We start from the raw sequence: 230,686 nt of genomic DNA on the forward strand, positions 1-230,686 counted from the left end.
GCCTCAACCCCAGAACCACAGACACGAAAAGCCTCCCATTCCCTGGACTTCAATTTCGATGTCCAAGAAACGGGAGGCAGTTCAACAGACGAGGCCGGGGCGAAGGTCGAGACGGAGCGCTCAGCGGGTGGCGAGCAGCGCCTCCTCGGCCTCCTTGGTCCACAGGCCGGCGGCGTCGAGCTTCGCGGCAACCGTCGGCAGCTTCTCGGCCAGCTCGGACACGGGGGTCAGGCCCAGGTCGTGCATCATCGGGAAGACCATGATCTTGCCGCCCGAGGTACGGTCCATCACCGCGTTGATGGCGTCGCCGAAGCCCGCCATGCCGGTGATCGCCCACAGGGAGATCGTGGTGTCGATGATGCCAGCCTCGATCTTGCGCAGGACCGTGCGCATGTCGGAGACGTCCGAGCCGGAGGTGCCCAGCATGAAGATCTGACGCTCGATGATGCCCTGCAGGTCGAAGTCACCGAACGTGCCGGCCGGGATACCCGCGAACGCGTTCAGGATGCCACCCTCGGCCAGCAGGTCGACGGCCTGGGAGACCAGCGCCGGGACGGGCACGAGGCACGTCGCGTAGGTGTAGCCGTACTCCAGGGGCGTCGAGGAGGTGTTGACGATGTCCAGCGGCACGCCGTTCTTCTCGGCGGTCGGGCCGACAACCTTCGTCAGGTTGGCCAGGCGCTCGTCCGACAGGTCCGTGCCCACGACGCTGAGGCCGGGAACACCCGAGGTGACGGCGCGCATCGTATGCATGACGCCCATCGGGCCGGCGGCGCCGACGAAGACGCACTTGTCGTTTTCGCGCAGATCGCCGTTGACGGGGATCCAGGCGTAGCCCTCGCGCGGGTCCGAGCCGGTCGTGCCGCAGAAGCGGGTGAAGTCGTAGTGGACGCGGCCGATGTCCAGGGACACCTTACGAGAGATCTTCTCGCCGCCGAGGACGACACACATGGTGCCGCGGGTGCCGATCAGGAGCGCAGCCTTCTCGATCGCGTCGGCGTCCGAGCCGAAGAACACGATGTCGTCGAACTCACCCTCGACACCCTCGATGGCGTCGGCGGCAACGCGCACGACCTCGGCGGGCTTGTGCTCGGCGGTCAGAGCGTCGATATCGCCCTCGCCGACGACCAGCAGGCGACCACCGTCCGCGACGTGGTTACGCTCAGCCCACGCGTAGGAGCCCTCGACGGTCGCCCAGGGCTCGATGAGGCCGACGGCCGCGGCCGACGGGCCCTCCGACACATGGATGAGGAACTCTTCCCCATCCGGGGACACGACGCAGCGCTCGTCGACGACGACGAACTCCTCGAGGGCGCCGTCGAAGTTGTAGCCGAAGGCACCGTTCGACTTCGCGGTACGCAGGTGCTTCCAGTCAGCCTGAACCAGCAGACGGTCACCGACCTTGAAGTGCGTGACCTTCTCACCAACCTGCACGACGCGGACGACGGGCTCGTGGCCGGGCGTCACGGCCTCCTGGTTCGGGTGGTAGGAAGGAATGTCCTTAAGAGCATCCAGGTCGATACCCGCCACCACGTCCGACTTGCGCGGGTGGCCATCGAACTGGTGGAGCAGCTTCGTATCAGAGAAGCAAATGCCGCAGGCTTCGACCTCGAGCATGATCTGCGTCGGGCCAACGGGGTCAACGGGCTTCGCCGGGTTAACGACGAACTCTTCCTTGCCGACGATCTGAATCGCGTACTGGGTGGAGGGAATCTGGGTCATGACTGACTCTTTCACTGGAAAAACAACTGGACGTGGGAAGAAAGGACGAGGCCGGGGAGCTGGCGAGAAACCCGCTGGGATCCCCGGCCTCGTGACACTGTCAGGAGAGCATCACCTGGCCGCCCGTGACGGGCACGGCCTGGCCGGTCTCGTATTCCTGCTCAACGATGTAGAAGATCGCACGCAGAACGTCGATGCCCTGGGCGCCGCGGCGCATGGGGACCTTCGCCTCGTAGAACTCCTTGACGTCGGCGACCGTCTTGGCGCCGGGGACCTTGCCGGAGTTCAGGTACTGGACGAAGAGGCCGCGGTCCGGGTCGGACCAGAGCGGGCCGTCGTAGAAGTTGCCGGGGCAGATTGCGTTGACCTTCACGCCGTGAGCAACCATCTCGAGGGCGAAGGACTGGACCAGACCGATGCCGCCGAACTTCGAGCCCGCGTAGGCGGCGTTCTTGTTCGAGCCGACGAGGCCGGACTTGGAGTTGATCTGGATGATGTCGGTCAGCCACTCGGGGGCAGTCGAGTGCTGGCGGGCCAGGAGCTGGCCCAGGTGCTTGGTGACCAGGAAGAACGCCACGTAGTTAATGTCCGTGGACAGGCGGAACGCGGAGGCATCCTGCTCGAGGACGGAGCCGGCGCGCACGATGCCCGCGTTGGAGACGACCAGGTCGAGGCCGCCGGTGACGCGCTCAATCTCGGAGGCCATCGCGGCGACGGATTCCTCGTCGGCGACGTTGACCGTGATCGGGTGGGCGACGCCTTCGCCGCCGAGCTCGGCCGCCTTGGCGGCAGCGCCCTCACCGTTCAGGTCGGCGACGTACACGAAGCAGCCGGCATCCACCAGGCCGCGCGCGATCTCCGCGCCGAAGCCCTGGGCGCCGCCCGTCACGAGGGCGACACGACCGTTGATGGCGCGCTCACCGGTGGCGGTGGCGCGGACCTCGAAGGTCTCCTCGCCGGCGCGCACGACGACGGGAAGCTCCGTCTCCTTCAGGGAGCAGGGGCAGACCTCGGTGAGCGGGCCGTCGAAGGTGACGGTCGGCTCGGCCGAGCTGGGGGCCACGATGACCGGGCGGCCGAGGGCCTTGAGGAAAAGCCCGCGTACCTCGGGGGCGTTACTCATGATGTCTCTCTTTCTTGACGATACTCGTCAGTTAATCGAAGTGGCTCGGGCGGCAACAGCGGCGGCGTCCTCGCCGTCGGCAATCGCACGACCCAGGGGTGCGTACTGGCTGATGCGCTCGGCGAGGGCCTCGGGGGTCAGGCGACCCGTGCGGCCCAGCAGGTGCAGGGAGGGATCCACGGAGGACAGAGCCTCGTGCGCGACGAGGGCCCACGTGGCCTCGTTGAGGTCCGCGAACTCGGGGCGGCGCAGCTCCTCGCAGGTGAAGCGCTGGCGAGGCTGGTTGATGTCCACGCCCGAGATTTCGAGCATGCCGTGGGCGGCCGCGAGCGCGTGGATGCGCTCGAGCTGCTCGGGGGTGTTGCGCGGGGGCATGTAGGTGACGGCTCGCAGGCCGATCGACTCCATGTGCTCGAAGAGTTCGTCGAGGAAGTCGTCCTCGAACTTCTCGGCCTTCTTGTCGCCGGTCGGCGAGGCCGACACGTCGCCCAGGTAGGCGTAGGTGGCGATCGCGCCGACCGAGTCGGCGAACTCGACAACCTCGGCAGCGCTGGGCAGCTCGTCGGTGGGCTGGATGTAGATGCGATCCAGGTAGTTGGCCTTCAGGACGCCCAGCAGGTCGTACATGAGGTGCGGGTTGTCGGCGTCGGACAGGACGCGCGCGAGGGACTCGGGGATCTCGACGCCCATCGAGTCCAGGCCCTGGACCAGGGCGGGACCGCGGCCGAAACCGCGGATGAGGGCCGAGGCCATGGCGGCCAGCAGGTGGCGCTCGGTGATCCCGCCGCCATTGGCGTACTGGGAGATGCCGACCATGTCGGCCTGCGGGTCGAAGGGCTCCAGGCCCAGGTCGGTGAGGATCTTGTTGGCGCGCTTGGCCATGGCGAGGGTGCGCTCGAGGCGTGCGGCGCGCTTGGGGGCGAGCCACTCGGCGACCTTCTCGCGGGCCGGGGCGGGCACGCCCTGGACCGTCATGTAGGCGACGCCCTCGGAATCGGGGTTGTTGAGCTTGCGCTGCGCGAGCGGCGTGCCCTCGCCGAAGCGGGCGCGGATCTCGAAGCCGGTAACGGAACCCATGCCCAGAATGCGGGTCGCCTCGCTCATCTCAGCGGCAGCACCGATCGAGTCATGGTCGACCGAGCCAACGACACGCAGGCCGTTGCGGCGCGCCATGAGCGCGGCGTGGGTGGGCGTGTAGGGGCTGAAGGAGAAGCACGTGTGAATGTGGTTGTTTGACTCGGGCACCCAGCTCGGGAAGTGCTCGTCAGCGGCCACTGCTCGCAGCGCCTCGATGCGCTGGGCCGGGGTGGCGGCCGGGTCGTTGGTGATGTCCATGGGTTCTGCCATCTCTTCGTTGGGTGGAGAAAAAAGCTGTTGTTTCACGATTGTGGGCGAGGCCGGGGCACGGTGAGGAGGAGTGTAGCCCCGGCCTCGCGGGCTCGCGTCAGGGAGTGCGAGCCAAGGACGGGGGCGGACCGGAAAGGGGAACGGCCCGCCCCCAGCGCCTCAGAGGCCCGCGCGGTTCAGGCGCGCGATCTCGGCCTCGGTCGCGTGCTTCGTGGTGGGCACGTGGCCGGGCAGCGGGAGGACGCGCTCGTGAATCGCATCGAGGATCCAGGAGACCTGCGGGAAGAAGAACGACTCCATCTCGGGTCCGGGCGTGATGCCGTTGCGCGAAGCGACGACGGCGATCGGCGCGTCGAGCGCGTCGAAGGCCAGGGTCTGCACGTTCGCGGCGACCGTGTTGAGGAAGGAGCCACGCTCGACCGCATCCGAAGTGAGGACGAGGCGACCGGTCTTCTTCACGGAGGCGATGAGCTTGTCGTAGTTGAGCGGGGCGACGAAGCGCAGGTCGATGACCTCAGCGCTCAGGCCGTACTTCTCAGCCAGGACGTCCGCGGCCTCGAGGGCCTTGTACACGGTCGCGCCGTAGGCAGCGATCGTGATGTCGGTGCCCTCGCGGCGGATCGCCGGCTCGCCCTCTTCGGTCTCGTAGTAGCCCTCGGGCACGCCACCGGGCTCAAAGTCCTCGCCCTTGTCGTAGAGCTTCTGGCTCTCAAGGAACACGACCGGGTCAGTGCCAGCCAGGGCCAGGTTGAGCATGCCCTTGGCGTCGGTCGGGGTCGTCGGGAAGTAGACCTTCAGGCCCGGGATGTGCGCGACGAGCGCGCTCCAGTCCTGGGAGTGCTGAGCACCGTACTTCGCGCCCACGGACACGCGCAGGACGAGAGGCATCTTGAGCAGGCCGGCGCTCATCGACTGCCACTTGGCCATCTGGTTGAAGACCTCGTCACCGGAGCGGCCCAGGAAGTCGCAGTACATGAGCTCGACGACCGCGCGGCCACCGGCCATCGCGTAGCCGACGCCGGCGCCCACGATCGAGGCCTCGGCGATGGGCGAGTTGAACAGGCGGCGGTAGGGCAGGGCCTCGGTCAGGCCACGGTAGACGGCGAAGGCGCCGCCCCAGTCGCGGTTTTCCTCGCCCCATGCGGCCATCGTCGGGTCGGTCTTGAAGCGGTGCAGCATGGCCTCGAACAGGCCGTCACGGAACTGGTACATGCGCATCTTGGAGACGGGCTTGCCGTTCTCGTCGACGGAGGTACGCACCTTCTTGGCCAGCGCCTTGACGCGCGGGTTGTCCTCGAGGTCGATCTCGGGGGTCGCGTCGTCGAATGCCTCAACCTTCTCGTTGGAGAACATGACGGAGTCGATGTAGCCGTCGGCGACGCGCGGCGTGGCCTCGTCGTCGATCGAGAGCTTGAGGACCTTGACGAGCTTCTCGGTCAGCGAGGCCGTGTAGCCGTCGATCTCGTCCTGCGTGGTCAGGCCGTTGGAGATGAGCAGGTTGCTGTACTCCTTGATGCAGTCCACCTGCTCCCACAGCTCGACCTCTTCCTTCGTGCGGTACGAGGAGGCGTCCGACGGCGAGTGGCCGGAGAAGCGGTAGGTGATGGTGTCCATGAGGACGGGGCCGCGGCCCTCCTCGAGGATCTTCTTCTTGCGGGTGGTCGCATCCGCGACGGCCAGCGGGTTGAGGCCGTCGACGCGCTCGGCGTGCATGGCCTCGGGGTTGAGGGCCGCGCCCACGCGGGCGAGGATCTCGTAGCCCATGGTCTCGCCGAAGGTCTGGCCGCCCATGCCGTAGAAGTTGTTGAAGAAGTTGAACAGGATCGGCGGGTTGCCACCGTCCTCCTCGCGCCACAGCGAGCGGAACTGGTCCATGGACGCGAAGTTCATGGCCTCCCACACGGGGCCACAGGCCAGGGCGGCGTCACCGACGTTGGAGATGACGATGCCGGGCTTGCGGTTGATGCGCTTGAAGAGGGCCGCACCGTTGGCGACGGGGGCAGAGCCACCGACGATCGCATTGTTCGGGTAGGAGCCGAAGGGCAGGAAGAAGGTGTGCATCGAGCCGCCCAGGCCGCGGTTGAAGCCGGACTTGCGGGCGAAGATCTCGGCGAGGGCGCCGAAGAGGATGAAGTTCTCGGTGAGGTCCTTCGTGTCCTTGTAGTCGATCTTCTCGGCGTAGGACAGGGTCTCGCCGCCGAGGAAGCCCTTCATGATGCCCTCGAGCTGGCTCTCATCCATCTGGTGCATGGCCGAGTAGCACTTGGCGAGAATCTCGCCGTGGGAGCGGTGCGAGCCGAAGATGAAGTCATCGGGCGACAGCACGTAGCTCTGGCCGACGTAGGCGCTCTCCTGGCCGATGCCGAGGTGGGCGGGGCCGGGGTGGTTGTACTCGACGCCTTCCCAGGCGCCGGTCTTCTTGATGGAGTCCAGCATCGACTCGAAGGTGCGCACGACGATCATGTCGTGGAGCATCTGGACCATGCCCTTTTCGCCGTAGCGGGCGATCTCGGTGTCACGGTCGAAGGTGTACTGGTTGACGGGGACCTCGGGGAACTTCACGTACCCGGGGCGACGCACCTCATTGGGGTCGATGATAAGAGACTGAGTCATTTTTCTACTCTTCCTTGACGTAGGGGATGTTCGTTAGAGCTTGACGGCCCACGCGGCTTCGCGGATGACCTCGGAGACCGTGGGGTGCGGGAAGACGACCTGGCGCAGGTCCTCGACGGTCAGTTCCATCTCGAGGACGGCCTGAGCGCCCCAGATCATCTCGGCGGCGTACGCACCCAGGACGTGGATGCCCAGCACCTGGTGGGTCTTGGGGTCAACGAGGATCTTCGCCTCGCCGGGGGCCTTGAAGCCGTTCTCCGCGATGAAGCGGCCGGACATGAGGGCGGGCACCTTGGCGACGAGGACCTCGCGGCCTTCGCGCTTGGCGGCGGACTCGGTCAGACCGACGCCGGCGGCCTCGGGGATCGAGAAGACGGCCCACGGAACGGTGTGCCAGCGCATGACCTCGCCGCGCTTCTTGGCGGAGGGGTCGAGGATGTTCGCCGAGGCGATCTCCGCCATGCGGTAGGCGGCGTGCGCCAGCAGGGAGCGTCCGGTGACGTCACCGATGGCCCACACGTTGGGCAGGTTGGTGCGCATCGTGTCGTCGACGACGATGCCGCGGTTGATCTCGAGGCCGGCCTCTTCGGCGCCCCAGCCCACCGTCGCGGGACGGCGGCCAACGGCCATGAGGACCACGTCGGCCTCGACGCTCAGCTTCTCTTCTCCCTTGGAGTAGTGGACGGTGCCTCCGTCGAGGGACTCAACGCGGCAGCCCAGCTCGAAGGTCACGTCCTTCATGGCGGCGCGGGCCTTGGCGGCCAGGTCGTCGTCCATGAAGGGCAGGATCTCGGGGGCCATCTCGATGACGGTCACCTGGGAACCGAGGGTGGAGTACAGGGAGGCGAACTCGACGCCGATGACGCCGCCGCCGATGATCGCCAGGCGGGCCGGGACCTCGGGCAGCGAGAGGATGCCCGTGGAGTCGACCAGCGCGGGGTTGTCCTGGGTGCCGGGCAGCGGGGGCATGGCCGGCACGGAGCCCGTGGCGATGATGACGTGATCCGAGGTGTAGGTCGTGCCCTCGACGGTCACGCGACCGGGGGCATCGAGGTGGCCTCGTCCATTGATGACGGTCACGCCCGCCTTGCGCTCGGTGGCTGCGACGCCGGCGACCAGGCCCTTGACGACCTGATCCTTCCAGGCCTGCATCTGCGTCCAGTTGACAGCCACGCCCTCGGCGTCCACGCCGAACTGGCTGGCTTCCTTGGCGTGCAGGTAGTTCTTCGCGCCGTTGAGCAGGGTCTTGGTGGGGATGCAGCCCACGTTCAGGCAGGTGCCGCCCAGGTACTGCTCCTCGACGAGGGCGACCTTCTTGCCCGCGTGTCCGAGGCGCTCGGCGGCCAGGTAGCCGCCGGGGCCCGCACCGAGGACGATGACGTCAAAATGCGTGTCACTCATGAGTATTCCTCTTTCCTCAGGCCAGGACGGTCACGTCGATGTTTTCGATGGCGGCGACCAGGTCGCGCAGGAAGCGCGCGCCGTCCGCGCCGTCGATGACCTGGTGGTCGATCGTCAGCGACAGGTTGAGGCGCTGCTCAACGCCGATCGAGCCGTCTGCGGCCACGGTCGGGCGCGGGGTGATCGCGCCGACGCCCAGGATGGCCGTCTGGGGCAGGTTGATGACGGGGGTGAAGGTCTCGATACCGAAGGAACCGATGTTGGAGACCGTGAAGGTGCCGCCGCTCAGGAAGTCGGGCGACAGGGAGCCGTCGATCGCGCCGCCGGCGAGGCGCTTGGCCTCGTCGGAGAACGCCTTGAGGCCCAGGGCCTGCGCTGAGCGGATGACGGGGACAAGGAGGCCGCGCGGAGTGTCGCACGCGAAGCCGAGGTGGACCTGCTCGAACTCGGTGAGGACGCCGTCCTCCAGGTGAGCGTTGAACACGGGGTACTTGAGCAGGGTGCGCGACACCGCAAAGCAGACCAGGTCGTTGAGCGTGATCTTGTTCAGGCCCAGGGAGCCGTCGGCGTCCTTGACCTTCTTGCGCATCGCGAGGATGCCGGCGGCGTTGGCCGTCGTGTTGAGGGTCAGCTGGGCGGTGGAGGTCAGGGACTCCATCATGCGCTTGGCGACGACCTTGCGCACGCCCTTGAGCGGGGCGGAGGTCGAGGCGCCGGGGAAGTCGGCGGCCGCGGCGGGGGCGGCGACAGCGGCAGCGGCGGGCGCGGCCTCGGCGGTGCGGCCGGCGTCGGCGACGGACACGCGTCCACCGATGCCGGTGCCTTCGGCGGCGCTCACACCGGCGGCGCGCGCGGCGGAGGTCAGGACGGGGCCAGCGGCGATCGCGGCGGCGACGTCACGCTCGATGACGCGGCCATGGGGGCCGGAGCCCTCGGCAATAGCGGAAGCGTCGACGCCGTTCGACGCGGCGAGGGCGCGGGCACGCGGGGAGACAGCGCCGGTGGCGCGCTCGGTCGCGAAGGCGGGGGCGGCAGCCTCGGGGGCAGCGGCGGCCTGCTCTGCGGGAGCGTCGGCTTCGGCGGGGGCAGCGTCGCCACCGGGAACGAGGCCGGAGATATCCTCTCCGGGCTCACCGACGATGATGAGCGGATCCTTCACGGGGACCTCGTCGCCTTCCTCCCACAGGAGCTTCAGGACGGTACCCTCGGCGGTCGAGGGCACCTCCATGGTCGACTTGTCGGTCTCGATGGACGCGAGCGTCTGGTCGACGGAGACGGTGTCGCCTTCTGCGATCATCCACTCGACGATGATGCATGACTCAACAGAGTTGCCCAGCTGGGGCATCACCACGATGGTGGCCATGTAATTCCTCCTAGACGATGCGCAGCTTCGTGCGCTCGGCCAATTCCTTGATGGATTCTTCGGGGATCTCATCGTCGGTGATGATTCCGGTGACCTCGTCGATCCCCATGAAGCTGACAAAGCCGGCTTCCCCATACTTGGAGGAGTCAGCGAGCAGCCACGTCTCTTGTGCGCGGGTACGCATAATGGAGCCGACCTGTCCACCTTCTACAAGCTGGGTGGTCAGACCCCGATCAACGCTGAACCCGTCGGTCCCGAGGAACGCGACGCGTGCGTTGAAGTCATTGATGGCGCGCTCGGCGACCGGCCCCACGAGGGACTCGGACTCGGCGCGGAAGTGCCCACCCGTCAGCGTGATGTTCAGGTTCGGGTTGGAGCGGGCGTTAGCGAAGACGAGCACGGAGTTGGTGAGCACCTGGACTCCGCGCTTGCCGGTGAGGTACTTGACGATGAGGGCGCAGGTGGTACCGGCCTCGATCATGATGCGATCGTCATCGTGGATCATGTCGGCGGCGGCGCGAGCGATGCGCTCCTTGATTTCAACACGATCATTCTGACGCAGGTGAATGTTACGGAAGGTGGTGGGGCGTGCGCCTCCGTGCGTGCGCACGAGGTAGCCCTGCTCGTCGAGAGACTTGAGCGATGCGCGCACGGTGACGGGCGAAACGCCCAGATCGGAGGCAAGCTGCGCGACGCTCACCTCACCCTCCCGGGCGAGGCGATCCAGGATGTAGTTCGTGCGTTCTTCTGCACGTCCCATGGGGCACCTCTTCGCGGAATCAGCGACTTTCTTTGTCGCTTTCTCTTTCGTTAAGAAAAGAATAGTCACTAAAACGAAAGTATGCAACATCACGAGAAGAAGATTCACGCAGGTGCACAAGGAGCGCACAAACGTTCAGAGCAACGCCGCTCATTCTCCACAATTCAATGATATTGCAGGGATAAATGCGCTGGTGGGCGACTCTCTCGAGCCACCCACCAGCTATGAAACTACCTTCCCCACCCCGGAGCCACCATCCAGTTGAAACGAAAACGAAACGAAAGTGTTCGTCACCGATGCAACAAGACGTGCCCTGGAGCGGCAAACGGGTTTTACTCCCCGGGCTGGCGCACGCCGACCGTCAGGAGCAGGTTGCCGTACAGGCGCTGCTCGCCCGTCGCAACAATGATGCCGACATTCTCGTCGCGTGCAGCATCGTAGAAGTCCCAACGGGAGATCTCGCCGAACTCCACGCCGGGCAGAGCCGCGCGGAACTCGTCGTGGATCGGAATCTCCACCGGATCGGCGTCGGGCGCGGGGGTCATGATCTCGGCGCGCTCGATCGGAATCGTGCGCTTGAGGACGTCGAGGACCTGGCTGACATCCAGAAGACCCGGGGCAAGGTTGAGCGAAATGAGTTCGCAACGCGGGTTCACACCCGTCGTGTGCGGGTAGTTCGCATCCGCCAGCAGAATCTTCGAGCCGTGGCCGGCGGCCGCGAGCGCGCGCAGGAACTGCGGGTGCGTCATAGGTCCGTAGAGCATGAACGTGCCTTTCTTACAGGTGTGAACTGGCCCGGATGACCAGCTCGGGGTCGAGGACGATGTCCTGAGAGGGACCGCCGCCCATGAGCGAACGCACGAGGCGCACGGCCGTGCGTCCCAGGCGATCGAAGGGCTGGTGGATTGTCGTGAGCGGAGGCGCGTAGGAGTCCGCGCCATCGATGTCGTCGAAGCCGACGACTCGCACGTCGCGCGGGACCACTCCCCCGCGCTCGTAGATGTAGCGCATGGCGCCCAGAGCCAGCTGGTCGTTCGCGGTCTGGATGCCCTGGGGCAGACGGCCGGCCGCGCGCATGACGTCGTAGCCATCGCGAGAGTCCCACGAGTCGGGCTGAAGCACAACGGGCTCGATGTCGTAGGACGAGCACGCCTGCTCGTAACCAAGCCTGCGCATCTGGGCGTCCGACCAACCGGCGGGTCCCGAGACGTGAACGACGTCGGTGAGTCCCTGGGCGAGCAGGTGCTCGGTGGCCAGGCGCGCGCCGCGCACATTGTCGACAGCGACGGTCGAGATACCGTCGAGGCCTTTTTCGCTCGTCAGGACCAGGACAGTCGGGAAGCGCTTGCCGACCTCGACCGCGACGTCGATCGTCGGATCCTGGCCTCCCAGGATGATGACGCCGTCAACGTCGAAGGGAGCGAAGTCGTTGCGCAGCTGCCCGTCTGGCCCGTACGCGTAGGACAGGGACACGTGGTACCCGGCCTGCGCCGAGGCGTTGAGGATCGACAGCAGGACGCGCCCGTGTCCGTGGAACATGGGAGCAGCTAGCACGACCTGCAGGACGTTGGTGCGCTTGGCCGCGAGCGCGCGCGCCGCGTAGTTGGGTACGTAGCCCAGCTCCTCGACGAGCTTCGCGATGCGAGCCCGCGTCTTTTCCGACACCTCCGGATCACCGCGCACGACGCGCGAGACCGTGTTCGTCGAGACGCCTGCGCGCCGCGCGATGTCGGCGAGCGAGACCTTCTTAGCTGCGGGTCGGGACGTGGACATGGGTTGCTGCACTGGCTGCGATGACGGAGGCGCGATCTTCCTCGGCGAGAGCACCGATGGTTTCGAGCTGAGCCAGGAGGGAACCGAAGGTCGAGGCCTCGATGGGGCCGCGCACGACGGTCACTCCCGAGATCTGGGCGGTCAGGTCGCACAGGAGGCGGTTGCGCGCGCCGCCGCCCACGAGGTTGAGCTGGTCGGGGGCCAGTCCGGTGGCCTCGGTCAGCTCACCGATCGCACGGGCGTAGCGACGGGCGAAGGACTCAATGATGACACGCACGTAGCCGGCCATGGAGTCGGGACGTGCCGCGCCCTGGGCGTCCAGGGCCTCGTCGATCTTGCGCTGCATGTCGCCGGGGGTGGCGAAAGCTTCCTCGTCGGGGTCGAAGACGCCGGAGGCGGCGGGCAGTTCGCGTGCCTGCGCGACCAGCTCGTCGGTGTCGGTGGGCGTGCCCTCGCGCTCCCACTGGCGCTGAATCTCCTGGAGGATCCACATGCCGGTGATGTTGAAGAGCGGGCGCACTCCCCCGTCGGTGCGGCCCTCGTTCGTAATGCCCAGATCGAAGGCGGCGTCGCTCATGAGGGGCTGGTCCTCGATGGCACCGAGGACGGACCAGGAGCCGCAGGACAGGAAGTAGGCGCGCTTGCCTTCCTCGATGGGCAGACCGTGGACGGCGCACGCGGAGTCGTGGGCTCCACCGCGCACGACGGTCAGGGTTTCGAGGCCGGGAACCGTGCAGGGGCCGACGACGGTGCGGTCGGCGGAGAGTTCACCGAACCAGCCGCGCGGGATACCGAGACGGTTGAAGACCTCGTCGTTAAAGTCGCCGCCGCCCGGGGTAAGCAGGCCGGAGGTCGAGGCGATCGTGCGCGACCAGCCAACGACGCCGGTGAGGCGGTACGCAAAGTAGTCGGGCAGGAAGAGGGCAGCCGCGACACGCTGCGCGTCGGCGGGGTTTTCCTGCAGGTAGGCGAAGATCTGGTTCGCCGTGTTGATGGTGGCCGGCTGGTTGCCGGTCAGGTCGAAGAACTCGCGGTCGCCGATGCGATCACGGAAAGCGTCAAGGGTGCGGGAGGTGCGCTCGTCGCGGTAGGCAATGACGTCGCCGACGAGTTCGCCGTTCTCATCCAGGGGAGCCCAGTCCACGCCCCAGGTGTCGATGGAGACTGCGCGGGCGTCGGGGAACTGTTCGAGGGCCTTCTTCAGACCGGTGATGGTCTCGGCCTCCATGGTGGCCACGTCCCACGTCAGGGTGCCGTCTTCGCGGCGGCGGGCCTCGTGCTTGAAACGGTGGATGTCGGTGACGTCCAGGCGGCCGTCGTGCAGCGTTCCGGCGAGCACTCGTCCGGACGCGGATCCAAGGTCAACAGCAAGTACGGTGGTCATTGAAGGTCTCCTCCAGATACGCCCTGGGTCGGCGTGTCCCGTCGTTGGGTTCTCGTGCAGCTTTCCTCATCGGCGAGGCCGGGGCTGCGTCCCGGGAAAAGATCCCCTCGAGGGGGGTGGCCCCGGTCGGGCTCGGGGAGAGAGGACACCCGAGCCCGACCGGGAGTTGCATCAGCGGTACATCGGACCGAAGGTCTCGCAGGCGCGGAAGTCCGCAGCCTCGAGGGACTCGGTGCCGAACAGCGACCACGCCTTGGGACGGAACACGCGCTCCTCGGGGACGTTGTGCATGTTGACGGGGATGCGCAGCATCGACGCCAGCGTGATGAGCTGGCCACCGATGTGGCCGTAGGAGATCGCACCGTGGTTGGCGCCCCACGCGTTCATGACGTCGTAGACGCTCTTGAAGGCGCCCTCACCCGTCAGGTTCGGGACGAACCAGGTGGTGGGCCATTCAATGTTGGTGCGCTCTTCGATGATGAAGGCGACCTCGTCAGGCAGCTCGACCGTGTAGCCCTCGGCGATCTGCATGACCGGTCCGAGGCCGCGCACCAGGTTGATGCGGCACATCGTCACGGGCATCTCGCCGGAGGTACGGAAGTGGGTCGAGAAACCGCCACCACGGAAGTAGCCGGTCGACGCCGGGTGGAAGGTCGTGGCCTCGAGCGTGGCCTCGCGATCCTCCTCGGTGAACTCGTACCAGGGCTTGATGACGTTCTTGCCGTCGCGCACGGCCTTGCCGGCGCCATCCAGCGTGGTCGAGCCGGAGTTACGCAGGTCGAGCAGACCGGCGGCAGCACGGCCCTCGGGCTTCCAACCGGTGGCCTTCTCGATGGACTCAGGGCTCCAGTAGGTACGAACGTCGGAGAAGATCTGCGGCGTGTTGGTCAGCAGGTAGCCGAACAGCATCGAGGCGCCGTTGAGCGAGTCGTTCTCGGTGGCCACGACGGAGGGCTGGCGGATGCCGGTCCAGTCGAAGTTGGTGTTGAGGATGGTCTCCAGAACGTCGCCGTTGGGGAAGTGGTCGGTCCACTGACGCTGACCCTGGAAGCCGGCCGCGATGGCGCCGTGGCCACCGGCCTCTTCCTCAAAGCCCAGCTCGGCCAGGCGCGGATTGCCGTGCATGAGGTCGCGGGCGATGATCGTCATCTTGGTGACGAACTTCCACCAGTCCTCGTGCTTCTCGGGGTACTGCCACTCCGGCGGGTTCCAGTCCTTGCCCTGCTTGAAGTTCTCGCGGATCCACTGGTACGCCTTCTCGTACTCCTCGGGATCGTAGATGCCCTCTTCGATGCGGCGGGTGAACTCGGTCATATCGATGTACTCGTTGCGCATGCCGAGGTAGGAGCCGAAGAAGTCGGGGTCGACGACGGAGCCGGCGATACCCATGGAGACGGAGCCCATGGACAGGTATGCCTCGCCCTTCATCTGAGCGACGGCCAGACCGGCGGTCGCGTAGTCGAGGAGGCGGGTACGCACGTCCTCGGGGATGGAGGTGTCGTCAGCGTCCTGCACATGCTCGCCGTAGATGCCGAAGGCGGGGATACCGATCTGGGCGTGACCCGCGAGGGCGGCGGCGAGGTACACGGCGCCGGGGCGCTCGGTGCCGTTGAAGCCCCAGATGGCGTGCGGCATCGCGGGGTCCATGTCGGTGGTCTCGGTGCCGTAGCACCAGCAGGGGGTGACCGTCAGGGTCAGGCCGACGTTGTTCGCGCGGAACTTGGCGGCGCAAGCCTGGGCCTCGTGGACGCGGCCGATCGTGGTGTCAGCGATGACGACCTCGACGGGGCTGCCGTCCGGGTAGCGCAGGTTGGAGGTGAAAAGCTCGGCGACGGACTTCGCCATGTTCATGGTCTGCTCTTCGAGCGACTCACGAACGCCCTTGCGGCGGCCGTCAATAGTGGGGCGGATTCCGATGCGGGGGTGGTTTGTCATTATTCCTTCATCCCTCATGGTGACGTCGATGTCGGAGCGCGGGGGCGCTCGCCCCCTCGGATCCTGTGAACAAAAAAGTGCCGGGTCCGCGGGTCCCGCCCCACTGTCGTGGAGCGGGACCCGCGGCGGGCCACCGGGTCAGTTTGTCACTTCCCCAGCCCCGGCCTCGTGCCCGATGGAGCTATCGGCTCACTCGTACAGGTTCGCCTTGATCTCAGCGTTGTCGATGTTGGTCTTGTCGTACCACGCGAAGCCCGAGTCGATGACCTTGGGCAGCTCACCCTTGTTGATGGCGACGACAGCGGCCTTCACCGTGTAGTAGCCGATCTTCACGGGCGACTGGGTCACGGCGCCAGCCTCGGTGCCGGCCTTGATGGCGTCGATCTGGGTCTTGCCCGAGTCGAAGCCAACAACGGTGACGTCCTTGCCGGTCTCCTGCGAGCCCTGGACGATGCCGGAGGCGGCGGCCTCGTTGGAGCCGTACATGCCGACGATGTCGTCGTTGGCCTGGATGATGGCCTTGGAGGTGTCGGCAGCCTTGGTGACCTCACCGGCGATCTGCTCGTCGAGGAGCTTCAGGTCGGCGGGAGCGTTGGCCTTGAAGTACTCCTTGAAGCCCTCGCAGCGCTGCTTGCCCGTGGTGGAGGTCGCGTCGTGGCAGACCATGCCGACGGAGCCCTTCTTGCCCTTGAGGAGCTCGATCATGTGCTTGGCGGCCTCGGCGGCGGCGGCCTTGTTGTCCGTCTGGACGGTGGTGACGGGGATGTCGGACTCAACGCCGGAGTCGAAGGCGACAACCGGGATGCCCTGCTTGTTGATCTCGTCCAGCAGGTCGGCGGCAGCCTTCGAGTCGAGGGCGGCGAAGCCGATGGCGGCCGGGCCGGAGTCCAGAGCGGACTTCAGCTGGTCGGTCTGCTCGGTCACCTTGGTCTCATCCTGCGGGCCGACGAACTTGACCTGGTAGCCCAGTTCCTCACCAGCCTGCTCGGCGCCTTCCTTCACGGCCTGCCAGAAGCGGTGCTGGAAGCCCTTGGAGACGAGGTAGATGGTCTTGGTGCCGTCGCCCTTGACCGCAGCCTTCTCCCAATCCTGGGCGTTGGCGGAGGTGTCGACCTTGGTCGCACCCGAGGCCTCGCTGGGCTTGGCGTCAGAGGAGGGAGCGGAGGAGTCCGACGAGGTCGTGCAGGCAGCCAGGCCCAGGGCCATGGAGCCGACGGCAGCGGCGGCGAAGATACGTCCGATGGGGCGCATTGGTTTTCCTTTCGTGGGGTGGCGGGGCCATTCCCGCCCTTGTGGTTTGTGGACCGTCATCGGTCCACGATGGGTGAATTGAATGGGTAAGACTCAGGCGGCGTTCTCGCGAACGCGGCGGATGTTGTCGATGACGACGGCCAGGAGCAGGACGATGCCGGTGACGACGAACTGCCATTCGGCGGCGATGCCCATCATCGTCAGGCCCTTCTTGAGGGTCTCCATGATGATCGCGCCGACCAGGGCGCCGGGTATCGAGGCGCGGCCACCCGAGAGGGAGGTACCACCGATGACGGCTGCGGCGATGACGTTGAGCTCCATGCCCACACCCTCAGCAGGCTGGACGAGGCCACCACGCGAGGAGTAGAGAACGGCACCGATGGCCATGAAGGCGCCGGCAACGACGTAGATGATGATCTTCCACAGGCGGACGTTGACGCCGGAGAGGCGGGTGGCCTCCTCGTTGGAGCCGATCGCGAGCGAGTAGCGGCCGAGCAGCGTCTTGTTCATGAGGAAGGTGGCCAGGACCGTGAGGACCACGAAGATCAGAACAGCGTTTGCAACGCCGGGGATGATCTCGCCACGCGCGATGGCCTTGTAGCCGGTGTTCGCAATCGTGATCGAGGCCTTGTCCGAGATGATCAGCGCGAGGCCTCGGGCGACCATCATCATCGCGAGTGTTGCGATGAAGGGCGGCAGGCCCAGGATCGAGACGTTCAGGCCGTTGACGAGGCCGATCGCCATGCCGACCAGCAGCGTCAGCAGCAGGCCCACGCCGAGCGGCAGGTTCATCTTGTCGCCCGCCAGGAAGATACCGGCCATAACGGCCACGAGGCTCATGCCCGTACCGACGGACAGGTCAATGCCGGAGGTCGCGATGACAAAGGTCGCGCCCAGGGCCATCACGCCCGTGTAAGCCGACTGGAGAACGATGTCCAGGTAGATGTTGGGCTTCGCGAAGCCGTTGGCTGCGATGCTGAAGAACAGCAGGATGACGAACAGCGCAACCGTGACGAGCATCAGCTGCATGTTGTTCTTCAGGAAGGTCTTGAAAGGCGACGGCGCCTCCAGGCCCTTGTTGTCGACGACGGTGCTCACGCGACTTCTCCGTTCGCTTCTTCCTGGCCGACGGTGGCCAGTTCCATGATGTTTTCTTGGGTGGCGTCCTCGTTGTTGAGGGTGCCGATGATGCGGCCGTGGGCCATGACAGCGATGCGGTTAGCCAGGCGCAGAACCTCGGGCAGCTCCGAGGAAATCACGATGATGGCCTTGCCCTGCTTCGCCAGGTCCTCGAGCAGCGTGTAGATCTCATCCTTCGCGCCCACGTCGATGCCGCGCGTCGGCTCGTCGAAGATCAGGATGTCGGTATCACGTTCCAGCCACTTGGCCACGACGACCTTCTGCTGGTTACCGCCCGAGAGGCTACGCAGCTCAACGTCCACGGAGGGGGTACGGGTACGCAGCTTCGCCACGTAGTCCTTGGCAACTTCGCGCAGCTTCTTCGTCGCGACGACGGTCGCGGTGCTGAAGTGGCCCATCGCAGCCATACCCGTGTTGAAAGAGATGTCCTTGTCGAGGAGCAGGCCGTACTGCTTGCGGTCCTCGGACAGGTAGCCGATGCCGTTCTTCACGGCGTCGTTCGCGCCCTTGATGGTGACCTTCTTGCCGTGGACGTAGATATCGCCCGAGGTGTGGGGGTCAGCGCCGAACAGGGCGCGGGCGACCTCGGTGCGGCCGGCGCCGACCAGGCCCGCGAAGCCGAAGATTTCGCCCTTCTTGACCTCGAAGGACACGTCGTGAACAGCCTTGACGGTCGACAGGTGCTCGACGCGCAGGACGGCCTCGTCGGACAGCGGCTTGGTGGTGGGGCGCGCGTCCGCGGGGACCTCGCGGCCGACCATCATCTTGACGACCTCGCTCATGGGGGTCGAGGCCGTGTCCACCGTGCCGATGTACTTGCCATCGCGCAGGACCGAGATGCGGTTGGTGAGCTCGGTGAGCTCGGGCATGCGGTGCGTGATGAAGATCAGGCCGGTCGTCGGGCACACGAAGTCGCGCACCAGCTCGAACAGGGACTCAGTCTCGGTCGTGGTCAGAGGAGCCGTGGGCTCATCCATGACCAGGATCTTCGAGTCGAAGGACAGCGCACGCGCAATTTCCACCATCTGCAGGCGCGCGACCGGCAGGTCACGGCAGTAGGCGGTGGGATCGATGTCCATGTTGAGGCGCTCGAACAGCTCACGCGCATCACGAACCATCTTGCGGTCGTCGACGTATCCAAACTTGGACGTGCCGGGTCGGCCGATGTACAGGTTCTGGGCGACGGTCAGGTCAGGAACGATGTTGAGTTCCTGGTGGATGATCGACAGGCCGAGGTCACGCGCGTGCTCCGGCGACTGAATGTCGACCTTCTCTCCCTGCAGCCAGATCTCGCCGCCCGGGTCGGACTTGTGGATACCGGTGAGCACCTTCATGAGCGTGGACTTGCCCGCTCCGTTCTCACCGCAGAGACCCAAGACTTCACCGGGTCGAAGGTCGAGGTCCACGTCGGACAGCGCCTTCACACCGGGGAACGTCTTTGAGATCCCCTTTAGCTCTAGTAAGTTCGTCACTTCTCACCCCTTGGGTACCAGTAACTTCTCTGTTTCTGGAGTTTGCTCCCCCGGCTTCGTTAACGCTAACGGTCACTGTTCCGGAGGATCGCCCTCTTCGGCGTCCTCTTAAGAGTAGAGCATCACAGTGTTCCGCGCGACCCAAATGTCTGCGCATGTAATCAAATCGTAACCGAATGTCAGGACGATTCAGTCTGACATTTCCGCACCATCCTGCAGTTTTTCAATGACTGAAAGCGCGACACCGTCCAACCACTCCTGCTCCACCACGCAGTTGTTGATCAATACTTTTCCGCGTGTCGGATCGTGAGGGATCCCCTCTCGCTCCCACTCCAAAATTCCCTCACCTCGTACAGTTGTCGGGAAAGTTCCGTGAACGTTCACGACGCGCCACCACGGGACACCACCGCCCCAGTCATGCATGATCCGCCCGACGACGCGCGGACCGGTACCGACCGCACGGGCGATCATGCCGTACGTGGCTACACGCCCCTCAGGGATTTCCTCTACGACCCGCAGGACGGCCTCGACGAGTTCTTCTCTCACAGCTCTATTTTCTCCTCACCCGCACACGACGCGTCATAACGCACAGCAGTCACAACTCGATCATCTTCTCCACGGCCCACAGGACCACCTTCGGGTCTATCGGCACCACGGGCAGGTCGGTGAGCGCCACAGGCGCACACGCCCCCTCAGGCAGCTCACACCGGGGTCGGCCAGCGGTTCCCTCTTCCACTGCCACGTCTGCGCTTGTCACACCCCTCGCATGACGCGCCACCCCGGCACTGTCCGCGCGGTCCTCTTGTTCTTCCCCGGCCTCGTCCCACATAGCCGGCACGTGAGGTGGGCCGCTCGGGGGCTCCCACTCCCCCACCATCGCTTCGTCGCTGGGCGGCTGCCAGCGATCCGCTCCCGTTTCTTTCCGGTATGCGTGCCCCACCTGATACGCCATTCCACCAGCATCGAGCACGCGCAGCTCCGCACAGTTCTCAGTCCACGCCGAGTCGTAGCGCATGCAGGTGATCGCGAGCGCATGGAAGTCTGCCGCACGCAGAGCATCGCCGAGGGGCGACCCTTCCGGAGCGACGGCACCGAGCTCCGTCAGCTGTTTGTATGTCCGCCACAGAGGCCGTGACCCGATGGGCATACTTCCCCTTGAGAGCCACCGCAATCCGTCAACATCCCCCGTGCGGGGCCCGAGGCGGGTGAAACCGCGGACGAAACCAACAACTTCATCGGGAAGGATGTCGTCGACCGTCACAGTCTTACCCCGATGAATCTCAACCAGAGCACGCTGTTTATTGAGCCACACACGCATCAGGCGCGGGCGCTGCCCAGAACGTGAATGAAGTGCCCACACGTCGAGGCACAGATCCGCCCAGGTGCGCGGGCTAAGAATCTGCACCGGATCATCTATGTCCATAGGGGTGCTCAGCATCTCGTCGTAGAGATCCTGGCGAAGTGTCGCTTTTCCGAGCTGACTGGCGTGGAAACGTTTCGGGAAGGGGTCACTTGTCTGGGGAGCTCCCCACAGGCTCATGGCGGTGACGATACGCATTTCGTCGCTGGCGTCGCGGGGCATCTCATTCCAGCGCTTCCACGCTCGGGCACGAGCCTGGAGATTGTCCGGCTGCCGATCCTCCCGCTCACCCTTGCTGCGAGGAGTTGAGGGGCGCGGGATGGCTTTCTGCGCTGCTGCTTCTCGCGGGTGCCGCCGACGTTCAGCGGCTTGTCGCCTCCTGAGCCACCATGCGCCAATCCCCGAGAACACCCAATAGAGGACCACGATGATCAGCAGAATCCAGCTGGTGGACAGCTCGTGACCGAATAGCCTCATACTCCCCCGTCACAGGTACACAGCGAGAAACAAAAAGCCCCGAGTTCGAAGAACTCGGGGCATCTGCTCCTGCGACTGGATTCGAACCAGTAACCGTCCGATTAACAGTCGGATGCTCTGCCGTTGAGCTACGCAGGATTGCGACAAGAGAAGATAGTAGCAGAGACTATTCGGAACTGGCAAGCCAAATACGGGCCTCCAGCTATGCTGCGCGTCACTGGTATCCGACTTCCCCGCCTGGGGCGTTCACTCCCACGTGGGATTCCGGATGTCCAGTCCCTGCCGCCTCGCGACGCACTCGATCGCGTCGGCAAGCCACTGTGCGAAGCCAACCTGCTGCGAATCGTAGTGTTCGCGGAATCGTTCGTCGTGGATGTACCCGCGCGACATGATGTAGTGCTTGGCAGGCGTGACAGGAAAGAACTCACTGAGAGCTTCTCTATGTTCCTCAACGAGGCCGTCCGCCCTCTCGCTGTCAGGGGCGACACCATCGCGAATTGCGTCGATCATCCTGCGTTCGATGTCGTGGAATCGCTCAGAGTTCTGACGCCATTCCGCAGCGCGCCACGCGGCTGTACGCCTGCGCGATTCACGCCAGTCATCGGTATCTCCGTAGCGTTCTTCGGCCTCGTTCTGGTGAGCCGCAAAGTCGGCGTCTCCCAGGATCTTCCCGACCTCTTCCAAGGTGAGCTCGTTGTCATTCATTGCATCCTCCAACAGTGTATCCAGTGCTTCGATCATTGCGTCTGTTTCGCGACGCTGAGCAAGAAGGCTCTCTCTTTGCCTCTTGAGGTGTTCGATCTCAGAGTCTCCACAGTCGAGGAGAGCCTTGATGTCCATCAGCTTCATCCCCGTCGCCCGGTAGATGACAATCCTCTGGACACGCACGCAGTCCTCGCGCGAATAGAGCCGGTAGTTCGACCAGCTCCGCGCGGCGGGAGCGAGAAGGCCCTGTGCCTCCCAGTGGCGCAACGTTCGCACCGTCAGCGAGAATCGCTCAGCGACCTCCCCGACCGTGTAGAGAGTGGTGTCGTTACTCATGACATTGATTCTGACCCCTGACGCCGCGTCATGGTCAAGCGGAAAAAAATTCCCGTGTCGCGGTCACGTGAAAACACACCAGAGCACGCGGGCCCGCCGATCGGGCACGCAGATGTCCCTGACCTGGCAGTCTGGCGATCCGGATAGGTTACGACGATCCGGATAGGTAAATAAGCTATCCGGATGCTCATAACCTATCCAGATAGCAACAACCTATCCGTATACACAGCATGCGAGGAAGCCGTTGCACGAAGCTCCACTGCCCCCGAGTGACGACGGAGACACATAACAGAAATTCCGCATGCAATTCGATTGCATGAACTTTCAATAAAGTCCAGAAACGTTGCAATTCCAACGATGCCAATTCAAATACTGAAATAGTGACGGAGGAATTGCATGCGAAAGTGCTGGACGCACAATAGCCGCGTCAACCAGACCGTAGTGCCCGTGGGCGGTGGCAGGGCCAGGCCGCGGTGCTGGTCGGCGGCGGCAGGGCCAGGCCGCGGTGCTGGTCGGCGGCGGCAGGGCCAGGCCGCGGCGCGGACGGCTCGCGGGCGGGCCGCCGCCCACGGGCGCACCAAGCAGCCCGGGCCCTCCGGCGCCCGGAACACCAGTGGCGCCACAAGCAACAAAACGCACCCCCACGCATGCGGAAACCCCGCCCCGCAGATGCGGGACGGGGTTTCGCCCACCCAGTCGGGTGGAGAAGTCTGAACGATTCAGACGGGGAAAGTCACTTAAGGGTGACCTTGCCGCCGGCCTCTTCGATCTCAGCCTTGGCCTTCTCGGCGTCTTCCTTCTTCGCGGCGGGGAAGATGGTGGAGGGCGCGGAGTCAACCAGGTCCTTGGCTTCCTTGAGGCCCAGGCCGGCCAGGTTCTTGACGACCTTGACGACGGCGATCTTCTTGTCACCGGCGGACTCGAGGACGACCTCGAACTCGTCCTTCTCTTCGGCGGCGGGGGCGTCGGCGGCCGGGGCGGCAACGGCGACGGCTGCGGGGGCAGCGGCCTCAACGTCGAAGGTCTCCTCGAAGAGCTTCACGAAGTCGGAGAGCTCGATGAGGGTCATTTCCTTGAAAGCTGCGATGAGCTCGTCATTGGAGAGCTTAGCCATGAGTGGCATCCTTCCTAATTGGCCTGCACGAGTGCAGATTGTTGGGTAGTTTCACGCAGCCGGGGTGGCGGCGTGGAACATGGCCTGTCTCGTCAGGCCGCCTCGCCCTGCTGCTTCTCGCGCAGAGCATCGATGGTGCGCACTGCCTTGACGGGCAGAGCGTTGAATGCGAACGCCGCCTGACCAATCTTGGCCTTGAGGACGCCTGCAGCCTTGGCCAGCAGGACCTCGCGGGACTCGAGATCGGCAAGCTTCTTGACAGCCTCGGCGCTCAGCTGAGCGCCGTCCATCGCGCCGGACTTCAGCACGAGGGCGGGGTTGTCCTTAGCAAAATCACGCAGGGTCTTGGCAGCCTCAACGGGCTCGCCGGAGACGAAAGCGATGGCCGTGGGACCCTTGAGGTCCTCAGCCAGGAAGTCGAGACCGACCTCCTTGGCCGCCAGGCGCGCCAGCGTGTTCTTTGCCACGGCGTAGGTCGCGTTCTCGCCCAGGCCGCGACGCAGCTGCTTCAGCTGGCCGACGGTCAGGCCGCGGTACTCGGTCAGCAGGACAGCGTCGGCTGCGCGGAAACGCTCCACGAGCTCGGCAACTGCTGCCACCTTGTCGGACTTCGCCATGGTCCTCCTTCCAGATACGTGACCGTAGGTAAGAAAAAACCCGACACGCAGGATCGTGTCGGGCATACGCTCGATTGCAGCACAGGGCTGCTCACTCACCTGCGTTGGATTTTCCTCCACTAGTGTGGACACCAACGGTCTTCGGCACGGAACAGCTTAACAGGCCCCGCAAAGGCATGCAAGCAACGGGGCGAGCATCACAGACGAGGCCGGGGCCGGCCGCGCGCACAGTCCGCCGCTGGGCAGATGCGCGAGGCCGGCCCCACCACCAGTCAGACGAGCCTCCATCCCGCTGCCCGCGTACGCGCGTCCCAGAATGCCCGGTATTGGCCATCCGCCTGAGCGTAGAGCTGCTCGTGCGTGCCGATCTGCGCGACACGTCCAGTCTCGCTGAGGACGACGATTTGGTCGGCCGCGGTGATCGTGTCGAGCTTGTGCGCGATGACGATGAGTGTCGCGTCGCGCCGGAGGGCTGCCATGGCGTCGGTGACGCGGGATTCGTTCTCGGGGTCGAGGGCGCTCGTGGCCTCGTCGAAGAGGACGACGGGCGCGGCTTTCAGGAGCGCGCGAGCGATGGAGACGCGCTGGCGTTCGCCGCCTGACAGGGCTCGGCCGGCCTCGCCGACGGGGGTGTCCCAGCCGAGGGGCAGCCGTTCGACGATCTCGTCGACTCCGCTCAGGCGGGCCGCCTCCTCAATGTCGGCCGGGCTCGCGTCGGGGTTTCCGACGCGCACGTTCGCCTCGAGGGTGTCGTCGAAGAGGTAGACGTCCTGGAAGACGAGGGACAGCTGTGCCATGAGGTCGGCAGTGTCCCAGTCCCGAACGTCCCCATCGCCAACGAGCACACGTCCGGCGTCCACGTCGTAGAAGCGTGCGATGAGGCGCGCGATGGTGGTCTTGCCACACCCCGAGGGGCCAACGATTGCCGTCATGGTTCCGGGTTCCACGCGGAAGGACACGCCCTGCAGGACCGGATGGTCGGCCTCGTAGGAGAAGGACACGTCCTCGAGGGCAACGGACGCGCCTGACGAGGCCGGGGCCTCGTCCCTGCATCGCCCGCCGCTGTGCGTGGGCAGTTCGGGGGCGGAGAGGATGTCGTGGCTGAGGTCCAGGACGGGGCGCCGGGTCTCGAAGGCGGAGGCGAGCGCCCCGATATCGACGAGGATCTGCGTAAAGCGCAGCAGCAGGCCGATGGAGACGACTGCCTCCACCGGGCCGACGGTCCCGGCGACCGACAGCCAACCGATCGCGCAGATGAGCGTCACGACGACCGTCTGGGCAGCCATGCCGTTGACGATCTGGCCAACCGTCTCCCTCATGAGTGAGCGTCGCGCGGCCACCCCGTATGCGTCCTCAGCTCGTATGAGGGGTTCGTAGGAGGAGGAACGCCCGCACGCGCGCAGGGCACCCTGCTTGGTCGCGTATTCGACGATGCGGTGGGACAGCTCGCGAGCGGGAGGCTCTTTCAGGGAAGCCCCGGACTGCAGGCAGCGGCGTGCCACCCACACTCCTCCGCCGACGATTGGGATCGCTACCAAGCACACCACCCCGAGCACCGGCGAAAACACGGTGATGCCGACGAGCATCGTCGCCGAGGTGACAATCGCGGCGATGAGGGGCGAATACATGTGCGCGAAGATCTCGCCCAGGACCATGAGTTCGCGCGAGACGAGGCGGGATGTTTTTCCGGCCGTGTCCGCACGGAAGGAGCCGAGCGGCAGGGACGCCACCTTGTCGCCGATCGCTCGGTGCATGTTCGACAGGAAGTCGAAGGCCACCGAGTAGGAGCGCATGGCGAGCAGGTACTCGACGATAAACGAGGCGACGGCACACACGCCCAGCACAACGAGCCAGGCACGCAGGCTCATGCCCCACGCGGGATTTCCCGAGGTCAGAGCAATAGCAGCCGGGATAAAAGCAACCAGGGAGACTCCGCGCACCACGCCGACGATGCAGGACAGGACGCTCGCCTGGGCGAAGTCGGCTCGTCCCTGCTCGGAGAGGGGTTCGCGTAGCCGTGAGATGAGGCCGAACATGTCAGTGTCCTTTCGCGGTCGCGCTCATGCGCCGCATGTACGGGTGGTCGGCGAGCTGGTCGGGCGTGCCCAGCGCAATGATGCGGCCTGCCTCGAGAATGGCGATCTGGTCGACGCCGGCGATGGACGCTGCGCGGTGCGCGATGACCAGGACCGTCTTTCCTTGGACGAGGCGGGTCAGCGCCGCCTGGATATCGGCTTCGGCCTCCGGATCGGTGAAGGCAGTGGCCTCGTCGAGAACGAGGATGGGGGCATCGACGAGGAGAGCACGCGCAATCGCGATTCGTTGAGCTTGGCCACCCGAGGGATGCGCGTCCTCCCCAATGACGGAGTCGAGGCCTCGGGGCAGGGAACGCAAGTAGTCGTCGATGCGCGCGGCCCCGGCGGCCGCCCACACCGCTTCGTCGCTGGCGTCCGGGACTCCCAGCGCGATGTTGTCGCGCACGGAGATGTCGAGGAGTTGCGGATCCTGGAGGACGAAGGAGACGTGCCGGTAGAGAACATCGGGGGCGATGTCGCGAGCATCAACCCCGCTGATGCGCACGTTCCCACTATCCGGGTCAGCGAAGCGCGCAACCAGCGTCGCGAGCGTCGATTTTCCCGATCCGGAGGACCCAACGAGGGCGGTCACCGAGCCCTCGGGGATGGTCAGACTGACGTCGTCCAGCGCGAGGGTCGCCCCGTAGGAGAAGGACACGCCATCAATCTCGATATCGGCTCCCTCCGGCGCTGAACTCCCCTCGGCAGGCAACGGGGCGACCGAAAGTAGGTCCACGATGCGCAGCGCGGCGGCCCCAGCGATCTGGTAGGCCCAGGTCGTCGTACCCAGCACCTCGATGGCCGCCGGGATGACGAGGGCGATGAGCGCGCAGGTGATCACCTGGACCGGGCTCACGATGCCCAAGGCCACGAGCGCGGACCCTCCCGCCGTCGAGATAAGCAGGATCAGGGAGGGAGATACGGTCGCCTGCCCAAGCGCAGAGCCTTTCAGCAGGGGGCCGCACCAGTCGACGTAGAATCGAGAGAAGTCCTCGGTGGCCCGGGTGAATCGCTCGTGCGAGCGCCCCACGGTCCCGAATGCCTTGACGACGCTGATGCCGGAGACAAACTCGACCATCGTGGACGAGACGCGCGTCAGGTGACGGTCCATCTCGGCGGTCTTTTCCCCCATGCCTCGCATCATCCACGCGTTGAGGAGCCCGTAGACGGGCAGCGTGGCGATCGACAGGAGTCCGAGTCGCCAGTCGACGACGAAGGCGTAGATGAGCAGGGACAGCGGTGCGCTGACGGCGGCAGCGGATTCGACGGGGGCGTGCGCGATGACCGTGTGCACGTCATGCGTGTCGTCCTGGATCGCCTTGCGCACGGCCCCCGAGTTCGTGGATGTGAACCAGGCGAGGGGCGCTGCGGAGAGGACACCCACCATGCGGGAGCGCACGATGTGCCCAAAACGCACGTCCGCGAAGTGAGTGACGGTCAGCGCGATGAAGTAGATGCCGTATCGGAGGCCGAACGCACCGGTCAGCCACATGAGTAACGTCATCACCTCGGCGCGATCAGGCGAGGCACCCGAGCGGGCCGCCTCCAGCAGCACCTCCCCAAGCTGGACGAGGATGACGTAGGGGGCAACCGCGAGCGCACCGTAGATGAGCCCGAGCACCCGGGAGAGCATCATGGATCCACGGATGGGAGCGGTCAGCTCCTTGAAGGCGCGCTGGCCCGCGAGGTGCGCCGCACGCGGGTCGCCAGCGGCGGTCTTGTCAGCGTGCGGATCGCTCGGGGACGAGGCAGTGGTGTCCTCGTGCTCGTCGGTGTCTGTCATTGGTGGTCTCCTTCGCGGGCGCACGTGGCACCCGTCGGCGTGAGTGTGATGAGTCGATCCGCGCAGGCCGAGGCGAACTCGCCGTCGTGGGTAACAACGATGACGGCCGCACCTTCGTCGGCAATGCGGCGCAGGGTGGACGTGATGGAGGTGAGGTGTCGCGCGTCGACCCCTGACGTGGGTTCGTCAAGAATGACGATGCGGCGCCCGGTGGCACGCGCGGCTGCGATGACGAGGCGTTGTTTTTGTCCTCCCGACAGGCTCAGCGGGTGCCGATCCCCCAGGTGCGCGAGGTCGAAGTCACCCAGGAGCTTCTCCGCGTCCTCGCCGCTCGCCTCCGAGGCTCCGATCGTGAGTTCACCCGCAAGCGTGTCGGAGAAAAGCTGGCGTCCGGTCTCCTGCATGACGAGCGCGCACGCGGACCGGCGCTGCCGACGATTGGTAGCCCGCCCGTCCAGTGTGATCGTCCCGGTGCCGGGAGCGGCCAGCCCGCACAAAACGCGCACGAGGGTCGTTTTCCCAACACCGTTCGCTCCCGTGATGCAGGTGATCTGCCCGGCCGGGAAGTCGGCGTTTAACCCTTCGAACACGGGGGTGTTCCCGTAGGAGAAGCTCAGATCCCGGCAGGACAGGCGCGCTCCCCCATCGGTCGAGGCCGCGGTCTCGGAGTTCCGCGAGGACACCCATGCCTCGGGCGGGCCGGGATCCACGAGGGTGCGTAGTCCGAGCGACTGCCGCTGCGCGTCATCCATCGCGTAGAACTCCTGACCGCTCCACGCGCGCGTGACCTCCCCATCCTCCATGAGGAGAACCTGGTCGGCGAGCCCCCGCAGGAAGTGAAGGCGGTGCTCGACGACGACGATCGTCATCCCCTGCTCTTTGAGAACTGTGAGAGCGCGACGCACGTCGGCGATGGCGTCTGGGTCCAAGTTCGACGTCGGCTCGTCGGCGAGGAGGACCGGCGCCCCGGAGGCAAGCGCGCAGGCAAGTGCAACCTTTTGGAGCTGCCCGCCCGACAGGCTCGACAGCTTCCTGTCCATCAGGTGCGAGATGCCCATGAGCTCGGCGGCGCGCGTGCTGGCCTCGATCAGGGCCTCGCGATCGCGGCCGTAGTTCTCGCCGCAGAAGGCCAGCTCCTCGGCGACGGTGTCGCAGAAGAACTGGGTGCGCGGGTTCTGGAAGACCGATGAGCACAGGTGTCCGACCTCGGTCAGGGGGACCTCGGCGAGGTCGCGCCCATCAATCCGCACCACGCCTTCCAGTTCTCCCGGGGTCATCTGTGGGACGAGGCCGGTGAGCGCCCGCATGAGCGTCGACTTTCCGCAGCCGGAGGCTCCACACACGAGCGTGAGGGTGCCAGGCCGGGCGGACAGATCGACCCCACGCAGGGCTTCCACTCGGTCCCCCGTCAGCTCGCTCACGTAGGAGAACGATAGGGATTCAACGTCAATCATGGGAGTACTCCGAGGTGAGCGCTGACCTCAATGGCGATAACGCCGGCGACGCACACGAGGGCGACCGCGTCCCAGACGCTGGCCCGCAGCCGCGTCAGCGACGTGGGGCGCGTCGGGCCGCCGAGGCCTCGGATAACGCTGGAGGCCGCCAGGTCGTCGGCCACGCGCGCGATAGAGGACAGCAGGGGAACCAGAAAGCGCTCAGCGATCACGAGGGGGTGACGCAGAACGCCACGCACCCCGAGGTCGACGCCACGCATCTCCATCGCTTCACGGATGGCCACCGCCTCTGAGCCCACCGTCGGAATCACGCGGAAAGCAACGGCAAGAGCGTCGACGAACACACGCGGCAGGTGAACCGCGCGTAGCGCCGCTTTCATCTGACCGATTCTCGTCGTGCGGTACACGTAGAGGGCCAGGCCAAAGCCCGCGAAGAAGCGCGCAAACCAGAATGCGATCGCACTGCACGTGCCGATCACAAGGACCACGCCTCGCGGCGATCCCATGCCCTCGAGCCAAGCGACAAGGAGGGGCGAGCCAAGGCTCAACGCGTCGCAGACGAGGCACCCAAGCCCCGTGCGCACCGCCGCCCGACCGCCGGCCTCCCACGCGAGGGCGACCACCGCAAGCAGTTGGACCGCAAGGAGCGTGGACGTGGGGCTCGCGCGCATGACGAGCGCGTTGAGGACGAGGAGGGCCAGAAGTTTCGTTCGCGGATCGAGCTTGCTCGTGGCCTCACCTGGGGCGGCCTCGGCGAGCGAGATCTCAGGCAACGCCGGCCTTCGCGAAGTGCTTGCGCAGCAGGAAGCGTCCAATGAGTCCACCGATGCACGCGACGATCATCGCGACGACAACCCACACACTGATGACTGCGGGGCTGAAGAGGGCTCGCATGCTATCCGCGTAGTCCTGGCCCATCTGGGATGCGACGTCCTCGTAATAGGGATCCGGAGCGAAGAAAATGGGGGCAAGCGGACCGATCATCCACAGGGAGAACAGCATGTATGCGGCGATGTTTCGAGGGGCACTGACGTAACCGCCACCCCGGGCGATGAGATCACCCAGGAAACCGAGGATCAGGGTAACTGGAATGGTCACCCACGCGTGCCCGGTCACCACCATCAGGAAAGCGACGATGCCTCCCATGATCGTGAGCGTGCCGAACATACGCGAACGCACCAGCATCAGCATGACGACCGATCCGTTGAGCAGCAGTCCGACGATCCAACCGACAAACATGAACGCCGGACCAAAGAATCCCAGCATTCCCGAGCACCACATGAGAACGAAGTAGACGGCGGTGAACGCACCAATCGTGACGGCCGAGCGCGCCTTTGTAACGCCCGAACCTGCAACCTGAGACATTATCGTGACCCTTCACGAACATAGGTTTATAGAAGCGAAATAAGGTTACCCTATTCCGCGCCTATTGTGTGTGACCTATGTCCCCTATTTCGTCCGGGGACGCCACCAGCTCATCCCACGAGCACCCCACAAACAAAGCGAGGCCCCGCGCAGCGGTGCTGCGCGGGGCCCCGATGCTTGATCAGCGAGCGCGGCTCACTTCTCGATGAGGTCCTTGACCTTGGTGACATCCACGGGGATGCCGGGGCCCATCGTCGTGGCGACGGCGCCCTTGAGCAGGTAGCGGCCCTTCGAAGAGGTCGGCTTGAGACGCAGCACCTCGTCCAGGACGGCGGCGTAGTTCTCGGTCAGCTGCTCAGCGGTGAAGGAGGCCTTGCCGACGATGAACGCCAGGTTGGCGTGCTTGTCGACGCGGAACTCGATACGACCACCCTTGATCTCCTTGACGGCCTTCGCGACATCCATGGTCACGGTGCCCGTCTTGGGGTTCGGCATGAGGCCACGGGGGCCGAGGACGCGGCCGAGGCGGCCAACCTTGCCCATCAGGTCGGGGGTAGCAACGGCGACATCGAAGTCGGTGTAGCCCTTGGCAACCTTCTCGATGAGCTCGTCGCCGCCGACCTCGTCGGCGCCTGCGTCGATCGCTTCCTGAGCGCGCGGACCAACGGCGAAGACCAAGACCCGGGCGGTCTTGCCGGTGCCGTGCGGCAGGGAAACGGTGCCACGGACCATCTGGTCCGCCTGGCGGGGGTCGACACCCAGTCGGAAGACGACCTCAACGGTCGAGTCGAACTTGGTGACGGTGGTCTCCTTGGCCAGCTTCATGGCCTCGAAGGGGGTGTACAGCACGTCCGCGTGGACCTTCTCGGCCGCTGCGCGGTAGCTCTTGGAGCGCTTGGTCATTCTGCTTCTTCTCCTTGCAGTCGTGGGTGTCGGGCAGCGCCTGCCCTACCACGGGGGGGTTGGTTGAGGTCAGCCCTCGACGTTGATGCCCATGGAGCGGGCGGTGCCGGCGATGATCTTGGCAGCAGCCTCGACATCGTTGGCGTTGAGGTCAGCCATCTTGGACTGGCCGATTTCGCGAGCCTGATCCATCGTGATCGAACCAACCTTGACGGTGTTGGGGGTGCCGGAACCCTTCTGGATGCCAGCAGCCTTCTTGATGAGCTCAGCGGCGGGCGGCGTCTTGAGGACGAACGTGAAGGAACGATCCTCGTAGACGGTGATCTCAACGGGGATGATGTTTCCACGCTGCGACTCGGTGGCCGCGTTGTAAGCCTTGGTGAACTCAACGATGTTCACGCCGTGCTGGCCCAGAGCGGGGCCGACGGGCGGTGCGGGGGTAGCGGCGCCGGCTGCGATCTGAAGCTTGATCAGGCCGGTGACCTTCTTCTTCGGTGCCATGAATGCGGGTCTTTCTTCTGAAGTTCTGGCCGACGGGTGTCGGTCAGGGCGGAGCGTTTGGCGCTGCTCACTGGGTTTCAGTGGGCATAGTGCGCCCTACGCACACAAAAGTGAATCATAACGCGATTCCGGGCTTGATCCCAAGTCCGGGTGCGTGATGTCACTGCTCGAGCTTCTCCACCTGGTCGAAGCCGAGCTCGAGCGGCGTCTCGCGCTCGAAGATGGTGACGAGGACCTTGAGCTTCTGAGTCTCGGGCATGATCTCGGAGATCGTGGCCGACATGGTCTCGAAAGGTCCGTCGGTGACGGTGACGATCTCGCCGACCTCGAACTGGGTCTGGACGACCTGGACGGGTGCGGGCTGATCCTTGGCGGCCTCGGCGGCTTCCTCGAGGACGTTGGGCGTCAGGAGCATGACGACCTCGTCGATCGAGAGCGGCACGGGGTTGTGCTGGTCGCCCACGAAGCCGGTAACGGCGGGGGTTTCCTTGACGACGCGGTACGAGGCCTCGTTGAAGTCCATGCAGACGATCGCGTAGCCGGGGATACGCACGTGGCGCACGCGCTTCTTCGCGTTGCCGCGGTACTCCATGACGTACTCGTCCGGAACCTCGACGGCGAAGATGTAGTCTTCCATGTTCTGCGTGGTGATGCGCTGCTCGAGGTTCGCCTTCACCTTGCGCTCGTGGCCGGAGTAGGTGTGGATGACGTACCAGTCGCCGGGGGACATGTAGAGCTTGCGGCGCAGCTTGGCGATCGCTTCCTCTTCGGACGAGGCCGGGGCCTCGTCGTCAGATTCGGTTTCCTTCTCGGCGACCTCCTCGGCCACCTCGTCAACGATTGCCTGGGCGGCTCCGTCTGCCAGCGCCTCGGCGGTCTCCTGCTGGACCTCTTCCTGGTGCTCCTCGAAGGCCTGTTCCTCGGTGTAGTTTTCGTCGCTCACGACGTATCCCTCCTGCAAATGGGGCCGGACCGTAGAAGAAACCCGCCTGCAGTGTCCTGCGGGCGGGTTCGTCGGTCTCAGCCGAAGATCAATGCACTTAGTTTACCGAATCCGAAGTCGAGTAGGCCAGCGAAAAGCATGATTGCGGCGACAAACACAACGACGACGAGGAAGTAGGTCCAGGTTTCGGATCCCGTGGGGTAGGTGACCTTCTTCATTTCGTCAATGACCTGCTTGAAGAAGAGCCAGATGCCACCGAAGAAACCGGGGCGCTTGTTCTGCTCCTTGGCAGCCTCGCTACGCTTGCGGGTCGCCTCATTCTTAGTGCGATCTCGGCGCGAGGATTCAGCATCCGAGGCAACACGATCGGCCATGGGAATCCTCCTACGAAAATGATCAGCCTAATCCGCAGGGCAGGCGGGACTCGAACCCACAACCGCCGGTTTTGGAGACCGGTGCGCTACCAATTGCGCCACTGCCCTACGCAGGAAAACCTGCCTGACGAACATTAGTGGATAAGGCGGCGCTTTGTCCAACCGAGAAGTGTGTCGGCGGGTCACATGCCGCGAAATACCGGCCCCGACCTCGTAAATGAGAGGTAGCCCACGCGCACATCGCGTGCGCTCTCCGCCACACACGCGCGCGCGACGTGGGACCATGGAGGGGTGACCAATACTCCTCGCACCCGTGTCTCTGATCGTTTCAACGCCATCACGCCGTCCGCGACCCTGGCCGTGGACGCGAAGGCCAAGGCCCTCAAGGCCGCCGGCCGCCCGGTGATCGGCTTCGGCGCCGGCGAACCCGACTTCGCCACGCCCGACTACATTGTCGAGGCCGCCGTCAAGGCCGCGCGCAACCCCGCGATGCACCGCTACACGCCCGCCGCCGGCCTCCCGGCGCTGCGCGAGGCCATCGCTGCTAAGACCCTGCGCGACTCCGGCTACGAGGTCTCCCCCGCCGACATCGTCGTCACCAACGGCGGCAAGCAGGCAGTCTTCCAGGCTTTTGCCGCGCTGCTGGGCCCCGGCGACGAGGCGATCCTGCCGACCCCCTACTGGACCACGTACCCCGAGGTCGTCAAGCTCGCCGGTGCGACCCCCGTCGAGGTGTTCGCCGGCGCCGACCAGGACTACAAGGTGACCGTCGAGCAGCTCGAGGCCGCGCGCACCCCTCGCACGAAGGTCCTCCTCATGTGCTCGCCGTCCAACCCGACGGGCAGCGTCTACACGCCCGAGGAGCTGACCGCGATCGGCCAGTGGGCCCTCGAGCACGGCATCTGGGTCATCTCGGACGAGATCTACGAGCACCTGCTGTACGAGGACGCGCAGACCGCGCACATCGTCAAGCTGGTGCCCGAGCTGGCCGACCAAGCCGTCATCCTCAACGGCGTTGCCAAGACCTACGCGATGACCGGCTGGCGAGTGGGCTGGATGATCGGCCCCTCCGACGTCATCAAGGCCGCGCTGTCCTTCCAGTCGCACCTGACCTCCAACGTCAACAACGTCGCCCAGGAGGCCGCGCGCGCCGCCGTGTCGGGTTCCCTGGACGCCGTGGACGAGATGCGCGTCGCCTTCGACCGTCGCCGCCGCCTCATCGTTGACATGCTGCGCCAGATCGACGGTTTCGACGTTCCGACCCCCAAGGGCGCGTTCTACGTCTACCCCTCCGTCGAGCGTCTGCTGGGCCGCGAGATCCGCGGCCGCGTGGCCAACACGTCGGGCGAGCTCGCCGACCTGATCCTCGACGAGGTCGAGGTCGCGGCTGTCCCGGGCGAGGCCTTCGGCCCCTCCGGCTTCCTGCGCTTCTCCTACGCCCTGGCCGACGATGACCTCGTCGAGGGCATCACCCGCGTGCAGGAGCTCTTCGCCTGATGCACGTCTCGTTCGAACGGACAGCGCAGGAGGCCCCCCTCGGTACGGTCCTCCTCGCCCACGGGTACGCGGAACACAGCGGGCGCTACGCCCACCTGCGCTCCGCACTCACCCGTGCCGGTTACGACGTCGCCTACTACGACCACGCGGGCCACGGGACCTCTGAGGGTCCCCGCGCCCGCGTGGACGTGGGCGCGCTGATCCGCGACTTCGGTGACGCGCGCCGGGCGACCCTCGCACACGCGCGCACGCCGGACCTGTTCCTGTTCGGACACTCGATGGGCGGCATCATCGCGGCCGCCTCCACGATCCTCGATCCGACGCGGCTGCGCGGCACGGTTCTGTCCGCGCCGGCGCTGCGCCCCCTCCCCCACGTCTCCCCGTCCCAGGCGCGCAGGCTGCTGCCGATCGCCAGGCTGCGCCCCGGTCTCGTCGTGGCGAAGGGCGCGTCCGACATGGAGGTCTCTCCCCTGTCGCGCGACCCGCAGGTCCAGCGCGACTTCGACGCGGACCCGCTCACCTACAAGGGCGGCGTGCCGATTCTGACGGGCGCGACCATGATCATTCAGGGCGACGAGGTCATCGCGCGCGCCGGCCGCCTGGCCTCGCCGACGCTCGTCATGCACGGGTCGGGCGACCTGATGGCGGACCTGCGCGGTTCGCGCGAGCTCGTGCGCGGGGCACGCGCGGCGCACCCGGACGCCGACATCCACCTGCGCATCATCGACGGCGCCTACCACGAGCTCCTCAACGAGCCCGAGGGCCCCGGCCTGATCCGCGACATCATCATCTGGCTCGGGGAGCACTAGGCCGTGGAAGCGCCCGCTGTCCCTAACCTGACGGCCCCGCGCCCCACCCCACCGGGCAGGCGTGACCTCGCGACCCTCCCCAAGGCCCACCTGCACCTGCATTTCACGGGTGCCATGCGGCCTACGACCATGGTCGAGATGGCGCGCACGCAGGGCGTGCGCCTGCCTCCTCACCTGCTGCACATCGACGCGGCGTCCATGCCGGCCGACGGGCGCGGGTGGTTCCGTTTCCAGCGCGCCTACGACTCCGCGCGTCACCTCGTGCGCTCCGAGGCCGCGATGCGCCGCCTCATCCGCGAGGCCGCCGAGGACGACGCCGCCGAGGGCTCGGTGCGCATGGAGATTCAGGCCGACCCCACGTCCTACGCACCCTACGTCGGGGGTATCACCCCGGCCCTGGAAATCATCATCGACGAGGCCCGCCTGGCCTCGCGCGATACCGGCGTCGACATCGGGGTGATCGTCGCGGCGTCACGCATGAAACACCCGCTGGACGCGCGCACACTCGCGCGCCTGGCCGCCTCGTTTGCTGGAGATGGTCCCGGCGAGGTCGTTGGTTTTGGCCTGTCGAACGACGAGCGCGTGGGCTCCACGGCGTCGTTTGCCCCCGCGTTCCGCATCGCGCGCCGCGCGGGGCTCGTGGGCGTTCCGCACGGCGGTGAGCTCCTGGGCCCATCCTCCGTACGCGAGGTTGTGTCCGCTCTGGCACCCGCCCGCCTCGGGCACGGGGTGCGCACCAGCGAGGACCCGGATCTGCTGAAGGCCGTCGTGGATGCGGGTATCGCCCTGGAGGTGTGCCCGACGTCGAACGTGCACCTGGGGGTCTACACGGACTTTTCGCAGGTGCCGCTGCCGACGCTGATATCGGCGGGGGCTACCGTCGCGCTGGCGGCGGACGACCCGCTGCTGTTCCGCTCGCGCCTGGTCGCCCAGTACGAGGTCGCGCGCGACGTGTTTGGCCTGTCCGACGAGGCCCTGGCAGACCTGGCGCGGTCCTCTATCGACGCGTCGCTGGCCTCGCCGACGCGCAAGGCGGCCTGGAAGGCCGATATCGACGCGTGGCTGGCGGCCGAGCCCGTGGCGTAGTGCTTGTGCGGGGTGCACCCACAGCAATGCCCACATCGCAGAGCACCGCGACGACCGACGGTTCGCATCCGGATAGGTTATGAACACGCGGATAGGTTACGAAGATCCGGATAGGTTATTAACCTATCCGGATGCGCATAACCTATCCGGATCGTGACAACCTATCCACGTAACGGATCCGCGAGCGCAGGATCAGCACAGTTCTCCCACAATCTCGCACGTAATTCCCCCACGCCTCTTTCAAACATTGAAACCAGAACGTTGATATCCTGCGGTTTTCAGGGCGCGCTTCAAGACAACCGACGGGGAATTACGTGCGAAATTTGGGGAGGTCCCTCTACGGGATCTCCGGAATGATGCCAACAACGGGCGCGGCGCACAACGGCCAGGTGGCCCGCTACCAGGCGATGCCGACCGTGACCGGCTCGGGCACCAGGGTCACGCCAAATGCCTCAAAGACCCGCTCGCGCACGGCGCGGGCCAGGGCCTCGATGTCGGCGCCCGTCGCGCCGCCGCGGTTCGTCAGGGCCAGCACGTGCTTGGTGGACAGGGACGCGCGCGGCGGGTCCCCGGCCTCGGGCAAGTGGAAGCCCTTGCCACAGCCCGCGTGATCGATGAGCCAGGCGGCGCTCGTCTTGACGAGGCCCTCCCCCGCACTAAAGCGAGGCGCGCCCTCGGGCAGGGAGGCGGCCACGGCCTCTGGCAGGATTGGGTTCGTGAAGAAGGAACCGGCGCTCCACGTGTCGTGATCGTCCGCATCCAGGACCATGCCCTTGCCGCGGCGCAGATCCAGGACGGTGGAGCGGACCAGGGATGCATCGGCGCGTTCCCCGGCCTCGACGCCGAGGCGGCGCGCCAGCTCGGCGTACATGACGGGGGCGCTCAGGGGCGAGCACTCGAGGCGGAAGTCCACGGAGAGCACCACCCAGCGGCCGGTGGGGCCCCAGGGGCGGTCGTTCAGGCCGGGCTGGCCGACGCTGCGCTTGATCGCCGAGGAGCGGTACGCGAAGCCAAGGTCGGAGGGCAGCAGGCGCACGACGATGCCCGTCAGGCGGTCGTAGGCCTCGACGCTCTCGATGGTCTCGGAGACCTCGTGGCCGTAAGCGCCAACGTTCTGCACGGGGGACGCGCCGACGGTTCCGGGGATGCCGGAGAGTGCTTCGACGCCGCAGAGCCCCTCTGCCAGCGTCCAGGAGACGAACTCATCCCAGACCGTGCCCGCGCCAGCGCGCACGACGACAGATCCGGCAGGGTCCTCGTGGATGATGGAGGCGACCTCGCCGAAGGGCTGCACGTCGACGACCGTGCCCTCAAAGGGGGCGTCGGAGGCCAGCAGGTTAGACCCTCCGCCCACGACGAGGAGCGGGCCGCCAGCGGCGTCGGCCGCGGCGACAGCGTCCACGAGGGCATCGGAGGACGTGGCGGGCACGAGGCGGGCGATGGGCCCGCCCACGCGCAGGGTCGTCAGATCAGCGAGGGTCGTCATGCCCCTAAGCCTAGTCGCCGAAGGCGAGGTCCGTGCGCTTCGTCCCGCGGCGGTCGGGCACCTGCCCGGCGAGCACGATCGCGAGGAGGACCGGCAGGGCCACGAAGGCCAGCGCACGGTGGTAGCCGATGTGGTCGGCGATGAGGCCGAGGAGCGGCGGGCCGATGAGGGCCGCGCCGTAGTTGACGGTCGAGAGCACCGAGACGCGCGCGGGCGTCATCACGGGGTCGACGGACAGCGCCGAAATGCCCAGGGGGAAGCCGAGGGCTGACCCGATGCCCCACAGGGCAATACCCGCGACCGCGAACAGGTGGTGCGGCGCGAAGGCCACGAGCAGCAGGCCCACGACCGCACCGGTGAAGGTGATACGCAGCAGCATGGGCGAGCCCAGGCGTGCCTCGAGGCGCGGGGACGCGAAACGCACGATCGTCATCATGAGCAGGAAGAACGCAAACGCCGCCGAGGCCGCCGCGGTCGAGTATCCGTAGCCATCGACCATCGACAGGTTGAGCCAGTCGTTCGCCGCACCCTCCATGAGGCCGGCACTCATGACCATGAGTGCGATGAGCACGGTCTGCTTCTCGCGCCAGGCGACGCGCGTGAGGCCCTTCGCCTTGTTCGACGAGGCCTCTCCCCCATCGCCCTTGTCCTGCGCGGGTGCGAGGGCCGCGACCTCCTCCTTCGTCAGGTAGAAGCCAACGGCAGTGCCGCAGGCGAGAAGCTCGAGGGCCGCCAGGCCGAAGAGGTGGGCGCCGAGGGGCAGGCCCATCTGGGAGGCGAGCGCGCCGAGGAGCGCGCCTCCCAGCATGCCGACCGCGTACATCGCCTGGATGATGGGCACGACGGTGCGACGCACGGCCGCCTGCACGAGGCCGGCCTCGATGTTCATGGTGGCGCCCCACAGGCCGTTGCCCGCGGCAAGCAGCACAAGGCCAAGAGTGGCCAGCGGAATCGACACGTTGAGCGCGCCAATGCCCGCGCATACGATGCCCAGAGCCCAGATGGCGACGCCAATGCGGCCCGAGGCCCGCGCGCCGATCTTGGTGACGATCGGGCCGGAGGTCGGCAGGGTGAGCAGAGAGCCGAGGGAGGCGATGAGCAGCATCGTGCCGATCGTCGCCGGGGTCAGCCCGAGGTCGTCGCGCACGTCGGGCAGGCGCGAGAGCCACGCGGAGGTGCCGAAACCGAGGCACACGTAGACGACGCAGGTGGCACGAAGGGCGGCGTGAGCACGAGAGGACGGGACAGACATGCGGGGTAATATACGCGCTTTCCCGGGAGAAAAACGCAGTGCGCGGGCGGGTGTTGATCACCCGCCCGCGCACTGTCACAACAGCGACAGGATCAGCCCTCGACGGCAGCCTTGAACCAGGTCGTGATCGACGTGGGGTGCGTGATGGCGGTGCCGACGATGACGGCGAAGGCACCCGCCTCAATGGCGGCGGCGGCCTGCTCGGGCGTGTGAACGCGGCCCTCGCAGATCACGGGGACGTCCGGGAACGCGGCGACGACCTCGCGCAGCAGCTCCAGGTCGGGGCCGTCGGTCTTGACGCGGTCACCCGTGTAGCCGGCCAGGGTCGTGGACACGATGTCCACGCCGGCGTCGACGGCGCGCTGGGCGTCCTCGAAGGAACCGCAGTCAGCCATGACGAGGGTGCCGTCCTCGCGCAGGGCCGCGACGGTCTCGGCAAAGCTCAGGCCGTCGAGGCGCGGGCGGCCCGTCGCGTCCAGGGCGACGATGTCGGAGCCGGCCATGACGCAGGCGCGGGCATGACGCAGCGAGGGGGTGATGTACACGCCCTCGTGGCCTTCCTTCCACAGGCCGATCACGGGCACGTCGACGCGGCCCTTGATCGCGGAAATGTCGGACAGGCCCTGGCAGCGAATCGCGGCGGCGCCACCGATCTCGGCGGCGCGGGCGATCTGGGCCATCGTCTCGGGGTGGCGCATGGGCTCGCCCGGGTACGCCTGGACGGAGACGATGAGCTTGCCCTTCAGGTTTGCAATGAGCGGGTGCATGGTTTTCTCCTATGCGTGCAGGAAGAATGAAACGGCTCCGAGCAGCGGCGCATCGCCGCCGAGGGAACCAACGAGGATGGGGGTGTCGGCGACGGGCGTCATCGCGGAGGCCGCGAAGCCTTCGCGCAGGGCGTCCCACCAGATGTCCCCGGATCGGGTCATGGACCCGGAGAGGATGACGACGGCCGGGTCCACGCAGTTGACCAACGAGGCCGTGGCCTCGCCAAGCGCGAACGCGGAGCGGGAGAAGCAGGCGGCGGCCAGGGCGTTGCCGGATTCGGCAAGATCCTGCAGGGCGCGCCCGCCGTCGACCTCGGGGTCGGACTCGCCGCGCAGCGAGTCGTACCAGGCCGTGATGCCCGAGCCGGAGCAGAAGGACTCGATGTGTCCCTTGCGACCGCACGAGCACGTCATGTCGGGGGCGAAGTGGTGGTGGATGTGGCCCACGTGTCCGGCGATGCCGCGCGACCCGAAGAAGACCTGGCGGTCTTCAACGAGGGCGCCGCCGATGCCGGTGCCGACGGCGATCGACAGGACGGTGCGGTAGGGCTGGCCGGCGCCGAGCGTGGCCTCGCCCAGGCCGTGCGCGTGCACGTCGTTGAGGACGCGCACCTTCAGGCCGGTTGCCTCCTGAAGCAGAGAGCCCAGGGGGGTGCCTCCCCATCCGGGCATCGTGCCCGTGGCGGAGACGATATCGCCGGTCGACGGATCGACGACGCCAGCGCTGGCGACGGCGACACCCTCGACCTGCGGGTGAGAAGCGACCAGGGACGAGGCAAGTTCGCAAATGCGTGCCGCCACGTCCGCTCCGCCGCGCATCGCGTCGGTGGGGATCGATCCGCGCTCGGTGACCTCGTAGGTGTCACCGGCCTCGACGATGCCCCACCCGACCTTGGTGCCACCGATGTCGAGGGCAAGGAGCGTAGTCATGAGGATCCTTACGAAAAGTCAGGGGTATAAGAAAATCGACGAGGCCGGGGCGCGCGCCCGAAGGCGCGCAATATGCGGAACGGAACTGCCCCGGCCTCGTCGACGTATCAGGAGAGCAGGCCGACCGAGCGCAGCACGGAGGCGACGTGCTCGACGTTGTCACCCTCGAGGGCGGCGACGGGGCGCGGCATCTCCGGCGAATCGAAGACGCCGAGCAGGTGCAGGGCGGCCTTGAAGGCGCCGACGCCCGCTCCGAAGCCCTGCACGCCCTTCACCTGGACGATGCGCATGAGCTCCGCGAGGCGGTCCTGCTCGGTGCGCACGGCCTCCCAGTCGCGGCGCTCGTAGGCCTGCCACTGGCGCACGTAGCCCTCGGGGTCCACGTTGGCCAGGCCGGGCACGGAGCCGTCCGCGCCGGACATGTAGGCGCCGTCGACGACGACCTCGTGGCCGGTAAGGAGCTGGAGCGGGTGGCCGGCGGCCTCGTTCGCCAGGCACAGCCAGCGGAACGCGACGTCGTCACCGGAGGAGTCCTTGACGCCGTCGATGACGCCATCGCGGCCCAGGCGCATGAGCAGGTCGGGCGACAGCTTCGTGTGCACGCACACGGGGATGTCGTAGGCCCACAGCTCGAGGCTGGTGTTCTCCTTGAGGATGCGGAAGTGACGCTCGACCTCGGTCTCGCCGCCGAGGGCATAGAACGGGGCGGTCGCGACGACGCCGGTAGCGCCGCCGATCTCCTCCACGGCCTTGATGTTCTCGATGACGCGCTCGGTCTCAGTGTCGATGACACCGACGAGGAGCGGGATGCGGCCGTCGACGATGCGCACGGCTTCACGCTGGATCTGGGCGCGACGCTCGGCGGTCGAGAAAGCGACCTCACCGGTGGAGCCGGACACGAACAGGCCGTCGAGGCCTGCCTCGATCAGGCGGTTGATGTGACGCTCGAGCGAGGGGACGTCGAGCTCGCCGTCCTTGAGCGGAATGGCCAGGGGCGGCACGACGCCGCGGATCTTCGAAGACATAATTACTTCTCTCCTTCGAGGTTGGGGTGCAGCAGCGAGGGCGCGGCGCCCAGGAGCTTGCGGGTGTAGGGGTCCTCCGGGTCGGCGAGCAGCTGTGCGGCCGGCCCTTCTTCGACGACCTTGCCGCCGTTCATGACGGCGATCCGGTCGGACACGTAGCGCACGGTCTGGATGTCGTGCGAGATGAAGACCATCGCCAGGCCCAGTTCCTTCTTGAGGTCCGTGAGCAGGTTCAGGATCTGTGCTCGCACCGACACGTCGAGTGCGGAGGTGGGCTCGTCTGCGATGATCGCATCCGGGCCGATGGACAGGGCTCGGGCGATGGCCACGCGCTGGCGCTGGCCACCCGAGAGCTGTCCGGGAAGCGCGTCGAGCGCGCTCGAGGGCAGGCCGACGAGCGAGATCAGTTCACGCACGCGCTTGGCTCGCGAGGCCTCGTCCCCGATGCCGTGCACGCGTAGCGGGTCAGCGAGCTGATCCTGGACGTGCATGCGGGGGTTCAGGGCCGTCGCGGGGTCCTGGAAGACCACGGAGACGACACGACCGATCTCCCGGCGGGCGGCGGCGCTACGCTTCGTGACTTCCTTGCCGTTGAAGAACACCTGGCCGGCGGACGGCATCTGCAGGCCACACATGACGTTCGCGGTCGTGGACTTGCCACAGCCGGACTCGCCGACGATGCCGAGCGTCTGTCCGCGCTCGATGCGCATATTGACGCCACGCACCGCGTGGACCTTGTTGGGCTTGAACAGGGAGCCGGTACGCGAGGTGAAGGTCACCTCGACGTTCTTCAGTTCGATGATCGGGGTGTTGTCGCTCATCGCGTTTCCTCCTGACCGTTCGTTTCCTGCGCGAAGGCGTCAGCCTCGTCGCGGGGCGGCAGAGCCGCGTACACGTGCTCGGGACCGACCTCGGTGAGGACCGGGCGAATGTCCAGTCCGTAATCGGGGTGCGAGGACCGCGGTGCGAAGCGGTCGCCCACGGGGAAGTCGCGAGGCGAGGGCACCGTGCCGGGGACCTGGTGGAGTCGGCCGGAGCCGGACTCGATCGAGAGGACGGCGCCCAGCAGGCCGCGCGTGTACTCGTGGGTCGGGTGCGTGAGCAGTTCCTTGGTGGGGGCCTGCTCGATGACCTGGCCGGCGTACATGACGGTGATGTGGTGTGCCACCTCGGCGACGAGCGCCAGGTCGTGGGACACGAAGATCATGGCGAAGCCGAGCTTCTCGCGCAGCTCGTTGAGCAGTGCGATGACCTGCTTCTGGACGGTGACGTCCAGGGCGGTGGTCGGCTCGTCCGCGATGATGAGCTTCGGGTCGCGTGTCAGGGCCATGGCGATGAGAACACGCTGGCGCTGGCCGCCCGAGAGCTCGTGCGGGTAGGACTCGAGGGTGCGCTTGGGATCCAGGCCCACGAGCTCGAGGAGTTCCTCGGCACTGCGGGTGCCGCCGCGGCTGGTCAGCTGCTTCATCTGAGCCTTGATCAGCATGGCGGGGTTCAGCGACGACAGGGCGTCCTGATAGATCATCGCCATCTCGTGGCCGAGCAGCGCGCGGCGCTCCTCACCCGACTTCTCGAGCAGGTTCTCACCCTGGTAGAGGATTTCGCCCGTGATCTCAGCCTTGGGGTCGATGAGGCCCATGATGGTCAGGGCCGTGATCGACTTACCGCAGCCGGACTCGCCCACGAGGCCCATGGTCTCGCCGGGGCGGACCTTGAAGGAGACGTGGTCGACGACGTTGACGTTGCCGTGACGCTCGAACTTGATGCACAGGTCGTTGACCTCGAGCAGCGGGGTCTTCTCCAGGTGTGCCTCGAAGCGGTCGGTGCGCTTGCCTTCGACGGACTCGAGGTCGTCGAGGCGGGCCTGCAGGGACTCGGCCTGCTCGGCGTAGGCGCGACGCGGGTCGAGCAGGAGCTTGTCTGCCTCGCGGTCGGTGTCCTTGTCGACCTGAGCGACGGCCGCAGACGCGGGAGCCGCCACCATGGCGTCGGTGATGCCCTCAGACAGGATGTTGAGGCACAGGACCGTGATCATGATGAACAGGCCCGGGAAGAACGCGGTCCACCACTTGCCCAGCAGAACCGACAGGTTCGACGAGGCCTCGGACAGGACGTTGCCCCACGTGGCCACGGTGGTCGCCTGGAGGCCCGAACCGATGAAGGTCAGGGAGGCCTCGAGGATGATCGCGTCGGCGACGAGGACGGTCGCGAACACGAGCACCGGGGCGGCCGTGTTGCGCATGACGTGCTTGGTGAGGATCCAGGGGGCGCGGGCGCCGGAGACGATCACCGCGCGGACGTAGTCCTCACCGTAGGCGGCCATCACGTTCGCGCGAACGATGCGCGACAGCTGCGGGATGTACACGAATGCAATCGAGCAGATGATGACGACGACCAGGCCGAAGGTGTTGCCGGACTTGGACAGCGTGCGCCCGAAGACCAGGACGGAGACAGCCGCCATGGCGATGCCCGGCACCGCCATCACGATGTCCATGACGCGCATGATCGCTTCGGAGAAGGACTTGCGCACGACCGCTGCAATCGAGCCGATGATCGCGCCGAAGAAGAGGGCGATCAGGGTCGAGCACAGACCGATCATCAGCGAGAAACGTCCGCCGTACAGGACGCGAGCGAAGATGTCACGGCCGACGTGGTCGGTTCCGAACAGGTGCTCGCCGGACGGGGCACTCCACTTGTCGAAGATGTCATCGGGACCGTAGGGAGAAACGTAGGGCGCCAGGATCGAGACGAGGACGATGAGGGCAAGGATGCCCATCGCGATCTTCGATCCGGTGGACATCGCACCGATACGCGAGAAACGTGCGCCCTTCGCGGTGACCTTGCCGAGCTTTTCTTTCTGATTCATGCCTCACACCGACCTAATACGCGGATTGATGAGCAGGTAGAGCATGTCAACGATGATGTTGACGACGATGAACGCGATCGCGACGACGAGCGCGCCACCCTGCACCAGGGTGACCCAGTTTTCCTGGATGCCCTTGAGCAGGACCGCCTTACCCATTCCATCGATGGAGAAGATAATTTCGATGACGACCGCGCCACCCATCAGGTAGCCGATGCGCAGGCCGAGGACGGTCACGGGCGTGATGAGCGCGTTACGCAGCACGTTGCGGGCCACGACGATGTTCTTCGGGATACCGGCGCCAACCGCGGTGCGGACGTAGTCGCGATCCAGTTCCTCAACCATTGAGGTACGCACGACTCGCGTCATCTGACCAATGACGGGAACTGCCAGGGCGATAGCCGGAAGGAGCATCCGCAGGAACCAGCCGCTCGGATCTTCGCTGAACGCAGGCAGCGGGCCGGAGACCGGAAGCTTCTGAACAAATCCCAGGACCAGCAGCGCTGCCAGCCAGAAGGACGGGGTGCCGATGCCGATGACCGAGAACACGCGGATGACCTGGTCGGGCCAGCGGTCGCGGTACAGAGCGGCGAGAACACCGAGGGGGAAAGCGATGATGACGGCGAAGAACAGGCCGAGGAAGGTGAGCTGCAGGGTAATCGGAAGAGCCTGAGCAACCAGATCGGTCACGTGGTTGGACGTGCCAACGCCGTAGGTGCCGAGGTCACCGTGGAGCATGTTCCACAGGTAGTGACCGTACTGAACGAAGAAGGGGTCGTTGAGACCGTGCTGCACACGGTACTCTTCGAGAGCTTCGGGGGTCGCGGTCTCACCCAGTGCCGAGTAGGCGGGGTCAATCGGAGACAGCGACATGATGAAGAAGACGAGGAAGGACACACCGACCACCATGATCGGCAGAGCCACCAAACGTCGTCCGATGAGTCGCAGAAGGTTATTCACTGCTAGACCTCCATTTTCAACGGATTTTGGCAATAAGAAAGGAGGGGTGGCGCCCGACTGTGGCGTCTGCCTCAGGGCGGGGCTCCACCCCTCCTCTCTTGTGGTCCCTCTAGGGGACTTACTTAGCGCTCACACCCAGCAGCTGCAGGCCGGTGGAGGAGATCGCCTGGAATCCTTCCACCTTCTGGGGGTTGGAGCCGGTGATCATGTTGCGGAACACGAGCGGGAAGATCACGGTCTTCTCAGCGAGCAGATCCTGAGCCTCGCCCCACTTGGCCTTAGCGGCGTCACCGTCGAGCTGAACGGCCTCATCCATGATGGACTGCAGCTTGTTGAAGGACTCGGGGTCCGAGACCTGCCAGCCGTCACGCTTCTTGGTCCAGACGTTGTCACCGTTCCACCAGGAGATGATGATGCCGGGGTCGGTGCCGAAGACCGAGGGGTCGCCGGGGGCCAGGACGATGTCGTAGGTGGGGTTGTCAACGTCGGTGACGTTGGCGTAGAGGTCAGACGAAGCCATCTGCGTGTGGTTGACCTTCAGGCCCAGGGCCTCCAGGTCGGACTTGATCTGGGGAACCAGGGAGAGGACCCACGGGTGGTCCGTCGACACCAGGTTGACCTCGAGGCCGGAGACGCCAGCGTCGCTCAGGAGCTTGGCGGCGGCATCCTTGTCGTAGGACAGATCGGTCGAAGGCTTCTTGTAGGCGGGGTTCGCCTCGGGCAGGAAGGAGGTCGCCTCAACGGCCTGACCCTCAAGCGCGGAGCTGATCAGCTTCTGCTTGTCGACAGCCTTGAGGATCGCGCGGCGAACCTCGGGCTTGTCGAAGGGTGCCTTCTGCGTGTTGAACATCAGGAAGGGGTTGCCGTAGCCGGGCTTGGACTCAACGTTCCAGCCAGCGCCCTTGAGCTGATCCTGCGCGGAGGCGGGAACGGCTTCCATGACATCAATCGTGCCACCGATGGCGGCGGCGAGGCGGGCGGAGTCATCCTTGAGGGACTGCCACTTGAGGGTGGCAACCTTCGCGGGCTCGTTGCCGGTGTAGTTCTCGTTCGGAACAGCGGTGATCTCGGTCGCCGTGATGTTCTCGTACTTGTAGGGGCCGGTACCGATCGGCTTCGCCTTGAGCGAGTCTTCGTCCATCGACGCGGGGACAACGCGGACGTTGACGAAGCGCTCCTTCAGGTTGGCGAAGGGGTGCTTCAGCTTGATCGTGATGGTGTTGTCGTCCTTGGCTTCGACGGAATCGACGAAGGTGAAGAACTGACGGTAGATCGACTTCTCGGAGGTCGCGCGCTCGTAGGAGGCCACGAAGTCGGCGGCGGTCACGGGGGTGCCGTCGGAGAACTTCGCGCCGTCGCGCAGCTTCACCTCGTACTCGGTGTCGGAGATCTTCTCCGGGTCACCGGCGGCCAGCGCGGGGCTGACGGAGTAGTCGGCCATGTTGAAACGGTACAGGCCCTCGAGGACCTGCCAGTTCGCACCCATGCCGAGAGCCGAGGTGGTGATCGGGCCGTAATCGGTGGTCTCGTAGGCGACACCGGCGGTGATCGTACCCTTCGGTCCTTCGGAGGCCTTCGAGCCGCCGTCGGTCGACGTGGTGCTGGTGGACGATCCGCCGCCGCACGCGGTCAGGATCATGGCGGCAGCTGCGGTCAGTGCAGCGCCGGTTGCGAAGTGTTTACGCATTCGCATGTTCTCGCTCCTCATCTTCGAGAATTGGGACGTGCGGTTCTGTTGTTCCGCTCGCTATACTTATTCTATGTTGTCTGACAAATTAATGCAAGCGATATCACCCCCATCGCCCTCAGAAACCAGTCCGAACCGACCCAAACCGACATCGATTGACTCGAGATCCTCAGTAACGATGGATGCGATCAAGTCCTACATTTTGCGACATGGATTACATCCCGGTGATCGCCTCCCCACAGAATCGGCACTATGCGCCGACCTTGGCGTTTCGCGCTCCTCTGTGAGAGAAGCATTACGTCGCCTCCAGGCTCTCGACATCGTGACAGTCCGTCAGGGTTCGGGATCATACGTCGGCGAAATGTCGATGCAGCCGCTCGTCGAGACCCTCGTCTTGCGCGCCGCCCTCGATGAGATCAACGGCGCACAGTCCCTGCATGCAATCATCGACACGCGCCGGGCCCTCGACCTCGGGATCGCTGTCCCGCTCACCCGAGCCATGAAGGGCACGACGAACCCGCACCTGTGGGAGCTCGTCGAGGCGATGACCGAATACGCGCACTCGGGTTCGACCTACCTGGAGCCGGACATCGCGTTCCACTCCGGCCTTCTCGCCTACGTCGAGAACGAGCTGATGCATCAGCTCGTGGCCGCCATGTGGCTGGTCCACCAGAGCGTCACTCCCCAGCTGGCCGCAGCGTCGCGCCAGGAGATGGAAGACACCGCCGAGGCCCACGCGGCCATCCTGCGGGCGTGCGAAGCAGGAGACGTCGAGGCATACACCGCGGCAGTCGACGCGCACTACGCCCCACTCCTCGCGATCATCGAAGGTCGCTAGAGCACACAGAAAAACCCGGAGCGTTGTGGGGGCACGCGCACCGGGTTTTCTGTACCCATTTACAGGGAGAGCACGACCTCCCAGAGGCCGCGGTCACGCTCGAAGACCACCACTGCCTCGTCCCCAGCGGACATGAGATCGCTGTAGCCGAAGACCCCATCCCCGAATGAAGAGACGGCCTGGGAGCCAACTGGCCCCTCCCACGGTGGCGTCAGGCGAACAATCTCGCCACCGGCCCGCGCGTCGCGCCGACCGGGATGCACGAACAGATCGCCGACCGTGCGCGCATTGCAGCCCGGGTCGTCGAGCTCCCATAGGCACCCACCCTCCCAGGTGCACCCGTCTCCCCACGCGAGGTAGCGCGCACCCGAGCCTCGCCCTTCGAAGCCCTGCAGACGACAGTTCGCGACAAGGCGGCCATCCCACACGCTGAGCGTCGTCTCGTCAAGGAGCACACCCCCATCGCCAACAAGCGGGTCCGCCGCGCCGACAAGTCGGCCTGCGCGCGCATAGACGACGCGCACGTGCGTCGCATCCCCCACGCGCACGACGTAGGGCAGCGCGACTGCGCCGTCATGCGCGACCGTGCCGCCAGACGTCGCAAACAGCGCGTCGGCACCCGTGAGCTCATAGAGCTCGTCCGTCATGTCCACATAGGCGAGGTCATCAGGACCGCTCCCCCACGCCCACCAGGTGCGCAGTCGCTCACCATCCGCGCAAGAGTCCATGTAGCCCACGCGCCCATCCGTCGACGCGAACGCCAGATGCAGGAGGCCCTCACCGTCCACGCCGACACACGCATCCGAAGAGACGGGCGGGCCGCCGGCGGGAAGCGGGTGCGGCTCACCCCAGTGCCCATCGCCCTCGCGGAGCATCCAGAGGATCTGGTTCGGATTCGGCAGATCCGAGGCCATCGTCAGCCCGTTGAAGTCAGATCCCGTGCCCGAGGCCGGCGCAGGCCTCTCATCAAAGAACAGGACGGTGCGCTCGTCCGCGAGCGTCACGAGGCCGGGGATGCGCGCCTCGCCCGCGCCCGTCGGGGCGACAATGCAGCGAGGGGTGGGAATGTCAGTCATAGACACAGTCTAACGCATGTGGTTCAGCGCACATACAAAGAACCCCGGGGAACCAGAGTTCCTCGGGGCTTTGAGACGGAAGCCGTCAGCGGGTCTCGCGGTGCGCCGTCGACTTGTGGCAGCGCGGGCAGTACTTCGCCAGCTCGAGACGATCCGGCGTGTTACGACGGTTCTTCTTGGTGATGTAGTTGCGCTCCTTGCACTCCGAGCAGGCCAGAGTGATCTTGGGGCGAACGTCCTGGGACTTGCTTGCCACGGTTGTTTCCCTCGCTTAGTTTCGTCGCTCGCGCGACCTGTCGGATCAAAGAATTGGTAGCGGGGGCGGGGCTCGAACCCGCGACCTCACGATTATGAGTCGTGCGCTCTGACCAGCTGAGCTACCCCGCCGCCGGAAGCGGATAAATCCGCGACCGGAGCCCCGAAAGGGAATCGAACCCTTGACCTTCTCCTTACCATGGAGACGCTCTGCCTACTGAGCTATCGGGGCAACGCCGGAAAGCCTATCTCATCTCCGAGTGCCGAAGCAATCCCGGAGCCTGAGAATGACGTCACAGGCGTTACTCACTGGAACCAGCGAGTGGTGGCAGGTGAGGGATTCGAACCCCCGAAGCACGAAGCGTCTGATTTACAGTCAGATCCATTTGGCCGCTTTGGTAACCTGCCGTGCGCCGCTCTCGCGGTGCCGTGAAAGAATAGCATTAAAATGATCCTGAGCGCCAATCGGAACGACGATTGGCTAAATTCCAACGAAAGGTGCATCCATGGCAGACTCCTCCTTCGACGTTGTCTCCAAGCTCGACCGCCAGGAGGTCGACAACGCTGTCAACCAGACCGCCAAGGAGATCGCCAACCGCTACGACTTCCGCGGCGTCGACGCCGCCATCTCCCTCAGCGGCGACACAATCGCAATGGAAGCGAACTCCGCCTCCCGCGTCATGGCAATCCTCGACGTGCTGCAGTCCAAGCTGATTCGCCGCGGCCTGTCCCTCAAGGTCCTCGACTACAAGGACCGCGAGCCCAAGGCCTCGGGCAAGCTGTTCAAGCTCGCATGCCCGCTCAAGGAAGGCATCCCTCAGGACACCGCGAAGAAGATTTCGAAGCTCATCCGAGAGGAAGGCCCCAAGGGCGTCAAGGCGCAGATCCAGGGTGACGAACTTCGCGTTTCTTCGAAGTCCCGAGACGACCTGCAGGCCGTCATCGCTCTCCTCAAGGGCCCCAAGGGCGAGGAGCTGGACGTCGCACTCCAGTTCGTGAACTACCGCTGACCACAGCGATACTGCGGGGCGGGTGGCCGGTTGTCTCCGGCCACCCGCCCCCTCGTTCATTGGCCTAATAGCCCGCGATCTTCTCCAGTCGGGCGATCCGCTCGTCCATCGGAGGGTGGGTCGAGAACATGCGCATGAGAGACTCCCCACGGAAAGGGTTCGCGATCATCATCGCCGCGACGTTGCGCGTGCGCGGGGTGTCCTCCATCGGGCGCCGATCCGTCGTCATCTCGAGCTTACGCAGGGCCGAGGCCAGCGCGAGCGGATCCTGCGTGAGCATCGCACCGTCTTCGTCCGCATCGAATTCACGGGTGCGAGACAGCGAGAACTGTATGAGCATCGACGCGATCGGGGCCAGGAGACTCATGGCGAGCAGGCCAATGATGCCTACTCCCCCGCCGTCGCGACGGTTACCGCCACCAAAAAACAGCAGGCCGTGCGCGACCGTCGTAATCACGCCGCCCATGGCCGCGGCAACAGACGTCGTCAAGATGTCGCGATTGTAGACATGCATGAGCTCATGCCCGAGCACCCCACGCAGCTCACGTTCGTTAAGAATCGCCAGGATGCCCTCCGTGCAGCACACGGCCGCATTGTTCGGGTTACGACCCGTCGCAAACGCGTTCGGGGTGAGCGTGGGCGCCACCCAGATCGTCGGCATCGGCTGCTGCGCGCGATCCGACAGCTCGCGAACGATGGCGTAGAGCACGGGCTGTTCCGACTCGCTGACCTGATACGCGCCCATCGACCGCAGCGCAATCGTCGCTGAGTTCCAGTAGGAGTAGGCGGTTTGAAGGAGCCCGATGCCCGCAAACACGACAATCCACACCACACGGCCCGTGCCCGACGCGATGAGCGCACCAATAGCGAGCAGCAGCGCCCACATGCCGCCCAGCAGGAGGGTCGTCTTCAGACCGTTGTGATAGTTGCGGTGCACCATACAGGCGATCCTATGGGGGTTACCTGAGAAGCCCCTGGGAGCCAGCCGAAGCTCAGGTGGGAACCGATTGCCCACTCACGAATCAGAACGAGGCCGCGACCGGAAAACCCGGCCACGGCCTCGTCGAGGATGTCGGACGCGTCAGTTGCGGCGGCCCGGACCTGTGTAGTCATCGAAGCGCTCGGGCGCGGTCGGTACTCCCATTTCGCCCATGTCGCCGATGAGATCCGTTGCCTTCGGATCCACCTGCGCGCCACGCGAAATATCCGTCATGGCACGACGCGAGACGACCTTGATGCGCTCGCGCGTGCCGCGGCCGCCCGGCAGCTCGCCGTAGTCCTCGCCCAGAGCCTGCTCGTAGGCGTCCAGAAGCTCCCAGCCCTCCCACGTCGTGAACTCGACGCCACGGGACTCCAGGAGCGCCACCATGGCCTCGTGGCCCACCTCGGAGGTGTTCGCGTGCAGACGGCCCTCGGAGGCGTCCTCAACGAGGTGAGAGATCGTCTGCTGGGCGTCCGACTTCGTCGAGCCGATGAGGCCGACGGGGCCACGCTTGATCCAGCCGGTCGCATACACGCCCGGGATAACGGGGGCGGATTCGTCCTTCGTGGTGTCTCCCTCGATGACGCGACCCTCGACGTTCGGCACAACGCCCGCACGCTCATCGAAGGGCAGGCCCGGGATCGGCGAGGAGTAGTAGCCCACCGCGCGGTACACGGCCTGCACGGGCCACGTCGTGATGACGCCCGTGCCCGACACGCTGCCATCGCCATTCAGGGCGGTGCGCTCAGTGCGCAGAGCCTTCACGTGGCCATTCTCGTCCGCGACGATCTCGACCGGAGCCTGGAACAGGTGAATGTGGATGCGACGCGAGGCCGTGTGCTCCTCCGGGTCCGCCATCGCGTAGCTCGTCAGCGTCTTGACGACCTGACGCTGCTGGTTCGACGCGCGCAGCGCCTCCTCCGAGCCCTCGTCGAAGTCGAAGTCCTCTTCCGAAACGATGACGTCCACGTCCGGCACCTTGCCCAGCTCGCGCAGCTCCAGCGGGGTGAACTTCACCTGCGCGGGGCCGCGACGACCGAACACGTGCACATCGGTGATCGGGTTCTCAGCCAGGCCCTCGGCCACATTCGCCGGCACCTCGGTCTTGAGCATATCCTCGGCGTGCTTGGCCAGGACGCGAGCCACGTCCAGCGCCACGTTACCGACGCCGAGAACAGCAACCTCGCGGGCCTTCAGCGGCCACGTGCGCGGGTAATCCGGGTTGCCGTCATACCAGGACACGAAGTCGGCTGCACCGTAAGACTCGGGCAGGTCCACGCCCGGAATGTCGAGCGGGTGATCGCGGTCCGCGCCCGTCGCAATAATGATCGCGTCGTAGTGATCACGCAGGTCGTCGATCGTCACGTCGCGGCCAACTTCGACATTGCCGAGCAGGCGGATGTCACCACGCTGCAGGATCTTGTACAGCGCCACGATGATCTGCTTGATACGCGGGTGATCCGGCGCGACGCCGTAGCGCACGAGACCGTAGGGCGCGGGAAGACGCTCAAACAGGTCGATATTCACCTCGAGCCCCGACTTGGACAGGATGTCCGACGCGTAAATGCCAGCGGGACCAGCGCCAATGACGGCGACGTTGAGCGGTGCCAACCGATTTCTCCTTCTTCGTGACCGCGCGCGTGTACGCGCACCTGGGCACTAAGTCTAGCGCCCCGTTGCCAAGGGCAACCTTAGCTGAGACCCCTCACACACCTCAAGGGTGCACATACGACGAGGCCGGGGCCAGCCACGCGATGACGCGCAGCCGTGCCCCGGCCTCGTTGTCGACAATCAGACCAGGCGATCCACCATGAGGTTCGCGAACGCCTCGAGCGCGGTCTTCGCCTCACCCTTGGGCAGCGGTGCCAGCGCAGCGATCGCGTCGTTGGCCCACGTACGCGCAAGCTCGCGCGTCTCCTCGAGGACGTCGTGACTGCGCAGCTGCTCAACGACCGAGGCGAGGGCCTCGTCGGAGGACAGGTCCCCCGTCAGCTCGCGCAGGATGCGCGCGCCGGCCTCGTCAATCGTGCCGGCGGCCTCGCGGCGACGCAGGAGGAGGACGGGCAGCGTGTCGACGCCCTCGCGCAGATCGGTGCCGGGCGTCTTGCCCGACTGCTCGCCCGACGACGCCAAGTCGAGCACATCGTCGGCGATCTGGAAGGCGACGCCCACCTTTTCACCAAAGTCGCTGACCACGTCCGCCATGAGCTGGCCGGCGCCCGACAGCAGCGCACCGAAGGAAGCGGCGGTGGAGACGAGCGAACCCGTCTTGTCCGCCAGGACCTGCAAGTAGAAGTCAACGCGATCCGCGCCGTCCGTCGGACCGAAAGTCTCGTTGAGCTGGCCTTCACACAGGCGCTCGAACGTGCGCGCATGGTGGGCGACCATCTCGGGACCCAGGGAGGCAACCAGGAGCGACGCGCGGGCAAAGAGGATGTCGCCGGCGAGGATCGCGCGGTTGTTACCCCACAGGTGCTGAGCCGAGGGCACGCCGCGACGCGTCGGCGCGGAATCCATGACGTCATCGTGATACAGGGACGCCAGGTGCGTCAGCTCCACGGCCGTCGCCGCCGTGATGACCTGCTCGTCGAGCGCCCGCTCGGGGTCACCCAGCTGCGCGCACACGAGGGTGAGCAGCGGACGCATCCGTTTGCCGCCAGCGACAGCGAGGTGACGCGTCAGCTCGTCCGTCAGATCGCGGGACGAAGACACGGCGTCGAGGAGTCGACGCTCGACGACCTCGAGCCCCGGGGTAATACGGGACTCGAGGTCGGGAACATGAAGATCGGGTGTTTGAGCGCTCACGGAATCAGTATGACGATCTTTTCGAGCAGACTCAACACGGGACCGGGGAAGACGCCCAGGGCGAGCGTCCCAAGCGCGCACACGATGATCGCCAGAGCGGACAGGCCCTCCGACTTCACCACGACGGACTCCTCACCGGGCTCGGTGAAGAACATCAGGCGCACGAGGCGGAAGTAGTAGAACGCGGTGATCGCCGAGGCCACGAGGCCCACAATCGCGAGCCAGCCGATGCCGCCCTTGATCGCGTCGGAGAAAATCACGAACTTCCCAATGAAACCGCCCGTCAGCGGGATGCCCGCAAACGAGAGCAGGAAGACCAGCATCGCGCCCGCGATCCACGGGTTGGTGCGGCCGATACCCGCCCACTTACGCAGGCTCGTCGCCTCGCCCAGGACGTTGCCGTCCGCGTCGCGACCGCGCACGAGCGAGACCACCGCGAAGGCGCCGACCGTCGCCAGGCCGTAACCGAGCGTGTAGAACAACACATGGCCCGTGCCGCCCTTCTGGATCGCAAGGATACCCATGAGGATGAAGCCCGCGTGAGCGATCGACGAGTAGGCCAGCATGCGCTTGACGTCATCCTGCACGAGGCCGGCGAAGGTACCGACGAGGATCGTCAGGACCGCGACGGCCGCGAAGATGTACAGGAAGTCCCACTGCAGGTAGGCGGCGACGGCCTGGTAGAAGCGAGCCATCGCGGCAAACGCGGCGACCTTGACAGCCGCGGCCATGAAGCCCGTCACCGGGGTCGGGGCGCCCGTGTAGACGTCGGGCGTCCACGCGTGGAAGGGGGCGGCGCCCACCTTGAACAGCAGGCCGACCATCACGCAGAACACGCCGATGAGGACCATCCAGTCCATGGCGGTGTTCGTCGAGATTGCTTCGCCCAGCGCCGAGATGCGCAGCGAGTTGGAGAACCCGAAGAGGAACGCCGAGCCCATCAGCATGAAGCCCGAGGAGAACGCACCCAGCACGAAGTACTTGAGGGCGGCCTCGTAGGACAGCTGACGGCGACGACGCGCGGTCGCAGCCATGATGTACAGCGGCAGCGACATGACCTCGAGGGCCACGAAGAGCGTCACGAAGTTATCCGCAGCGGGGAAGATCATCATGCCGCCCAGCGAGAACAGGGTCAGCGGGAACATTTCGGAGCGCTGGTAGCCCTTACGCTCCGAGAGCTCCTCGGCGGCCGAGTCCGGGCGATCCGAGGGCTGACCGGCAAACGCACCGTCACCGACGGTCGTGCGGTCGGCCATCACGAGGACGGCGAGGAATCCGATGATGACGAGCACCGACTGGGCGCCAACCGTCAGGGGGTCCTCGATGTACTCCCCCAGCGAGGCCGGGGCGGCCACGACGGGCGCCCACCGCAGCGCGAGCATCACGCACGCACCGGCAGTCGCCAGAATCGACAGGCCGATCACGATGGGACGGCGCGCCTTGGCCGGGGCGAAGGCCTCGACGAGAATGCCGAGGACGGCACCGCCAAGCACGATGAGGATCGGCGCGAGGCTCAGCCACTGAACCTCGGGGGCCTGGAAGTTATCCATGGGTAGAACGTTCACTGTGCGCTCCCTTCAACGGCGGCCGGGACCTGCGAGTTGGTCAGGTCGAGGTCTGAAGCAACCGGGGTCAGGGCGCTCACGAGAGGCGCCGACCAGATACCAAGGATGAGCATCGCGGCCACGAGCGGTACCATGACGCCGCGTTCGCGCGCCCCGAGGTCCGCCAGCTCCTCCTTGCCCTTGCCCGGAGCGCCGGTGAAGACGCGCTGGTAGGGCATGAGCACGTAGAGGGCGGCGATGACGACACCCAGGACCGCGAAGAGCGCCAGCGGGGCGTTCACCGACCAGGTGCCCATCAGCACGAGGTACTCGGGGACGAAGCCGGACAGGCCGGGCAGCGCGATGGAGGCGAGGCCGGACATGAGCCACAGGCCCGCGAGAACCGGGGTCACGCGCTGCATGCCCACGTACTCACGCATGTCCTGCGTGCCACCGCGGCGCGACAGCCAGCCGGAAAGCAGGAACATCGCGGCGATCGAGACGCCGTGGGCGACCATGTAGAACATGGCGCCAACGAGGGCGATCTGCGAGCCGATGAAGATGCCCAGGACCATGAAGCCGAAGTGCGACACGGAGGTGTAGGACACGAGGCGCATAATGTCGTTCTGGCCGTTCGCCGACAGGCCACCCCACAGGATGGAGATGACGGCGAGCACGCACATGACCCACTTCGCGGACGCGGCCGCGCCAGGGGTGAGCTGCAGGCACAGGGCGATCATGCCGAAGGTGCCGATCTTGTCCAGGACGCCGACGAGCAGCACCGAGGTGCCGGGACGAGCGACGGCGGCCGTGTCAGGCAGCCACGTGTGCACCGGGACCATGGGAGCCTTGATAGCGAAGGCAACCATGAAGGTCACGAAGATGACCATCTGAATGACGAGCGGGGCGCTCGGCAGGATCTGGGCGAGCGTGTCAATGCGGAAGAACGTCGACACATCCTGCGCGGCGCGCGAGCCCATCGCCCACAGGTAGAGGATGCCACCGAGCATCACCAGGCCACCGAAGAGCGAGTACAGCAGGAACTTCATCGCGGCCTTGTGACGCGCGACCTCGTCACCGACGCCGTAGCGTCCGATCATGAGGTAGAGCGGCACGAGCATCGCCTCGAAGGCGAAGTAGAAGACCGTCAGATCGTAGGCCGCGAAGATGACGACCATGAATGCCTGGAGGGCCAAGACGAGCGCCGGGTAGGCGCCGCGGTCCGCGGCATCGTCCTCGTCCCAACCCGCAATCAGCACGAGCGGCACGAGGCCGATCGCCAGCAGGATCATGACGAGGCCCAGCGCGGTGACGCCGAGGGACCAGGTGATGCCGATCTGGGGAATCCACAGATGGGACTCGTACACCTGGTACGAGGCCGGGGCGGACCAGTCGAAGACGGAGGCGGCCACGTACACGCCGAGCGCGAGCTCGACGAGGGAGACCACCAGGGCGACGACGCGCCCGGCGGCGCGCCTCAGGGGCGGGACGAAGCCGAGGAGGGCCGCACCCGCGGCCGGAATGGCCACGAGGACGGACAGCCACGGGAAGTTAGCAGCAATCATTGCACTTTCCATTGTCGTGTACCCCTTACAGCCTGAATCCGAGGACGATGGCCAGGGCGAGGATGACGCCACCCAGGATGTAGGCGGCGTACGTGCGCACGAGGCCGTTCTGGGTGATGCCGACGATGCGTCCGAGCAGCTGCGAGCCGGCGCCGAGGCCGTTCAGCGCACCGTCGATGGCGCTCGCATCGCCGACGGTCGCGACGGTGACGAGGCCCTTGGCGGGCATCATGAACAGGGTCTCGTTGACGGTGTCCTGGTAGAGGTCGCGGCGTGCGGCCTCGGTCAGGGCGTTGCCTGCGGGGACGGAAGTGGGAACCTCGTCGCGCCCGTACTTCATCCACGCGAGAACCGCGCCGAGGATGACGAGGGCGAGGGTGGCTCCCTGAATGACGTACTCGTTGAGGACGGGGTCGCCGTGCATGACGTGCCCGATCGAGGGGACCAGCCACTCGGTGAAGGTGTTCCCCACGGAGAGGGCACCGCCGAGGGCGACCGCGCCGATGGCGAGGATGATCATCGGGATCGTCATGAGCGGTCCGGACTCGTGCGGGTGCACGGGCGCGCCCTCAGCCTCGGTGGTCCAGCGGGCCTTGCCGTGGAACGTCATGAAGAAGAGGCGCGACATGTAGAACGCGGTCACGCCCGCGCCGATCATCGCGACCGGGCCGTAAACCCAGCCGGCCCACAGAGCAATGTTGCCGCCGAAGCTGTCGGCACTGAAGGCGGCCTCGATGATCTTGTCCTTCGACCAGTAGCCGGAGAACGGCGGAACACCGAGGATGGCGAGCCAGCCCATCATGAACGTCAGCCACGTGACCTTCATGGCGCCGCGCAGGGCGCCGAAGCGACGCATGTTGACCTGGTCGCCCATGCCGTGCATGACGGAACCGGCACCCAGGAACATGAGGGCCTTGAAGAAGCCGTGGGTGAAGAGGTGGAAGATCGAGAATGCCCAGCCGATGGGACCCAGGCCCGCGCCCAGCATCATGTAGCCGATCTGGCTCATGGTGGAGGCCGCGAGGACCTTCTTCATGTCGTCCTTCGCGCAACCGACGATCGCACCGAAGAGGAGCGTGATCGCACCGATGATGGCGACGGCGGTCGCGGCAACGGGGGCGGCGATGAAGACGTCGCCGGAACGGACGATCAGGTAGACGCCGGCGGTGACCATCGTGGCCGCGTGGATGAGCGCGGAGACGGGGGTCGGGCCGGCCATGGCGTCGCCGAGCCACGCCTGCAGCGGGAACTGAGCGGACTTACCGCAGGCGGCAACCAGCAGGAAGATACCGATGACGGTCGCCGACGCCGTGGGGATCGACTCGACCTGGGTAGAGACGACGGAGAAGGACACCGAGTGGAAGGAGGCGACCATCGCCATCATGGCGATCAGCATGCCCATGTCGCCGACACGGTTCATGACGAACGCCTTCTTGGCGGCGACCGCGTAGGCGGGCACGTGGTTCCAGAAGCCGATCAGCAGGTAGGACGCCAGGCCCACGCCTTCCCAACCGGCGAACAGGCCGGCGTAGGAGTCCGCGAGGACCAGGGTCAGCATCGCCGCGATGAAGAAGTTCAGGTAGGCGAAGAAGCGGCGGCGGGCCGCATCGTGCTCCATGTAGGCGATCGCGTACACGTGGATGAGTGAACCGACGAAGGTCACCAGGATGACGAACGTGATCGACAGCGGGTCCACGAGGAGACCGAAATCGACGGTGAAGTCACCGGCGGGGATCCAGGTGAACAGCGTCTGGCCGAAGCGGCGCGCATCCACGGGCGCGTTCCACATCTGGGCGGCGATGAGCGCGCCGACCACGAAGGTGGACCAGGACGCGAGGGTCGCCAGCAGGTGGCCCCACTTGTCCGAGGCGCGGCCCAGCAGCAGGAGCAGGCCCGCGCTGGCCAGCGGGATGAGGATGAGCAGCCACGCGTAGGCGGCGACTCCGGTGGCGGCGACCGTACCGGGGACGCCGGTAGCCTGTGTGGAAATGAAGGTGGTCATGAGTTACGTCCTCCCTCAGTTCTTCAGCAGGTTGAGATCGTCCATGCTCGTGGTCGAGCGGGAACGATAGATGGACACGATGATCGACAGGCCGACGACGACTTCGGCAGCCGCGACGACCATGACGAAGAACGCCATGATCTCGCCGTCAACGTTGGAGTTAATGCGCGAGAACGTCACGAGGACAAGGTTCGCGGCGTTGAGCATCATTTCGACGCCCATGAGCGCGATGACCGCGCTGCGGCGCACGAGGACCGTGGTCGCACCGATGGCGAACAGCACACCCGCAAGGATGAGGTACCAGGCGAGGCTCACTTGCTCTCCTCCTTCTTCTCAGTCGGGGTGGTGGTGCGCGCCTTGCGAGCCCGGGGCTGGGCCAGACCGGTGGGCGCGTCCGCGCCGGGCATGCCGAAGGCGCCGGAGCGGGGGACGTCGGGCGTGCGCCCGATAGTGTAGGGCGACTCGTCGAGCTCGGAGGCCTCGACCTCTGCCGTGCGCGCGAGTGCGAGCTGCTCGGAGACCTCGGGGGTGACCTCGCCGATCGTGCGGGCGAGGCCGCGCACGCGCAGGACTCGAGGCACCGACTCCTCGACCGGGCCGAGGGTCTCGCCGGAGATGGCGGGCACGTCAGCCGCGTTCGACTGGGCGTAGACACCGGGGGCGGGCAGCTGGCCGATGCGGGCGCCCTTCTCGGCGAACGCGCGCATCTTGTTGCGAGCCGTCTCGAACTGGTCGGCCTTCGGAGTGAGGCGATCAGAGTGGGTCAGCAGCATCGCGCCAACGGCGGCGGTGATCAGCAGGCCACCGGCGAGCTCCATGCTCAGCCAGTGCTGCTGGAACAGCGTGATCGCCAGGTCGGTGATCGGCTGGTTGGAGTAGGGGTCAACCTCGACGGGCTTGTGCGGAGCGGGCACGGACTTCAGGATCGCCGTCGTGACGATGACGATCAGGCCGAGGCCGCCGAGCACCGCCGCGACGATCGCGCCGCGGCTCTGGCGGGCGTAGTCGTCGGAGGTGCCGATGCCGATCAGCATGATGACGAAGAGGAAGAGCATCATGATCGCGCCGGTGTACACGACGATCTGCGCGACACCCAGGAAGGGGGCGCTGTTCGCAATGTACAGGACCGCCAGGCCGAGCATGACGCCGACCATGCAGATGACCGAGTGCGCGGCCTTCTTAAAGAAGAGGACACCCAGAGCGCAGGCGACCATGACAATGGCCGTGCATGCGAAGAGGATGATCTCCCCCGTTGACCCCATCATGGGCCAACCATTGGACAGGTTCATCAGTGTGCCTCCTCGGCGACTCGTACCGTCTTGAGGGAGGGGTCGTCGGGGCGGCGGCTCGCCACCCAGTCAACCTGGGCGGCGGTGGGGCCGGTGACTTCCCCGCGGTAGTAGTCGATGTCGTTCTTACCCTCGACCATGGGGTGGGGCGCTGCGAGCATGCCGTCTGCGAGGGGGACCAGGAGGTCTTCCTTCTCGTAGATGTCATCCTCGCGGGTGTACTTGGCGATTTCGAAGTCGTTCGTCATCGTCAGGGCGCGCGTGGGGCACGCCTCGATGCACATGCCGCAGAAGATGCAGCGCAGGTAGTTGATCTGGTAGACGCGGCCGTAACGCTCGCCCGCCGAGAACTGCTCCTCAGGGGTGTTGGACGCGGCCTCGACGAAGATCGCGTCAGCGGGGCACGCCCAGGCGCACAGCTCGCAGCCGACGCACTTTTCCAGGCCATCGTCGTAGCGGTTGAGCTGGTGACGACCGTGGAAGCGAGGCATGACGCGCGCGGGTTCGCGCGGGTACTGCTCGGTGACGGTGGGCCGGAAGAAGGAAGCCATGGTGACTCCGTAGCCGGCCATGGGCGCGACGAACTGGGCGAACGCACCCTTGGGGTCATGCTCGAAGAGCATTTCCTCGTCGGTGGTCTTCTCACTCATCGGTGGACTCCTTCGGGCTGTCGATTGCCGGGGCCGGGGCAAGCTCGCCCTCGATGGTGGCGAGGCCTCGCGGCGAGGCAACGGGGGTCTGTCCGGGCAGCGGCGGAACGGGGAAGCCGTCCTCGAAGCCGGTGTATTCGCGCTCGGAGGCGGGGATTTCCTCGGGCTCGGACTTGTCGGTGACCCAAATGATCGCCAGGGCGATCAGGAAGAGGACGCCGACGCCACCGAAGAGGACGTGGTTGGGCAGCTGCACGAACTGGGTGATGCCGCGCACGAGGGCGACGAGCACGAGCCAGCCCAGGGCGATGGGCATGAGGCGCTTCCAACCGAGGTTCATGAACTGGTCGTAGCGGAAGCGCAGCAGCGTGGCGCGCGTCCAGATCATCAGGAACATGAAGAACCAGATCTTGAGGAAGAACCACAGCAGGCCCCACCAGCCGGAGTTGAGGAACTCAACGTGGGAGAGCGGCCACGGCGCGTGCCAGCCGCCGAAGAACATCGTGGTCGCCACGGCCGAGACGTTGAGCATGTTGACGTACTCGGACAGGTAGTACCAGCCGAACTTCATCGACGAGTACTCGGTCATGTGGCCGGCGACGATCTCGCCTTCGGCCTCGGGGAGGTCGAAGGGAAGACGGTTGACTTCACCGACGGCGCTGATGCAGTAGATGACGAATGCCGGGAACAGGGTGAATGCCCACCAGAACTGCCCCTGGGCTGCGACGATCTGCGAGGTGGACATGGTGCCCGACATGAGGAACACGCTCACGAGGGACAGGCCCATGGCCAGTTCGTAGGAGATGACCTGCGCGGAGGAACGCACGGCGCCGTACAGCGGCAGGGTCGAGCGAGTCGACCAGCCACCCAGGACGATGCCGTACAGCCCCAGCGACGCGATCGCGAGGATGTACAGGGAGGCGACGGGCATGTCGGCCAGCTGCATCGGCGTGGAGTGGCCGAAGATCTTCACGTTCGGGCCCATCGGGATGACCGCGTAGACGCTGAACGCTGCGAACGCGGCGATCGCGGGGGCCAGGAAGTACAGGAACCTCTCGGCCCGACGTGTCCACATGTCCTCCTTGAAGAGGAGCTTGCCGGCGTCCGCGAACGCCTGGAACAGGCCGAGGGGACCCGCCACGTTCGGACCGGGACGCGTCTGCATGCGGCCCAGGCCTCGGCGCTCGACCCACAGGGCCAGGAGCACGTTGGCAATCAGGAAGACGATGATGAACACGGCCTTGATGAGGCTGAGCCACCAGGTTTCCTGGCTGAAGTCCGCGGCGGTGTACTCCGGGACTGCGAAGGGTGCGAGTGTCATCGTGCCACCTCCTGCGTGGCGCGCAGGGTCGCGACGGCGCCGGCACCGCCGAGGTTTTCGTGAATAACGGAGCCGGTCGAGCACTCGGGCACCCACGCGACGGAGTCGGGCAGGTCCGCGATGGCGGCCGGGAGGGTGATCGTGCCACGCTCAGTCTCGAGCGTCGCGTCGGCACCGGGGGTAATGCCCGCGGCGGCCAGCGTCGCGGCCGAGGCCAGGAGGACGGGGCGGCGGGCCGAACCGGCCAGCCACGGTGCGCCATCCTGGAGACGACCGGCGTCGATCATCGGCTTGTGTGAAGCCAGAACGACCTCGCCCTTGCCGGCGGAGGCGGGAGCCTGCGCGGGCACCGGGGCGAACTCCTGCGGGGCGCCGTCCCACTCCATGAGGGGGTTGACTTCCTCGTAGAGGTCGGCCAGGGCGGTGATCCCCAGATCGTCGTCAAACTCTTCGGTGAGGCGCACGAGCACGTCGCGGTCCGTGAGGGACGTCGCCGAGCGGGCCTGGCCGAAGGGACGCAGGCGGCCTTCCCAGTTGATGTAGGTGCCGTTCTTCTCGACCGCGGGAGCGACCGGCAGGACGACGTCCGCGCGGTCCGTGATCTCCGAGGCGCGAACCTCGAGGGACACGAGGAAGGGAACCTCGTCGAGGGCCTCGCGCACGGCGGCGGGCTCGTCGAAGTCACGGACATCCACGCCGCCGACGACCAGAGCCTGGAGCTCACCGGAGGCGGCAGCCTCGATCATCTGCTCGGCGTCGAGGCCGCGGGCGGGCAGCTCGCCCCAACCCAGGGACTGTGCCCCAGCCTCGTCGAGGCCGCGGCCGAAGGGAAGCAGACCCGGAAGGAGGCCGGCCTCGATGGCGGCGCGGTCACCGGCGCGGCGCGGGACCCACGCGAGGCGGGCACCCGTGCGCTCGGCCAGAGCGACGACGGCGGAGAGCAGGCCGGGGGTCTGCGCGGCGCGCTCGCCCACGAGGACGATGCCGCCGGAGAGGGCCTCAGCCAGGTCTGCGTAGGCGCCGCCAGCGGCGATCGCGTCGACAACGCTCGGCTCGACGCCGGGGGCCGCGTGCAGGACCTGTGCCTTCAGCTTGCGCGAACCCGCCGAGGTGAAGGGCGCGATGGTGGCGACCTTCAGGCCCGACTTACGGGTGGCCTTACGCAGGCGCAGGAACATGGCACCGCACTCGTCCTCGGGCTCGAGGGCAACCAGCAGCACCTGACCCGCGCTCTCCAGATCCGCATACGTGGTCTCGAGGCCGGAGCCCGCCACGTGAGAGGCCAGGAAGGAGCGCTCTTCCTCGCTGGAACGACGCGAACGGAAGTCGATCGAGTCGGAACCAACGACGGTGCGCGCGAACTTCGACCAGGCCCAGGCGTCCTCGAAGGTCAGGTGACCGCCGGGCAGGAAGCCCACGGACGACCCGGCCTTTTCGAGGCCCTCACGGACGCGATCAAGCGCGTCGGACCAGGAGGTGGGAACCAGCTCGCCGTCCTCACGCACGAGCGGGTAGGTCAGGCGATCAACCTTGTCCCACTCGAAGGCGAAGCGGTCTTTGTCGGTGATCCACTCTTCGTTGACCTCGGGGTCGTTGCCGCTCATGCGACGCACGACCTCGCCGCGGCGCACGTCCTGACGGATCGCGGAACCCGACGCGTCGTGCTCGGTCACGGCCGCCGTCGACACGAGGTCGAAGGGACGCGCGCGGAAGCGGTAGGACGCGGCGGTCAGGGCGCCGACCGGGCAGATCTGGATGATGTTGCCCGAGAAGTAGGACGCGAAGGCGCGGCCCGACACGTCGCGCTCGGCGACGGAGAGCTCACCCTCGTTGATCGAGCCGACGATCGCGTCCGTGCCGTACGGGGACGACAGGGACGAGGTCGAGGCCTCCTTGGCCTTCGGGTCGAAGAAGTCGAGCGTGGTCGAGTCGAAGCCGCCGACCTGCTCGCCCATGAAGTAGTGGTGCTCCGTGGGGGCGGTGCCGCCGCCACGACCCTGCAGGTCCATGAACACGTCGCCCGAGATCTCCTTGCCGAAGCGCACGCAGCGCTGGCACAGGATGCAGCGCTCGCGATCCAGCAGGATCTGCGAGGTCAGGCGCAGCGGCTTCTTGAACGTGCGCTTGGCGTCGGTGAAGCGGGACTTGCCGCGGCCCTCCGTGAGTGCCTGGTTCTGCAGGGGGCACTCGCCGCCCTTGTCGCAGACCGGGCAGTCGAGCGGGTGGTTGATGAGCAGGAACTCCATGACGCCGCGCTGGGCGCGGTCGACAACCTCGGAGGTGTGCTGGGTCTTGACGACCATGCCCGGGGTGACGGTCTGCGCACACGAAGGCTGGGGCTTGGGCATGAAGCGCAGCTCGCCCGTGTTGCGGTCGGGCATGCCGACCTCCACGAGGCACTGGCGGCATGCGGCCACCGGGGCCAGCAGCGGGTGGTCACAGAAACGCGGGATCCGGATGCCGGCCTGCTCGGCCGCGCGGATCACGAGCGTGCCCTGGGGGACAGAAATCTGAACGTCGTCGATGGTGACGTCGATCATGTTGGGTGCGTCGCTCATCGGCCACCTCCTCGCGCGTAGTTAGCGGACGCCTCGTAGGGGAAAAGCTCGCGGGCGGGCGTGGTGAGGCCCGCCTCGAACTCGTCGCGGAAGCGCTTGATGCCCGACATGATCGGGGTTGCTGCGGCGTCGCCGAGCGGGCAGAAGCTACGGCCCGCGATGTTGTGTGCGATCTCGTCGAGCAGGTCGACGTCGCCGGGGCGCCCCTCGCCTCGCTCGAGACGCAGCATGATTTGCTTCATCCAGTAGGTGCCTTCGCGACAGGGCGTGCACTTACCGCAGGACTCGTGCTGGTAGAACTCGGACCATCGGGTGATGACGCGGACCACCGAGACGGTCTCGTCGAACACCTGCAGGGCTCGCGTACCCAGCATCGAACCGGCCGCACCCACGGACTCGTAGTCGAGGGGGGTGTCCAGCTCGTCTTCGGTGAAGATCGGGGTGGAGGAGCCGCCGGGGGTCCAGAACTTCAGCTCGTGGCCGTCACGGATGCCGCCCGCCATCTCGATGAGCTCGCGCATCGTGATGCCGAAGGGGGCCTCGAACTGGCCGGGGTTGTTCACGTGACCCGACACGGAGAAGATGCCGTGGCCCTTGGACTTTTCGGTGCCCATCGAGGCGAACCACTCGGGCGAGTTGCGGAAGATACCCGCCACCTGAGCAATGGTCTCGACGTTGTTGACGACCGTGGGACGGGCGTACAGACCGGCGACCGCGGGGAACGGGGGCTTGAGGCGCGGGTGGCCTCGACGTCCCTCGAGGGAGTCCAGCAGAGCCGTCTCCTCACCGCAGATGTAGGCGCCGGCGCCCGCGTGAGCGGTGATGCGCAGGTCGCCGAGCACACCGGCCTCGGTCGCCTCGCGCACGGCCTCCAGCAGGCGGCGGTACACGTGGGTGACCTCGCCGCGCAGGTAGACGAACGCGTGGTCGCAGCCAATGGCTCGCGACGTGATCGCGATGCCCTCAATGAGGACGTGCGGGTTGCCCATGATGAGCGGGATGTCCTTGCAGGTGCCCGGCTCCGACTCGTCGGCGTTCACCACGAGGTAGCGGGGGCCTCCGTCGGCCGGGGGCAGGAAGGACCACTTGAGGCCGGACGGGAAGCCTGCGCCACCACGGCCTCGCAGACCGGAGTCCTTGACGGCCTGCACGATGTCAGCGGGCTCCATGGTGCGGGCCTTTTCGAGGCCCTGGTAGCCTCCGCGGCTCCGGTAGGAGTCCAGCGTCCAGGAACGCTCCTCTCCCCACCCGTTGGTGAGGATCGGGGTCAGCGGTCCGGGTGCAACGTATGCGGTGCTCACTTCGCCTCTTCTCCCTTCGTGTCAGTGGCCTCGTCGGCGACCTCGACGGCAACCGGCTCAGTCCAGCCGTTCGCCGCGGCGATCTCGCGGCCCAGCAGGGTGGCGCGGCCCGCGGAGGGGCCTTCGTTCTCGTGGCCGTCCAGGAAGCCGGCGAGGACGCGCTCGTTCTCCTTGAACGTGGGGGCCACGATGGGGCCACGCGTCGGGTGGATATCGCGGCCGGCCTGGATGTCATCGATCATCGCCAGCGCTGACTCGGGGCTCTGATTGTCAAAGAATTCCCAGTTGACCATGACGACGGGCGCATAGTCACACGCCGCATTGCACTCGATGCGCTCGAGCGTGATCTTGCCGTCTTCGCTGGTCTCGTCGCTTCCGACCCCGACCTTCTCGGAGACCTTTTCCCAGATCTCGTCGCCGCCCATGACGGCGCACAGCGCGTTCGTGCACACGCCCACCAGGTACTCACCGGTGGGGTGACGCTTGTACTGCGTATAGAAGGTCGCGACGGCGCTGATCTCTGCGCGGGGCAGGTCCAGCGTGGCCGCGATGAAGTCGATGCCGTCCGGGCTGACGTAGCCGTCGACGGACTGGATCAGGTGCAGCATCGGCAGCAGCGCGGAGCGCGAGTGACCGTCCGGGTAGCGGGCGATGATCTGCGCGGCATCCGCCTGCAGGCGTGCCAGGGTGTCGGGTGTGTAGCTCATCGGTCAACGCCTCCGAGAACGGGGTCGATAGCGGCCAGTGCGACGACCACGTCGGCCAGCTGGCCGCCTTCGGTCATCATGGCCAGCGCTTGCAGGTTGGCGTAGGAGGGGTCGCGGAAGTGCGCGCGGAACGGGCGCGTGCCACCGTCGGAGACGAGGTGAACGCCCAGGATGCCCTTCGCGTGCTCGACGGTCTGGTAGACCTGGCCGGCGGGCACGTGGAAGCCCTCCGTGACGAGCTTGAAGTGGTGGATGAGGGACTCCATGGACTCCCCCATGATTTCGCGGACGTGCTCGGCCGAGTTGCCCTGGCCGTCGGTGCCGACCGCCAGGCGCGCGGGCCAGGCGATTTCTGGGTCGGCGACCATGGTGGGCGCGCCCTCGCACTGGTCCAGCTTGGCGAGAACCTGCCAGATGATGCGCATCGACTCGTAGCACTCGTCGAAACGGACCATCGTACGGTTGTAGACGTCAGACTTGTCGCGGGTGGGAACGTCGAATTCGAAGTTCTCGTAGCCGCAGTAGGGCTGGCTCTTGCGCAGGTCCAGGGGCAGGCCGGCGGCGCGGACGCCGGGGCCGGTGGTGCCAAGGGCCATGAGGCCGCTCAGCGGCATGACGGCCACGTCGCACAGGCGCTTCTTGAAGATCGGGTTCTCCACGAGGATGTCCTGGAGCTCGCCGATGTCCTTGCGGGCGCGGCGCAGGCGGTCGCGGATGTAGTCCGAGGTGCCTTCGCCGATGTCCTGGACGACGCCGCCGGGGCGGATGTACTCGTGGTTCATGCGCAGGCCGGTAATGCGCTCGAAGATGCGCAGGATTTCCTCGCGGGCGCGGAAGCCGATCGTCATGATCGTCGTGGCACCCATCTCGTTACCGGTCGAGCCGATGGCGACCAGGTGCGAGGCGATGCGGCACAGCTCCATCATGAGGATGCGGATGAGGGACGCGCGCTCGGGGATGTCCTCTTCAATGCCGAGGAGCTTCTCGACGCCGAGGCAGTACGCGGCCTCCTGGAAGAAGGGGGCGACGTAGTCCATGCGCGTGCAGTATGCGACGCCCTGGGCCCACGTGCGGTACTCCATGTTCTTCTCGATGCCGGTGTGCAGGTAACCGGTATCGACGCGGGTCTCGCGGACCTTCTCGCCGTCGAGCTCGAGGATCAGACGCAGAACGCCGTGGGTCGCGGGGTGAACCGGGCCCAGGTTGACGACGATGCGCTCGGAGGTGATGGCCTCGATCTCGTGCAGGACGTCGTCCCAGTCGCCGCCCTGGGTGAGGACCTCGGGGATGTCCTCGATGGGCAGGTCGGTCGCGCCAGCGGGCGCGTGGAAGGCGGTGGTCATCAGTTCACACTCCTACGAACGTCGGGGGAAGCGTTGACGGCGCCCTTGAATTCGACGGGGATGCCGCCCAGCGGGTAGTCCTTGCGCTGGGGGTGTCCGACCCAGTCGTCGGGCATCGCGGTGCGCGTGAGCGAGGGGTGCCCGGTGAAGACGATGCCGATGAGGTCCCAGGTCTCGCGCTCCTGCCAGTCGTTTCCGGGGTAGACGGAGACGATGGAGGGGATGCGGGGGTCCTCGTCGGGGCACGTGACCTCGAGGCGGATCATGCGGTTGTGCGTGATCGAGTACAGGGGGTAGATGGCGTGCAGCTCGCGGCCCTTATCCAGGGGGTAGTGCGCGCCGTTGGTACCCAGGCACATTTCGAAGCGCAGGTCCGCGTCGTCACGCAGGTACTTGGCGACGCGCGCGATGTGCTCGCGGGCGATGAAGATGCCGAGCTGTCCGCGGTCGACGGTCACCTTTTCGATAACGTCGGCGACGTCAAGGCCATCGGCGGCGATGAGCTCTTCGAGGACGTCAACGACCTGGTCGAACCATCCGCCGTAGGGGCGGGAGGCCTCGCCGGGCAGGAAGGAGTCGGAGACCAGTCCGGAGAAGCCGGAGGTGGAGGAGTCGGTGCCCGCGCCGAAGAGGCCCTCGCGGTGCGCGATGGGCTCGGGGAGGGCGAAACCGCGCTGCGACGAGGCCTGGGTGACCTCGGCGGACGCGTTGTCCTCGGGGATGGAAAGGTCGCTCATGCGAGGAGTCCCTTCATCTGGTGGGTGGGGGTCGCCTCGAGGGCGGCCTGCTCGGCGCGGCGCGCAATCTCGCGGCGGTGGACGCCGAGGGGTTCCTTGCCGATCTGCTCACGCAGGACGAGGACCGCGTGGATGAGGGCCTCGGGGCGGGGCGGGCAGCCGGGCAGGTAGACGTCGACGGGGACGATGTGGTCGCAGCCCTGGACGACGGCGTAGTTGTTGAACACGCCGCCCGAGGACGCGCACGCACCCATGGAGATGACCCACTTGGGTTCGGGCATCGAGTCGTAGACGCGGCGGATAATGGGCGCCATCTTGTGCGAGACACGGCCCGACACGATCATCATGTCGGCGTGACGCGGCGAGGCGCGGAAGACCTCGAGGCCGAAGCGCGACATATCGAAACGGGGGGTGCCGGCGGCCATCATCTCGATGGCGCAGCACGCCAGACCCATGGTGACGGGCCACTGGCTGTACTTGCGTGCTAGCCCGAGGACTTTTTCGACGCTGGTGAGCGCGATACCCGCGGGCAAGGATTCTTCAAGTCCCACTTGTCTTTTCCTTACTTATATCTCAGTAGTCCAGGCCGCCGCGTCGCCATTCGTAGGCGTAGGGGACGCAGAGGGTGACCAGGAAGCTCATCATGACGACCAGTCCGAACAGGCCCAGCTGGTTGAAGCTGACGGCCCACGGGTACATGAACACAACTTCGATGTCGAAGATGATGAACGTCATGGCGACCAGGTAGTAGCGCACCGGGAAGCGACCCTCGGTGAGGTGAGCGCTGGTCGGCTGGATACCGCACTCGTAGTTGTCGGCCTTGGTCTTGGACTTCTTGGTGGGGCCCAGGATCGCGGAGGCACCCAGGCCTCCGAAGGCTAGTACGAGGGCAGCTGCCGACATGATGAGCAGCGGCACGTAGGGATTCGTCATCGTTCCTCCCGGTTATCGGTGGTGGTGGTCATGCGGGGCGCACCACCTTGGTCAGCATTGTGATGAGTTGGTCGTCGAAGTCGCCCCCGGTCCTCTCGTACCCGTCCGACAGGAGTTTGTGGACGAGCGTCATGAGGCGCGGAATGGGCAGCCCGACGTTCGTGCAGGTGCGCATGATCGTCGGGTTTTCGATGAGCGCGACGAAGATGCGGCCCAGCTGGTAGTAGCCGCCGTATTCGTCGCGAAGCATGTGGGGGTATTCGCTCATGGCGCGGTCGATGCCGGCGCGGTGGGAGCGGGACAGGGCCTGCGCGATGCACGAGGCCGCGTAGCGTCCGGCCTTCATGGCCGGGGCGATGCCTTCGCCGTTGTAGGGGGAGACCATGCCGCCGGCGTCACCGACGAGGACGAGGCCCTGAACGTAGTGAGGCTTGCGGTTGAAGCTCATGGGCAGGGCGGCGGAGCGGAGCTGACCGATCTGGTTCTCGGGGGTGAAGCCCCATTCCTCGGGCAGGTTCGCGGTCCAGGTCTTGAAGACCTCGCGGTAGGGCAGGTTGGTGGCGCCGGCGCGCGAGGCGACGGAGCCGAGCCCAACGTTGACGATGCCGTCGCCCATGGGGAAGATCCAGCCGTAGCCGGGCAGCAGGTCGGAGGCGCCGGGGGTGCCGCTCCACAGTTCGAGGTGGGATTCCATCCATTCCTCGTCGCCGCGGGGGCTGTGGAAGTAGGCGCGTGCGGCCACGCCCATGGGGCGGTTCATCTTCTTTTCGAGGCCGAGGCTGGTGGCCAGTCGGGCGGCCACTCCCCCGGCGTCGACGGTGATGGAGGCGCGGACCTCGAAGGTGGTGGCGTTCTTGCCGCGCCCGCTCTTGGCTTGCACGCCGACGACGCGGCCGGAGCCATCCTGGATGGCGCCGACGACGGTGACGCCCTCGTAGAGGCGGGCGCCGGCCTCGACGGCGCGCTGCGCGAGCGCGTGGTCGAGGTCCATGCGGGCGCGGGTCATGCCGTAGCCGGGCAGGGACTTCTGGTCGGGCCAATCCATGTGGACGGTGTGGCCGCCGCCGATGACGGTCAGGCCGCGGTTTCGCATCCAGCCGGCGGTGTCCACGCCCATGGCGATGAGCTCGTGGACGGCGGCCGGGGTGAGCCCATCACCGCAGATTTTGTCGCGCGGGAACGGGTTTTTCTCGAGGAGGACGACATCGAGGCCTGCTCTGGCCAGGTGGTAGGCGGTGGAGGACCCGCCAGGGCCTGCGCCGACGACGACAACGTCAGCGCTCATGTCGCTAGGCATGGTGGATGCCACGGCATTCCTCCGTCATGTGGTGCGCGGGTGCATCCGCGCGAGTGTGCAAGGTGGATGAAGTGTGCACATCACTTCATTCCGCAAACAACCCTAGCTAGGTCACCCTCACCTCGGCGACCGAGCGCACTTTTTCCCGCCGTTTCAACGAACGAGGCCTGGGCTAGGCTCGCCCATAGCACCCATTTGCGCAACAAAGCGTTGTCGTAAATAGTGGCCCCGGCCTCGTCGCGCCGGGCGTCACGCACACCGAGACGAGCCCGCGCAACACCCTCACGCAATTCGATACGATGACCCGCGTCGAGACGACCAGCGTTGACGCCGAGTACCCACTCATCCGGCGCAAGACACGCGCGATACACCTCAGCACACGACCATTGAAGGGGAGCACGCATGGGCTCAGAAGAACAGACTCATACCCGCAAACGACGCGCCTTGATCGCCGTCGCGTCGGCAGCCGTCCTCACCCTCACGATCACAGGTACGGCCTGCGGCTCGCACCAGCCCAGCGCAGATAGCCAGGCACAGTCCACACAATCCTCCCCACAATCCTCCTCGGACCAGACGCAGACCCAGGAATCCGGCGACTCCACAGCCGCGCCGACGCCGACGGAGGCGATGCCGACCACCCCCGCCTGCGAGGACGGTTCCCCCACGCCGCTCGGTACGTGCCTATATCCCGCATCGGTCCAGTGGCTCCCCGACCTCCTGCCCGACCCGCGCGAGGTGGACCGCACCGATCCCGAGCAGGTCGCCATCGCCTACACCATCACGCGTAACACGTGGGATGCATCGCGCGATAAATCCAACGCCTATGCATTCATCCGCGCGAGCGTGTACGAAGTACCGGAACGAGCGAGCAGCCACACGAAGACGCCCGACCTGGAGCACGGTCAGGGTGAATTCCTGCCGCTCCTGGCCAACCGCGCCCACACGACCGTCACCATCACGGGCAGCAACAACCATGGGCAGCAGCCGAACACTGACCCGACGCGCTGGTACGGAAACGTCTACTACTTGCGCAACTACTCGGACGACTCGTTGGAGCCCGTGAAGGGGCGCGAAGTCGTCTTCCTGCGAATGCAGGACGATGGAACGTGGGCGGTCGTCGACAGCGGACCGTACTAAACGAGCCAGCGCACGCACTCCATTGACGAGGCCGGGACCCCACCGAGGGACCCGGCCTCGCACATACTCAATCGACACGCCCCACAATAGGTTTGTCAAACAATCACTTACTGGCAGAGTTTTCCGCAATGTTGCAGTCACTATGCACAACATGGTTCACTTGACAGCTGTGGAGTCCTAGCTCGCACGTCACTGCACCGTCGCACACGCAGACTCCACGCGTCGCGCCCACGCCGCACCTGTCCCCAGCCGCAGTACTCATGACTGAAAGGACCTCGCGATGAGAACATTTACTCGCATCGCCATCGCTCTCGCGGCGACCGCAGGACTGGTGGGTGCCACCCTGCCGGCCACGGCCTCGTCGGCCGCCACACCCCAGTGGACCGACCTGAAAAAAGCACCCGCCCCGGTCTCGAACCCGATGAAGGGCTTCATGCCGTGGGCGCCCACCGTCGGCGACGCACCCGTGCTGGCACAAGGATCGCTGCCGTACACGCTCGAATGGGCACCCTTCCCCGTGAACGACGTCGTCACCGGACGCGACACCTACGACTTCACGAAGGTCGACGCCATGCTCGATTCCATCGCGTCGCGCGGCCACCAGGCCGCCATCCGCTTCTACCTGGACACCCCCGGCAAAGAATCCGGCATGCCCCAGTACCTCATCGACGGAGGTACGGACCAGAGCCGCAAATACGATTTCGAGAACAACAGGAAGATCTCCTTCTCCCCCAACTACGACGACCCGAACGTGAAGGAGATGCTCCTGCACTTCGTGGACGCCCTCGGTGACAAGTACGACGGGGACCCGCGCATCGCCTACATCACCGCGGGCCTCTACGGCTTCTGGGGTGAGGAGCACACCTACCCCTACAACGGCTACGTCAACGAGCAAAACCCGACGGCTATCAACTGGATGCCGTCGGACGAGTTCCGCGCCCAGCTCGTCGAGGCCTGGGACGACGCCTTCGACGAGACCTTCATCCAGAACCGCTACCCCACCGAGGCTACGAAGGCTCATGGCATGGGCTACTACGATGATTCCCTCGGCTACGCGACCCTGGAGGGGACCGACTGGCACTTCATCCCCAAGCTGAAGAAGCAGGGCGAGGGGGATGCCTGGCAGCACTCCCCCATCGGCGGCGAGCTCTACCCGTCCTTCCAGGAATGCGCTTTCTCCGAGCCACTGAACTGCAAGAGCAGGGATGAAGGACGCGATTACAAGGCCCTCGAGTCGATCCAGAAGGCTCACGCCACGTGGCTCATCAACCAGCACGCGTTCTCGACTGGCTACACCGGCGCTGAGCTGACGCGCGCCAAGGCCGCGAGCGCCGCCATGGGCTACACGCTGCAGGCGACCCGCACGTCGGTGACGTACAACCAGGTGAAGGCCACCGTGGTCGTGGAGATCAAGAACACCGGCGTCGCACCGTTCTACGCGACGTGGCCGCTCGAGGTCGTCCTCGTCGACTCGAAGGGCACGATCGTGGCCAGCCAGACGATCGAGTCGCCCCTGCCCTCGATCCTCCCGGGCCAGACGGGGAAGGTGACCGCGCGCCTGCCGCTGCCCGCGGATTACCGCGCGAACAACTCCGCGCAGGACCTGACCGCCGCGATCCGCGTCGTGAACCCGCTGCCGAACGGCGCGCCCGTCGCCTTCGCGAACGAGGCCATGAACAAGCCGCTGCCCGGCTACCTCGAACTGGGGAAGCTGGCCCGGGGCCACGCTCCGAAGAACTAAGGACGAGGCCGGGGCGGATACGCCTTCCGCGCCCAACGCGAGAGGCCGGGACCCCACACAAGGGGCCCCGGCCTCGTCGTCTCTAGGGTTACGGCAGCGGCTTGACCGCGCGGTGCATGCAGGCGATGCCGCCGGTGAGGTTGCGGTACTCGACTTCGCTCCATCCGTTGGCGGCGATCATGCGGCCGAGTTCCTCCTGGGCCGGCCACGCGCGAATCGACTCAACCAGGTAGTCGTAGGCGCCGTCGTTCGTGGAGACCAGGCGCGCGATCGCAGGCATGACGGTCGACTGGTAGGCGTTGTACATGCCGCGGAAGACGCGCGAAGGCGGGGTGGAGAACTCCAGGACCACGAGGCGGCCGCGCGGGCGCACGACGCGCGCCATCTCGCGCAGCGCGAGCTCCGGGTCCGGGATGTTGCGCAGGCCCCACGAGATGGTGACCGCGTCGAAGGAGCCGTCCTCGAAGTCCAGGTCCATGGCGTTGCCGTGCACGAACTCGATCTCGGGGTGGCGCTCACGGCCGACCTCGATCATGCCTTCCGACAGGTCGCAGGCGACGACCTCGGCGCCGCCCTTGGCCAGCGCGGCCGACGACGCGCCGGTGCCGGCCGCCAGGTCGAGGATGCGTTCGCCGGGGTGCGGGGCGACAGCCTTACGCAGGGCGGTCATCCACACCCTGTCCAAACCGCCCGTCATCAGCGCATCCATCACGTCGTATCGCGAGGCGAGGGAGTCAAACATCGAGGCGATCTCTTTGGGATCCTTGTTCAGGTCCGCGCGCGGGGATTCAGTCATGCGTCAATACTCGCACGTCTTCCAGCGCGCCGCCGCCCCTGCTCCTACCATGGAACCCATGCACAACGACTTCGGATGCTCGCGCCTCGTCTTTCGGGCGTTGGTCCTACCCCCGCAGCACCCGGGGTCTACTTGCTCACTGACGTCCCTGCTTCCCGACTCCGGGGGCGCCGCCTGGCTGGGTGAGCGCCGCCAGATGATCGGCCTGGGACGGGCGCTCACGATCGAGTCCGCGACCCCGAGCGCGATCGCCGACGTGCGCCGCGCGTGGGAGGCCACCCCCGCCTCGTCCGCCGACGATGCCCCCTCCCCCGTCCTCTTCGCGTCCTTCGCGTTCCGTTCCCCCGCCCGCTCGGTTGCCTTCGTTCCCGCGCTGACTCTCATCGACGAGGCCGGGGCCCGCTGGGCGATCACGGCGGGCATTGGGGACGCCCCGGATCCACTGGCGGCGGTTGACGCGGCCGTTGCCGAGGCGAGGCCTGCCCCGCGTGTGCCGGAGTCCCTGACGTTTGGGCACGGGTCGATGTCGCGCGGCCAATGGCGTGACTCCGTGCGTGCGATGGCGCAGCGCCTGCGCGATGGCGCCGCCGACAAGGCCGTCATGGCGCGCGATATGACGGTGCGGTGCGCCCACGGCTTCGACGAGCGTTTCCTGCTTGAACGCCTCAGCGACCTGTATCCGTCGACGTGGCGCTTCTGCGTGGATTCGCTGGTGGGTGCCTCCCCGGAGATGCTGATCGCGGCCTCGAACGGCACGGCAAGCTCGCGCGTCCTGGCGGGCACGTGCAAGCCCGGCGAGGGCGAGATGCTCGCGTCGAGCGCGAAGGACCTGCGCGAGCACGACCTAGCTTCCGAGTCCGTGTCCTCGATCCTGACGCAGCTGTGCACCTCGGTGACGACTCAGGGGCCATTCCTGTTGTCGCTGCCCAACGTCGTTCACCTGGCGACGGACGTGCACGCACGCCTGGGTCAGGCGCATCTGCTCGACCTGGTGGCCGCCCTGCATCCGACGGCCGCCGTATGCGGCACCCCGCGCGACGCAGCGATGCGCCTCATCGAGGAGCTGGAAGACACCGAGCGCGGCCGCTACTCGGGGCCCGTGGGCTGGGTCGACACGGCAGGGAACGGCGAGTTTGCAATCGCGCTGCGCTGCGGGCTCACATCGGGCACGCGCCTGCGCCTTTTCGCCGGTGCCGGCATCATGCCGGATTCCGACCCGGACGCCGAGCTGGCCGAGACCGAAGCGAAGATGCGCCCGCTGCTGGACGCCCTCGGGGTCTAAGCGACTCATCGACGTGCATAGGCCCGCCGCCCCGCATTTTCATGCGTCTGCGCAATAGCTGAATGGGGTCTGACCGCACGAAGGATTCGCCGATGACGGAGCATTACACCAGTTAGGGAGCATTACACCAGTTCCCAGCTGGTGTAATACCTAGCTAAGTGGTGTAACACCACTTAGGAACAAGCCAAAGCGTGATCACGAGGAAGGCTATCGATCCACATCCTGCATCACGCCTTAGTCAAGCTTCAAGAGCCCGTCCTCACGCACGCCGGAACCCACTTCTGGCAACTCAGCGGCTTGATTGTGCCAACGCTCCACCCCATCGGGAACATTCCACCCGATCAGAACGGGTTGAATCTTCCCGATCAGGTTGAATCCTCATCGACACAAGCCCAGATGCGGGGGCGTCACATCAACGTGCGGCACATCAGCGGCCGAAAACTGCGCATATGCACCCTCGCAAGCCCACCACGCGCAAAGGCCCGCCGCCCCTTCACAGGGACGGCGGGCCTCGTCAGTGCACGGCACTCAGGTCACGCCATGCCGGGCACGCGCAGCGCGCGCATACACGCAACGTGCACGCGACGCACAGTTCACTGAATCCGCACGGACACATCCTGCGTGGCGCCGTCGCGCACGATCGTCATGGTGACGGTGTCGCCGGCCTTGTAGCGGCGCACGTAGCCGATCAGCTGCTTGGGGCTGGTCACTTCCTGGCCTTCGACCTTGACGATGACGTCGCCGGAGCGGATGCCCGCCGCGGAGGCACCGGAACCTGCGGAGACGTCCTGGACCTCGGCGCCCACGTAGGTATCGGAGCCGACAGTCGTGGTCGCGGCCTTGACAGTCACGCCGAGCATGCCGTGCGAGGCGGTGCCGGAGGCGATGAGCTGGTCCGCGATGGACACGACCAGGTCGGAGGGGATCGCGAAGCCCAGGCCGATCGAGCCCGCCTGACCGTCCGACGAGGAGGCGAGCGACTTGATCGAGGAGTTAATGCCGATGACCGCGCCACTCGCGTCGAAGAGCGGGCCGCCCGAGTTACCGGGGTTGATCGACGCGTCGATCTGGATTGCGTTCGTCACCACGAGATCCGAGGATGCCTGCGCGCCGTCCTCCGAGGTCGCGGATTCGTCCATGGACACCTCGACGGGACGGTTCAGCGCGGAGACGATTCCGGTCGTCACGGTGTTGGACAGACCCAGGGGCGCGCCGATCGCCATGACGGGGGCACCCACCTGCAGGTTGGCCGACGTCGCAAAACGCGCGACGGTGAGGTCCGAAGGCGGGTTGTCCAGGCGGATGACGGCCAGGTCCGTGGTCTTGTCGTGGCCGACGACCACGGCGCTGTACAGGCGCCCGTCTGCGAGGGTGACCTGGATCTGGCCGCCGCCCAGGACGGATGAGATGACGTGATAGTTCGTCACAATGTCGCCCTGTGCGTCATAAATGACGCCGGAGCCGGTGCCTCCCGAGGAGGCGCCCTGCGCCTGAATGGTCACGACGGCGGGCGACACGGCGGCGGCGACGTCCGTCCAGTCCGTCCCGGAGCTGTTCGAGACGGGCACGGTGGCCACCGTTCCCCCGTTGAGGTTCGTGGGCGTGGACGCGCGCAGCATCGCCGGACGCGCGTAGAACACGGCTCCGAGAGTCAGGCCGATCGTCAGAAGCATCGCGCCGAGGAGGGCGCCCCAGCCCGGGCCCTTCTTCGTGACGACGACGGTGGGAGCCACAGCCGTGGGAGCGGGAGCCGCCTCGGGCGAGGCCGGGGCCGCGTATCCGCCGTAGGGTTCGCCCGTGGGGGCAGAGTATGCGCCACCAGCCGCGGGGGCCTCCTGGGCGGAGGGCGCGGGGGCCGGCGGCGCGGCGGGTGCCGTAGGCTCTGAGGCCGACGGAACCGTGCCAGCGGTCGGCGCAGGGATCGTCGTGGCGGAGGGCATCTCGCGCGTGGCGTCCTGCACGGAGGGAAGCTCCTGGGTGGCCGAGTGGTCCTGAGCCGTCGAGCGCTGCGGGTAGCTGGGGGCCGAGGCCGTCTCAGCGTCGCGCGCCGAGTCGGCCTCGTCGGCCGGAATATGAGGCTGAGTCATGGTTTCCTCTGGTGTCAGTTCGTTATCTGTCCACCAGTATGGGCCGTTTCCTCAAAGGGCCACTGAAAGCGTCCTGGAAGTTTCCTGCAAACCGTTCAACCTCACAGCGAACACGCGTCCCCTCAGGAGAGCACGTCGCGGACAGCCGCGTACAGGTGCGCGGCGCGCTCGATGGGCGCGTGAATCAACCGCGGGCCGCTGGCGGGTTGAGCGAGCAACGACTCCAGTTCCTGAGGCTCGTCGGCGCGCGCGAAGGCCACGCCGTACGCGGCCGCGAGCGCCTCGTAGTCCACCGACTGAGCGAGGCCGAACCACCGGTCGTAGGCCTCGGGGCTGGTGGCGCGCCCGTGTTCGAGGGTGGCGAAGATGCCGCCGCCTCCGTCGTCCGCGACGACGATATCCAGGTGCGCCCGAGCGGCCGCAGCCAGGGCGAGGGAGGAGGCGTCGTGGCAGGCCGTGAGGTCGCCCATGACGGCGGTGACGCGCTCGCGCGCAGGGGCCAAGGCCTCGCCCGCGTATCCGGAGCCCAGGCAGATGCCGACGGCGGTCGCGATGGTGCCGTCGATACCGGCCTGCCCACGGTTCGAGTGGACGACGCGGCCTTCCAGCGTGGGGACAGCGAGGTCGAAGGCGCGCACGGGGTTGGAGGCGCCCAGCACGAGGGGCCCGCTCGTCGAGGCTGCGACGGCCCGCGCCAGGTCGAGCATCGTGCGCCCGGAACCGGCGGCGAGCAGGGATTCGATACGCTCGCCCGCATCGCAAGCGGCTTGGCGCACGCGAGACGCCCACTCGGCCTGAGCGGCGCGGATCGGCTCGCGTGCTGGCTTGAGGTCGTCGACGACGACCGATGCGTTGCCCGAGACGTCCACCCACGGGGTATGCGGATCGACGACGGTAACGCACACGTCGGGGCGCGCGAGCAGGGCCTGGATCGGGCGGGACAGCGTCGGACGCCCGGTCACGACGACCGCGTCGACCTCTCGCCCCAGCGACGAAGCGACGAGGGTCTGCTCGAAGGGGGTCACTCCCCCGCCGCTCCACGCGCCCGACGCCGGTTCGGCGAGCAGCGGGAAGCCCGAGGCCTCCGACCACTCGCGGGCGAAAGGCGAGGCCCCCTCACCAGCAACAATCAGCCCGGCGGCGGCGGGACCAACCACGCCCTCCCAGCGTACGGGCACGGGGAACGCAGCGACCACCTGCGCCGGGCGAGGGACGAACGACGCCCCGGCCTCGTTCCCCGAGGCGGAGGCGGGACGAACGGGGGTCAGCGGATCGCGGAAGGCGACGTTGACCTGCACGGGGCCGGGCGTTCCACTCGGAGCCCCGCAGGCGGCCGCGACCGCGCGCGTCAGGTGCCCAACGAGGGAGGGCGAGGCCTCCCGCGGCTCCAGGTCAATGCTCGCGCGCACGTGCGTGCCGAAGAAGCCTGCCTGATCGGTCGCCTGGGACGCTCCAACGCCGCGCAGTTCGCCGGGGCGGTCGGCGCTCAGGACCAGAAGGGGCAGGCGCGCGTGTGAGGCCTCGAGGACAGCGGGGGCCAGCTCGGCGACGGCGGTGCCGGAGGTGACAACGATGGCGGGCAGCGCTCCGGTGCGCGCCAGGCCGACGGCCGCGAAACCGGCGCCACGCTCATCCAGGACGGCGCGCGCATCCCCGCCGAAAGAGCCCGCTTCGAGAGCGTAGGCGAAGGGCGCAGAGCGCGAACCCGGGCAGTACAGGACGTGCGTGACGCCCAGGGTATCCAGGGACTCAAGGATAGCGCTGGCGGTATCAACGGAGGGCATAGGCCCAGCCTACCGGCCACCCACCTTGAGATGCTCAGCCATTCCCTCCAAGCGCATGCCCCAGCGGGACACGAGATCGCCGTCGACCGGGGTGCGATCAATGAGCTCCTGGTCGGGCTCGAGGCGCCCCACGGGGAGGCGACCACGGTCGGGAATCAGAGGCTCGGTCACGTCCCCCACCAGCAACGAGGCCGTGGCCAGGCCAGCCGCCCGAGGCACACCGGGCACGGCTGCGGCCGCGGCGACGCCGACCGACAGGCCGACGGACGTCTCGAGCGCGGAGGAGACCACAACTCCGAGCCCGCTCTTGCGAGCCACTCGCAGCGCGGCACGCACGCCTCCGAGAGGCGCCACCTTGATGATGACCACGTCGGCGGCCTCCTTGCGGGCCACCTCGAGCGGATCTTCCGCGCGGCGGATCGACTCGTCGGCGGCGATGGGAACGTCCACCGAGCGGCGAACCTCCGCCAGCTCGTCGACCGTCAGGCAGGGCTGCTCCACATACTCGATGGGCACCACACCGGCGGCGGCTGCCATCGCGGGAATCGCGGCTCGGGCCTCGTCGACCTCCCACGCGCCGTTGGCGTCGAGGCGGATCATCGCCTGCCCGCCGACCGTCTCGCGCAGGGCGTCGGCGACGGCGGCGATGCGCGCGCAATCGCGGCTCAGGCTCACGCCGGGTTCTGCGACCTTGATCTTGGCGGTGGCGCATCCACCCGAGGCCTTGACGCGCTCGTAGGCCTCTTCGGGAGAGATGACGGGGACGGTCACATTGACGGGCACGAACTTGCGCCGAGGCACCGGCGGGAAACGTCGAGCGGACTCGAGAGCGGCTGCCAGCCAGCGCGAGGACTCCACATCGTCATAGTTCCAGAAGGGCGCGGCCTCTCCCCACCCCGCGTGACCGTGCAGAAGCAGGCCCTCGCGGCGCGTCACGCCGCGGAAACGCGTCGTCATCGCTACCTTGTACACGAGGATGTCGTCGACGCCTTCGAGGGCGTAACGCGTTTGGCGACTCAAGGTGCGCATGGGGATGCGCATGAGCGTCGGTTGCTGCGCTGCATTCACGAGAACTCTCCTTACTTACCGGTAATATTATCGCGCAACCTCGCGCTAACGACAAATCTTACACACATCAACTTGTAACCAATTGTGCAGTAAGTGCCTAAAAGTGACAGACTTTCTCAAACGGTTGAACGTTTGGAAAGTGGGCATATCTCGCAGGGCACACTCCCGACTGTCTAGACGGCATATAGAACGGTTACTGCACAGCAGACTTTGTTCCGTGTGGTTAGCTTGCGCACCCTATCTCCCACGCATGCCCTTCGTCCCAGATGCGCCGACAACGCCGCCACCCCTCTCGAGCGCGCACGCCCGACGCCTGCCACTGCCTCGTCGATTAGAATCCGACACATGAGTGCTCTCCCCTTCGTGTCCGATACCTTCGACCCGACCCGCTGGCGTGAGGTCGAGGGATTCGACTTTGTCGACATCACGTACCACCGCGGCATCTCGCGCGGTCTCGAGGCCGACGGCCGCCCCGAGGGCGCCGACATGCCGGTCGTACGCATCGCCTTTGATCGCCCCGACATACGAAACGCCTTCCGCCCCGGCACGGTCGACGAGCTGTACCGCGCGCTCGACCACGCGCGCCAGACCTCCTCGGTCGCGGCCGTCATCCTGACGGGCAACGGTCCCTCGGCGCGCGACGGCGGATACTCCTTCTGCTCCGGCGGCGACCAGAGGGTCCGAGGCCGCGACGGCTACCGTTACGAGGTCGAGGGCGCAGACCCCGAGGCGGCCACCGCCCAGCGCCGCGAGCAGATCGACCCCGCACGTGCCGGGCGCCTGCACATCCTCGAGGTTCAGCGCCTCATCCGCACGATGCCGAAGGTCGTCATCGCGGCCGTCCCGGGATGGGCAGCCGGCGGCGGCCACTCCCTCAATGTGGTTGCGGACCTGTCGGTCGCCTCCATCGAGCACGCGGCCTTCATGCAAACGGACGCGAACGTCGGATCCTTCGACGCCGGCTACGGCTCGGCGCTCCTGGCCCGCCAGGCCGGGGATAAGCGGGCGCGTGAGATCTTCTTCCTCGCCGAGCGCTACGATGCTGAAACTGCCGAACGCTGGGGCGTCATCAACCGCGCCGTCCCCCACGCCGAGCTCGAGGCGACCGCCCTGGAGTGGGCCGCGACCATCGCAACGAAGTCCCCGCAGGCCATCCGCATGCTCAAGTTCGCTTTCAACCTGGCCGACGACGGCCTGGCCGGCCAGCAGGTCTTCGCGGGCGAGGCCACGCGCATGGCCTACATGACGGCCGAGGCCCAGGAGGGGCGCGACGCCTTCCTCGAGCACCGCGCCCCCCGCTGGGAGGATTATCCCTACTACTACTGAGTCACTACTGCGGCTTGCTCCACTTCTGGGTCGCACCGCCGTGGCAGTCCCAGACCGTCAGGCGGTTGCCGTTCGTGTAGTGGTCTCCGTCCAACGTCAGGCACTTGCCTGAATGCGGGTTGTAGTACTGGTTGCGCGGCGTGTAGTACCAGGTTTGGGAGGGCGCGCCGTTGCAGTCCCAGAGGTGGGTGTAGGTCCCGTTCTCGGTGCCCTGGTATTCGAGGTCGACGCACTTGCCCATGACGGAGAGTGTGTTGCCGTCGTAGGTGACGCGCTGGGCGGGAACCGAGGCGCAGTCGTAGAGCTGGATGGGCGTCCCGTTGGCGGATGCTCCTTCTCGAACGTCCATGCACTTTTGCCCCTGGTTCACAACGTTGCCGTTGCCGGCCGTGTTCTGTCCCATGAAGAGGACGTCCCAGGCGTGGAGGTTGTCGACGTCGATATCGACGTAGTTGCCCGTCTCGTCGGTGCCGATCCTTGAGCTCAGGGCGACGGCTCGCGTCCCACGCTCAGTGTCTGGGGTGACCTTGTAGACGGTGCCCGGCGTGGGCGAGTCACCGTAGTGGTAGCGCACGGTGAAGGATCCCGTGTCCGTCACCGAATTACCCGGGTCGCGCCAGAATTCATCGTTATTGAGCAGGTTGATCAGGTGGATGACGTCCATTCCACCCGAGCGCATGACACGGGCGTAGATCGTGTTTTTCAGGCCGTTGCGCGACACGTTGTATCCGGGGATCTCCACGATCGAGTCGTCGAGGGGACGCAGGGTCGGCCCGTAGAACAGTTCCTCGTAGCCGGTGGTGACGTCGTAGTAGCGGGTGATCCACTGCGTCAGTTCCTCGTCCATCCACTTGGTGCGGTCCGGGAAGTAGGCGGCGGCAATCATGCGGTCGCCCTGCCCCATCTCAATGTGGCTCGCGCCGTTGGCCGCGAGCGCCGCGTCGAAGAGCTGGACGGAGGGAGTGGAGAAGGAGTTGATGTGCAGCTCGTCGAGGTTGATGTACCCGTAGTCGCCCTCGTCGACGCTGATCGTGACGGTGTGGTCACCCTGGGTGAGATACGCCCAGGTACCTCCCTCGATATTCCAGTGGTCCCAGTCCTTCGTGAGGCCAAGAAGGACGTTCCGTGAGACGACGCGTCCGTCGACGGAGAAGGTTCGCGCCGCCATGTCTCCCGTGGCGTTGGACCACCGAGGGACGAGGCCGTAGTTGCGCGAGGCGTCCACGTGGACGCGGAAGGTCACGGAGTCTCCACGCTCGCCGAAGTGGTCGATGAATCCCGTACCTGAGTAATCGCGGTGATCGGTGGCCACCTGCACGCCCGTGCGCGACACGGTCGATGCTTCAGCCTCGAACCCGGGGCCGTTGTTCCACTTGTTGTTGACGTATCCGGCGACGACGGAGGGCTTGTTCCCCGACAGGATACGCTGTTGCTGGAGGTAGTTTTGCACTTCCTCGTAGCGTTCGTGGGAGTCCCACATTTCCGTGTACTCGTAGGTCGCGGATCCGGCGGCCATGTGGTCCATGCCGAAGCCGTCCACCGCGTTCATTCCGACGGGTTTCCCGGTGGCGTCCATGGTCTGATCGATGAGCGTGCCGAAGGCTTTGGGCAAATCGACCGGAACGCCTCCGGTTGTCGCCATGCCTCCCTGGTGATCCTCGCTGTGGCCCCAGTCGCCAAGCTGGTCGAGGTGGGTCCCGTCGAACCCAATGTCCTCGCTCTGGTGGACGTACTGGGAGACGATGTGCGAGCGCCACGCAGGGTTGGATGGGTCCATGATCCACAGGGTGGAGTCCGGACGGTTCGCCAGCATTTCGAAGGACCAGGGACTGCCGCTCGAGCGGTAGGTTAGCCTCCAGTCGGGGCTCACCCCGTAGGATTCGTAGCCGTTGAGCGCCGCGTAGCTCATGGAGTACGGGTAGGCCTCGACGGAACGCCACTGGGCGGCGTTGATGAGTCCTGTGATGGTGTCTCGCGACATTTTCTCCCCGCCCCACGAGGACCAGGTGGGGGCGACGCCGTTTCCGTCGTAGGGAACCGGTGCCTCGTGGCGGTACATCCAGTCGTAGAACTGCAGGGCGTTGATGTGGTACTTCTGGGCGAGGTCGTCAACGATCCTCTGCTGGTCCGCCCCGCTCATACCCTCGGGGTAGGAGTCCAGGAACCCGAAGCGCAGGTAGCGATACGGGTCGGAGGACACATCCAGCGCGGTCTCGCCCTGCGCGCCGTTGTCCGAGTCGGCTTCGATGACGTAGCCGGTGTAGTCGCGGTCGGGGGCGCTGAACTCCCAGGATGCGCGCCCGTTTCCGTCGACGGGCCGATCGTCCGAGGCCATGACCTGTTCGCCCAGGTGCATGAGGCGGAATCGGACGTGTGATGCGCCGGTGACCTGGGCGGTCACATCGACGCTCTGGTTGGGCAGGTATCGGGCGTTTTCTGTCCAGACGCGCGTGATCTGCGCCTGGGCGTGCGCCAGCGTCACCATCCCGATGATTCCGGCAGCGGTCGCTGCTGCCGTCGCGACGATCGCTACTTTCGCGGGTAATACTCGCGATTTCATGGTGTGTTCCTTTTCAAGACATCGTTGTCTACCCCGCGCGTGGGTCGGGCGAGGACGGAGCACAAATGGCCTCCGTCGAGCGCGCGTGCTGCGTGCGCGCGTCGAGGCGTCGTCTCCTTCGTCGGTGACGAGGCCTATGAAGACCCCCGGGGCCATCGGTGCCGGCCCCGGGGGAATCGTCATGTGGAGTTAGCGAATGTAGACGCGAGCCTCCCATTCTCCGAGGCTCTCCGGGATACCCCGGTCCTCCTCGGACAGGTCGCGGTTGGCCAGGAGGAGGTCCCCGCTCACCCCGCGCGCCGCATCGCCGAGGGAGGCGGGCTGGGAGGAGAGGTTGACGAGGACGGTTGCCACGGCCTCGCCGAGGGTACGCCGGTAGGCGAAGACCGCGGGCGAGGGGGTGTCGATGCGCTCAAATGAGCCGGCCGCGATGACGGGCAGGCCGTGGCGGATGTCCGCAAGCGCGCGGTAGTAGGCGTACACGGAGGACGGGTCGCCTATCTGGGAGGCGGCGTTGATCTCCGTGTAGTTCGGGGTGACGCCGATCCACGGGGTGCCGTCCGTGAAACCGGCGTTCTCGTTTCCGTCCCACTGGACGGGGGTGCGCGCGTTGTCGCGGCCGGTGACGGCCAGCCCCGCCAGGACCGACTCGGGGCTCTCCCCCGACTCCACGGCCTCGCGGTAGTAGCGCAGCGCCTCGACGTCTCGGTAGTCGTCGATACCCCCGAAGACGCTGTTCGTCATGCCGAGTTCCTCGCCCTGATACACGTAGGGCGTGCCACGCAGCATGTGCAGGGCGGTGGCCAGGGCCGTTGCCGACTCGTAGCGGTATTCCTCGTCGCCGAAGCGGCTGACGGCGCGCGGCTGGTCGTGATTGTCCAGGTAGAGGCTGTTCCAGCCGACCTCGCCCTGGGCCTCCTGCCAGGCGCTCAGGCAGTCGGCGAGCTCGCCGGGACGCAGCGGGCGGGGGTGGAACTTCCCCGCTTCGAGGCCGAGGTCGACGTGGTCGAATTGGAACACCATGTCGAGCTCACGCCGGGCAGGGTCCGTGAACAGCAGGACATTGTCGCGTCGCACGCCGGGGCACTCGCCGACAGTCATCGTGCCGCTGCGCCCCTCGAACACCTCGCGGCGCATCTCGGCGAGGTATTCGTGCAGGCGTGGGCCTTCGGAAAAGTGCGGGAAGCCCTCACCCCACGCGCGCCCGGGGTAGACGACGCCGTCGGGCAGGCCCGGATCCTTCGAGATCAGGTTGATGACGTCCATGCGGAAGCCGTCGACGCCGCGGTCGAGCCACCAGTTCATCATCTCGTAGACGGCGGAGCGCACGTCGGGGTTGTCCCAGTTCAGGTCGGGCTGCTTCCTGTGGAACAGGTGCAGGTAGTACTGGCCCGTGGCCTCGTCCCAGGCCCAGGCCGAGCCGGAGAAGAAGGACCCCCAGTTGTTGGGCTCAGCCCCGTCCTCGCCGCCCACGAACCCGGGTCGCGGATCGCGCCAGATGTACCAGTCGCGCTTCGGATTATCCCGCGAGGAGCGCGACTGGGCGAACCACGGGTGCTCGTCCGAGGAGTGGTTGACGACCAGGTCCATGACGAGGCGCATGCCCCTCTCATGGACGCTCTCCAGCAGGCGATCGAAGTCCGACAGCGTGCCGAACAAGGGGTCGATGTCGTAGTAGTCGGCGATGTCGTAGCCGTTATCTGCCTGCGGGGAGGCGTAGATCGGCGAGAGCCACAGGACATCCACGCCCAGGGACTTCAGGTAGTCGAGCTTGGAGCGGATGCCCTCAAGGTCGCCGAAGCCGTCGCCGTTGGAGTCTTTGAAGGAGCGCGGGTAGATCTGGTAGACGACCGCGCCCTTCCACCACTCGTCGGGGCCCAGGCCGTTGCCTGCGGGGTTCAGCGCATCGTTACAGAAGAACATGGAGCACCTGCCATACGTTGAGGTCGGGGAGGGAAACAACGGCCTGGCCGTCGACGATGCGCACGTCCAGGGGGATCAGAGTCGAACCCGAGTCGGGATCCGCCGCACACACCCGCGGCACGCGCCCGAACAGGGGTTTCAGACGCAGCGTACCGCCTCGCAGCGCAATCACCGGGCGGTGGGGGCCGTCCCATACCGTGTCGGACTGTCCCACGAGGTTGATGAGATGGACAACCAGGGCCTCACCCGCGCGGGTAACGCGCCGCCACACGCAACCCGGGGACGCCTCCCAGCACACGGGTGCCGCATCGAAGGATACGTCGATATCCGCGTTATATGCACCCACGTACGAGGCCGTCACGTCAACAATCCCGGGGTCCACGAGGATCTCGTCGTTCGCGACGAGGAAGTCGTACCAGCTGGCGAGCATGTCGAGGGTCTCGTCCTCGGCGGGCATGTTGCGCACGTAGTACGGATCGACGAGGAGTCGGCCGTCTTCTCCGGCGAGGAGCTGCGTGGCACCGTGTGAGAAGAGCGTCGCCATCGTCAGGCGCGTCGATGCGTCGGCCACATCCCGGGCTGCCTTGTCGTAGATGGACTGGTAGGCCGCCAGGACGACCGGCTTCCCACCCCCGACGAGGCGGGCCCTCGTTGCCACCCGAGCCAGGGCCTCGTATGTGGTGACGGGCTCCCAGGGCTCGATATAGACCGCGTCCTGAGGGGCTGCCGGCGAGGACCAGGTCGGGAAATCGTTGACGTTGTTGAACACGAGCGTCGCGCCGGGCACCGCCTCGCGCACCCCTCGGATGAGCGTGTCGAAGGAGGCGGCCACATCGACGATCTCGCCGTCGGGGCGGACAGCCATCTTCGGGTATCCGTACTGGTCGAGGTGGAAGCCGTCGAAGCCGACCTCGCGCGCGGCAGCCGCGACGTCTGCGGCGAAGTGCTCAAGCCAGCGCGGATGGGCAGGATCGACGATGCGCAGGAAGTCAGCGAGCGAGTACGGCTCCCCCGCCGCATCCAGCAGGGCCGCGTCCTCCCACTGCTCCCATTCGTCATTGCCGACGCCATACACGGCCGCGTAGCCGATCGACTGCGCGCCCACCGCCCGCAGCGCCTCGACGAGGGCGCGCACGGTCGCCAGGGAAATCGGCTGGTCCAGGGCGTCGCGGTATTCCTCTCCCCCGCCCAGCAAGTCGGCGTGCCGATACGCCCAGTCGTAGAACTGGATGCCGGTCAGGTGCAGGCGACGCGCGAAACGGGCCACGGCCTCGACGTCCTTTCCCGGGCGGAAAGAGGCGACGAAACCGTAGCGCAGCCGATCCGACGCCGACGCACACACCTGCACGGCGCTCGACGCACCCGTCGACGGCTGGACGACGCCGTACCCGCCGACGCTCAGGTCTCCCAGGTCGACGAGGCCGGGGCGCCCGCAGCGAACCTCGCGCACGACCTCGCCCAGGTGGGTGACGACGAGGTCGCCCGGGTGGGAGGCCTCGACGAGGATCGCCTGGCCGGGCAGGTAATCGGATTGTGAGGGAAGGAGCAAGGGAGTCATCCTTTCACGGCTCCTGCGGTCAGGCCCGCGACAAAGTGGCGCTGGAAGATCAGGTACACGACGATGACGGGGAGGATCGCTATGAGGGACGCGGCAAACACGAGCCCCCACTGCGTGGAGTTTTGCCCGTGGAACAGCTGAATGGCGATCGGGAGAGTGCGTTTCGTTTCCGTCGAAATGACCGTGAGAGCCCAGGCGAACTCATCCCAGGTCGCCAGGAAGGTGAAGATGACGGTCGTCGCCAGCGCGGGCCGTGCCAGCGGCATCGCGAGGCGCCAGTAGCGGGTCCACACGTTCGCACCGTCGACCTCCATGGCCTCGTCGAGCTCGCGCGGGATCCCCTCGAAGAAACTACGTAGCAGGAACGTGTTGAGCGCCAAGTTTCCCGACACGTAGAACAGCACGAGGGCCCACAAGTTGTCGATGAGGTGCAGCTGCTTGGTGAGCACGAACTGCGGGATGATCAGCATCATCGAAGGAATCATGAGGCCGAGGAGCAGGGCTCGGAAAAACCACTCCTTGCCCGGGAAATCGAAGCGCGCGAACGCGTAGGCCATCATCGAGGAGAGCCACACGGCCAGCACCGTCGAGGTCATGGACACGAACGCTGAGTTCAAGGCGTAGCGGGAAAAATCCTGCGTCGTCCACGCCTGCACGAAGTTGTCGACCGTGCCCGGGTCGGGGATGAACTTCGGGGGTGTCTCCAGGACGTAGGCCTGCGGCTTGAAGGCCGTCGACACCATGTAAGCGAAGGGCAGGATCATGACGATCGCGCCCACCGTCAGGACGACGAAGCGCAGCGACGTTCCCGCGGCGCGAATCGTCTTACGAGACGTGCTCATGCTCCCGCCCTTTCGTCATCGCGGTTCAACACCTTGAGCTGAACAATCGAAATGATGAACACGAGAATCGTCAGGACGACGGCGATCGCCGAGCCATACCCGAAGTTAAGGTCGGAGAACGCGAGGCGGTACATGTAGGTCAGCAGCACCTCGGTCTGGCCGTTGGGCCCGCCCTTCGTCATGAGCAGCACCGACGTGAAGACGTTGAGCCCGCCGATCACCAGCATGACGATAACGAAGACGGTGGCCGGCCAGATCGCCGGAACGGTCACGGCTTTGAAGCGCTGCCACCAGTTCGCCCCATCGACGAGGGCGGCCTCCTCCAGCTCCTTCGGCACCCCCTGGAGGGCGGCAAGGAAGATCATCATCGACCAGCCGATCCCCTTCCACACACCCAGCGCGCAGATCGCGATCATGGCGGTCCAGCGGTTCGACAGCCACGAGGTGTCCCCCGCGCCCAGGTGGGCGCTGCCCATCATGTAGTTAATGAGCCCCTGGTCGGCAAACAGGTACTTGAAAAGCAGCGACACAACCACCCAGGACGTGACCACGGGCAGGTAGTAGAGCACCCGGAACAGGGGCTGCAGCGGCGCCTTCGAGCGCAGCAGCATCGCAACGGCGAGGCCGAGGATGATCTGCGGGGGCACCGTCAGAGCCATGTAGATCCCGGAGTTACCCAAACCCGTCCAAAAGGACGGGTCGTGGAAGGCCTTGACGTAATTGTCCAGGCCGACGAAGTCCGAGTTCGAGCCCTTCACGATGTTCCAGTCGTAAAAGCTCATCTGCCCCGACCGCACCATGGGGTACAGGATGCACAGGGCAAACAGGATCATGCCCGGGGTCAAGAAGAGGTAGGGGGCCACCGGGTTCCTCCGGGAGGAACGCCGACGCGCGCGAGGCGCCACGGCCTCGTGCGCGGTGGGGGTGCTCATGAGTTGTCCTTTCCCGGGCCCAGCCCCGCGCGTGGGGGCCGGGCCCGGTGAGTGGAGCGACGCCGGGTTACTTGGCGGCGCTCAGGAGCGGGTCGATCTGCTGCGCAGCCTTCGTCAGGGCTTCCTTAACGGTCACCTTGCCTTCGAAGGCGGGGGTCAGCTCGGTCTTGAGGATCTCGTCGACCTTCCCGGCGTCGGGGATGGAGAGGCGAGACTTCGCGGTCTTGAGCTGCTCAGAGAAGATCTTGGTGCCCGGGGTCGCCTCGGCCTCCTCGGCCGCGTACTCGGCGACGACCGTCATCTGGCCGGCCTTGCTCATCGGCAGCTGGAATTCGCGCGACTGGGTGAACTCGAGGAACTTGTACGAGGCCTCGAGATCCTTGGTCTGCTCCGTGATGACGATGGACTCGCCACCGACGACCGAGATCGATCCACCCTCACCGGCGGGAACCTTGGAGTAGGTGGGCTTGAAGTCCGGGTACGAGCCCGCCCAAATCTGGTCCATCCACGGGCCGTCGAGGATCGTCGCATACTCGCCGTTCGGCATGCCGTCCTGGGTCTTGGTCGCGCCCTCGTTGCCGATGATCGCGTTGGGGATCTGCCCCTGCTGGTACAGGTCGACGAGGAACTGGACGCCGGCCACGGACTTATCGGAGTCCAGGTAGCCCGAGGCCTTGGTCTGGTCGGGGTCGGAAATGTCGCCGCCCGCGCTCCAGATCCACGGCATGATGTTCCACTGCGAGATGTCCCCATCCGCGAAGGCGTAGACCGAGCCGCCCGCGTCCTTCGCCTTGGCGGCGAGGTCCTTCAGTTCGTCGAAAGTCTCGGGGGCCTTGTCGACGCCGAGCTTGGCGAGGGCATCGGGGTTTGAGATGAGCACGCGCGTGTTCGTATCCAGGGGTAGGCCGTAGTGGTGGCCGTTGTACAGGGTCGTGCCGAGCAGGCCCGGGTAGACCTTGGACGCCAAGGCCTCGTAGTTCGGCATGTTGCCGTCGAGCTGCTTGAGGACACCCAGCTTGGCGAACTGCGCGTTCCAACCGAGGTCGGTACGGATCAGGTCGGGCAGCTCCCCGGCCGCGGCGCCGGTCGTGAGCTTCTGCTTGAGGCCGTCATAGGGCATGTCGACGTACTTGATGGTGATTCCGGGGTTGGCCTTCTCGAAGGCGGGGATGATTTCCTTTTCCAGCGCATCCTTCTGGGCGCTGTTGGAGCCCGCGCCGTACGTGCCCCACAGGGTAAGTTCGACGGTCGAGGAGCCGGATCCGGAAGACGATGACTGGTCGGCTGTGTTGCCGCCACAGGCTGCAAGCATCGAGGCCGCAGCGAAAAGGGTGACACCGACGGTAAGGAGACGCTTCTGCTTCATTGCACTGTGCACTTTCTCGTGATCGCGACCACCATTGGCCGCTTGCTACTAATTTTACCACGCAAAATTAGTTGTGTCAATAAGCTAGGCAAAATTGAAATTTGCATGTACTCTTTCTTTCACCAGAAAGGAATGGTCATGACCTGGCAGCCCAAAGACGAGCTCGCTTCCGCGGTCGCTCTCGAAGTCCTCATCCACGGCCCACTCGGCCGTGCTGAGCTGGCGCGACGCCTCGGCCTGGCCCCCGCGACGCTGACGCGCATCTCGACGGAGCTCATCACCTCCGGCCTCCTCGCCGAGGTCCCCGAGGCCACCCAGCGAACCTCCGGCCGCCCCACCATCCCCCTCGACGTCGTCCCCTCCTCGCACTACTTCCTCGGCATCAAGCTGACGGATAGCGCACTCGACGCCACCGTCATCGACTTGAAGGCGACACCCCGCGACTCCTACCGAGTCCCCCTTGACTCCCTCACCCCCGTCCGCGTCGTCCGAGCGATCGCCGACCTCGCACACCAAGCACGCACGTCCTACCGCATCGACGCGATCGGCATCGCCGTCGGCGGCATCGTGAACGCCGACGGCGCCGTCGAGTCGGCCCCCTTCCTCAAGTGGAACAACGTTCCACTCGCCTCCCTCGTCTCCGAGGCCACCCACCTGCCCACCTTCGTCGCCAACGACCTGTCCGCCTACACGCAGATCCAGCACTGGTTCGGGTCGGGCACCGGACACTCCAACTTCGCGGTCATCACGGTCGGCGTGGGCGTGGGCTACGGGTGCGTCGCGAACGGGGCGCGCCTGGAGAACGAGGACTCGGGCATCGGACTCGTCGGCCACTGGCCACTCGATCCACTCGGCCCCATCTGCTCCCAGGGGCACCGGGGCTGCGCCGAGGCCATGTTGACGACACCCGCGATCTGCCGGGACGCGTCGGCCGCTGTCGGACGCCCGCTCGAGTGGAGCGACGTCATCGCGCTTGCCTCCGACAAACACCCCGCGGTGACGGCGATTTTGGCGGCCTCGGGACGCGCCCTCGGCAGACTCATTGGCCTGGTCGCGTCGCTCACGGCTCCGGAACTGGTGATCGTCGGCGGCGAGGGTGTCGCACTCGCATCACTGAGCGGCGAGGCGCTGCGGGCCGGCATCACCGAAGTACGCGACCCGCGCGCCTCATCGATTCGTGTCACCCTCTCCGACGGCTCCAACGAGGCGTGGTCTCGTGGTGCCGGGGTCATTGCGTTGCAGGGGTTCATTGCATCCCGAGCCGCGTAGCCGGCCCCCTCGCGGCATTGGTGTTGCTGCAGCGGCAGGTCTGACGCGTCGGCGGGCCGCGTCGGCGGGCCCGCCAGGTCGCCCACGGTCTGCCACCTGCCGTCTGCAACCTGCGGCCTTCCGTCTGCCGACCACGGTCTGCCGCCTGTTGCCTGCCACCTGTCGCCTGCCGCCATGGCCGCCTGCAGTAGCGTCCCGCATAGTGGTGTAACCGTGTGGTGGTCGGCCTGTTTGATATGGGTGCGGTCACCGTGTGATCCTTCGAGAAAGCTCTCTACTTCTGACTCGAAATGATTTGGAGGCACAACGATGACCGCTCCTCATATTATCGACCCTGCTGGCATGCTTGGCCAGGCGTTGTCCCAGGCATCCCCAGATCTGATGCGTTCCTTACTTCAGCACATGATCAACGCGTTGCTATCAGCGGACGCTGATGCCGTGTGCGGGGCCCAGTGGGGCCAACAAGATCCGCAGCGTCACACCCAGCGCAATGGGTATCGCCACCGGCCCCTGGACACCAGGGTCGGCACCATTGACGTGGCGATCCCCAAACTGCGCTCAGGCACCTACTTTCCAGAATGGTTGCTGCAACGGCGCAAACGCTCTGAAAGCGCCTTGATCACAGTGGTCGCTGACTGCTACCTAGCAGGAGTGTCGACGCGCCGTATGGACAAGCTCGTCAAAACCCTGGGGATCACAGGACTGTCCAAGTCCCAGGTCTCACGCATGGCAGCCGACCTAGATGAGCACGTGGATCAGTTCCGCAACCGTCCCCTCCACGATGCCGGGCCTTTCACCTTCGTCGCCGCTGACGCGCTCACCATGAAAGTACGCGAAGGAGGACGCGTCGTCTCGTGCGCGGTCCTGGTTGCCACCGGAGTCAACAATGACGGACACCGAGAAGTGCTGGGGGTGCGCACATCTACCAGCGAGACCGCTCCAGCCTGGAAGGAGTTCTTCTCTGACCTGGTCACCCGAGGCCTCACCGGCGTACGCCTGGTCACCAGTGACGCCCATCTGGGCCTGGTTGAAGCCATCGCCGCCAACCTGCCCGGAGCCACCTGGCAACGATGCCGCACCCACTACGCCGCTAATCTCATGTCCATCACCCCCAAAGCACTATGGCCCGCCGTCAAAGCGATGCTGCACTCGGTGTACGACCAACCCGACGCAGCATCGGTCAACGCACAATACGACCGGCTCTTGGACTACGTCCACGACAAGCTCCCCGCCGTGTGTGATCACCTCGATCAAGCCAGGGCAGACGTCCTCGCGTTCGCCTCCTTCCCAACCGGGGTGTGGACCCAGATCTGGTCCAACAACCCCAATGAACGCCTCAACCGCGAAATCCGCCGACGCACCGACACCGTGGGAATCTTCCCCAACCGCCACGCAATCATCCGCCTCGTCGGAGCCGTCCTAGCCGAACAAAACGACGAATGGGCCGAAGGCCGACGCTACCTCAGCCTCGACATCCTCACCAAATCACGACTCACACCACAACCCACCCAACAGGAGGACACCCCACTCCAACTCAGCGCATAACCCAACCCGAAGGACACAAAACGATTACACCACTCCACAGGACTTGACCCCGCCTGCTGCCTGCCGCACCAGACGAGCGCCGGACCAGCCCAGCCGCAACTACACCCACTCTGCCACCGATTCGGTCCATCGACGCGACTATCGGCATCGCTCCGGCGCCCCTGAGCGACATGCCCCCGCAATTCCGCATGCAATTCCCTGAGGGCTCACACCCGCGACAACCCACAAACCGCAGAATTTCAACGATCTGAGTTCACATTTTGAAATACATTCAGGGGAATTGCATGCGAAATTTCCTCCGGTTGATGAGAGGCAGCCGCAAGGACTGCAGACGCACATACACACGTTCAACATGAGGGCCTCCGCGGCACAACTCACCTGCCTCCTCCGCTACGCCGATACATAACTCGCCCAGCACACCCCCACCAGCACCACACCCGATACAAAACTCTCCCAGCACACCAGAAAACACCCGATTTGGGCACTTTTCCGCGTGCAGGGCGAATATATTCACGCATGTGGATCGAACAGGCCGAGCAGGGCGATTTTATTCACGGTTGCGGATCGAACAGTCCGAGCAGGAGAATTCCTCTTGCGGGCTCAGCCGCCTTTGAGGCTCGGCATACTGCCACTGACCTCTACACCCCATCATGGCGGCACCCCTCATCGGCAGGGAAGATCAACAAGCAGCCACCGACCTCTGCGTCCATGATCCGGCGATAGTTGTTGACACCGGTGACCACAGGCGGGACCGGTTTGAAAGAAAAAACGCCCATGCATGAGTTGTTGCGGGGCACCGTGAAATATTATTCGCCCCAGCACGCGCAAATAGGCCAGTTTTCGTCGATTTTGAGCGCGCCTGGGCGGTTTTTGTTTCAGTGAAGCACCATGCCGCGAACTAGAGCACCATGCTGGGGCGATATTTCTTTCACCGGAACCCGTATGGGTGCGTATACGCGGCGGTGAGGCCAAGCCGGGCTTCGCGACGACACTCTAAGCCGGACGTCGTACCCCGATGCCGCCGTTGAGGAGGCACCGGAGGTCCAGGCTGCAGCGCCCGTAGGCGGTGGCGAGGCCTGGCCGGACACACCAGAACCACTGGCACCGCCGGCATGGAAGGCACTGGAGAGACCGCAGGGCCTGGCAGCGGCGCCCATAGGCGGTGTCGGGGCCCGGACACACCAGAACCACAGGCACCGCCGGTAAGGAGGGTACCGGAGGGACCGGAGGCCTGGCTGCGGTGCCCGTGGGCGGCGGCAAGGCCTGGCCGGGCTTCGAGATCGACCACTCCGAGCCGTCAGGCTCGCGTGTGGCGATCTCGCGGGCGGGCCGCCGCCCACGGGCGCACCAAGCAGCCCGGCCCCACAGCAGGATCAGACGGCGCCCGGAACACCAGCGGGGCCACAGACACAAGCACAGACACGGGCACGGGCACGGGCACAAAAGCGGGCCGGAACCTCTCGGTTCCGGCCCGCCCTCGGTGCTCAGTGGTTGTCGGCGCTGCACGACAGGTGTCGGCGCTGCGCGACAGGTGATCAGCAGCGCGCGACGCGCGTCAGTAGTGCACGACCACCGTGTCGCCCATGTCGGTCCAGTCGTAGATGAACTTCGCCGCGTCGACGGGCATGTTCACGCAGCCGTGGGAGCCTCCGTAGCCGCTCCAGCCGAAGGAGGAGCGCCAGGGGGCGCCGTGCATCGCGTACCCACCGCTGAAGTAGGTGACCCACGGGACGCCTTCGGTCTCATACTTGGTGCCGTCGGCGTTCTCGCCGCGCATGGTCTGCACGTCGTACTTGAGGTACACGTGGAAGGTGCCGACGATGGTGGGCGTCTCGGGAGCGCCGGGAACCATGTAGAAGGGGCCGCCGGCGACCTTGCCGCCGATGTAGGCGGTGACGGAGTTGTCGGAGAGGTTAATGTCGACCCACTTCTCGCCTTCGGCTGCCTGGTAGACCAGGTTTTCGGTGCCTTCGGCGACCTGCTTGGTCTCGGAGCCGGGCTCGACGTCGTCGTAGTGGAACAGGCCCTCGTACGCCTTGCCGTCGGTCATGGCGGCGACGACGTCCTTGGTGATCTGCTCGGTGTTGTTGGTCTTGAGGCCCTTCTTGCCTTCGCGGGCGACGGTCAGGACGTTGCCCGCGGAGTCGACGTTGTCGACGCGGTTCTCGGGCTTGACGTCGGTCTTTGCGGCCAGCGCGTTGACCCAGTCGGCGACCTTGACGGAGTTGATGGACGGGTCCTCGAGGCTGCCGTCATCCTTGGTGAGGAATTCGACCCACTTGACCTTGTCGGAGCGCTCGGCGGCAAAGGTGTCGATGCCGTCGGAGATTTCGATGCTCGTCTCCAGGAGGGCGTTGGCCTTCTCGGCGACGGCCTGCGCGTTCTCGGTGGTGATGGAGGGTTGCATCTCACTCACGCTCACGTCCTGGGTGACGGAGGTGAGGGTGGCGCCCGCCTGCTTGACGGCGGAGGCGACGTCCTCTGTGGACACGCCGTTTCCGTTCTGCGCGGGGGTGAAGGTGAAGGATTCGCCGTCCTCGGCAACAACGACCGCAGCGTCCTTCATTTCCGAGGTGAGGGTCGAGTTCGCGGTCGCGGCGAGCTTCTTGATGGACTCTTCACTGACGGTGACGACGGGCTCGATATCGCGCTCGGAGAAGAGGGCGCTGACGAACGCGGGAAGGGATGTGGAGCCCTTCATGGCGGCGTCGGCGGTCTCATCGGCGTCGACCGTGATGCCCGCTTCGTTGAGCGAGGCCTCGGTGGTCTTGCCTTCGACGGTCAGGGTCACGCTCGTCGCGTCGGCGCGCTGGTTCACCGCGGAGACGACCTGGTCGCGGGTCATGCCCGCGACGGGTGTGCCAGCGACAGTGGTGCCGGGCAGGGCGCGTCCGGAGTAGTTGGCGGCGTAGACGACGCCGGCGCAGACGACGAGGAGGACGAGGGCGCTCACGACGCCAATCGCCCATCTGGTTTTCAAGGATAGTTTTTTGAGCATCGTTCCCTATCGTATAACCTCATGCATGCCCACGCGGAAATTCCGTTGAATTTTCAGCTGAGTTATCTGCCACAAGGAATTGGGCGCATTTCAGCCATTTCAACCGACAAACGTGATTTTTGCCGCGAGGCCCCCTGCTACCTGCGAGAACGCAAGAGCTTATCCTGGTTGTATATGCGTTCGCCGTCGACTTTGGGAGGCTCATCATGGCTGCGCCGCGACTTCTTGTTGTGCCGGGAGGCACCGCTATTGGCGCTGTCGCCCTGGCGAATGCGTCGATTCATAAGCTCGTGGAGCTCTACGAGGAGCGCCAGGCGGATCCGAATCATCCGGCGCCGCACACGGTCGTGATCCTGCGCGCCCCGGAGGATGTGCCCCCGGCGACGCTGCGCGGCTCTGCGGTGACCCCCGAGGAGGCTTTCCCTCAGGACCGCTACCCCGGCCTCGCCGAGGCAATCAACGCGGACCCGAATTTCTTCGACGGCATTGACCTGGTCGTCCCGACGTCGGGGTCGAGCGCGGGAAGCCCCCGCCTCGTCGGCCTGTCGATCGAGGCCCTCATGGCCTCGGCGAAGACCACCGAGCTCGCCCTGGAGGGCCCGGGCCGTTGGATTCTGGCGATGCCGGCGCACCACATCGCGGGCGCGATGATCCTGCTGCGCGCGGCGGTCGCGGAGACGAACCCGCAGATCGTTGACACCTCCGAGGGCTTCGACCCGCGCGCGCTCCTACCTGCGATTCAGGGCGCCACGCAGGATGAGATGCCCGGCTACCTGTCGCTCGTGCCCACCCAGCTCGCCCAGTGCCTCGACGCTGGCGAGGAGGTCGTGGGGCCGATGCGCTCGCTGGCGGCGATCCTCGTGGGCGGGGCGGCGACGAACCAGCAGCTGCTCGCCCGCGCCACCGAGGCGGGCCTGAAGGTGCGCCTCACCTACGGCATGACGGAGACGGCGGGCGGCTGCGTGTACGACGGCAAGCCCCTGCCGGGCACGTCGGTGCGCGCGGTGGATTGGGATGGGCGCACGCGCCTGGCGATCCACGGCCCGACGCTCATGACCCGCTACCTGGACGCGGAGAGCCCCTTCTTCGACGAGGGTGGCCATCGTTGGCTGCTCACCGGGGACCTGGGCATTATCCGGGCTTCGGGGACGGTGGAGGTGCGTGGTCGCGCGGACGACGTGATCGTCTCGGGTGGCTTGTCGATCGCGCCGGGTCCGGTGCGCCGCGCGGTGCGTTCCTTCGAGGGCGTGTCGGATGCGTGGATCATGGCGACCCCGGATGAGAAGTGGGGCCACGTGGTGACCGCGCTGGTGGTCCCCGAGCAGGTGCCGTCGGATTCGTTGGAGATGGCGGAGCTCGGCTCTGCGATCCGCGAGCATGCGGCGGCGCACATTGGGCGCGCGCAGGCTCCTCGCCGGATTGTGGCCGTCGAGTCCCTCCCCTACCTGGGCTTCGATAAGATCGACCGCGCCGCCGCCGCGCAGGCTGCGGCCGAGGCCTCGGGCACCGAGCGGGAGTGGGTGCGCTAATCCGTTTCCCGGACCCGCGCCCGCTCCAACTACACTGGTGGGCATGGCTTCCGTTTCTGACTGGATTGAAGGCGCTCGCCTGCGCACCCTCCCTGCCGCCGCCGCGCCCGTGATCGTGGGTTCTGCCGCCGCGCACTACCTGGGGGGCTTCAGCGCGGCGCGCGCGTCCCTGGCGCTTCTGGTCGCGCTGGCGCTGCAGGTGGGAGTCAATTACGCGAACGATTATTCGGATGGCATTCGCGGGACGGACGACAATCGCAAGGGGCCTGCTCGCCTGACGGGCGGCGGCCTCGCCAAGCCGAAGACGGTCTTCGCGGCAGCGCTGGGGTCGTTCGCGCTGGCCGGGGTCGCGGGCCTCGCGCTGGTCGCGATTTCTGGCACGTGGTGGCTGATCGCTGCGGGCGCCGCGGCGGTCGTGGCCGCGTGGTTCTACACGGGCGGCAAGCATCCGTACGCATACATGGGCATCGGACTGTCCGAGCTGATGGTGTTCGTGTTTTTCGGCCTGCTGGCGTGCGTGGGTACGACGTGGACGCAGGTGCAGTCGGCTCCGTGGTGGCTGTGGATGAGCGCATCGGCGCTGGGCCTGCTGTCGGTGGCGCTGCTGATGGCCAATAACATTCGTGACATTCCGACGGACCGCGAGTCCGGCAAGATGACGGCGGCCGTGCGCCTGGGTGATCGTCCATCGCGCTGGGTGTTTGCGGCGTGCGCGTGGCTTCCGGTCGCGATGATCATGGCCCTCGGCGCTGCGGTCGGTTTGCACCCGCTGGCGACGTGCGCGTTGGGCGTGGGAGCGGCCGCCTGGGCGGTTGGCGTGAGTCTGCCGGTCCTCACCGGAGCCTCGGGCCGCGAGCTCATTACGGTCCTGCGCAACACGGGTTTTTTTACGCTCTCCTGGAGTGTTCTCGCGGCCGTTGCCCTCGTGATTTCCTAGGTTTTCATGGACGAGGCCGGGGCTCCTTGCGCTCACATAGTCTCCTCGGGCAATGAAAAACGACCATCTGTCAGATAGGATGATCTACAGCACTACTCACCGTTCAAGCGGAGGCCACGATGAGCAATGATTCCTACACGCCGGGCGCGCACGCCCCGATGGGCACGGTCGCCCAGGGTTCGGTGATGAAGCCGTGAACTGGACAGACATCCAGCAATGGGAAGCAGCGCCGCTGCAGACGTACGCAGCGGAGTGTGATAGCAATCAACGCAAGCTGCAGTCCGTTGGCGAAGCCCTTGCATCACCATTGAATAGCCTCACCGGTTCGGGCCAAACGGTCAAGGCAGCCAAGGCCGCACTGCGCAAGCAGATTACGGCTATCGAGAAGGAAGTCAACTTCCTCATCAGCTCAGCCGAGATCGCCTCTGAGGGCGCTCAGGGCATCAACGAAGTTCGCGCGAACGCAGACGACGCAAAGCAGCTGGCACAGTCCTGGAATATGACTATTGACTCGAGTGGGAACGTGTCAATAGACGCAGCGCAGGTGAAGAGGCTCAAAAAGGCGGGGAAGAATATCCTCGATATCAAGTACATGGTCGACACCGCACAGAAGCGTGTCAACACTGCCCTCACGCAGGCACAGAAACTCGTCGATTCTCTCTCACAGAAGCTAGCCTCCCTTGAGGCAGGTACTTTCGATAACCACGTACACTACTCCACGACGATCAAGAGTCGCCCCACCTTACCTCCCGCCGGAGCCTCTGCACAGGAAAACGCGTCTTGGTGGAATTCCCTGTCCGACGATGACAAGCAGTGGATGATTAACCAGCACCCAGACATCATCGGCAACCTTGAGGGCGTCGACTACACGTCGCGCAACCAGGCGAACCGGATCATGCTGCCACGGCTCCAGAAGCAAGCAAAGGAAGAGCTGGACGCGTTCGTCGCGAAGATGAACCCCCACATGAGCGGCCCGGAATTTGAAGAATTCATGCGCCTATCAGCTCGTGTCAAGGCTCTTGATGAAATTGACAAGACCCTCAAGCGGGACTCCGACGGCGTTCCTCGCTTCCTGATGCAGCTTGACGCGAGCGGACCGAATATCCTCGCGGCCGTCTCGCAGAATAATCCGGATGACGCCGATCATATCGGTGTCATCGTTCCCGGCATGACGACGAGCGTCGCAGGCTCTATCCAGGAGTACGACGGTCACGCCAAAGTCATGCGCGAAGCGGCAGAAAAGGCAGCAGGCCCCGGACAAAAAGTCGCGATGGTCGAGTTCTTCGGATACGACGCGCCTCCCGGTGTCCTCGAAGCGTCAAATACCGACATGGCTCAGGCGGGTGCCAAGAAGCTCTCCGGCTTCCTGACCGGCATTGACGCGGCGCGCGAGCACGGGGCAGGCGACGCCCATATCACTGTCGCCGCCCACTCTTACGGCTCAACCACCGCGGGTATAGCTGCAACACTGGTCGGAGACGGCGTCATCGACGATCTCGTCCAATTCGGTTCGCCCGGCTCAGGCGTTCAGGACGTGGCCGAGTTCCACGTCCCCGAAGGACACACGTACGTCAGTGCAGCCCCATATCTGGAGGACGTTGTGCAGGGCTTGGGTCCAGATGACTCGTTCGGCAAGAACCCGACCAAAATGCCAGGCTATAAGCACCTCTCCGGAAAGACCGTTCCAACTTCTTTGATGCCTCTTTTTGATAAACACAGCTCCTACTTCAGAAAAGACACCCAGGCGAACCGTGACATTGCCAGTGTCATTGGAGGCAAACCAAACGTATGAGGAAGCTCTTCTCGGCCCTTCTCGCACTCGCATCAACCATCGCATGCGCCGCGTGCGCACCTTTTTTTGGAGGATCCATGAACCCGCTTAGCCCCCAGGTTAAATCCGTCGAGGCCTTCCAGCGTGACCTCGAGCCCGCCATCATCGCCGCGCGCAACGAGCTCGTCACCGCCGAGAACTTCATGGCATACAAGAACAGCTACTCGATCGACACTTATGACAAAGATGGCAAGACCATCTGCTCGTTCCATTCGCGCATGTTCTTCTTCACCGAGCTGGACACCGACCTCATCCGCGATACTTACAACAAGCGCTTGCTGCCCCTCGGATTCGAGCTCTCCGAAGATCGCTGGACCTCCGGCGGAGTTGAGATCGTTGACTACGTGTGGACTAACGAGGAATACCACGCCGCGGTCTCCGCGACGACACGACTGGGCGAGCAAACCTCCACCTACTACTACACACAGGACACTCCAACGGACGGGTCCACTGGCAACCCGCCGCAGATGATCGACCAGCCCGGACGCATCCCCGACTGGTTCGACCCCAACCTCCCACCCGCAGGACAGGGATGACACAAGGAACAGCAGCACGCCAGGGAGCGCGACCACTCGCGCTCCTCACCTGCGCCCTCCTGGCGCTGTGCACGGCTGCGTGCGCACCGTTTTTCCCCGTGACTGTAGGGCGGCAATCATGGGCAGATGAGGCGCTTCAAAAGGCCGGGCGAATGGAGTCAATCGAGGCCGTCGGCCGCGACATTGAACCCACCCTCATCCAGGTGCGCAACGAACTCATCAACGAGAGTAACTTCAGCCAACGCCAAAGCTGGGACTTTATCTCCAGCCAGCCGGTACGCGACACGCAACTCTATACACTCACGTCCCCTACGATTTTGTTTGTCGAGAACGATGCGCACAAAGTGCAGGCCGTCGTCAAATCCCATCTGGCACCCCTCGGATTCACAATACGGGCAACAGAAAAGAAAACAGTAGAGGACGGAAATGAAACACGGATTGTTGCGGAGAATCCAACCTATGGGGTCACCGTCAACGTATACGTCCGCGAATCCACGCGCGCGTCCTTCGGCTACGAGACACAACCACTGAAATCTGACGGCTCGACACAGGACCCCATGCAAGTCGCCGATATTCCCGACCGTAGACCCGACTGGATGGTCCTCACTCCCCCCAAATAAGACACCCCTGCGACCCACAAAGCCCCTCACCGTCCTCGCCTGAACCCTCCTACCGCTCACGGCGGCGCGGAGCGCGGCCTTGTGCGCCGCAGGTGAGCGAACGGGTCAGCGCCCGCGGCGGTACAGGTATTCGTGCACCCAGTCCCCGGCGATGCCGGTCGCAGCGGCGAGGACGCAGACGAGGGCGATGGCCCGGAAGGCGCCCGATGCGAGCATCGGCGTGAACACGCCGATGCCGATCGCTGCGCTGCCCTGCATGGCAAGGTCATTCATGGCGACGGCGCGCCCGTTCTGCCCCGGAGCAACGGTTGCGAAGACCGTGTCGTAGATGGGCGTAAACAGGGCGCCGAAGCCCGCGTAGATGAAGCACATGGCGGCCGTGATAACCCACGGCCCCATGCTCATGCACAGCGCGATGAGGACGGTACCCGCGAGGATGAGGCTGACGCACGCACGCACGGTCCGCCCGCGCCCGATGCGGGACATGATCGCACCCGAGGTCATGGCGGTGGCCAGGGCGACGCAGTAGGCGGGCAGCAGGCGCACGGACACCTGCGCGGGGGTGAGCCCGTAGTTGGCGGCACCAATGCCGTTCATGAGGGGCGCGACCGTGAAGTTCATGCAGTAGACGATCAGGATGAGGCTGATCGAGCGCGCCCACGGAACGTTCGTGAAGAAGGAACGCGTGATGAAGGGGGCGCGCGCACGCCCGATGTACCGCCAGAAGAGAACGCCGCCGAGGATGAGGCCGGCGATGAGCCACCAGCGCGGGTTCGCAGCGACCAGGGTGAGCAGCAGGGCCAGCGAGGAGAAGATCGCGAGGCCGACGACATCGACGCGCCCAGCGCGGGCGCGCGCGGGGACTCGGCGCCCCATGATGGGCAGGAATGCGAGGCCGACAAGGGGAATGAGGAGGAGGAGCGCCCAGTTGATCTCGGCGAGAATGCCTCCCGAGAGCATGCCGATCGCGGTACCGCCCTGGAAGGCCGCGCACATGAGGCCCACGTAGAGGCCTCGTTTCTTCGGGTCACGGATGGCGGTGGCCAGGATCATGTACGCGGAGGCGGCTGCCTGGTACCCCAGTGTCTGGAGGGCACGAGCGACGATGACACCAACCAGGGACGAGGAGAAGGCGAAGCCGAGCAGGGAACCGGCAACGATCAGCGCGATCCCTACGTCGACGATGCGACGCAGCGGAATGAAATCTCCGAGGGTTCCGTACAGGAAGCAGGCGACGCCGAGGACGATTCCCGGGATCGCGGTGATGAGGCCAGAGGCGTCCCCAGCCCCGATGTCCTGGGCGACGCGCAGGTAGACGAGGTTGAATCCCTGCAGGGAGACGGTGCCGAGCGCGTAGATGCCGAGGAGCGGGAGAAGGACCCGCGCGGGGCCGTCGGCCAGTTCACCGTCGGTCGCGATGGTGCGCACGTTGACCGCGGGGGCCGAGGCAGCCCCGCGGATCACCTGTGAGGGTACAGTGTTGACGCGGCAGGTGGGGCCTGCCGCGCGTGATGAGATGAAGAACCGAAGCGTGCGCACGGCGATTAGTTCACCACAAATCAAAGATTTAGCAGTATTGCAGGAAACTAGCATCCAAATAAAGCAACGCTTAACCAGCGACATCGCCTGCAGCCCACCGAACACCCCGTCAACAAGGTGTCGAAGCGCACATCATCAGCCGCGCGACGTGGCACAATGGAGCAACCACTCGCAAAGGAGCCCTCATGGAACGCGTCATCGTCGTCGGTTCTATCAACCAGGACGTCACGGTCACGGTCGACCGCTTCCCCCACCCCGGCGAAACACTCTCCGGCTCGTCCCTGAGCTACAGCCTGGGCGGCAAGGGCGCGAACCAGGCCGCCGCCGCCGCACACTCGGGCGTCGCCGTCGCATTCGTGGGCGCCGTCGGCTCCGACCCCTCGGGCCAGCGCCTGCGCTCCGACCTGGCCTCCCACGGGGTCGATGTGACGCACCTGCGCGAGGTCGAGGGCCCTTCCGGGACCGCCCTCATCACCGTCGCCGCCTCCGGGGAGAACACGATCATCCTGGACGCCGGTGCGAACGCCACCGTGACGGTCGAGCCGGCCAAGGCCTCGTTGTTCCCCTCCCCCGCCGACATCGTCGTCCTGCAGGCAGAGATCCCCGCCGAGGCGAACGCCACCGCCCTCGCGTGGGCCCACTCCTTCGGCGCGCGCGTCCTGCTCAACCTGGCTCCCGCACGCCCCACCGACGCCGCATTCATGGCCCGCGTCGACATCCTCGTCGTCAACGAAACGGAGGCAGGCTTGACGCTCTGCATGCCCGCCCCCGCCAGCCCCACGGAGGCGATCGGCGTCGCGCGGGCGCTGCGAGGCCTCGGCCCCAAGCACGTCATGGTCACCCTGGGGGCGGACGGCGCGGCGTGGGCGTCGGGCAGCGAGGCCGGGCACTGCCCCGCCCTCACCCTCGGCGAGGCCGTGGATACCACCGGGGCTGGGGACGCCTGCGTGGGCGCGCTGGCGGCCGCGATGGCCCTCGGCAAGCCCTTCGTCGAGGCCGTGGCCGACGGAATCCGGGCCGGATCGACGGCGGTCCTCGCGCCGGGGGCCGCGCCCTCGTACACGTCACTCCCCCGCGTCACACGCTCCCGACTCCCCCGTTTGCTCCCGGAGTGAACGCCCCAGCGTGAGCAGGCACACCCCCGTAGACTAGGGGCATGCTCAGGATCGCCCTTGTCGTCGCAATGCTCGCCGTCACCATCTACGCGGCCGCGGACTGGCACCGCACGCCCGAAGACGAGATGCCCGGCAAGATCGCCAAGCCCATCTGGCTCATGATCATCCTCTTCACCGCGACGATCGCCGCCATCGGCCCCATCGCCTGGCTCGTCCTGCGCTGGGTGTCCCGCGCGGAAAAGGCTCAGCAGAAGCAGGCCGAGGCCCCGAAGCGCCCCTCCGCGCCCGACGACGACCCGGAATTCCTGTTCCGCCTCGAGCGCGACATTCAGCGCAAGCGCCGCGAGGAAGAGCGCCTCGAGCAGGAACGCCACAAGCGCTCCGAGGATGAGGGGACCGACCCCACCGAGGCCTCGGGCGACAACGCCAGCTAAGCCTCGCCGTCGCCGCCCACAACGATCACGTCAGCGGCGCAGATCCGCCTGCGAGTCCCCCGGCGTCATATCCTTCGCAATCGCGACGAGATCCGCCGCGGGTTCCGCATACGACGTCCCCACGAGCGTCGCGCCCGAGAAAATGAACGACGTGATCGACGCGAGCGCGCAGTGACGTGACTTCGGCGCGTGGGCGAGCGGCTGACCGTTCACGAAGCGCGTCAGCGTCACGATCGGGTTCTGGTGGGACACGACGAGAGCCTCGTGCCCACGGGCCGCCCGCAGGGCCGAGGAGAGGGCAGCACTCATGCGCGACGCAATATCTCGGTAGGGCTCTCCCCACGAGGGACGCAGCGGGTTGCAGTAGTACTTGTAGTACTTCGGGTGCGCCAACATCGCGCGATTCGAGTTCACCGGCATACCCTCGAACACGTTGTCGGACTCGATCAGACGCGGGTCTGACTCAATCGTCAGCCCGTACGCCGCCGCCGTCGGTGCCGCCGTCAGCTGCGCGCGCAACAGCGGCGAAGAAATCACGCGCGTAATATCCGCACCCGAATCCACCAGATACTCCGCGGCCCGGGCAGCCATCGAATGGCCCAACTCAGTCAGCCCAAAACCGGGCAGGCGCCCGTACAAAACACCGTTCGGATTGTCCACTTCACCGTGGCGCATAACGTGAATAATGGTGCGTTCCATGACACCCAAGTATAGGGCCCCGGATACACGAGAGGCCCGACCAAATGGCCGGGCCTCCGCTCGCTCACTTCTTGTTGCGACGCTGGTGACGCGTCTTGCGCAGGAGCTTGCGGTGCTTCTTCTTCGCCATGCGCTTGCGGCGCTTCTTGATGACGGAGCCCATGGGGTTCCTCCCTCGTAGTGTGTGCGGCAGAGGTACTACCGCTGATGGATGATGGGTGCCCGAGCCGGGCACATCGTGCCTATACTACCCGCCAATGACGCGAGCCTGGTCACCAGAGTGATCCGCCATACCAGCCTGGATCATCTGGGCGACCGCGGCCTCCGGGACTCGGAAGCTCTTTCCGACGCGAATCGCGGGCATTTCGCCACTGTGAATCAAGCGGTACACAGTCATCTTAGAGACGCGCATGATGTCCGCCACTTCCGTGACAGTCATAAAGCGCGGCGCCGACTGCTGTTCCATTAATGACTCCCAGATATGCTCGCGAGGCGCGCTAAACCCGATTCGTTCACCGCTTACGTAGCCTCACGAAATATACTACTGCCCAACCACATGGAAACTGCAACTTTGTCCACTTTTGTTGCAGAGTCGTTAAGGAGCATCGATGGCACCGGCACGCAAGGGTCGTCAGCAGCGGGGGAAGACACCTCGCTTACGTCCCGAACCCGGCGCAACACGCTCCCTGGTGCGCGGACGAGCCACGGCCTCGTCCCCCGCGATCTCAGAGGAAACCCTCAGCCCCCAACCCTCCCCCGTCGTCCGCCGCGTTCCCGGAGGCCCCCAGAACCCACACGGCGAGGTGCCCACCACAGCCGTACAGCGCGTACGCGCCTGGCTGTCCAAGCAGGCACGCTACTCACCCGCACGCCTCGCACTCGGCACCTTCGCGCTCATCATCGGCGTCATCACGGCACTCCTGATGTTGCCAATCTCCTCTTCGTCGGACACGCCCGCCCCCTTCGTCGACGTTCTGTTCACCGCCGTGTCCGCCGTGTGCGTCACCGGCCTGACCACCGTGGACACCGCGACCTACTGGTCCCCCTTTGGCCAAGCCGTCATCGCAGTCGGCATCGTCGTCGGCGGCCTGGGCGTCATGACGCTGGCATCGATCCTCGGCTTCGCCGTCTCCCGCCACCTCGGCCTCACCCAGCGCATGCTTGCCACGCAGGAAACCGGAACGGGCGCCATGGGCCAGATCTCCACGCTCCTCAAAGCAGTCATCGCCACGTCGCTGACCATGCAGGCCTTCCTGGCCGCCATGTTCCTGCCCCGATTCCTCGCCATGGGCTTCGACCCCGCGCACGCCCTGTGGGACGCCGTGTTCATGGCGATCTCCGTCTTCAACAATGCCGGTTTCGTCATTCTTCCGGACGGGCTCGCACCCCACGTCACCGACTGGTGGATGCTGGTCCCCATTATCTTGGGCACGACCGTGGGCGCCATCGGCTTCCCCGTCATCATGGATGTCGCGAAGAACCTGCGCACTCCGCGCCGCTGGCGTCTCCACACAAAGCTGACGCTGTCCACCTACCTGATCTTGGCTTTCGTCGGGGCGCTCGCGCTGGCCCTCACCGAATGGCACAACCCGACGACGCTCGGCGCGATCGATACGCCGTCGAAGATCCTCAACGCCATGCTCGCCGGCGTCAACTCCCGTTCGTCCGGTCTATCCGCCCTCGACGTGGGCGCCATGCGTTCGCAGACCCACTTCGTTCAGGACATCCTCATGATGATCGGCGGCGGCTCCGCGTCGACCGCGGGCGGCGTCAAGGTCACAACCTTTGCTGTCCTCGTCCTGGCCGTCATCGCGGAGGCGCGAGGCGACCGCGACATCGAGACCTTCGGCCGCCGCATCCCCACCTCCGCAATCCGGCTGTCGGTTGCCGTGTCCTTGCTGGGCCTGGCACTTGTCGCCGACTCCGTTGTCCTGCTCCTGTCGATGACGGACTACACGCTCGACATCATCCTGTTTGAGACCGTGTCCGCGTTTGCGACCGTCGGCCTGTCCACGGGCATCACCCCCATTCTGCCCACCGGCGCCAAATACGTGCTCATTTTCCTTATGTTCGCGGGACGCACCGGCTCCATGACCGTGGCCGCAGCACTGGCCCTGCGCCAGCGCTCCCGCGTCATCCGCATGCCCGAAGAACAGCCCATCATCGGCTAATTGCTGGCGCCTGGCACCGTCGCGGCTGCGGGCTTTGTTGTGGCGCGGTGCCGTGGCCAGCACACACCTTTCCCGCCCAACCGGTACAAAACTCGGCCAGCAAGGCACCCAACAACGGCCCACCAGTTTCAACCACGGCACAAACTAACCAGTACCCGGCACTGAAGGCACCATTACTGCGCCCACTCCTCCAAATTGAAGGTCTATCGCGCTAACGAGGGCAACACCGTGTGCGCCATCGTCGCATTATCCACAGCTTCCTATGTCTGACAAGGACACAACTTCACCGGCTCAGCTGTCTTCTTCCTTCGCGCTAACGCTAGGCAGCGACACAGGCGCCGACCACCCGCATAGTGCATGACTCTGGTCGAGGGGCAACCCCTCATTGAAAGAAAAATCGCCCACACTCACCCCAACTCACACCTATGTGAAAGAAAAACCACCCACGCTCACCCCAACTCACACCTATGTGAAAGAAAAACCGCCCACATTCGCCCCAACTCACACCTATGTGAAAGAAAAACCGCCCATGCAGCGAGAAAACGGAGCAAAATGAGTCATTTTCAGCTCATGTGGGCGAAAAATATTTCATTTTCCTGTCGGCACCTCGATATCCTGCGGAGCAGGGGCGATCAAAATTTCATTCCCCGTCTCGACACCGTTTCACGACACACATCCTTTCGGAACAACCCGCTTGGCAAGACCAGGAAACCCAATGACGCACGGAACATAAGCGAGTTTTCCACAGACACCAAAACCAACTCAGTTATCCACAGGCATGATTCGCAGGCTTGCGCCGTGAAGGATGCACCATCGACAGTGGAACCAGCGAAGCAACGACGGTTTCCAGCTGGAGGTCCTGACATGACACCTGATCGCATTGCGTCTGTACGATCTGCCCTTCTCATGGTTGATGAGAACAACACCGCTGTCTGCCTCCACAGAAGGCATAAGACCGGTGACATTCTGCGCATTACGGCAGGCGTTTATATCGAAGCAGAGGCGTTTGCAGACCTGAACCCGCGCGACTGCCAAGCACTCGTATCCGCTGCACGCCTGTGTGCGCTGAGTGTGCGCCACCCGTCCTACACATTGAGCGGACCAGCCATTGCATCTCTGCTCGGTCTACCGGGCACGGGCAGCCTCGAGAAGCTCGTCATCTACGTCCCTTCCCGAAGTTGTTCGCGTCTCGTTCATTTCCCTGAAATTGTCATTGATGACAACATCCACATCCCTTCCGTGAGTGTTCGCACGTGCCGTCCAAGCCATCCCGTTCCCTCCATCGAATACTTGGGCTTCCGCATCGCGACACCGGCACGCGTTCTCGTTGATTGCGCACGCCTATTGAGCGACAAGCGTGGATTCCCCATCGCCTGCGCAGGTTTAGCCAGGGCATGCCAGTTTGATCGTTTCCACCAGGAAGCATCGCGAAACCGCGAGGATGAGGCACGGAGGAAGTTTCACCAGGCCTTGGATGACACTCCCCGTAACGCCAGAGGACGCAGGCACGCCCGATGGATCATCGACCACGCTGACGCTGGATGCGAGTCTCCCGGCGAGGCCCTGGTCCTCCTCGCTTTGCTGCGCGCGGGCATCAATGGGTTAGCGACACAGGCAGAAGTCCGCATTGACGGCCGCACGTACTTCATCGATATCGCACTGCCCGACCTGAAGATCGCCATCGAGTTCGATGGGCGCATCAAGTACGGGGAGACCGTCGATCAAGTCCACGACAGCATTGAGGCCGAGCAGCGTCGCCAAAGGGATCTCGAACGCGCGGGCTGGAAAGTGATTCGGGTTCGTTGGTCGGACCTGAAACTCGTCGACGAGATCGTCGCCCAGGTTCTGGTCGCCATCCGCGCGAAGGTAGGACGTTAACAACCGAGCCGCGATGTTTCACGCGTGTTTCACGCGCACCGACCAGATACCGACACCGGTACCGCGACGAACCTTGCAGAGACAGCCTCCTCGAAAACGCCTTCCACCATCTTCTCGCGCGTCAGGCAATGCATCCGTGCCACACCCTTGCGCTCCACGAGCTGCACGGAGGCGCCGTCACGCTAGCCAGCACTTCCAGGCACGGACACCGCAAACACCACTGCGTTCACGGCCGCAGCGTTCGCGTTGGGGGCGTGCGCAGGGAAGAATGGGGGGCATGGCAGATGAACGCGAGTCAAAGGACCTCCAGTCGGGAACACTCGTCATCGGGCTGGGCCGTTTCGGCTCCGCAGTCGCGGTGACGCAAGACCAGCTGGGGTACGAGATTTTAGCCGTCGAAAAGAACCCTGCACGCGTGCAGGCGTTCGCCGGTCGTTTCCCCCTCGTCGAGGCCGACGCGACCTCCAAGGATGCCCTCGAACAGCTGGGCGCGCGCGAGTTCCGCAGCGCCGTCGTCGGCGTGGGTTCCTCGCTGGAGGCGGCGGTGCTCATCACCGCAAACCTCGTCGACATGGGCATTTCCTCGATCTGGGTGAAGGCGACGTCCTCCCAGCACGGCCGCATTCTGCGCCGCGTGGGCGCCCACCACGTCGTCTACCCCGACCTGGACGCCGGCAAGCGCACGGCGCACCTGGTGGGTGGCCGCATGGTCGACTACATCGAGATGGAGAAGGACGGCTTCTCCATCATGAAGCTGCGCCCCCCGCAGGAGGTGCGCGGCTTCTCCCTCGAAGAGCTCGACCTGCGCGGCCGTTACGGCGTGAACGTGCTGGCGATCCGCCGTCCCAAGCAGCGCTTTGAGTACGCGGACTCGTCGACGCGCATTAACGCCGACGACGAGATTATCGTATCGGGCGACTCGCACCTGCTGGAGTACTTCGCGAACCGTCCGTAGTACTTCGTCGAGGCCCGGAGTGCGACGCCGGATGCGTGTTGCAGCGCCCTAGGCCAATGCTTCAGGATTTCGACGAGGCCGGGGCGGGTATGCGCGCACGCTGGACCACGGCCGATGGAGGCCAGCATCGACAAGGAAGCCCGCAGCAGACGAAGCGTCAACCCGACGCAGATGCATGACCATAAGGGGGTGCCCCGCACAGTATCTGTGCGGGGCACCCCCTTATCAGTCGAGGTCAGTGACGCGACTGGCGAAGCTCCTAGAAGCTACCGGACGAGCCCGACCAACCGCCCGATCCCCAGTCATCACCCGAGCCCGATGCGCTCGACCAACCGTTGTTCTTCTCTTCCTCGAGCTTCTTGCCCACGGTCGACGGGGGGATGTGGACCTTGGGTGTGAAGGGACGGGTGAGGCCGTATCCTTCGGGATCCTCGACGACCTTCTTGACCGCGTCACCGATCGGCTTGACGAGCGGCTTAACGAAGTCCTCAGCTGCGCGGAGAGGCTCGAGGATCGGGTCAGTGATGTAATCGATGAGGTGTTTCTCTTCTTTTTCCTCTGGCGGGCACTCGCGAACGGGCTCGTCCAGGGGGGAGCGCTTCGGCTTGTCGCTGCTCGAAGAAGAGCCCTCACCGCAGCAACCGCCGCCGGGGGTACCGCATTCCTTACCCACCTCGCGGATCGCGCTGAGGAAGGCGGGGGCAGCTGCCGTGAGGATGTCGAAGAGCGACTTCAGTTCGTCGAAGGCCATCTTCAGCAGGGTCAGGAGGTTCTGAACGTTCCAGGCCTCGGCAATAGCCCGCTCGCCGACAACGACCGCGGCTTTGACGAGCGACGCGCCGAGCGTGAGCCCCGCGAACGCTACTCCTTCAACGGCCTCTCCGATGATGTCCGAGATCAGCTTGCATACGTAATCGTGGGTTTTCTTGACGAGCTCAGCGGCCTTGGCAACCGCGCTGCCCACGGTGGCTGACGCGTCGGCCAGGGTGTTGATCGAAGCAACAACCTGCCCCTGACGCGACAGGTAACGGGAGACCGATTCGCCCTTCATGTTCTGCATGGCGCTGGACGATCCGGAGTCGAGCTCGGATGCCGTCGATCGCAGCGAATCTCCGATGGATGCCCAGGTCATGGCCATGCCGTTGACCTGCGCGGAGTCACCGGTGAGCTGGTCCATCCAGAACTTCAGGGGGTCGACGTAGTTGAGGAGGATATCCACGCCGTAGCTGATCAAGCCACCAAGCCCACCCAGGGCGAGCTCGCCAATGCCTTGGACAGCGCTGAGTGCCGACTCGGCGCCCCCCTTCCAGTCACCGGCATCGAGCTGGATGACAGCGTCGCGGATGTCGCCGATGGGGCCCAGGGCGTCGTCGGACCCGTCCATCCACTCGCTACGGGTATATACCGGCTGTTGAGGGCTCACTTCTTCACTCCTTCAAAAATGAAGCGACGCAGCGTGCGTTCTTCGTCTTGACGCTGGCGGGTCAGGAAGGTCTCGATGTCCTGGTCGCCGTGCTTGTCCTGCTTCTCAAAGAGAGAGCGGACGTCTTCCGGCTTGGACTCGGGGTGTGCCTTCGAGAACTCGTCGATGCGCGCGTTCTGTGTCTTCTGCTGTTCGTCGACGAAGGCGCGGAAACTGGTCTGCTGTTCGTTGCGCTGCTTCGACATGAAGGTGTCGAACTGCTGGGTCGTTGCCGTCGGGTTGTCCTTGACGAACTCGCGGATTTGGGCTTCTTCCTCGGTGCGCTGCTTCGCCAGGAAGTCCGTCATCGCGTCCTGCTGCTGCTTCTGGTTGTCCTCGATGAGGGTCTTCACCTCGGAGATGTCCTCACCCGGGTGCGCCTCGGCATAGCGTTCGAGGGCCTTCGCCTGGTCTTCCTTCTGACGGTCGTAGAACGTCTTCAGGTCGGCGTTTTCCTCGCCGCGCTGCTTTTCGAGGAAGGCGCGGAGCTCATCTTCACCGACGCAGACCTTGTCGTGGCCGGCGAGCATGCTCGCAATGGAGGTCTCGTCGTCCTTCTTGTCCTTCTCGAGGCCCTTGATGATGTCCTCGGCGTTGTTCGGCTTGGGCATGGTGGCAGTGCCGCTGACGCCTCCGTTCGAGACGCCTCCGCCACCGCCGCTCGATACGCCGCCACCGCCGCCGTGCGAGGGCACACCTACGCCGCCATCTGCGCTGCCGCCGCTGGGCCCGGTGACCGGTGCGCTCGCGCCCGGGGCTACGGAGCCGGGCGGAGTGCCGGGGGTGTCTCCTGCACCGGGAGGCGTGGGGCACGGCTCGAGTTCGTTTCCGGGTCCCTTAACAGTGTCTTCATTTTCAGACTCAGCCGCGCGCATCCGCTGCTCGAGGTCAATCAGGCAGTTGCTCAGGCGGTGTTCAGCCTGGGCGGCGTCATTGATCATGGCCGCGATGTTCGAGAACTGGTAGGTGCACACGGCGGTGTACTGCATGAACATCAGGCCGAATGCGTTCGTGATGACCTGTCCCAGGGTCTGGGTGGCGGTGTCGTAGCACGCATCGAGGGTGTTGGCGCAGTTGTCCACCTCGCCCGCGTGGCTCACCAGCCCATCCAGGTCGATTGCGAGATCGTAGTTCGACATTGGTATCAGCGCCCGAGCGAGTTCAGCACGGGTTCCACGGTGGCGGCGTATGCCTCGATTGCGCCACCCTCGTCCTTGAAGTCCTGAGCGACGTGCTCGCGGACGAAGGTCGCCATGTTGCGCCCGGCGTCCGCGTAGGCTTCCATGATCGCCTGCTCAAGCTCGCGGGCACTGCCGCGCATGCCGTTGTCATCGATGGAGATCTTGGTCATGCGACCGTCAGAGTTGACCTCGACCTCGACATCCTGGTTGCTGTCCATGCCAGAAACACGGGCGGACGTCAGTCGCTCGACGAGCTCCTTGATCGCGTTCGCCTTCTTCTCGGCGGCGGCGATCTGATCCTTCAGCATCTGTTCAAATTCTTCGGGCGTCTGCCCCATCACATCTACCATACGGTTATCCTAACCGACTGAGGCGATATGTGGGGAGCTCTTCGACCTGCGAGACAACGCCACGGACAGCGGAAATTCACCGACCAGAAGGTCGTTCAGGATTGACATATCAACACGCACAACCCTGACGCCTCGTCAGTCCCGGTGGTAGCGCGGGCTGGTTCCCAGGTGAACAGGGTATTTGTGCCCATCCCTCAACGCGTTCTTCTCATCGGTGCCCCGATAGACATACGACGGGTCATTCATGATTACTCGCGGGTTCACAACCCCATCCGCATAGTCCGAAATCTCTTGGACTGTGGGCTTTGCCCCGTTGCCTTTTCCAATGAATGGGTGTCTGTTGGAGAGCGCTGTGGGGTCAGACGAAAGAAGGGCAGCGGGATCGATCTCTCCGTAACCAGTTCGGTTGTTCCACTGTCCAGCTCCACTCCCGGTAGCGACCAACGCTTGGAGGATCTGTTCCGTCGTTGCTTCTCGTCCAAAGCGCTGCTTGCCCAACGCGAGGGTCCCAGCGACGACCGGAGCCGCCATGGACGTGCCATTCACGATGTAGTCGTTCCCATCGATCGACGAACGAACCATCACCTCCCCGATAGCAGCAACCGACACTCCATCGCCCCAACTCGAGTAGCTGGCCACTGTTCCGTCCGGTTCGAGTGCGCCCACACCGACAACGCCAGACCAACTCCCCATCGATCGCGGGTCGTTCTCGATGCCTTCATTACCCATGCTGGCGACGACAATCACACCATTGACGACTGCGCGGGCAAGCGCCCACCGCATCTCCTGGGATTCCGGTACGGAAAAGGTCGACGAGATGGAGATAATGTCAGCTCCATCATTAATAGCCTGCTCAATGAGGTTGGGAGCCTGAGCCAAATCACCCGGTCTCGACCAGCTCGTCGAGCAGTCGCCTTCCCCCTCAAGCGCCTCGCGCACCATTTCGTAGTTGTAGATGGTCGCGTCCGGCGCCAAGCCGAAGTCCCGCGCAACAAGCACCTGCGCGATGAAGGTCGCGTGTCGATCCGATTTCTCAACACGTTGCGGGACACACGGACTCTTCAGTTCAATGTGTGCTCCAGCGAGTTCGGGGATCGTCGTATCGATTCGGCCATCGAGCACAGCGACGACGACTCCCCGCCCCGTGTACCCCTGCGCCCGAAGGGAGTCGAGAGAATAACGCGAGTAGTGGGTCTGGTCCGTCGCCACGATTGGTCGTGTGAGCGCCTGCGCTGGCTGCTCGGCAACGACCACACTGCCCACGATAAGCGTGCAGATGCAGAGAAAGACTGCCAGGACACGCAGGGCGCGCCCATGCCTCGTCGTCGTAGTCAAGGGCCTTTGTCCTTTCACTGTCCAGCGGGAGGGAATGCGTCAGTCCCGGTGGTAGCGCGGGCTGGTTCCCAGGTGAACGGGGAATTCATTATCCGGGCTAAAAGCCGCATCCTCGTTCACACCGCGGTAGACGTAGTCGTCGTCGTTCCTCATCAACAGCGGATTGACAGTGCCGTCGATGTAATCCTCAACATCCTGCCAGCTTGGCTTCGACGACAGTGTCTTCGATTCGCATGGATTAACGTCAGGCAGCGACGAGGCATTCGCGTTGAGCAGCCCCCACGGGTCAGCTGGCCCGAAACCCGTGTAGTAGTTCCAGTCGCCGTTACTCCCGGTACCGGTCGTCGTCATGGCCTGCAGGATCTGATTCGCCGTGATCCGGTCGTCGAAGCGCTGCCACGCAATTGCGAGGAAACCCGCGACGATAGGCGTCGCGAAGGATGTTCCCTGCATCGTGAACACTTCTCCGCTGGTACCGCTGCGCACGACAATCGAGCCCAGAGCAACGGTTTCGACGCCGTTGCCCCAGTTGCTGTAATCGGTCAGCGACCCGTCCGCATTGATGGCGCCCACTCCGCAGATCCCGGACCACAAGGGCAGCGTATCCGCGGGATCTTCGGTGGATTCATTCCCCATCGCGGCAACGACGATGACGCCCTGGGAAATGGCCCGCGCCATGGCCCAGCGCAGATCTTCGTTGTACAGCGGGTAATTGCTCGAGATCGAGATGATGTGAGCGCCGTCGTTGATTGCTTGCTCGATCAGCAGCGATGTATCGGCCTCGCCCCGCGCATACACGCCGGCGGTCGCACAGTCGGCGCCCACTTCCTCCTCGCTGTACCCCAGGTCGTAGGTGTACAGGGTCGCTCCGGGGGCTACGCCGAACTTCGGCGCCACGAGGACCTGGGCAACAGCCGTGCCGTGATCCGCGTTTTCTGGCAGGGACCGGACCGTGCACGGGCTCTTATTTTCGATTGTCGCGCCGGCCAGCTCAGGAATGTTCGGGTTGACGTGCCCATCGATCATGGCGATGATCGCTCCCTCGCCGTTGTACCCCTGGCTGTGCAACGAGCTCAAGCGATAGAAGGAGTAGTACTCCTGGTCCGCGCCGGTCACCTCCCGATCGACGGCGTTCGCGGGAGCGGCCGGGACGAGGCCGCCACCGACAACGAGCGCGAGGACGCCCGTCCCGAGGCCGCACATGCGCCGCCAGCGACGCCCAGACGACAGCGTCACGCGTCGTCCTCATCATCCTTGTCGGCGGCCACTGGCCTGCCGCGCAGGTGCGAGAGGATCACGAGGCCGCCAAGAATCGCCGCACCCATGACGACGATCCCGGAGACGATGTAGGTGCGAACCGTCAGGATGTTGTTGCTGTTTGCCAGCGTTGGAGATGCCACGGCCGGACGGTTCGGAACGGGGTGGGCCGCCTGATCGGGGTGCGGGGGCCCGTACCTCGTGCCGATGTCGTCGAAGGTAAGCGCGTCGTAGGGCGCGACGATACCCCAGCCGAGTTCGTTCGTGCGCTGATCAGCCGCACCGCGCAGCGCGGTGACCTCGAGGCGGTATTTCCACATATCCGGAGACTCGTTGGGATACTTGGAGGCCACGAGGGCCGCGAAGCCGCCCGCGTAGGCGGTCGCGTAGGAGGAGGATGGCAGAGGCGTGTCACCCGAGTAGCCGCCGACCAGGCAATCAGCCTGATCAAACCACGTCGTCAGGATGACCGCGGCGGGCACCGCCAGGTCCACGTGAGCGCCGTGCACCTGCTGGTCGGACGCGAAACCGTAGGCGTCCGAGGCGGTGACCGCGAGGACTCCCTCGTAGGCTGCGGGGTAGACAACCTCGTTGTTCTTCTGGTCCTGGTAGGTGTTGCCGGTCGACGCGACGACGAGCGAGCGCCCGCGCACAGCCTTGACCGCTGCCTCCAGGTCCGAGTTCGGATCCTTCGAGGACTGGGCGACGACGATAATCTGGGCACCATTGTCAGAGGCCCAGCGGATGGCTCGAGCGACGCGTGACATGAAGGGTTCTTGCCCCGGCTTGTCGGCGTTTCCCTGCTCGAGGCCAGTCTCGATGCGCACCGGGAGGATCTTCGCTTCCGGAGCGACACCAACGAGGCCCGACCCCTTCGCCGCGGGAAGCTGGCGGGCAGCGATCGCACCGGCGATCGCCGTGCCGTGTTCGCCAACGTCGACGCGGCCATCGGTGCCTTCACCGCTCAGGTCGATACCGGGCAGGACCACGGAGGGATCCCCCGAGTTAAAGTGTTCATTGCCCGCGGCAACGCCAGAGTCGACGACCGCAACCGTCACGCCGGCACCGCGCGTCAGGTCCCAGGCACGGCGCACGCCCACCTGGTCGAGGATGAGGGGCTGCTGCTTGATGTAGCGGGGAGAGTCTACCGGGCACGTCTCTTCTGAGCGCTGCTCGGGGGCCTCCGTCGGCGCATCGGAGGGAGGCGCCGTGGGTGTGGGACGAACGCTCGGCGTGGGTGCCGGGTCCGCGTGCGCGATCGTCGGGCCGAACGCAGAGGATGCCCCGGCCTCGTCCGAAGGGGACGCAGGGGCGAGAACCGGCGCGAGCGCAAGCCCCGTCGCCAAGGCGGCACCGACGAGGCCGTGGCGGAGCGCCCGGGTACGCGCGAAGCCCCGTGTCACGAGAGCCCCACTGATGAGGCTGCCGCCTGTGGAGTCATATCGGTTCCCGGCGGAATTAGGTTCGCCCACGTCTCTGGGATCGCGGCGACATCATCCTGTTTCCATCCCAGGGCGTTCATCGACACAGTGGGCGTCGCTCCGAGCGAATGGATGTATCCCTGGTCGGACACGAAGGCGTAGGCAGCTGCCTGGCCACCCGCCGACGTGATCGCGACGAGCGCCCCGGAGCCACCCGCCACCGTCACGGTGCGCGTCGTGGTCGGCCCGGAGGGCGAGCTCACGGACTCGGCATCATACGAGGCCTGGACGGCGCGCTGATACGGCATCGTGTAGAGCCCGAGCTTGGGCACCGCCTTGTTCGTCGTCGACATGTGGGCGCACAGGGCCGTTCGGTTCGACGCGTCAGCCTTCTGGTCATTCCACACCGGGTCCGAGAAATCCTCGTAGCGCGGCCAGTCCTCGCCGATGAAATCTGCATGGACGGGAGTCACGTCCTTGAACATGTCCGTCCCGAACTGCCTCGTGGCCGGGGCGTCGCGGTACAGACGTGCGGCCGTGGAGTTGAACACCGCCAGCTGGGAAGAATTAACGACCAGGTAGGAGAACTGGACCTCACCCTTCGCGTCGGTCTGCTCGACGACGGTGCCGATCGTCAGGTTCGCGTCCTTCAGAGGGCCCGGAAGGTCTGTCGCGGGCGCACCTGCATTCGGGATTTCGCTGTAGCTCCAGGATCGCAGCGGCGTGCCGGAGGGGAAGAGGTCCACCCACTGCGGGTCCACCTCGACGGGGTAACCGACGCGGTTCTGGAACGCCAACGTCCAGTCGCTCAGACGGGAATCCGTCTCGTCGATGAGGTACTTCTTCTCGGTCGCTGCGTCCACGAAGTAGATGGTTTTACCGTGGTCAGGGGTAACGAGCGCGGAGACGGCGGGTGTCAGAGGGAAGTTCTCTTCCGGCAGCTTCTGCCCGATCCAGGTGTGGTAGGTGTCCTCGAGGTCGCAGGACAGCCAGGTGCTCGCCAGCTGCTTGCTGGTCGGAACGTCGTCGGGCACGCCCGGCAAGCCAATCTGGGCGCCGCGCGGCTTGTCGTCGAGGGACGAGGCGCTGGCGGAGATCACCTCGAGGGTGCCTTCCTGGGACAGGAGGCGCGCCGTCGTCACGTTCGAGATCGGGTGCAGGACACCGTTCGCGAGGAAGTAGCGCGCGCCCGTGGACTTGACGTCGACGAGGACGAAGTTCTTGCTGTCCAGGTTCGGGTTTGCGTTGAAGAAACGCATGCCCACACCGATGACGCACATGATGATCGCGACAAGCGCGCCGAAAATCAGAGGCCGTACCGGGGACGGCGGATCGACCTCGCGACCACCGGGGGTACCCGATGTGAACGCCGTAATCAGACGGTGACGGTTGAAGCGCTGGGCTTCGAGAATATCTTTACTGGACGGCATGACTTACCCCCACAGGTAGACGGCCAGAGGGATCAGGACAAAGAGCGAGAGCACCGAAATGGTGTCCGCGATGCGCGTGAGGTGCGGACGTGCGCGGGGGCCAACGACGTTCGTCACCACGAGGACGAGGGCGGCTGCAATCGCGCAGAAGGTCACCCACGCCAGGCTCGTCGGGTTGGCTCGGGTGGCGAGCGTCGCAGAGACCAGGATCGTCGTCAGGCCCGTCAGAGCACCGAGGAGCACCTCGACGCGGGCGCGAATCGAGCGTGTCTGCAGAATCAGGGAGGCGGAGCCGAGGACGGCCAGGATGAGCGGAATGGACACCGAACGCAGGGTGGGCGCGCTCAGCATCGATACCGTCAGGAAGAGCGCCGCGAGGCCGCCGCCCGCACGCAGGGAGACGACGAACACGAAGGAGGTACTGACCTGGTCGGTGACTCCTTGCGCGGGGATCTGCTCGGCAGTATCGGCGTCCAGGATCCTCACGGGAATATGCGCAAGAGCGATCCACGGCGCGACCTGCAGGAGGACGACGACGAGGGCGAAGAGGAGGGCGGACACACCGACCTGAGACAGGGCGCCAACCTTCACCATGAGGCCGGTGGCGGTGATCATCGTTCCGAGAACAAGCGGAGCCGCAATGGAAATCCGGTACTTCTTGGGCAGCGTCAGCACCGCGAGCGAGCCGACGAGCACGCCGAGACCGACGAAGATCCAGCCGCCCGCGTCCCACTGGCTCTGCGAGAGCCGAAGCGCCGAGGCGGCGGTCAGGAAGGGAACAGTGTGCGCGAGCGCAATTCCGGAGGGGCCGGCGTACTTGCGGCTTACGACGATGGACGTTCCGACGACAAGGAGCGCGGAGACAATGCCGATTGCACCGTAGACGAAGTTGAGTGTCCTGACGCGGCCGGGATCCAAGGAAACGAGGGCGTCCTGAGGCGTGGTCGCCAGGAGGACGGCGGCAACGAAAATCAGGGCAGCAGCGGAGAGCGCGGCGAGCGTGCGAGCATTGTCACGTGTCCAAGGCGTGGACACTCTTTCAACGACTTGCCCGACGGCTTCCGTCAGGTCGTCATAGACCATATCGGCGGCTCCCTCACCGAGGGGTTCGAGCGTCAGCGCGGCACCGGCGCGCACCCCCTGGGCGGACAGAGACGCGGACTGGTCGAGGAGTCGGCCCGACGCGGTTCGCACCGCGAAACCATCGTTTGCGGGCTGATCACTGAATGCTCCGGCGGATTCAACGAGCCCCGGCAGGAGTTCGACCAAAGGGATCGTCTGAGGGACCGTGACATCACTTCGATCCACGCCGTAGGTAATCGTGAGTGGAATCATCGCCACTCCACGAGATGTTTTCGATGCCATTGGATCCTCCCGGTTGCCGCGTGATGGGGTCTGTGGCTACACGACACAACCCTGTAAGTCTAGGTTGTCGGTCAGGTTTTGTCATGATTTTTGCGTAACATCAAAAAAAGAGATGAAAACATGGTTAGTATTCATGTGTCCCCATGCTCTCACGCATCCCGCGAGAGAGTTCACTCATACAAATGGAGGTTCACATGGCAGACCAGCGGGCCGTAGATGGCGCCCTTGCACAGGGCGTCTCCGCGATTGAGTCCACCTACAACGACCTGCAGGGCCACTTCCGTCGCCTCGAGGGCGACCTGTCGACCATCGGCAGCTCGTGGCAGGGCAGCGCCTCGGTTCAGTTCACCCAGCTGATGCAGCAGTGGCAGGACAACGCGGCGAAGGTTAACCAGGCTCTTCAGGAGCTCGCGGACAACCTGCGTGGCACCGACAAGGCAATGCAGGCCAACGAGGCCGACACCGAGGGCTCGTTCGCGCAGATCCTCGGCGGACTGTGAGAGATTAAGACAGGAGACTGAAGATGGATTTCCAGGTAAATTACGGCGCTCTCGATGGCGCTGCCGCCGACATCAAGTCCGGCGCCTCCAACCTGCAGGGCTGCCTCGATGACCTCGAGAACACGCTGAACCAGCTGCGTTCCTCGTGGGAAGGCCAGGCTCAGGAAGCCTACAACGCCGCTCAGGTCAAGTGGAACCAGGGCCTCGAGGGCCTGAAGGACGTCCTGTCCCGCACCTCCGCGGCCGTGGACTCCGCTCGTTCCAACTACCAGCAGACGGACCAGGCTTCCGCCGCCCGCTTCTGATAGCACCGCGCACACGCGCTGAGGGAGGGTCCGCCCCATTGTCGGGGCGGGCCCTCCCTCGTTTATCCGCCCAGCCCCGCCGGGTGACGACACACCCATCGCGAGGGCAACTCCCTCGCGCATCGACAGCATTTTTCGAAATTAACCGAATGATACAAAATCGCTTACCGCGGTGCCCACACCTGCCCACAAAGAGGCCTACAACAGACATTGTGGCGAGTCTCTCATTCGCGATTGTATTGGCGGCCGTTGGACGCCATGTCTAACTGTCGAAGGTGTTGCGTGTCCGTTTGAGCATCCCTCGGCTCGCGGCGTGCCTCGCTCGCAGATTCGCACCGGCGCGAGTTCCACAGCGCCCACGGGCTCGCCGTTGTAACGCCTCACCACCGCACCACTCACACCTGCTGGATAACTCCTGCAGCCCCACAGAAAGAGGATCCCGTCGCGGCCAGGCCGCGACGGGATCCTCAAGCAGACAACGCGTCAGCGCACCGAATCCGCATCCGCAAGGACGATCGTGGCACGACGCTCGCCCATGAGGATTTCGGTACCCGCGGGCACCTCGACAGCTTGGCCGCCCGCGAGCGCGGAAATACGACCATCAGGCGTTCGGATCTGCGTGCCATTCGCCGAGAAGGCATCCTCGATCCAGGCACCCGTCGCGGTCGGACCGACGCGCATGTGCGTACGCGACAACGACACGGTCGTATCGGGCACGACGACCGAGCGCGTGCCTTCGACGGACGCGGGCCTGCGGCCGATGGTGAGAGGCTCGTCGATCAGCTCGCGCTGCCCGGAATCGAAGATGAGCCACAGCAGCTGAGCGCGCGCGGGAGCAGCCGGGGCACCCCACTGAGACCGGCCCGCGTCACCCCACTGAGAGCCGCCACCCTGCATCTGCCCGGCCGCGTACGCCTCCTGGGCGGCCTGGCCGGCCTGAACCGCGCGGCGGCTGGGCGGCGGGGCGGACACGCCCGCACCGTTTGCGGCGTGGTAGGGCATAGTTTCGAACGACGGCTCGGAGTACGAGGCCGGGGCTGCCTGGGCGGGAGCCTGCGCAGGGGGCGCGCCCCAGGAATCCTGCGGGGCAGTCACGGGAGCCGCGGGCACGTCGGTTGCCGGAGACGAGAAGGTCGGAACGGCGGGCACCTCAGAGGCGGGAGACGAGAAGGTCGGAACGGCGGGCACCTCAGAGGCGGGAGACGAGAATGTCGGAACGGCGGGCACCTCAGAGGCGGGAGACGAGAAGGTGGGCACCGCCGGAACCGCAGGGGCCTGCGCAGCAGGCGCGTATGCGGGCTGGGTCGGGGCGGGACGATGCGCGTCGGGCATGCCCTGCGGCGGCGCTGCCGGAACCGCGGGCATCGCCGGAGCGGAAGGCACCGAGGGAGCGGAGAGCGCAGCCTGCGGCGCACTGTAGTCGGGCGCGTAGGGGTCGTTGGCGCGCTGTCCCGGAGCAGAGTAGCCGGGCGCGGCCTGCGGCACGGGCGTAAGCGGGGCGCTCGGCGCCCCCCACTGGCCCGGCGAGCTAGCCGGGTGAACGCCGTCGAAACCGTTGGGAGCTTGGCCGGGGCGCGGACGCTCGGAGTATCCCGCCATGCCTGCCGCGCCAGGTCCGGCCGCGAGCGCCGCGTGCTTGCGCAGGTCGACGAGGCGGGTGCGGGTGGGCCCCGTCAGCCAGGTACGGCCGTCGCGGGCGAGGGCGAGAGCGGCGAGGGGACCAACGACCGTGATCTGGAGCAGCGCCATGAGGGCGATGTAGCCCATTGCGGCTCCGAGGGACGGTGTCTGCGTATCGTCCTCGTCGCGGATGAGGCAGACGCGCATGGCGGCCATGCCGGGTGTACGCCCGGAGGCTCCGAGCATGATCCCGGCGGCGATCACGGCCTCGACGGTGATGAACGTGATGGTCAGGGGCGTGAAGTAGATAAACCAGGTCGCAGCGAGGAGCGCACCGAGGACCAGCAGGTCAATCACGTAGGCGCCGACGAGCCGCGAGGGCGTGGCGGGCGCGAACGGAGTCTTAGTGGTGTCAGACATTACAGGACCGCCCTCCAAGCGAACGAGAAGAGACCCGAGGCCATGACCGCCGCGGGCAGGAGCGCAAACGTGCAGAAACTTTGGACGAAATCGAGGATTGTGCCGATGAGTGCAGCGTTGTTCGTGGTTTCCACGATGCTGGTCATGACGACCGTGACAACGCTGATCACGATGAGGACGCACAGGGGAACGAGCGGGAAGAACCAGTCGACGCCCTTCAACGCGTTCGTCCAGTCACCGACGAGCAGGGCGCACAACAGCGCGAGAGCGGTCAGGCGCGGGAGGATTCGACCGAGGTAGGTCCGAGTCGATCGCGGCGCGGTGAGCAGAACGACGATCGAGGCGATCACGAGGACGATGCCTGCGATGCCTTGTCCCATGTCGAGGTCGGGCGTCACTGTGCGGGCCAGAGGGATGCCTCCGGCGAGGACGAACGCGGCCGAAGCGACGACGAGCAGGGTATTGCGCGCCTCGGTGTGCCCCAGGACGACGGCCATGCGTCCACCGGTAACAGCGCTGGGCTTTTGGACGGGAGGCTGACGGATGCGCGAGGCGACCGTCTGGACGGCGGACACGTCGATGAGCTGAGTGTCGGGCACGCGGAGCGACAGACGGGGGGCCATGAGGAAGAGGTAGACGCCGATCATGACCGCCAGCGGCGCGATATCAATCACGCTAAAGAGCGGGAATGCGTCGATCGTGATGAGCACTGTGGCGCACACCCAAGCCAGCAGCGCACTGAGGGCCGACGGGGTGACAGTCAGGGACACGACGGCCAGGGACACGATGAGGGCCACCCAGACGCCGACGACGGGAGCAATCGTCAGCGCGTGGATATCGGCTACCGACACCAGGCCGATCGCACTGTAACCCGCGAGAGCGGGCATCAGGAGCAGCAGAGTGGGACGCGAACGCACCTTGCGCGACACAAAAAGCGGAGCGATCGAGCCGATGCAGCAGACGAGCGAGCAGACTGCGCGCAGCCACACGGGGACGGATGAGACGGTCTTCGCCCACAGGGGGCCGTCCTCAGCGTGCTCGTAGATCGCAAGGGCAGCGTCGCCCAGGATCGGCAGGAGGCACAGAGCGGAAACGGTGCCCAGGACCAGGAAGCAGAGGCCGACGAGGGCGAGGACGGGAGACAGCCATTGGTTGTCCTGGCGGGCCGAGGCCTCGTTGAGTTGCTGAGCGGACAGGACGCGGCTGGACAGGGCAATCGTGGAGCCCGCGGGCAGGTCGCGTCCGAGGACGGCGGACCCCTCGAGGGGACGCCCGTCCGCGTAGGAGACGCGCACTGAAGGCAGAGACAGATCTATCTCCAGCATGGCGCACAGGCCCGCGACCGTCGTCCCTTCCGGGGCGGCGAAATCGGAGGTGCCATCGGAGTCGATAACAGTCACTGACACCATGGTGGCGCTCATGTAACCTCCGTTCTCAAGTAAACAACAGTGCCCAGTGTAATGCACCGACGCTAACCGCCGGTTAAAACTTGGAAGTCCACTCAGCTACACTGGGTGCAGTCGCATCGAACACTTACGCGCACAGCGCGAGGAGACCTCATGGTTACACGCAGAAAACGGCGGAGTGCCGCGGCTCCGGAGCAGCCCTCCGGCAGCCTCGCTATCCAGATTCCACCGGAAAAGGCCGAGCCCGCATCGATGGGCAACGTCCTCATGATGGTCGTGCCCATGCTGGGTTCCACGGGCGTCATGATCTTCATGGCCATGCAAAACGGCAGCAACAACAACCGCTCGATGCTGATGGGCGGCGGCATGCTGGTGGCCATGCTGGGCATGGTCGGCTTCAACATGTATCGCCAGTTCTCCCAGTACCGCACGCGCGTGGTGACGCAGCGCCGCGAATACCTGTCCTACCTGGCGGAGACCCGCGACGCGGTGCGCAAGGTCGCGAAGAAGCAGCGCGCCTACTACAACTGGGTGTACCCCGACCCCAACGCGCTGGTGACGCTGGCGGCCAACGGCTCGCGCCTGTGGTCACGCGAGGGCGGCACCTACGACCTCTTCGCTTTCCGCTACGGGTCCGGCACGCAGCCCCTCGGCCTCATCTTTGAGCGTCCCCCGATCGACCCGATGACGGAGATGGACGTCGTCTGCCTGTCGGCGATGGAGCGTTTCATCAACGTGCACGACCACACGGATAACGTGGGTAAGTTCCTCTTCCTGGGTGACTTCAGCCATATTGAGGTCGCCGGCGAGGGCGAGGCCGTCTACGACGAGATGCGCGCGATCATGATGCACCTGGCGTGCTTCATCGACCCCTCCAAGCTCAAGATCGCCGTCCTGTGTTCGGCGGATCGCCTGGGCGAATGGGAGTGGGTCAAGTGGATGCCCCAGGCCCGTTCCTCTACCGTGCGCGACGCGGTGGGTCCGGGTCGCATGATTTCGACCGACCCGGGTGAGCTCGCGGAAATGATCGGAACGGACATCGCCATGCGCGGCGCCTTCCGATTTGGAGAAGAAATCCCCGTGTACCCGCACCTGCTGCTGGTGTGCGACGGGGCTGAGTTCCCTGCCTCGTCCCCCTTCGGCTCCGCCGCCGGCGTCAAGGGTGTGACGATCATGAGTCGCGCCCGCGAGTGGACCCCCATGACCTCGCACACGACGCTGCGCCTGCTCATCCACCCGAACCCGGATCGCAAGGGCGCGGACGTGGTCGACGTGGTCACGATGGACTCCATGCCCGAGCAGGCTTTCGCGGATCGCCTGAGCGCCGTGCAGGCGGAGGCCATCGCGCGCCGCATGACGCCGTTCGCCACACAGCAGAACCTGGAAGAGGCGGACACCCCGGTGGGCCGTTCGGACGAGTCCCGCCAGAAGGACCTCATGGAGCTCGTCGGCATCGGCGACATCCGCGACTTCGACCCGGAGAAGCAGTGGCGTCGCCGCGAGGGCCGCGAACGCCTCGCCGCACCCTTCGGCGTCACGCCCGAGGGCGCGCCGGTCGTCCTGGACATCAAGGAATCCGCCCAGCAGGGTATGGGTCCCCACGGCCTGCTGATCGGTGCGACCGGTTCGGGTAAGTCCGAGGTGTTGCGTACCCTCGTGCTGGCCCTGGCGCTCACCCACTCTCCGGAGCAGCTGAACCTGGTTCTCGTCGACTTCAAGGGTGGTGCGACCTTCGCCGGCATGTCGGACTTGCCGCACGTGTCCGCCATGATCTCGAACCTGGAGTCGGAGCTCTCCCTCGTCGACCGTATGCAGGACGCCCTCCAGGGCGAAATGGTGCGCCGCCAGGAGGTTCTGCGCCAGGCCGGCAACTACGCGAACGTGTCCGACTACGAGGCGGACCGCATCGCCGGCAAGCACGAGTTCCCGCCGCTGCCCGCCCTGTTCATCGTCCTGGACGAGTTCACGGAAATGCTCATGGCCAAGCCGGAGTTCGGCGAGGTCTTCATCATGATCGGCCGTCTGGGTCGTTCGCTGTCGGTGCACCTGCTCCTCGCCTCCCAGAAGATGGACCTTGGTAAGGCGCGAGGCCTGGAGTCTCACCTGTCGTACCGCATCGCCCTGAAGACCTTCACCGAGAACGACTCGCGCGAGGTCCTGGGCATCCCGGACGCCGCGAAGCTGCCCCCGCTGCCCGGTTCGGGCTTCCTGAAGGCGGGCGGCGACGACCTCGTCCGCTTCCGCGCCTCCTACGTGGCCGCTCCCCCGCCGGCGCGTACCCTCGCGTCGATTTCCGAGGCCACGACCGCCGGGGCACCGACCGCCCCGATTGAGATCCTGCCCTTCACGGTCGCTCCCGTTATCACGCGCGAGGATACGTTGGGCGAGAAGGAAGAGGTCGACCAGAACCAGGAAGTCGTCCTGGCGGGCGACGAGCTGTGGGCAGACATGTCCGAGATGGACATCGCCGTGGCCAAGATGAAGGGCAAGGGCTACCCGGCCCACCAGGTGTGGCTGCCGCCCCTGGAGACCCCGGATACCTTCGCGACCCTCATGCCGGACCTACGTCCCGACCCGGATCTGGGCTTCGTGTCGCGCGCCTGGCGCGAGTCGGGCACGCTGCGCGTCCCCCTCGGCACTGTCGATCTTCCTCTCGAGCAGCGCCGCGAGACCCTCGTCCTGGACCTGTCGGGTGCGGGCGGTAACTTCGCGCTCGTCGGCGGCCCGCAGACCGGTAAGTCGACGGCGCTGCGTACGATCGTGCAGGCCCTGTCGTTGACCTACACGCCGCAGGAAGTCCAGTTCTACGTGATGGACTTCGGTGGCGGTACCTTCGCCGGTTTCGCGAACGCCCCGCACGTGGCGGGCATCGCGACGCGCGACACCGAGGAGGTGCGCACGCGTATGCTCGCTGAGATCGCGGCGATCATGGACGACCGCGAGCGTTACTTCGGCCAAAATGGCATCGATTCGATGGACACGTACCGTCGCGGTCGTCTGGAAGGACGCTACGACGACGGCTACGGCGACGTGTTCCTGGTCATCGACGGCTGGGGCGCGCTGCGCTCCGAGTTCGACAGCCTGGATCGCCAGGTGGCGACGATGATGAGCCGAGGCCTGTCGCTGGGCGTTCACCTCATCGTGTCTGCCTCTCGCTGGATGGACTTCCGTTCCGAGGCGCAGGACCTGTTCGGCTCGCGCCTGGAGCTGCACACGGCGAACCCGAAGGAGTCGATCGTCCACCGCGAGGGTGCGGCTCGTATTCCGAAGGGTCGCCCGGGCCGAGGCATCGACATGGCTGGTCACGAAATGATGATCGGCCTGCCGCGCGCAGACGCGGAGCAGGATCCGACCACCGTGTCCGAGGGCGTGGCCTACACGATCAAGAAGATCCGCGAGCACCTAGTGGCGGGCGAGGGCCCGAAGCTGCGTCTGCTGCCGGAGCAGATCACGATCGACAATGTCCTCGAGCAACTGCCCGAGCAGCAGATCCTGCCGCGCGGCGGTGGCGACATGATCCTGGGCGTGGAAGAGTCGCGCCTCGGTCCTCTCATGTTCAACACGCGGTCGGAGTCTCACCTGTACCTCTTCGGCGATTCGAAGACGGGCAAGACCACGTTCCTGCGGTCGATCATCAAGGAGATCACGCGCCTGTACACGCCGGGCGAGGCAAAGATCGTCGCGCTGGATATGCGACGCTCGCTCATGGGCGAGATTCCCAAGGACTACACGCTGCGCTACATGACGAACCACCAGGCCGCCATGAAGGACATGCGCGAGCTGGCGCAGTTCCTGCGCGAGCGTCTGCCCGGACCGAACGTCACTGCCGAGCAGATTCGCGAGCGCAGCTGGTGGACCGGCCCCGAATTGTGGGTCCTGGTCGACGATTACGATTTGGCGAACACCACGAGTGGAAACCCGCTCGCAGAGCTCGTCGACCTGCTGCCGCAGGCGGGCGACATCGGCCTGCACCTGATCATCACGCGCCGCATGGGTGGCGCGGCTCGAGCGAGCTTCGAGAAGGTCCTGCAGATGATGGGCGACCTGGCTGTCACGGGCATCCTGCTGTCCGGTAACCCGAGTGAGGGCGCGATCATCAACGGCGTGAAGCCGAAGCGCGCTATTCCGGGCCGTGCTCAGGTCATTCACCGCGATCTCGGGGTGGTCGCCGCGCAGATGGCGTGGACCCCGCCGACAACTTGATCGTTTGTTGACACGGCGGCCCCACAGTCGCATATGATTGACCAGTCTGAAAGTAGGAGAAAATATGTCCCGTTTCGTGTCTCGCCGCACCCTCGCAGCGGCGTCGTCCCTCCTCCTGGCGGCCGTTGGCCTGACCGGCTGCATTAGGCTGCCCGGCGGCGGAGGCTCGAATTCTACGGACATCGCCTCGATGAAGAACATCCCCGAAGGCATCAAACGCGACCTCATCAACCAGATGAACTCCGCCTCCGGCGCCGAGAAGAACAAGATCATCGAGAAGGCCAACGCCCTGAACAAGATGGTCGGCGCGCAGCTGGTCGGCGAGAGCACAGGAGTCTACGGAGGCCAGTTCAAGCTCGACCCCAACGGCACCATTGTCGTCAACAAGGACGACAACGTGTATGCCATGATGTCGGCCGCCGACTACTGGCGCCTCGGTGAGGACAGCTACGACCTGTGCGTCGAAAAGGACTGCCAGTACTACTCCTCGTGGACCATCGACATCAAAGGCAGCGGCTCCAACCTCACCTACGTGTGGACCCTCAAGATCGACAACCCCGAGATCACCGACGAACCCCTGGTCCGCCAGTTCAAGGTCAAATAACAAACAACCCCGCGCACCAGCGCCCACAACACCCCATCAACATTTAGGAGCTCAACATGACAGGATCGCCTGACTACGAGTACGACAAGCCCGCCCAAGAGGCTGCGGCCACCAATGTCAACGAAAGCAAGGATGCGGTGAAGACCACGGTAAGTGCGTCCTACTCTCAGAGCGCCGCCCAGACGCATTCTGCATGGGGTAATGAAGAAGGAGCTTCTGCCTTCCGGAACTCCGTGGCCGACATGTTCAAGGACATGGCGGACATCCTCAAGAAGGAAAACGATCTCATCTCCACCTTCGAGACCAACATGCGTCTGACCATGCAGGACGCGGAAAACGCCGAGTGGGACAACCAGCAGGCCCTGAGCAGGGTCAACAAAATGCTGGATACCGTCGCCAACTCCCCGGAGGCCGAGGCGCTCGCCAAGCAGCTGGAAGAGAAGGAATACATGGATAAGCGGCCCGAGCCGCTGAGGGCGGCGACTGCGGCGCCCACCGGCCAGCCTGACCCTTCGCAGACTGGAGCGGCCACGGGCCAGCCTGACCCCTCACAGGCTGGAACAACCGCACCGACTCCGGAAAGTCAGGACGAGAGCTGATCCCATCCCACAACGGGCAGAAAGGAATTAATCATGGTTTATTCTCCGAAATACCACCGCCTGAAGGAATTCATGAAGGCCGCCGAGGCGAACAAGGGCCTCGACGCGTGGAACGACGAACACGACAAGACGATCGAGGGCTTCAAGCAGGCCGTCGAACGCCTGAAGGCCTACCGCGACGGCCAAGGCTTCAAGGGCGAGGCGGCCAAGGCCATGACCGACTGGGTGGACAATTCGATCAAACGTATCGAGGGCTACCGCGTCCGCTACGAGGCGCAGTATCAGTCCTACCAACAAGGACGCAACGACATGGCGACGGCGCTGAGCGAGGCGGGCTCGATCTCCGACACCCTGGTGGACCCGGTCACCGCTGCGATGGGCTATCTCCCCTTCGTGACCCTTCCCTCCAGCGCCCCCGGCGGTGGCCTTTCCGCCGGACCGGTCAAAATCACGACGGGCTCCGCGTACGTGGCGGGCGTCGAGGCCCAGAACAACGAAGCGCGCGAGGCGGCCTGCGGGCGCATCCTTGACACGCTGAATAGGAATCTGCGTTCTGGTGTCGGCGACATTAGAGACGCTTCACGGTCCGGCAAGACCGATGGCGACCCCACGAAGGATAAGGATAAGCATAAGGATAAGGACGGCGGCGGTGGCGGCGGCGACAATCCCGGCGGCGGTGGCGGCGGCCGTAACCCCGGTGGCGGTGGCGGCGGCCGTAACCCCGGTGGTGGCGGCTACGGCGGTGGTGGCTACACGCCGGAGAACGGCTTCGGCCGCGAAGCCGGCCGTAACGGAGAGGGATACCCGGGCGGCTTCGACAAGCCGTGGTGGAGCGAGGCTGACGCGGCCGCTGCCCGTAACCGCGTGATCGCCTCGGGCGCTGTGCCGACCAAGGAACTGCCCTACGGCGAGCTGGGGTCGCGTACGAACCCGATCACCGACCCGCAGGACCTCATGGACACCGACCTGCTCCACACGCGCGTCAACGGCACCACGTATCGCAACGGCGTCGTCGGCGGACACACCCCCGCCCCCGCGGCCGACGCGCTGCATCCACTGTGGCGCCTCAACAACCACGCCGCCGCCGACGCGATGACCGCCGGTCGCCTGGGCGGCGCGGGCGTGCTCGGCGCTGGCGCGCTGGGCATGCGCGGCGCGGCCCGCATGGGTTCGGGCTTTGGTGGCCTGGGCGGTGCCTCCGGTGCCTCCGGTTCGGCGAACGGCCTGGGCATGGGCGGCCTGCGTGGCATCTCGGGCACGACCGGCTCGGCCGCTAGCTTCGGTGGCACGAACCTGCGCGTGGGCACCTACTCCGGGTCGGGTTTTGGTTCCTACACTCCCCCCGCCTCCGTGGCCGGCGCGAACGGCACCGCAGGCGCTGGCGCTTCGGGCGTAACCGGTACGACCGGTGCCGGTGGTGGCGCGGCTGGTGCGGCTGGCGCTGCCGGTCGCGGCGGCGCGGGCGCTGGCGGCGGCTTCATGGGCGGCGGCGCGGGTGCTGGTGCTGGCATGGGCAAGGACGACAAGAAGGGCCGCAAGCGCAAGTACGTGGCATTCTCGGTCGATGAGGATGAGGACGATCTGCCCGCAGGCTACGTCAACCCCCTGTCCCAGACCTACGGAACAGACCGCACCATCGCTCCCGCCAAGCGGGAGGACGACGGATGGGACCTGCGCCAGTGGTGAGCTCCCGTCACGACTCCGCGCCCCGTCATCCCCGCTCGCACGCGGGTGTGGCGGGGCGCGCCGCGCGCGCCCTGACCACCGCCGCCTGCGCCCTGGCCGTGGCCACGGGCGCCCTTGCGGCCACACCGGCCCCTGCGAGGGCCGACGACACCATCACCACCCAGGACTACTTCTCCTACTACAAACTTGACACCACCCGAGCCAAGGGATACACCGGCACAGGCGTCACCATCGCCATGATCGACGGCCCCGTCGACACCAGCGCACCCGAACTGGCCGGCGCCAACATCACCACTAAGACACTGTGCAAGTACGAAGCGACCAACGCCACGAAGACGCACGCGACTGCCATTGCCTCCGTCCTGGTGTCCAAAAACTACGGCCTCGCACCCGACGCCACCCTTATCGCCTATGCCATGCCCGCTGAAGGCGAGGAGATTTCCAACGAATGCAGGCAGGACAACAAGGGTCTTAAGCGCACTTCTTTTGCACAATTCGAGACGGCGATGAACGACGGCGCTCAGATCATCTCTTACTCGTCGTCAGACCCCAATCACGAACAGGTGCCCTTGAAGTGGGCTATCGCTCGCGCCATTGCTCAGGGTGTCATCATCGTGGGTCCTATGGGCAACGACGCACGTGACGAAAACCATCTGTCCTTGGCCTGGTGGTCGGGCACCGTGGGCGTTTCCGCGGTCGATTCGACCGGACAGTTTGCAAGCTATTCCTCGTGGGGCCAAGGAGTCGTCGCCGCTGGCGTGGGCGGGCCCATCAAGGTGCGCGACTACGACACCGGCACCATTACCGACACGCAGGGAACCTCCATCTCCACCCCGATCGTGGCCGGACAGATCGCCCTGGCGCGCTCGCGCTGGCCCGAGGCAACCCCCAACCAGATCCTGCAACTGGTCACCCACAGCGGGCTCAACCCCAACCACGAGTGGAACCAATACACCGGCTACGGTCCTCTCAACATGGGCGGGATGATGAAGACCGATCCCACCCAGTTCCCCGACGAGAACCCCCTGGCCGACAAGGGCGGCGGCTCCACCCCCACCCCCGCCGAAGTACAGCAATACATCGACGGCATCGCCCCTTTCGGGGAGATCGAATACGATGACAGCTACATCTATCGCGGGGTCAACGAAGACGCACTCGTGCGCGAAGGCCTCACGGCCCACATCGGCACCAGCCCCGCGTACCACCGAAAGTAGCCACATGACACACACGTCTGACGCGCCCCGTCATCCCCGCTCGCACGCGGGGGTGGCGGGGCGCGCCGCGCGCGCCCTGACCATCGCCGCCTGCGCCCTGGCCCTGGCCACGGGCGCCCTTGCGGCAACACCGGCCCCTGCGAGGGCCGACGACACCATCACCACCCAGGACTACTTCTCCTACTACAAACTCGACAGCACCCGAGCCAAGGGATACACCGGCACAGGCGTCACCATCGCCATGGTCGACGGCCCCGTCGACACCAGCGCACCCGAACTGGCCGGCGCCAACATCACCGTCAAAACACCCTGCAAGTACGAAGCTGTCAACGCATCCAAGACCCACGCAACCGCCATCGCCTCCATCCTGGTGTCCAAAAACTACGGCCTGGCACCCGACGCCACCCTCATCGCATACTCGACCCCTTCAGCCGACGACGAAGAGGGTTGCACGCACGACGAGAAACTCAAGAGCTCTTCCTATGGCGCCTTTGAGCTGGCAATGAACGACGGCGCGCAGGTGATCTCTTACTCGAGATCGGATTATAACCACGAGCAGGCACCCTTGAAGTGGGCGATCGCTCGTGCCATGGCGCAGGGCGTCATCATCGTGGGCCCCATCGGCAACGACGCACGCGACGAAAACCATCTCTCCTTAGCCTGGTGGTCGGGCACGGTGGGCGTCTCCGCGGTCGATTCGACCGGCGAGTTTGCGAGCTATTCCTCGTGGGGCCAGGGAGTCGTCGCCGCGGGCGTGGGCGGGCCTATCAAGGCGCGCGACTACGACACCGGCACCATCACCGACACTCAGGGAACCTCGTTTGCGACTCCGATCGTGGCCGGGCAGATCGCCCTGGCGCGCTCGCGCTGGCCCGAGGCGACCCCCAACCAGATCCTGCAACTGGTCACCCACAGCGGGCTCAACCTGAACAACGAGTGGAACCAGTACACCGGCTACGGCGTTCTCAACATGGGTAGGATGATGAAGACCGATCCCACCCAGTTCCCCGACGAAAACCCCCTGGCCGACAAGGGCGGCGGCTCCACCCCCACCCCCGCCGAAGTGCAGCAATACATTGACGGCATCGTTCCCTTCTCGGAGGTCAGTTTCGATGACAGCTACGTCTATCGTGGGGTCAACGAAAACGCGACTGCAAGAGAAGGCCTCAAGGCCCACATCGGCACCAGCCCCGCGTACCACCGAAAGTAGCCACTCCCCCGTGCCCGCGCCCCGGCCTCGTTCGGCCTGAGGCGCGAGCACCCGGAAGCGGACATACGAGAGCTCCTGCACCCACACGACCGTGGGGCAGGAGCTCATCGTCTACCGACTACTTCTTCTTACCCGTCACCTTCTTGTGATAGCGCGGGCTGGTCCCCAGGTGAACGGGATAATCGTGCTGATCGCCACGCGCCATACGCTCATCCAACCCCCGGTAGGTGTACGAACGATCATTTTGGATCAGGCGAGGATCCACCACACCATCGGAATAGTCCGCCACATCCTGGCGAGTAGGAATCGACTCATTCCCCTTATCCATAAAAGGATTCTCGTCCGGGAAGTCCCTCGGGTTCGTCGTCAGCAGCGCATACGTATCCAGCGCCCCGAAACCCGTGTACGGGTTCCACTGCCCGCCATTTCCACCCACGCCTGTACGCGCCAAGCCCTGCATGATCTGATTGCCCGTCGCACGCGGCCACCGCTCCATCGACAACGCCAGAGAGCCAGCGACGATAGGGGTCGCAAACGACGTGCCCCACCACTCACCGCGCTCCATCGACGTGCTCGACCGCGCGATCGGACGCCCCAGGGCAGCGGTCGAAATGGGATTCCCCCAATTCGTGTAGTCGGACGCGTGCCCGTTCGACTCAATCGCAGCCACACCCACGACACCACTCCATGCGGGTAACCACGCCGTCGAATCCCGAGTCGAATCGTTGCCCGCACAAGCCACAACCGGGACCTGCTGTGAGATGGCTCGGGCGAGAGCCCACCGCATCCCCTCGTAGTTGTTTTCCGGATAGCTCGACGAGGTCGTGATGACCGCTACCCCGTCGTTCAGCGCGGTCTCAATGAGGAACGCCAGATCGGCATACCCACGTGACCGCTGACGAAACGCGCAATCCTGTCCCGTCGAGTCACCGGAAAACGACACCGTGTACGCCTTCAGCCGCGCACCGGGGGCCACCCCGAACTGCGGGGAGACCAGGATCTGCGCGATCACCGTCCCATGATCCCAGTGCGCATCCAACGAGCTCACCGAACACGGCGTGTAGGACTCGATGTGCGCGCCCTGCAGCTCCGGGATGCCCGCGTTGACGGGGCCGTCGATCAGCGCGATCGTGATGCCCTCTCCCGTATACCCCGCCGAATGAATCGAATCCAGGCGATAGTGGGAGTAGAAGGGCTGCTCCCCCGCCGTAATCGCCGAATCCGCTGAGGCAGGGGCCGCGGGAAGTGCCAACGCACCCACCGCGAGCGCCGCAGCCACCCCCGCACCGGCGCACCGGCGTGCCAGTCGTGCCTTCTCGTGTCTCATCACAGTGTCCTTTCGCCTCGCCGATCTGCGGCTACGGCATCGTCACGCACTGCGTGACCGGCGCGGACTCGCGTCCGCTCACCTCCGCGACGACGCTGACCGTCAGGCAGTTCTCGCCGCTCACGGCCGTCGTCGTCAGGGAGTTACGGCGCATGGTCTCAGCGACCACGGCCTCGCCCGGACGCTCCAGCACGTATTTGAAGACGAACTGATCGACCTTGTTCTGACCCTGCTGGGGGATATCCCAGCTCCACAGGATCTCCGTGCCCTTCGGGGTCGCAACGACCTCCGCGACGGCAGCGGGCGGCGCGCCTCCCGCGTCGTTCACGCTGCCACCATCCGGCGTCTCGCTCGTCGATCCGGCAGTCGGATCCGAGGCACCACCCACATGGATACTGTGTCCGCCGCCCGTCAGCATCGCCACGACCAGACCGGCCGTCGCGAGCACCATAACGACAGCGAGAACGGGCAGCACCCACTTGGGGCGCTTCGACTCACCCTCGACCAACCCGGTACGGCTCGTCGTCGAGTTCCCAGCCCACGCCTCGTCCAACGAAGCATGGGCACCATCGGCGAAGCTCCCGCGGCGCGTGCGCGTACGCTCCGCATCCAGGGCAGCCGGCGAGGGCGACGACAGGGCCGAGGAGGGCGCGCTCGAGGAGGCGACGACACTCAGTTTCATCTCCGTCACCGGCCGGTGCATCTCCCGCTCAATCGTCTGCAGCGCATAGCCCAGCGCCGCCGCGGAACCGAAACGCTGCTCCGGATCCAGGCTCATCGCGCGGCGCACGATCGCCGTCACCGCGTCAGGCACGCCCGGGCGGTCAATGCGCGACACGCGTCCGCGCGCCACGCGCTGAGCGACCGCCTTCGCAGAGTTATCCCCATCGACCACCTCGAAGGGCGAACGGCCCATCAGCAGCGTCCACAGGGTCGCCCCCAGGGCCCACACGTCCTGCGTCGGGTGAGCGCGCGCCGTGCCCGCAATCTGCTCCGGGGGCGCCCACATCACCGAAAACGCATCCCGGCCGCTGCGCGGATCAGCGCCCACCGGCTCCGACACACCAAAGTCCGTCAGAACCGGAGACCCGTAGGCGTTGATCATGATGTTGCTCGGCTTGATGTCGCGATGCACGTAGCCCGCGCGGTGCAACATCTCCGCGCCACCGCACATGCGGATCACCATCGACAGGGCGCGATCCGTCGCCATGGGGTTTGCGCGCACCTGATCGAGGATATTCGCGACCGGGCAATACTCCATCACCAGGTAGGGGCGGCCGTCCGACGTGCGCCCCGCGCCGTAGAGCTGAGCGACAGCCGGGTGACCCGACACGAGAGCCATGACGTCCGCCTCGCGGGCAATCCCGGCCTCGCCGTCCGCCCCGCGGTCCCGGCGGGCGACCTTGACAGCCACCTCGCGGCTGGGCAGCTCCTGACGGCACAGGAACACGTCCGCGAAACCACCCGCCCCCAGGGGGCGAATCCACTGGTATCCCGGTATCGCCGGGACCATTCCGACGCGAGCGTCGCTATCCATCAACGTTTCCCTTTCCCACGGCCACTAACGCGCCCAATCAGCGAACGACGCCCCTCACCGGAAGCTGCTGCCGCCTGGCGGCGTGCGCGGCGACGCCAACGCAACGACTTCAGCGACAGGGCGTGGCGCACCCGCGCGAACACCGACACCGACGAGGCCCACTCGCGGCGCAGCTCATCCACGTCGTTCCACGCCTGCTCGGCGTCCTGCGCGCGCGCACCGGTCACCGCGAAGTCCGCGACGTCCGCGCGGCGCGCGACCGTCACGACGCGGGGCACCGCGCCGGAGAACAGCGACCAGCCGGGCACACGCACGTCGGCCGCCGAGCGCGTGCGCGCCTTGCGGGCCTTGCGTGAGGAGGCCTCGTCGCCCTCGGAGGTCTCGGGGGTCCACTGCGAGGCGAGCGCCCACGCGACCTCCTGGCGCGTCAGGTGAGGCTCCACCACCAGTCCAGAGTCGATCGCAGTGTCCACCAGCTCATCCCACGAGCCGCGCACCGCTTCGGCGGCCTGCGCCTTGCGGCGGGCCTTGCGGCGGCGAGACTTCGCCAGGAGCACCACCAGCACCGGGCCGAGGAGCACCAGCAGCGACAGAGACACCGTGCCGATCGCCATCCACGGGATATGCAGGCCGTTCGGATCGTGCGGATCCGTCGCCTGGTCGCGGGTAGCCGGAGGCAGCTCAACCGGCTGCTCCGGGGGCTCCGGCGGCTGCAGAACCTGCGGCTTAGGCACGGACTTCGGCTTGTTGACCTGCGTCGTGGGCTGCTGGTCTCGCGGCGGTGTCGGGTCGAAGGTCGCCCATCCGACGCCAGGGAACTCGACCTCGACCCATGCGTGCATGTCCGCGCCCGTCAGGTCCACGTTCCCCGACGTTCCCTCGCGGTACGCGCCCATCACGACGCGGGCGTTGATCCCCTGCGAGTGCAGCATGAGCGCCATCAGGGTCGCGTACTGCTCGTCGTCGCCCACCAGCATGTCCGCGCCAATCATGCGCTGGATGCGGTCCTGGGAGGAACCCGGACGCGAGTTGATCGTGTCCTCGTTCGAGTAGTAGCCGTCCGTATGCAGGAAGTTCTCAATCGCGCGGGCCTTCTCCAGGTCCGAACGCGCGGTCAGCGTGTGCTCGGCAGCGAGCGTATCCACGTCCTTGGGGACGTTCGTGTCGCCCCCGGCGTAGCGGGCGGCCTCAACGCTGGCGAACTCCGCGTCCGCGCGGTCACGAGGCATCGTCAGGCTCATCGTGTAGCCCATCTCACCGGCGGGGCCCGTCGTCAGCGCGGTCTCAGCCCACAGGTCGTAGTTCAGGCCCTTCTGCTGGTCGGCCGCGAGAGGGTCACTCGGGTCGAACTCCAGGACGTGCACCTGACCGATCGTGGGCACCCACGGTCCCAGCAGCTGCGACGTCGAGACAGTCGTCTCGACCTCAGCCTCGTTCGCGTTGCGGCCCGGGATCGTCGAACCGACGCGGCGATATCCCGCCGTGCCATCCGCATTCGCCACGCCCATGCCGAAGGTCGTCCCGTCGTACACGTCCATCGCGCCCAGGCGCACGCGCGCCTCCTTGGGCATGTTGGTCACGTGAATCAGGGACGAGTCCTCGAGGTCCTTGTTGTAGTGACGGTAGCTCGACAGCGGCGAAGGATACTCGCGCGCATCCACGGGCGGCTCCACGACGTCGCGCCCCACGACACGGTCCGAGGCCGTGGGACCCAGCACGGACGCAGCAGGGATCGCGGCCGCGACCATGACGCCAACCATCAGCGAGGCCATACCCACGCGCCACCACACGTGCACGATCTGACGCGAGGACCCACCCATCGTCGTAGACGCCGACGTCGTCGACGACGACATGCCAATAACGATGTCAGCACCCGAGCGCGCCCGGCCAATCGCCGAGGCCCACGACCACCAGGCGATGAGGGCCACCCACCAGACGATGACGAGAATGAGGTTCGGGGTGTGGTTCGTCGGGCCCCACACGATCGCGATCACGCCGCACAGGATGAGGGCCGCCGAGCCCCACATCGGGCGCGCGTAGCGCACCGTGACGACGCCCGCAGCGACCGAACACACGAGGCACGCCATCCACGGCACCATCGCCGGCCCCACATAGGAGCCAGCAGGAGGCGTCAGCGTCAGCAGGTCCTTCCAAGCCTCGACCGCGCCGATGACGAGCGTCTGGAGTGTCCGGGACGTAGGCACCACGACCCAGCGGGTCGTCTCACGCAGGGCCGCGGGCCCGCCGAGCAGGAAGTGAGCGGCCACGACGCAGGCCACGATCGACAGCAGGTCCCAGCGCCACCTCGACGCCGCCCAGGACACGAGCAGACCGACAAGGACACCCAGGCCCGCGGCAATCGCACCCTCTCCCCCGCCGAAGACGGACTCGAACATGACAATGGGGCCCACGAAGAGGACACCCAGCACCAGCAGCGACCACGCGGGCATGGCCGCGCGACGCATCGAGCCGCCCATCGTCGTCTCGGTAGCCTCCGAGCGACGCGAACGACGCGGCGGGGCCTGATGGGCAGCAGGACGAACGGGAGCGCTCACGCAGACACCCCCCTCGACACCAGCATCGGCAGATCTTCCAGCGACGGGCAGTCAATGATGACGCCTCGGCTAATCTTGCGGCGACGCCTCGCGCGCCCCGGAGCCACACGAATGACGGACACGGTCACGTCGACCGGCGCAATATTGGCCAGGCGAGCCGCCTCCTCGTCATCCACGGACTCGCTCACCACGATCGACAGAACCGAAATCCCGCCGCGCTCCATGATGCAGCGCCGAACGACACCCGCGAACTCCAAGCGCGTCGACGTCTCCATCTCCGACAGAGCATCCAGCATCGCCATCGGCGTGCCCGTGGGAATCCACTCGTCCGCCGTGTGCATCGACACCGTACGCGCCTCGCCCGAGCCGGCAATCGCCAGCGACGCCGCAACAGACACACCCGTCTCGAAGGCGCGGCGACCCCACGAGTCGATGCGCGTATCCAACAGCACCATGTGGTGCGAGCGGTGCGTCTCCTCAAACTGGCGCACGATCAGGCGCCCGTAGCGGGCCGTCGACGGCCAGTGCACCGCGCGACGGTCATCGCCCGGCTCGTAGTCCCGCAGGGCGTGGAAGGACACGTCCGAGCTCGTCAGCTTCTCGCTGGCCACGCCCTCGACGTCCATCTGCATGCCCGTCGCGTCAAAGGAAAAACGCACCGTCGGAGGATGCACGTGCACGAGGATCGGGTCATCCCACTGGCGCACGCGGCGCAGCAGGCCCAAGCCATCCATACGCACCGTGCGCGCCGGACCCACGTTGATCACGCCGCGACGCTTCGTCATCACCGAGAAGGCCTCGTTCCACGTCCCGTTCCCGCTAATCGGGGGGACCAGGAACTCGCCACTGCCTCGTCCGATCGTGACCTCCACGAGGGTCGACCCCGAGCGGCGAGCCGACTCGTTAACGACGCGCACGCGGCCCACCGCCACCTGACCGGCAACGATGCGATCGTTCTGCATACGCAGCGACACCGCCAGCGGAGACGGGGATGCCACCGACGCGATCGCCACCACGAGGGCAACCAGGCCCATGACGGCCACCACGAAGCCCTCGATCCAGCCAAAGGAGACCGCGGCCACCGCGCCCGCGACGAGGGCGATGCTCACCGCCCAGCCCACCGGCGTCAGTGCGCTCAGCCAACGCGACAGCCACACGAAGGCGGGAACCGCCTCCAGGCGGGCGCGCGCATTGCGCCACGCCGCCTTGATGATTCGACGAAGTTTCTTCACGTGCTCACTACTCCGGATGACATTCGAGCAGGTACGGGCCGCGTTGCCTGAATTCATCCTCACTGCCTGCGAGAGTGATCGCACGCGTCTGGAACGGGCCCGCACCATCGATGTGCACCGTCTCCGTACCGCCCGTCTTTTCGTTACGGACCGTGCACACGTGGTTACTCGACGAACCCGACCAACCCGGAGCGCTCAGCGAGAACGTGTGGCACGAGCCCGCGGAGAATCCGCGCTCCTCGCCGCTGCAGGTCTCCACCCACTGGGCGCTCACGTCAAGCTTCGTGAAGGTCTCGGGGTGCTTAGCCATCGTTCTGGGCCCCTGCGAGTTCACAGCGGTGACCGTCGCCTGGTAACGAGTTCCCTGCGCCAGATCCGAGAACGTCGCCGAGGTCATGTCACGAGTCATAGTCTTTGTTTCGCCGCCCAGCGACACGCGGATCTCGGTCACCGCCGGGTTTGCACCCACCGGATCCCACTCCACCGTCACGCTCGTCGAGTTGACGCCCGTGAGCCGTACGTCCACGTTCGACGGCACACCCGTCGCCTGGCCGACCGCCGCCACCGGCGGGGAAGCCGCGTTCGGGCTACTCACGCCCACGCCCGTCTGGCAGAAGTAGAACGTCTGCTGCTCCCAACCGGTCACCGTCAGAGTGTCACCGTTCTCGACCGGCGTCCCAGTGGCACACGCGTCCCGCGAACTGGCGTAACGCAGCGTCAGGCGCGACGCGTCGAAGCCTCGGCCCGGAACGCGCACCAGACCGTCCACGCGCACCTTGCCTTCTTCTCCGATACCAGACAGGGTCGGGGCCGCGATCTCAACGGGGACCGTGGCGACATTTACCGTCGTGGTCGCGGGATCCGACTTGTCGCCGTCGGCGTTGTACAGCACCACCTTCACGGGCACGTCGGTGTCCGCCGGCACGCCGGAAACGTTAACGGACAGATCAGTCGCTTTGGCAGTAACTGGCTCCTTATTATTCACCGTGACCTCCGCCCGGCCCCAGCCACTTCCATTCGACTGACCGGGCGTCCAGGACACCGTGACCGTCGCAGTCGACGCGTCGGGCGCCATAGCCGACGTGGAGGCGGAAACGTTGCCCGGAATGGACGGCGGCCCGTGCGGGCTGCCCTGCGTCGGATTAGACACCGGCGAGGGGGACTTCGCACCGTTCTGCGCCTGGATGGACACCAAGTAGATGGCACCGTTCTGCAGGCCGCGAATGGTCGTGGTGTTCTCCGTGCCGGCGGCCACCGAGTGCGGGATCGGCTGACCACCCGCCTGCGGCGCGACAAAGATCGTGTAGGTGTGGACCGCCGATCCCCTAGTGGTTGCAGGCGTCCACGAGACGATCAGGCCACCATCCGTGCCCTCGACCGTGGGCGCGGCCATCTGATCGGGCACCGCGTCAACATACGCAGGCGCGGAGGGCGCCGACGGGTCCGAATCCCCGGCCTCGTTGTGGGCGATGACCGTGAAGGAGTGTTCGACGCCGTTTTGCAGGCCCGTCACTTCCATGCCCGGGTTGGTCGTGCGTTCGGGCTTTCCGCTCACCGAGTCGATGATCGTGTACCCCGAAATGGTTCCGCCGTTCGCAGCAGGTTCCGGGAAGCTCACGAAAGCACTGCCCGGGCCGGTCGCGGTCGCGGTCACCTTCTGCGGAGCGTCGGGGCGGTCCAGGACCTTGACGACGACGCGGCCCTGCACGACGCGGTCCGGGTCATTCGTCGCGTCCATGACGCGGTAGACGACGATCATGTCACCGTGGAAGCCCGCCTTGGGGCTCACGGTCAGCACGTTGCCATCGCCCGCCGCGGTGCCCTGGCCCACATGCACGGACGCGTCCAGGACCACGAGCGGATCCGGGAACGGGTTCGTCGTGTACTCCGACAGGTTCACGGTCGCCGTCTGACCCGCGCTGACCTTGATACGCGCGTCCGTCGTCGTCACGAGGGGCTTGGAGGACTTCACGATCGTCACCGGAATGTCGGCGTTGACCGCGCCCGAGCCGTCGTCCACGCTCACCGTGATCGCGCCGACCGGCCCCTTGGGCTGGTCCTTCTTGCCCGCCACGGTCAGCGTGTAGCCGTCCAGGGACACGTCGATGCCGCCGGGGACCTTCACCACACGATAGTCGAAGGAGCTCTTCGCCTGGTCGTCCGGGTCGTCCACCATCTGGGTGAGATCAACCTTCACGTTCTCGCCCTGACCCACGAGGATCGGGGTCGGGGTTAGGCGCGGAGGCAGGTTCCTCGCGGGCTGAATCGTAATCGGGATCGTCAGCGTCGAAGACAGGGCCGACTCATCATCGACAGAACCGTCACGCACCGTGAAGGACACCGAGGCGCGGCCCGAGGCCGTGTCGGGCGCCGTCAGCACGATGTGCGAGGAATCCTGCAGCGTCGCCGAGTCGATGCCGCCGCTGGCCTTGACCGTCGCCGAGTCGGTGATCACCGGGGAACGCGAGTTGTCGCGCACGAGCACGTAGTCGTTGATGTCGAGGGTGAGGGCGGACCCCGCACGCATCGCCACCGGGATGCGCGTCATATCGAGGCGCGGAGCCAGCAGGTCCGTGCCCGGGACCGTCACGACGGCGCTCGCCTTGAGCCCATCGGGGTCCGTCACCGTGTAGACGACGAGGCGACGGCGCGCGTCCGGGCTAATCGACAGGTTCTGGCCGGACACGCTCACGCCCGATCCATCCGATGAGATCGTCAGAGCACCCGTCGTGCCGTCCGGGTCCTCGTCGTTAACGAGCACGGGAACGCTCACGGGCTTGGAGTCGGAGGGCAGATCCGCGACCGACACGACGTCGTCGCGGGCGATCGGTGCGCGCAGCGGCGCCTCAGCGTCCACCGTCACGGTCAGCTGCCCCTGGGCGCGACCTCCTCGGCCGTCCTGAATCTGGTAGGCGACGACGAACACGCCATTGGAGGCGGGGGCCTTGACCGTCACCGTATCCTCGGCCATCGTCACGGTCGCCGACTCATCCGACACCGTCACGGTCGCCGGATCCGTATCGACGGTGAGAGCGTCGCCGTCGGCGTCCAGGTCGTTGCTCAGGACGTTAATGCTCACCTCACGGCCCGGTCGCACCGTCACCGAGTCCGGGACGGCGGTCGGGTTATGGTTCTGCGATCCAGGCGGCGCAATGCCGACGCGCACGCGCGCACGGCCCTGCACGCCGAGGCGGTCCTCGACGATGTAGGAGAACGTGTCCGTGCCGGTCGCATCATCCGAAGGCGTGTACTCCAGCCACTCCGTGCCCAGCACGACGCTGCCCTTGGCGGGCGGCTGATCGATACCGACGAGGGCCACCGAGTCGCCGTCCGGGTCGATGCCCGTCAGCGGCACGGGAATACGCGTCATCTGGCCCTGCACGGCCCACGCGCTCAGCGCCTTGGGGATGGGCGCGCTGTTCGCGGCGGAGGCCGCCACGACCTCGAAGGTGACGGTCGACGTCGCGCGGTTACCCACCGAATCCACGACCGTGTACGCCACGCGGACGACCCCGGCCTCGGATCCGGCGGCCAGACGCACCTGGTTACCGGTGACAAACACCGTTCCCAGCTCCGAGCCCGACAGGACCGTGACGTCGGGATCCAGGTTCAGCGACAGGCCAATCGGCGAGCGATCGTTGCTCAGGACGCTCACCGAACCAATGTCGTCGGCGCGCACCTTCGCGGTGTCCGGCGTGGCCTCGGGCGGAGTCTCCTCGCTCTGCGCGTCCGTGGGGATGACGCTCACCTGAGCGGTCGCGGAACCCGCGCCGTTGGAGACCGTGTACGTAAAGGAGGTGACATCGCTGAGGCCGCCGGGCGCGGTAATGCGCAGCAGGTGACGCTCAATGAGGGTCACCTCGAGACCCGAGCTCGCGGGCACGTCAATCGACTGGACGACGAGCACGCCGCCCGACGGGTCCGTGTCATTGGCCAGCGGAGCGATCAGCGACGCGCCACCGCTGGGCAGCACCGCCAGGTCGTCCTCGGCGATCGGGAGCGCATGCGTGTCGTCATCGACCACGTCCACGCGGATGACACCCACCGTCGTGGACGGGCCGTCCGACACCGTGTACGTGAACTGGAAGGAACCCGGCACCGAGCCCGTGAACGTCAGGATGCCTCGTGACAGATCCGCCGACACGGACGTGCCAGCCGGGGGCGTTCCCGCCGCGACGAGCGAAATCGCATCGCCGTTCGGATCCGTATCATTCGCAATCGGGTCAATCGCCAGGGCCTCGCCCACGCGGGCCACGTAGAAGTCAGCGCGCGCCACCGGCGGAACGTTACCCGCCTCCTGGACGCTCACCTGCAGCTCGCCCGTCGTCTCGGCGTGTCCGTCCGACAGGGTCACGCTCAGCACCTTCGTACCCGCGCCCGAACCGAGGTCGCGGATCTGCACCGTCCCGTCCTCCGTGAACTGCGCGGCGATACCCTCGGGAGCGACCACGGACTTGAGGAAGAACTGGTCGCCGTCCGGATCAATCCAATCCGACAGCAGGTTGTACTCCACCTGAGCGTTCGCACCGACCTTGACGACCGGGCGCTTGACCTGGCGCGGCCCCTCGTTCTGCGTCCACGGGTGGATCGTCACGCGCACGGTCGCGGTGGCGCCCGCGAGGCCGTCCGAGGCCTCGTACGTGAAGGACGTCGACCCGCTCGTCAGGTTCTCGGGAACCTCCGTGATCTGCAGGGCGCGACCGCCCCTCGTGCGCACGACCGTCCCGAACTCCGGGTTCGTCACGGCGCGCGCGGTCAGCACATCGCCGTCGTCATCCGAGTCGTTATCGAGGACCGGCAGCAGCGTCGAACGACCCGGGCGGATGCCGAAGTCGTCGTCCACGGCCTCTGGCGGCGTGTTCTTGTCGTTGTGTTCCGGCTCCGAGACCTGCTCGCGCTGATCCGGGGTCGGAGTGTCCTCTTCTTCCTGCTCCTCGGTGGGAATCTGATCCCAGTTGTTGACGAGGACCATGTTCTTGTCCGGCAGCCACAGCGTGCCCGTCGAGACATCGTTGAGGACGATGCGCGTGCGGTTCGTGCGGAAGACGGCGGAGGTGGCCTCGGCAAGCGTCGGAACAGTCTGCGCCTGGTTGCGCGACTTGTCCGTGCACGTGCGCACGAACGCGCCCGAGCCGGCCCACGCGCCGTAGGAGCAGCCGTTGTGGAAGACGGGGGCAGCCGGGTTGCCCTTCGTACCCGCGTCGGAGGCGGGCTGACGCTCGACGGACTTGCCGTTGAGGGAGACGGCCACGAGCTCCGAATCGGTCGCGAGCAGCACAGATGCGGCCTCGTCGCCCGGGTCCTGCAGGACCGCGCCGGTCACGTGTTCCTCGACGAGGTTGCGGAGTTTCCCACCGGGCAGGACGAGGGTATTACCGGACTGGTCGTAGATGACGGGCTTGTCGCCGACCGCCGTGATCGTCAGGGGGCCGGCGGGCTGGAAATCCTTGATAGTGGTCGTCTTCGCGCGCCACGTCTGGCCTTCCTTGACGACGGTGACCAGCGACGAGGAACCGGCCGAGTAGGCAAACACCGTGCCCGTGCGCGACACCGTGACGACGCCGTCGCTCAGGTCCTTGGCGACCGCGTCTTCGGCTGCGAACGAAATGGAGGCGGGTTCACCCGCGTTACCGACCCACAGGAGGCCGGCGGCCGGGTCGAGGACCGCCAGAACGGAGCCGCCCTGCACCTGGGTGGCTCCCTCGGGCAGGGTCACAGCCTGGCCGATTGAGAAGGAGGTGGGCTTGACGGGCGACACCGTGCGCGTCACCGTCTCCCCCAGCGTCACGTCGCCGCCAGCCTGACCGATGTCGAAGGACGCGGACTTGACGGACACGGTGCCATCGAGCATGAGCGAGTCGTAGTTGAGGTGGCCCAGGAGCTTGCGGTCCTGGTTCGTCACCCAGATACCGCCGTCATCGACGCTGACCTGCGTGACCTCGACGCCGCGGTAGACCACCGCGAGAACGCACAGCATCGCAGACACCACGAGGACGGCGATCGCGGGCATCCGCTTCGACCAGGTGTTTCGCGATTGACGCGCCTTGTTCATGGGGCTTCCTCAGTCTTCATCTGCGCACTGTTGTGGGGCGGGATCTGTATCCGCGGGTGGCATGGTGAGCCATTCCAAGGATACACACCGACCAACCCTATGGATAAACGCTCGAGACAACAACAGGTACTGAATAAGCGCGCTCACTCAACGGTTCATTCGCGCGATGTTTCCGCGCATGCTGCGCGCACGAGAACCTGACCACAGTGACGTATTTGTACGCGCAATGTCCTTCAACGAGGCTGGGGCCGGGGTCCCGCCTCCCCCACTCATCCCCTCTCACAGCGGCGCGCGAAGCCCCCTGGGCACCCACACCTGCCCGCTTCCTCGCGCGCGCGAACCGCAGATGAGGGCGGGTCGGGTTACGGTGAGTGCATGGCGAAAGAAAAGATCACCTACCGCTGCTCCGACTGCGGCTGGACCTCCCCCAAGTGGGTGGGCCAGTGCCGCGAGTGCGGGGCGTGGGGCACGGTCGACCAGGCGGGCGAGGTGACGGGGGGTGCACGGACGGCGGCCACCACCCCGCGGCGTCCCGCTCTGCCCATCGGAGAGGTCGACGGGGAACGCGCCTCGTCGCGCTCCACGGGCGTGGGCGAGCTGGACCGCGTGCTCGGCGGCGGCATCGTCCCCGGTGCGGTGATCCTTCTGGCCGGCGAGCCCGGCGTCGGCAAGTCGACGCTGCTTCTGGACGTGGCCGCGAAGGCCGCGCGCACGGCGGCCGCGGGCGGGCGCGGGCCCGTCCTGTACATCACGGGCGAGGAGTCGGCGGCGCAGGTGCGCGGGCGCGCCGAACGCATCGGCGCCCTCGAACCGAACCTGCTCATCGCAGATGAGACGGAGCTTGGCGTCGTCCTCGGCCACGTGCAGGAGGCCTCCCCCTCTCTCCTCATCGTCGACTCCGTGCAGACCATCTCTTCCGCCCAGGTCGAGGGTGGGGCGGGCGGCGTCGCGCAGGTGCGCGCGGTTGCCGCCTCGCTCATCCGGGTCGCCAAGGAATCCGACCTGCCCACCCTCCTTGTGGGCCACGTGACGAAGGACGGCGGCATTGCGGGTCCGCGCGTCCTCGAACACCTCGTGGACGTCGTCTGCCAGTTCGAGGGTGACCGTCATTCGCGCCTGCGCCTGCTGCGCGCGGTGAAGAATCGTTACGGCCCCACCGACGAGGTCGGCTGCTTCGAGCTGACGGACTCGGGGATCTACGGCCTCGCCGATCCCTCTGGTCTGTTCCTGTCGCGCACGACGCGCGGCGTGCCCGGCACGTGCGCGGCCGTCTCCCTCGAGGGGCGCCGCCCGCTGCCCACGGAAATCCAGTCGCTCGTCGCGCCCTCCTCGGGCGGCTCGCCTCGGCGCACGACGTCGGGCGTGGACCACGCGCGCGTCGCCATGATCCTGGCAGTCCTGCAGGCCCGCATCGGCGCAGACACGTCGGGCGCGGACGTCTACGTCTCCACGGTCGGTGGGGCGCGCACAGTCGAACCCGCGATCGACCTGGCGATGGCGATCTCGATCGTGTCGTCTCTCAAGGGCGTTCCCCCTCGCGCGGACCTCGTCGCGGTCGGAGAGATCTCCCTGACGGGCGAAGTCCGGGCCTGTACGGGCACCCAGCGCCGCCTCGCCGAGGCCGCTCGCCTCGGCTTCTCCGCAGCCATCGTTCCCGCTCAGGGCAGCGAGGACCTCGCGGGCGTCGACGGCATCACCGTCTTTACTGTGTCGGATCTGGCGACGGCTATTCGTGTCGCTTTTCCGACGGACTCGCAATAATAGGTATCGAACCTACTGTTCAGGGAGGGAATCACATTGACGTCCGATGCAGCGATCCTTCGTGAGGCACTGCGCGCAGTCGCGCCCGGTACGCCACTGCGTGAAGGACTGGAACGAATCCAGCGCTCCCACACGGGCGCCCTCATTGTCCTGGGATACACCCCCGAAGTGCAGGCGATCTGCTCGGGCGGCTTCGACCTCGACATCGCCTTCACGGCCGCGCGCCTGCGCGAGCTGTGCAAGATGGACGGCGCCGTCATCATCGACCCCGACCTGTGGCGCATCCGCAAGGCCAACATACAGCTCTTCCCGGACCCCACGATTCCCACCGACGAGTCCGGCATGCGCCATCGCACCGCCCAGCGCACCGCACGCCAGACCCACCTGCCGGTTCTGTCCCTGTCCGCGTCGATGCGCATGATCTCCATCTACGTGGGCACCGAGCACCGCCTTGTCGAAGAGCCCGAGGCCCTGCTGTCGCGCGCCAACCTGGCCGTGGATACGCTCGACCGCTACAGCCAGCGCCTCGACGAGGTCCTGCAGACCCTCACCATCCTGGAGATGCGCGACAGCGCGACCGTGCGCGACGTCGCCACCGTCATGCAGCGCATGGAGATGATCCGCCGCATCACCTCCGAGATCACCGAATACCTGGAGGAGCTGGGCTCCGAGGGCCGTCTGCTGGCCCTGCAGGTCGAGGACCTCGTGCGCGGCTCCGCGTCCGAGCGCGCCCTCGTCATGCGCGACTACATCCACAACCCCGACGACGTCGCCCGCGTCGAGGCCGAGCTCTCATCCCTGGGGTCGGAGCGCATCGTGGACCTCACCGCGATCGCGAACATCCTCGGCCTGGACGTGTACGAGGTCGCGGACCTGGACCGCGAGATCACGCCGCGTGGCGTGCGCGCCCTCTCCCTGGTTCCGCACCTGTCGTGGAGCGCCATCAAGGAGGTGTCCGCGCACATCACGACGCTGCCTCAGCTGCGCGCCGCCACCACCGAGGACCTGGAAGCCATCGAGGGCATCGGCCCCTACCGCGCCAAGCTCATCACCGAGAACCTGGCCCACCAGGCGCAGGCGGTCAGCTCCGGCCTCGTCGGCTGGTAAGCCTTAGCGGCCCGACTGCGCACCGGACTGAGCGCCGGACTGCGGGGCGGGCGTCGGCGCGGGAGTCACGTCGACGACGGTCGAGCCGACCTCGCGCGTGCCCATCGTGACCGCGACCTTGTAGGTTCCGGCTGACGCGGCGCTCGCGCCGCCCGCCGGGGTTGTGCAGCCGTTTGTGTACACGTAGCCATCCCAGCGCAGCGCGCCGCTCCACGTGGCGCCCGGGCGCAGCAGCAGGGTCGTCGACGACTGCTGGTCCTCGCCGCACTTCGCCGAGTTGTAGACCTGCAGGTCACCCGTCGAAATCTGCAGGGCGAAACGCGACAGGGATGTCGAGCATGCGACGCTGCCGCGGTTTTCGAGCGTGAGGGTCACGGGCATCGCCGACCCAGACGAGGTCTCGGTGGCCTTCGCGGTGACCGTGATGTCGCGATCCAGGCAGGCGGGAATGTCGATCGTCGTTCCGTCGGTGAGCAGGCCGTCGGCGGTGGCTTCCTGGCCGCCCTTGAGCGTGTACCCGGAGGCGTCGAGGGCCCCGGACTGGACAGCGGACTGCGGGGTCGACTGGGGCGCTGGATCAGCGGTGAATGCGCCCGCAATCGCGCGCACAGCGGCGACGATACCCCACACGATGAGGGCCAGGATAAGGATCAGCCCAAGGCCAGTGATGATGCGCCGAGGCCACAGGTTGACCGGCGGACGGCCCCCGCCCTTCTTCTTCGCGGCTGCCTGTGCGGCGCCGCCACGCTGTGCCTTGGGCGCGCTGGCACTGCCCCGTTTCGTGGACGGTGAGGCCTTCGACGAGGCCGCGCGCCCCGTCGAGGTGCGGCTGCCGGCTGCGGCGCGAGACGCTCGATCGCCGGTGCGACCGGTCGCGCCTCCCGACGTACTACGCCTGGAGGTGGGTCGCCTGGGGGAATTCTTACGCTGGTCAGCCACGCATCCACGATACCGGGCGCAGGGCGCAGCAAGCGGCTAACGCTCGGGACGGGGGCGACTTTCACACGCTGAGCGCCCGTCGTCGCGCTCCAGTGAGGAGCAGATCAGGCGGCGGCGCTACGCTTGGAGGACGTCGAGCCCTCGTCGTCGGGATCGATGACGCACCAGCGCTCGACGACGATCGCGATCACGCACCACACGATCCCGACGAGGCCGCTGAGGCCGGAGCCGATCGCGTTGGCGAGCATCGCGGGAGCCTCCAGCTGCATCAGGGACACAGCCATGACGCCGATCAGGACCCCCGTCAAGCCCGAGCCAACGATGGCGCTGGCACGCGCAAAGACGGCGACGCGCATCGCACCGATCGCGTCAATCCACGTCTCTTTGCCGGCACGCAGTCGACGCACCGCCAGACCGGACCAAATGAGGCACGCGGTGGCGATCGCAAAGATGACTGCGGGACCCGGGGTGACGATCATCGGGGTGCCACCCTCGCGCATGTGCGCGAAGAAGCCGAGGAAGCTCAGGACGGCGGCCACGAGGCCCACCGCCAGCACCCACACGATCGACACGGGTTTCATTTAGCGCCTCTTGACGATCGGGATCGCGCCGGTCATCGTGGGCCGCACAACGACGCGACGTAGGATGCCGGTCTGGGTGGCCTCGTCCTCGGGGATGGGACCGACGGGGGTATTGTCGGGCAGCCCGGGGGCGAGGATGGTCGAGCGCCCGTCGGCGTGGACGGTGGCCTTGGGTGGCTCTTCGTCGTGGCCGAGGCCGGAGCGGTCGTCGACGACACGCACATCGTGCGCGGAGCTGACGGAGAAGTTCCAGTCCGGCAGCGCGATCGAGGAACGGGATTCCTCGCGGTTGGATTCGAAGACGGGGACCCAGCGGGGCTTTTCACTTCCGCTCGGCTTGTAGGTGCCCGTACCGATCTTGCGGGTCATGCGACCGGCCGCGGAGTCCGCGGGCACGGACGAAATGGGGTGCCAGGAGGGGCGCGACGAGGCGCGCTCCCCGCGGTGGCGACGCTCGCGCTGGGGCGGGGCCGCCTGGGAGGGCGCATCAAAAGCGGGCACGGGTACCTCGGGCGAGGCCTCTGCGGAGGCCTCGGGGGCAGCCTGATCGGGGGTCTGCGGCTGCGGGACGGTCGAGGCCTCGAAGGACTCGGCACGCGCGACCTCGGGTGTAGGAGCGACTGCGGGAGCTGGCGTGACCTCGGGGGCAGGAACGACCGTCGGAGCCGGCACCGCCTCGGGGGCGGGAACGACCTCGGGCGCGGGAACGACCTCGGCGGAGGCCTCGGGCGCATCGACGACGGGTGCCGGTAGCTCGGTGGCGGGCACTCCCGGGCGGGTCACAAGGTTATCGACCTGGCTGATTTCGCCTGTCAGGGCCTCGATGAGCTCGCGCATGTCGGCGCTGGCCTGCTCGGCGCGCTGTGCGAGGAGCTGGTCGGAGTCAGCCATGACGGCCGCCGGGTCTTCGAGCCAGTCGTCGACGGCGTCGATGATGCCCTCGCGGTCGGGGGTATCGGCCAGCAGGTCGGACACGCGGCCCACGCCCTCGAGGATCGCGTCGGGCTCACACAGGAGCCAGGGCGCCAAAACGAAGGCGCGTTCCTTGGCGCGCGGGTGCGGCAGGGTGAGGACCGGGTCGGAGGAGGCCAGGCCCTCGATCTGAATGATGTCAATGTCGACGGTGCGTGCGCCCCAGCGCTCGTGGCGCTCGCGACCGAGCTCGCGCTCGATGCGGCTGGTCTGGGCGAACAGCTCGTCGGGGGTCGCGATCGCGGAGCCGACGACGACTGCGTTCCAGTAGTCGGGCTGGGGTGCCTGGCCGGGGGCCAGAACGGGCTTGGTGCGCATGATCGGCGAGACGTCGTCGATCTGGAAGCCCTCCATGTAGGACAGTGCTTCGACCGTGTGCATGAGGGTCACGGGCACGTCCCCGAGGTTGCCTCCGATCGCCAGGACGACGCGGCGCGAGCGCAGGTGCGCCGGACGGGAGGCGTCCTCCTCGTGCTGCTCCTGCGCGGCGTTCGCGGCGTGCGCGGCACGGCGCGACGGGAGGACCTCGCGCTGCTCCTGCTCGGCGGGGCTGGGAGCCTGCGCGTGGCCGTAGGCCTCGATCTCGCCGGTGAGGACGGAACCGTCCTCGGCCTCGTAAATACCCTTGAAGGACAGCGACAGGGGCATCGCGTCGGTCTGGCCTGCCCGCACGGTCACCGACACGTCCGCGAAGGGGTGGTCGATGGGGGCGTCGGGCTTGTGGACGGTGACCTCGGTGCCGACGACGCCCTCGTGGCTCATGACGCGCGCGGCGATGGTTTCTGCGAGGGTTTCGATGAGATCGACGGCGGTTCCGGTGAGGACAGCCATGGCCTCGTCGGCGATGTCGGCGTAGGAGACGGTGGCGGCGATGTCATCGGTGGCACCGGCGGTCTCGACCCACATGACGATGTCGGCGCTAAAGCGCTGGTTGCGGTCACGCTCGAAGCCGTAGACGCCGTGGTTGGCGAGCGCCCCGAGTCCTTTCAGGGCGATGATGACGCGTCGGTTAGTCAACGTCGTTCTCCTTTCGGGCGATGGCCGCCACGGTGGCTGCTACGTCGTGGACCCGCACGGCCCACGCGCCAGCTGCCGCGCAGTAGGCGGCGATGTCCGCGCTGTTCGCGTCCACGTCGCCCTCGAGGGCCTTGACGAAACGCTTGCGAGAGGCGCCGACGAGGACGGGGTATCCGCCCTGCAAGAAGCGCGGCAGTTCACGCAGAATCTGCCAGCACTGGTCGCCCGTCAGCGAAAAGCCGAGGCCCGGGTCAACCACAATTTTATCAGCTGCCACACCAGCATCAATAGCGTCTTGAACCTGAGAGCCCACGCGCTCGATGAGCGTGCCCACGAGGTCATCCCCGTAGTCGAAGTGCTCCCCCGGCATGCCCGGCAGCGCGCGGTAGTGCTGGACGACGTACGCGCAGCCCGACTGCGCAACAGCCACATTCATCTCGGAATCCCAGCGCCCACCGCTCACGTCGTTGATGATCGCCGCACCGACGCGCGCAGCCTCGCGGGCCGTCGACGCGTGCAGCGTATCAACCGACACGATGACGCCGTCGGCGGCCAGGGACTCGACGATGGTGCAGATGCGCGCCCACTCCTCGTCCGCGCTGATGCGCGTCGAGTTCGGGCGGGTCGACTCCCCGCCCACGTCGATGAGGTCCGCTCCGGCGGCCACCATCTCGCGCGCGTGACGCAGCGCAGCCGCGACGTCCGTGTAGCGTCCCCCGTCCGAGAAAGAATCCGGGGTGACGTTGAGGATGCCCATGATCGCCGTCCGCCCGCTGGGCAGGGTCAGGCCGCCCGGCAGCGCCGGGGGCGGGACTGGGAACGAGGCCGGGGCGGCGGGCAGGGGCAGCGCACTCACGTCATCGGCTCCCGGACAGGACGAGGGCCATCATCTCGGCGCGGGTCGCCCCGTCGTTCATGATGCCGCGCAGCGCGCTGGTCACGGTCGAGGAACCGGGCTTAGAGATGCCGCGCATCGACATGCACATGTGCTCGGCCTCGATGACGACGATGACGCCCTGGGGGTTCAGAATCTCATCGATCGCGTCGGCAACCTGAGCGGTCAGGCGCTCCTGCACCTGGGGGCGGCGCGCGTAGCCTTCGACCACGCGTGCCAGCTTGGACAGGCCCGTCACGACGCCGCCGCGCGGAATGTAACCCACGTGGGCGCGGCCGTAGAAGGGCAGCAGGTGATGCTCACACACCGAGAAGAAAGTGATATCGCGGACGAGGACCAGCTCGTCGGTACCGGCGTGGAACTGGGTGCGCAGGTGCTCGCGGGGGTCCTCGGTCAGACCCTTGCACATCTCGCGCCACGCGCGCGCCATGCGGTCGGGGGTGCCGACCAGGCCCTCGCGCTCGGGGTCCTCACCGATTGCGACGAGTAGGTCGCGCGACGCCTTTTCGACGCCTGCGGGATCGTATGTCATGCCTGCTCCTCACCCTCGTTCGCCTGGGTATCCATCACGTCGGAGACGTCGATCGAGGGGACCTCAAACGACGCCTCGGAGGTGGCCGAGGCCTCGGCGGACCCCACGCCGACCGGGTTGCCCATGAGGGCGCCGGGGACGGCCGCATCGGACTGGTAGTTCCACACGGGACGCTCCGGGGCCTTCACGACGTCCTTGAAGATCTCCGCGAGCTGCGCCTCGTCGAGGGTCTCCTCCTCGAGCAGGCGGGAGGCCAGCGTGTCGAGAACACCGCGGTTCTCCGACAGGATGCGCCACGCCTCGCGCATCGCGTTGTCGAGGAGGCGACGCACCTCCTCGTCGATGATCGCGGCCGTCTCGTCGGAGAAGGCGCGCGGGCCCTCGCCGCTACCGTGCCCGAAGGCCTCGGTGTCGGCGTCACCGAGCTTGACCATGCCGATGCGGTCGCTCATGCCGTAGTCGGTGACCATCGCGCGGGCCGTCTTCGTGGCCTGCTGGATGTCGTTGGCGGGGCCGGTCGACGGATCGCGGAAGACGATCTCTTCGGCGACTCGGCCGCCCATGCCGTACACCAGGTCGTCGAGGAGCTGGTTACGCGTCTTGTTGAAACGGTCCTCGGTGGGCATGACCATCGTGTAACCCAGGGCGCGGCCGCGCGGCAGGATCGTCACCTTCGTGACCGGGTCCGTGTAGTTCAGGGCGGCGGCGGCCAGTGCATGGCCGGCCTCGTGGTAGGCGGTCACGGCCTTGTCGTGGTCGTTCATGACTCGGGTGCGCTTCTGCGGGCCGGCGATCACGCGGTCGATGGCCTCGTCGATCGCGCGCTCGTCGATGAACTGCATGTTCGAACGCGCGGTGAGCAGCGCCGCCTCGTTCAGGACGTTCGCCAGGTCTGCGCCCGTGAAGCCGGGGGTGCGCTTGGCGATCTGACGCAGGTCGACCTGCTCGGTCAGCGGCTTGCCCTGCGCGTGCACCTTGAGGATGGCCTCGCGGCCCTTCAGGTCGGGGGCCTCGACGGCGATCTGGCGGTCGAAACGGCCCGGGCGCAGCAGGGCCGGGTCGAGGATGTCGGGGCGGTTGGTCGCAGCGATGAGGATGATGTTGGCGCGCTCGTCGAAGCCATCCATCTCGACGAGGAGCTGGTTCAGTGTCTGCTCGCGCTCGTCGTTGCCACCGCCGATGCCGCTGCCACGGTGGCGACCCACGGCGTCAATCTCGTCGACGAAGATAATGGCCGGCGCGTTCTTCTTCGCGCGCTCGAACAGCTCACGCACGCGGGAGGCACCCACGCCGACGTAGAGCTCCATGAACTCCGAGCCGGAGATCGAGAAGAAGGGGGCGTTCGCCTCGCCGGCCACAGCCTTGGCGAGCAGGGTCTTACCCGTTCCGGGAGGACCGTAGAGGAGGACGCCGCGCGGGATGCGCGCACCCACCTTGTGGAACTTGTCCGGGGAGGCCAGGAACTCGCGGATTTCCTCGAGCTCCTCCACGGCCTCGTCCTCACCGGCGACGTCCGCGAAGGTGACGTCGGGGCGCTCCTGGTTGAATTCCTTGGCGCGCGACTGCGTGAAGCCGCCCATCATGCGCGAACCCGACATGGAGCGCATGACGAAGTAGAACGCGCCCATGAGGATCAGCAGCGGAACCAGCAGCTGGAAGATAGCGCCGAGGGCGCCAGACTGGGGACGGACCGCGTTCCAGCCCTTGGCCGGGGCCTTGGCGGCCACGGTGTCCAGGATGTCCTTCGTCTGCACGTACGAGTACGTGAAGTAGACGCGCTTACCCAGATCCGCGGTCTTGTCGTCATCGCCGGTGCTCTGGTGCACGTAGTTTTCCGTGAGCGTCAGGTTCACCTGCTGGGTGCCCTCGTTGAGGACCACCTGCTCCACCGTGTCACCCGAGATGAGCGCCAGGCCCTCCGAGGTCGAGACCGAACGCGGCTGGTTCGTCTGCCACAGGAACCAGCCACCCACCAGCAAGATGAGGAGCGGAACCAGCACCCAGCCCAGGCTGGGGCGCTTATTCTTAATCTTCTCGTTCACAGACGTCCCTTACAGTTCAGTGTTCTCAGTTGTTGTACACGTGCGGCTGCAGCGTGCCAACGAAGGGCAGGTTGCGGTACTTTTCGGCGTAATCCAGGCCGTAACCGACGACGAACTCATCGGGAATATCGAATCCCACGTATGCCACATCGACGTCAACCTTGGCAGCCTCCGGCTTACGCAGGGCGGTCGCGATCGTGACCGAGGCTGCGCCACGCCCCAGCAGGTTCGCCTGCAGCCAGGACAGGGTCAGGCCCGAGTCGATGATGTCCTCGACGATCAGCACGTGACGACCGGCCACGTCCTGGTCAAGGTCCTTGAGGATGCGCACAACGCCCGAGGTCTTGGTGCCCGACCCGTAGGAGGAGACGGCCATCCAGTCCATCTCGAGGGGAGTGCGCAGCTTGCGCGACAGATCCGCCATCACCATGACGGCGCCGCGCAAAACACCGACGATCAGCAGTTCTTCACCCGCGTAGTCGCGGTCAATCTGCTCGGCCATTTCACCGAGCCGACGGTCCATGTCCTCGGCGGTGACGAGGATTTCCTTCAGGTCGTTTCCCATGTCGGTGGCGTCCACCGTGGCCTCTTTTCGTTGGGTTGTAACGCGAGCGGTTCCACTATAAGCGTGCCACAAAACCGCGCGACTGTAACAGGAAGGCATAGATTCTCACTGTCAGCGCAACATCGTGTGAGCACGCTCGCGGCGCACCGGGCGCCCCGCGGCCCGGCGAGTGGAGCGCCGGCGACCGTCACGATTGGTGTCCATCCTCGCCCGCGGGGTGTGCCCGGAGAATGATCTGGGCGCATTCACCGCGCCCAGCGCGGGAGGCCAGACCCCCGGGCAGGTGGATCGGGCCCTGTCCTCGCCACGCGACGACGAGGTCATCAAGATCGTCAATGTGCCCACTCGACAGCGCCCGCAGGCCGGCGGCTCGGGCGGCCTCGCGCAGGGTGCGCGTGCGCACCGCACGGGGAGCGCCGCGCAGGAGTGACACCGCGAGCGCCACAGACGCGACCCCTCCACCGAGGTCTTGTGCGTCGGCGACCCGGGCGGCTCCGGTGAGCTCGCGCGCCCATTGCGCGAGGGCATCGTCGTCGTGCGCGCACAGGGCAGCCGTGCGGGCCAGCGCGGGAACCGGGTCCACTCCGAGGGCCGAGGCCAGGGCCGGGATCGCGCGGTGACGCAGGGCCGAGCGCCGCAGCGGACTCCCGTCGGCGGCCCGCCACGGGCCGTCAACATCGTTCGTCGGGTCTTCCACAGGCGTCAGGCCCGCCTGTTCGCACGCCGCCTCCGTGTCTGATCGCCGCAGCCCGAGCAGCGGGCGCAGCCACGTCACCCCGTCGTCATCGCGCGAGATCGGAGCGATAGCGCGCAGGGAGGAGGGGCCGGAGCCGCGCGCCAGGCGCAGCAGCACCGTCTCGGCCTGGTCGTCCATCGTGTGTCCGAGGAGGATCGGAGCATTTTCTCGCAGACCGACCGCTCGCAGGGCGGCTCGGCGAGCGTCCCGGGCTGAAGCCTCCGGGCCTCCCCTGCCATCAACAGCCACGGTCTCGACGAGGGCTCGCGCGCCCAGGGACTCGGCCAGGTCCGCGACCTCGCGCGCCTCGTCACCACTGCCCGCGCGCAACCCGTGATCGACAGTCACCGTGACAACGGGGATTCCCGCTCGCGCGGCCACATCAATCGTCGTCAGCGCCAGCGCCAGCGAATCCGCACCACCCGACAAGCCGACGATGAGAGCGGGAGGGGCCCCGGCCTCGTCGATGTACGAGGTCAGCTGAGCGCGCACCGCCAGGGAGCAGGCGCGCAGAGGGCCGCTCGGATTCGGCCCCACACGGCTCGAGGCGTCAGCGCACACGCGCCAGCCACGCGGAAGGCTCCGCGTACTCGCGGGCGGAGGGCAGGGCCTCGACGCCCGACAGGAGATGGGCGATCGCACCCTCGCGCACAACGGTGCGCGCGAAACCCTCGGTTTGGGCCTGCATGGCCTCGACCCCGGCCAACGGCATACCGGCCGCCGCGCACGCGCGCACCAGGGCCACCCCACCGGCGTGCGCGCGGTGGGTGCGCAGCCACTGGATCGAGGGCAGGTCGCGGGGCGTGAGGACCTCCATCTCAGCCGTGGGCAGCGCATCGAGGAGTAGAACGATGCGCACGAGCTCGTCACTGCGCTCGGGCAGCGCCTGAATCAGGTCCGCGATGTAGGGAACCAGGTGGGGCGCATACGTCAGGTGCACGCCGCGCAGGCCCGTGCACAGGGACACCCAGCGGCACCAATCCGTCTGATCGAGGGCGTAGCGCTGGGCGTCGGCGAGCACGTTGGGGGCCACGAGGACGCGGCGGCCAGCGTTAATGTCCCAGATGCCCGTCGCATCCTTCGACAGGGCACGCAAGATGATGGCCTCGGCGGCCAGCACGAGGGGGGTGCGCTTGTCCTCGAAACGCTCCAGCAGGGAGCCCACCGACCGAATCAGGCCGCGCCGGTCCACGACGAGGGTCGAGGAGGCGGCCACCGTCGCAGAGGCCTCGGGCAGGGTGGAGAGATCGGCGAGCCTGCGGTTCGACCACTCCACCGAGCGGCGCAGGCGCGCCACCACGGCGGAGGCACCGACGCGAGAGGCCGACGGTCCCGCATACGACAGCGAGGCGAGAACTCCCGCGACGTCGCGCGGGCCAAACGGCATATCCATGTCCCTAGTTTAGCCCGGCCAGGCCTTCCTCGAAGGCGTCCAGGCGGCCGCGCGTGGCGTAGGCCCCCTCGGTCACGCGGTCATGCCCGATCGACACGAGGAGGACGCGCCCACTCGTCGTCATGACGGACCCGGACAGGGAGGTGACCTCCTGGAGGGCGCCCGTCTTGGCCTGCACGTTTCCGACCGCGGGTTCCTCAGTCATGCGCTTGGAGAGCGTACCGACGAGGCCCGCCCACGGGAGCAGACGCATCGTGTTCGCACCGGTCCCCTGCCCCGCGTAGGACGCCTTGAGGACGCCGACGAGCGTGTCGGCGCTGATCTTGTCGTTGCTCGACAGGCCCGAGCAGTCCTCGAGGGTCAGGCCGTCCGTGGGAATGCCGGCGCCAATGAGTGCGGCGCGCACCGTGTCGGTCGCACCCTCGTAGGTCGAGGGGGCACCCGCCGCGCGCGCGGCGAAACGGCAGTACTGGTCGGCGAGCGTGTTGTCGGAGTGCGCGAGCATCCAGCGCAGCTGCTCTCCCATCGTCGCAGAGGACACCGAGGCGATAGCGGCCGCGCCCGCCGGGGCGTCCCCGGCCTCGCCGAGCGTCGCACTGATGCCGGCTGCGCCCAGCGCCTGCGAGAACACCTGCGCGACGCGTCCCGGAGCATCCGAGTAGAAAGCGTTGGCGCCCTCGTAGGTGCGTCCCGCGTCGATCGCCATCGGCCCGACGTGCCCCTCGTAGGCGCCGACCTCCTGCGCATCCCAGGACGCCAGGTGCGACGCCCCCTCGAAGAGAGTGCCACGCCAGTTCAGGGTCACCGAGGTGATGCCGCGCTGCGCGAGGGCCGCCGCCGCATCGTTGGCGAGCGTCTGCAGGCCGGCGCGTCCGGACACCTCGACCTCGTCGGAGGTGCCGATGCCGAGGAGCAGATCGCCTTCGGAGTCCAGGTAGAGAGTCTGGTTGTCGGCACCCAGGAGCGCGCTCGTCGTCAGCGTCGCCGTCGGATCCAGGTGGGTGAGCGCCGAAAAAGCAGCGAGAGTCTTCGTCGTCGAGGCAGGCGTGTGCGCCGTCGACGCATCCGCGTCCAGCAGCACCTCACCGGTCTGGGCATCCACGACCGTGCCCCACGCCGTGTATCCACCCTCCGCCGCGGCAGCCGCAACCGGCGCCCACAGCGCCTGGACATCCTCGGCGGAGACCGGGTTCCCGGCGCCCTTCGCATCGCCGGAAATCGGCGCAGCTTCAAGGGTCGAGGCCGTGGGGGCGTCCGCCGGAGTGGCCGTTTGCGGGGCACAACCGGCACCCACGAGCGCCGCCGTCGCCACGAGTGCGGCGCTAGCGCTTACAATGGCCCCCATAGACGTGCGATGCATGGATTTCCCTTCGTGGTTACTTCGGTACCTACACTACCCGTCCATGCGCCGACACAACCAACCGGACCCCCGAGTTTCGGGGCTAATGAGGAAGGCGCGGCCATGGAATTTGACGTGACCATCGAGATCCCCAAGGGGAACCGAAACAAGTACGAGATCGACCACGTGACGGGTCGCATCCGCCTGGATCGCATGCTCTTCACCTCCACTCGTTACCCCGATGACTACGGCTTCATCGACGACACCCTGGGCGAGGACGGCGACCCGCTGGACGCCCTGGTCCTCCTCGAGGAACCCACGTTCCCCGGCTGCGTGATCCGCTGCCGCGCGCTCGGCATGTTCCGCATGCGCGACGAGAAGGGCGGCGACGACAAGGTCCTGTGCGTCCCCGCCTCCGATCAGCGCGCCTCCTGGCGTACCGAGATCGACGACGTGTCGGAGTTCCACCGCCTGGAAATCCAGCACTTCTTCGAGGTCTACAAGGACCTCGAGCCCGGCAAGAGCGTCGAGGGTGCCCACTGGGTGGGTCGCGAAGAGGCCGAGGCCGAGATTCGCCGCTCCTACGAGCGCCTGAAGGAGCACGAGGGCGAGCACTGAGCTGACTGCTTGCGAAGGGGCCGCGCGGACTTGCGTCTGCGCGGCCCCCTTCGCATACCCGCGCTCCCCGGCCTCGGCCGTTAGCATGGGCGTATGCACACATCGACTGCCACCCAGCCTTCCCCGCGGGGAGAAAGCGGGGGCTCTGGCTCGATCTCGGCACCGGCGTCGAAGCCGTGGGAGCGGCGCCTCACGCGCCTCATCGTCGTTGTCGTCCTGATTCTCGTCGGCGTGTTCATCTGGATCCCGTTCGGCAAGCCGATGCTGGGACCGCTGACGATGCGCGCCACATTGGCGACGCTTCCCCTGTTCGCACTGCTGTGCATCGGGTGGGTGCCGATCGTGTGGGCTGCCCTGCGTTGGATGGTCCGGGACACCCTTCGTCGTTTCCTGCTGCCCGTCCGTGGGCGCCACGCGCGCGCCCCGCATCCCGGGGTCGCCACTGCCGCGTTCGTACTCTCCGCCTCGGCATTCGCATTCGCCTACACCGAGTTCGGGGCGGGGTACCTCCCCGCACTTCAAGACTGGTGGGAGGGGCCGGCGCACTACGAGGGCCTGACCTGCCAGAACCTGGACGAGAAAAGCAGCACTCGGCGCCCCATCTCCAGCACCTTTGAGCTCGTTGACTCCAACGGCGTCGTGCGGTCTTTCAAGGTCGACCACAGCGAGCTGCGAGCAGTTTCCACCCGTCTGGGCCACCCCTACGCAACGGTCCTGACGGCCTGCAGGCTCCCGGGCACGACCCTCGACGCGTCGATCTACCCTCGGACGGGACTCATCGCCGAGGCCTCGGTCCGTCAGTAGAGCGTGTACCTACTTCGCGCTAGCGCTTCCACGCCTCGACGATGATGCCCGTGCGGTCGTAGACGCTGATCCCGATCTGGGTGCCGGGTGCCTGGCAGGCCTCGACGATCGTGTTGTAGAGGGGCGTCCCCTTCTCGGCGTGGCGATCGAGCTCGTATTGGCGCAGGTCGTAGGCGCGCACGACCCCTTCGGTTTCAGTCAGCTCGATGTGCACGAACGGCCCATCGTCGCGTTGCTCGGGATTCATGGCGGTGCACGTGACTCCCTCGCGGGTCACCGGACCGTCGCGCCAGTCGAGGGCAGCCTGACCACACATGCCCCACGCGACCAGACCAACCAGTCCAAGCACCACGAGCGAGGCCACGACCCCCAGGAACATGGTGCCGGGGTGGGCTTCCGTCGCGTGCTTGCCGCTGCGCATCGGCTTGATTCTGCGGATTAGGTCGAGGATGAAACGCCCGAACACCGCCCGGACGATGGGGAGGAACGCGAGGACTGCTATGGCCGCGATGATCACTCGCGCCTGGCTCAACTGGAATGCCCACTGCGTCCAGTTATCCCTACTGAGGAAATCAATGAACCCCCACGCCGGAGGCACCACGCAGAACAAGACGAACAGGGCGCGCACGTACGCGGGGAACGGCTTGACAACGCGTGGGACCGTGGAGGTAGCACCGATCTGGTGGGTGTTCGTGTCGGCGGTGGGGGCACTCATGTCGTTCATGCTAGCCACATGACCCCACAAGCACGCTCGCGGGTTGCACACAGGAGCGATTTTCTACACCGGCGGCGCCATCCGGCACTTGTGGCCTCATGGCGGCAGCACCAGGTAAGACTCGCGGCCCACCGAGTGGCTATCGCGGCCCCTCAGGTGGCCACCGCACACGTGCCGACCGTCGCGTTACTGGCGTTGAAATTTTCCATTGCTGACCCGTAAAGCCCCGTACGGGCGCCCACCGGTACAAAACTCTCCCGGCAACCCCCACCTCAAGGCCGAACCGGTACAAAACTCTCCCCACACAGCAAAAAACGCCCATTTCAGACCATTTAGCGCGAGCAGGGAGAACTTTTTCCCGGTCCAGACGCAAACAACCCGAGCAGGGAGAACTTTCTCCCGCCGACCACCACCGACTAGCCACGCAGCGCACACGCCCCGGTACAAAACTCTCCCGGCAACCCCCACCTCAAGGCCGAACCGGTACAAAACTCTCCCCACACACGGCGTGTAAGCCCAGCCATACACAAGCCCACAACACACAACCCACACAACCACAAAAAGGCCGGGGGCCGCGCAGACACACAGTCTGCGCGGCCCCCGGCTCATCAAGCAACGATGCGGCTCAGAGCCTCACGGCGTAGGGCATGATCGAGCCCCAGCTGTACACGCCGGTAATGCGAACGGGCACGCCGAAGGTGGGAGCCTCGATCATCTGGCCGCCGCCCAGGTAGATGGCGACGTGGTAGATGCCGGACTGGGTGCCGTTGGAGGACCAGAAGATCAGGTCGCCGGCCTCCATGGAGCCGATCGGCACGTGCGTGCCGTAGCTGTACTGCGCGCGGGAGAGGTGCGGCAGGTCGACGCCTGCGCTCTCCCAGGCGAGCATGGTCAGGCCCGAGCAGTCCACGCCGCCGTAGGATTCGCCGCCCCACACGTAGGGGACGCCGAGGTAGCTCTTCGCGGCCGCAATCGCCGCGTCAGCGCCGCCGCCACCCGAGTAGGAGGGGGCCGAGTACGAGGGCTCCTCGTAGGAATAGGAGGGCGCAGAGTAGGAGGGCGCAGAGTACGAGTAGTCGTCATCATCGTCCTCGTCGTCGGCAGAGGACGAGGCCTGGGCGGCAGCAGCGGCAGCAGCGCGCTCGGCGGCGGCTGCGGCCTCGGCCTGACGCTGGGCTTCCGCAGCTGCGGCGGCCTGCTCGGCGGCGATACGCGCGGCTTCCTGACGCTCGGCCTCGAGGGCGGCCTCACGCTGGTTGATGAGATCGACGGTCGTGTTCTGCTTGGTGGCCAGCTCCTGCACGTAGGCGCTGCGCTGGGCGGCGACGATTGCAGCCTCGTTCTGGGCGGCGGTCGCGGCCTGGTTGGCGGCGTCGGTGCGAGCCTGGACCTCGTTGGTGGCGGCCTGCTGGTTCGCGAGCGCGGAGTTTGCGGCGTCGCGGGTCACCTTGGCGACCTGCTCGAGGGCGGCGACGTTCTGCATCTTCGCCTCGGCGGAGGAGGAGAAGGAGTTGATGCCGGCCTGCTTCGTCTCGACGCTGCGCAGACCGTCGGAGTCAAGGTAGGGGGCGAGCGAGTCGAGCGTGCCACCGCCGTTGCGGTAGGCAGCCTGCGCGACGGAGGCGATCTGCTGCTTGCCTTCCTGGAAGGCGGCCTCGGCAGCATCGGCTTCGGCCGAGGCCTGGGTGGCGGTCGCGGTGGCCTCGGCTAGGGCGATGTTCGCCTCGTTGAGGTTTTCACCGGCGATCTGCGCGTTCTGCACCGCGGTTGCGGCGCTGGCGCTGACCTCGGCGAGCTTGACCTCGATCTGGGCGACGCTCATCTTCGCGGCTTCTTCGGCAGCCTTTGCGGCAGCGATCTCTTCCTCAGAGGGGGCGGCTTGCGCCATCTGGGGCAGCACGAGGAGGGCGCAGGCGGCGATAGCCGTCAGGCCCGTGCGAATGGTTCCGCGTCGTCTCATCGTTGTCTCATCTCGTCCAATTAGGTGCGCCGGAGCGCGCGTACTGGGAAAGAGCCTATCCACTTTCGTCACGCTTGGCAACAAACACACCACAAAACTCAACTTTCACACATGCAACAGTCGCAACATTAGTAACACCAGCACCATGATTACCGCGCAAATACCTGCGCTTTCATGACATTTTCAACCATCACCATGAGCCTGCTCACATACTCGACCGACGGACAGCAGCTGTCACAAAAGTCCACCATCCGGGACCATCGCGCCCAGGCCTCGTCGATGACAAACAATTGAAGGCATGAACCGTCGAATGTGCCGCTGACTGCGCGTCAGCACAAGCGACTGCCGCGCAGTCCCCCGACAGCGGGACGCGCCTCGACGCATGTTCACTTCACCGCATCTGCGGCCCGCCGGAGGGGAATCAGAGACGAACTACCCCTCACCTAAGGAGCCGCACAATGACCGCCAACGACTGGTCCTTCGAAACCAAGCAGATCCACGCCGGATACAACCTCGACCCCGCCACCGGTGCCACCGCGCTGCCCATCTACCAGACCTCCTCCTACGCCTTTGAAGACACCGCGCAGGCAGCGAGCCGCTTCGCCCTGCAGGAGCTGGGCCCCATCTACACGCGCCTGACCAACCCGACGACCGACGGCGTCGCCGCCCGCATCGCGGCCCTCGAGGGCGGCGTCGGCGGCCTCCTTGTGTCCTCCGGCCAGTCCGCGACCGCCCTGTCGATCCTCGCCCTGGCCGTTGCCGGCAACAACGTGGTCGCCTCCCCCTCCCTGTACGGCGGCAGCGTCACCCTGCTGAAGAACACGCTGGGACGCCTGGGCATCGAGACCCGCTTCGTCGCAGACCCCCTCGACCCCGAGGCGTGGCGCGCGCTCGCCGACGACAAGACGGTCGCCTTCTTCGGCGAGACCATCCCCAACCCGCAGGGCGACATCCTCGACATCGAGCCGATCGCGGCGGTCGCCCACGAGGTCGGCGTGCCCCTCATCGTCGACAACACGGTCGCCACCCCCTACCTGATCCGCCCGATCGAGTGGGGCGCCGACATCGTCGTCCACTCGGCCACCAAGTACCTGGGCGGACACGGAACCTCGATCGCGGGCGCGATCGTCGACTCGGGTAACTTCGACTTCGCCTCCCAACCCGAGCGCTTCCCCCTCTACAACACGCCGGACGAGTCCTACCACGGCCTCGTCTACGCCCGTGACCTGGGCGTGGGCGGCGCGCTGGGCGCGAACCTGGCGTTCCTGCTGCGCATCCAGACGCTCATCAACCGCGACCTGGGCGCCGTCACCTCCCCCTTCAACGCGTTCCTCATTTCGCAGGGCATCGAGACGCTGTCCCTGCGCATCGAGCGCCACGTCTCCAACGCGCTGGCGGTCGCCCGCTTCCTCGAGGCTCACCCGGACGTCGAATCCGTCAACTACGCGGGCCTGGAGTCCTCCCCCTACTACGAGCTGGGCAAGAAGTACGCGCCGCTGGGCACGGGCGGCCTGCTCTCCTTCGTCATCAAGGGCGGGTACGAGGCCGGCCGGGCCTTCGCAGACGGCGTGCAGCTCCTGCCGGTGGTCGCCAACATCGGCGACGCGAAGTCCCTCGTCATCCACCCGGCGTCGACGACGCACTCGCAGCTGACCGAGGAGGAGCTGGTCAAGGCCGGCGTCGCGCCCGGCACCGTGCGCCTGTCGATCGGCCTGGAGAACATCAAGGATATCCTCGCCGACCTGGAGCTCGGCTTCGCCGCGGCCCGCGCGGCCACGGCCTAACAGACCCGTCGGCGGCCTCGGGGATACACGCACTCCTGAGGCTCCGAGGCCGCCGCTGCCCCTCCCCCAATTCCCGCAACAGCGAAGCGCCCCTGCGAAAGAAGGACATCATGAGCCGTCACAACCTGCCCCCCGCCCCCATCTCCGGCGCGTGGCGCGAGGGCGACCCGGTCGCCTTCCGCAAGTTCGCGAACCTGGGTGCCCAGCGCCTGGAGAACGGCGAGATCCTGCCCTCCGTGACACTTGCCTATGAGACGTGGGGCGAGCTGGATGAGGCTGGCTCCAACGCGGTCCTTATCCTGCACGCGCTGACCGGCGATGCCCACGTGTACGGCGAGACGGCGCCCGGCCAGCCGACCCCCGGCTGGTGGGACCAGATCGTGGGCCCGGGGCGCATCATCGACACGGACCGCTACTACGTGGTGGCCGCGAACGTTCTGGGCGGCTGTCAGGGTTCCACGGGCCCGGCGTCCCTCGCTCCCGACGGCGCGCCGTGGGGCTCGCGTTTCCCCGTAATTTCCACGCGCGACCAGGTGTACGCCGAGTCCCGCCTGGCCGACCTGCTCGGCATCGACGAGTGGAGCATCGTCGTGGGCGCGTCGCTGGGCGGACACCGCGCCATCGAGTGGGCGGTCAGCTACCCGGAGCGCGTGCGCCGACTGGTGGTCGTGGCCTCGGGCGCGCAGACGACCGCCGACCAGGCTGCCTGGACCCACACGCAGATCCGTGCGATTGAGCTGGATCCGGCGTGGCGCGGCGGCGACTACTACGCGGGCCCCGGCCCCACCGCAGGCCTGGCGCTCGCCCGACAGATCGCGCACACGACCTACCGCTCCCCCTCGGAGCTGGACGAGCGCTTCGGCCGCATTCCCCAGAACGACGAGGACCCCCTGCACGGCGGTCGCCTGGCAGTGGAGTCCTACCTGGACTACCACGGCGAGAAGATCGTGCGCCGCTTCGACGCGGGTTCCTACGTGACGCTGTGCCGCACGATGCTGTCCCACGACGTGGGCCGCGACCGCGGCGGCGTCGTCGAGGCCCTCAAGGCCGTCACCGCGCGCACCCTCGTCGTCGCGGTTGACTCCGACCGCCTGTTCTTCCCCGAGCAGGTCTGGCAGATGGCAGCCGGAATTTCGGGCGCGTTCTACCGCGAGATCCACTCCGACCACGGTCACGACGGCTTCCTCATCGAGCACGACCAGCTGACCGCTCTCCTCGACGAGTTCCTCAACGAGCGCATCCCCTCGCGCGCGTCCTCTTTCGCCTGATCGACCCCCATTCTCCGCGAGGCCACCCCGGTTCCTCCTCCTCATCAACGAGGCCGGGGCGGCCTCGCGCGTTATGCTGACCACATGAGCGTTACCAGCAATCCCACGGCCGGCGGCGAGCTAATGCCCGACACGAGCGGCCTGCCCGACCTGTCCGGGGTGGAGGCCCCGGCCTCGTCGCCCGAGGGGATCCCCGAGCGCGACGTCATGGCCCCCTGGGGCGAGGCCGGCCCGCCCGGCTCCGATTGGCGCGCCGACATCCTGGGCGACGGGTACGAGTCACGCACGATCGAGCTGCTTGACGACGCGGAGGGCCCCTGCGTGGCGACCCTCGTGCGCGCGACCCCGCCCGCGAGCGCCCGCTTGACGATCCTGTACCTGCACGGTCGCAACGACTACTTCTTCCAGACCGAAATGGCCCAGCACCTGGTTGACGCGGGTGCCGCGTTCTACGCGCTGGACATGCGCAAGTACGGGCGTTCCCTGCGTCCCCATCAGACGATCGGCTACACGGACGACCTGTCCGTGTACGACGAGGAGATCGGCGAGGCCATCGAGATCATCCGCGAGGAGCGCGACGACGAGCCGATCGTCCTCATGGGCCACTCGACGGGCGGCCTGATTGCAACCCTGTGGGCGCATCGTCACCCGGGCGTCCTGGACGGCCTGATCCTGAACTCGGGCTGGCTGGAAATGCAGTCGATGGCCGCCTGGCGCGGGGCGATGGCCCCCGTCATCGGACGCATTGCGTCGCGTAACCCGATGTGGGAGGTGCCCACGGGAGGGGCGGGACACTACGGACGCTCGCTCGCGGGTCGGGCTTCGTCGGAACTGCCTATCCCGGAGGGGCTGTCGGCGCAGGATCCGTCCGTCGCGGGCTGGCCGATCATCCAGGACTGGAAGCGCCCCGAGTCCTACCCGGTACCGGCCTCGTGGCTCGAGGCAATCATGGCCGGGCACGAGACGATCGAAAAGGACGTGCACCTGGACTGCCCGGTCCTGTCGATGGTGTCCACGTCCGCCTATTTCGACGAGGAGTGGTGCGAGCGTGCCTTCACCTCCGACACCGTCCTGGATCCGACCGTCATCGCTCAGCGGAGCCTGGGCCTGTCGGACCTGGTGACGATCGCGCGTTTCCCCGGCAAGCACGATCTCGTCCTGTCGGACGCTCCCGTGCGCGAGGCCGTGTACGCGACGATGCGCGGCTGGCTGGGTGCTTTCGTGCGCTGAGCATCAGGAAGCGAGGAGGCCCGGGATCGCCTGATCCCTGGCCTCCTTCGTCGTGTCAGCGTCGCGGGGTCTGGGCGCTCGCCGCGATCGCGCGTCAGTGCTTGGCGGAGCGGTGTCCGCGGGGAGCCTGCGCGTATTCGCGCACGATCTCGCGGTTGACCTCGTCGAGGGCTTCGGCCAGGGTCGGGCCCAGGCGATCGCCGATGCGCACCTGCCCCCAGGCGTCGAGATGGCCGAGGCCGCGCGCGGTCAGGAGGGTGTCGAGCGACGGGTAGGTCAGGCCTGCGCCGGACACCGCGCCGCTGGCCGCAAGCACGAGGTCGGTGGGCAGGCCGAGCTCACTGCGGGCGACGAGGGGCGTGTCCTGGCCGAGGATCTGCGCGAGGGTACGCAGCCCGGCCTCGTCGCGGCCGAGGACCGGCAGGCCTTCCGCACGGGCCGCAGCGACCTCGGGGGATTCATCGGAACGATCCACGGACGACGCCGTGGCAGCCTCAGTCGCACCACCGTCGTTAAGTTCGACGGATTCTTCGCGAGCGCGACGCGTGGCGCGGCGGCTCATGTGGGCGGGGCGCTCCCAGCGGGGCTTTTCTTCCTCGGGCTCCTGCTGCTCATCAGCCTGCTCGGGCGTGGCGTCGCCTGCCGATTCCGCCTGTTCATCGGCGATCTCAACGTGCTCGTCGCTTTCATCGCTGCGTTCGTCGGCGGCTTCGGCCTCGTCTGCGTGAACTGATTCTTCCGTGGCGATCTCCTCGAGGTGATCGTCGGCGTGCTGGTCGTCAACGGCGTGCGCGTCGGCTTCGCCTGCCTCGTCGGCCGGGGCCCACTTGTCCGCGGGCTGCTCGGCGGCGTCACCTTCGGAGGCTTCGGCTTGCTCGTCGACCTGCTCGTGCGCACCCGCAGTGTCGAGCGCGTCGGCGATCTCAGCCTCGGCCTCCTCCGCGTGCTCACTGTCGGAGAATTCGGGCGCAAACGCGTCGCGAGCGTCTGCGACTTCCTCCACTGCTTCATTGACCTCGGAGCTGTCAACCGCCTCGACGTGATCGGCGACGTGCTGGTCGGCAGCATCAGGGGCGTCGGCCTCGCCTGCTTCATCGGCATCGTCGGCTTCATCGGCCGGGGCCCACTCATCCGCGGACTCCTCGGTGGCGTCGGCCTGCTCGGCGGGCTCGCCCTGCTGCGGGGCGTCGACGGCCTCGAGCGCGTCGGCCAACTCGGCCTCGGCCTCGTCCTGATCGCCTTCCTCGGCGGCGGACTGCCAGGGAGCCGGGGGCTCCTCGTCGATCGGGTAGGTGAAGACCTCGCGCAGGTGCGGGGCGACCTTCGGCGTGGGGCGCGTCGTGGGGGTCTCGGAGTCCTCCTCGTTCGAGGCCTCGGCGCCCTCCTCGGGAGGCGCGGGGATCGCGGACTCTGCGGGCACCCTTTCCTCAAAGGGAGCCGGCTGTTCGGTCGCGGCGGCCAGCGCGGGCGCTGCCGCGGCGGAGGCGAGGAGCTGCGGCGCATGGCCGTACAGGCGCGGCCCCACCGCGTTCACGTCCAGGAACAGGCGGCCGTTCGACATCTGGCGCAGGTTCATGAGGTGCACCTCGACGCCGGACGTCGCCAGGATGGACAGAGCGGGGCGCACCGAGGGGTCGATCTCACCTGCCACGATGATGAGTCGCGGGCCCGGGCCCACCGCCGGGGGCATCGAATCGCGGAACTGCGCCCAACCGCCGCGGAAGCCCTCGGGGCCCGAGGGGTACTCGGCCGCCAGGTCCGACCACGAAATCGAGGCCACCTCGGCCAGTCGCGACAGGGAGGTAATAAGGGTCTCGGAGTCGAGTTCCTTAAGAATTTCGACGGAGACGATCTGACCCGACACGTCGAGCGCGGTCAAACGCGGCGTCTCCTCGTCCCCCTGGCCGGTCATATCACGCCAGGTCACCGGGAATAGCGGGCGCGAGACAATCTGCAGGACCTGCTGGCAGATAGCGTCGACAAGGTCGGGTCCCAGGTCCTGGGCGACCGGATATCCGAATTGAGCGGGGACGAGGTGTCCATCCTCGAACTCAAACAGGGCCATCGCTCTTCCCTTCACGTGTATGGGGCGCTCGGGGCCATTGTTTCATACGTTCCAAAAGAAACACGGATGACACAGGGACATTGGGATAGATACCACGTAAGCATCTATCCCTAAAGCCCCGGTCGACGAGCCGTCTCACCCACGCCCCACATCACGCCCACAGTTCTTCAAGCCGGTAGAATAGTGAGCTAGCGCAACAGATCTTTGACGGCAGGACAGGACGACGATGCCCGATCTCCACATTCTCGAGAACGACCTCGAGGCTTTCTCCCAGAAACTGAGCGACCTCTCGGCGACGATCAACAATATCGCCTCCCTTCCCTACAATCTCTCCTATGTCAAGTTGGCCATGGAAGGCGGCTCCGCCCCCACACAGGCGACGTATGCAGGCGAACACATGGAGGACCAGCTGCTCGCGCTGAAGACCTCCTTCTCAACCCTGGCCGACAACGTTAAGGCCTCGGCCACCGAGTATTGGGCAACAGAAGACATCAACCAGCAGTCAATCCAACAGGTCATGGCGAGCCTCCCCGAGCCCTGCCCGCCCGTCGGCCCATCGAAGGGAGAGTGAGCCATGGCGATCACGTGGGCAAACATTCTCAACTGGGAAAGTGGATCTCTCGAGTCCATCGCAAAGGACCTGCTCGAAGCGAACCAAGTCCTGCGCAAGGCCTACGAGGACGGCGAGGACGCCCTGGGCGCCGTCCGGTCCGAGGGTGAGGCCGTCACGGCGATGCGCGAGGCGACCACCAAGAACCTCGCTTCGCTCGAGCGCGCGCTCACCAATGTCAACGGCGCTCTCTTGGCCATCGAGGGCGCACGCGACGGGGTTGCGACCGTCGTGGCAAACGTCCACAGCTTGCTAGCATACGCATCCGCTGTCGAGTGCACGATCCTCACCAACGGCACCGTCATCGACCATAGCTTATCAAGGCGAGAAGACGCCCCTTCTCAGGAATACCTCGATATCGTCGACAAAATCAAGGCAATTGTCGAACAGGCCAACCAGGTTGACAGCAACCTGTGCGAGGCTCTTAGCAATATCAATAACGACCGCTACACGGATGGCGACGGGGCAAACAACAAGGTCGTCGGCGTCCCCGACTTCCCCCAGCCGAACTGGACCCCCTCTCAGGTCGCCGCCTGGTGGAAATCACTGTCATACGAGCAGCAACAATTCCTCGTCGATCGACGCCCGGATGACATCCGCCACCTCGACGGACTCCCAGCGGTGGCACGCGACAAGGCCAACAAGCACGCACTTAACGGCTATCTCCACGCCGACGGAACCTATCGGGCAGGAGCCTTCGAGGAATCCAAGCAAGAACTATCCGCCGCGACGGAGGAATACGACAAAGCCAAGAAGGAATACCTCAAGGCCGCAAGCGAAACCAGCACAAACCACATCCCCGCCGACGTGCGAGAGAAATACCGAAAAGCAGCTGAGCGAATGAGAGTAGCCCAGGAGCATTACGACGACCTGAGCGCGATCCGACGACAAACGAACGACACCGAACGTGCCAAGAGCGGCCTTCCCCCCGCTTACCTACTCGACTTCGACTACGACAAGAAGTACCAGCGCACGACCGCCATCGTTGCCTCGGGCAACCCTGACACCGCCACGCACGTGTCGACACTCGTCCCTGGCATCGGCACGAACGTGCGCGGCGACCTCGGGTATTACATGGAGTTCAACGAACGACTCAAGAAGCAGACCGCTTACGCGGGGATCGACCCGAACAACGTCGCCACCATCTCCTACCTCGGCTACGTCGCCCCCAAAAACGAGGGGATTGACCTTATTCAGGCAACGGACATCCGCTACGCGGATCGCGCGGCCCCCAAGCTCGCGCGCTTCGAGGAGGGGCTGCGCGCAAGCGCCGAGGCTAACAACCACAATTTCGTCAACACCCTCATCGGCCACTCCTACGGTTCCACCACGTCCGGCAAATCGATGACGCTCGTCGCCCCCGGCACCGTCGACCGCTTCATCATGTGCGGCTCCCCCGGTTCCGGCGTTCAGAGCATCGATGAGTACAACGTCCCCAAGGATCACGTCTATGTCTCATCTATCCCAACACATGATTCAGTCCAGGATCTCAACGTATTAGCCTCGAGTGGATACGGGAAAGATCCCCGTAATCTCGATGGAATTACACACCTCAGCGGGGATGCAACAGACTCAGCCGATTATTGGGTCAACAAGAAGAGCCCCGGCATTTCGCGCTGGTGGACGGACGTCACACACAGCTTCAAGCACCATATGGACTACTTTGACGAAGGCACACGAACCTCGCAGGACTTCGCGAACATCGTCGCTGGCTCAGACCAGACGACGGACGAGGAATGGGAAATGCTCGACAAGGCTCACGAGTTGGGGTTGACCGATAACTGGAGCGTCTCGCGCAACCTGGCCTAACCCGAACAATCACAGCGGAATATGCAGCGCTCGAAGAAGCCCGAGCGAAAGAAACCTCTCACCGCTAGACAAATCCAAACGGTGCTCCCATCCCTCGACAGGCTGGGAGCACCGTCGCATGCACAGCCCGCCAGTCCCCACAGCAGCACAGCGCAGCGAAACATCAGCCACTGACACATTCTGAGCAACTATCCTCAGTTGTCCGACGACTTGGGACCAATGTCGTGTACGATGACACATGTCGCTCAGAATCCGGATGGCGCAGCATCTTCCACCCGGTTAGACTACTGCGCGACTGAGCATATGAGACAGAACAGGGTGGCACTCAATGGGCAGAGATAAGCTGCGTATCGTTGAATATTCGGCGCCAGAGCTGCAGGTTCCAGCGTCCGATGAGACGCGCCGCGAACTGTCACCCTACTGCCTGAGCACAGACTCAACCCCCCGCATTTACCCACATTCCGAGCAGGCGGTCAGCCCTCATTTGCCGCCCGTGGAGCGCATGCCCGTCCCCGTGACACCCTTCCCCAAGCTGTTCCGCGACGACCCGGAACCCGCGTAATCGTCAGGGCCGCAGGCAACCACTGCCTCGGCCTCTCCTTTTCCTACAGCACCACGGCCCCCACGCGCAGCCGACGGACCACACCCTCGAGCGACCATCCGCACACCGGATACCCGCCGCCCAACACGCGCCCGCGTGACAGACTGGCACCATGAGCGAGAGCTTCCTGACGGACCTGCGCGCACTCATCGACGTCGACGCCTCGAGCGGCACGCGAGCGCGCTACTCCTCCGACGCCGGCCTCACGCGCATCCCGCCCCTAGCCGTCGCCTTCCCGCGCACGCCCGAGCAGGCGGTCGCGGCCTTCGACCTCGCCCGCGCCCACGGCGTACCCCTCACCGCCCGAGGCGGCGGCACCTCGTGCGCGTCCAACGCGATCGGCCCCGGCCTCGTCCTCGATTTCTCGCGACACATGAACCGTGTCATCTCCATCGACCCCGAGGCCCGCACCGCCACCGTCGAGCCCGGCTGCGTCGGCTCCACCCTCCAGACCGCCGCCGCCAAGCACGGCCTGCGCTTCGGCCCCGACCCCTCCTCCCAGAACCGCGCGACGATCGCAGGCATGGTCGCCAACAACGCGTGCGGCCCACACGCGACCGCCTGGGGACGCACCTCCGACAACATCGTCTCCCTCGACTGCGTAGACGGGCAGGGGCACCGATTCACGGCCACGACCTCGCACGATTCGGCACTTCGCGACGTGCCGGGGCTGGCCTCCCTCATCGACTCCAACCTGGCGCCAATCCGCACGCAGCTCGGTCGCTTCAAGCGCCAGGTCTCCGGCTACTCCCTCGAGCACCTCACCCCCGAGGGCGGACGAAACCTCGCCGCCATGCTCACGGGCAGCGAGGGCACCCTCGTCCTCATCCTGTCCATCACCGTGCGCCTCGTGCCCCTGCCCGACGCGCCCGTGCTCGCAGCCCTCGGCTACCGCTCCATGATCGAGGCCGCCGACGATGTGCCCGCGCTGCTCGCCCACTCCCCCCTCGCCGTGGAGGGCATGGACCGCCGCCTCGTCGACGTCGTGCGCGCCCACAAGGGCCCCGGCGCCGTCCCTGCCCTGCCCGAGGGCGAAGGCTGGCTCCTCGTCGAAGTCGGCGCCCCCGGCGAAGACGTCACCGCCTCCCTGGAGCGCGCACGCGCCCTGTGCGCCGACTCCGCCGCCATCGACACGGTCGTGTACCCACCGGGGGCCCAGGCCTCGGCCCTGTGGAGGATCCGAGCCGACGGTGCGGGCCTGGGCGGGCGCACCCCGCCTGATGGCGCGGGCGGCGGTGACCAGCAGGCCTGGCCCGGCTTCGAGGACGCGGCCGTCCCGCCCGAAAACCTCGGCGCGTACCTGCGCGACTTCACCGCCCTCATGGAGGAGTTCGACATCGACGGGCTCCTGTACGGGCACTTCGGCGACGGCTGCGTGCACGTGCGCCTCGCCATGCCGCTCGACACCCCGGAGGGCGTCGCCCACTCGCGCGCCTTCCTCCAGTCCGCGGCCCGCATCTGCGCCGCCCACGGCGGCTCCGTCTCCGGCGAGCACGGCGACGGGCGCGCCCGCGGCGAACTCCTGCGCTTCATGTACTCCCCCGAGATGCTCGACCTGTTCGCCCGGGTCAAGCACATCTTCGACCCGGACAACCTCCTCAACCCCGGGGTGCTCGCCGCCCCCATGGACGAGGCCGAGGCCTCCTCCCGCGCGCGGGCGCGGAATGCCGGGGCTGCCGGTGTTGCCGGCCATTCGGGCAGTGCCCTCGAGCTCCAGCCCGGCGTCGACCCCCTCGACGCAAACCTGCGCCGCGTCGCCGCGCGCCCCATGCCCGCGGACGGCGGCTTCGCCTTCACCCACGACGGCGGCGACTTCACGGCCGCCGTCCACCGCTGCACGGGCGTCGGCAAATGCCGCGCGGGAGTGTCCGGCACCTTCATGTGCCCGTCCTACTTGGCCACGCGCGAGGAGAAGGACGTGACCCGCGGCCGGGCCCGCATTCTCCAGGAGGCGGCGAACTCGCAGCTCGTCAAGGCCATCGACTCCCCCGAGGTCCTCGAGGCACTCGACCTGTGCCTGGCCTGCAAGGCCTGCTCCGCCGACTGCCCCGCCGGCGTCGACATGGCCCGCTACCGCTCCGAAGCGCTGTTCCGCACCTACCGGGGCCGCATGCGCCCCCTTAGCCACTACACGCTCGGCTGGCTGCCGCGCCTCACCCGCGTCACCGCGCGCGTGCCCGGCCTGGCTACTGTCGCGAATGCCGTCATGTCGGTGGCGCCCCTGCGCTCGCTCGCCTTCCGCCTCATCGGCCTCGATCCTCGCCGAGGTATGCCCGCCCTCCAGTCCGGCACCTTCACCGCGTGGGCTCGCCGCCATTCTCTGCTGGCGGGCAGTGTTCCTGCGTCGGCTTCGTCGGATGCCGTATCCGATGCCCGCGAGCGCGGCGGCGCCCCGACCTCGTCGATGTCGGACTCCCCGATCCTGAACGGGCCACGCGACCCCAGCGGGCGGCCATACGCGCTCGTGTGGGCGGACTCGTTTAGCCAGACCCTGGACGATGCGGGTGCGCGCGCGGTCGTCGACGTGCTCGAGGCGAACGGGTTTGCGCCGATTGTCGCGCCGGATGCGTGCTGCGGCCTCACGTGGATTACGACGGGTCAGCTGAGCGGTGCGAAGAAGCACTTGGCGTCGTTGCTGGGCGTTCTTGCGCCTTTCGCGGCGTCGGGGATCCCGATCGTCGGCGTTGAGCCATCGTGCACGGCGGTGCTGCGAGACGACCTGCTGGACCTACTGCCCGAGGACCCGCGCTCGGAACTCGTGTCTTCCGCGACGCGCACCCTCGCCGAGGTGCTGTCGGCGGTGCCCGCATCCGCGCGTCGCCTGCCGAGCCTGGAGGGCGTCGAGATCGTCGCGCAGCCGCACTGCCACCACTATTCCGTCATGGGGTGGGACGCGGACCAGGCGCTGCTCGAGTCGCTGGGCGCACGCGTGACACGGCTCGAGGGCTGCTGTGGCCTGGCCGGAAATTTCGGCATGGAGGCGGGCCACTACGACCTGTCTGTGGCCGTCGCATCCCATTCGCTGCTGCCGTCCCTTTCGGCGAAGCCGGATGCTGTGTATCTGGCGGACGGCTTCTCGTGCCGCACCCAGGCCGCGCAGCTGGCGGGCCGCGGGGGCGTCCACCTGGCGACGCTGCTTGCGGGGCGTTCCGCCTGAATTCTGGCTTTGCTGCGAGGCCAACGGGTTTTCCGGGCACTGCTCCTGTTCGGGGCACCGTCGTACCTTGCTGTGGGGCCGGGCTGCTTTGTGTGCCGGTGGGCGGCGGCCCATCTCCGATGTTGCTGTGTGGTGCCACAGGTGTTCCGAGTGCCATAGGGCCCGGCCACTGTGTGCACCAGAGGGCGGCGGCCCGCCCGCTCGCCGTCCACGCCGCGAGCCTGCGGCTCGACGCGTCGGCTCGAAGCCCGGCCAGGCCCCGCCACCGCCCACCGGCACCGTGGCAGGTCCCTCCGGCGCCTAGGGGCACCGCTGCCAGAACTCGCAACCGCGTTCTTCCTTGTTCCTAAATGGTGTTACACCATTTAGCCGGGCATTACACCACTTCCCAGGCAGTGTAATACTCCCTAAGTGGTGTAATACTCCCTAACCGGTGCAGGCCTCATCGAGCGTAGACATGAAAACGTCGACTCGGGCCATCACACGCTTCAGTCGGCAACGCCCACAGCGCCTCAGCATGCTCAGGGATGGCAACTTGATGCGGACGAAGGAGTTGTATCGCCCACGCACGTAACCTACTGAAGTCTTCATAGTCTTTCCAAGAGACCCTGTGGATCCTCCAACCGGCACTACGCAAGTCGTTTTCTCACTGGATCCAGTCACGCTTTGCCCGCGCGAACTCAGCATCATCCTTGCCCAGTTTTCCAATGCCATCAAACTCGAAGATGATCATGAGTCCCGGGATCGCAATATCCGCAAAATAACGCCTCCCGTTGACGACGATCTCGAACTGGGTCACGACCTCGAAGGCACTCACCGACTTGAGGACCCACAGCAACGCCGCCTCGGCAGGGTTGTCGCAGCCCGGGTCAGCGGCGGCTATCAGGCACTGTGCACGCTTGTAGGGAACGCATTCCTTTTGTTGCCGATACAGATCCAAGCATTCAAGCATCTTGCCTCGGACACGTTCAGCTCGTTGTCTACTTTCTCCCTGGGATAGCAACAGGAACCGAGACTCGTGGTGCAATGCCATGCAAATTGCCACGAATCCACTGAGACGTTCCGAATAGCAAGCCATGCGAACTGCCGCTTCAACGACAGATTCACATCGCAACCGATCAACGATCTCGATGCTGCGTTCGCAGGGCTTCTTCACAGTCGAACACACGAACGTCGCTGGAACAGTCACCGTTTGCATGGTGACAGCCGGCATTGAGCGCCTCCCATGCCGCGACGCGCACCAGATCACGACATCGGGATTTGCCTCCCAGAGCGGTATCGACCGCGCAACGAATGAACTAGCGCCTACGAACACCGGAGAGCAGGAGCTACTGTCACTCACGACAAGTAATCGAGCCCTGGCCACGAGAGCCCACATCTCCCAGTAGGTCATCGGCGAAACGGTTTGATGGATCGTGACGTAACGTCCGCGCTGAATACGAAGTACATTGCCTGACGACAGATCCCTCACTGAAGGACGTCCATCTGTCGAAGACCTAATAACAGTCAACGATTGAGCGTTCATATGCCCATCATCGGCGTGACGACAAGCGTTGTCATGACCCGCGAGCAGACCTGTGGATAAAGCCCAGTCGCTCCGAAGGTATGTGGATAACTGCCGTTCTCGCATGCATCTGTGAACACTCATGGCACAATCGCTGGTCGATATCGATCAAACGCCAGCGTTCTCCGCAAATACGCTTGTTGCTAAGTGGTGTTACACCATTTAGCCGGGCATTACACCACTTCCCAGGCAGTGTAATGCTCCCTAAATGGTGTAATGCTCCCTAACCAGTGCAGACCTTCAGCACGGACGTCGCATCTGACCGCAACAGACACACAAGAACGCAGCACCGAAGGCTCAACCCTCGATATACTCAACCGCCGTGCGCCCAGCTCAATCCGGATTCGATGGACGTACTACCTCACCCCTGCTCCACCCGCACCAGGCCAACAACCTTCGCCGAGGCAGGGGCACTCGTTTCGCGGGTCCAGCGGGCCGCGACGTCCGAAATATCGATGGACGGATCGACGAGGAGCGCCGTCGACAGTGCCTCCGCCAACACGCCCGATGAAGCCACGACACTAACTTGTCGAACACCCGCATTCGCGGGGTATCCCGTGCGCGGGTCAATGATGTGGTGATCGAAAACTCGACCGCCACCCGGGGATGTTTCACGCCGTGTTTCACGCGCGCGAGGATCCGACACGGGCCCCGCCGCACGCCCCACTACAGGCCCGGCCGCACGCCCCACTACAGGCCCGGCCGCACGCCCCACCACAGGCCCGGCCGCACGCCCCACCACAGGCCCGGCCGCACGCCCCACCACAGGATCCGCGCGAACCCCACCCAGCGGCCCCAGGTTATCCCCGGACGTCGACAGGGACGCCATGCCGCCCGCAGGCAGCTCCACGACGCCAGCGACCGACGTGGGACCGCCATGGGGGTCTCGCAGGCCCGCGCGCCACGGGGAACCGTCGGCGCGAGTCCCGAACACCGAGACCGACGAGGTCCCCACCGACACCAACACACCACGCGCCCCCATAGCCACGGCCAGGTCGCGGCACGCATCGGCGGTGTACCCCTTTGCAATACCACCCAGGTCGAGGCGCGGGCTGGGAACATCCACGCCACCCGCGCACTCAGCAGGGGTACCCATCACCCACCGCCGCTCACCAACGCGCGACAGCAAGCCCCACGACGACGCCCGCAACGCCGCCTCCACGACACGCTCAGACGGCGCGGGCGGCAGGGGCGCACCCGCGATGTACGCGGCCCGCATCGCCTTAACATCCCACGCGGCGACGAGCGGCCCGATCAGCGGGTTGAACGCTCCCCCCGTCGCCTCCGCGAGCGCCAGCGCGTCGCGCAGCAGGCAGTCAGTTTCTTCGCTCACGACAAGGCCGGGGCCGCCTTGCGCACAATCGGCCCCGCAGCGGGACGCGCCGCCACCGCCCACAGTCGAGGCGACAGCATCATTGAGCCGCGACACCTCGGACGAGGGCCGGAACACGCTCCACATGTCCTCGTGGCGCGCAACGACGCCCACGACAGCATTGACGATCGCCATGCCGTCCCCGCCCCAGCCGATGATGTCGATGCGGGTGCCCATCGCGGGGAAGGAGGAGCGCCACGTGGGAGCAGACCCCGGGGACTCTGCCACGGCCTCGTCCCCCGGCGCGCCGGCGGTACGCGCCAAATCAGCCGTCGGAGCCTCCGAGGTCCTTGTCGAGGTCGCCGTCCTTGGTGGCGTCGTTCAGGCCGGGGATGTTGATGTCATCGGCGCCGTCCGGGGAGACGCCCTGGGCCGCGGCGATGGCACGGATGGCGGCCTGCACGAACTGCTGGTGAGCGACGGTGGCGCCGGTGATGACATCGACCTTGGCGGGGTCGCCGACCTTGGTGAGGTTGTCGGAGTACTCCTGGTAGGAGGCGACAGCGGCCTGAGCCTTCTTGTAGTAGTCCTCGTTGAAGACCTCGCCCGAGGAGCTCTTGCCGTAATCGGCGCCCTTGTCGGTGCCGTCGGCCAGCGTCGTCTCGTAAGAGGTCGCGGTGATGCGCCCGCCCTCGACGGTGATGGTGATGGTGCCGATGGAACCCTGGTCGTCGGCGTTGGACTGGGCGGTCCAGGTGCCGTCGCTCATGGGCTTGGTCATGTCCAGGCCGGTGGAGGGCGCGCACGCGGCCAGGATGGTCGCGCCGAGGGCGCCGAGGACCGCGTACGAGGCCGGGGTGACCCAGCGGGATCGAGTGTCGGGGGTGGTGGGCGTGGTCATCGCACCTTGTCCTTTCCGCTGCGTGCGTCGCCGTCGCGGCCGGGCAGAACCAGGCCGGAGGCGCGCTGTTCGAAATCGTGGTCGTGCCAGGTTTCCTTGACGACCTTGCCGTGGTCGAGTCGGATTTCGCGCTGGCCCTGTTCGGCGACGAGCGCGTCGTGGGTGACGACCATGAGGGTCGTGCCGTCCTGGTGGAGCTGGTTGAACAGGTCGAGGACGATCTCCTCGTTGGTTTCGTCCAGGTTGCCGGTGGGCTCGTCGGCCAGCAGCAGCTTGGGGTAGTTGATGAGGGCGCGGGCCACGCACACGCGCTGCTGCTCGCCGCCGGAGAGCTGTCGCGGCAGGTGGGTGGCGCGGTCGGCGAGGCCGACGCGATCGAGGGCCTCGAGGGCTTCCTTCTCGTCGGGCATCGAGTGGTAGTACTGGGCGACCATGACATTCTCAAGGGCTGTCAGGTGACCGATGAGGTGGAACTGCTGGAAGACGAGGCCGATGGTGCGGCAGCGCACCTCGGTGAGCTCGTCGGCGGTCAGGTCGGAGATGTCGTGGCCGTCCAGCATGACGGTGCCCTTGGTGGCGGTGTCCATCGCGCCGACGATGTTCATGAGGGTGGTCTTACCGGATCCGGAGGGGCCGACGATGGAGACCCACTGGCCGCGCGGGATCTCGAGGGACACATTGTCGAGGGCGTGCAGGTCCCCGTAGATCTTCGAGACGCCCTCGAGGCTGAGCAGCGCGTCCGTGGGGGCCGACGAGGCCGGGGTGGCGGTGGAGGTGGTCATGGTGACTCTCATTCTCCGCGCAGGACGAGCGCGGGGTCGACGGCCAGTGCGCGGCGCACGGGCGGGAGGCAGGCGAGGACGGCGATGAGGATCGAGCAGGCGACCGTGCCGAGGAGGATGACGGGGTGCAGGGAGATCGATCGGTGGAACACGGAGGTGGAGATGAGGACGGCGAGGCCGTAGCCGGCCCCGGCGCCCAGGATGCCTCCGATGAGGCCGAGCATGACGCCCTCACCCATGAACTCGCGGGTGATGGATCGGGCGGTGGCGCCCAGGGCCTTGCGCAGGCCGATCTCGTTGCGGCGCTCGGTGACGACGGCGATCATCGTCGTGGACACGCCGATCATGGTCAGCGCCAGCACGATGACGGTGATGACGACGAGGAGGGAGCGCAGCATCGCGAGGACGCCCGTGTCGGACTGGGCGAGGCGGCGCACGGTCTGGGCGTGAATCTGCGGGTTCGCGGCGTTCATCGCGTCTGCGACGGCGCTCAGCTGATCGCCTTCCAGCGCGATCGAATACTCGGCGAGCGACACGGCGCCGGTCTGCCCGGTCAGCGCGCTCATGTCCTGTCTGGACATATACACGTAGCCGTCTTCGTTACCGCCGGTCTTGAGGATGCCGGACACGGTCAGGGTAACGGTACGCGGATCGACCTTGAGGGCCGAGGCCTGCGCCCCCGACTGGGCGGCGCCCTTCGAGGACGCGCCGGCGTCCAGCTGGCTGATCGTGATCGTGTCCCCGGCCTTCACGTCGATAGTCGAGGCGACCTGCTCGCCCACGAGCACCTGGCCCGTCGCAGCGGGCCACTCACCGTCCACGAACCAGTACGGGTTCATGGCGTGCACGGCCTCCAGGTCGGCGCCGCCCGCCACGTAGGGCTGGTCGTTGATGGTGACGGTCTCGTAGTCAAAGGCTGCGGATCCGACCAGAGCGCTCGCGGGCACCTGGGCGGTTGCGGCGGCCACGGCCTCGTCCGTGATGGGCACGTCCCCGGCGGGGGTGACGACGAGGTTGGCACCGTAGGAGCGGATCTCGCGGGCCAGCTGGGCCGGCACGTCGACGGCGATCGTGACGAGGCCGGACAGTGTGGTCGCGCCGATGGCGACGGCGAGGATCGCGATGAGGACGCGGGAGCGGCGGCGCAGGATGGAGGAGGTGACCATCCGCCAGAACATTGCTCGTCTGGACATGGGCATCACCTTCCGTGCAGGACTTCCGCCGCGTTGAGGCGCAGCAGGTAGCGGATCGCTGGGATGGAGGCTCCCAGGACGACGAGGATGACGAGGACGGCGACGAGGCCGACGACGACGGGCACGAAGGAGATCGACGAGTGGAAGACCATGTAGCCGATCGCCTGGGCGAGCGCGAGGCCTCCGCCGTAGCCGAGGACGCCACCGACCAGGCCGACGATGATCGTCTCCGTCAGGAACAGCGAGATGATCTGTTTATCTTTCGCACCCACGGCCTTCATGAGGCCGATCTCGTTGGAGCGCTCCATGACGCCTGCGGTCACCAGGTTCGCAATGGCCAGGGCCGAGGCGATGAGCGCCAGGACGGTCACGAGGACCATGAGCAGCTGGGTCTTTTCCAGGATGACGCCTTCGGACTGGGCGACCTGGCGGACCGGGCGGGCCACAGAGTCCGTCATGACTTCCTCGATCTGGAAGGCGATGGAGGAGACGTAGGCGGTGCAGTACCAGGTTTCCTTCTCGGATACGCTCAGCGAGTTCGGGTTCTTCGCGGCCTTGCGGGCCAGGTCGTTGTCCGGCGTGGTCAGGGCGGAGACCTCGACGCTGCCGACGACGCCCTCGCGGTTCAGGAGCGCCTGGGCCTGCGGAAGCTGGATGAACACGCCGCGGTCGGCGTCGTCGCCGCTGGTGAGGATGCCGCGTACAGTGAAGTCGCGGGTAATGCCTTCGCGGGTGAGGGTGAAGGTGTCTCCGACCGTCAGACCGTGAGCGGTCGCGTAGGTGGTGCCGACGAGGGCGCCGTCCTCGTCGTCGTCCGCGGGCCAGGAGCCCTCGATGCCCCACCAGCCGCGCAGCTTGTCAAGGCCGGTCTCGACGCTCTCGCCGGTGGCCAGCTCGAGATGGTGGCCAAACCACGTGCCGGTCGTGGGCACGTGCTCGCCGGATGCGTCGGTGGCGGACACGTTCAGCAGGGGCGCGAAGTCGAGGATGTTGTACGTCCAGAAGATCGTCTTGATGTTGCCGAGCTCGTCCTCGCGCAGGTAGGAGCGCGCCTCGGTGGCTTCGCCCGTGCTGTAGAGGTCGTCGAGGACGGCCGCGCCCTGCGGGCGCACCACGATGTTTGCGCCGTAGGACTTGAGTTCCTGGTTGACCTTGTCGCCCACGTTGAACATGACGGAGAGCATGGACGTGGCGACGCAGGCGCCCAGCGCGACGGTGAGGGCGATCATGAGGTGGCGGTTACCGCGTCTCGTGAGGGCACCGCGGAGCATTCGGAAAAACACGCGTGAGCCTTACTTCGCGAAGATGGAGGCCGAGGCCTCGAGGGCCGAGATCGGCACGGTCAGCGTGCCGTTGGAGACCTTGTAGTCGATGGGGATCGGGTTGCAGCCGCCCTTAAAGCCGATGGTCGCGATGTTCATCGCCACTTCACACAGCTTGCAGATGACCTTGCCGTCCTTCTCGTAGTAGCCCGACGGGCCGCAGATCTCGCACGCGTCCAGGCCCACGCCGAAGGCGGAGCCGGACTTCTGGATGACGATGAAGCGTACCTTCACGCCGCCCGAGGTCGTGTACTCGAAGCGGTGCAGGTGACCGTCGGAGATGTCGGCGAGGTTGACGCTCACCTGGTCGTCGACGACGCTGAAGGACTCGGGCGGGGACAGCTCGATCTCCTGGCTGCCGTAGGCGACGCCGACGGTGATGAGCAGCGCGCCGCACAGGTAGCCGAGGGCGGCGGTGCCGGCCATGGACTTGTAGAGGCGCGAGCGCGCGCGGCCCAGGCGTCCCTCCGCCGGGTTAGCCCCGACGGTCGGAATCGAGCGCGATGCCAGCCAGGTGAGGACCACGACGGCGCACAGCGCCAGGCCCGCGGCGATCGTGAAGATGGCCTCGTGGTTGATGAACCACGACATGACGTTCCACGCGTCTTTCGGAATCGCGATCCAGCGCTTGGCCTTGAGGATGCGCACGATCATCAGGGCGTGGTTGGCCAGCAGCGAGATCAGGATGAAGGCCGCCGGCCACACGCGGTTGTTCCACGAGCACAGGCGGTAGGACACCCAGGCGACGAAGCAGACGAGCACCCACGCCAGCACGTAGCCGACGAGCGCGAGGACGACCGGGGTCGAGTAGATCTCGACGCCGCCCGAGAGCATCATGACGGCCTGGTTCATGGCCGTGGGGACTGCGCGGAACAGGGCGGCCGCAATGTAGAGGGCACCGACGATGCGCACGAGGGTATCCCCGCTCACCGCGGTCTCCATCGACGAGGCCGCCCGGGCCTCGTCGTCGGCGTCACCGGGCAGGAGGGAACGCACGCGGCGCGAGCGCACCGCGATGAGCGCGAGGAACAGGACCGCGAGGACGATCACGACGGGGAGGGTGAACAGGCCAACGGTCTGGCGGTTCACGGACTTAGGGGCCTCGACGTTAATGATCGTCAGGGCCAGGGAAGAGACCATGCCCAGGCCGATACCGGCCCACACGGCGACCGAGCGCGCCTTCTTACCGCGGCGACCACGCCCGGCGGCGGGCATGAAGCGGATGACGGCGCCGAGCGCGAGCATCGTCAACAGCAACGTCAGGGTTGCTTCACTCATCTGCTGAAGCATTGGCTTTCCTCCCAAAGTAAAGGTTCACCGAAGTCGTAGCTACGGTATCGATTCTAGTCCCCTCACGGGGCGAGGGCCGAGGCCAGCGGTCCTACAAAGTACCACTGCCTCGGCCCCGCGAAGAGTGTGCGTCGATCACCAGGAGACGGCCGTGGGATCCCACTGCCAATCCGGGAACTCGGCGACGAGCGGCTCGGTCCAGAAGCGGCCCTCAACACCCGTGGTCTTGTCGGTGTGCAGCAGCCAGCCGCTCGGGGGCTTGATCATGAAGGACACGTCGTAGGTGCCGGCGTCCAGCTTGGGCAGGTTCAGGCCGTAGTGCGGGCCATCGGACGCGTTCATCGGCATGAGCGTGCCCTCCTGGACGACGTTGCCGGACTTGTCCTTGATCGAGTAGTCCACGGTCAGGCCGGGGACGAAGTCGCCCGCGCCGTAGCCGAGCTTGTTGTCTGCGGCAGCGGCGATGTCGGCCTCAATGTGCATCGAGGACTCGGCGGCCGGGGTGCCCATCGTGGGCTCCATCTCGACGGGCTGGAAGTAGACGCCGCCCACGACGAGGGGGCCGACGTGGACCTCGTCGCCGAGGGGCTGCTCTTCGAAGCCAGCGTCCTCACCGGGGGCGGGAGCGGCAGAGTCAGCCGAGGACGAGGCCTCGGGCTTCTCGCTGGAGGACGAGGAGGAGTTGTTGGAGCAGGCCGCCAGAGTGCCTGCGAGGGCCAGCGTGGCCAGGGCCGCGCCGACGCGGAACAGAGAGCGCTTCATGTGATGATCTCCTGTGCGTGTTGGTTGGGTGAAACGTCGGTGTCGCTCGGGGGGTGTCATTCCCCGGCCCGCGACTGGGCGGCGGCCTCGCGGGCGAGGCGAGCTTTTCCGAAGAAATAGAGACCGACGATGATGGCGAGAACGATGGCTTGCGCGGCCAGGTTCTCCACTCGGGGGTAGATCCCCAAGAGGTCAATGGTGGGGAAGCCGGAGATGGGCGTCAGGGACACGACGTCCGCCTCCTGAAGTTCCCCGATACCAGAACCCGTGAACGTGAAGGCCATGAAGGCCATCAGCAGCGAGGTAATGGTGAAGAAGGGGCGCAGCGGGATGCGAACCGCCGCGAACTGGATGAGCAGGTAGATGATGACCAGGGCCACGAGGCCGACCGCCAGGCCGATCCACACGTAGTGGACCTTGTCGCCCGCGGCGGTGACGATCGGGACGTAGAAGAGGATCGTCTCCGCACCCTCGCGCAGGACCGCGAGGAAGGAAATGAAGGCCAGGCCCAGCAGGGAGCCGCTGCTCAGCGAGGCGTCCGTCTGCTTCTTGATGTACTCGTCCCATGCCTTGTTGGAGGACTTGTTGATCATCCAGTTGGAGACCCAGATCAGCATGGCGACCGCGAAGAGCGCCGCGAAGCCCTCCAGGAGCTCCTGGTTTGCGCCCGCCAGGGAAGTGACGTAGCTGAAGAGGAAGGCCAGACCGATGGACAGGCCGAAGGCGAGGACCACGCCGCCCCACACGATGGGGGCCTTGTTCTTGTGGCCGGCCTTGGCCAGGTAAGCCAGGACGGCGGCGACGACGAGGATTGCCTCCATGCCCTCGCGCAGAATCACGAGGAGGGAGGGCAGGAACTGGGCAATCCACGGGGAGGTGCCCGAGCTGTCAGTGGTCTTGTCGGCAGCCTTGCCGGTGTAGCCGTCGAGGCTATTGGCGTCCTCGCGGATGTAGTTCGTCAGCGTCGAGAGGTGCTGGTCGACCGCCGCCGAGTCATCGTCGGTCATGGCCTTCTTCAGGAGGGAGAACTCCATCTCCACCTGCGAGACGCGCGAGCCGGAGATGCGGCTCATGACCTGCTTCTCCATGCCGGTGATCTCGTAGTGCTTGTAGTAGGCCTCGTTGACCTTGTCCTTACCGGCCTTGGCGTCGCCGCCCTTGTAGGCGTTGGCGCCGTCTTCGAGGATGCCGTTGATCGTCTTGGCGACCTCACCCCACGCGCCGGGGCTGTAATCATCCGACGAGGCCTGGGCTGCCGACCCGGGGGCCACACCATCCAGGGACGCGCCGTCTTCGACCATGTACTGCTTGAGGGTCGTAGCGTGGCTATCGACGCCCGCACTGTCGGCGTCACTCATGGCCTTCTTCAGGAGGGAGAACTCCATCTCCACCTGCGAGACGCGCGAGCCGGAGATGCGGGCCATGACCTGCTTCTCCATGCCGGTGATCTCGTAGTGCTTGTAGTAGGCGTCGTTGACTTTGTCCTTGCCGCCCTTGGCGTCGCCCGCCTTGTAGGTGGACACACCTTCGTCGATCAGGCCATTGATCGTGGCCGAAACATCACTCCACGTCTGATCCGCGGCGCGCGAGGGCGAGGCGAACATCGCCACGGCCAGAGCCGCCATCACGGCGACGATGAGGACGCGACTGAGTCGCTGACCGACGTTGTGTACGTGAGCGCGAATATTATGCGCGTGAGCGCGAAGCACTGTCACCGCTTGCCTCCTGACGATCCGGCGATTAGGTAACGCCGGGATGATGGAATTCCTAAGCATTGAGCGTAGCCACATCTCGCCCAGGTGAAAAGTAGTCCGTTTAGGTCGTCCTAAATTGTGACCATGCCGTGACCGTGTTTAGCGCGGAGACATGACCCCCTTGGGGGACGAAAGACCCAGGTCGATCGCTTGCTGACACGGTGCCATAAAAATGGCACATTAACTACACAAACATCCCACAAGGGCGCCAACTTGCAAAAGAATTTAAAATCCTGTCATAATCCTCAGGCATCGATAGTTACATAGAAAGCGGTTCGGTATCCATGCCTCCCGATCCCAGCGCGTCCCCCACAGAGGAAGCTGGCACCACTCCAGCAACGATGACGAGCCCGCAGGGGCCCACAGTCACCGAGCCCTTGCCCACACCCCTACCCGGCGCGGCTGTTCCGACCGAGGCCGCCCCAGCCTCGTCCCCCAAGCACCTCACGCGCGACGACTGGGTGCGCATCGCAATCTTCGGGATCCCCTACGCTTCATTTTTCCTGCTCGACATCATCCCAACATCAATCTTCCCCGCGTCATGGAACGCCACCCTCGTCAACGTCATACTCGACTCAATCTTCCTGGTGATGGCGCTGGCATTTTTCGGGCGCGAGTTCCTATCCGCATTCTCGTTCCTGTGCAGGCGTCCCGTGCGCAAGATTGCACTCCTGTTGGGCCTATGGCTGCTCATCACCATGACCCAAGGTGCTATACGCCTCGCAATCTATGGTCCGAACCCGCCGGTCGCACAGAACCAGCAGGGGGTCGTCAGCGCACTATCCGACAGCGCTCTCGGTCTCACATTCGCTTTTTTCGTTGCAATTGGCATGCCCTTGGTTGAGGAGATCTTCTACCGTCACATCCTGATCGGCAAGCTGAGCCCGTACGCACCGACCTGGCTTCTCGGGTCAATCTCTGCATTCCTCTTCGCCTACATGCACTGCCACGAGTGGCAGGACATGACCATGTACCTGCCCGTCGGCATCATCTTGACGCTCGTGTACGTCAAATCCGGCAAGAACATTGCCTACTCGTGGATATACCACGCACTCAACAACTCGATCATGGTCGCTGTCATATTCCTCGTGCCAACACTGCCGCAGAGCGCCTGATTGCTGTTTACGGTAGCGCCCCGCCCAGTTTCGGGCGGGGCGTCACTGTACTCGCGCACCCGTCCGGCCGCACGTTAACGCGCTAGGTGGTCGTCTGGGCGGGCTGCCAGCACTATCTTTACCACGGCAAAATGGGCAGTACTCACGAAGCAGCGCCGCCCACGCGCATGTTGAGGTGTTGACGTGCGCGTCAAAGGGTTAACGCGCATGTTCAGGGGCTGACGTGCGAACAACACACCACGACAGGCACCGTTGTGCCCAAAACGCAGACCACCTCACCCGCAACCGCCCGTTTTCAGCGTTTTTCGCCGAGGTGGTCTGCGTTTTGGGCGCTGCACCACCCCAAGCCACGACCCCATCGCCACCAAACGGGGGAAATGGCGTCATTAGAGATCCGACACGCCGGCGACACGCCGCCAGCGAGTTCCTAATGCTGCAAAACCCCCACCGACGGCGGGAAGGGACCCGAGCCACGGGCGTACCTCCAGACGCAGGACCTGACTGCGGCACCTGTGGGCGACGGGCCCGGCTGCGGCACCCATGGACGGCGGCGACACCACCTCCACCCACATTTCGCATGCAATTCCCCCCACGACACGAATCGATGCACGCTCAAAAACCGCAGAATATCAACGATTAGATTTCAACACTTGAAATACACTCAGGGGAATTGCATGCGAAATTACTATGGCATGGGCGGGGCGGGGCCTAGCAGGGCTATTCACAGCGCCCCGACCCCACTGGTGTGGAGGGCGTCGGAGGGACCTGCCGCGGTGCCGGTGGGCGGCGGCGGGGCCTGGCCGGGCTTCGAGACGACGCGCCGATCAGCGAACAGGCATAACTGGTGTGGAGGGCGTCGGAGGGACCTGCCGCGGTGCCGGTGGGCGGCGGCGGGGCCTGGCCGGGCTTCGAGACGACGCGCCGAGCGAAGCTCGCGGCGCGGACGACTCGCGGGCGGGACGCCGCCCACCGGCGCACACAGCGGCCGGGGCCTCCGGCGCCCGGAACACCCGTGGAGCCACAAGCACCCACACGAAACGAGGCCGCGACCGGTTTCCCGGCCGCGGCCTCGCCGCGCTCAATCAGCGCTACTCAGCAGAGCAAGCGCCAGCGATCAGGCGGTCATGTCCACGTGATCCTCGACCGCGGCGCGGCCAGCCTCGAGGCGGGCGACGGGGACTCGGAACGGGGAGCAGGACACGTAGTCGACACCCACGTTGTGGAAGAAGTGGATCGACTGCGGGTCGCCACCGTGCTCGCCACACACGCCGAGCTTGATGTTCGGCTTGGTGGAGCGGGCGCGGCGCACGCCCTCGGAGACCAGGGTGCCCACGCCGTGGACGTCGATGGACTCGAAGGGGGAGACGCCGAAGATGCCGGCCTCGATGTACTGCGGGAAGAACACGCCCTCGACGTCGTCGCGCGAGAAGCCCCACACGGTCTGCGTCAGGTCGTTGGTGCCGAAGGAGAAGAAGTCGGCTTCCTCGGCGAGGTCCTCGGCGGTCATGGCGGCGCGCGGCAGCTCGATCATGGCGCCGATGGAGACGCCGGACAGGTCCACGCCGTGGGCGGCGGCGACGGAGGCGATGATGCCTTCGCCTTCCTCGCGCACGAGCTGGAGCTCACGCACGGAGCCGACGAGCGGAACCATGATCTCGGGACGCGGGTTGAGGCCGCGGGCCACGAGCTCGGCGGCCGCCTCGCACAGGGCGCGCATCTGCAGGGCGAACAGGCCGGGCAGGTAGATACCCAGGCGCACGCCGCGCAGGCCCAGCATGGGGTTCTGCTCGTGCATGCGACGGACCTCGACGAGCATGGCCTCGTCGGCGGGGTCGAGGGTGCCGGTGGCCTTGCCGACGGCGACCTTCGTCTCCAGCTCGATGAGGGCGGGCATGAACTCGTGGAGCGGCGGGTCGATGAGGCGCACGGTCATGGCCTTGCCGTCCATGACCTCGAGCATCTCGAGGAAGTCCTGCTTCTGGAGCTTCTCGAGCTCGTTGAAGGCGGCCTGACGCTCGTCGGAATCGGGGGCCGAGAGGATCGCGCGCTCAACGAGCGGGCGACGCTCACCCAGGAACATGTGCTCGGTGCGGCACAGGCCGATGCCCTCGGCGCCGAAGGCGATGGCGCGCTTGGAGTCGAGGGGGGTGTCGGCGTTGGCGCGCACGCGCAGGCGGCGGACCTTGTCGGCGTGGCCGAGGAGCTTGTCAACAGCCTCGACGAGCTCGCGGGTACCCTGGTCCTCGCCGGCGGCGGCGATGCCGGCCTCGAGGCCGTCTGCCAGGTAGGTGGTGACGGGCGAGTCGGCGACGGGGACCTCGCCGCGGAAGATCTCGCCGGTCTGGCCGTCGATGGCGATGGTGTCGTCGGCGGTGAGGACCAGGTCGCCGATGGTGACGGTGCCGGCGGCTTCGTCGATGACGAGGGATTCGGCGCCACACACGCAGGTCTTGCCCATGCCGCGGGCGACGACGGCGGCGTGCGAGGTCTTGCCGCCGCGGGCGGTCAGGACGCCTTCGGCGGCGACCATGCCGGGCAGGTCATCGGGGTTGGTCTCGCGACGCACGAGGACGGTCTTGATGCCCTTCTCGGCGGCCTCGACGGCCTGGGCGTTGTTGAAGGCGATCTTGCCGACGGCGGCGCCCGGGGAGGCGGCCATGCCGCGAGCGATGAGCTCCTTTTCAGCCTTGGCGTCGAACTGCGGGAACATCAGCTGGGTGAGCTGGTCGCCGGTGACGCGGCCCAGGGCCTCATCACGGGTGATGAGCTTTTCGCCCAGGAGCTGGGTGGCGATACGGAACGCGGCGGCGGCGGTGCGCTTGCCGACGCGGGTCTGGAGCATCCACAGCTTGCCGCGCTCGACGGTGAACTCGATGTCACACATGTCGCGGTAGTGGGTCTCCAGCTTGCGCATGATGGCGCGCAGCTCGTCGTAGACGGGCTTGTTGATCTCCTTGAGGGCGGACAGGGGCAGGGTGTTGCGGATGCCCGCAACGACGTCCTCGCCCTGCGCGTTCTCGAGGTAGTCGCCGTAGACGCCGGAGTGGCCGGAGGAGGGGTCACGGGTGAAGCACACGCCGGTGCCAGAGTTTTCGCCCATGTTGCCGAACACCATGGTGCAGATGTTGACGGCGGTGCCCAGGTCGTGGGGGATGCGCTCACGGCGGCGGTAGATGCGGGCGCGCTCGGTGTTCCAGGAGCGGAACACGGCCTCGATGCCCATGTCCATCTGGGTGCGCGGGTCCTGCGGGAAGTCCTTGCCGGTCTGTTCCTTGACGATGCCCTTGAAGGTGTCGACGAGGCCCTTGAGGTCCTCGGCGTTCAGCTCGGTGTCGCCCTTCACGCCGCGCGCGGCCTTGAGCTCGTCGAGGGCGTCGGAGAAGAGGTCGCCGTCGATGTCGAGAACGGTCTTGCCGAACATCTGGATGAGGCGGCGGTAGGAGTCCCACGCGAAGCGCTCGTTACCGCTAACGGCAGCAAGGCCGAGAACGGACTCATCGTTGAGGCCGATGTTCAGGACGGTTTCCATCATGCCGGGCATGGAGAACTTGGCACCGCTTCGCACGGAGACGAGGAGCGGGTCGGAGGGATCGCCGAGGTGGCGGCCCATCTGGTCTTCGACGCCGCGCAGGGCGGTGGTGACCTCGGTGGCAAGCGACTCGGGAACCGTCGACTCCTTGAGGTATGCGCGGCACGCCTCGGTGGTGATCGTGAAGCCGGGGGGAACGGGCAGACCGAGCTTCGTCATCTCGGCGAGGTTGGCTCCCTTTCCTCCGAGGAGGTCCTTCATGGACTTGTCGCCCTCGGAGAAGTCGTATACGTACTTGACCATCGTGGTTCTCAACTTCCTTGTATGCGATGACCGGCCCACCTGTGGGCCGCTACCAGGGGTAAGGATACACGCATCAAGGGACCAAGGTCACCTCAAGGCGCGTGAGAGCATGATTGTCCTTACATAGACGAGGCAGGAGAACCTTTCCCGGTATCACCCACTCGCGAGAAAGCAACAAAAATGCAGGTGGGGCAGGCCCGAAGGCCCGCCCCACCTGCGTCAATCAGCCGTGTCAGCGCACGCGGAACTCGATCGTGGTTCCCTCGCCCACGTCGATGAGGTCGCCGTCGTTCAGGGCAATCGTCACCATGGGGGTGACGTCCTGGAACGAGCCGTCGGCGTGACGCAGGACGGTGCCGTTCGCACTGCCCAGGTCCATGAGGGCCCAAGAGCCGGGGGTCGTCATCATGACGGCGCAGTGCGAGCGAGAAATCTCGGTCTGCGGGCTGGGCACGCGCAGGACCGTAGCCACGGGACGGCCGGTCAGCGCACGCGCGTCGGGGTCACGGCCGATGACGACGTCACGGGAGACCTCGACGGGCACGGTACCACCGTGGATCAGGAAGGCGACGGGGGCAGCGGGGCCCGAGTTCGCGGGGGCGAGACGCAGGATGGTCGCCTCCGTGTCGGTCTCGGCGCCCAGGTCAGCCAGGCCCTCGGCGCTCATGGCCTCGGGAATGGCGGGAGGCTCAGCGACGGGAGCCTCAGCGACAACCTCGGACGAGGCCGGGGTGCCGGACTCGCCGAAACCGCCCGCACGCTCGGCGGACTCAGCGGTGTCGACCGGCGGCTCCTCGGCGTCGGCGACGACGTAGAGCTCACCGGAGGGCTGCTCGGCATCCTTCACAGGCGCCTCTTCGTGCGGCTCTTCCTCGACCTGCTCGTCCGAGGCCTCGGGAGCCTCATGCGCCTCGTCGGTGTCGGGGTTGCGCGACGCGGGGGCCAGCGACACGGGGCCGTTGCTGGTCGCGGCGAGGAACTGGGCCTCGACGGCGGCCAGATCCACGGAGGCAGTGTGCACGGACGGTTCCGGCAGCTCCTCGCGGGCCTCGCGACGGGCGCGACGCTCATGGTCCGGGATGTCGGGGTTGATGAGGAAGCCCATGGTGTCGACGGGCATCGAGGCGAGGGCCTCGACCTCGTCGAGCGCGCGGCCGATGCGAATCTCGCCAGCCTCAACACGGTCGGCGGCGGGCACCATCCAGGTCACCTCGTCGCCGTCGATGATGGTGGCCTCGAAGGTCTGCCACTCGCCGGGGTTGAAGGGCCACGCCCAGATCGGGTCGGTCCACACCTGTTCGGTGATCTGACCGGCGGCGCGCATGCGCAGCTGAATGTTGCCCAGCACGGTCAGGTAGGGCTGCTCGCCCGCACAGTCCAGCAGCAGGACGTCACCCTTTTCGGCCTGGACGTGGGCCAGCCACGCCTGGGTGTCAGCGCGTCCCCACACCACGTCGGCGGCGGAGTCCGCGAAGTCGAGCGGAACCAGTGCCGCACCGAGGGGGCCCGTGACGAGCATCGCGCCCTGCCCGCGACACAGGAAGCGTCCAATCTGAAGCATCAGTTACTGCCTTCTCTACGAGGAACCCGGCGAGCGGTCTCAATCGACGCCGGACGTACTGGTTGAATCATCCGATTCATGACATTCGTTGTCAATGTTACTCGTGATTTGGTTCCTGCGTAAACTACAACAGCGGTCGTATTGTCTCGAGTACCCGCCTCCAGCGACGCTCGCACGAGTCTGTCAGCAGTGCCCTGCGGACCGTCACCGGCCGCAACAACCGCATGAATCTGCGAATCGCTGAGGACGCCGTGCACACCATCTGTACAGATGACGGCCCGATCCCCCTCTTCCAGCGGCATGATTGTGTAGTCGGCTTTCACACTTCCGGTCTGGCCGGCCCCCAGCGCCTTTGTCACAACATTTGCGGGAGGGATCACACGCGGAGCGCCGGAGGTGGCCGCAAGGTCACGTGCCTCCTGCAGTGCCGAATGGTCGTGAGTGAGTTGTCGGATGCCTCCGCCGCCCACGACATAGGCGCGCGAATCACCCACGTTAAATGACAGCCAGTAGGGCCCTTCCGTGGTGCGCAGCACCATGAGCCCCGACAGCGTCGTACCGGGCGCGCTCATCGGATTGTCGGCTGGCGCCAAGGAAGCGACCGCCGTGGCCGCCGCGTCGATCGCCACAGACAGGTCCACGAGGTCGACAGGACGATTGCCGAGGCGCTGAGGGCTCAGATACTCCTGCAGCGTAATGACAGCCTTCGACGAGGCCTGCGCACCCCCCAGGTGACCGCCCATCCCGTCTGCGACAGCGAAGACAGGAGGAACCGCCAGCCACGAGTCCTCATTCTCGGAGCGGACCGGACCGATGTCGGTCGACGCGCCCCATCGAACTGCGGGTCGTTCCGCATGTTCTTCTAGAGACATGTGCCTTCATCCTTTAGCTGCGTTGAGCGCGAGGGACTACGCGCGATACTGACCATTTTACACCCGACGTGACCGGCGTCTCGTCTGACACCGACGGACTGCGGGCAAGAAAAGCGAACCGATTGAATGATGTGTGTCACGGGACCTCCACGCAGGCCTGCACCGGGTCCGACATGCGTCCGGACGAACGAGACACCGTCGTGATCTCGATACAGTTCTCACCGCTCGCACCGTCGACGGTTACGCTCGCCGTCTCCACGCGACCGCGCGAAGCACCGGCTGCACCAGACCCCTCATAGGCGTACAAGATGTCCGCGGGAGCGGGTCCCACAGGCGCCGTCCACGTCCAGGTCACCATTCCGTCGGAGTACTCCCCGACCAGACCAGACACCTTCGGGGGAGCAGCGCCCAACGCATCGCCCGGAGCCGCGGAGGGGCTCGTCGCCTGAGGCGCGGGAGAGATTCGCGTGAACGACCCCTGGCCGCGGAGCATCCCCACCACGAGGCCGGCCGCGATCACCGCAGCCAGCAGCGCCAGGAGCACACCCGCCACAGGCGACATGCCCTTCTTGGCCGCCGCGGATCCTTCGACGACGCGGCGAGCCGAAACCTCGTCCGCGTCCGCGGAACGCTCGATCTTCCACGAGTCCGCCACGGCCTCGACACCGCCGGAGCCGGCCCCACCCTCGAAGGAGTACGAGGCCGAGGAGCGCAGGCGCGTCGCATCTGGGTCGATCAGCGGGGCGCCGCGCAGACGCGTCTTCTGATCACCAGAGACGGGAGCGACAGCCTTGGATCGCTTCTCCTTGATCTCCATCTCGGTGCGCGGCAGGCCGAGCTCCTGCTGAACGCGCTGCAGACCCTGGCCGAACTCCATCGCAGAGGGCGTGCGCTCGTTCGGATCAATCGTCATCGCGGCGCGCAGCACGCGCTCCAGCTCCGCCGGAGCATCCGCACGGCCCAGGCCACGCATGCGTCCGCGCTGCACGCGGTTCGCGATGGAGGCGGCCGAGTTATCGCCGATCGGATCCTCGAAGGGGCTGCGCCCCGTCACGAAAGTCCACGTCGTCGCCGCCAGCGCCCACACGTCCTGCAGGGGCGAGGCCGGAGAATTCACGTCCTGCTGCTCCGGAGGCGCCCACAGCACCGAAAAACCATCGAAGGCACCGACTTCCAGCTGCCCAACTTTCGAGGCCACGCCGAAGTCCGCGAGCACAGGCTTGCCGTAGGAATCCAGCATGATGTTCGACGGCTTAATGTCGCGGTGCACGTAGCCCTGGCGATGGAACATCTCCACGCCGCCACTGATCTTGATCATGGTATCGAGGGCCTTCTCGAGTGACATCGGGCGCGCACGCACCTGCGTGAGCAGATCCGCCACCGGACAATACTCCATGATCAGGTAGGCGCGACCGTCCGCCGTCGTCCCCACTCCGTGCAACTCAACGACCGAGGGGTGGCCTGCCAGCAGGGTCATCGCATCAGCTTCGCGGTGCAGTTCCTTCGTGCCGCGCTCGTCGCCCTGCGTGCGCACGACCTTGATGGCCACCTCACGACTGGGCAGCTCCTGACGGTACAGGAAGACGTCAGCGAAGCCACCCTGTCCCAACGGGCGCACCCACTGGAAGCCGGGAATATCAGGGCCCTTCATGCCCGCAATCGGAGGGGTCACTGATTCTCCTCCTCGTTCATCGTGCGCGCGATTGACGCACTCAGGCGCAGCTTGCGGCGCATGCGCAGGCTGCGCAGGGACAGCGCGCGACGAACGCGCGCAAAGAATCCGGCACGCTTGCCCACCTGGGAGCGCAGGGCACCCACCTGCTCCCATGCATCACGCGCACGGTCGCGGGAGGCGCCGTTAGACGCGAAGTTTGCGACGTCCGCGTAGCGGGCGATCACGACCGGGGCGGGCACGTCGTCACCGAAGCGGCTCCAGCCGTCGATCACGTAGCGCCCCTGACCGGACTCGGGCTCGTCCACCTCGACGGAATCCGTCGATCCGTCATCACCGTGACGAACCTCGCCCGTCACCAGCGTGAAGGGGTCGCCCGGGTCTTCACCGAGATCCCACTGTGAGGCCAGCGACCAGGCGGTCTCCTGACGCGTGCGTCCCACATCAATACGCAGGCCGGAGTCCGCGGCGAGATCCACGACCTCGTCCCAGGAGCCGACAAGCGCATCCGCGGCGGCAGCGCGGCGACGACGCCTCCGGCGACCCGCCTTGAAGAGCAGGACCATCAGCGGTGGCAGCAGCAGGAGAAGGATGCCACCCGAAATACCGGCAACGACTCCCCACGGGAAAGGCTCCTCCGGGGGCGCCATCGGATCAGCGTTCTGGTCGCGCGTCGTCGGCGGCAGCTCGGCGGGAGCCTCCGGGGGCTCCGGCGGCTGCAGCACCTGCGGACGCGGCACGCTACGAGGCTTGGGGACCTGCGTCTGCGGCGTGTGGTCGCGCGGCGGCGTCGGGTCGAAGACCGCCCAGTTGCCACCCGCGAACTCGACCTCGACCCACGCGCGAATATCGGAACCGCGCAGGCTCGCGGCACCGCCCTGGGAGCCACCCTCCGGGTAGGCGCCCATGACCACGCGGGCGTTGATACCCAGCTGATGCAGCATGAGCGCCATCAGCGCCGAATACTGCTGGTCGTCACCGATGAGGTCGCCGTCCTCGGAGAGCATGCGCTCAAGACGGTCGGCCCGCACGCCCGGGCGGGAGAACTGCGTGTTCTCGTTGAGGTAGAAGCCGTTCGTCGACAGGTAGTGCTCGATCGCGCGCGCGGCCGCCAACACGGTCGACGCGTTCTGCGTGATCTCAGCGGCCTTCGTGGCTACAGCGTCGGGCACGTTGGTATCGGACATGTTGAAAGGCATGACCGCGAGGGAAGCCAGGTCCTCGTCGCGCACGGGGGCCGTGAAGGTGGTCGTCACGTTGTAGCTCATCGTCCCAGCGGGGCCGGTCGTCAGCGCGGCGTTCGCCCACGTGTCGACAAACAGGCCATCCTTCTGGGCGGTGGCGGCGCTGCCCGTGAAGGTAATCTGCGAGGGCTCACCCAGCACGGGCACCCACGGCCCGGACATCCCTCTGGTCTCCACCGTCACGACGGACTGCCCCTCGACACGGCCGGGGATCGTCGTTTCGACCGGGATATACCCCGTGTGCGTATCGTCGCGCTTGTTCGACATGCCGAAGGTCGTGCCGTCGTACACGTCCATCGCGGCGATACGCACGCGCTGATTCTCCGGCAAGTCGGAGATGGTCATGAGAGTCTCGTCCTTCAGGTCCGTCGTGTAATGGCGGAACGAGGACATCGGAGAGGGGTAGGCCTGGATGTCGAGCGGCGGCTGGACCAGGTCGCGTCCCACGACGCGCGTGCCGGACTTGCCCAAGTAGGAGGCGGCGGGCAGAGCGACGCCCACGGAGACCGCGAGCACCGCAAGCGCGCCCACGAGGCGGGTCCACACGTAGACGGTCGAGCGAGACTCGCGTCCGACGGTGTTGTCCGTGCCGGGGGCGCTCGATCGGCCCACGAGGACATCCTGGCCCAGGGTGATGCGCTGATACTGCGCGGCACCCGCCCACCAGGCGGCCAGGAGCGCCCACCAGATCAGGACCACCCACAGGGGCAGCGGGTTTTTCGCAAGGCCGAAGAAGACCGCGATGACGCCCATGAGGACGAGGGGGATGGAGCCCAGGACCGCACGGCCAAATCGCGCGGTGACGACACCGGCGAGGAAAGCGAGGAGCAGGCCGCTCATCCACGGCACGAGGGCGGGGCCGGAGTAGACCGACACGGGCGCCGTCAGCGTGAGGAGGTCCTTCCAGGCGCGGAAGGAACCCAAGACCATGACCTGCAGCGTCTTGCCGGTGGGCAGGACGCCGAAGAGCGCCTCGGAGCGCAGCGCTGCGGCGCTTCCCAGCAGGAAGTAGGTGGCAAGAACGCCGAGCGCACTCGTCACCGCGTCCCAGCGCCAGCGCGTCGCGGCGGCGGCCAAGGCCAGGCCGCAGGCGACGCCTGCACCGGCGGCGATGGCGCCCACTCCCCCACCGAACACGGGCTCGAAGGCCCAGACGGGTCCTGCGAAAAGCAGCGCGAGAACCAGGAGGGACCAGATCGGCAGCCGGGTACGGTAGGTCGAAAAGCGCTGCGTAATCGTCAGCAGACGGTTGCGCGTCGTCTTGGACTTAGGGCCCTCGGAGGCGGGTGACGGCCGTGTGCTCGGGCCGGCCTCGCGAATCTCGGTCGCGTCCGTGCTCTCACTGACCTCGCGTACCTGCGTCGAGGCCTCCTCGGGCTGAGCCTGGGGATCAATGCGCTGGGCGCGCGGCTTGGTGTTGACGGTGTCGCTCATGCCAGCCCCCCGGCAACAATGATGCGCGGCAGGTCGTCCAGCGTGGAACAGTCAAGCAGGATACCTCGGCCCAGGTCGCGGCGAGCTCGCTTGCCCTCGGCACCGATACGGATGATGGACACGGGCACATCAATGGGTGCCAGGCGGGCCAGGTGCGCCGCCTCGCTGTCACTCACCTGCGGGCCGACAATGAGCGTGAGCGCGGAGACGCCGGGGCGCTGCGCCACGGCCTCGCGAACGCGCAGGGGAAGATCCCCAAAGGAGCGCGACGAGACCTCGGACAGCGCGTCGAGCATCCGCATCGCGTGACCGGAGGGGAGCCAGGACTCCGTCGTCGTCAGCGACACGGGACGCGACTCGCGCAGGTTCGCCAGGCCCAGCGATCCCGCGACCGATACCGCGGTCTCGAAGGAGTCGTGATCCCAGGCGTCGCGGGACGTGTCCAGGACGATGACGTGGTGGGAGCGGTGCGTCTCCTCGTACTGGCGCACGATGAGCTTGCCGAGGCGCGCGGTGGACTGCCAGTGCACGGCGCGTCGGTCATCGCCCGGCTCGTAGTCGCGCAGGGCATGGAAGGACACGTCGGAGCTGGACAGCTTGCCGGTGGACACGCCCTCGACGTCCAGCTGGAAGCCTGTCGCGTCGAAAGGCACGCGCACGGTGCGCGGATGCACGTGCAGGACGACAGGCTCGTCCCACATACGCACGCGACGCAGCAGGCCCAGCGCATCCGAGCGCACGGCTCGCGCGGGCCCGATGTTGATGAGTCCGCGGTGACGCGAAGAGATCAGGAACATCTCGTCCCAGGTCTCGTGCGCACCCAGCGGCGGCACGACGAATTCACCGGTCCCCGAGCCGATCGGCAGCTCGATGATGCCCGAACGCACCGAGCGTGAGCGCTCGTTGCGCACCGAAATCTCGCCGACGGCCGTTTGGCCTGCGACGATGCGCTCGTTCGGCACGCGGATCGACACGAGGTGCGGGGGACGCCAGGCGACGCGCAGCGCCGCGATCAACAGCGCGACGGCACCCGCGAGCGCGCAGGCGAGGGCCTCGACCCATTCGAGCGTGACCGCGATTGCCAGGCCCGCAATGATGAAGATGATGACCGCCCAGCCGATCGGCGTAACCGCCGAGGCGAGGGCTTTCAGGGGATGCGAAGGACCGGCCTTCGCCCTGCGGGGCGAGACCATCGTGGGGGTGTCCGTACGCGTCCCTGTCATCGTTGTGTCCGGATGGATCCTTACGCGCCGACCGCGGGAGCGGGCACGGAGGTCAGGGCACGCTGGATGACGCCCTCGGCGGTCGCGCCGGAGAACGCGGCGTCGGGGTCGACGATAACGCGGTGGGCCCACACGGGCACGGCCAGGGCCTTGATGTCGTCGGGCAGGACGAAGTTACGTCCCTGCGCGGCCGCCCACACGCGGGCGCAGCGCACCATACCGATGGCGCCACGGGTGGACACACCCAGCAGCGAGGACTCGTCCTCACGGGTGGCTTCCGCCAGCGCGGCCACGTAGTCGAGGACAGCGCGGTCCGTGTGGTTCGCCGAGGCCAGGGAGGCCCAGGCCACGATGTCCTGACCGCTGACGATGGGGCGCAGGTTCTTCGAACGGTCCGGGGAGGCGGAGCCGTCGAGGACGTCGATCATGGCGCTACGCGAGGGGTAGCCGATAGAGGTCTTCATGAGGAATCGGTCCAGCTGGGCCTCGGGCAGCGGGTAGGTGCCGGCCTGCTCGACGGGGTTCTGGGTCGCGATTACCATGAAGGGCTGGGGGGCGGGGCGGCGCACGCCGTCGACCGTCACCTGGGCCTCTTCCATGACCTCCAGAAGCGCGGACTGGGTCTTGGGCGAGGCACGGTTGATCTCGTCGGCCAGGACGATCTCCGCGAAGACGGGGCCGGCGTGGAAGACCCACTCGCCCGTCTTCTGGTTGAACATGTTCACGCCGGTGATGTCCGAGGGCAGCAGGTCCGGGGTGAACTGGATGCGCGAGTGCGTGCCGTCGATGACGGCACTGATGGCGCGCGCCAGGGCGGTCTTACCGGTGCCGGGAGCGTCCTCGAGCAGGAGGTGGCCGCCGGCGAACATCGTCGTCAGAGCGAGTCGCACGGCCTGGCGCTTGTCCAGGACCGCCACGGACACGCCGTCGACGAGGCCCTTGAAGACCTGGGCGAACCTGGTTGCATCCTCAATGGAAAGGGTCATGTTTCTACCTTTTGTTGTGTGGCGGGGGGTGGTCTATTCGGCGCGACAGGCGGTGACGGGGTGCTTGGCCAGGAGCTCTGCCGCCGTCGTGGCCTCGGTCAGGATACCCGTAACTTGGGGGTTATCCCGCGAGAAGCGGAACTCGGTGATGGTCGCGGGGCGTCCGGTCTTGACGCTGCACACGATGGTGACATCGGATTGGAACTTCTGGGCGTTCACGGCGTGCAGCGTCATCGAGCCGCACTCCTGCCCGTTTCCGCAGGCCATCTTCCCTTCGAAGGTCGCGTCAATGCTGGTGGGTTGTTCGGCGGTCCTGAACGTGGTCCTCACCTCGCGATGCTGCCCCTTAGTACCGGTGACCTGGACGACTAGCGTGAGGTCACGGCCGGGCGGGAGGTCACCGGCCCACCAATCGGTGAGCGGACCAACCACGGTCTGCTTGGTCGTTCCTTCCAATTCCGCGATCCAGATCTCGGTCTTGGCGATCGTCACGCCGCTAGGAGTATTCAATTTTGCACTCACCGACGTGCCACTGACGCTGGTCTGAACCACGAAGGTCGGGATCTGATCCCCGGCGTCACCGCCGCCGCCGTCGCGCTGGCCGTTGCCGACGACGCCGGAGGCGGCCGTGGTGGGACCCCACACGAAGGAGCCATCATCCTTCTTACCGCGCTGGCAGAAGTAGTAGGTCATCGTGGCTCCGGCCGTAAGAGTACCGATATTGAAGTCCTCCATACCCACTTCGTTCGCACTCGCGTTACACCCATTGGGGTCATGCGTGTAGAACAGGGTCAGGTCGGCGGCCTTGAAGCCGTTGCCTTCCTTCACCCTCGCGCCATAGACGCTCAGCTTGCCCCACTCATTGTTGATGGGCGTGCGCACGTTGGGCGCATCGGGAGCAACCGGGATCGTCTTGGGAGGAGCGAGGTCCTCGTGGACGAGCGCCGGAATGACGTAGCCCGGGGAGGTCGCCGTGTCGCCGTTCTTGTTGCTGACGGTCACGTAGGCGGTGAGGGCCGTGCCGTAGGGGACCGTCATCTGGGTACTGGTCTGGCCCCCCGGGACCTTCTTCGTCATGCCGTTGACCGACACGACCGTCTCGCCCCATTCGGCGCTGCCGGAACTACCCAGGGACCAGGTGATGGTGAGCAGAGCTCCGTTGCCATCGCGCTGCTGGATCGTGTTGCCGTTCGTGATAGTCGGCTGATCGGGGCCGACGCGCGGAGCCGTCGGGATCGCCTGAGCGCCGGACGATGCCGGGGAGTCACCCCTGGCGTTGCGCGCGACGACCGTCACCGTGTAGTTCTCGCCGTTGCGCAGGCCCGAGATGGTGCACGACGTGTCACCACCGGTCGTGCTGCAGCTGGCGGCCGGGCCGTTAGCGGTCGACGCGGTGACCGTGTAGCCGGTGATCGGCGAACCGTTCTCGGCGGGCGCGGTCCACGACACGTCGATCGTGGTGTTTCCGGCCGTCACCGTGGGCTTAGCAGGCTGACTCGGCGCCCCGGAGATGCTCACCGAGCTGGATGCGGAATGCGCGGACTCACCGATGGCGTTCACAGCGGTCACGGTGTAGGTGTAGGAGCGTCCCACGGTCAGTCCACTCACGACACACACGGTGGACGAACAGTCGGCGACCTTCGTGCCGGTGGCGTCGTAGAGGCGGTAACCGGTGATCTGAGAGCCGTTCGAGGCCGGCGCGCTGAACGTCACCCGCGCCGCGTTGGTCCCCACGGCCTCGGCCTGGACGTTCGTCGGCGCATCCGGCTTGCCCGTCACGGTCACCGTGATCGTGCCCTGCACGACGCGCGAAGGATCGCCGAGCTTGTCGTTGACCTGGTAGCCCACGGAGATCGTGCCCGCAGAGCGCGGGGTCACCATGACCGACGTCCCAGAGGATGCGATGTCCGCGTCACCGAGGGAGACTGCGGCTCCGACAAGAGAGATCGGCGTGTCCGGGAAGGGGTTGGTGGCGCGCGAGGCAACGTCGACGATGACGGTCTCCCCGACCTTCGCATTCACGGAGTAGGGGGGCACCTGGATGCGTGGCTTCGTCGTCGTCACGATCTCGACGGGGATCGAGGCGTTAACGGTGTTGCCCTGCTCGTCGGTGACACTCACGGCGATGGAACCGGCGGATCCAGCGGTCGCCTCCTCGGGGGCGGAAACCGTCAGGACGGTGCCGTCGAGGCTTGCGCTCACGGAGCTGGGAGCGGATCCCATCGCGTAGGTGAAGGTCGAGGCATCAGTACCCTCGGGGTCACGCACGGCGAGCGCGAGGTTCTGGGTGACGGCACTGCCGCCGGCCTCGACGCGGATCGCGGTCGGGGCGAAGGTGGGCGGCTGGTTCGTCGTGGCCTTGATGCGCACGGGCAGCGACAGCGAGGCACTCAGCGTGCCCGCGTCGTCGGCGTCGCCGTCCGCGACCTGAATGAGGAACGCGGAGTTGCCGCCGAACGTGGCGGTCGCAGTCAGGGTCAGCTGCGTCGACGAGTCGGCCACGACGGAGTCCAGGCCGGTCTGGATGACCGGGGACGTTCCATCGACGAGGCGGGGGCTGCGGCCCGCTCGGGTCACGACGTAGTCCGACAGGTTAATCGTGCGCGAGGTGCCCGCGTCCATCTCGATGGGCAGGCCTGCGGCGCTGAGGAAGGGCGCGGTGGTGTCGCGTCCGGGCACGTTCACGACGGCAGAGTTGGTCTGACCGTCGCGGTCGGTGATCGTGTACACGACGAGGCGCAGGGTGTCGGTGACCGGGATCAGCAGGTCGGATCCATCCACGGAGACGCCCGATTCTGCGGTCGTCACGGACAGCTCGTCGATACTGCCGTCGGGGTCCTCGTCGTTCTCCAGGACCTTGACGCGCACGGCGGAGCCGTCGGTGGGCAGGTCTTCGTAGGCGACGTAGTCGTCGCGTGCGATCGGAGCCTTCAGGGGCGCGTCATCCTGCACGAACACCGTCACGGTGCCACGTGCGGAGCCGCCGCGGCCGTCGCTCACCGTGTAGGAAACCAGGTAGGTTCCAGCCTGCGAGGGCGTGCGGATCTGCAGCGTCGAGGAGGAACGGACCTGCGGGTCGAGCTCGGGAGTGGCCGTCTCGAGGCCGTTTTCCTCCAGGGTGAGGGAGTCACCGTCGGGATCAACGTCGTTGGACAGGACGTTCACGGTCACCATGCGGTCCGGTCGCGTAAGAACGGTGTCAGGCACGGCCACCGGGTTCTGGTTGAGAGAGGGGGCCGCGGAGATCGCGACTCGCACGCGAGCGGAGGCCCGTCCACCCTGGCGGTCGACGACCGTGTAGGTGAAGGAGTCTGTGCCGGAGGCATTCTGGTTCGGCGTGTATTCGATCCAGGTCGCCTTCGCGGTGGCGCTGCCCTTCTGCGGCGAGGAGTCGAGGCCCGTGAGGTTCACGGAGTCGCCGTCGGGATCAATGCCGTCGAGGGTGACCGGGATGCGCGTCGTCTGGCCTGCGGCAGCCCATGCGCTGATGTCGCGGGGGCGCGGAGGCTGGTTCTGATCGGAAGCGGCGAGCACCTCGAAGGTGACCGTACTCGACGCGCGGTTGCCCGCGGAGTCGATGACCGAGTAGGTGACGTCCATGATGCCGGGGGTCGCCCCGGCCTCGAGGCGCACCTGGTTTCCGGTCACGAAGGGGGTGCCGAGGGCGCCCGTCGGGTCGTACCCGAGCGTCGGCTCGACCTGCAGGTTCAGGCCGGCGGGGGAACGGTCGTTCGACAGGACCGACACGGTGCCCACGTCGCCGACGCGCACCTTGGCGCGGTCGGGCTTGAGCACGGGCGGCAGGTCGGAGCGATCGGCAGCGCCGGGAATCACCATGACGTCCGCGGTGGCCTCGCCTTGGCCGTTGGAGACCGTGTAGGAGAAGGTCGCGGTGCGGTCGAGGCCGGAAGGGGCGGTCACGCGCAGCAGGTGACGATCAATGAGAGCGACCTCGAGGCCGGGAGCGTTCTCAGCGTTGACCGATGTGATGGACAGCAGGCCGCCCGCGGGGTCGTAGTCGTTACCGAGCGGAGCCACCAGGACGGAGCCGCCCTGAGGCAGCACGGCCGTGTCGTTCTCGGCGACCGGGGGCAGCGTGGACGCGGCCACGACCTCGACGCGGATGATGCCCAGCGTCGTCGCGATGCCGTCGGAGACGGTGTAGGCGAAGGAGTAGGAACCCGCCGCGGTCGCGCGGAAGTCAATCGTGCCACGGTCCAGGTCCGGCGAGATCGTCGCGCCCGCCGGGGCACCCGAGACGGCGGCGAGGCTCAGCGGATCGCCGTTGGGGTCGGTGTCATTCTTGAGGGGATCAAGGGTGACGGTCTCGCCGGGGTGTGCCTGGAAGAGGTCGCCATTCGCCGAAGGAGGCAGGTTTCCGGCCTCCTGGACGGTCACGATGAGCTCGCCACGCGTCTCCGCGCCCTGGTCGTCCGCAACCGTCAGGACAACGGTCTTCGGGCCGGGCGCACTTCCTTCATCGGTGAGCGTCAGGGAACCGTCCTCACTGAAGGACGCACCCAGCCCCTCCGGGGCCTCCGCGTTCTTCAGGTAGATCGGGTCGCCGTCGGGGTCGCGCCAGTCGCTCAGCGCCTGGTACTGGATCTGCGCACCCGCGCCGATCTTGACGGTCGATGCGCGCACCTGAGTCGGTGCCGCATTCTGGCTATAGGGGTGAATCGTCACCTGCACGCGGGCAGCCGCTGATGCCTGGCCGTCAGAGGCCTCGTAGGAGAAGGACGTCGAGCCGGTCTGGGTGTCCTCGACCCCGGTGATCTGCAGGGCACGACCGCTGCGCGCCACGGTGATCGACCCCCAGTCGGGAGCGCTGGTCGGGGACGCCGTCAGGACGTCTCCGTCCAGGTCGGAGTCGTTATCAAGGACGGGAAGGATCGTCGAACGCCCGGGGCGGATACCGAATTCATCATCCACGGCCTCGGGCGGAGTGTTTTCCTCGCGCTGCTGCGGGTCGGCAACCTCGTTCGTGAGTTCGGGGCTGTCCTCTTCTTCCTCGGTTTCCTCGAGCTCGTTCTCGACCTCGTCCCAGTTGTCCATAAGGACCATGTTCGAGTCGGGCAGCCACACGCTGCCCTGCGCAACATCGTTGAGAACGATGGCCTTGCGATTGGTGCGGAAGACGATCTCGCGCGCGCTCGTGAGGGTGTCGACGACCATCTGCCTGTTGGCGGAGGGGTCGTCGCACGCGCGCATGTAGGCGCCCGACACGCTCCACGCGCCGTACGCGCAGCCTTCGTGGCGAACCGGGGCGGCGGGGGTACCGCTGACGCCACCCTCGGTGGAGGGAGTGATCGTCGGAGCGCCGCCCGCCAGCGGAATCGACACGAGGGCCGAGGGCGTGGCTAGCAGGACGGAGTCCGCCTTGGGGCCAGCCTGCTGGAGGATGCCGCCTTCCTCGACACCGGCCGCGCTCAGGTTGAGCTGCTTGTTGCCCGGGAGGAAGAGGGTGTTGGATTGCGAGTCCAGGGCGACAACCTGGTCGCCGACGACGGTCACACTCAGGCGGGCGTCGGCGGGGATCCCCTCGATCTGGCCGGTCGATGTCTGGTCGACCGTTCCCTGGTGCGTCACGGTGGTCAGCGTGCCCGATGCGGACAGGGAGTAAACGGAACCGTCGAGGCCGGTCACAAAGGCGCTCGCCCCCATGTTCGAGGCGAGGGCTGCTCCCTCAGAGAGGCTCGCGGGGCTGGGGGCGGTGGCCGAGGTGGTCCACAGCGTGCCGTCGGCAGCATTAAGGACACCGAGGACGTCACCGCCCTGCATCGCGCTCGAACCAGCGGGCAGGGCCGTTGGAGAGCCGAGGGACACCTGGGTCACGTTGACGGGGGCAACGGTCAGAGAGGTGAGGTCGGAGACGGTGACGGTCTCTCCCGCCTGGCCGACGTCGAAGTTCGTGGCCTCGGTGCGCAGGGCGCCGTCGAGGATGCGGGCCTCGTAGTCGAGGTGGCCGACCATCTGCTTGGACTTGTTGGTCACCCAGATGCCGCCGTCGTTGACGTTGACCTGGGTCACCTCGGCGCCCTTGTAGATGACACCCGCGATGCAGAGCGCAACAACGAGCAGCACGAGGATGAACGCCGGCAGACGGCGCCTCGCACTGATCCGATTGTGTCGCGTTTTCGCGGACATATGGCCTCTCTCGATCGGTGAGCAGTACCCCAGAAATAGTGTGACACGACTACACCGCATACTAATAGTTAACGAGAATCTATCAGATGTGCGATTACTTGACAACTAGAGGGTGGCCCATCGCTGTGCGACGGGCCACCCTCTCAAAGTGACTGGTTTGTCAGTCGAAGATAATTGGCGAGTAAATCACTCTCCATTGAAGGTGAACTTGCGGTCCTTCCCCTCTCCGGTGACGCCAACGGTGACAACCTGACCGGGTTGCAGCTCTCCGAACAGGATGCGCTCAGACAGCGCATCCTCGATCTCACGCTGGATCGCACGACGCAGCGGACGCGCGCCCAAGACCGGGTCGAAGCCCACGTCCGCGAGCAGCTCGCGCGCCTCGTCCGTCAGCTGCAGGCGCATGTCCTGAGCCTCCATACGCTTCGCCAGCTTGGCGATCATCAGGTCGACGATGCGCGCAATCTCGGGCTTGGTCAGCGGCGGGAACACGATCGTGTCATCGACGCGGTTGAGGAACTCGGGACGGAAGTGCTGCTTGAGCTCCTCGGCAACCTTCGACTTCATGCGGCCGTAGTCGTGCGTCGAGTTGTCCGCGGTCTGGAAGCCCGTCAGGACACCCTTGTTGATGTCGCGGGTACCCAGGTTCGTCGTCATGATGATGACGGTGTTCTTGAAGTCCACCTTGCGGCCCTGCGAGTCCGTCAGGCGGCCCTCTTCCAGGATCTGGAGCAGCGAGTTGAAGATATCCGGGTGAGCCTTCTCGACCTCGTCGAAGAGGACGACCGAGAACGGCTTGCGGCGGACCTTCTCCGTGAGCTGGCCACCCTCGTCGTAGCCGACGTAGCCGGGAGGAGCACCGAAGAGGCGCGAGGCCGTGTGCTTCTCCGAGAACTCAGACATGTCCAGCTGGATGAGGGCATCCTCGTCGCCGAAGAGGAACTCGGCGAGAGCCTTGGCCAGCTCGGTCTTACCGACGCCGGTCGGGCCGGCGAAGATGAACGATCCACCGGGACGGTTCGGGTCCTTCAGACCCGAGCGCGTACGACGGATCGACTGGGCGAGAGCCTTGACGGCCTCGTCCTGACCGATGACGCGCTTATGCAGCTCGTCTTCCATCTTGAGCAGCTTCGCGGTCTCGGTCTGGGTGAGGCGCACGACCGGGATACCGGTCGACATGGCGAGAACCTCGGCGATCTCCTGATCTCCGACCTCGGCAATCTCGTCGGATTCGCCGCCCTTCCAGGCCTCTTCCTTCGCCTTGCGCTCCTCATTCAGCTTCGACTCTTCGTCGCGCAGCGAGGCGGCCTTCTCGAAGTCCTGATCGTCGATGGCCGCTTCCTTGTTGCGGCGCACCTCGGCGATCTTCTCGTCCAGCTCGCGCAGCTCCGGCGGCGCGGTCATGCGGCGGATGCGCAGGCGCGCGCCGGCCTCGTCGACCAAGTCGATGGCCTTGTCAGGGAGGAAACGATCCGAGATGTAGCGGTCCGCCAGCTCGGCGGCAGCCTGAATCGCGGCGTCCGTGATGATAACGCGGTGGTGCGCCTCGTAGCGGTCGCGCAGGCCCTTGAGGATCTCCACCGTCTCGTCGACGCTGGGTTCCTCGACCTTCACCGGCTGGAAGCGGCGCTCGAGGGCCGCGTCCTTCTCGATGTACTTGCGGTACTCGTCGTTCGTGGTCGCGCCGATCGTCTGGAGCTCGCCGCGCGCCAGCATGGGCTTGAGCATCTGGGCAGCGTCAATCGAGCCCTCTGCAGCGCCCGCACCCACGAGGGTGTGGATCTCGTCAATAAACAGGATGATGTCACCGCGCGTGCGGATCTCCTTGAGGACCTTCTTCAGGCGCTCCTCGAAGTCGCCGCGGTAGCGCGAGCCCGCGACCAGCGAGCCCATGTCGAGGCTGTAGATCTGCTTGTCCTTGATGGTCTCGGGCACGTCGCCGTGCACGATCGCCTGGGCGAGGCCCTCGACGACCGCGGTCTTACCGACGCCGGGCTCACCGATCAGGACCGGGTTGTTCTTCGTGCGGCGCGAGAGGACCTGCATGACGCGCTCCATCTCGACGCGGCGGCCGATGACGGGGTCCAGCTTGTTCTCGCGCGCAGCCTGCGTCAGGTTGCGGCCGAACTGCTCGAGGATCGCGGAGTTGGAACGCTCGGGACCGCCCGAACCACCGACGCCTGCACCGACTGACTCGCGGCCCTCGTCATCGCCGCGCTGGTAGCCGCTGAGCATCTGGATGACGGTCTGACGCACCTGCGCCAGGTCCGCGCCCTGCTTGGTCAGCACCTGGGCGGCCACGCCCTCGCCCTCCTTGAGGAGGCCGAGCAGCAGGTGCTCCGTACCAATGTAGTTGTGGCCCAGCTGCAGGGCCTCCCGCAGGCTCAGCTCGAAGACGCGCTTGGCGCGCGGGGTGAAGGGGATGTGACCCTCGACCGGCTTCTCTCCCTCGCCGATGATCTCGATGACGGAGGCGCGGACGGCCTCGCCCTTGATCTCCATCGTCTCCAGGGCCTTGGCGGCGACGCCCTCACCCTCGGAGATCAGGCCGAGCAGCAGGTGCTCCGTGCCGATGTAGTTGTGCTTGAGACCGCGAGCCTCGTCCTGCGCGAGCACGACGACCCGGCGAGCGCGGTCGGTAAAGCGTTCGAACATGCCTCTCCTCATTTCACAGGACAGGCACTTCGCCGAGCTCGGCGTACACCCGTCCCAGTTGACTGGTTACAGCCTACGGAAAGCTCCCGCGCCGTGCGCGCGCTTTCGCCCTGGGCGCAGGGCCGGGGTCGGGGCCGGAGCGTGGCACGAGGCCGGGGTGAGGCGGCGACGCCGGGCCAGGGACGAGGCCATGGCCGGAGCGCGGCACGAACTATCGGCATGTATCTCTGGGAGCCTCACCCCAAAGTCGCATGCAATTCCCCCACACCAGATTTCGCCAACCCCCAGAAACGTTGCAATTGCAACGACCATGTTTCAATGTATGAAAGGTTGCCATGGGAATTGCATGCGACATTGGGGCGAAACCACGCTCTGTGACCACACGCAGATTCCATGCAGCTAGCCCCACAAGAAACACTGCACACCGCTGAGCGCAGGAATGCACTAGTTAGGGGCATTACACCCGTTAAGGGGCATTGCACCAGTTAGGGAGCATTACACCAGTTAGCGAGCATTACACCAGTTCCCAGCTGGTGTAATACCCACCTAAGTGGTGTAACACCACTTAGGAACAAGTCCAAACGCGGCACCTAGGAGCACTCAACCCGATCGGGAAGATTCAACCCGATCAGTAGGGGTTGAACCTTACCGATCAGGTGTAACACCTCATCGGTAGCAAGTGCGAGTGCAGTTTTGCTCGGCCGTACTGGTCCGCAGCGTCACAGCACGACTCTCACGCAAGCACAGTCGCGGCGGGCAGCCCCCGCAACTACGCCTCGACGAGGACCGTGAACGGCCCGTCGTTGACCAGCGAGACCTCCATCATCGCCCCGAACTGGCCGGTTTCGACGTGCAGGCCCCGGCCTCGCAGGTCGGCGACGACCGCGTCGACGAGGGGCTCAGCCTCCTCGCCGGGGGCGGCGTGCGCCCACGAGGGGCGCCGGCCCTTCCGGGTGTCCCCGTACAGGGTGAACTGGGAGATGACGAGGATCGGTGCGCCCGCGTCGAGGGCGGAGCGTTCATCGTCGAGGATGCGCAGCTCGGCGATCTTGCGGGCGACCGTGGCCACCTGCTCGGCACCGTCGCCACGCTGGACGCCGAGGAGGACGACGAGGCCCTGGCGCTTCTCCCCCGCCTCGTGCGGATCGATGGCGAGGCGGCCGACGACGGTGCCGTCGACGCGGACCTCGCCCGAGGTGGCACGCTGGATGACGGCGCGCATCAGCGCGACCCCAGGGCGGAGCCCAGGCCGCCGAAGCCCGTGGAACCGCCGCGCTGGCCGGCCTCGCGCGAGAGGTCGGCGCCCGGGCGGGTCTCCGGGGACACGGAGGACTTGCCGTGGACGGGCACGATCTCCTCCTGCGCGGCGGCGACACCGTCAATGTCGAAGACGGTCGTCACGGGCACGGCGCGGGCGATCAGCGCGAGGGCGATCGGCCCCTCGTCCGCGTGGCGGGCCGAGGAGGTGACGACGCCGACCTGGCGTCCGCCCACCTCGATGGGCGTGCCGGGCGCGGGCAGGTCGCCGCGAGAGCCGTCCAGCTGCAGGTAGGTAAGGCGGCGCGGGGGCCGTCCGAGGTTCAGGACGCGGGCGATGGTCTCCTGCCCGCGGTAGCAACCCTTCGTCGTGTGGACGGCGCTGCGCAGCCAGTCCACCTCGGGCGGGATCGCGCGGGCGTCGGTCTCGCGGCCCAGGCGCGGCTTCCACGCGGCGATGCGCATGGCCTCCCACGCCAGGTATCCGGCGCGGCGGCGCGAGCCGGCCTCGGGGCAAGCGGACAGCCACGCGGCCTCGAACTCATCCGCAGCCTCGCGTGAAACAGCGTGAAACATCATCGGGGTGCGCGCGCCGGGATGACGCTCACCCTGGAAGTAGGCAGCACCGCCGTCCACGACACCGGGCCATGGGTCCTCCCAGGTCCACAGGTGTCCGGGCAGGTCATCCACGGACTCGGGCGTATTCGCGCCCGCGCGGACCGAGGAGAACACGACGACATCGCGCTCGGAAACAGCGACGCGCAGCGCAAAACGCATTGACTCGAGGAACGCCACAAACTCCGACACGTCCGAGCGTTCCACGATCAGGTGCAGCGTCTCCCCGTCGTCGCTGGCACCGGCCCAGTGCTCGACGCGCCCCTCGGGCGAGAGGATCAGCAGCTCGCGGCTCGCGCCGGGGACGAGGTCGGTGACGATCTGGGAGGCCAGCGACGTCAGCCACGTCAGCCGATCGGCCCCCGACACAGAGATGACGGCCAGGTCCGGGCGGCGCACCAGCGCACGACCACCCTCGAGGGCCCACTGCTCCCCCGACGGATCGCCGAAGTGCGGGGTCGCGCCGAAGGAGGCCACGGCCTCGTCGACGAACTCGGAATCGGGCGCGGACTCAGACAAGGAAGCCACCCTGGGTGTCGTCGATGCCCTCGATGACCTCGCCGGACTCAGTGGAGGCCTGCGCGGTGCGCATGAGGCGGCCGGAGATCTCAACGTCGGCCTCATCCTCGCCGTCGAGCGTGCGCTCCTGCGTCCACATGAGCTCGCCCGCGACCAGGCCGAACATGCGGCCCAGGTGCGTCACGCGGGTGGCACCCACGCCGAGAGCGATCGCGTCGGAGACCATCTGCACGCGCGGGCCGACGCTGACGCCGTCCCACACGGCGCTGTGGCCCTCGGTGGACGCGGAGGTCGCCGTGAATTCGCGGGAGTTGTACTGGCCGGGCGGGGGCAGCGGAGCATCGGAGGGGGCAACGGAGACATACACGGTCTCTTCGCTGATCAGGTCGCCCTTCTGGATAGCAGACAGGCCCTTCGCTGCGTCCCACGTGGGATCGATCGGCTCGGAGGCGACGCCCGCGTACACGCGGGTCACCAGGCGCATCTGCTCGCCGACGACGTCGCCGCGGATCTCCTCGATGACGGGCGAATCCTCGGCGGTTTCATCCTGGCCGGGGGCGGCTGGGGCGGCGTACATGCCCCACCCCTCCCAGGTTCCAAGCATCCACGCGACGGGAGCAACGAGTGCGGGCAGGTCAGCAGGTATCACCATCATGCCTCCAGCCTAACGCCTCGGGTGGACGCTCACCGCGCGAGCAGGGGCGTGCACAGCTGGCAGCGAACGGGACGAGGCCGGGGCCGGGCCATGCGGAGACCCGAGCGCCCCAGGGCCTCAGATTCCGCCGATGCGGATCATCGCGTACACGGGCAGGGCGGCGACGAGGAACTTCGCGGCGCCTCGGCCCAGGACGTTGGCGAACTGCGCGGAGGAGGCGCGCTCACCCAGGAGCGCATCGACGACCGACACGGCGAAGCCGACGCCGAAGCCGGTGACGCCGCCCAGGGTCAGGAAGGCGGCGAATTCACCGAAACGCTTGGCGATAAAGGGGAAGACGACGGGCAGCAGGTCCGAGGTCTGACCGAGGAACCAGGCGATCGACGCTGCGACGAGGCCCGCGACAATACCGGCGACCATCGCGACGACGACACCAGCCTTCGCACTGCGCCCGGCGCGCGCGGCCGCTGCGCCGACGATGGCGATCAGGGCCGCCATGGGCACGATGACGGACCAGCGCTCGTGGACGGTCAGGGAGACCCACATGGACCCGGAGGTCACAATGAGGAGACCCGTGACCGACGAGGCAAGCGCCGCACTCAGGGCCGTGGATCCCCAGTGCTCGCTCGTGTGCCCCACGGAGTGATCGCGGGGTGCGGGCGCGTCCAGGATCGTCGCCGCGACCAGCGCGACCAGCGTGATACCCGTCAGGGGCACTGCGATGTCGAGGTTCTTCCAGTAGGCAACAGCCATGGGAGTGAGCGCCCCACCCAGGGCGAGGACTGCCTGCGCGAGCCACGGCATGTGCAAGCGCGCCAGCGTCGGCCAGCCGAGGGCCAGCAGGAAGGAGGCGAGCGCAACGATGGGACCGACGCTCCAGCGAGACCCGGGTAGCCACCACGCGACGATGGTTGCCGCCGCCAGCAGGGTAACGGTGAGTGTACCGATACTGTTGGGCACGTGCCGGGTGGCCAGGGTGTCGCGGCGACGCCCGCGGCCTTGGCCGCTGCGGCGCCGAGTGGGCGGGGTCGAGGTCATCACGCTTCCATGGTCCCACATCTGCGCCCTTGACGAGGCAGGGGCCACTCGCGCGGGTCGGGTTGCCCGTGCGTGGGGCTGGGTGTCGGTCCCACTTCACGCCGCCATGGCCTCAGCGATGAGGTGCGCGCTGTGGCGCACGCCCCGTGTGGGTTGATGCACGCCGCCACGGGATGCGCGCCAGCGTTGACTGGTCGTACAGTTGTGGGGCACGCCGGACCGGTATGCCCCGGGCTCCAAACTCTGCCGCTACGAGCGGCCTTCGCGCCGACAGGCGCATTCGGTTCGGCGTGCTTTGTCGTACATGCGCGCCGACGGTGGCGCGTGAAACGAGTGGGGGCCGGTGCTGCAGTGCAGCACCGGCCCCCACTATCGTCTCAGTGAACCGTCACATGAGCGGGTAGCGCACGATCGTGGCCTCGCGGCCCGGGCCCACGCCGATGGACTGGATGCGGCAGCGCGACAGCTCTTCCAGGCGCTTGATGTAGTCCTGGGCGGCCTGGGGCAGCTCGCCGAAGGAGCGGCACTGCGAGATGTCCTCGCTCCAGCCGGGCAGCTCCTCGTACACGGGCACGGCAGCCTCGAAGCCGGCCTGGTCGAGGGGCATTTCCTCAGTGACCGCGCCGTCGACCTCGTAGGCCACGCACACGGGGATCGTCTCGTAGCCGGAGAGCACGTCGAGCTTGGTCAGGCAAATGTCGGTCAGGCCGTTGATGCGCGTCGAGTAGCGCATGATGACTGCGTCGAACCAGCCGGTGCGGCGCGGGCGACCCGTGGTCACGCCGAACTCGCCGCCCTTGGTGCGCAGGGCCTCGCCGACCTCGTCGTCCAGCTCCGTGGGGAACGGGCCCTCGCCGACACGCGTCGTGTACGCCTTAGCGACGCCAACAACGCGGTCGATGCGGGTCGGGCCGACGCCGGAGCCGGTGAGCGCGCCGCCCGCGGTCGGGTTGGAGGAGGTCACGAAGGGGTAGGTGCCGTGGTCGATGTCGAGCATCGTGGCCTGGCCGCCCTCGAAGAGGACGGTGTCGCCGCGGTCCAGCGCGTCGTTGACGACGAGGGACACGTCGCACAGCATCGGCTTGATGCGATCCGCGAAGGACAGCAGGTGGTCCGACACCTCGTTGGGATCGAGCGTGGGGATGTCCACGGCCTCGAAAATGGTGTTCTTGGGGGCCAGGGCGGCCTCGACCTTGGCGCGCAGCTCCTCGGGGTGGAAGAGGTCCTGGATGCGCAGGCCGATGCGGTTCATCTTGTCGGCGTAGGTGGGGCCGATGCCTCGGCCGGTCGTGCCGATGAGGTTGTTGCCGCGCGCACGCTCGTTCGCCTGGTCCATGAGGCGGTTGTATGGCGGGATGATGTGCGCGTTGGAGGAGATACGCAGGCGCGAGCAGTCAACGCCGCGCTCGGTGATTTCCGCGAGCTCCTCGAAGAGCACGTCCAGGTCGACAACGACGCCGTTGCCGATGATGGGGGTGACGCCTTCGGAGAGGATTCCGGCGGGCAGGAGGTGCAGCGCGTACTTTTCGCCGTCAATAACGACGGTGTGTCCGGCGTTGTTGCCTCCGTTGAACTTCACGACGAGGTCGGTGTGCTGGCCGAGCTGGTCAGTGGCCTTGCCTTTGCCTTCGTCGCCCCACTGGGCGCCGAGCACGATGACGGCGGGCATGAGTATCTCCGTTTAGTTGGGTCTGTTACGCGGGTGCGCGCAACGCATCCATCCTACCGGAGGAACGACGAGGCCGGGGCACCGGCTGGTCACGTCAGTTTCCGGCGGCAACCAGGGCGACGCCGACGCCCCACAGGGTGGCGCACGTGAGGGCGGCGATCAGCTCGATGGCAATCGTCCAGCCGAAGGCCTTGAGGGCGTGGAGGGTGGCCGTCCAGGCACTGGCGGTGTCGCGGCTGCGCAGGTACTCGACGAGGAAGATGGCCGCGACCATGCCCAGGACGAGGCCGAGGGGCAGGCCGATGAACCATCCGACGACACCGCCGACAGCTCCCCACACGAGCGTGGATTGAGGGATTCCCGCCTTGTTCATGCCGCGGGCTGGAATCACGTATTTGAGGACCGTTCCGAGGATCAGGACGAGCGCCACGATGGCGAAAATGATCCACGCGGCGCGCGTGCCGGTCATCCACGCCCACACGAGGATCGCGCCTCCGACGACGGGTGCGGAGGGCCAGATCTGCACGACCGCGCCGATCACTCCGATGAGGATGACGATGCCAACGATGACGGTTCCAAGGACGCTCATGGGGTGATCATACGGGCACGAAGTACACTCCTCAAGAAGCTGACCACGAACTTTGACTACCTGTGTTATTTTTGGTGGACTTATGATCGGCTCACCGCTGAGCACCACAGCGCACCTCATCGGCGAGGACCCACCGTCGAAGATTCGAGACATAGCGAGGGAATATGCCTTTATCTGTCGAATACGCGGACCTGTCGCTGGCACAGCAGGTGCTGGAGCGTCAGGGAACACACGTCCAGAATATGCATTCATTCCTTGACGAATGGGGCCATATTGTCACCGGAGGCGTTGCGCCGGTAGCTGTCTACAAAACTGGTTACGGGCTTCTCCTCATGGCTTTCAATGGCCTCAACGAGATTGCAGTACAAGCCGGGTTGGGCGTCCTAAAACTCCTAGAAAACGCTCATACCGGTACGGCAAACCACATGGGCCGAACAATCGATGCCTATGTCAGCGCCGATGAACAGATTCACGCTGCTCTATCCGCTGCGACACAGGCCCTCGGCGGTTCTGCGCTTCCTTTTAATGACCCACGCTCGTCTCTACCTACCCTCGGCGCTGCGGAGCAACGCGCTTCACAATGGTATGGAGGCGCAGATCCGAACGTATTCGCGCAAATGGGGCAGGATATTGACGCGTTCCGCAATTACGTTACTGGTCTCTCGGACCGTGTCGTGCAACGCGGCGAGAAGGCACTCTCGGCAAACCGTTCGATCTCCGAGGCTCACGATGCAAGTTCGTACCTCGTCACACCAGAGGCCCCGGAATCAGAGATGGAGAACCTTCGCTGGAAAGCGGGGCCTGTCTTGGGTGGTGTCGATTGGCTGATTGAGAAGCTCACCGGTGTCTCCGTCCTGAACGACATCATTTTCAAGTACACCGTCGGCGACTGGCGCGTCATTCATCGAGCGAGGACTGCCTGGTCCGAGATCGGCGACGCCCTCGTCGCAGTCGGCCAGAACGACTCCGAAATTCTCCCTGCTCTGTCAGAGTGGACAGGGAGAGGCTCCGAGGCAGCGAATGTTTTCATCGCCGCTCTTTCGTGGGGAACGACATCACTGGAAGGCGCAGCGGGCGTGATGTCGACAGTTCTCTTAGGAATCCAGCTACTCGTCAAAAAAGCGGCAAATGAAATTGGTGAGCTGCTTGTCGATCTTCAAATCGCTTGCCTGGAGCTACTTGGAGACGCTGGAGTCCCGGTAGCCGGGTGGGTAAAAGCCGCCTTCGATATTGCCAAGGATGCCTGGAAGTTCATACAGATGGTTATGAGCATCTACGACATCATTAACATGGTCTTCGACATCATGGAATCTCTTGTTGAAGCAAAGGACAAACTCATTGAAGTCCGATTTACTATTGCGAACCTAGCCGAGGCCGCTGTTCGAGGAGCTGCAGCACGAGTATGAGCAACGAAGGATACATCGCACGTTTCGAAGAGTTGTTCCGCTCGTTCGACAACTTGTCTCAAGCGATCAACAAACAACGCGAGCAAAATCAGCGAGACAATGCAGAACACCGGCAGCGGCGCGCTGAGGCCGCACGCCGCGGAGAACTCGGTGAAGACTGGAAGACAATCCAGGAACGTATTGACAACGGAGAGACGACATTGGAAGACGTCTTCTCCGGTAAGGATACGTCCGAAGCAGCTGAGACCATTCGGAAAACAGCACAACAGAACGTTACGAAGGTTATGCAGCAGGCGCGCCAAGAAGCCGAGGAGAACGATGAGGAGGATCCCTTCGCTGCGTTTCAGGAGAAGCTCAGCGCTCTGAGCAAGGCGACTGAAGAACGAGTCCGTCATTTTCAGGGCTTTTAAAGGGCCATTCCAGAAGGAGACATAATGCCCGATCTCTACGTCGACGAGGGCGAACTTCAATCCCTCTCCAGCACGCTCAGCCAGCGTGTGGACCACATGGAAGCAATCATCGACACCATCCCACAGGCGCAGAATTACCTTGCGAGCACCTGGGAGGGCGAGGCTGCGCGGGCAGCTTTGAACCGCATGAGGATGGATGAAGAGGCTCTCCGCGACACTGCGGAAGCGCTCTCTCGCGCCCGGCAGCTCCTCGACGAGGCGATCCAGACCTACGAGGAAACGGAGCAAAACGTTTCCTCGCTGTGGTCCCTCTAAGGCGTCGAGTAAACCTGATCAAAGCGAGCGCCCGGGGGCCGTCACAGCGGAAACCGATCACGGGCACCGTTTGGGGAGGGAGGTGTCGGCTGGCGACGCGCGCGTCAGCTCATCATCATGGTCAACAAAGCCTCACGAGGAGAGTCCCGCAACCGCTGGGACAAGCGCCAGTACGCGACGTACCTCGTCGCGCTGAACCCGCAGCAGACAACCGACCGCTGCCTGGATTTCTGGCGCTCAATCGGAGGGTTCGCCGAGCAGGCTGGGGTACGCGAGCAGCTCGCGCGCCTCGGTTTCGTCGGCACCCAATTCACGATCGGTGGAACCGGTCGGTACTACGCCTTCCGCTCCCTCGACAATATGTTTCCGCTGATGAGCGTCTTCCCGAAGCTCATGCCCAAGAAATTCAGGGACTCCATCCAGGAGCCGACCAGCATCATGGTCGCCGCTCGCCCACATTCGGTAGGTGGGCAACCGGCATCGGAGCTGTGGTGTTTCCTCGCGAAAGATGCCCTCAGGGAACCCGTCATCACGGACGCTTTCATGAAGTCTGCTCTAGAAGGCATAAGTGAGTCCTTCACCCAACAGGGCATCTTGTTGGGCACCCCGCAATTCTTCCGAGGTGGAGATCTCCCCCGTGATCACGTCTTCTCCGACATGGGTCTCCTCGCATTGCGACGGGCCGCCACAGCTTTCGTTCGCGACGAGTCACACCGCCAGTGAACCACCCGCAAGCCTCCCTCAGCACCACGCAGCCCCGCGACCGTGCACCGCGCGGGGGCACCTTCGCTTCTCTCTCCTCCGTCTTTTCCCGGAAAGGACAGCGATGAACACGGCACCACCAACCTCCTCGTCGAAGGGGCGCCTCCTCAATCGAAACCGCTACTTCTACGCGCAGCTGGCCACCGACCCGCACCAGGCGGCGACGAGCTGCGCCGACTACTGGGTGTCCACAGGGGCGCGCAACGGAACGCCAGGGATGAGCGGGCAGCTCGCCAGCCACGGCTGGATCGGCACCGAACTCATCACCGGCAGCTACGCACGCCACTGCGCCATGTCCTCGTTCTTCGAGAGCATCCCCCTCATCGGCTTCTTTCCTTCCCTCGCTCCCAGGTCACTCAAGCACGCACAGCAGGCACCCAAGCGCATCATCATCGCCGCTCGCGCCTGTCAGGTAGCTGGCCGCCCGGCGAGCGAGCTGTGGTGCTTCGACGGCGACATCACTTCGACGGACCCGATGGTGTCCAATGCCTTCATGGACACCGCCCTGCGCGATCTCGCGATCGCGCTCCACAAGCAGGGGACGCTGCTGGGCACGCCCAAGCGCTTCTTCGGAGGCGCGCTGCCCAAAGACCACCTGTTCTACTTCCAGAACATCGCCATCATGCGCAGGGACGCGAAGATGAACAGGCGCTACTGACGCCACACGGGAGATAAACGATGAACTCTCTTGTCTCAGCGATGCAGCGAGACTACGACGCATCTTTCAGCCCAATCACCGTTTTTCGCCTGGCAATACCCCCCGACGACGCCGTGTCTCGCTGCGTCGGCCTCTGGAAGATGAAGGGCATCCGCTCCGAGACAGTCGGCATGCGCGAACAATTCAAGCAGCGGGGATGGGCGGGAACAGAGCTGATCATCGGACACAGCGGGCGCGCACTCCTCACTGATTTTTTGTTCAACACGCGAGGGCTCACCCTCCTGTTCTCACAGGCAATCTCTCTCCTGCCCAACCGTGTCAAGAGAGCCGCCATCACCAAGATTTACGTGGACATCATCGCACGCACGATCGAAACCGAATCGGGGCCGATAACCGAACTGTGGTGCCTCGCTGATTGGGCGACGCGGATCAACCTCAGCGGCTTCGAGAACAGTTACATCGAATCGTCGATGCGCTCGCTCGAAGAGTCATTCAACACGCAGGGCATCCTGTCCGCCCCCGTCCGTCACCTCGATCGCAGGGACATCGAGCCGGACAGTCCCCTCTCGCTCCCCACACTCGTGTCGATGCGTCAGGCAGCAAAGAAGCGCAACCGGTAGCATCCTCTCTTCGGCCGGTCACCGCGCGGGTACCCATGCCTCGTCAATCCCGATAATTCCCTGCGGATAGTATCCTGGTGAGCAGCGGCGCTCAGCAGCAACGCACTGCGGCAGAGTGCTGAGGCTTGTTGTTGACACTTGTCTTTCCTCGAGGAGGATGTTCATGGGGGCGGGTCATTCAGGTTTCTCTCTCCGTCGGGCCGTCAACCGACGCAGGTACTTCTACGCGCTCGTCGCGGCCGACCCACATCAGACGGTCACGCATGCTGTCGACTACTGGGTGTCCAAAGGAGCCTGGGGCGAGACGAACGGCATGCGCGAGCAGCTCGCCCAGCACGGTTGGGTCGGCGCGGAAGTCATTATCGGCAGCGACCTGCGCAGCCTCGCATTCAGGCCTCTCCTCGATGCCATTCCCGGCGTTAATCTCGTTCCGTCTACAGCGCCCACGTCGATCAAACGCACTAGTCAGGAGAGGACCGAGATCCTCGTCGCAGCACGATCCTGCTCGGTCGGAGGACGCCCCGCCTCCGAACTCTGGGTCTGCGAAGCCCGCGTGGTACATGACTCCAGATGGGCGACAGACGCATTCATGGACATGTCGCTCGGCGAGCTGGCGGGCTCACTAGATCGCCAAGGACTGCTCCTGGAAGCTCCTCGATTCTTCCACGGCGGAGACCTGCCGAAAGATCACCTCTTCACCATGGACGGCGTCCTGTCGATGCGCAGGGCCGCCAAAAAGGAGTACGGCCGCAAACCCCGGCGTTTCTCAGTAAACTGAGACTCGCCAACTCCCACCGAAAAACTACCTCTTCTCGATCCACAACACCCGCACAATACGGCGGACCGCAGACGTGAATGAACGAGAGTAGAACCGCACATGAAGATGACAACGACTCCCCCGGCCTCGTGGACCGGGAACCTCTTTCGACGCCCGCCTCTTGGCGTCTACACGGTCACCGGCTCCCCCGAGGACGCGGTCAGGCGGTGTCTCGACCTGTGGGTGACGCTTGGCGTACGCGAGCAAACACACGGCATGCCCGAGCAGTTTGCACGCCGCGGCTGGGTCGGCACAGAGATCACGGTCGACGCCTCGAGCACAGCAACGAAGAAGCCGTCACTTGACCTCACTGACGTGATGGACGCCGTGAGCGACGCTGGGAAGCATCTCCACATGGCATACAAGAAAACCGCACCCGAGGGTCTTCGTGCGGTCACCGACACGGTTGGCGAGGTCGTAGGCGCAGTCGGCGAGGTTGCCGGCTTCGCCGGTAGCGCCGCGCGAGAAGCCGCCGGCGGGGTCGTGGACACAGTCGTCGAGGCAACCGGAACAGTCGGCGAGGTTGCCTACTTCGCCGGTAGCGCCGCATACGAGGGTGCCACCAGCGCCGCGAACAAGGTCGGTGGATTCGTGTCGGGCCTCGCATCCAAAACCTGGCGCAAGGAACACCTGCCAAAACCCGGCAAATTCCGCATCGTGGTCGCAGCCCGCGCACTCCCCGATCAGGAGAAGGAGGCTGCGCAGCTGTGGTGTTTCCTCAGCGATGATTCACCAAAGCGATCCTTGGGTTCTGACGACCAGATCGACGAGGCCTTCCAATGGCTCGAACGCAAGCTCACCGAACAGGACGTCCTGCTTGATGTTCCGCATTACGTCAACCAGAAGGACCTTCCCGCTGACAGCGCCCTCACGGCGAACTGTCTCGCCGCCATGCGACAGGCGGCGAGCACAGAGCCGCTTTCGTGACGCATTGAGCGACAAAAGATCGTCTCGCCGCGGGCGCTAGCGCGCACCCACGGCGAGACGACAGACAGTCCGGAAGGATCAGCCCTGCGCCCGCAGGGACGCCACCTCGTACAGGGCGATGCCCGTCGCAACGGCCGCGTTAAGAGACTCGACGGTCGACGTGATCGGGATCGACACGATCTGATCGCAGGTCTCGCGCACGAGGCGGGACAGGCCCGCACCCTCGGCACCAGTCACGACCACGAGGGGGCCGTCCGCCAGCGACAGGCCGCGCAGGGGCGCGTCACCGCCGCCGTCCAGGCCGACCACGAAGTAACCGGCCTGCTTAGCCTCCTCGAGGGCGCGCACAAGGTTCGTCGCACGAGCCACCGGCACGCGGGCGGCCGCACCGGCCGACACCTTCCACGCGGTCGTGTTGACGCCCGCGCTACGACGCTCGGGGATAATGACGCCGTCCGCGCCGAACGCACCCGCACTACGCAGGACCGCGCCCAGGTTATGGGGATCCGTCACCTGATCGAGGGCAACGAGAAGCGGGTGGCCCAGCTGCTGCAGAGACCCCGCGATCAGGTCCGAAGCGTCGGCGTACTCGTAGCCGCGCACCTCGATGGCGACGCCCTGGTGGACGGCGCCGTCGGTCGCGACATCCAGGTCGCGGCGGGTGACCTCGTAAACGGGGGCACCCATGGCCGAGGCGAGGCGCACGACCTCCTCCACGCGGTCGTCCTTCACGTTGTCGAGGACGAAGACGCGCTCAATCGGGACCGAGGCGCGGGCGGCCTCGGCGACCGGGTTGCGGCCGGCAATCAGCTCGTGACCGGGCTTGACGCGGATCGACGACTTGGCGCGGGCGCGAGCGATCGCGGCCTCCTGGGCCTCGCGGGCCTCGCGCTTGACCTTGCGCTTGTGGGCGGGGTGGTAGGTGCGGTCCTCGGCCTTGGGGGTCGGGCCCTTGCCTTCGAGGCGGCGGCGCGAGTGGCCGCCGGTGCCGACCTGCGCGCCCTTCTTGGTGCCCTTCTTACGGATGGCGCCGGGGCGCCCGCTGTGTGAGGCCATGGTGTCTCCTCGTTTTCTCGTGAACTGACACAAGCGTACGGGTTTTAGGTCGCATCGGGGCCACAGGGGCGCGCGCGGGGGCCAAAATCACGATTGGGTAGGGTGAGCCTCAGTCCTGCGACAGCATGGCTGCGATCTTCTCGACCGTCGAACCGGAGCGGATCGTCACCTGGCGGTAGAAGTCCTCGCGCAGGAGGCGCTTGTGATAGGCGGTCTTCAGGAAGCTCTTCTCGTCGAACTTGCCCCAGAACACGGCGCGCTCGCCGAAGTGCACGGCCTCATCCCCCAGTTCCATCGCCTCGATGCGCTCGCGCACGTGGTCGCGGTCCAGGCCTCGCGTGTAGAAGAGCGCATCACGGCGGGCGACCTCGCCGTGCCACCAGTCGGGCAGCTCTTTGAGCTGGGCAAGGTAGTCCTGCGCCGTCAGGAGGGCCAGTCGGATCGGGAAGTCGTAGCGAAGCTCCAGGAGTTGTTCGACGGCCTGGGCAACGTCCTCGCTCGGGGCGTCATCCTCGGCTTCGAAGATGAGGTTGCCACTGTTGATGTAGGTGCGCACATGTCCGAAACCTTCGGCTGCGATCTGTTCGCGCAGCTCGCTCATGACGACCTTGTTGTTACCGCCGACGTTGATGCCGCGCAGCAGCGCCACGTACTCCATGCTGTTCCTCCCCACTTGCCGCGACGCCTCACGGCGTCGACCTGACCCCAGGGTACGGCCTCGACTCGCATCGGGCTGATCGCGCACCCACCGATTGAAGGGTTACCCCAGCCCGTAGAGAGGCCTAGCTGACGACACTGCCCACGGACTCTCTCGGGGCAATTGCATCGGTTCTCCTGAAGCACCCTCTCCACGCCCCCCAACCTCAATTCCGCACGTAATTTAAAGCGGTAACTTTTTAAGACAGCCTTAAAACACTGCAATTCCAACGATGCGATTTCAGGTTTTGAACGAGTCGCGGGAGAATTACGTGCGAAATTTCTGAACACCGGGCTAGACACAGCACTGAGGCCACGACTACTCAGGAGGCGATACACCTCTCCGAAGGATTCAACCTGATCGGCAGGATTCAACCCCATCGGGAGGATTCAACCTGATCGGAAGGGGTTGAATCTTCCTTATCGGGTGTACACCTCACTGCAACAAGCATTTTGGCGATGACTGAGAAGAGGAAAGCCCCTGCGCGGATAGGTTGTGACGATGCGGATAGGTTATCGCCATACGGATAGGTTAATAAGCTATCCGTATGCTCATAACCTATCCATGAAGCAACAACCTATCCGCATGCACAGCGAGCACGAGCAGGACTGTCCTAGTGAAGGAAGCAATGCACTAGATAGCGCGGCATTGCACTAGCAACTAGCCAGTGCAATACCTCCCTAAGTAGTGCAATACCCCTAATCAACAAGCAAAAACGCGGTTCCTTAGTGGCCACGTCACTGTGGAGGGCGTCGGAGGGACCGGAGGGCACGGGCGGGCTTCGAGGCGGGGGCCGAGCTGCGGCGCCTGTGGGCGGCGGCGGGGCCTGGCCGGGCTTCGAGCCAACGCGCCACACATCAGCGACCTGGCACCACTGGTGTGGAGGGCGCCGGAGGGACCGGAGGGCACGGGCGGGCTTCGAGGCGCGGCGCCGAACGAAGTGAGGCCCTAGCCTCGCGGGCGGCCGGGCCCTCCGGCGTCCGGAACACCCGTGGGGCCACAAGCAACAACACGCCGCTCGGACGGCGGGCTGCCGCCCACGGGCGCATCAAGCAGCCCGGCCCCCAGCCACAGCTCAGCCAACACTCCACGTCGCGCCGTCGCGGCCGTCCGCGACGGTGACGCCGGCGGCGGCGAGGCGGTCGCGCAGCTCGTCGGCGCGCGCCCAGTCCTTGGCGGCGCGGGCAGCAGCTCGTTCCTCCAACACGGCCTGAACCAGCGCATCCAGCGCCGAGTGCTCGGCCGCAGCCGCGCCAGAGGCACCCGCGCCGATGCCGGCCTGTCCACGCCACTGCTCGGAGGCCGGATCAAGGCCCAGCACATCCAGCATGGAGCGAACCAGGACCTGCTCGCGATACACACCGGAAACGTCACCAGCAGCGAGCGCGGCGTTGCCGGCCTTCAGGTGCTCGTGCAGGACCGCGAGCGCGCCGGCGACATTGAGGTCGTCGTCCATGGCGGCGACGAACGCCTCGGGCAGGTCGGCGGGTGCCAGGGCAATCTCGGAGGCTGGAGCCTCGCCGGCGGCCTCGATGGCACGAGCCACGAAGGTGGAGAACTTCTCCCAGGCGGCGTGCGCGGCGGGCAGGGTCTCGGGGCCCCATTCGATGGCGGAGCGGTGGTGGACGGTCGACAGCGCCCAGCGTACGGCGACGGCCGGGTACTCCTCGGTGAGCGCCCCGATCGACAGGACGTTGCCCAGCGATTTGGACATCTTTTCGCCCTTGGTGGTCACCCACGCGTTGTGGACCCACAGGCGCGCGAACTCCCAGCCGGCGCCGTGGGACTGGGCCTGCTCGTTCTCGTGGTGCGGGAAGCGCAGGTCGATGCCGCCGCCGTGGATGTCGAATTCGTCGCCGAGGTAGCGCCGCGACATGGCGGAGCATTCGAGGTGCCAGCCGGGTCGGCCGCGTCCCCAGGGGCTGTCCCACGAGGCAGTGGCCGGCTCAGACGGCTTACTGGCCTTCCAGAGGGCGAAGTCGCGGGGGTCGCGCTTGCCGGCCTCGACGGCCTCGTCGATTTGGGCGTCGTCCTCGGTGGTGCGCATGTCGGCCAGGCGCTGGCGGGTGAGCGAGCCGTAGTCGGGCTGGGAGTGGACGTCGAAGTAGACGTTGCCGCGCCCATCCGAATAGGCGTGTCCCGCGTCGATGAGGCGCTGGACGAGGTCGAGCTGCTCGGGGATGTGGCCGGTGGCGCGCGGCTCGTACGTGGGGGCCTGCACACCGAGGGTCTCGTATGCCTCGGTGAATTCGCGCTCGAAGCGGTAGGCCCAGGCCCACCAGTCCCAGCCGGCCTCGGCCGACTTGTTCAGGATCTTGTCGTCGATGTCGGTGACGTTGCGGACGTAGGTGACCTCGTAGCCGCTGCGGCGCAGCCAGCGGATGAGGGTGTCGAAGGAGACGGCGGCGCGCAGGTGGCCGACGTGCGGGGATCCCTGCACGGTGGCGCCACACAGGTAGATGCCGACCTTGCCGGGGGTAACCGGGTTGAGGGGCTGGATGCGGGCGCTCTTGGAGTCGTACAGGTGCAGCATGGCACCAATCCTACCTGGCGGGGCGAGGGGGTGAGGGAAACGGGCGCTCCCCGGGAGTATGTAACGAGGCCCGGGCCACGCCCACGCAACCGCGCGGGTTCGCAGGTGGGGGCTCGGGCCTCGTCGAGCGAAAGAAAACTCAGGCGCCGGGGCGGACGCGCTCGCGGATGAGGGCCTTGAGGTCCTCGGCGGAGTTGGCGAGGGGCGTGACGCGTTCTTCGCGGCCTTCGATGCCTTCGAAGCGCTCGGGCACGGGCGGGAGGTGGCCGGTGGCCTCGAGGATCGTGTCGGCGAACTTGACGGGCAGCGCGGTCTCCATGACGACGAGCGGCCCCTCGATCTGCGGGCGCACAGCGCGGGCGACGTGTACGCCGTCGGCCGTGTGCGGGTCGAGGAGGTAGCCGCTTTCCTTCTCGGTGCGCGCGATCTCGGCGAGGCGGTCGGCGTGCGTGGAGGTGCCGGAGATGAAGCCGTAGGTCTCGCGCAGGGAGGCGAACTCGGGCGTGCCGGACAGGTCGAAGTAGCCGTCGCGGGCCAGGGCCGTCTCGAAGAGGGCGCGGGTGGCGTCGCCGTCGCGGCCCATGAGGTCGAAGATGAAGCGCTCGAAGTTCGAGGCCTTGGAGATGTCCATGGACGGGCTGGAGGTGGCCAGCGTGTCCGCGGAGGAGCGGGGCCGGTAGACGCCGGTGCGGAAGAACTCGTCGAGGACGTCGTTCTCGTTCGTGGCGACGACAAGGGTTCCCAGCGGCACGCCCATCTGGCGGGCGATGTGGGCGGCGCACACGTTGCCGAAGTTGCCCGAGGGCACGACGACGCTGACCGTGGACGAGGCGTCGGCCCCTTCCTCGGTGACGCGCAGCCAGGTGGCCACGTAGTAGCAGACCTGGGCGAGCAGGCGCGCCCAGTTGATGGAGTTGACGGCGCCCACGTGCCAGGTGGCCTTGAAGTCGGCGTCCATGTTGACGGCCTTGACGAGGTCCTGGCAGTCGTCGAAGACGCCGTCGACGGCGACGTTGACGATGTTCTCGTCGAGGAGAGAGAACATTTGGGCGCGCTGGAACGCGGTCATGCGCCCGGCGGGGGTGAGCATGACGACGGAAAGCCCGGGGCGGCCGCGCAGCGCGTACTCGGCGGAGGAGCCGGTGTCGCCGGAGGTGGCGCCGACGATGGTGAGCCAGTCGCCGCGGCGGGTGAGCTCGTATTCGAAGAGCTCGCCGAGGAGCTGCATCGCCATGTCCTTGAAGGCGGCCGTGGGGCCGTTCGAGAGGTGGGCGATGTGCAGGTCGGTGCCCTCCAGGGCGTCGACGGGGACGATCTGGGGGTCGGAGAAGGAGGGGGTGCGGTAGGCGCGGGCCGTGATCGCGCTCAGGTCGCCGGCGGGGATGTCGTCGACGAAGAGGGAGATGATGCCGGCGGCCATGGCGGCG

176 protein-coding genes and 5 tRNA genes (1 of these 181 cut by a window edge) are annotated in these 230,686 nt (G+C 66.2%); 48 read left to right on the forward strand and 133 right to left on the reverse strand.

Features of this window, described 5'->3' with window-relative positions; translation table 11 throughout:
• Positions 1 to 120: 120 nt before the first annotated feature.
• The 30 genes from CYJ22_RS01175 to CYJ22_RS01325 all read right to left on the reverse strand — a co-directional run bounded on the left by CYJ22_RS01175 (position 121) and on the right by CYJ22_RS01325 (position 33,399).
• Entirely contained in the window at positions 121 to 1,722 is a 1,602-nt protein-coding gene (locus tag CYJ22_RS01175; RefSeq protein WP_101600470.1) for an alcohol dehydrogenase catalytic domain-containing protein, read from the reverse strand.
• 100 nt (positions 1,723 to 1,822) lie between these two features.
• Entirely contained in the window at positions 1,823 to 2,845 is a 1,023-nt protein-coding gene (locus tag CYJ22_RS01180) for an SDR family NAD(P)-dependent oxidoreductase (protein ID WP_003793873.1), read from the reverse strand.
• Between the two features lie 27 nt (positions 2,846 to 2,872).
• Complete coding sequence (locus CYJ22_RS01185) at positions 2,873 to 4,192, reverse strand: PHP domain-containing protein (RefSeq protein WP_101600472.1); 1,320 nt, start codon at positions 4,190 to 4,192, stop codon at positions 2,873 to 2,875.
• A 159-nt stretch (positions 4,193 to 4,351) separates the two neighbouring features.
• On the reverse strand, positions 4,352 to 6,805 hold the full coding sequence (locus CYJ22_RS01190) for an alpha-ketoacid dehydrogenase subunit alpha/beta (protein ID WP_101600474.1): 2,454 nt from the start codon (positions 6,803 to 6,805) through the stop codon (positions 4,352 to 4,354).
• Between the two features lie 33 nt (positions 6,806 to 6,838).
• On the reverse strand, positions 6,839 to 8,206 hold the full coding sequence (gene lpdA, locus CYJ22_RS01195) for a dihydrolipoyl dehydrogenase (protein WP_101600476.1): 1,368 nt from the start codon (positions 8,204 to 8,206) through the stop codon (positions 6,839 to 6,841).
• 16 nt (positions 8,207 to 8,222) lie between these two features.
• Positions 8,223 to 9,569 carry a dihydrolipoamide acetyltransferase family protein gene (locus CYJ22_RS01200; protein ID WP_101600478.1) on the reverse strand — a complete coding sequence of 449 codons (1,347 nt, stop codon included), beginning with the start codon at positions 9,567 to 9,569 and terminating at the stop codon, positions 8,223 to 8,225.
• Between the two features lie 10 nt (positions 9,570 to 9,579).
• Complete coding sequence (locus CYJ22_RS01205) at positions 9,580 to 10,329, reverse strand: DeoR/GlpR family DNA-binding transcription regulator (protein ID WP_007590149.1); 750 nt, start codon at positions 10,327 to 10,329, stop codon at positions 9,580 to 9,582.
• Positions 10,330 to 10,661: 332 nt separating this feature from the next.
• Complete coding sequence (locus CYJ22_RS01210; RefSeq protein WP_034467793.1) at positions 10,662 to 11,093, reverse strand: RbsD/FucU family protein; 432 nt, start codon at positions 11,091 to 11,093, stop codon at positions 10,662 to 10,664.
• 13 nt (positions 11,094 to 11,106) lie between these two features.
• Positions 11,107 to 12,102, reverse strand: coding sequence for a LacI family DNA-binding transcriptional regulator (locus CYJ22_RS01215; protein WP_101600741.1), 996 nt, complete (start codon positions 12,100 to 12,102; stop codon positions 11,107 to 11,109).
• Complete coding sequence (locus tag CYJ22_RS01220) at positions 12,077 to 13,486, reverse strand: rhamnulokinase (RefSeq protein WP_101600480.1); 1,410 nt, start codon at positions 13,484 to 13,486, stop codon at positions 12,077 to 12,079. The genes CYJ22_RS01215 and CYJ22_RS01220 overlap by 26 nt, the downstream gene beginning before the upstream one ends.
• A 171-nt stretch (positions 13,487 to 13,657) precedes the next feature.
• On the reverse strand, positions 13,658 to 15,421 hold the full coding sequence (locus CYJ22_RS01225) for an L-fucose isomerase (RefSeq protein WP_101600482.1): 1,764 nt from the start codon (positions 15,419 to 15,421) through the stop codon (positions 13,658 to 13,660).
• A gap of 189 nt (positions 15,422 to 15,610) precedes the next feature.
• Entirely contained in the window at positions 15,611 to 16,672 is a 1,062-nt protein-coding gene (locus CYJ22_RS01230; RefSeq protein WP_048671614.1) for an ABC transporter substrate-binding protein, read from the reverse strand.
• A 93-nt stretch (positions 16,673 to 16,765) separates the two neighbouring features.
• Entirely contained in the window at positions 16,766 to 17,770 is a 1,005-nt protein-coding gene (locus CYJ22_RS01235) for an ABC transporter permease (RefSeq protein WP_048671612.1), read from the reverse strand.
• Complete coding sequence (locus CYJ22_RS01240; RefSeq protein WP_101600484.1) at positions 17,767 to 19,284, reverse strand: sugar ABC transporter ATP-binding protein; 1,518 nt, start codon at positions 19,282 to 19,284, stop codon at positions 17,767 to 17,769. Before CYJ22_RS01240 ends, CYJ22_RS01235 begins: the two co-directional genes overlap by 4 nt.
• Positions 19,285 to 19,473: 189 nt before the next feature.
• Positions 19,474 to 19,830: an MGMT family protein gene (locus CYJ22_RS01245; RefSeq protein WP_101600487.1), complete on the reverse strand. Its 357-nt coding sequence runs from the start codon at positions 19,828 to 19,830 to the stop codon at positions 19,474 to 19,476.
• A 49-nt stretch (positions 19,831 to 19,879) separates the two neighbouring features.
• Positions 19,880 to 21,121: a hypothetical protein gene (locus CYJ22_RS01250; RefSeq protein ID WP_101600489.1), complete on the reverse strand. Its 1,242-nt coding sequence runs from the start codon at positions 21,119 to 21,121 to the stop codon at positions 19,880 to 19,882.
• A 66-nt stretch (positions 21,122 to 21,187) separates the two neighbouring features.
• Positions 21,188 to 21,259 (reverse strand) — tRNA-Asn (locus CYJ22_RS01255).
• A gap of 108 nt (positions 21,260 to 21,367) precedes the next feature.
• Positions 21,368 to 22,162 carry a MerR family transcriptional regulator gene (locus tag CYJ22_RS01260; protein WP_101600492.1) on the reverse strand — a complete coding sequence of 265 codons (795 nt, stop codon included), beginning with the start codon at positions 22,160 to 22,162 and terminating at the stop codon, positions 21,368 to 21,370.
• A gap of 733 nt (positions 22,163 to 22,895) precedes the next feature.
• Positions 22,896 to 23,276, reverse strand: coding sequence for a 50S ribosomal protein L7/L12 (gene rplL, locus CYJ22_RS01270; RefSeq protein ID WP_003792291.1), 381 nt, complete (start codon positions 23,274 to 23,276; stop codon positions 22,896 to 22,898).
• A 92-nt stretch (positions 23,277 to 23,368) separates the two neighbouring features.
• A complete protein-coding gene (gene rplJ, locus CYJ22_RS01275) occupies positions 23,369 to 23,893 on the reverse strand; it encodes a 50S ribosomal protein L10 (RefSeq protein WP_007587554.1) in 525 nt (174 codons plus the stop codon).
• Positions 23,894 to 24,165: 272 nt separating this feature from the next.
• Positions 24,166 to 25,929 (reverse strand): ABC transporter ATP-binding protein, encoded by a 1,764-nt coding sequence (locus tag CYJ22_RS01280; RefSeq protein ID WP_101600495.1) that lies wholly within the window; start codon positions 25,927 to 25,929, stop codon positions 24,166 to 24,168.
• Between the two features lies 1 nt (position 25,930).
• Positions 25,931 to 27,751: an ABC transporter ATP-binding protein gene (locus CYJ22_RS01285; protein ID WP_101600497.1), complete on the reverse strand. Its 1,821-nt coding sequence runs from the start codon at positions 27,749 to 27,751 to the stop codon at positions 25,931 to 25,933.
• A complete protein-coding gene (locus CYJ22_RS01290) occupies positions 27,748 to 29,205 on the reverse strand; it encodes an ABC transporter ATP-binding protein (RefSeq protein ID WP_101600500.1) in 1,458 nt (485 codons plus the stop codon). The genes CYJ22_RS01285 and CYJ22_RS01290 overlap by 4 nt, the downstream gene beginning before the upstream one ends.
• Entirely contained in the window at positions 29,202 to 29,978 is a 777-nt protein-coding gene (locus CYJ22_RS01295; RefSeq protein ID WP_034464771.1) for an energy-coupling factor transporter transmembrane component T, read from the reverse strand. The genes CYJ22_RS01290 and CYJ22_RS01295 overlap by 4 nt, the downstream gene beginning before the upstream one ends.
• Positions 29,971 to 30,570 carry an MptD family putative ECF transporter S component gene (locus CYJ22_RS01300; RefSeq protein ID WP_034464769.1) on the reverse strand — a complete coding sequence of 200 codons (600 nt, stop codon included), beginning with the start codon at positions 30,568 to 30,570 and terminating at the stop codon, positions 29,971 to 29,973. Before CYJ22_RS01300 ends, CYJ22_RS01295 begins: the two co-directional genes overlap by 8 nt.
• A 195-nt stretch (positions 30,571 to 30,765) precedes the next feature.
• Positions 30,766 to 31,473 carry a 50S ribosomal protein L1 gene (gene rplA, locus CYJ22_RS01305; protein ID WP_034464767.1) on the reverse strand — a complete coding sequence of 236 codons (708 nt, stop codon included), beginning with the start codon at positions 31,471 to 31,473 and terminating at the stop codon, positions 30,766 to 30,768.
• Between the two features lie 69 nt (positions 31,474 to 31,542).
• On the reverse strand, positions 31,543 to 31,974 hold the full coding sequence (gene rplK, locus CYJ22_RS01310) for a 50S ribosomal protein L11 (protein WP_003792281.1): 432 nt from the start codon (positions 31,972 to 31,974) through the stop codon (positions 31,543 to 31,545).
• A 160-nt stretch (positions 31,975 to 32,134) separates the two neighbouring features.
• Entirely contained in the window at positions 32,135 to 32,917 is a 783-nt protein-coding gene (gene nusG / locus CYJ22_RS01315; RefSeq protein WP_101600502.1) for a transcription termination/antitermination protein NusG, read from the reverse strand.
• A 77-nt stretch (positions 32,918 to 32,994) separates the two neighbouring features.
• A complete protein-coding gene (gene secE / locus CYJ22_RS01320; RefSeq protein WP_007587566.1) occupies positions 32,995 to 33,291 on the reverse strand; it encodes a preprotein translocase subunit SecE in 297 nt (98 codons plus the stop codon).
• A 35-nt stretch (positions 33,292 to 33,326) separates the two neighbouring features.
• Positions 33,327 to 33,399: transfer RNA gene (locus tag CYJ22_RS01325), tRNA-Trp, on the reverse strand.
• Between the two features lie 183 nt (positions 33,400 to 33,582).
• On the opposite strand from CYJ22_RS01325, the gene CYJ22_RS01330 reads away from it, so the two are divergent.
• The 3 genes from CYJ22_RS01330 to CYJ22_RS01340 are packed head-to-tail and all read left to right on the forward strand — an operon-like array spanning position 33,583 to position 36,683.
• The gene (locus CYJ22_RS01330) at positions 33,583 to 34,788 is read left to right on the forward strand and encodes a pyridoxal phosphate-dependent aminotransferase (protein ID WP_101600504.1); all 1,206 of its coding nucleotides are present in this window, start codon (positions 33,583 to 33,585) and stop codon (positions 34,786 to 34,788) included.
• Positions 34,788 to 35,597: an alpha/beta hydrolase gene (locus CYJ22_RS01335; RefSeq protein ID WP_101600507.1), complete on the forward strand. Its 810-nt coding sequence runs from the start codon at positions 34,788 to 34,790 to the stop codon at positions 35,595 to 35,597. Before CYJ22_RS01330 ends, CYJ22_RS01335 begins: the two co-directional genes overlap by 1 nt.
• 3 nt (positions 35,598 to 35,600) lie before the next feature.
• Positions 35,601 to 36,683, forward strand: a complete 1,083-nt coding sequence (locus tag CYJ22_RS01340; protein WP_101600510.1) for an adenosine deaminase — start codon at positions 35,601 to 35,603, stop codon at positions 36,681 to 36,683.
• 397 nt (positions 36,684 to 37,080) lie between these two features.
• Here CYJ22_RS01340 and CYJ22_RS01345 read toward each other — a convergent pair whose 3' ends face one another.
• The 9 genes from CYJ22_RS01345 to CYJ22_RS01385 form a co-directional block, all read right to left on the reverse strand.
• Positions 37,081 to 38,169: a UDP-N-acetylmuramate dehydrogenase gene (locus CYJ22_RS01345; RefSeq protein WP_101600513.1), complete on the reverse strand. Its 1,089-nt coding sequence runs from the start codon at positions 38,167 to 38,169 to the stop codon at positions 37,081 to 37,083.
• A 10-nt stretch (positions 38,170 to 38,179) separates the two neighbouring features.
• Complete coding sequence (locus CYJ22_RS01350) at positions 38,180 to 39,421, reverse strand: MFS transporter (RefSeq protein WP_101600516.1); 1,242 nt, start codon at positions 39,419 to 39,421, stop codon at positions 38,180 to 38,182.
• 92 nt (positions 39,422 to 39,513) lie between these two features.
• Positions 39,514 to 40,188, reverse strand: a complete 675-nt coding sequence (locus tag CYJ22_RS01355; protein WP_007587569.1) for an N-acetylmannosamine-6-phosphate 2-epimerase — start codon at positions 40,186 to 40,188, stop codon at positions 39,514 to 39,516.
• 9 nt (positions 40,189 to 40,197) lie between these two features.
• Complete coding sequence (locus tag CYJ22_RS01360; protein WP_048671577.1) at positions 40,198 to 41,118, reverse strand: ROK family protein; 921 nt, start codon at positions 41,116 to 41,118, stop codon at positions 40,198 to 40,200.
• A 107-nt stretch (positions 41,119 to 41,225) separates the two neighbouring features.
• Positions 41,226 to 42,143 carry a dihydrodipicolinate synthase family protein gene (locus tag CYJ22_RS01365; RefSeq protein ID WP_048671574.1) on the reverse strand — a complete coding sequence of 306 codons (918 nt, stop codon included), beginning with the start codon at positions 42,141 to 42,143 and terminating at the stop codon, positions 41,226 to 41,228.
• A 2-nt stretch (positions 42,144 to 42,145) separates the two neighbouring features.
• Positions 42,146 to 42,964 (reverse strand): ABC transporter ATP-binding protein, encoded by an 819-nt coding sequence (locus CYJ22_RS01370; protein ID WP_034464746.1) that lies wholly within the window; start codon positions 42,962 to 42,964, stop codon positions 42,146 to 42,148.
• Positions 42,961 to 45,009 (reverse strand): dipeptide/oligopeptide/nickel ABC transporter permease/ATP-binding protein, encoded by a 2,049-nt coding sequence (locus CYJ22_RS01375; protein ID WP_101600518.1) that lies wholly within the window; start codon positions 45,007 to 45,009, stop codon positions 42,961 to 42,963. The genes CYJ22_RS01370 and CYJ22_RS01375 overlap by 4 nt, the downstream gene beginning before the upstream one ends.
• 3 nt (positions 45,010 to 45,012) lie before the next feature.
• Positions 45,013 to 45,966, reverse strand: a complete 954-nt coding sequence (locus CYJ22_RS01380; RefSeq protein ID WP_007587560.1) for an ABC transporter permease — start codon at positions 45,964 to 45,966, stop codon at positions 45,013 to 45,015.
• A gap of 118 nt (positions 45,967 to 46,084) precedes the next feature.
• The gene (locus CYJ22_RS01385) at positions 46,085 to 47,659 is read right to left on the reverse strand and encodes an ABC transporter substrate-binding protein (RefSeq protein ID WP_101600521.1); all 1,575 of its coding nucleotides are present in this window, start codon (positions 47,657 to 47,659) and stop codon (positions 46,085 to 46,087) included.
• Positions 47,660 to 47,831: 172 nt separating this feature from the next.
• Here CYJ22_RS01385 and CYJ22_RS01390 point away from each other — a divergent pair, with 172 nt between their 5' ends.
• On the forward strand, positions 47,832 to 48,491 hold the full coding sequence (locus CYJ22_RS01390; RefSeq protein ID WP_101600523.1) for a FadR/GntR family transcriptional regulator: 660 nt from the start codon (positions 47,832 to 47,834) through the stop codon (positions 48,489 to 48,491).
• 59 nt (positions 48,492 to 48,550) lie between these two features.
• Here CYJ22_RS01390 and CYJ22_RS01395 read toward each other — a convergent pair whose 3' ends face one another.
• The 5 genes from CYJ22_RS01395 to CYJ22_RS01415 all read right to left on the reverse strand — a co-directional run bounded on the left by CYJ22_RS01395 (position 48,551) and on the right by CYJ22_RS01415 (position 50,230).
• Complete coding sequence (locus CYJ22_RS01395; protein WP_101600526.1) at positions 48,551 to 49,567, reverse strand: sialidase family protein; 1,017 nt, start codon at positions 49,565 to 49,567, stop codon at positions 48,551 to 48,553.
• An 85-nt stretch (positions 49,568 to 49,652) separates the two neighbouring features.
• Positions 49,653 to 49,823 (reverse strand): 50S ribosomal protein L33, encoded by a 171-nt coding sequence (gene rpmG, locus CYJ22_RS01400; RefSeq protein ID WP_003792256.1) that lies wholly within the window; start codon positions 49,821 to 49,823, stop codon positions 49,653 to 49,655.
• Between the two features lie 54 nt (positions 49,824 to 49,877).
• Positions 49,878 to 49,954 (reverse strand) — tRNA-Met (locus CYJ22_RS01405).
• 27 nt (positions 49,955 to 49,981) lie between these two features.
• Positions 49,982 to 50,054, reverse strand: a tRNA-Thr gene (locus CYJ22_RS01410).
• A gap of 91 nt (positions 50,055 to 50,145) precedes the next feature.
• Positions 50,146 to 50,230 (reverse strand) — tRNA-Tyr (locus CYJ22_RS01415).
• A gap of 98 nt (positions 50,231 to 50,328) precedes the next feature.
• Here CYJ22_RS01415 and CYJ22_RS01420 point away from each other — a divergent pair.
• Entirely contained in the window at positions 50,329 to 50,832 is a 504-nt protein-coding gene (locus tag CYJ22_RS01420; protein ID WP_007587567.1) for a YajQ family cyclic di-GMP-binding protein, read from the forward strand.
• A gap of 64 nt (positions 50,833 to 50,896) precedes the next feature.
• On the opposite strand, the gene htpX is transcribed toward CYJ22_RS01420, so the two are convergent.
• The 18 genes from htpX to CYJ22_RS01510 form a co-directional block, all read right to left on the reverse strand.
• The gene (gene htpX, locus CYJ22_RS01425) at positions 50,897 to 51,772 is read right to left on the reverse strand and encodes a zinc metalloprotease HtpX (RefSeq protein ID WP_101600528.1); all 876 of its coding nucleotides are present in this window, start codon (positions 51,770 to 51,772) and stop codon (positions 50,897 to 50,899) included.
• Between the two features lie 141 nt (positions 51,773 to 51,913).
• The gene (locus tag CYJ22_RS01430) at positions 51,914 to 53,425 is read right to left on the reverse strand and encodes an FAD-dependent oxidoreductase (RefSeq protein WP_101600530.1); all 1,512 of its coding nucleotides are present in this window, start codon (positions 53,423 to 53,425) and stop codon (positions 51,914 to 51,916) included.
• A gap of 180 nt (positions 53,426 to 53,605) precedes the next feature.
• Positions 53,606 to 54,619, reverse strand: coding sequence for a polyprenyl synthetase family protein (locus tag CYJ22_RS01435; protein WP_007587623.1), 1,014 nt, complete (start codon positions 54,617 to 54,619; stop codon positions 53,606 to 53,608).
• Entirely contained in the window at positions 54,616 to 56,169 is a 1,554-nt protein-coding gene (gene nuoN / locus CYJ22_RS01440) for an NADH-quinone oxidoreductase subunit NuoN (RefSeq protein WP_165782113.1), read from the reverse strand. Before nuoN ends, CYJ22_RS01435 begins: the two co-directional genes overlap by 4 nt.
• Before the next feature lie 11 nt (positions 56,170 to 56,180).
• Positions 56,181 to 57,728, reverse strand: a complete 1,548-nt coding sequence (locus CYJ22_RS01445) for a complex I subunit 4 family protein (protein ID WP_101600535.1) — start codon at positions 57,726 to 57,728, stop codon at positions 56,181 to 56,183.
• Between the two features lie 25 nt (positions 57,729 to 57,753).
• Positions 57,754 to 59,730: an NADH-quinone oxidoreductase subunit L gene (gene nuoL / locus CYJ22_RS01450; RefSeq protein WP_101600537.1), complete on the reverse strand. Its 1,977-nt coding sequence runs from the start codon at positions 59,728 to 59,730 to the stop codon at positions 57,754 to 57,756.
• A 15-nt stretch (positions 59,731 to 59,745) separates the two neighbouring features.
• Positions 59,746 to 60,045: an NADH-quinone oxidoreductase subunit NuoK gene (nuoK, locus tag CYJ22_RS01455; protein WP_007587627.1), complete on the reverse strand. Its 300-nt coding sequence runs from the start codon at positions 60,043 to 60,045 to the stop codon at positions 59,746 to 59,748.
• Positions 60,042 to 61,019, reverse strand: coding sequence for an NADH-quinone oxidoreductase subunit J (locus CYJ22_RS01460; protein ID WP_101600540.1), 978 nt, complete (start codon positions 61,017 to 61,019; stop codon positions 60,042 to 60,044). Before CYJ22_RS01460 ends, nuoK begins: the two co-directional genes overlap by 4 nt.
• Positions 61,019 to 61,669, reverse strand: a complete 651-nt coding sequence (nuoI, locus tag CYJ22_RS01465; RefSeq protein WP_007587616.1) for an NADH-quinone oxidoreductase subunit NuoI — start codon at positions 61,667 to 61,669, stop codon at positions 61,019 to 61,021. The genes CYJ22_RS01460 and nuoI overlap by 1 nt, the downstream gene beginning before the upstream one ends.
• Positions 61,662 to 62,990: an NADH-quinone oxidoreductase subunit NuoH gene (gene nuoH / locus CYJ22_RS01470; RefSeq protein WP_101600542.1), complete on the reverse strand. Its 1,329-nt coding sequence runs from the start codon at positions 62,988 to 62,990 to the stop codon at positions 61,662 to 61,664. The genes nuoI and nuoH overlap by 8 nt, the downstream gene beginning before the upstream one ends.
• Positions 62,987 to 65,548, reverse strand: coding sequence for an NADH-quinone oxidoreductase subunit G (locus tag CYJ22_RS01475; protein WP_101600544.1), 2,562 nt, complete (start codon positions 65,546 to 65,548; stop codon positions 62,987 to 62,989). The genes nuoH and CYJ22_RS01475 overlap by 4 nt, the downstream gene beginning before the upstream one ends.
• Positions 65,545 to 66,849 carry an NADH-quinone oxidoreductase subunit NuoF gene (gene nuoF / locus CYJ22_RS01480; RefSeq protein WP_007588155.1) on the reverse strand — a complete coding sequence of 435 codons (1,305 nt, stop codon included), beginning with the start codon at positions 66,847 to 66,849 and terminating at the stop codon, positions 65,545 to 65,547. The genes CYJ22_RS01475 and nuoF overlap by 4 nt, the downstream gene beginning before the upstream one ends.
• On the reverse strand, positions 66,846 to 67,556 hold the full coding sequence (gene nuoE, locus CYJ22_RS01485; protein ID WP_007588159.1) for an NADH-quinone oxidoreductase subunit NuoE: 711 nt from the start codon (positions 67,554 to 67,556) through the stop codon (positions 66,846 to 66,848). Before nuoE ends, nuoF begins: the two co-directional genes overlap by 4 nt.
• Positions 67,553 to 68,899 (reverse strand): NADH-quinone oxidoreductase subunit D, encoded by a 1,347-nt coding sequence (locus tag CYJ22_RS01490; RefSeq protein ID WP_101600546.1) that lies wholly within the window; start codon positions 68,897 to 68,899, stop codon positions 67,553 to 67,555. The genes nuoE and CYJ22_RS01490 overlap by 4 nt, the downstream gene beginning before the upstream one ends.
• Positions 68,899 to 69,636: an NADH-quinone oxidoreductase subunit C gene (locus CYJ22_RS01495; protein WP_101600548.1), complete on the reverse strand. Its 738-nt coding sequence runs from the start codon at positions 69,634 to 69,636 to the stop codon at positions 68,899 to 68,901. The genes CYJ22_RS01490 and CYJ22_RS01495 overlap by 1 nt, the downstream gene beginning before the upstream one ends.
• Entirely contained in the window at positions 69,633 to 70,187 is a 555-nt protein-coding gene (locus CYJ22_RS01500) for an NADH-quinone oxidoreductase subunit B (protein ID WP_007588157.1), read from the reverse strand. The genes CYJ22_RS01495 and CYJ22_RS01500 overlap by 4 nt, the downstream gene beginning before the upstream one ends.
• Before the next feature lie 22 nt (positions 70,188 to 70,209).
• Positions 70,210 to 70,569 (reverse strand): NADH-quinone oxidoreductase subunit A, encoded by a 360-nt coding sequence (locus CYJ22_RS01505; RefSeq protein WP_007588160.1) that lies wholly within the window; start codon positions 70,567 to 70,569, stop codon positions 70,210 to 70,212.
• Between the two features lie 28 nt (positions 70,570 to 70,597).
• Positions 70,598 to 71,866 carry a geranylgeranyl reductase family protein gene (locus CYJ22_RS01510; protein WP_196792940.1) on the reverse strand — a complete coding sequence of 423 codons (1,269 nt, stop codon included), beginning with the start codon at positions 71,864 to 71,866 and terminating at the stop codon, positions 70,598 to 70,600.
• A 402-nt stretch (positions 71,867 to 72,268) separates the two neighbouring features.
• Between CYJ22_RS01510 and CYJ22_RS01520 the strand changes: the two genes are divergently transcribed.
• Positions 72,269 to 73,003, forward strand: coding sequence for a hypothetical protein (locus tag CYJ22_RS01520; RefSeq protein WP_007588162.1), 735 nt, complete (start codon positions 72,269 to 72,271; stop codon positions 73,001 to 73,003).
• Between the two features lie 280 nt (positions 73,004 to 73,283).
• Positions 73,284 to 74,744, forward strand: a complete 1,461-nt coding sequence (locus tag CYJ22_RS01525) for a DUF4832 domain-containing protein (protein ID WP_101600551.1) — start codon at positions 73,284 to 73,286, stop codon at positions 74,742 to 74,744.
• A gap of 88 nt (positions 74,745 to 74,832) precedes the next feature.
• Here CYJ22_RS01525 and CYJ22_RS01530 read toward each other — a convergent pair whose 3' ends face one another.
• A complete protein-coding gene (locus CYJ22_RS01530) occupies positions 74,833 to 75,540 on the reverse strand; it encodes a class I SAM-dependent methyltransferase (protein WP_007588152.1) in 708 nt (235 codons plus the stop codon).
• On the opposite strand from CYJ22_RS01530, the gene CYJ22_RS01535 reads away from it, so the two are divergent.
• Positions 75,539 to 76,822: an isochorismate synthase gene (locus CYJ22_RS01535; protein WP_101600553.1), complete on the forward strand. Its 1,284-nt coding sequence runs from the start codon at positions 75,539 to 75,541 to the stop codon at positions 76,820 to 76,822. The two genes, CYJ22_RS01530 and CYJ22_RS01535, sit on opposite strands and share 2 nt — an antisense overlap.
• Positions 76,823 to 77,415: 593 nt before the next feature.
• On the opposite strand, the gene CYJ22_RS01540 is transcribed toward CYJ22_RS01535, so the two are convergent.
• From CYJ22_RS01540 to CYJ22_RS01550, 3 genes are all read right to left on the reverse strand, one after another.
• The gene (locus tag CYJ22_RS01540) at positions 77,416 to 78,909 is read right to left on the reverse strand and encodes a S1C family serine protease (RefSeq protein ID WP_101600555.1); all 1,494 of its coding nucleotides are present in this window, start codon (positions 78,907 to 78,909) and stop codon (positions 77,416 to 77,418) included.
• Positions 78,910 to 79,031: 122 nt separating this feature from the next.
• Complete coding sequence (menD, locus tag CYJ22_RS01545; RefSeq protein WP_009054438.1) at positions 79,032 to 80,693, reverse strand: 2-succinyl-5-enolpyruvyl-6-hydroxy-3-cyclohexene-1-carboxylic-acid synthase; 1,662 nt, start codon at positions 80,691 to 80,693, stop codon at positions 79,032 to 79,034.
• Positions 80,694 to 80,702: 9 nt separating this feature from the next.
• Positions 80,703 to 81,734, reverse strand: coding sequence for an o-succinylbenzoate synthase (locus CYJ22_RS01550; RefSeq protein WP_034497533.1), 1,032 nt, complete (start codon positions 81,732 to 81,734; stop codon positions 80,703 to 80,705).
• A gap of 372 nt (positions 81,735 to 82,106) precedes the next feature.
• Here CYJ22_RS01550 and CYJ22_RS01555 point away from each other — a divergent pair, with 372 nt between their 5' ends.
• Positions 82,107 to 83,087: a 1,4-dihydroxy-2-naphthoyl-CoA synthase gene (locus CYJ22_RS01555; protein ID WP_101600557.1), complete on the forward strand. Its 981-nt coding sequence runs from the start codon at positions 82,107 to 82,109 to the stop codon at positions 83,085 to 83,087.
• 4 nt (positions 83,088 to 83,091) lie between these two features.
• On the opposite strand, the gene CYJ22_RS01560 is transcribed toward CYJ22_RS01555, so the two are convergent.
• The 6 genes from CYJ22_RS01560 to CYJ22_RS01585 form a co-directional block, all read right to left on the reverse strand.
• A complete protein-coding gene (locus tag CYJ22_RS01560) occupies positions 83,092 to 85,647 on the reverse strand; it encodes a glycoside hydrolase family 66 protein (RefSeq protein WP_101600560.1) in 2,556 nt (851 codons plus the stop codon).
• 189 nt (positions 85,648 to 85,836) lie between these two features.
• Positions 85,837 to 87,570, reverse strand: coding sequence for an alpha-glucosidase (locus CYJ22_RS01565; protein WP_101600562.1), 1,734 nt, complete (start codon positions 87,568 to 87,570; stop codon positions 85,837 to 85,839).
• Positions 87,557 to 89,128 (reverse strand): glycoside hydrolase family 66 protein, encoded by a 1,572-nt coding sequence (locus CYJ22_RS01570; RefSeq protein ID WP_101600564.1) that lies wholly within the window; start codon positions 89,126 to 89,128, stop codon positions 87,557 to 87,559. The genes CYJ22_RS01565 and CYJ22_RS01570 overlap by 14 nt, the downstream gene beginning before the upstream one ends.
• Positions 89,125 to 89,970, reverse strand: a complete 846-nt coding sequence (locus CYJ22_RS01575) for a carbohydrate ABC transporter permease (protein ID WP_101600567.1) — start codon at positions 89,968 to 89,970, stop codon at positions 89,125 to 89,127. The genes CYJ22_RS01570 and CYJ22_RS01575 overlap by 4 nt, the downstream gene beginning before the upstream one ends.
• Entirely contained in the window at positions 89,967 to 90,902 is a 936-nt protein-coding gene (locus CYJ22_RS01580) for a carbohydrate ABC transporter permease (RefSeq protein ID WP_101600569.1), read from the reverse strand. The genes CYJ22_RS01575 and CYJ22_RS01580 overlap by 4 nt, the downstream gene beginning before the upstream one ends.
• A gap of 67 nt (positions 90,903 to 90,969) precedes the next feature.
• A complete protein-coding gene (locus CYJ22_RS01585) occupies positions 90,970 to 92,268 on the reverse strand; it encodes an extracellular solute-binding protein (protein WP_101600572.1) in 1,299 nt (432 codons plus the stop codon).
• A gap of 138 nt (positions 92,269 to 92,406) precedes the next feature.
• On the opposite strand from CYJ22_RS01585, the gene CYJ22_RS01590 reads away from it, so the two are divergent.
• Positions 92,407 to 93,537 (forward strand): ROK family transcriptional regulator, encoded by a 1,131-nt coding sequence (locus tag CYJ22_RS01590; protein ID WP_243390423.1) that lies wholly within the window; start codon positions 92,407 to 92,409, stop codon positions 93,535 to 93,537.
• 309 nt (positions 93,538 to 93,846) lie between these two features.
• Positions 93,847 to 95,082, forward strand: coding sequence for an IS256 family transposase (locus CYJ22_RS01600; RefSeq protein ID WP_101600574.1), 1,236 nt, complete (start codon positions 93,847 to 93,849; stop codon positions 95,080 to 95,082).
• Positions 95,083 to 96,637: 1,555 nt separating this feature from the next.
• Here the strand turns inward: CYJ22_RS01600 and CYJ22_RS01610 are convergent.
• On the reverse strand, positions 96,638 to 98,080 hold the full coding sequence (locus CYJ22_RS01610; RefSeq protein ID WP_101600578.1) for a L,D-transpeptidase family protein: 1,443 nt from the start codon (positions 98,078 to 98,080) through the stop codon (positions 96,638 to 96,640).
• A gap of 206 nt (positions 98,081 to 98,286) precedes the next feature.
• Between CYJ22_RS01610 and CYJ22_RS01615 the strand changes: the two genes are divergently transcribed.
• From CYJ22_RS01615 to CYJ22_RS01635, 5 genes are all read left to right on the forward strand, one after another.
• Entirely contained in the window at positions 98,287 to 99,609 is a 1,323-nt protein-coding gene (locus CYJ22_RS01615) for an AMP-binding protein (RefSeq protein ID WP_007589027.1), read from the forward strand.
• A gap of 43 nt (positions 99,610 to 99,652) precedes the next feature.
• Positions 99,653 to 100,546, forward strand: coding sequence for a 1,4-dihydroxy-2-naphthoate polyprenyltransferase (locus CYJ22_RS01620; RefSeq protein WP_101600581.1), 894 nt, complete (start codon positions 99,653 to 99,655; stop codon positions 100,544 to 100,546).
• 193 nt (positions 100,547 to 100,739) lie between these two features.
• The gene (locus CYJ22_RS01625) at positions 100,740 to 102,338 is read left to right on the forward strand and encodes an alpha/beta hydrolase (RefSeq protein ID WP_101600584.1); all 1,599 of its coding nucleotides are present in this window, start codon (positions 100,740 to 100,742) and stop codon (positions 102,336 to 102,338) included.
• A 77-nt stretch (positions 102,339 to 102,415) separates the two neighbouring features.
• On the forward strand, positions 102,416 to 102,913 hold the full coding sequence (locus CYJ22_RS01630) for a DUF4853 domain-containing protein (protein ID WP_007589020.1): 498 nt from the start codon (positions 102,416 to 102,418) through the stop codon (positions 102,911 to 102,913).
• 152 nt (positions 102,914 to 103,065) lie between these two features.
• Positions 103,066 to 103,533, forward strand: a complete 468-nt coding sequence (locus tag CYJ22_RS01635) for a DUF4853 domain-containing protein (protein ID WP_007589031.1) — start codon at positions 103,066 to 103,068, stop codon at positions 103,531 to 103,533.
• 105 nt (positions 103,534 to 103,638) lie between these two features.
• Here the strand turns inward: CYJ22_RS01635 and CYJ22_RS01640 are convergent, their stop codons facing one another.
• On the reverse strand, positions 103,639 to 105,072 hold the full coding sequence (locus CYJ22_RS01640; RefSeq protein WP_101600589.1) for an MFS transporter: 1,434 nt from the start codon (positions 105,070 to 105,072) through the stop codon (positions 103,639 to 103,641).
• 185 nt (positions 105,073 to 105,257) lie between these two features.
• Between CYJ22_RS01640 and CYJ22_RS01645 the strand changes: the two genes are divergently transcribed.
• Positions 105,258 to 106,187, forward strand: coding sequence for a ribokinase (locus CYJ22_RS01645; protein WP_101600591.1), 930 nt, complete (start codon positions 105,258 to 105,260; stop codon positions 106,185 to 106,187).
• 41 nt (positions 106,188 to 106,228) lie between these two features.
• Positions 106,229 to 106,621 carry a phospholipase gene (locus tag CYJ22_RS01650; protein ID WP_101600593.1) on the forward strand — a complete coding sequence of 131 codons (393 nt, stop codon included), beginning with the start codon at positions 106,229 to 106,231 and terminating at the stop codon, positions 106,619 to 106,621.
• A 30-nt stretch (positions 106,622 to 106,651) separates the two neighbouring features.
• On the opposite strand, the gene CYJ22_RS01655 is transcribed toward CYJ22_RS01650, so the two are convergent.
• From CYJ22_RS01655 to CYJ22_RS01665, 3 genes are all read right to left on the reverse strand, one after another.
• Positions 106,652 to 107,320, reverse strand: coding sequence for a histidine phosphatase family protein (locus CYJ22_RS01655; protein ID WP_101600596.1), 669 nt, complete (start codon positions 107,318 to 107,320; stop codon positions 106,652 to 106,654).
• 64 nt (positions 107,321 to 107,384) lie between these two features.
• Complete coding sequence (locus tag CYJ22_RS01660; RefSeq protein ID WP_003792170.1) at positions 107,385 to 107,483, reverse strand: 30S ribosomal protein bS22; 99 nt, start codon at positions 107,481 to 107,483, stop codon at positions 107,385 to 107,387.
• Positions 107,484 to 107,567: 84 nt separating this feature from the next.
• Entirely contained in the window at positions 107,568 to 107,786 is a 219-nt protein-coding gene (locus CYJ22_RS01665) for a helix-turn-helix domain-containing protein (protein WP_003792089.1), read from the reverse strand.
• 142 nt (positions 107,787 to 107,928) lie between these two features.
• On the opposite strand from CYJ22_RS01665, the gene CYJ22_RS01670 reads away from it, so the two are divergent.
• From CYJ22_RS01670 to CYJ22_RS01680, 3 genes are all read left to right on the forward strand, one after another.
• On the forward strand, positions 107,929 to 109,491 hold the full coding sequence (locus CYJ22_RS01670) for a TrkH family potassium uptake protein (protein ID WP_101600598.1): 1,563 nt from the start codon (positions 107,929 to 107,931) through the stop codon (positions 109,489 to 109,491).
• Positions 109,492 to 110,397: 906 nt separating this feature from the next.
• Positions 110,398 to 111,369, forward strand: coding sequence for an endonuclease domain-containing protein (locus CYJ22_RS01675; RefSeq protein ID WP_243390425.1), 972 nt, complete (start codon positions 110,398 to 110,400; stop codon positions 111,367 to 111,369).
• A gap of 277 nt (positions 111,370 to 111,646) precedes the next feature.
• Positions 111,647 to 112,324 carry a potassium channel family protein gene (locus tag CYJ22_RS01680; protein WP_101600602.1) on the forward strand — a complete coding sequence of 226 codons (678 nt, stop codon included), beginning with the start codon at positions 111,647 to 111,649 and terminating at the stop codon, positions 112,322 to 112,324.
• A 259-nt stretch (positions 112,325 to 112,583) separates the two neighbouring features.
• Here the strand turns inward: CYJ22_RS01680 and CYJ22_RS01685 are convergent, their stop codons facing one another.
• From CYJ22_RS01685 to CYJ22_RS01725, 8 genes are all read right to left on the reverse strand, one after another.
• Positions 112,584 to 113,747 carry a hypothetical protein gene (locus CYJ22_RS01685; RefSeq protein WP_243390426.1) on the reverse strand — a complete coding sequence of 388 codons (1,164 nt, stop codon included), beginning with the start codon at positions 113,745 to 113,747 and terminating at the stop codon, positions 112,584 to 112,586.
• A complete protein-coding gene (locus CYJ22_RS01690; protein ID WP_101600606.1) occupies positions 113,744 to 114,925 on the reverse strand; it encodes a hypothetical protein in 1,182 nt (393 codons plus the stop codon). The genes CYJ22_RS01685 and CYJ22_RS01690 overlap by 4 nt, the downstream gene beginning before the upstream one ends.
• Positions 114,926 to 114,930: 5 nt before the next feature.
• A complete protein-coding gene (locus CYJ22_RS01695; protein ID WP_007587899.1) occupies positions 114,931 to 115,317 on the reverse strand; it encodes a YbaB/EbfC family nucleoid-associated protein in 387 nt (128 codons plus the stop codon).
• A 135-nt stretch (positions 115,318 to 115,452) separates the two neighbouring features.
• Complete coding sequence (locus tag CYJ22_RS01700) at positions 115,453 to 116,652, reverse strand: S8 family peptidase (RefSeq protein WP_101600608.1); 1,200 nt, start codon at positions 116,650 to 116,652, stop codon at positions 115,453 to 115,455.
• A 39-nt stretch (positions 116,653 to 116,691) separates the two neighbouring features.
• The gene (locus CYJ22_RS01705) at positions 116,692 to 117,888 is read right to left on the reverse strand and encodes a S8 family peptidase (protein ID WP_243390427.1); all 1,197 of its coding nucleotides are present in this window, start codon (positions 117,886 to 117,888) and stop codon (positions 116,692 to 116,694) included.
• Complete coding sequence (locus CYJ22_RS01710; protein ID WP_243390428.1) at positions 117,885 to 119,312, reverse strand: S8 family serine peptidase; 1,428 nt, start codon at positions 119,310 to 119,312, stop codon at positions 117,885 to 117,887. The genes CYJ22_RS01705 and CYJ22_RS01710 overlap by 4 nt, the downstream gene beginning before the upstream one ends.
• Positions 119,309 to 120,760 carry a type VII secretion protein EccB gene (locus CYJ22_RS01720; RefSeq protein WP_007587889.1) on the reverse strand — a complete coding sequence of 484 codons (1,452 nt, stop codon included), beginning with the start codon at positions 120,758 to 120,760 and terminating at the stop codon, positions 119,309 to 119,311. Before CYJ22_RS01720 ends, CYJ22_RS01710 begins: the two co-directional genes overlap by 4 nt.
• A gap of 3 nt (positions 120,761 to 120,763) precedes the next feature.
• Positions 120,764 to 122,095, reverse strand: a complete 1,332-nt coding sequence (locus CYJ22_RS01725; protein WP_243390429.1) for an EsaB/YukD family protein — start codon at positions 122,093 to 122,095, stop codon at positions 120,764 to 120,766.
• A gap of 224 nt (positions 122,096 to 122,319) precedes the next feature.
• Between CYJ22_RS01725 and CYJ22_RS01730 the strand changes: the two genes are divergently transcribed.
• Both CYJ22_RS01730 and CYJ22_RS01735 read left to right on the forward strand, forming a co-directional pair.
• Entirely contained in the window at positions 122,320 to 122,625 is a 306-nt protein-coding gene (locus CYJ22_RS01730) for a WXG100 family type VII secretion target (protein ID WP_007587895.1), read from the forward strand.
• Positions 122,626 to 122,648: 23 nt separating this feature from the next.
• Positions 122,649 to 122,930 carry a WXG100 family type VII secretion target gene (locus tag CYJ22_RS01735; RefSeq protein WP_007587901.1) on the forward strand — a complete coding sequence of 94 codons (282 nt, stop codon included), beginning with the start codon at positions 122,649 to 122,651 and terminating at the stop codon, positions 122,928 to 122,930.
• A gap of 483 nt (positions 122,931 to 123,413) precedes the next feature.
• On the opposite strand, the gene CYJ22_RS01740 is transcribed toward CYJ22_RS01735, so the two are convergent.
• A complete protein-coding gene (locus CYJ22_RS01740) occupies positions 123,414 to 124,970 on the reverse strand; it encodes an RDD family protein (RefSeq protein WP_101600614.1) in 1,557 nt (518 codons plus the stop codon).
• On the reverse strand, positions 124,970 to 126,391 hold the full coding sequence (locus tag CYJ22_RS01745) for a hypothetical protein (RefSeq protein WP_101600617.1): 1,422 nt from the start codon (positions 126,389 to 126,391) through the stop codon (positions 124,970 to 124,972). Before CYJ22_RS01745 ends, CYJ22_RS01740 begins: the two co-directional genes overlap by 1 nt.
• A 138-nt stretch (positions 126,392 to 126,529) precedes the next feature.
• Between CYJ22_RS01745 and eccCa the strand changes: the two genes are divergently transcribed.
• From eccCa to CYJ22_RS01780, 6 genes are all read left to right on the forward strand, one after another.
• Entirely contained in the window at positions 126,530 to 130,579 is a 4,050-nt protein-coding gene (gene eccCa / locus CYJ22_RS01750) for a type VII secretion protein EccCa (RefSeq protein ID WP_101600619.1), read from the forward strand.
• A 64-nt stretch (positions 130,580 to 130,643) separates the two neighbouring features.
• On the forward strand, positions 130,644 to 131,183 hold the full coding sequence (locus CYJ22_RS01755) for a GA module-containing protein (RefSeq protein ID WP_007589772.1): 540 nt from the start codon (positions 130,644 to 130,646) through the stop codon (positions 131,181 to 131,183).
• Between the two features lie 56 nt (positions 131,184 to 131,239).
• Entirely contained in the window at positions 131,240 to 131,782 is a 543-nt protein-coding gene (locus CYJ22_RS01760; RefSeq protein ID WP_007589767.1) for a hypothetical protein, read from the forward strand.
• A gap of 33 nt (positions 131,783 to 131,815) precedes the next feature.
• Entirely contained in the window at positions 131,816 to 133,468 is a 1,653-nt protein-coding gene (locus CYJ22_RS10220; protein WP_207760492.1) for a hypothetical protein, read from the forward strand.
• A complete protein-coding gene (locus CYJ22_RS01775; protein ID WP_101600621.1) occupies positions 133,447 to 134,682 on the forward strand; it encodes a S8 family peptidase in 1,236 nt (411 codons plus the stop codon). Before CYJ22_RS10220 ends, CYJ22_RS01775 begins: the two co-directional genes overlap by 22 nt.
• 4 nt (positions 134,683 to 134,686) lie before the next feature.
• Complete coding sequence (locus CYJ22_RS01780) at positions 134,687 to 135,892, forward strand: S8 family peptidase (protein WP_101600623.1); 1,206 nt, start codon at positions 134,687 to 134,689, stop codon at positions 135,890 to 135,892.
• 118 nt (positions 135,893 to 136,010) lie between these two features.
• On the opposite strand, the gene CYJ22_RS01785 is transcribed toward CYJ22_RS01780, so the two are convergent.
• The 5 genes from CYJ22_RS01785 to CYJ22_RS01805 all read right to left on the reverse strand — a co-directional run bounded on the left by CYJ22_RS01785 (position 136,011) and on the right by CYJ22_RS01805 (position 148,595).
• Positions 136,011 to 137,219: a S8 family peptidase gene (locus CYJ22_RS01785; RefSeq protein WP_243390430.1), complete on the reverse strand. Its 1,209-nt coding sequence runs from the start codon at positions 137,217 to 137,219 to the stop codon at positions 136,011 to 136,013.
• A gap of 31 nt (positions 137,220 to 137,250) precedes the next feature.
• Complete coding sequence (locus tag CYJ22_RS01790) at positions 137,251 to 138,756, reverse strand: serine/threonine-protein kinase (protein WP_101600625.1); 1,506 nt, start codon at positions 138,754 to 138,756, stop codon at positions 137,251 to 137,253.
• A complete protein-coding gene (locus tag CYJ22_RS01795; protein ID WP_101600628.1) occupies positions 138,756 to 141,233 on the reverse strand; it encodes a transglutaminase-like domain-containing protein in 2,478 nt (825 codons plus the stop codon). The genes CYJ22_RS01790 and CYJ22_RS01795 overlap by 1 nt, the downstream gene beginning before the upstream one ends.
• Before the next feature lie 74 nt (positions 141,234 to 141,307).
• Complete coding sequence (locus CYJ22_RS01800) at positions 141,308 to 142,543, reverse strand: DUF58 domain-containing protein (protein ID WP_101600630.1); 1,236 nt, start codon at positions 142,541 to 142,543, stop codon at positions 141,308 to 141,310.
• Between the two features lie 7 nt (positions 142,544 to 142,550).
• Entirely contained in the window at positions 142,551 to 148,595 is a 6,045-nt protein-coding gene (locus CYJ22_RS01805) for an Ig-like domain-containing protein (RefSeq protein WP_101600632.1), read from the reverse strand.
• Positions 148,596 to 148,970: 375 nt separating this feature from the next.
• Here CYJ22_RS01805 and radA point away from each other — a divergent pair, with 375 nt between their 5' ends.
• Positions 148,971 to 150,356 carry a DNA repair protein RadA gene (gene radA, locus CYJ22_RS01810; protein ID WP_101600634.1) on the forward strand — a complete coding sequence of 462 codons (1,386 nt, stop codon included), beginning with the start codon at positions 148,971 to 148,973 and terminating at the stop codon, positions 150,354 to 150,356.
• 36 nt (positions 150,357 to 150,392) lie between these two features.
• Complete coding sequence (gene disA / locus CYJ22_RS01815) at positions 150,393 to 151,463, forward strand: DNA integrity scanning diadenylate cyclase DisA (protein WP_101600636.1); 1,071 nt, start codon at positions 150,393 to 150,395, stop codon at positions 151,461 to 151,463.
• Positions 151,464 to 151,466: 3 nt separating this feature from the next.
• On the opposite strand, the gene CYJ22_RS01820 is transcribed toward disA, so the two are convergent.
• From CYJ22_RS01820 to dacB, 10 genes are all read right to left on the reverse strand, one after another.
• The gene (locus tag CYJ22_RS01820) at positions 151,467 to 152,402 is read right to left on the reverse strand and encodes a hypothetical protein (protein ID WP_101600638.1); all 936 of its coding nucleotides are present in this window, start codon (positions 152,400 to 152,402) and stop codon (positions 151,467 to 151,469) included.
• A gap of 104 nt (positions 152,403 to 152,506) precedes the next feature.
• Positions 152,507 to 152,983 carry a DUF3180 family protein gene (locus tag CYJ22_RS01825; protein WP_101600640.1) on the reverse strand — a complete coding sequence of 159 codons (477 nt, stop codon included), beginning with the start codon at positions 152,981 to 152,983 and terminating at the stop codon, positions 152,507 to 152,509.
• On the reverse strand, positions 152,984 to 154,972 hold the full coding sequence (gene folK, locus CYJ22_RS01830) for a 2-amino-4-hydroxy-6-hydroxymethyldihydropteridine diphosphokinase (protein ID WP_101600642.1): 1,989 nt from the start codon (positions 154,970 to 154,972) through the stop codon (positions 152,984 to 152,986).
• The gene (gene folP, locus CYJ22_RS01835; protein WP_101600644.1) at positions 154,965 to 155,828 is read right to left on the reverse strand and encodes a dihydropteroate synthase; all 864 of its coding nucleotides are present in this window, start codon (positions 155,826 to 155,828) and stop codon (positions 154,965 to 154,967) included. The genes folK and folP overlap by 8 nt, the downstream gene beginning before the upstream one ends.
• A 1-nt stretch (position 155,829) precedes the next feature.
• Positions 155,830 to 156,399 carry a GTP cyclohydrolase I FolE gene (gene folE, locus CYJ22_RS01840; RefSeq protein WP_101600646.1) on the reverse strand — a complete coding sequence of 190 codons (570 nt, stop codon included), beginning with the start codon at positions 156,397 to 156,399 and terminating at the stop codon, positions 155,830 to 155,832.
• Complete coding sequence (gene ftsH / locus CYJ22_RS01845; RefSeq protein ID WP_101600648.1) at positions 156,396 to 158,441, reverse strand: ATP-dependent zinc metalloprotease FtsH; 2,046 nt, start codon at positions 158,439 to 158,441, stop codon at positions 156,396 to 156,398. The genes folE and ftsH overlap by 4 nt, the downstream gene beginning before the upstream one ends.
• 25 nt (positions 158,442 to 158,466) lie before the next feature.
• Positions 158,467 to 159,021 (reverse strand): hypoxanthine phosphoribosyltransferase, encoded by a 555-nt coding sequence (gene hpt, locus CYJ22_RS01850; RefSeq protein ID WP_007590027.1) that lies wholly within the window; start codon positions 159,019 to 159,021, stop codon positions 158,467 to 158,469.
• A 172-nt stretch (positions 159,022 to 159,193) separates the two neighbouring features.
• Entirely contained in the window at positions 159,194 to 160,303 is a 1,110-nt protein-coding gene (tilS, locus tag CYJ22_RS01855) for a tRNA lysidine(34) synthetase TilS (protein ID WP_101600650.1), read from the reverse strand.
• Positions 160,293 to 161,135 (reverse strand): hypothetical protein, encoded by an 843-nt coding sequence (locus CYJ22_RS01860; RefSeq protein WP_007587412.1) that lies wholly within the window; start codon positions 161,133 to 161,135, stop codon positions 160,293 to 160,295. The genes tilS and CYJ22_RS01860 overlap by 11 nt, the downstream gene beginning before the upstream one ends.
• 4 nt (positions 161,136 to 161,139) lie before the next feature.
• Complete coding sequence (gene dacB / locus CYJ22_RS01865; RefSeq protein ID WP_007587406.1) at positions 161,140 to 162,495, reverse strand: D-alanyl-D-alanine carboxypeptidase/D-alanyl-D-alanine endopeptidase; 1,356 nt, start codon at positions 162,493 to 162,495, stop codon at positions 161,140 to 161,142.
• 102 nt (positions 162,496 to 162,597) lie between these two features.
• Between dacB and CYJ22_RS01870 the strand changes: the two genes are divergently transcribed.
• Together CYJ22_RS01870 and CYJ22_RS01875 are read left to right on the forward strand one after the other, a co-directional pair.
• Positions 162,598 to 163,092, forward strand: coding sequence for an inorganic diphosphatase (locus CYJ22_RS01870; protein ID WP_003792014.1), 495 nt, complete (start codon positions 162,598 to 162,600; stop codon positions 163,090 to 163,092).
• Between the two features lie 93 nt (positions 163,093 to 163,185).
• The gene (locus tag CYJ22_RS01875) at positions 163,186 to 163,896 is read left to right on the forward strand and encodes a hypothetical protein (protein WP_207760493.1); all 711 of its coding nucleotides are present in this window, start codon (positions 163,186 to 163,188) and stop codon (positions 163,894 to 163,896) included.
• Positions 163,897 to 163,915: 19 nt separating this feature from the next.
• Here the strand turns inward: CYJ22_RS01875 and CYJ22_RS01880 are convergent, their stop codons facing one another.
• Complete coding sequence (locus CYJ22_RS01880) at positions 163,916 to 164,611, reverse strand: hypothetical protein (RefSeq protein WP_243390432.1); 696 nt, start codon at positions 164,609 to 164,611, stop codon at positions 163,916 to 163,918.
• Positions 164,612 to 165,236: 625 nt separating this feature from the next.
• Entirely contained in the window at positions 165,237 to 166,571 is a 1,335-nt protein-coding gene (locus tag CYJ22_RS01885; RefSeq protein WP_101600654.1) for an NlpC/P60 family protein, read from the reverse strand.
• Between the two features lie 458 nt (positions 166,572 to 167,029).
• Here CYJ22_RS01885 and CYJ22_RS01890 point away from each other — a divergent pair, with 458 nt between their 5' ends.
• The 3 genes from CYJ22_RS01890 (at position 167,030) to CYJ22_RS01900 (ending at position 170,853) form a co-directional block, all read left to right on the forward strand.
• On the forward strand, positions 167,030 to 168,355 hold the full coding sequence (locus CYJ22_RS01890) for an O-acetylhomoserine aminocarboxypropyltransferase/cysteine synthase family protein (RefSeq protein ID WP_101600656.1): 1,326 nt from the start codon (positions 167,030 to 167,032) through the stop codon (positions 168,353 to 168,355).
• 110 nt (positions 168,356 to 168,465) lie between these two features.
• Positions 168,466 to 169,623: a homoserine O-acetyltransferase MetX gene (metX, locus tag CYJ22_RS01895; RefSeq protein WP_101600658.1), complete on the forward strand. Its 1,158-nt coding sequence runs from the start codon at positions 168,466 to 168,468 to the stop codon at positions 169,621 to 169,623.
• Positions 169,624 to 169,707: 84 nt separating this feature from the next.
• Positions 169,708 to 170,853 (forward strand): alpha/beta hydrolase, encoded by a 1,146-nt coding sequence (locus tag CYJ22_RS01900; protein WP_101600660.1) that lies wholly within the window; start codon positions 169,708 to 169,710, stop codon positions 170,851 to 170,853.
• A gap of 94 nt (positions 170,854 to 170,947) precedes the next feature.
• Here the strand turns inward: CYJ22_RS01900 and CYJ22_RS01905 are convergent, their stop codons facing one another.
• The gene (locus CYJ22_RS01905; RefSeq protein ID WP_101600663.1) at positions 170,948 to 172,918 is read right to left on the reverse strand and encodes a hypothetical protein; all 1,971 of its coding nucleotides are present in this window, start codon (positions 172,916 to 172,918) and stop codon (positions 170,948 to 170,950) included.
• A gap of 226 nt (positions 172,919 to 173,144) precedes the next feature.
• Between CYJ22_RS01905 and CYJ22_RS01910 the strand changes: the two genes are divergently transcribed.
• From CYJ22_RS01910 to CYJ22_RS01925, 3 genes are all read left to right on the forward strand, one after another.
• A complete protein-coding gene (locus CYJ22_RS01910) occupies positions 173,145 to 173,489 on the forward strand; it encodes a hypothetical protein (protein ID WP_007589673.1) in 345 nt (114 codons plus the stop codon).
• A 3-nt stretch (positions 173,490 to 173,492) separates the two neighbouring features.
• On the forward strand, positions 173,493 to 175,337 hold the full coding sequence (locus CYJ22_RS01915; RefSeq protein ID WP_101600665.1) for an alpha/beta hydrolase: 1,845 nt from the start codon (positions 173,493 to 173,495) through the stop codon (positions 175,335 to 175,337).
• Between the two features lie 713 nt (positions 175,338 to 176,050).
• Positions 176,051 to 179,095 (forward strand): FAD-binding and (Fe-S)-binding domain-containing protein, encoded by a 3,045-nt coding sequence (locus CYJ22_RS01925; protein WP_101600668.1) that lies wholly within the window; start codon positions 176,051 to 176,053, stop codon positions 179,093 to 179,095.
• Positions 179,096 to 179,741: 646 nt separating this feature from the next.
• Here CYJ22_RS01925 and CYJ22_RS01930 read toward each other — a convergent pair.
• The 9 genes from CYJ22_RS01930 to CYJ22_RS01970 form a co-directional block, all read right to left on the reverse strand.
• A complete protein-coding gene (locus tag CYJ22_RS01930; RefSeq protein ID WP_243390433.1) occupies positions 179,742 to 180,308 on the reverse strand; it encodes a hypothetical protein in 567 nt (188 codons plus the stop codon).
• Positions 180,309 to 181,020: 712 nt separating this feature from the next.
• Positions 181,021 to 182,208: an FAD:protein FMN transferase gene (locus CYJ22_RS10370; protein WP_165782115.1), complete on the reverse strand. Its 1,188-nt coding sequence runs from the start codon at positions 182,206 to 182,208 to the stop codon at positions 181,021 to 181,023.
• A gap of 88 nt (positions 182,209 to 182,296) precedes the next feature.
• Positions 182,297 to 182,872: an FMN-binding protein gene (locus CYJ22_RS01940; protein WP_101600672.1), complete on the reverse strand. Its 576-nt coding sequence runs from the start codon at positions 182,870 to 182,872 to the stop codon at positions 182,297 to 182,299.
• Complete coding sequence (locus CYJ22_RS01945; protein WP_176748711.1) at positions 182,869 to 183,654, reverse strand: ABC transporter ATP-binding protein; 786 nt, start codon at positions 183,652 to 183,654, stop codon at positions 182,869 to 182,871. The genes CYJ22_RS01940 and CYJ22_RS01945 overlap by 4 nt, the downstream gene beginning before the upstream one ends.
• Before the next feature lie 8 nt (positions 183,655 to 183,662).
• Entirely contained in the window at positions 183,663 to 184,847 is a 1,185-nt protein-coding gene (locus tag CYJ22_RS01950; RefSeq protein WP_101600753.1) for an ABC transporter permease, read from the reverse strand.
• A 5-nt stretch (positions 184,848 to 184,852) separates the two neighbouring features.
• Positions 184,853 to 186,118 (reverse strand): ABC transporter permease, encoded by a 1,266-nt coding sequence (locus CYJ22_RS01955; protein ID WP_101600675.1) that lies wholly within the window; start codon positions 186,116 to 186,118, stop codon positions 184,853 to 184,855.
• A 21-nt stretch (positions 186,119 to 186,139) separates the two neighbouring features.
• Positions 186,140 to 187,459 (reverse strand): DUF2318 domain-containing protein, encoded by a 1,320-nt coding sequence (locus CYJ22_RS01960; protein WP_101600677.1) that lies wholly within the window; start codon positions 187,457 to 187,459, stop codon positions 186,140 to 186,142.
• A gap of 135 nt (positions 187,460 to 187,594) precedes the next feature.
• The gene (locus CYJ22_RS01965) at positions 187,595 to 188,221 is read right to left on the reverse strand and encodes an iron transporter (RefSeq protein ID WP_101600679.1); all 627 of its coding nucleotides are present in this window, start codon (positions 188,219 to 188,221) and stop codon (positions 187,595 to 187,597) included.
• A gap of 56 nt (positions 188,222 to 188,277) precedes the next feature.
• Positions 188,278 to 189,936, reverse strand: coding sequence for an FTR1 family iron permease (locus CYJ22_RS01970; protein ID WP_101600682.1), 1,659 nt, complete (start codon positions 189,934 to 189,936; stop codon positions 188,278 to 188,280).
• Between the two features lie 323 nt (positions 189,937 to 190,259).
• Between CYJ22_RS01970 and CYJ22_RS01975 the strand changes: the two genes are divergently transcribed.
• Positions 190,260 to 191,090, forward strand: a complete 831-nt coding sequence (locus CYJ22_RS01975) for a CPBP family intramembrane glutamic endopeptidase (protein WP_101600684.1) — start codon at positions 190,260 to 190,262, stop codon at positions 191,088 to 191,090.
• 1,114 nt (positions 191,091 to 192,204) lie between these two features.
• Here CYJ22_RS01975 and ppdK read toward each other — a convergent pair.
• The 15 genes from ppdK to CYJ22_RS02050 all read right to left on the reverse strand — a co-directional run bounded on the left by ppdK (position 192,205) and on the right by CYJ22_RS02050 (position 219,058).
• A complete protein-coding gene (gene ppdK, locus CYJ22_RS01980) occupies positions 192,205 to 194,922 on the reverse strand; it encodes a pyruvate, phosphate dikinase (RefSeq protein ID WP_101600685.1) in 2,718 nt (905 codons plus the stop codon).
• Between the two features lie 232 nt (positions 194,923 to 195,154).
• On the reverse strand, positions 195,155 to 196,483 hold the full coding sequence (locus CYJ22_RS01985) for an FHA domain-containing protein (RefSeq protein ID WP_101600688.1): 1,329 nt from the start codon (positions 196,481 to 196,483) through the stop codon (positions 195,155 to 195,157).
• Entirely contained in the window at positions 196,483 to 197,355 is an 873-nt protein-coding gene (locus tag CYJ22_RS01990) for a PP2C family protein-serine/threonine phosphatase (RefSeq protein ID WP_101600690.1), read from the reverse strand. The genes CYJ22_RS01985 and CYJ22_RS01990 overlap by 1 nt, the downstream gene beginning before the upstream one ends.
• 136 nt (positions 197,356 to 197,491) lie before the next feature.
• Positions 197,492 to 199,006 (reverse strand): serine/threonine-protein kinase, encoded by a 1,515-nt coding sequence (locus tag CYJ22_RS01995; RefSeq protein WP_034496332.1) that lies wholly within the window; start codon positions 199,004 to 199,006, stop codon positions 197,492 to 197,494.
• 17 nt (positions 199,007 to 199,023) lie between these two features.
• A complete protein-coding gene (locus CYJ22_RS02000) occupies positions 199,024 to 201,705 on the reverse strand; it encodes a transglutaminase-like domain-containing protein (RefSeq protein ID WP_207760494.1) in 2,682 nt (893 codons plus the stop codon).
• On the reverse strand, positions 201,702 to 202,898 hold the full coding sequence (locus tag CYJ22_RS02005; protein WP_007588191.1) for a DUF58 domain-containing protein: 1,197 nt from the start codon (positions 202,896 to 202,898) through the stop codon (positions 201,702 to 201,704). Before CYJ22_RS02005 ends, CYJ22_RS02000 begins: the two co-directional genes overlap by 4 nt.
• Positions 202,899 to 202,948: 50 nt before the next feature.
• The gene (locus CYJ22_RS02010) at positions 202,949 to 203,914 is read right to left on the reverse strand and encodes an AAA family ATPase (protein WP_101600692.1); all 966 of its coding nucleotides are present in this window, start codon (positions 203,912 to 203,914) and stop codon (positions 202,949 to 202,951) included.
• A gap of 33 nt (positions 203,915 to 203,947) precedes the next feature.
• Positions 203,948 to 210,061: an Ig-like domain-containing protein gene (locus CYJ22_RS02015; RefSeq protein WP_101600694.1), complete on the reverse strand. Its 6,114-nt coding sequence runs from the start codon at positions 210,059 to 210,061 to the stop codon at positions 203,948 to 203,950.
• 186 nt (positions 210,062 to 210,247) lie between these two features.
• On the reverse strand, positions 210,248 to 212,716 hold the full coding sequence (locus CYJ22_RS02020; protein ID WP_165782112.1) for an ATP-dependent Clp protease ATP-binding subunit: 2,469 nt from the start codon (positions 212,714 to 212,716) through the stop codon (positions 210,248 to 210,250).
• 769 nt (positions 212,717 to 213,485) lie between these two features.
• Complete coding sequence (gene dtd, locus CYJ22_RS02025) at positions 213,486 to 213,938, reverse strand: D-aminoacyl-tRNA deacylase (protein ID WP_101600697.1); 453 nt, start codon at positions 213,936 to 213,938, stop codon at positions 213,486 to 213,488.
• Positions 213,938 to 215,107, reverse strand: coding sequence for a YgfZ/GcvT domain-containing protein (locus CYJ22_RS02030; protein ID WP_101600699.1), 1,170 nt, complete (start codon positions 215,105 to 215,107; stop codon positions 213,938 to 213,940). Before CYJ22_RS02030 ends, dtd begins: the two co-directional genes overlap by 1 nt.
• Positions 215,100 to 215,762 carry a heme-binding beta-barrel domain-containing protein gene (locus CYJ22_RS02035; RefSeq protein WP_101600702.1) on the reverse strand — a complete coding sequence of 221 codons (663 nt, stop codon included), beginning with the start codon at positions 215,760 to 215,762 and terminating at the stop codon, positions 215,100 to 215,102. Before CYJ22_RS02035 ends, CYJ22_RS02030 begins: the two co-directional genes overlap by 8 nt.
• 117 nt (positions 215,763 to 215,879) lie before the next feature.
• Positions 215,880 to 216,800, reverse strand: a complete 921-nt coding sequence (locus CYJ22_RS02040) for a hypothetical protein (RefSeq protein WP_243390434.1) — start codon at positions 216,798 to 216,800, stop codon at positions 215,880 to 215,882.
• A gap of 388 nt (positions 216,801 to 217,188) precedes the next feature.
• Entirely contained in the window at positions 217,189 to 218,469 is a 1,281-nt protein-coding gene (locus CYJ22_RS02045) for an adenylosuccinate synthase (protein WP_101600704.1), read from the reverse strand.
• 94 nt (positions 218,470 to 218,563) lie between these two features.
• Positions 218,564 to 219,058, reverse strand: coding sequence for a DUF456 domain-containing protein (locus CYJ22_RS02050; RefSeq protein ID WP_007588943.1), 495 nt, complete (start codon positions 219,056 to 219,058; stop codon positions 218,564 to 218,566).
• A gap of 164 nt (positions 219,059 to 219,222) precedes the next feature.
• Between CYJ22_RS02050 and CYJ22_RS02055 the strand changes: the two genes are divergently transcribed.
• The 8 genes from CYJ22_RS02055 to CYJ22_RS02090 all read left to right on the forward strand — a co-directional run bounded on the left by CYJ22_RS02055 (position 219,223) and on the right by CYJ22_RS02090 (position 224,973).
• Positions 219,223 to 220,464 carry a hypothetical protein gene (locus CYJ22_RS02055; protein ID WP_101600706.1) on the forward strand — a complete coding sequence of 414 codons (1,242 nt, stop codon included), beginning with the start codon at positions 219,223 to 219,225 and terminating at the stop codon, positions 220,462 to 220,464.
• Positions 220,461 to 220,874: a hypothetical protein gene (locus CYJ22_RS02060; RefSeq protein WP_101600709.1), complete on the forward strand. Its 414-nt coding sequence runs from the start codon at positions 220,461 to 220,463 to the stop codon at positions 220,872 to 220,874. The genes CYJ22_RS02055 and CYJ22_RS02060 overlap by 4 nt, the downstream gene beginning before the upstream one ends.
• Before the next feature lie 24 nt (positions 220,875 to 220,898).
• Complete coding sequence (locus CYJ22_RS02065) at positions 220,899 to 221,189, forward strand: WXG100 family type VII secretion target (protein WP_007588927.1); 291 nt, start codon at positions 220,899 to 220,901, stop codon at positions 221,187 to 221,189.
• 117 nt (positions 221,190 to 221,306) lie between these two features.
• Entirely contained in the window at positions 221,307 to 221,912 is a 606-nt protein-coding gene (locus CYJ22_RS02070) for a hypothetical protein (protein WP_101600710.1), read from the forward strand.
• 103 nt (positions 221,913 to 222,015) lie between these two features.
• Positions 222,016 to 222,609, forward strand: coding sequence for a hypothetical protein (locus CYJ22_RS02075; protein ID WP_007588948.1), 594 nt, complete (start codon positions 222,016 to 222,018; stop codon positions 222,607 to 222,609).
• A 41-nt stretch (positions 222,610 to 222,650) separates the two neighbouring features.
• Positions 222,651 to 223,229, forward strand: a complete 579-nt coding sequence (locus tag CYJ22_RS02080; RefSeq protein ID WP_243390435.1) for a hypothetical protein — start codon at positions 222,651 to 222,653, stop codon at positions 223,227 to 223,229.
• 163 nt (positions 223,230 to 223,392) lie between these two features.
• Positions 223,393 to 224,007, forward strand: coding sequence for a hypothetical protein (locus CYJ22_RS02085; RefSeq protein ID WP_101600756.1), 615 nt, complete (start codon positions 223,393 to 223,395; stop codon positions 224,005 to 224,007).
• A 99-nt stretch (positions 224,008 to 224,106) separates the two neighbouring features.
• Positions 224,107 to 224,973, forward strand: coding sequence for a hypothetical protein (locus CYJ22_RS02090; protein ID WP_101600712.1), 867 nt, complete (start codon positions 224,107 to 224,109; stop codon positions 224,971 to 224,973).
• A 78-nt stretch (positions 224,974 to 225,051) separates the two neighbouring features.
• Here the strand turns inward: CYJ22_RS02090 and rlmB are convergent, their stop codons facing one another.
• The 4 genes from rlmB to thrC all read right to left on the reverse strand — a co-directional run.
• Positions 225,052 to 226,029, reverse strand: a complete 978-nt coding sequence (gene rlmB / locus CYJ22_RS02095; RefSeq protein WP_007588945.1) for a 23S rRNA (guanosine(2251)-2'-O)-methyltransferase RlmB — start codon at positions 226,027 to 226,029, stop codon at positions 225,052 to 225,054.
• Between the two features lie 109 nt (positions 226,030 to 226,138).
• The gene (locus tag CYJ22_RS02100) at positions 226,139 to 226,687 is read right to left on the reverse strand and encodes a DUF1697 domain-containing protein (RefSeq protein WP_101600713.1); all 549 of its coding nucleotides are present in this window, start codon (positions 226,685 to 226,687) and stop codon (positions 226,139 to 226,141) included.
• A 1,114-nt stretch (positions 226,688 to 227,801) separates the two neighbouring features.
• On the reverse strand, positions 227,802 to 229,259 hold the full coding sequence (gene cysS / locus CYJ22_RS02105) for a cysteine--tRNA ligase (protein ID WP_101600716.1): 1,458 nt from the start codon (positions 229,257 to 229,259) through the stop codon (positions 227,802 to 227,804).
• A gap of 139 nt (positions 229,260 to 229,398) precedes the next feature.
• Positions 229,399 to 230,686, reverse strand: partial view of a threonine synthase gene (thrC, locus tag CYJ22_RS02110; protein ID WP_101600719.1) — the 3' portion only. The gene runs 170 nt beyond the window's last position; 1,288 of the gene's 1,458 nt are visible here — the last part of the coding sequence; its start codon lies off the right edge, out of view; the stop codon is at positions 229,399 to 229,401.

The sequence above is a fragment of the Schaalia odontolytica genome, assembly GCF_002847525.1.
Taxonomy (GTDB): domain Bacteria; phylum Actinomycetota; class Actinomycetes; order Actinomycetales; family Actinomycetaceae; genus Pauljensenia; species Pauljensenia odontolytica_B.

Excerpts from the sequence above, each read along its gene's own strand:
- CYJ22_RS01950 (WP_101600753.1), bottom strand. The coding sequence starts at position 184,847 with ATGTCCAGACGAGCAATGTTCTGGCGGATGGTCACCTCCTCCATCCTG.
- CYJ22_RS01995 (WP_034496332.1), bottom strand. The coding sequence starts at position 199,006 with ATGAAGGGCCCTGATATTCCCGGCTTCCAGTGGGTGCGCCCGTTGGGA.
- CYJ22_RS02050 (WP_007588943.1), bottom strand. The coding sequence starts at position 219,058 with ATGAGCGTCCTTGGAACCGTCATCGTTGGCATCGTCATCCTCATCGGA.
- CYJ22_RS01925 (WP_101600668.1), top strand. The coding sequence starts at position 176,051 with ATGAGCGAGAGCTTCCTGACGGACCTGCGCGCACTCATCGACGTCGAC.
- CYJ22_RS01490 (WP_101600546.1), bottom strand. The coding sequence starts at position 68,899 with ATGACCACCGCCTTCCACGCGCCCGCTGGCGCGACCGACCTGCCCATC.
- CYJ22_RS02065 (WP_007588927.1), top strand. The coding sequence starts at position 220,899 with ATGCCCGATCTCTACGTCGACGAGGGCGAACTTCAATCCCTCTCCAGC.
- CYJ22_RS01790 (WP_101600625.1), bottom strand. The coding sequence starts at position 138,756 with ATGGATAGCGACGCTCGCGTCGGAATGGTCCCGGCGATACCGGGATAC.
- CYJ22_RS01780 (WP_101600623.1), top strand. The coding sequence starts at position 134,687 with ATGACACACACGTCTGACGCGCCCCGTCATCCCCGCTCGCACGCGGGG.
- rplK (WP_003792281.1), bottom strand. The coding sequence starts at position 31,974 with ATGGCACCGAAGAAGAAGGTCACCGGCCTGATCAAGCTTCAGATCGCA.
- CYJ22_RS01590 (WP_243390423.1), top strand. The coding sequence starts at position 92,407 with ATGACCTGGCAGCCCAAAGACGAGCTCGCTTCCGCGGTCGCTCTCGAA.
- CYJ22_RS01210 (WP_034467793.1), bottom strand. The coding sequence starts at position 11,093 with ATGCTCTACGGACCTATGACGCACCCGCAGTTCCTGCGCGCGCTCGCG.
- CYJ22_RS01690 (WP_101600606.1), bottom strand. The coding sequence starts at position 114,925 with ATGTCGAACTACGATCTCGCAATCGACCTGGATGGGCTGGTGAGCCAC.
- CYJ22_RS01805 (WP_101600632.1), bottom strand. The coding sequence starts at position 148,595 with ATGAACAAGGCGCGTCAATCGCGAAACACCTGGTCGAAGCGGATGCCC.
- CYJ22_RS01300 (WP_034464769.1), bottom strand. The coding sequence starts at position 30,570 with ATGTCTCAGGTTGCAGGTTCGGGCGTTACAAAGGCGCGCTCGGCCGTC.
- nuoI (WP_007587616.1), bottom strand. The coding sequence starts at position 61,669 with ATGAGTGAGAAGACCACCGACGAGGAAATGCTCTTCGAGCATGACCCC.
- CYJ22_RS01630 (WP_007589020.1), top strand. The coding sequence starts at position 102,416 with ATGAACCCGCTTAGCCCCCAGGTTAAATCCGTCGAGGCCTTCCAGCGT.
- CYJ22_RS01740 (WP_101600614.1), bottom strand. The coding sequence starts at position 124,970 with ATGTCTGACACCACTAAGACTCCGTTCGCGCCCGCCACGCCCTCGCGG.
- CYJ22_RS01540 (WP_101600555.1), bottom strand. The coding sequence starts at position 78,909 with ATGACTCAGCCTCATATTCCGGCCGACGAGGCCGACTCGGCGCGCGAC.
- CYJ22_RS01290 (WP_101600500.1), bottom strand. The coding sequence starts at position 29,205 with ATGATTGACGTTGAATCCCTATCGTTCTCCTACGTGAGCGAGCTGACG.
- CYJ22_RS01190 (WP_101600474.1), bottom strand. The coding sequence starts at position 6,805 with ATGACTCAGTCTCTTATCATCGACCCCAATGAGGTGCGTCGCCCCGGG.
- CYJ22_RS01555 (WP_101600557.1), top strand. The coding sequence starts at position 82,107 with ATGAGTGCTCTCCCCTTCGTGTCCGATACCTTCGACCCGACCCGCTGG.
- CYJ22_RS01370 (WP_034464746.1), bottom strand. The coding sequence starts at position 42,964 with ATGAGCGACAACACCCCGATCATCGAACTGAAGAACGTCGAGGTGACC.
- CYJ22_RS10220 (WP_207760492.1), top strand. The coding sequence starts at position 131,816 with ATGGTTTATTCTCCGAAATACCACCGCCTGAAGGAATTCATGAAGGCC.
- CYJ22_RS01230 (WP_048671614.1), bottom strand. The coding sequence starts at position 16,672 with ATGCGCCCCATCGGACGTATCTTCGCCGCCGCTGCCGTCGGCTCCATG.
- CYJ22_RS01560 (WP_101600560.1), bottom strand. The coding sequence starts at position 85,647 with ATGAAATCGCGAGTATTACCCGCGAAAGTAGCGATCGTCGCGACGGCA.
- CYJ22_RS01475 (WP_101600544.1), bottom strand. The coding sequence starts at position 65,548 with ATGAGCGACGCACCCAACATGATCGACGTCACCATCGACGACGTTCAG.
- CYJ22_RS01730 (WP_007587895.1), top strand. The coding sequence starts at position 122,320 with ATGGCAGACCAGCGGGCCGTAGATGGCGCCCTTGCACAGGGCGTCTCC.
- CYJ22_RS01965 (WP_101600679.1), bottom strand. The coding sequence starts at position 188,221 with ATGAAGCGCTCTCTGTTCCGCGTCGGCGCGGCCCTGGCCACGCTGGCC.
- CYJ22_RS01745 (WP_101600617.1), bottom strand. The coding sequence starts at position 126,391 with ATGAGCGCCACCATGGTGTCAGTGACTGTTATCGACTCCGATGGCACC.
- CYJ22_RS01215 (WP_101600741.1), bottom strand. The coding sequence starts at position 12,102 with ATGTCCACGTCCCGACCCGCAGCTAAGAAGGTCTCGCTCGCCGACATC.
- CYJ22_RS01355 (WP_007587569.1), bottom strand. The coding sequence starts at position 40,188 with ATGCACCCGCTCATTGCAAACCTGAAGGGCAAGCTCATCGTCTCCGTC.
- CYJ22_RS01880 (WP_243390432.1), bottom strand. The coding sequence starts at position 164,611 with ATGAGTGCCCCCACCGCCGACACGAACACCCACCAGATCGGTGCTACC.
- CYJ22_RS01185 (WP_101600472.1), bottom strand. The coding sequence starts at position 4,192 with ATGGCAGAACCCATGGACATCACCAACGACCCGGCCGCCACCCCGGCC.
- CYJ22_RS01390 (WP_101600523.1), top strand. The coding sequence starts at position 47,832 with ATGGATGCGATCAAGTCCTACATTTTGCGACATGGATTACATCCCGGT.
- rplA (WP_034464767.1), bottom strand. The coding sequence starts at position 31,473 with ATGACCAAGCGCTCCAAGAGCTACCGCGCAGCGGCCGAGAAGGTCCAC.
- CYJ22_RS01250 (WP_101600489.1), bottom strand. The coding sequence starts at position 21,121 with ATGAGGCTATTCGGTCACGAGCTGTCCACCAGCTGGATTCTGCTGATC.
- dtd (WP_101600697.1), bottom strand. The coding sequence starts at position 213,938 with ATGCGCGCCGTCATCCAGCGTGCCACCTCGGGCGAGGTCCGCGTCGAC.
- CYJ22_RS02090 (WP_101600712.1), top strand. The coding sequence starts at position 224,107 with ATGAAGATGACAACGACTCCCCCGGCCTCGTGGACCGGGAACCTCTTT.
- CYJ22_RS01680 (WP_101600602.1), top strand. The coding sequence starts at position 111,647 with ATGGCAGATGAACGCGAGTCAAAGGACCTCCAGTCGGGAACACTCGTC.
- CYJ22_RS01535 (WP_101600553.1), top strand. The coding sequence starts at position 75,539 with ATGCGTCAATACTCGCACGTCTTCCAGCGCGCCGCCGCCCCTGCTCCT.
- CYJ22_RS01650 (WP_101600593.1), top strand. The coding sequence starts at position 106,229 with ATGCTCAGGATCGCCCTTGTCGTCGCAATGCTCGCCGTCACCATCTAC.
- CYJ22_RS01385 (WP_101600521.1), bottom strand. The coding sequence starts at position 47,659 with ATGCGAATGCGTAAACACTTCGCAACCGGCGCTGCACTGACCGCAGCT.
- CYJ22_RS01445 (WP_101600535.1), bottom strand. The coding sequence starts at position 57,728 with ATGATTGCTGCTAACTTCCCGTGGCTGTCCGTCCTCGTGGCCATTCCG.
- CYJ22_RS02045 (WP_101600704.1), bottom strand. The coding sequence starts at position 218,469 with ATGCCCGCCGTCATCGTGCTCGGCGCCCAGTGGGGCGACGAAGGCAAA.
- CYJ22_RS01940 (WP_101600672.1), bottom strand. The coding sequence starts at position 182,872 with ATGACCACGCCCACCACCCCCGACACTCGATCCCGCTGGGTCACCCCG.
- menD (WP_009054438.1), bottom strand. The coding sequence starts at position 80,693 with ATGCCCTCCGTTGATACCGCCAGCGCTATCCTTGAGTCCCTGGATACC.
- CYJ22_RS01180 (WP_003793873.1), bottom strand. The coding sequence starts at position 2,845 with ATGAGTAACGCCCCCGAGGTACGCGGGCTTTTCCTCAAGGCCCTCGGC.
- CYJ22_RS01735 (WP_007587901.1), top strand. The coding sequence starts at position 122,649 with ATGGATTTCCAGGTAAATTACGGCGCTCTCGATGGCGCTGCCGCCGAC.
- CYJ22_RS01890 (WP_101600656.1), top strand. The coding sequence starts at position 167,030 with ATGACCGCCAACGACTGGTCCTTCGAAACCAAGCAGATCCACGCCGGA.
- rplL (WP_003792291.1), bottom strand. The coding sequence starts at position 23,276 with ATGGCTAAGCTCTCCAATGACGAGCTCATCGCAGCTTTCAAGGAAATG.
- CYJ22_RS01580 (WP_101600569.1), bottom strand. The coding sequence starts at position 90,902 with ATGAGCACCCCCACCGCGCACGAGGCCGTGGCGCCTCGCGCGCGTCGG.
- CYJ22_RS01220 (WP_101600480.1), bottom strand. The coding sequence starts at position 13,486 with ATGACCACCGTACTTGCTGTTGACCTTGGATCCGCGTCCGGACGAGTG.
- CYJ22_RS01960 (WP_101600677.1), bottom strand. The coding sequence starts at position 187,459 with ATGCTTCAGCAGATGAGTGAAGCAACCCTGACGTTGCTGTTGACGATG.
- nuoN (WP_165782113.1), bottom strand. The coding sequence starts at position 56,169 with ATGGATAACTTCCAGGCCCCCGAGGTTCAGTGGCTGAGCCTCGCGCCG.
- nuoL (WP_101600537.1), bottom strand. The coding sequence starts at position 59,730 with ATGACCACCTTCATTTCCACACAGGCTACCGGCGTCCCCGGTACGGTC.
- CYJ22_RS01350 (WP_101600516.1), bottom strand. The coding sequence starts at position 39,421 with ATGTCTGTCCCGTCCTCTCGTGCTCACGCCGCCCTTCGTGCCACCTGC.
- CYJ22_RS02100 (WP_101600713.1), bottom strand. The coding sequence starts at position 226,687 with ATGGAGTACGTGGCGCTGCTGCGCGGCATCAACGTCGGCGGTAACAAC.
- cysS (WP_101600716.1), bottom strand. The coding sequence starts at position 229,259 with ATGCTGCACCTGTACGACTCCAAGAGCGCCCGCATCCAGCCCCTCAAC.
- CYJ22_RS01955 (WP_101600675.1), bottom strand. The coding sequence starts at position 186,118 with ATGCTCCGCGGTGCCCTCACGAGACGCGGTAACCGCCACCTCATGATC.
- CYJ22_RS01645 (WP_101600591.1), top strand. The coding sequence starts at position 105,258 with ATGGAACGCGTCATCGTCGTCGGTTCTATCAACCAGGACGTCACGGTC.
- CYJ22_RS01760 (WP_007589767.1), top strand. The coding sequence starts at position 131,240 with ATGACAGGATCGCCTGACTACGAGTACGACAAGCCCGCCCAAGAGGCT.
- secE (WP_007587566.1), bottom strand. The coding sequence starts at position 33,291 with ATGGCCGATCGTGTTGCCTCGGATGCTGAATCCTCGCGCCGAGATCGC.
- CYJ22_RS01775 (WP_101600621.1), top strand. The coding sequence starts at position 133,447 with ATGGGACCTGCGCCAGTGGTGAGCTCCCGTCACGACTCCGCGCCCCGT.
- CYJ22_RS01375 (WP_101600518.1), bottom strand. The coding sequence starts at position 45,009 with ATGAATCAGAAAGAAAAGCTCGGCAAGGTCACCGCGAAGGGCGCACGT.
- CYJ22_RS02005 (WP_007588191.1), bottom strand. The coding sequence starts at position 202,898 with ATGGTCTCGCCCCGCAGGGCGAAGGCCGGTCCTTCGCATCCCCTGAAA.
- CYJ22_RS01870 (WP_003792014.1), top strand. The coding sequence starts at position 162,598 with ATGGAATTTGACGTGACCATCGAGATCCCCAAGGGGAACCGAAACAAG.
- CYJ22_RS01755 (WP_007589772.1), top strand. The coding sequence starts at position 130,644 with ATGTCCCGTTTCGTGTCTCGCCGCACCCTCGCAGCGGCGTCGTCCCTC.
- CYJ22_RS02010 (WP_101600692.1), bottom strand. The coding sequence starts at position 203,914 with ATGACCCTTTCCATTGAGGATGCAACCAGGTTCGCCCAGGTCTTCAAG.
- CYJ22_RS01225 (WP_101600482.1), bottom strand. The coding sequence starts at position 15,421 with ATGACAAACCACCCCCGCATCGGAATCCGCCCCACTATTGACGGCCGC.
- CYJ22_RS02040 (WP_243390434.1), bottom strand. The coding sequence starts at position 216,800 with ATGACCTCGACCCCGCCCACTCGGCGCCGCAGCGGCCAAGGCCGCGGG.
- CYJ22_RS01495 (WP_101600548.1), bottom strand. The coding sequence starts at position 69,636 with ATGAGCGACCTTTCCATCCCCGAGGACAACGCGTCCGCCGAGGTCACC.
- CYJ22_RS01570 (WP_101600564.1), bottom strand. The coding sequence starts at position 89,128 with ATGACTCCCTTGCTCCTTCCCTCACAATCCGATTACCTGCCCGGCCAG.
- CYJ22_RS01635 (WP_007589031.1), top strand. The coding sequence starts at position 103,066 with ATGGAGTCAATCGAGGCCGTCGGCCGCGACATTGAACCCACCCTCATC.
- CYJ22_RS01675 (WP_243390425.1), top strand. The coding sequence starts at position 110,398 with ATGGTTGATGAGAACAACACCGCTGTCTGCCTCCACAGAAGGCATAAG.
- CYJ22_RS02080 (WP_243390435.1), top strand. The coding sequence starts at position 222,651 with ATGCAGCGAGACTACGACGCATCTTTCAGCCCAATCACCGTTTTTCGC.
- nuoE (WP_007588159.1), bottom strand. The coding sequence starts at position 67,556 with ATGAGCTACACACCCGACACCCTGGCACGCCTGCAGGCGGATGCCGCG.
- CYJ22_RS01510 (WP_196792940.1), bottom strand. The coding sequence starts at position 71,866 with ATGCCTAGCGACATGAGCGCTGACGTTGTCGTCGTCGGCGCAGGCCCT.
- CYJ22_RS02055 (WP_101600706.1), top strand. The coding sequence starts at position 219,223 with ATGCCTTTATCTGTCGAATACGCGGACCTGTCGCTGGCACAGCAGGTG.
- CYJ22_RS01720 (WP_007587889.1), bottom strand. The coding sequence starts at position 120,760 with ATGCCGTCCAGTAAAGATATTCTCGAAGCCCAGCGCTTCAACCGTCAC.
- CYJ22_RS01900 (WP_101600660.1), top strand. The coding sequence starts at position 169,708 with ATGAGCGTTACCAGCAATCCCACGGCCGGCGGCGAGCTAATGCCCGAC.
- nuoH (WP_101600542.1), bottom strand. The coding sequence starts at position 62,990 with ATGACACTCGCACCCTTCGCAGTCCCGGAGTACACCGCCGCGGACTTC.
- rlmB (WP_007588945.1), bottom strand. The coding sequence starts at position 226,029 with ATGGCCTCACACAGCGGGCGCCCCGGCGCCATCCGTAAGAAGGGCACC.
- CYJ22_RS01575 (WP_101600567.1), bottom strand. The coding sequence starts at position 89,970 with ATGAGCACGTCTCGTAAGACGATTCGCGCCGCGGGAACGTCGCTGCGC.
- CYJ22_RS02035 (WP_101600702.1), bottom strand. The coding sequence starts at position 215,762 with ATGATGGTGATACCTGCTGACCTGCCCGCACTCGTTGCTCCCGTCGCG.
- CYJ22_RS02020 (WP_165782112.1), bottom strand. The coding sequence starts at position 212,716 with ATGTTCGAACGCTTTACCGACCGCGCTCGCCGGGTCGTCGTGCTCGCG.
- CYJ22_RS01260 (WP_101600492.1), bottom strand. The coding sequence starts at position 22,162 with ATGAGTAACGACACCACTCTCTACACGGTCGGGGAGGTCGCTGAGCGA.
- CYJ22_RS01945 (WP_176748711.1), bottom strand. The coding sequence starts at position 183,654 with ATGACCACCTCCACCGCCACCCCGGCCTCGTCGGCCCCCACGGACGCG.
- CYJ22_RS01665 (WP_003792089.1), bottom strand. The coding sequence starts at position 107,786 with ATGGAACAGCAGTCGGCGCCGCGCTTTATGACTGTCACGGAAGTGGCG.
- CYJ22_RS01795 (WP_101600628.1), bottom strand. The coding sequence starts at position 141,233 with ATGGGCGGCTCGATGCGTCGCGCGGCCATGCCCGCGTGGTCGCTGCTG.
- CYJ22_RS01175 (WP_101600470.1), bottom strand. The coding sequence starts at position 1,722 with ATGACCCAGATTCCCTCCACCCAGTACGCGATTCAGATCGTCGGCAAG.
- CYJ22_RS01600 (WP_101600574.1), top strand. The coding sequence starts at position 93,847 with ATGACCGCTCCTCATATTATCGACCCTGCTGGCATGCTTGGCCAGGCG.
- CYJ22_RS01360 (WP_048671577.1), bottom strand. The coding sequence starts at position 41,118 with ATGACTACGCTCCTTGCCCTCGACATCGGTGGCACCAAGGTCGGGTGG.
- dacB (WP_007587406.1), bottom strand. The coding sequence starts at position 162,495 with ATGCATCGCACGTCTATGGGGGCCATTGTAAGCGCTAGCGCCGCACTC.
- CYJ22_RS01365 (WP_048671574.1), bottom strand. The coding sequence starts at position 42,143 with ATGTCTTCGAAGATCCGCGGCGTCGTGCCGCCCCTGGCCATTCCGCTC.
- CYJ22_RS01785 (WP_243390430.1), bottom strand. The coding sequence starts at position 137,219 with ATGAGACACGAGAAGGCACGACTGGCACGCCGGTGCGCCGGTGCGGGG.
- CYJ22_RS01345 (WP_101600513.1), bottom strand. The coding sequence starts at position 38,169 with ATGACGACCCTCGCTGATCTGACGACCCTGCGCGTGGGCGGGCCCATC.
- CYJ22_RS01695 (WP_007587899.1), bottom strand. The coding sequence starts at position 115,317 with ATGGTAGATGTGATGGGGCAGACGCCCGAAGAATTTGAACAGATGCTG.
- CYJ22_RS02085 (WP_101600756.1), top strand. The coding sequence starts at position 223,393 with ATGGGGGCGGGTCATTCAGGTTTCTCTCTCCGTCGGGCCGTCAACCGA.
- CYJ22_RS01885 (WP_101600654.1), bottom strand. The coding sequence starts at position 166,571 with ATGAGACGACGCGGAACCATTCGCACGGGCCTGACGGCTATCGCCGCC.
- CYJ22_RS02015 (WP_101600694.1), bottom strand. The coding sequence starts at position 210,061 with ATGTCCGCGAAAACGCGACACAATCGGATCAGTGCGAGGCGCCGTCTG.
- CYJ22_RS01520 (WP_007588162.1), top strand. The coding sequence starts at position 72,269 with ATGGGCTCAGAAGAACAGACTCATACCCGCAAACGACGCGCCTTGATC.
- CYJ22_RS01460 (WP_101600540.1), bottom strand. The coding sequence starts at position 61,019 with ATGAACCTGTCCAATGGTTGGCCCATGATGGGGTCAACGGGGGAGATC.
- CYJ22_RS01655 (WP_101600596.1), bottom strand. The coding sequence starts at position 107,320 with ATGGAACGCACCATTATTCACGTTATGCGCCACGGTGAAGTGGACAAT.
- CYJ22_RS02060 (WP_101600709.1), top strand. The coding sequence starts at position 220,461 with ATGAGCAACGAAGGATACATCGCACGTTTCGAAGAGTTGTTCCGCTCG.
- CYJ22_RS01910 (WP_007589673.1), top strand. The coding sequence starts at position 173,145 with ATGCCCGATCTCCACATTCTCGAGAACGACCTCGAGGCTTTCTCCCAG.
- CYJ22_RS01525 (WP_101600551.1), top strand. The coding sequence starts at position 73,284 with ATGAGAACATTTACTCGCATCGCCATCGCTCTCGCGGCGACCGCAGGA.
- CYJ22_RS01990 (WP_101600690.1), bottom strand. The coding sequence starts at position 197,355 with ATGTCTCTAGAAGAACATGCGGAACGACCCGCAGTTCGATGGGGCGCG.
- CYJ22_RS01200 (WP_101600478.1), bottom strand. The coding sequence starts at position 9,569 with ATGGCCACCATCGTGGTGATGCCCCAGCTGGGCAACTCTGTTGAGTCA.
- CYJ22_RS01505 (WP_007588160.1), bottom strand. The coding sequence starts at position 70,569 with ATGACGAATCCCTACGTGCCGCTGCTCATCATGTCGGCAGCTGCCCTC.
- CYJ22_RS01875 (WP_207760493.1), top strand. The coding sequence starts at position 163,186 with ATGCACACATCGACTGCCACCCAGCCTTCCCCGCGGGGAGAAAGCGGG.
- rplJ (WP_007587554.1), bottom strand. The coding sequence starts at position 23,893 with ATGGCGAAGTCCGACAAGGTGGCAGCAGTTGCCGAGCTCGTGGAGCGT.
- CYJ22_RS01725 (WP_243390429.1), bottom strand. The coding sequence starts at position 122,095 with ATGATTCCACTCACGATTACCTACGGCGTGGATCGAAGTGATGTCACG.
- CYJ22_RS01660 (WP_003792170.1), bottom strand. The coding sequence starts at position 107,483 with ATGGGCTCCGTCATCAAGAAGCGCCGCAAGCGCATGGCGAAGAAGAAG.
- CYJ22_RS01565 (WP_101600562.1), bottom strand. The coding sequence starts at position 87,570 with ATGTTCTTCTGTAACGATGCGCTGAACCCCGCAGGCAACGGCCTGGGC.
- CYJ22_RS02075 (WP_007588948.1), top strand. The coding sequence starts at position 222,016 with ATGAACACGGCACCACCAACCTCCTCGTCGAAGGGGCGCCTCCTCAAT.
- CYJ22_RS01670 (WP_101600598.1), top strand. The coding sequence starts at position 107,929 with ATGGCACCGGCACGCAAGGGTCGTCAGCAGCGGGGGAAGACACCTCGC.
- eccCa (WP_101600619.1), top strand. The coding sequence starts at position 126,530 with ATGGTTACACGCAGAAAACGGCGGAGTGCCGCGGCTCCGGAGCAGCCC.
- CYJ22_RS01585 (WP_101600572.1), bottom strand. The coding sequence starts at position 92,268 with ATGAAGCAGAAGCGTCTCCTTACCGTCGGTGTCACCCTTTTCGCTGCG.
- CYJ22_RS01905 (WP_101600663.1), bottom strand. The coding sequence starts at position 172,918 with ATGGCCCTGTTTGAGTTCGAGGATGGACACCTCGTCCCCGCTCAATTC.
- CYJ22_RS01985 (WP_101600688.1), bottom strand. The coding sequence starts at position 196,483 with ATGCTTCAGATTGGACGCTTCCTGTGTCGCGGGCAGGGCGCGATGCTC.
- CYJ22_RS10370 (WP_165782115.1), bottom strand. The coding sequence starts at position 182,208 with ATGGGCACCCGCATCGACATCATCGGCTGGGGCGGGGACGGCATGGCG.
- CYJ22_RS01615 (WP_007589027.1), top strand. The coding sequence starts at position 98,287 with ATGGCTGCGCCGCGACTTCTTGTTGTGCCGGGAGGCACCGCTATTGGC.
- radA (WP_101600634.1), top strand. The coding sequence starts at position 148,971 with ATGGCGAAAGAAAAGATCACCTACCGCTGCTCCGACTGCGGCTGGACC.
- folE (WP_101600646.1), bottom strand. The coding sequence starts at position 156,399 with ATGACATACGATCCCGCAGGCGTCGAAAAGGCGTCGCGCGACCTACTC.
- ppdK (WP_101600685.1), bottom strand. The coding sequence starts at position 194,922 with ATGGTCAAGTACGTATACGACTTCTCCGAGGGCGACAAGTCCATGAAG.
- CYJ22_RS01620 (WP_101600581.1), top strand. The coding sequence starts at position 99,653 with ATGGCTTCCGTTTCTGACTGGATTGAAGGCGCTCGCCTGCGCACCCTC.
- CYJ22_RS01205 (WP_007590149.1), bottom strand. The coding sequence starts at position 10,329 with ATGGGACGTGCAGAAGAACGCACGAACTACATCCTGGATCGCCTCGCC.
- CYJ22_RS01335 (WP_101600507.1), top strand. The coding sequence starts at position 34,788 with ATGCACGTCTCGTTCGAACGGACAGCGCAGGAGGCCCCCCTCGGTACG.
- CYJ22_RS01280 (WP_101600495.1), bottom strand. The coding sequence starts at position 25,929 with ATGTTCGGCCTCATCTCACGGCTACGCGAACCCCTCTCCGAGCAGGGA.
- CYJ22_RS01915 (WP_101600665.1), top strand. The coding sequence starts at position 173,493 with ATGGCGATCACGTGGGCAAACATTCTCAACTGGGAAAGTGGATCTCTC.
- htpX (WP_101600528.1), bottom strand. The coding sequence starts at position 51,772 with ATGGTGCACCGCAACTATCACAACGGTCTGAAGACGACCCTCCTGCTG.
- CYJ22_RS01825 (WP_101600640.1), bottom strand. The coding sequence starts at position 152,983 with ATGAAACCCGTGTCGATCGTGTGGGTGCTGGCGGTGGGCCTCGTGGCC.
- CYJ22_RS02070 (WP_101600710.1), top strand. The coding sequence starts at position 221,307 with ATGGTCAACAAAGCCTCACGAGGAGAGTCCCGCAACCGCTGGGACAAG.
- CYJ22_RS01550 (WP_034497533.1), bottom strand. The coding sequence starts at position 81,734 with ATGCGCATCCCCATGCGCACCTTGAGTCGCCAAACGCGTTACGCCCTC.
- CYJ22_RS01420 (WP_007587567.1), top strand. The coding sequence starts at position 50,329 with ATGGCAGACTCCTCCTTCGACGTTGTCTCCAAGCTCGACCGCCAGGAG.
- CYJ22_RS01975 (WP_101600684.1), top strand. The coding sequence starts at position 190,260 with ATGCCTCCCGATCCCAGCGCGTCCCCCACAGAGGAAGCTGGCACCACT.
- CYJ22_RS01395 (WP_101600526.1), bottom strand. The coding sequence starts at position 49,567 with ATGACTGACATTCCCACCCCTCGCTGCATTGTCGCCCCGACGGGCGCG.
- lpdA (WP_101600476.1), bottom strand. The coding sequence starts at position 8,206 with ATGAGTGACACGCATTTTGACGTCATCGTCCTCGGTGCGGGCCCCGGC.
- CYJ22_RS01930 (WP_243390433.1), bottom strand. The coding sequence starts at position 180,308 with ATGCCGGCTGTCACCATGCAAACGGTGACTGTTCCAGCGACGTTCGTG.
- CYJ22_RS01610 (WP_101600578.1), bottom strand. The coding sequence starts at position 98,080 with ATGCTCAAAAAACTATCCTTGAAAACCAGATGGGCGATTGGCGTCGTG.
- CYJ22_RS01860 (WP_007587412.1), bottom strand. The coding sequence starts at position 161,135 with ATGGATATGCCGTTTGGCCCGCGCGACGTCGCGGGAGTTCTCGCCTCG.
- CYJ22_RS01530 (WP_007588152.1), bottom strand. The coding sequence starts at position 75,540 with ATGACTGAATCCCCGCGCGCGGACCTGAACAAGGATCCCAAAGAGATC.
- metX (WP_101600658.1), top strand. The coding sequence starts at position 168,466 with ATGAGCCGTCACAACCTGCCCCCCGCCCCCATCTCCGGCGCGTGGCGC.
- CYJ22_RS02000 (WP_207760494.1), bottom strand. The coding sequence starts at position 201,705 with ATGAGCGACACCGTCAACACCAAGCCGCGCGCCCAGCGCATTGATCCC.
- CYJ22_RS01285 (WP_101600497.1), bottom strand. The coding sequence starts at position 27,751 with ATGACAGACACCGACGAGCACGAGGACACCACTGCCTCGTCCCCGAGC.